Source organism: Vreelandella populi (genome assembly GCF_003989825.1).
Taxonomy (GTDB): domain Bacteria; phylum Pseudomonadota; class Gammaproteobacteria; order Pseudomonadales; family Halomonadaceae; genus Vreelandella; species Vreelandella populi.
Genome location: NZ_RZHE01000003.1, coordinates 1 through 229,004, shown reverse-complemented (window position 1 = coordinate 229,004; position 229,004 = coordinate 1). Strand labels below are relative to the sequence as shown.

At 56.1% G+C, this 229,004-nt stretch carries 216 protein-coding genes, 7 tRNA genes, 1 other RNA gene, 3 pseudogenes and 1 riboswitch (1 of these 228 running past the window's edge); of the genes and pseudogenes, 140 read left to right on the top strand and 87 right to left on the bottom strand.

Annotation, left to right across the window (positions count from 1 at the left end; all coding sequences use genetic code 11):
- The 4 genes from ELY25_RS02795 to ELY25_RS02780 form a co-directional block, all read left to right on the top strand.
- Positions 1-582, top strand: partial view of an MFS transporter gene (locus ELY25_RS02795; protein WP_126949762.1) — the 3' portion only. The gene continues 795 nt to the left of window position 1, outside the view; the window shows 582 of its 1,377 coding nt (coding positions 796-1,377); the start codon falls outside the window, past its left edge; it ends in the stop codon at positions 580-582.
- 101 nt (positions 583-683) lie between these two features.
- Positions 684-1,328 (top strand): single-stranded DNA-binding protein, encoded by a 645-nt coding sequence (locus ELY25_RS02790; RefSeq protein WP_126949761.1) that lies wholly within the window; start codon positions 684-686, stop codon positions 1,326-1,328.
- A 61-nt stretch (positions 1,329-1,389) separates the two neighbouring features.
- On the top strand, positions 1,390-2,280 hold the full coding sequence (locus ELY25_RS02785) for a sugar nucleotide-binding protein (protein ID WP_126949760.1): 891 nt from the start codon (positions 1,390-1,392) through the stop codon (positions 2,278-2,280).
- Positions 2,277-3,011, top strand: a complete 735-nt coding sequence (locus ELY25_RS02780) for a lysophospholipid acyltransferase family protein (RefSeq protein WP_126949759.1) — start codon at positions 2,277-2,279, stop codon at positions 3,009-3,011. Before ELY25_RS02785 ends, ELY25_RS02780 begins: the two co-directional genes overlap by 4 nt.
- A gap of 88 nt (positions 3,012-3,099) precedes the next feature.
- Here ELY25_RS02780 and fabB read toward each other — a convergent pair whose 3' ends face one another.
- Both fabB and fabA read right to left on the bottom strand, forming a co-directional pair.
- On the bottom strand, positions 3,100-4,317 hold the full coding sequence (fabB, locus tag ELY25_RS02775; RefSeq protein WP_126949758.1) for a beta-ketoacyl-ACP synthase I: 1,218 nt from the start codon (positions 4,315-4,317) through the stop codon (positions 3,100-3,102).
- A gap of 12 nt (positions 4,318-4,329) precedes the next feature.
- Positions 4,330-4,845 (bottom strand): 3-hydroxyacyl-[acyl-carrier-protein] dehydratase FabA, encoded by a 516-nt coding sequence (gene fabA / locus ELY25_RS02770; RefSeq protein ID WP_126949757.1) that lies wholly within the window; start codon positions 4,843-4,845, stop codon positions 4,330-4,332.
- Between the two features lie 370 nt (positions 4,846-5,215).
- Between fabA and ELY25_RS02765 the strand changes: the two genes are divergently transcribed.
- The gene (locus ELY25_RS02765) at positions 5,216-7,054 is read left to right on the top strand and encodes a putative bifunctional diguanylate cyclase/phosphodiesterase (RefSeq protein ID WP_126949756.1); all 1,839 of its coding nucleotides are present in this window, start codon (positions 5,216-5,218) and stop codon (positions 7,052-7,054) included.
- A 34-nt stretch (positions 7,055-7,088) separates the two neighbouring features.
- Here ELY25_RS02765 and phrB read toward each other — a convergent pair whose 3' ends face one another.
- Together phrB and ELY25_RS02755 are read right to left on the bottom strand one after the other, a co-directional pair.
- The gene (phrB, locus tag ELY25_RS02760) at positions 7,089-8,501 is read right to left on the bottom strand and encodes a deoxyribodipyrimidine photo-lyase (protein ID WP_126949755.1); all 1,413 of its coding nucleotides are present in this window, start codon (positions 8,499-8,501) and stop codon (positions 7,089-7,091) included.
- A gap of 68 nt (positions 8,502-8,569) precedes the next feature.
- Complete coding sequence (locus ELY25_RS02755; RefSeq protein ID WP_126949754.1) at positions 8,570-9,490, bottom strand: MerR family transcriptional regulator; 921 nt, start codon at positions 9,488-9,490, stop codon at positions 8,570-8,572.
- 471 nt (positions 9,491-9,961) lie between these two features.
- Here ELY25_RS02755 and ELY25_RS02750 point away from each other — a divergent pair, with 471 nt between their 5' ends.
- Positions 9,962-10,870: a TIGR01777 family oxidoreductase gene (locus ELY25_RS02750; RefSeq protein ID WP_126949753.1), complete on the top strand. Its 909-nt coding sequence runs from the start codon at positions 9,962-9,964 to the stop codon at positions 10,868-10,870.
- 10 nt (positions 10,871-10,880) lie between these two features.
- Here the strand turns inward: ELY25_RS02750 and rapA are convergent, their stop codons facing one another.
- Both rapA and ELY25_RS02740 read right to left on the bottom strand, forming a co-directional pair.
- On the bottom strand, positions 10,881-13,826 hold the full coding sequence (gene rapA / locus ELY25_RS02745) for an RNA polymerase-associated protein RapA (protein WP_126949752.1): 2,946 nt from the start codon (positions 13,824-13,826) through the stop codon (positions 10,881-10,883).
- A 115-nt stretch (positions 13,827-13,941) separates the two neighbouring features.
- Complete coding sequence (locus tag ELY25_RS02740) at positions 13,942-14,745, bottom strand: TlpA disulfide reductase family protein (protein ID WP_126949751.1); 804 nt, start codon at positions 14,743-14,745, stop codon at positions 13,942-13,944.
- A 66-nt stretch (positions 14,746-14,811) separates the two neighbouring features.
- Between ELY25_RS02740 and ELY25_RS02735 the strand changes: the two genes are divergently transcribed.
- The 3 genes from ELY25_RS02735 to ELY25_RS02725 all read left to right on the top strand — a co-directional run bounded on the left by ELY25_RS02735 (position 14,812) and on the right by ELY25_RS02725 (position 17,926).
- Entirely contained in the window at positions 14,812-15,048 is a 237-nt protein-coding gene (locus ELY25_RS02735; protein ID WP_126949750.1) for a hypothetical protein, read from the top strand.
- Positions 15,041-16,594 (top strand): phospholipase D family protein, encoded by a 1,554-nt coding sequence (locus ELY25_RS02730; protein ID WP_126949749.1) that lies wholly within the window; start codon positions 15,041-15,043, stop codon positions 16,592-16,594. The genes ELY25_RS02735 and ELY25_RS02730 overlap by 8 nt, the downstream gene beginning before the upstream one ends.
- A gap of 120 nt (positions 16,595-16,714) precedes the next feature.
- On the top strand, positions 16,715-17,926 hold the full coding sequence (locus ELY25_RS02725; RefSeq protein WP_126949748.1) for an ABC transporter substrate-binding protein: 1,212 nt from the start codon (positions 16,715-16,717) through the stop codon (positions 17,924-17,926).
- A gap of 78 nt (positions 17,927-18,004) precedes the next feature.
- On the opposite strand, the gene ELY25_RS02720 is transcribed toward ELY25_RS02725, so the two are convergent.
- The 6 genes from ELY25_RS02720 to typA all read right to left on the bottom strand — a co-directional run bounded on the left by ELY25_RS02720 (position 18,005) and on the right by typA (position 25,524).
- Positions 18,005-19,330, bottom strand: coding sequence for a branched-chain amino acid ABC transporter permease (locus ELY25_RS02720; protein WP_126949747.1), 1,326 nt, complete (start codon positions 19,328-19,330; stop codon positions 18,005-18,007).
- On the bottom strand, positions 19,330-20,334 hold the full coding sequence (locus tag ELY25_RS02715) for a branched-chain amino acid ABC transporter permease (RefSeq protein WP_126949746.1): 1,005 nt from the start codon (positions 20,332-20,334) through the stop codon (positions 19,330-19,332). The genes ELY25_RS02720 and ELY25_RS02715 overlap by 1 nt, the downstream gene beginning before the upstream one ends.
- Positions 20,335-20,350: 16 nt before the next feature.
- Positions 20,351-21,067 (bottom strand): ABC transporter ATP-binding protein, encoded by a 717-nt coding sequence (locus tag ELY25_RS02710; RefSeq protein WP_126949826.1) that lies wholly within the window; start codon positions 21,065-21,067, stop codon positions 20,351-20,353.
- A gap of 116 nt (positions 21,068-21,183) precedes the next feature.
- Positions 21,184-21,954: an ABC transporter ATP-binding protein gene (locus ELY25_RS02705; RefSeq protein WP_126949745.1), complete on the bottom strand. Its 771-nt coding sequence runs from the start codon at positions 21,952-21,954 to the stop codon at positions 21,184-21,186.
- A gap of 45 nt (positions 21,955-21,999) precedes the next feature.
- On the bottom strand, positions 22,000-23,448 hold the full coding sequence (locus ELY25_RS02700) for a sodium-dependent transporter (protein ID WP_126949744.1): 1,449 nt from the start codon (positions 23,446-23,448) through the stop codon (positions 22,000-22,002).
- A 249-nt stretch (positions 23,449-23,697) separates the two neighbouring features.
- Positions 23,698-25,524, bottom strand: a complete 1,827-nt coding sequence (typA, locus tag ELY25_RS02695; RefSeq protein WP_126949743.1) for a translational GTPase TypA — start codon at positions 25,522-25,524, stop codon at positions 23,698-23,700.
- Positions 25,525-25,687: 163 nt separating this feature from the next.
- Between typA and ELY25_RS02690 the strand changes: the two genes are divergently transcribed.
- The 47 genes from ELY25_RS02690 to ELY25_RS02460 all read left to right on the top strand — a co-directional run bounded on the left by ELY25_RS02690 (position 25,688) and on the right by ELY25_RS02460 (position 60,721).
- Entirely contained in the window at positions 25,688-26,671 is a 984-nt protein-coding gene (locus ELY25_RS02690) for a biotin--[acetyl-CoA-carboxylase] ligase (RefSeq protein ID WP_126949742.1), read from the top strand.
- Complete coding sequence (locus ELY25_RS02685; protein ID WP_126949741.1) at positions 26,668-27,507, top strand: type III pantothenate kinase; 840 nt, start codon at positions 26,668-26,670, stop codon at positions 27,505-27,507. The genes ELY25_RS02690 and ELY25_RS02685 overlap by 4 nt, the downstream gene beginning before the upstream one ends.
- 119 nt (positions 27,508-27,626) lie before the next feature.
- A tRNA-Tyr gene (locus ELY25_RS02680) sits at positions 27,627-27,710 on the top strand.
- A gap of 104 nt (positions 27,711-27,814) precedes the next feature.
- Positions 27,815-27,888: transfer RNA gene (locus tag ELY25_RS02675), tRNA-Gly, on the top strand.
- Between the two features lie 14 nt (positions 27,889-27,902).
- Positions 27,903-27,977, top strand: a tRNA-Thr gene (locus ELY25_RS02670).
- Between the two features lie 164 nt (positions 27,978-28,141).
- Positions 28,142-28,217, top strand: a tRNA-Trp gene (locus ELY25_RS02665).
- Positions 28,218-28,288: 71 nt separating this feature from the next.
- Complete coding sequence (gene secE / locus ELY25_RS02660) at positions 28,289-28,672, top strand: preprotein translocase subunit SecE (RefSeq protein ID WP_185856279.1); 384 nt, start codon at positions 28,289-28,291, stop codon at positions 28,670-28,672.
- 8 nt (positions 28,673-28,680) lie between these two features.
- On the top strand, positions 28,681-29,214 hold the full coding sequence (nusG, locus tag ELY25_RS02655) for a transcription termination/antitermination protein NusG (RefSeq protein WP_126949739.1): 534 nt from the start codon (positions 28,681-28,683) through the stop codon (positions 29,212-29,214).
- A 104-nt stretch (positions 29,215-29,318) separates the two neighbouring features.
- The gene (gene rplK, locus ELY25_RS02650) at positions 29,319-29,750 is read left to right on the top strand and encodes a 50S ribosomal protein L11 (protein WP_018917744.1); all 432 of its coding nucleotides are present in this window, start codon (positions 29,319-29,321) and stop codon (positions 29,748-29,750) included.
- 2 nt (positions 29,751-29,752) lie between these two features.
- Positions 29,753-30,445: a 50S ribosomal protein L1 gene (gene rplA, locus ELY25_RS02645; RefSeq protein ID WP_126949738.1), complete on the top strand. Its 693-nt coding sequence runs from the start codon at positions 29,753-29,755 to the stop codon at positions 30,443-30,445.
- Between the two features lie 305 nt (positions 30,446-30,750).
- Positions 30,751-31,254 carry a 50S ribosomal protein L10 gene (gene rplJ, locus ELY25_RS02640; protein ID WP_106374976.1) on the top strand — a complete coding sequence of 168 codons (504 nt, stop codon included), beginning with the start codon at positions 30,751-30,753 and terminating at the stop codon, positions 31,252-31,254.
- 111 nt (positions 31,255-31,365) lie between these two features.
- Entirely contained in the window at positions 31,366-31,737 is a 372-nt protein-coding gene (gene rplL / locus ELY25_RS02635) for a 50S ribosomal protein L7/L12 (RefSeq protein WP_126949737.1), read from the top strand.
- 257 nt (positions 31,738-31,994) lie between these two features.
- Positions 31,995-36,071: a DNA-directed RNA polymerase subunit beta gene (gene rpoB, locus ELY25_RS02630; RefSeq protein ID WP_126949736.1), complete on the top strand. Its 4,077-nt coding sequence runs from the start codon at positions 31,995-31,997 to the stop codon at positions 36,069-36,071.
- Between the two features lie 10 nt (positions 36,072-36,081).
- Complete coding sequence (gene rpoC / locus ELY25_RS02625) at positions 36,082-40,296, top strand: DNA-directed RNA polymerase subunit beta' (protein WP_126949735.1); 4,215 nt, start codon at positions 36,082-36,084, stop codon at positions 40,294-40,296.
- Positions 40,297-40,470: 174 nt separating this feature from the next.
- The gene (gene rpsL / locus ELY25_RS02620) at positions 40,471-40,845 is read left to right on the top strand and encodes a 30S ribosomal protein S12 (RefSeq protein ID WP_009098973.1); all 375 of its coding nucleotides are present in this window, start codon (positions 40,471-40,473) and stop codon (positions 40,843-40,845) included.
- 147 nt (positions 40,846-40,992) lie between these two features.
- Entirely contained in the window at positions 40,993-41,463 is a 471-nt protein-coding gene (gene rpsG / locus ELY25_RS02615) for a 30S ribosomal protein S7 (RefSeq protein WP_106374971.1), read from the top strand.
- Between the two features lie 232 nt (positions 41,464-41,695).
- Entirely contained in the window at positions 41,696-43,819 is a 2,124-nt protein-coding gene (fusA, locus tag ELY25_RS02610) for an elongation factor G (protein WP_126949734.1), read from the top strand.
- A gap of 29 nt (positions 43,820-43,848) precedes the next feature.
- Positions 43,849-45,042, top strand: coding sequence for an elongation factor Tu (gene tuf / locus ELY25_RS02605; RefSeq protein ID WP_126949733.1), 1,194 nt, complete (start codon positions 43,849-43,851; stop codon positions 45,040-45,042).
- 159 nt (positions 45,043-45,201) lie between these two features.
- Positions 45,202-45,513 (top strand): 30S ribosomal protein S10, encoded by a 312-nt coding sequence (gene rpsJ / locus ELY25_RS02600; RefSeq protein WP_009098983.1) that lies wholly within the window; start codon positions 45,202-45,204, stop codon positions 45,511-45,513.
- Between the two features lie 159 nt (positions 45,514-45,672).
- Positions 45,673-46,311 carry a 50S ribosomal protein L3 gene (gene rplC, locus ELY25_RS02595; RefSeq protein ID WP_126949732.1) on the top strand — a complete coding sequence of 213 codons (639 nt, stop codon included), beginning with the start codon at positions 45,673-45,675 and terminating at the stop codon, positions 46,309-46,311.
- A gap of 15 nt (positions 46,312-46,326) precedes the next feature.
- Entirely contained in the window at positions 46,327-46,932 is a 606-nt protein-coding gene (rplD, locus tag ELY25_RS02590; RefSeq protein ID WP_126949731.1) for a 50S ribosomal protein L4, read from the top strand.
- A complete protein-coding gene (gene rplW, locus ELY25_RS02585; protein ID WP_126949730.1) occupies positions 46,929-47,225 on the top strand; it encodes a 50S ribosomal protein L23 in 297 nt (98 codons plus the stop codon). Before rplD ends, rplW begins: the two co-directional genes overlap by 4 nt.
- A 17-nt stretch (positions 47,226-47,242) precedes the next feature.
- On the top strand, positions 47,243-48,073 hold the full coding sequence (rplB, locus tag ELY25_RS02580) for a 50S ribosomal protein L2 (protein WP_106374965.1): 831 nt from the start codon (positions 47,243-47,245) through the stop codon (positions 48,071-48,073).
- Between the two features lie 33 nt (positions 48,074-48,106).
- Entirely contained in the window at positions 48,107-48,382 is a 276-nt protein-coding gene (rpsS, locus tag ELY25_RS02575; RefSeq protein ID WP_009098993.1) for a 30S ribosomal protein S19, read from the top strand.
- 18 nt (positions 48,383-48,400) lie between these two features.
- Positions 48,401-48,733, top strand: coding sequence for a 50S ribosomal protein L22 (rplV, locus tag ELY25_RS02570; RefSeq protein WP_009723900.1), 333 nt, complete (start codon positions 48,401-48,403; stop codon positions 48,731-48,733).
- 11 nt (positions 48,734-48,744) lie between these two features.
- Positions 48,745-49,449 (top strand): 30S ribosomal protein S3, encoded by a 705-nt coding sequence (gene rpsC / locus ELY25_RS02565; protein ID WP_106374964.1) that lies wholly within the window; start codon positions 48,745-48,747, stop codon positions 49,447-49,449.
- Positions 49,450-49,464: 15 nt separating this feature from the next.
- Positions 49,465-49,878 carry a 50S ribosomal protein L16 gene (rplP, locus tag ELY25_RS02560; RefSeq protein ID WP_007112000.1) on the top strand — a complete coding sequence of 138 codons (414 nt, stop codon included), beginning with the start codon at positions 49,465-49,467 and terminating at the stop codon, positions 49,876-49,878.
- A complete protein-coding gene (gene rpmC, locus ELY25_RS02555; RefSeq protein ID WP_018917730.1) occupies positions 49,878-50,069 on the top strand; it encodes a 50S ribosomal protein L29 in 192 nt (63 codons plus the stop codon). The genes rplP and rpmC overlap by 1 nt, the downstream gene beginning before the upstream one ends.
- 1 nt (position 50,070) lies before the next feature.
- The gene (rpsQ, locus tag ELY25_RS02550) at positions 50,071-50,331 is read left to right on the top strand and encodes a 30S ribosomal protein S17 (RefSeq protein ID WP_009723897.1); all 261 of its coding nucleotides are present in this window, start codon (positions 50,071-50,073) and stop codon (positions 50,329-50,331) included.
- Between the two features lie 51 nt (positions 50,332-50,382).
- The gene (gene rplN, locus ELY25_RS02545; protein WP_009723896.1) at positions 50,383-50,754 is read left to right on the top strand and encodes a 50S ribosomal protein L14; all 372 of its coding nucleotides are present in this window, start codon (positions 50,383-50,385) and stop codon (positions 50,752-50,754) included.
- Positions 50,755-50,768: 14 nt separating this feature from the next.
- Positions 50,769-51,083, top strand: coding sequence for a 50S ribosomal protein L24 (gene rplX / locus ELY25_RS02540; RefSeq protein WP_007111996.1), 315 nt, complete (start codon positions 50,769-50,771; stop codon positions 51,081-51,083).
- A gap of 18 nt (positions 51,084-51,101) precedes the next feature.
- Entirely contained in the window at positions 51,102-51,641 is a 540-nt protein-coding gene (gene rplE, locus ELY25_RS02535) for a 50S ribosomal protein L5 (RefSeq protein ID WP_126949729.1), read from the top strand.
- Positions 51,642-51,651: 10 nt separating this feature from the next.
- Positions 51,652-51,957: a 30S ribosomal protein S14 gene (rpsN, locus tag ELY25_RS02530; RefSeq protein WP_018917727.1), complete on the top strand. Its 306-nt coding sequence runs from the start codon at positions 51,652-51,654 to the stop codon at positions 51,955-51,957.
- 32 nt (positions 51,958-51,989) lie between these two features.
- Positions 51,990-52,382, top strand: a complete 393-nt coding sequence (gene rpsH, locus ELY25_RS02525; RefSeq protein ID WP_126949728.1) for a 30S ribosomal protein S8 — start codon at positions 51,990-51,992, stop codon at positions 52,380-52,382.
- 9 nt (positions 52,383-52,391) lie between these two features.
- Positions 52,392-52,922, top strand: a complete 531-nt coding sequence (gene rplF, locus ELY25_RS02520; RefSeq protein WP_126949727.1) for a 50S ribosomal protein L6 — start codon at positions 52,392-52,394, stop codon at positions 52,920-52,922.
- A gap of 9 nt (positions 52,923-52,931) precedes the next feature.
- Positions 52,932-53,282, top strand: a complete 351-nt coding sequence (gene rplR, locus ELY25_RS02515; protein ID WP_008959159.1) for a 50S ribosomal protein L18 — start codon at positions 52,932-52,934, stop codon at positions 53,280-53,282.
- An 11-nt stretch (positions 53,283-53,293) separates the two neighbouring features.
- Positions 53,294-53,794 carry a 30S ribosomal protein S5 gene (rpsE, locus tag ELY25_RS02510; protein ID WP_071695005.1) on the top strand — a complete coding sequence of 167 codons (501 nt, stop codon included), beginning with the start codon at positions 53,294-53,296 and terminating at the stop codon, positions 53,792-53,794.
- Positions 53,795-53,800: 6 nt separating this feature from the next.
- Positions 53,801-53,983, top strand: a complete 183-nt coding sequence (rpmD, locus tag ELY25_RS02505; RefSeq protein ID WP_126949726.1) for a 50S ribosomal protein L30 — start codon at positions 53,801-53,803, stop codon at positions 53,981-53,983.
- A gap of 3 nt (positions 53,984-53,986) precedes the next feature.
- The gene (gene rplO / locus ELY25_RS02500; RefSeq protein WP_030074208.1) at positions 53,987-54,421 is read left to right on the top strand and encodes a 50S ribosomal protein L15; all 435 of its coding nucleotides are present in this window, start codon (positions 53,987-53,989) and stop codon (positions 54,419-54,421) included.
- Complete coding sequence (gene secY, locus ELY25_RS02495; RefSeq protein WP_126949725.1) at positions 54,422-55,753, top strand: preprotein translocase subunit SecY; 1,332 nt, start codon at positions 54,422-54,424, stop codon at positions 55,751-55,753.
- Between the two features lie 27 nt (positions 55,754-55,780).
- Complete coding sequence (gene rpmJ, locus ELY25_RS02490; protein ID WP_081139244.1) at positions 55,781-55,894, top strand: 50S ribosomal protein L36; 114 nt, start codon at positions 55,781-55,783, stop codon at positions 55,892-55,894.
- A 123-nt stretch (positions 55,895-56,017) separates the two neighbouring features.
- Positions 56,018-56,374 (top strand): 30S ribosomal protein S13, encoded by a 357-nt coding sequence (gene rpsM, locus ELY25_RS02485; protein WP_018917719.1) that lies wholly within the window; start codon positions 56,018-56,020, stop codon positions 56,372-56,374.
- A 39-nt stretch (positions 56,375-56,413) separates the two neighbouring features.
- Complete coding sequence (gene rpsK, locus ELY25_RS02480) at positions 56,414-56,800, top strand: 30S ribosomal protein S11 (protein WP_009099028.1); 387 nt, start codon at positions 56,414-56,416, stop codon at positions 56,798-56,800.
- Between the two features lie 12 nt (positions 56,801-56,812).
- On the top strand, positions 56,813-57,433 hold the full coding sequence (rpsD, locus tag ELY25_RS02475) for a 30S ribosomal protein S4 (RefSeq protein ID WP_126949724.1): 621 nt from the start codon (positions 56,813-56,815) through the stop codon (positions 57,431-57,433).
- Between the two features lie 121 nt (positions 57,434-57,554).
- Positions 57,555-58,550, top strand: a complete 996-nt coding sequence (locus tag ELY25_RS02470) for a DNA-directed RNA polymerase subunit alpha (protein WP_126949723.1) — start codon at positions 57,555-57,557, stop codon at positions 58,548-58,550.
- A gap of 39 nt (positions 58,551-58,589) precedes the next feature.
- Complete coding sequence (gene rplQ / locus ELY25_RS02465) at positions 58,590-58,976, top strand: 50S ribosomal protein L17 (RefSeq protein ID WP_126949722.1); 387 nt, start codon at positions 58,590-58,592, stop codon at positions 58,974-58,976.
- Positions 58,977-59,359: 383 nt separating this feature from the next.
- Entirely contained in the window at positions 59,360-60,721 is a 1,362-nt protein-coding gene (locus tag ELY25_RS02460; RefSeq protein WP_236995626.1) for a D-alanyl-D-alanine carboxypeptidase family protein, read from the top strand.
- A gap of 108 nt (positions 60,722-60,829) precedes the next feature.
- Here the strand turns inward: ELY25_RS02460 and ELY25_RS02455 are convergent, their stop codons facing one another.
- The 6 genes from ELY25_RS02455 to ELY25_RS02430 form a co-directional block, all read right to left on the bottom strand.
- The gene (locus ELY25_RS02455; protein ID WP_126949721.1) at positions 60,830-61,567 is read right to left on the bottom strand and encodes a DODA-type extradiol aromatic ring-opening family dioxygenase; all 738 of its coding nucleotides are present in this window, start codon (positions 61,565-61,567) and stop codon (positions 60,830-60,832) included.
- Positions 61,568-61,621: 54 nt separating this feature from the next.
- Positions 61,622-62,035: a DoxX family protein gene (locus ELY25_RS02450; protein ID WP_126949720.1), complete on the bottom strand. Its 414-nt coding sequence runs from the start codon at positions 62,033-62,035 to the stop codon at positions 61,622-61,624.
- A gap of 85 nt (positions 62,036-62,120) precedes the next feature.
- A complete protein-coding gene (locus ELY25_RS02445; RefSeq protein WP_126949719.1) occupies positions 62,121-63,041 on the bottom strand; it encodes a LysR family transcriptional regulator in 921 nt (306 codons plus the stop codon).
- A 2-nt stretch (positions 63,042-63,043) separates the two neighbouring features.
- Positions 63,044-63,673, bottom strand: coding sequence for a thiamine phosphate synthase (gene thiE / locus ELY25_RS02440; RefSeq protein WP_126949718.1), 630 nt, complete (start codon positions 63,671-63,673; stop codon positions 63,044-63,046).
- Entirely contained in the window at positions 63,673-64,473 is an 801-nt protein-coding gene (gene thiM, locus ELY25_RS02435; protein WP_126949717.1) for a hydroxyethylthiazole kinase, read from the bottom strand. Before thiM ends, thiE begins: the two co-directional genes overlap by 1 nt.
- A gap of 26 nt (positions 64,474-64,499) precedes the next feature.
- Positions 64,500-64,595, bottom strand: a riboswitch (TPP riboswitch).
- A gap of 102 nt (positions 64,596-64,697) precedes the next feature.
- Positions 64,698-65,072 (bottom strand): DUF2237 family protein, encoded by a 375-nt coding sequence (locus tag ELY25_RS02430; RefSeq protein ID WP_126949716.1) that lies wholly within the window; start codon positions 65,070-65,072, stop codon positions 64,698-64,700.
- A gap of 175 nt (positions 65,073-65,247) precedes the next feature.
- Here ELY25_RS02430 and gloA point away from each other — a divergent pair, with 175 nt between their 5' ends.
- Positions 65,248-65,781 carry a lactoylglutathione lyase gene (gene gloA, locus ELY25_RS02425; protein WP_126949715.1) on the top strand — a complete coding sequence of 178 codons (534 nt, stop codon included), beginning with the start codon at positions 65,248-65,250 and terminating at the stop codon, positions 65,779-65,781.
- Between the two features lies 1 nt (position 65,782).
- Positions 65,783-66,151 carry a DUF6164 family protein gene (locus ELY25_RS02420; RefSeq protein WP_126949714.1) on the top strand — a complete coding sequence of 123 codons (369 nt, stop codon included), beginning with the start codon at positions 65,783-65,785 and terminating at the stop codon, positions 66,149-66,151.
- A gap of 6 nt (positions 66,152-66,157) precedes the next feature.
- Here ELY25_RS02420 and ELY25_RS02415 read toward each other — a convergent pair whose 3' ends face one another.
- The 6 genes from ELY25_RS02415 to ampC form a co-directional block, all read right to left on the bottom strand.
- Entirely contained in the window at positions 66,158-66,823 is a 666-nt protein-coding gene (locus tag ELY25_RS02415) for a cupin domain-containing protein (RefSeq protein ID WP_126949713.1), read from the bottom strand.
- A gap of 70 nt (positions 66,824-66,893) precedes the next feature.
- On the bottom strand, positions 66,894-68,036 hold the full coding sequence (locus tag ELY25_RS02410; RefSeq protein WP_126949712.1) for a beta-glucosidase: 1,143 nt from the start codon (positions 68,034-68,036) through the stop codon (positions 66,894-66,896).
- A gap of 35 nt (positions 68,037-68,071) precedes the next feature.
- Positions 68,072-69,232 (bottom strand): UDP-galactopyranose mutase, encoded by a 1,161-nt coding sequence (gene glf, locus ELY25_RS02405; RefSeq protein ID WP_126949711.1) that lies wholly within the window; start codon positions 69,230-69,232, stop codon positions 68,072-68,074.
- Positions 69,229-70,257 carry a glycosyltransferase family 1 protein gene (locus ELY25_RS02400; RefSeq protein ID WP_236995625.1) on the bottom strand — a complete coding sequence of 343 codons (1,029 nt, stop codon included), beginning with the start codon at positions 70,255-70,257 and terminating at the stop codon, positions 69,229-69,231. Before ELY25_RS02400 ends, glf begins: the two co-directional genes overlap by 4 nt.
- Before the next feature lie 376 nt (positions 70,258-70,633).
- Entirely contained in the window at positions 70,634-70,936 is a 303-nt protein-coding gene (locus ELY25_RS02395; protein WP_126949709.1) for a GDP-mannose 4,6-dehydratase, read from the bottom strand.
- A gap of 524 nt (positions 70,937-71,460) precedes the next feature.
- Positions 71,461-72,624, bottom strand: a complete 1,164-nt coding sequence (gene ampC, locus ELY25_RS02390) for a class C beta-lactamase (protein ID WP_422822365.1) — start codon at positions 72,622-72,624, stop codon at positions 71,461-71,463.
- A 145-nt stretch (positions 72,625-72,769) separates the two neighbouring features.
- Between ampC and ELY25_RS02385 the strand changes: the two genes are divergently transcribed.
- Positions 72,770-73,645, top strand: a complete 876-nt coding sequence (locus ELY25_RS02385; protein WP_126949707.1) for a LysR substrate-binding domain-containing protein — start codon at positions 72,770-72,772, stop codon at positions 73,643-73,645.
- Between the two features lie 88 nt (positions 73,646-73,733).
- On the opposite strand, the gene ELY25_RS02380 is transcribed toward ELY25_RS02385, so the two are convergent.
- The 5 genes from ELY25_RS02380 to ELY25_RS02360 all read right to left on the bottom strand — a co-directional run bounded on the left by ELY25_RS02380 (position 73,734) and on the right by ELY25_RS02360 (position 79,260).
- Positions 73,734-74,816: a metal ABC transporter substrate-binding protein gene (locus ELY25_RS02380; protein ID WP_126949706.1), complete on the bottom strand. Its 1,083-nt coding sequence runs from the start codon at positions 74,814-74,816 to the stop codon at positions 73,734-73,736.
- A 22-nt stretch (positions 74,817-74,838) separates the two neighbouring features.
- A complete protein-coding gene (locus ELY25_RS02375; protein WP_126949705.1) occupies positions 74,839-75,729 on the bottom strand; it encodes a metal ABC transporter permease in 891 nt (296 codons plus the stop codon).
- A complete protein-coding gene (locus ELY25_RS02370; RefSeq protein ID WP_126949704.1) occupies positions 75,713-76,447 on the bottom strand; it encodes a metal ABC transporter ATP-binding protein in 735 nt (244 codons plus the stop codon). The genes ELY25_RS02375 and ELY25_RS02370 overlap by 17 nt, the downstream gene beginning before the upstream one ends.
- Before the next feature lie 317 nt (positions 76,448-76,764).
- Complete coding sequence (locus tag ELY25_RS02365) at positions 76,765-78,480, bottom strand: HD domain-containing phosphohydrolase (protein ID WP_126949703.1); 1,716 nt, start codon at positions 78,478-78,480, stop codon at positions 76,765-76,767.
- A gap of 126 nt (positions 78,481-78,606) precedes the next feature.
- Positions 78,607-79,260 (bottom strand): hypothetical protein, encoded by a 654-nt coding sequence (locus ELY25_RS02360; RefSeq protein WP_126949702.1) that lies wholly within the window; start codon positions 79,258-79,260, stop codon positions 78,607-78,609.
- A gap of 152 nt (positions 79,261-79,412) precedes the next feature.
- Here ELY25_RS02360 and cas1f point away from each other — a divergent pair, with 152 nt between their 5' ends.
- A complete protein-coding gene (cas1f, locus tag ELY25_RS17960) occupies positions 79,413-79,721 on the top strand; it encodes a type I-F CRISPR-associated endonuclease Cas1f (protein ID WP_236995624.1) in 309 nt (102 codons plus the stop codon).
- On the opposite strand, the gene ELY25_RS17955 is transcribed toward cas1f, so the two are convergent.
- The 6 genes and pseudogenes from ELY25_RS17955 to ELY25_RS02330 form a co-directional block, all read right to left on the bottom strand.
- Complete coding sequence (locus ELY25_RS17955) at positions 79,722-79,934, bottom strand: hypothetical protein (RefSeq protein WP_236995623.1); 213 nt, start codon at positions 79,932-79,934, stop codon at positions 79,722-79,724.
- A pseudogene (locus tag ELY25_RS17950) lies at positions 79,925-80,176 on the bottom strand (phage protease). The gene ELY25_RS17955 and the pseudogene ELY25_RS17950 overlap by 10 nt, the downstream one beginning before the upstream one ends.
- Before the next feature lie 143 nt (positions 80,177-80,319).
- Positions 80,320-81,171 carry a DUF2971 domain-containing protein gene (locus tag ELY25_RS02345; RefSeq protein ID WP_185856281.1) on the bottom strand — a complete coding sequence of 284 codons (852 nt, stop codon included), beginning with the start codon at positions 81,169-81,171 and terminating at the stop codon, positions 80,320-80,322.
- A gap of 186 nt (positions 81,172-81,357) precedes the next feature.
- A pseudogene (locus ELY25_RS17765) lies at positions 81,358-81,627 on the bottom strand (phage virion morphogenesis family protein); the annotation flags it as partial.
- Positions 81,628-82,079: 452 nt separating this feature from the next.
- Positions 82,080-82,391 (bottom strand): hypothetical protein, encoded by a 312-nt coding sequence (locus ELY25_RS02335; protein WP_126949698.1) that lies wholly within the window; start codon positions 82,389-82,391, stop codon positions 82,080-82,082.
- 63 nt (positions 82,392-82,454) lie between these two features.
- Entirely contained in the window at positions 82,455-83,330 is an 876-nt protein-coding gene (locus tag ELY25_RS02330) for an alpha/beta hydrolase (RefSeq protein WP_236995633.1), read from the bottom strand.
- 165 nt (positions 83,331-83,495) lie between these two features.
- Here ELY25_RS02330 and ELY25_RS02325 point away from each other — a divergent pair, with 165 nt between their 5' ends.
- The 4 genes from ELY25_RS02325 to glnG all read left to right on the top strand — a co-directional run bounded on the left by ELY25_RS02325 (position 83,496) and on the right by glnG (position 89,125).
- Positions 83,496-84,524, top strand: a complete 1,029-nt coding sequence (locus ELY25_RS02325) for an acyltransferase family protein (protein ID WP_126949697.1) — start codon at positions 83,496-83,498, stop codon at positions 84,522-84,524.
- A gap of 442 nt (positions 84,525-84,966) precedes the next feature.
- The gene (glnA, locus tag ELY25_RS02320) at positions 84,967-86,373 is read left to right on the top strand and encodes a glutamate--ammonia ligase (RefSeq protein WP_126949696.1); all 1,407 of its coding nucleotides are present in this window, start codon (positions 84,967-84,969) and stop codon (positions 86,371-86,373) included.
- Positions 86,374-86,642: 269 nt separating this feature from the next.
- Complete coding sequence (gene glnL, locus ELY25_RS02315) at positions 86,643-87,701, top strand: nitrogen regulation protein NR(II) (RefSeq protein WP_126949695.1); 1,059 nt, start codon at positions 86,643-86,645, stop codon at positions 87,699-87,701.
- Positions 87,698-89,125, top strand: coding sequence for a nitrogen regulation protein NR(I) (gene glnG / locus ELY25_RS02310; protein WP_126949694.1), 1,428 nt, complete (start codon positions 87,698-87,700; stop codon positions 89,123-89,125). The genes glnL and glnG overlap by 4 nt, the downstream gene beginning before the upstream one ends.
- Positions 89,126-89,141: 16 nt before the next feature.
- On the opposite strand, the gene ELY25_RS02305 is transcribed toward glnG, so the two are convergent.
- The 5 genes from ELY25_RS02305 to ELY25_RS02285 form a co-directional block, all read right to left on the bottom strand.
- On the bottom strand, positions 89,142-89,687 hold the full coding sequence (locus ELY25_RS02305; RefSeq protein ID WP_126949693.1) for a YqiA/YcfP family alpha/beta fold hydrolase: 546 nt from the start codon (positions 89,685-89,687) through the stop codon (positions 89,142-89,144).
- Positions 89,688-89,693: 6 nt separating this feature from the next.
- Positions 89,694-89,828, bottom strand: a complete 135-nt coding sequence (locus ELY25_RS02300; protein WP_126949692.1) for an entericidin A/B family lipoprotein — start codon at positions 89,826-89,828, stop codon at positions 89,694-89,696.
- Positions 89,829-90,743: 915 nt separating this feature from the next.
- Positions 90,744-92,189, bottom strand: a complete 1,446-nt coding sequence (locus ELY25_RS02295) for a sodium/glutamate symporter (protein ID WP_126949691.1) — start codon at positions 92,187-92,189, stop codon at positions 90,744-90,746.
- A gap of 109 nt (positions 92,190-92,298) precedes the next feature.
- Complete coding sequence (locus ELY25_RS02290) at positions 92,299-92,838, bottom strand: phosphatase PAP2 family protein (RefSeq protein ID WP_126949690.1); 540 nt, start codon at positions 92,836-92,838, stop codon at positions 92,299-92,301.
- Complete coding sequence (locus tag ELY25_RS02285) at positions 92,801-93,964, bottom strand: glycosyltransferase family 4 protein (protein ID WP_126949689.1); 1,164 nt, start codon at positions 93,962-93,964, stop codon at positions 92,801-92,803. Before ELY25_RS02285 ends, ELY25_RS02290 begins: the two co-directional genes overlap by 38 nt.
- A gap of 325 nt (positions 93,965-94,289) precedes the next feature.
- Here ELY25_RS02285 and ELY25_RS02280 point away from each other — a divergent pair, with 325 nt between their 5' ends.
- Positions 94,290-95,297, top strand: a complete 1,008-nt coding sequence (locus tag ELY25_RS02280) for a porin (RefSeq protein ID WP_126949688.1) — start codon at positions 94,290-94,292, stop codon at positions 95,295-95,297.
- A gap of 95 nt (positions 95,298-95,392) precedes the next feature.
- Here the strand turns inward: ELY25_RS02280 and ELY25_RS02275 are convergent, their stop codons facing one another.
- The 3 genes from ELY25_RS02275 to fdhF form a co-directional block, all read right to left on the bottom strand.
- Positions 95,393-96,472 (bottom strand): aldo/keto reductase, encoded by a 1,080-nt coding sequence (locus ELY25_RS02275; protein ID WP_126949687.1) that lies wholly within the window; start codon positions 96,470-96,472, stop codon positions 95,393-95,395.
- Positions 96,473-96,608: 136 nt separating this feature from the next.
- Entirely contained in the window at positions 96,609-97,127 is a 519-nt protein-coding gene (locus ELY25_RS02270; protein WP_126949686.1) for a helical membrane plugin domain-containing protein, read from the bottom strand.
- Positions 97,127-100,093 (bottom strand): formate dehydrogenase subunit alpha, encoded by a 2,967-nt coding sequence (gene fdhF, locus ELY25_RS02265; protein ID WP_126949685.1) that lies wholly within the window; start codon positions 100,091-100,093, stop codon positions 97,127-97,129. The genes ELY25_RS02270 and fdhF overlap by 1 nt, the downstream gene beginning before the upstream one ends.
- A gap of 225 nt (positions 100,094-100,318) precedes the next feature.
- On the opposite strand from fdhF, the gene ELY25_RS02260 reads away from it, so the two are divergent.
- Positions 100,319-100,999: an SDR family oxidoreductase gene (locus tag ELY25_RS02260; protein WP_126949684.1), complete on the top strand. Its 681-nt coding sequence runs from the start codon at positions 100,319-100,321 to the stop codon at positions 100,997-100,999.
- Between the two features lie 55 nt (positions 101,000-101,054).
- Here the strand turns inward: ELY25_RS02260 and phnE (ELY25_RS02255) are convergent, their stop codons facing one another.
- The 3 genes from phnE (ELY25_RS02255) to phnD (ELY25_RS02245) all read right to left on the bottom strand — a co-directional run bounded on the left by phnE (ELY25_RS02255) (position 101,055) and on the right by phnD (ELY25_RS02245) (position 103,656).
- Positions 101,055-101,858, bottom strand: coding sequence for a phosphonate ABC transporter, permease protein PhnE (gene phnE, locus ELY25_RS02255; protein ID WP_126949683.1), 804 nt, complete (start codon positions 101,856-101,858; stop codon positions 101,055-101,057).
- Positions 101,859-101,874: 16 nt separating this feature from the next.
- Positions 101,875-102,678, bottom strand: coding sequence for a phosphonate ABC transporter ATP-binding protein (gene phnC, locus ELY25_RS02250; protein ID WP_126949682.1), 804 nt, complete (start codon positions 102,676-102,678; stop codon positions 101,875-101,877).
- Between the two features lie 99 nt (positions 102,679-102,777).
- Positions 102,778-103,656: a phosphate/phosphite/phosphonate ABC transporter substrate-binding protein gene (phnD, locus tag ELY25_RS02245; protein WP_126949681.1), complete on the bottom strand. Its 879-nt coding sequence runs from the start codon at positions 103,654-103,656 to the stop codon at positions 102,778-102,780.
- A 337-nt stretch (positions 103,657-103,993) separates the two neighbouring features.
- Between phnD (ELY25_RS02245) and ELY25_RS02240 the strand changes: the two genes are divergently transcribed.
- A complete protein-coding gene (locus ELY25_RS02240) occupies positions 103,994-105,625 on the top strand; it encodes a bifunctional metallophosphatase/5'-nucleotidase (protein ID WP_126949680.1) in 1,632 nt (543 codons plus the stop codon).
- Positions 105,626-105,641: 16 nt separating this feature from the next.
- Here ELY25_RS02240 and ELY25_RS02235 read toward each other — a convergent pair whose 3' ends face one another.
- The 4 genes from ELY25_RS02235 to ugpB all read right to left on the bottom strand — a co-directional run bounded on the left by ELY25_RS02235 (position 105,642) and on the right by ugpB (position 109,967).
- Positions 105,642-106,694 carry a sn-glycerol-3-phosphate import ATP-binding protein UgpC gene (locus tag ELY25_RS02235; RefSeq protein ID WP_126949679.1) on the bottom strand — a complete coding sequence of 351 codons (1,053 nt, stop codon included), beginning with the start codon at positions 106,692-106,694 and terminating at the stop codon, positions 105,642-105,644.
- Position 106,695: 1 nt separating this feature from the next.
- The gene (ugpE, locus tag ELY25_RS02230; protein ID WP_126949678.1) at positions 106,696-107,544 is read right to left on the bottom strand and encodes a sn-glycerol-3-phosphate ABC transporter permease UgpE; all 849 of its coding nucleotides are present in this window, start codon (positions 107,542-107,544) and stop codon (positions 106,696-106,698) included.
- Positions 107,545-107,593: 49 nt separating this feature from the next.
- Positions 107,594-108,478: a sn-glycerol-3-phosphate ABC transporter permease UgpA gene (gene ugpA / locus ELY25_RS02225; protein WP_126949677.1), complete on the bottom strand. Its 885-nt coding sequence runs from the start codon at positions 108,476-108,478 to the stop codon at positions 107,594-107,596.
- Between the two features lie 160 nt (positions 108,479-108,638).
- Positions 108,639-109,967, bottom strand: coding sequence for a sn-glycerol-3-phosphate ABC transporter substrate-binding protein UgpB (ugpB, locus tag ELY25_RS02220; RefSeq protein WP_126949676.1), 1,329 nt, complete (start codon positions 109,965-109,967; stop codon positions 108,639-108,641).
- A gap of 201 nt (positions 109,968-110,168) precedes the next feature.
- On the opposite strand from ugpB, the gene argE reads away from it, so the two are divergent.
- Entirely contained in the window at positions 110,169-111,341 is a 1,173-nt protein-coding gene (gene argE / locus ELY25_RS02215) for an acetylornithine deacetylase (protein ID WP_126949675.1), read from the top strand.
- A 127-nt stretch (positions 111,342-111,468) separates the two neighbouring features.
- Here argE and ELY25_RS02210 read toward each other — a convergent pair whose 3' ends face one another.
- Positions 111,469-111,792 (bottom strand): hypothetical protein, encoded by a 324-nt coding sequence (locus ELY25_RS02210; RefSeq protein WP_126949674.1) that lies wholly within the window; start codon positions 111,790-111,792, stop codon positions 111,469-111,471.
- Between the two features lie 194 nt (positions 111,793-111,986).
- On the opposite strand from ELY25_RS02210, the gene ELY25_RS02205 reads away from it, so the two are divergent.
- The 10 genes from ELY25_RS02205 to ELY25_RS02160 all read left to right on the top strand — a co-directional run bounded on the left by ELY25_RS02205 (position 111,987) and on the right by ELY25_RS02160 (position 125,586).
- Positions 111,987-112,454 (top strand): YchJ family protein, encoded by a 468-nt coding sequence (locus tag ELY25_RS02205; protein WP_236995622.1) that lies wholly within the window; start codon positions 111,987-111,989, stop codon positions 112,452-112,454.
- Between the two features lie 107 nt (positions 112,455-112,561).
- Complete coding sequence (locus ELY25_RS02200; RefSeq protein ID WP_236995632.1) at positions 112,562-113,476, top strand: tripartite tricarboxylate transporter substrate binding protein; 915 nt, start codon at positions 112,562-112,564, stop codon at positions 113,474-113,476.
- Between the two features lie 44 nt (positions 113,477-113,520).
- Positions 113,521-117,498, top strand: coding sequence for a sensor domain-containing phosphodiesterase (locus tag ELY25_RS17945; RefSeq protein ID WP_126949671.1), 3,978 nt, complete (start codon positions 113,521-113,523; stop codon positions 117,496-117,498).
- Between the two features lie 9 nt (positions 117,499-117,507).
- Complete coding sequence (locus ELY25_RS02190; RefSeq protein WP_126949670.1) at positions 117,508-117,789, top strand: GIY-YIG nuclease family protein; 282 nt, start codon at positions 117,508-117,510, stop codon at positions 117,787-117,789.
- A 68-nt stretch (positions 117,790-117,857) separates the two neighbouring features.
- Positions 117,858-118,898, top strand: coding sequence for a histone deacetylase family protein (locus ELY25_RS02185; RefSeq protein ID WP_126949669.1), 1,041 nt, complete (start codon positions 117,858-117,860; stop codon positions 118,896-118,898).
- A gap of 60 nt (positions 118,899-118,958) precedes the next feature.
- A complete protein-coding gene (locus tag ELY25_RS02180) occupies positions 118,959-119,324 on the top strand; it encodes a hypothetical protein (RefSeq protein ID WP_126949668.1) in 366 nt (121 codons plus the stop codon).
- Between the two features lie 51 nt (positions 119,325-119,375).
- Positions 119,376-121,067, top strand: coding sequence for a VRR-NUC domain-containing protein (locus ELY25_RS02175; RefSeq protein ID WP_126949667.1), 1,692 nt, complete (start codon positions 119,376-119,378; stop codon positions 121,065-121,067).
- Positions 121,068-121,078: 11 nt separating this feature from the next.
- Entirely contained in the window at positions 121,079-123,397 is a 2,319-nt protein-coding gene (locus ELY25_RS02170; protein ID WP_126949666.1) for an ATP-dependent DNA helicase, read from the top strand.
- Positions 123,398-123,413: 16 nt separating this feature from the next.
- Positions 123,414-124,193 carry a sulfite exporter TauE/SafE family protein gene (locus ELY25_RS02165; RefSeq protein ID WP_126949665.1) on the top strand — a complete coding sequence of 260 codons (780 nt, stop codon included), beginning with the start codon at positions 123,414-123,416 and terminating at the stop codon, positions 124,191-124,193.
- 199 nt (positions 124,194-124,392) lie between these two features.
- A complete protein-coding gene (locus ELY25_RS02160) occupies positions 124,393-125,586 on the top strand; it encodes a glycosyltransferase (RefSeq protein ID WP_236995621.1) in 1,194 nt (397 codons plus the stop codon).
- Here ELY25_RS02160 and ELY25_RS02155 read toward each other — a convergent pair.
- Together ELY25_RS02155 and ELY25_RS02150 are read right to left on the bottom strand one after the other, a co-directional pair.
- The gene (locus ELY25_RS02155; protein WP_126949664.1) at positions 125,577-126,452 is read right to left on the bottom strand and encodes a glycosyltransferase family 2 protein; all 876 of its coding nucleotides are present in this window, start codon (positions 126,450-126,452) and stop codon (positions 125,577-125,579) included. The genes ELY25_RS02160 and ELY25_RS02155 overlap by 10 nt on opposite strands.
- Positions 126,449-128,533 (bottom strand): HAD-IIB family hydrolase, encoded by a 2,085-nt coding sequence (locus tag ELY25_RS02150; RefSeq protein ID WP_126949663.1) that lies wholly within the window; start codon positions 128,531-128,533, stop codon positions 126,449-126,451. The genes ELY25_RS02155 and ELY25_RS02150 overlap by 4 nt, the downstream gene beginning before the upstream one ends.
- Before the next feature lie 40 nt (positions 128,534-128,573).
- Here ELY25_RS02150 and ELY25_RS02145 point away from each other — a divergent pair, with 40 nt between their 5' ends.
- Entirely contained in the window at positions 128,574-129,632 is a 1,059-nt protein-coding gene (locus tag ELY25_RS02145) for a glycosyltransferase family 4 protein (protein ID WP_126949662.1), read from the top strand.
- Between the two features lie 7 nt (positions 129,633-129,639).
- Here ELY25_RS02145 and ELY25_RS02140 read toward each other — a convergent pair whose 3' ends face one another.
- Complete coding sequence (locus ELY25_RS02140) at positions 129,640-130,785, bottom strand: MFS transporter (protein WP_272482555.1); 1,146 nt, start codon at positions 130,783-130,785, stop codon at positions 129,640-129,642.
- A 124-nt stretch (positions 130,786-130,909) separates the two neighbouring features.
- Entirely contained in the window at positions 130,910-131,842 is a 933-nt protein-coding gene (locus ELY25_RS02135; RefSeq protein WP_126949661.1) for a LysR family transcriptional regulator, read from the bottom strand.
- A 184-nt stretch (positions 131,843-132,026) separates the two neighbouring features.
- On the opposite strand from ELY25_RS02135, the gene ELY25_RS02130 reads away from it, so the two are divergent.
- From ELY25_RS02130 to ELY25_RS02115, 4 genes are read left to right on the top strand one after another with little or no spacing between them, the layout of a single operon-like run.
- Positions 132,027-133,007 (top strand): ABC transporter substrate-binding protein, encoded by a 981-nt coding sequence (locus ELY25_RS02130; RefSeq protein ID WP_126949660.1) that lies wholly within the window; start codon positions 132,027-132,029, stop codon positions 133,005-133,007.
- 1 nt (position 133,008) lies between these two features.
- Positions 133,009-134,781 (top strand): ABC transporter permease, encoded by a 1,773-nt coding sequence (locus ELY25_RS02125; RefSeq protein ID WP_185856283.1) that lies wholly within the window; start codon positions 133,009-133,011, stop codon positions 134,779-134,781.
- A complete protein-coding gene (locus ELY25_RS02120) occupies positions 134,774-135,841 on the top strand; it encodes an ABC transporter ATP-binding protein (RefSeq protein ID WP_185856285.1) in 1,068 nt (355 codons plus the stop codon). Before ELY25_RS02125 ends, ELY25_RS02120 begins: the two co-directional genes overlap by 8 nt.
- Before the next feature lie 8 nt (positions 135,842-135,849).
- Positions 135,850-136,641 carry a symmetrical bis(5'-nucleosyl)-tetraphosphatase gene (locus ELY25_RS02115; RefSeq protein ID WP_126949657.1) on the top strand — a complete coding sequence of 264 codons (792 nt, stop codon included), beginning with the start codon at positions 135,850-135,852 and terminating at the stop codon, positions 136,639-136,641.
- A gap of 114 nt (positions 136,642-136,755) precedes the next feature.
- On the opposite strand, the gene ELY25_RS02110 is transcribed toward ELY25_RS02115, so the two are convergent.
- A tRNA-Pro gene (locus ELY25_RS02110) sits at positions 136,756-136,832 on the bottom strand.
- An 88-nt stretch (positions 136,833-136,920) separates the two neighbouring features.
- The gene (gene ispB, locus ELY25_RS02105) at positions 136,921-137,925 is read right to left on the bottom strand and encodes an octaprenyl diphosphate synthase (protein ID WP_126949656.1); all 1,005 of its coding nucleotides are present in this window, start codon (positions 137,923-137,925) and stop codon (positions 136,921-136,923) included.
- Between the two features lie 313 nt (positions 137,926-138,238).
- Here ispB and rplU point away from each other — a divergent pair, with 313 nt between their 5' ends.
- From rplU to proB, 4 genes are all read left to right on the top strand, one after another.
- Complete coding sequence (rplU, locus tag ELY25_RS02100) at positions 138,239-138,550, top strand: 50S ribosomal protein L21 (protein ID WP_126949822.1); 312 nt, start codon at positions 138,239-138,241, stop codon at positions 138,548-138,550.
- 31 nt (positions 138,551-138,581) lie between these two features.
- Positions 138,582-138,839 (top strand): 50S ribosomal protein L27, encoded by a 258-nt coding sequence (gene rpmA, locus ELY25_RS02095; protein WP_018917617.1) that lies wholly within the window; start codon positions 138,582-138,584, stop codon positions 138,837-138,839.
- A 138-nt stretch (positions 138,840-138,977) separates the two neighbouring features.
- Complete coding sequence (gene obgE, locus ELY25_RS02090) at positions 138,978-140,171, top strand: GTPase ObgE (RefSeq protein ID WP_126949655.1); 1,194 nt, start codon at positions 138,978-138,980, stop codon at positions 140,169-140,171.
- A 70-nt stretch (positions 140,172-140,241) separates the two neighbouring features.
- Positions 140,242-141,381: a glutamate 5-kinase gene (gene proB, locus ELY25_RS02085; RefSeq protein WP_126949654.1), complete on the top strand. Its 1,140-nt coding sequence runs from the start codon at positions 140,242-140,244 to the stop codon at positions 141,379-141,381.
- Positions 141,382-141,443: 62 nt separating this feature from the next.
- Here the strand turns inward: proB and ELY25_RS02080 are convergent, their stop codons facing one another.
- Positions 141,444-142,472, bottom strand: a complete 1,029-nt coding sequence (locus ELY25_RS02080) for a DUF1853 family protein (RefSeq protein WP_126949653.1) — start codon at positions 142,470-142,472, stop codon at positions 141,444-141,446.
- 131 nt (positions 142,473-142,603) lie between these two features.
- Between ELY25_RS02080 and ELY25_RS02075 the strand changes: the two genes are divergently transcribed.
- On the top strand, positions 142,604-143,959 hold the full coding sequence (locus ELY25_RS02075) for a Glu/Leu/Phe/Val family dehydrogenase (RefSeq protein ID WP_126949652.1): 1,356 nt from the start codon (positions 142,604-142,606) through the stop codon (positions 143,957-143,959).
- 58 nt (positions 143,960-144,017) lie between these two features.
- Here ELY25_RS02075 and ELY25_RS02070 read toward each other — a convergent pair whose 3' ends face one another.
- Positions 144,018-144,494 carry a PepSY domain-containing protein gene (locus ELY25_RS02070; RefSeq protein ID WP_126949651.1) on the bottom strand — a complete coding sequence of 159 codons (477 nt, stop codon included), beginning with the start codon at positions 144,492-144,494 and terminating at the stop codon, positions 144,018-144,020.
- Between the two features lie 130 nt (positions 144,495-144,624).
- On the opposite strand from ELY25_RS02070, the gene ELY25_RS02065 reads away from it, so the two are divergent.
- The 12 genes from ELY25_RS02065 (at position 144,625) to ELY25_RS02010 (ending at position 157,894) form a co-directional block, all read left to right on the top strand.
- Complete coding sequence (locus ELY25_RS02065; RefSeq protein WP_236995619.1) at positions 144,625-145,014, top strand: PepSY domain-containing protein; 390 nt, start codon at positions 144,625-144,627, stop codon at positions 145,012-145,014.
- Between the two features lie 10 nt (positions 145,015-145,024).
- Positions 145,025-145,702 carry a winged helix-turn-helix domain-containing protein gene (locus tag ELY25_RS02060; protein ID WP_126949650.1) on the top strand — a complete coding sequence of 226 codons (678 nt, stop codon included), beginning with the start codon at positions 145,025-145,027 and terminating at the stop codon, positions 145,700-145,702.
- Positions 145,695-147,062 (top strand): sensor histidine kinase, encoded by a 1,368-nt coding sequence (locus ELY25_RS02055; protein WP_126949649.1) that lies wholly within the window; start codon positions 145,695-145,697, stop codon positions 147,060-147,062. The genes ELY25_RS02060 and ELY25_RS02055 overlap by 8 nt, the downstream gene beginning before the upstream one ends.
- A 31-nt stretch (positions 147,063-147,093) precedes the next feature.
- Entirely contained in the window at positions 147,094-149,007 is a 1,914-nt protein-coding gene (locus ELY25_RS02050) for an alkaline phosphatase D family protein (RefSeq protein WP_126949648.1), read from the top strand.
- A 232-nt stretch (positions 149,008-149,239) separates the two neighbouring features.
- Positions 149,240-150,991 carry a bifunctional diguanylate cyclase/phosphodiesterase gene (locus ELY25_RS02045; RefSeq protein ID WP_126949647.1) on the top strand — a complete coding sequence of 584 codons (1,752 nt, stop codon included), beginning with the start codon at positions 149,240-149,242 and terminating at the stop codon, positions 150,989-150,991.
- A 92-nt stretch (positions 150,992-151,083) separates the two neighbouring features.
- On the top strand, positions 151,084-152,049 hold the full coding sequence (phnD, locus tag ELY25_RS02040; protein ID WP_126949646.1) for a phosphate/phosphite/phosphonate ABC transporter substrate-binding protein: 966 nt from the start codon (positions 151,084-151,086) through the stop codon (positions 152,047-152,049).
- 77 nt (positions 152,050-152,126) lie between these two features.
- Entirely contained in the window at positions 152,127-152,972 is an 846-nt protein-coding gene (gene phnC, locus ELY25_RS02035; RefSeq protein WP_126949645.1) for a phosphonate ABC transporter ATP-binding protein, read from the top strand.
- The gene (gene phnE / locus ELY25_RS02030) at positions 152,969-153,805 is read left to right on the top strand and encodes a phosphonate ABC transporter, permease protein PhnE (RefSeq protein ID WP_126949644.1); all 837 of its coding nucleotides are present in this window, start codon (positions 152,969-152,971) and stop codon (positions 153,803-153,805) included. Before phnC (ELY25_RS02035) ends, phnE (ELY25_RS02030) begins: the two co-directional genes overlap by 4 nt.
- Positions 153,806-153,851: 46 nt before the next feature.
- Complete coding sequence (phnE, locus tag ELY25_RS02025) at positions 153,852-154,667, top strand: phosphonate ABC transporter, permease protein PhnE (protein WP_126949643.1); 816 nt, start codon at positions 153,852-153,854, stop codon at positions 154,665-154,667.
- A gap of 32 nt (positions 154,668-154,699) precedes the next feature.
- Positions 154,700-155,329 carry a histidine phosphatase family protein gene (locus ELY25_RS02020; RefSeq protein ID WP_126949642.1) on the top strand — a complete coding sequence of 210 codons (630 nt, stop codon included), beginning with the start codon at positions 154,700-154,702 and terminating at the stop codon, positions 155,327-155,329.
- 64 nt (positions 155,330-155,393) lie between these two features.
- Complete coding sequence (locus ELY25_RS02015; protein ID WP_126949641.1) at positions 155,394-155,876, top strand: C40 family peptidase; 483 nt, start codon at positions 155,394-155,396, stop codon at positions 155,874-155,876.
- Between the two features lie 302 nt (positions 155,877-156,178).
- Positions 156,179-157,894 carry a putative bifunctional diguanylate cyclase/phosphodiesterase gene (locus tag ELY25_RS02010; RefSeq protein ID WP_236995630.1) on the top strand — a complete coding sequence of 572 codons (1,716 nt, stop codon included), beginning with the start codon at positions 156,179-156,181 and terminating at the stop codon, positions 157,892-157,894.
- A gap of 7 nt (positions 157,895-157,901) precedes the next feature.
- On the opposite strand, the gene ELY25_RS02005 is transcribed toward ELY25_RS02010, so the two are convergent.
- Positions 157,902-158,501 carry a putative metalloprotease CJM1_0395 family protein gene (locus ELY25_RS02005; protein ID WP_126949639.1) on the bottom strand — a complete coding sequence of 200 codons (600 nt, stop codon included), beginning with the start codon at positions 158,499-158,501 and terminating at the stop codon, positions 157,902-157,904.
- Positions 158,502-158,618: 117 nt separating this feature from the next.
- Between ELY25_RS02005 and ELY25_RS02000 the strand changes: the two genes are divergently transcribed.
- From ELY25_RS02000 to ELY25_RS01985, 4 genes are all read left to right on the top strand, one after another.
- Positions 158,619-158,846, top strand: a complete 228-nt coding sequence (locus tag ELY25_RS02000; protein WP_126949638.1) for a DUF2835 family protein — start codon at positions 158,619-158,621, stop codon at positions 158,844-158,846.
- Between the two features lie 165 nt (positions 158,847-159,011).
- The gene (locus ELY25_RS01995) at positions 159,012-159,590 is read left to right on the top strand and encodes an antibiotic biosynthesis monooxygenase (protein ID WP_126949637.1); all 579 of its coding nucleotides are present in this window, start codon (positions 159,012-159,014) and stop codon (positions 159,588-159,590) included.
- A 133-nt stretch (positions 159,591-159,723) separates the two neighbouring features.
- Entirely contained in the window at positions 159,724-160,395 is a 672-nt protein-coding gene (locus ELY25_RS01990; RefSeq protein WP_126949636.1) for a glutathione S-transferase family protein, read from the top strand.
- Positions 160,396-160,403: 8 nt separating this feature from the next.
- Positions 160,404-163,007 carry an EAL domain-containing protein gene (locus tag ELY25_RS01985; protein ID WP_126949635.1) on the top strand — a complete coding sequence of 868 codons (2,604 nt, stop codon included), beginning with the start codon at positions 160,404-160,406 and terminating at the stop codon, positions 163,005-163,007.
- Positions 163,008-163,038: 31 nt separating this feature from the next.
- Here the strand turns inward: ELY25_RS01985 and nhaD are convergent, their stop codons facing one another.
- Entirely contained in the window at positions 163,039-164,514 is a 1,476-nt protein-coding gene (nhaD, locus tag ELY25_RS01980; protein WP_126949634.1) for a sodium:proton antiporter NhaD, read from the bottom strand.
- A 596-nt stretch (positions 164,515-165,110) separates the two neighbouring features.
- Between nhaD and ELY25_RS01975 the strand changes: the two genes are divergently transcribed.
- Positions 165,111-166,082: a TAXI family TRAP transporter solute-binding subunit gene (locus ELY25_RS01975; protein WP_126949633.1), complete on the top strand. Its 972-nt coding sequence runs from the start codon at positions 165,111-165,113 to the stop codon at positions 166,080-166,082.
- A gap of 57 nt (positions 166,083-166,139) precedes the next feature.
- On the opposite strand, the gene ELY25_RS01970 is transcribed toward ELY25_RS01975, so the two are convergent.
- Positions 166,140-167,099 (bottom strand): calcium/sodium antiporter, encoded by a 960-nt coding sequence (locus ELY25_RS01970; RefSeq protein WP_126949820.1) that lies wholly within the window; start codon positions 167,097-167,099, stop codon positions 166,140-166,142.
- A 265-nt stretch (positions 167,100-167,364) separates the two neighbouring features.
- On the opposite strand from ELY25_RS01970, the gene ELY25_RS01965 reads away from it, so the two are divergent.
- From ELY25_RS01965 to ELY25_RS01950, 4 genes are all read left to right on the top strand, one after another.
- On the top strand, positions 167,365-168,093 hold the full coding sequence (locus ELY25_RS01965; protein ID WP_126949632.1) for a metal-binding protein ZinT: 729 nt from the start codon (positions 167,365-167,367) through the stop codon (positions 168,091-168,093).
- A gap of 156 nt (positions 168,094-168,249) precedes the next feature.
- Positions 168,250-168,648 carry a lysozyme inhibitor LprI family protein gene (locus tag ELY25_RS01960; protein WP_126949631.1) on the top strand — a complete coding sequence of 133 codons (399 nt, stop codon included), beginning with the start codon at positions 168,250-168,252 and terminating at the stop codon, positions 168,646-168,648.
- A gap of 225 nt (positions 168,649-168,873) precedes the next feature.
- Positions 168,874-170,235, top strand: coding sequence for a GntP family permease (locus ELY25_RS01955; protein ID WP_126949630.1), 1,362 nt, complete (start codon positions 168,874-168,876; stop codon positions 170,233-170,235).
- A 164-nt stretch (positions 170,236-170,399) separates the two neighbouring features.
- On the top strand, positions 170,400-171,056 hold the full coding sequence (locus tag ELY25_RS01950) for an SOS response-associated peptidase (RefSeq protein ID WP_126949819.1): 657 nt from the start codon (positions 170,400-170,402) through the stop codon (positions 171,054-171,056).
- Between the two features lie 119 nt (positions 171,057-171,175).
- On the opposite strand, the gene ssrA is transcribed toward ELY25_RS01950, so the two are convergent.
- Positions 171,176-171,553: a transfer-messenger RNA gene (gene ssrA / locus ELY25_RS01945) on the bottom strand.
- A 46-nt stretch (positions 171,554-171,599) separates the two neighbouring features.
- A complete protein-coding gene (gene smpB, locus ELY25_RS01940; RefSeq protein ID WP_106374870.1) occupies positions 171,600-172,091 on the bottom strand; it encodes an SsrA-binding protein SmpB in 492 nt (163 codons plus the stop codon).
- A gap of 126 nt (positions 172,092-172,217) precedes the next feature.
- On the opposite strand from smpB, the gene ELY25_RS01935 reads away from it, so the two are divergent.
- Both ELY25_RS01935 and ELY25_RS01930 read left to right on the top strand, forming a co-directional pair.
- Complete coding sequence (locus ELY25_RS01935) at positions 172,218-172,652, top strand: type II toxin-antitoxin system RatA family toxin (protein ID WP_126949629.1); 435 nt, start codon at positions 172,218-172,220, stop codon at positions 172,650-172,652.
- Positions 172,642-172,953: an RnfH family protein gene (locus ELY25_RS01930; protein ID WP_126949628.1), complete on the top strand. Its 312-nt coding sequence runs from the start codon at positions 172,642-172,644 to the stop codon at positions 172,951-172,953. Before ELY25_RS01935 ends, ELY25_RS01930 begins: the two co-directional genes overlap by 11 nt.
- Before the next feature lie 5 nt (positions 172,954-172,958).
- Here the strand turns inward: ELY25_RS01930 and ELY25_RS01925 are convergent, their stop codons facing one another.
- Positions 172,959-173,429 (bottom strand): outer membrane protein assembly factor BamE, encoded by a 471-nt coding sequence (locus ELY25_RS01925; RefSeq protein WP_221885452.1) that lies wholly within the window; start codon positions 173,427-173,429, stop codon positions 172,959-172,961.
- Positions 173,430-173,501: 72 nt separating this feature from the next.
- Between ELY25_RS01925 and fur the strand changes: the two genes are divergently transcribed.
- On the top strand, positions 173,502-173,954 hold the full coding sequence (fur, locus tag ELY25_RS01920; RefSeq protein WP_126949626.1) for a ferric iron uptake transcriptional regulator: 453 nt from the start codon (positions 173,502-173,504) through the stop codon (positions 173,952-173,954).
- A gap of 117 nt (positions 173,955-174,071) precedes the next feature.
- Here fur and recN read toward each other — a convergent pair whose 3' ends face one another.
- Complete coding sequence (recN, locus tag ELY25_RS01915; protein WP_126949625.1) at positions 174,072-175,745, bottom strand: DNA repair protein RecN; 1,674 nt, start codon at positions 175,743-175,745, stop codon at positions 174,072-174,074.
- A gap of 228 nt (positions 175,746-175,973) precedes the next feature.
- On the opposite strand from recN, the gene grpE reads away from it, so the two are divergent.
- The 4 genes from grpE (at position 175,974) to ELY25_RS01895 (ending at position 180,927) form a co-directional block, all read left to right on the top strand.
- The gene (gene grpE, locus ELY25_RS01910) at positions 175,974-176,603 is read left to right on the top strand and encodes a nucleotide exchange factor GrpE (RefSeq protein WP_126949624.1); all 630 of its coding nucleotides are present in this window, start codon (positions 175,974-175,976) and stop codon (positions 176,601-176,603) included.
- A 128-nt stretch (positions 176,604-176,731) separates the two neighbouring features.
- Entirely contained in the window at positions 176,732-178,663 is a 1,932-nt protein-coding gene (dnaK, locus tag ELY25_RS01905; RefSeq protein ID WP_126949623.1) for a molecular chaperone DnaK, read from the top strand.
- 125 nt (positions 178,664-178,788) lie between these two features.
- The gene (dnaJ, locus tag ELY25_RS01900; RefSeq protein WP_126949622.1) at positions 178,789-179,943 is read left to right on the top strand and encodes a molecular chaperone DnaJ; all 1,155 of its coding nucleotides are present in this window, start codon (positions 178,789-178,791) and stop codon (positions 179,941-179,943) included.
- Between the two features lie 84 nt (positions 179,944-180,027).
- A complete protein-coding gene (locus ELY25_RS01895) occupies positions 180,028-180,927 on the top strand; it encodes a DMT family transporter (RefSeq protein WP_126949621.1) in 900 nt (299 codons plus the stop codon).
- Here the strand turns inward: ELY25_RS01895 and ELY25_RS01890 are convergent.
- From ELY25_RS01890 to ELY25_RS01880, 3 genes are read right to left on the bottom strand one after another with little or no spacing between them, the layout of a single operon-like run.
- Entirely contained in the window at positions 180,905-181,654 is a 750-nt protein-coding gene (locus tag ELY25_RS01890; RefSeq protein ID WP_126949620.1) for an ABC transporter ATP-binding protein, read from the bottom strand. The two genes, ELY25_RS01895 and ELY25_RS01890, sit on opposite strands and share 23 nt — an antisense overlap.
- Entirely contained in the window at positions 181,648-182,718 is a 1,071-nt protein-coding gene (locus ELY25_RS01885) for a FecCD family ABC transporter permease (protein ID WP_126949619.1), read from the bottom strand. The genes ELY25_RS01890 and ELY25_RS01885 overlap by 7 nt, the downstream gene beginning before the upstream one ends.
- The gene (locus tag ELY25_RS01880; protein ID WP_126949618.1) at positions 182,708-183,835 is read right to left on the bottom strand and encodes an ABC transporter substrate-binding protein; all 1,128 of its coding nucleotides are present in this window, start codon (positions 183,833-183,835) and stop codon (positions 182,708-182,710) included. The genes ELY25_RS01885 and ELY25_RS01880 overlap by 11 nt, the downstream gene beginning before the upstream one ends.
- Before the next feature lie 275 nt (positions 183,836-184,110).
- Here ELY25_RS01880 and ELY25_RS01875 point away from each other — a divergent pair, with 275 nt between their 5' ends.
- The 5 genes from ELY25_RS01875 to greA all read left to right on the top strand — a co-directional run bounded on the left by ELY25_RS01875 (position 184,111) and on the right by greA (position 190,689).
- Positions 184,111-184,395 (top strand): DUF2218 domain-containing protein, encoded by a 285-nt coding sequence (locus tag ELY25_RS01875; protein ID WP_126949617.1) that lies wholly within the window; start codon positions 184,111-184,113, stop codon positions 184,393-184,395.
- Between the two features lie 152 nt (positions 184,396-184,547).
- Positions 184,548-185,354 (top strand): 4-hydroxy-tetrahydrodipicolinate reductase, encoded by an 807-nt coding sequence (gene dapB, locus ELY25_RS01870; protein ID WP_126949616.1) that lies wholly within the window; start codon positions 184,548-184,550, stop codon positions 185,352-185,354.
- A gap of 414 nt (positions 185,355-185,768) precedes the next feature.
- Entirely contained in the window at positions 185,769-186,914 is a 1,146-nt protein-coding gene (gene carA, locus ELY25_RS01865; RefSeq protein WP_185856292.1) for a glutamine-hydrolyzing carbamoyl-phosphate synthase small subunit, read from the top strand.
- A gap of 71 nt (positions 186,915-186,985) precedes the next feature.
- Entirely contained in the window at positions 186,986-190,216 is a 3,231-nt protein-coding gene (carB, locus tag ELY25_RS01860) for a carbamoyl-phosphate synthase large subunit (protein WP_126949614.1), read from the top strand.
- Complete coding sequence (greA, locus tag ELY25_RS01855; protein WP_126949613.1) at positions 190,213-190,689, top strand: transcription elongation factor GreA; 477 nt, start codon at positions 190,213-190,215, stop codon at positions 190,687-190,689. Before carB ends, greA begins: the two co-directional genes overlap by 4 nt.
- 115 nt (positions 190,690-190,804) lie before the next feature.
- On the opposite strand, the gene yhbY is transcribed toward greA, so the two are convergent.
- Positions 190,805-191,131, bottom strand: a complete 327-nt coding sequence (yhbY, locus tag ELY25_RS01850; RefSeq protein ID WP_126949612.1) for a ribosome assembly RNA-binding protein YhbY — start codon at positions 191,129-191,131, stop codon at positions 190,805-190,807.
- A gap of 114 nt (positions 191,132-191,245) precedes the next feature.
- Here yhbY and rlmE point away from each other — a divergent pair, with 114 nt between their 5' ends.
- The 16 genes from rlmE (at position 191,246) to ELY25_RS01770 (ending at position 208,291) form a co-directional block, all read left to right on the top strand.
- Positions 191,246-191,893 carry a 23S rRNA (uridine(2552)-2'-O)-methyltransferase RlmE gene (gene rlmE, locus ELY25_RS01845; RefSeq protein WP_126949611.1) on the top strand — a complete coding sequence of 216 codons (648 nt, stop codon included), beginning with the start codon at positions 191,246-191,248 and terminating at the stop codon, positions 191,891-191,893.
- 228 nt (positions 191,894-192,121) lie between these two features.
- Positions 192,122-194,131 carry an ATP-dependent zinc metalloprotease FtsH gene (gene ftsH / locus ELY25_RS01840; RefSeq protein ID WP_126949610.1) on the top strand — a complete coding sequence of 670 codons (2,010 nt, stop codon included), beginning with the start codon at positions 192,122-192,124 and terminating at the stop codon, positions 194,129-194,131.
- A 97-nt stretch (positions 194,132-194,228) separates the two neighbouring features.
- Positions 194,229-195,143 (top strand): dihydropteroate synthase, encoded by a 915-nt coding sequence (gene folP, locus ELY25_RS01835; protein WP_422822364.1) that lies wholly within the window; start codon positions 194,229-194,231, stop codon positions 195,141-195,143.
- Positions 195,140-196,489, top strand: coding sequence for a phosphoglucosamine mutase (gene glmM, locus ELY25_RS01830; protein WP_126949609.1), 1,350 nt, complete (start codon positions 195,140-195,142; stop codon positions 196,487-196,489). Before folP ends, glmM begins: the two co-directional genes overlap by 4 nt.
- Positions 196,490-196,567: 78 nt before the next feature.
- A complete protein-coding gene (tpiA, locus tag ELY25_RS01825) occupies positions 196,568-197,317 on the top strand; it encodes a triose-phosphate isomerase (protein ID WP_126949608.1) in 750 nt (249 codons plus the stop codon).
- Positions 197,318-197,321: 4 nt separating this feature from the next.
- Complete coding sequence (secG, locus tag ELY25_RS01820) at positions 197,322-197,681, top strand: preprotein translocase subunit SecG (protein ID WP_126949607.1); 360 nt, start codon at positions 197,322-197,324, stop codon at positions 197,679-197,681.
- Between the two features lie 34 nt (positions 197,682-197,715).
- Positions 197,716-197,802: transfer RNA gene (locus ELY25_RS01815), tRNA-Leu, on the top strand.
- A 138-nt stretch (positions 197,803-197,940) separates the two neighbouring features.
- Positions 197,941-198,017, top strand: a tRNA-Met gene (locus tag ELY25_RS01810).
- A 306-nt stretch (positions 198,018-198,323) separates the two neighbouring features.
- Positions 198,324-198,785, top strand: coding sequence for a ribosome maturation factor RimP (rimP, locus tag ELY25_RS01805; protein ID WP_126949606.1), 462 nt, complete (start codon positions 198,324-198,326; stop codon positions 198,783-198,785).
- 72 nt (positions 198,786-198,857) lie between these two features.
- Positions 198,858-200,372 (top strand): transcription termination factor NusA, encoded by a 1,515-nt coding sequence (nusA, locus tag ELY25_RS01800; RefSeq protein ID WP_126949605.1) that lies wholly within the window; start codon positions 198,858-198,860, stop codon positions 200,370-200,372.
- A gap of 27 nt (positions 200,373-200,399) precedes the next feature.
- Positions 200,400-202,943: a translation initiation factor IF-2 gene (gene infB / locus ELY25_RS01795; protein ID WP_126949604.1), complete on the top strand. Its 2,544-nt coding sequence runs from the start codon at positions 200,400-200,402 to the stop codon at positions 202,941-202,943.
- Positions 202,944-202,961: 18 nt separating this feature from the next.
- Positions 202,962-203,372 (top strand): 30S ribosome-binding factor RbfA, encoded by a 411-nt coding sequence (gene rbfA / locus ELY25_RS01790; RefSeq protein WP_126949603.1) that lies wholly within the window; start codon positions 202,962-202,964, stop codon positions 203,370-203,372.
- Positions 203,372-204,292 carry a tRNA pseudouridine(55) synthase TruB gene (gene truB / locus ELY25_RS01785; RefSeq protein ID WP_126949602.1) on the top strand — a complete coding sequence of 307 codons (921 nt, stop codon included), beginning with the start codon at positions 203,372-203,374 and terminating at the stop codon, positions 204,290-204,292. Before rbfA ends, truB begins: the two co-directional genes overlap by 1 nt.
- A 121-nt stretch (positions 204,293-204,413) precedes the next feature.
- On the top strand, positions 204,414-204,683 hold the full coding sequence (gene rpsO / locus ELY25_RS01780) for a 30S ribosomal protein S15 (RefSeq protein WP_126949601.1): 270 nt from the start codon (positions 204,414-204,416) through the stop codon (positions 204,681-204,683).
- Between the two features lie 165 nt (positions 204,684-204,848).
- Entirely contained in the window at positions 204,849-207,011 is a 2,163-nt protein-coding gene (gene pnp / locus ELY25_RS01775; protein ID WP_126949600.1) for a polyribonucleotide nucleotidyltransferase, read from the top strand.
- Positions 207,012-207,121: 110 nt separating this feature from the next.
- A complete protein-coding gene (locus ELY25_RS01770; protein WP_126949599.1) occupies positions 207,122-208,291 on the top strand; it encodes an MFS transporter in 1,170 nt (389 codons plus the stop codon).
- A gap of 68 nt (positions 208,292-208,359) precedes the next feature.
- On the opposite strand, the gene ELY25_RS01765 is transcribed toward ELY25_RS01770, so the two are convergent.
- From ELY25_RS01765 to dksA, 11 genes and pseudogenes are all read right to left on the bottom strand, one after another.
- Positions 208,360-209,538, bottom strand: coding sequence for an acetyl-CoA C-acetyltransferase (locus ELY25_RS01765; protein WP_126949598.1), 1,179 nt, complete (start codon positions 209,536-209,538; stop codon positions 208,360-208,362).
- Positions 209,539-209,720: 182 nt separating this feature from the next.
- Entirely contained in the window at positions 209,721-210,101 is a 381-nt protein-coding gene (gene panD, locus ELY25_RS01760; protein WP_126949597.1) for an aspartate 1-decarboxylase, read from the bottom strand.
- Between the two features lie 26 nt (positions 210,102-210,127).
- Positions 210,128-210,997 (bottom strand): pantoate--beta-alanine ligase, encoded by an 870-nt coding sequence (gene panC / locus ELY25_RS01755; RefSeq protein ID WP_126949596.1) that lies wholly within the window; start codon positions 210,995-210,997, stop codon positions 210,128-210,130.
- A gap of 13 nt (positions 210,998-211,010) precedes the next feature.
- Positions 211,011-211,218, bottom strand: a pseudogene (locus tag ELY25_RS01750) (3-methyl-2-oxobutanoate hydroxymethyltransferase); the annotation flags it as partial.
- Between the two features lie 94 nt (positions 211,219-211,312).
- Positions 211,313-211,813: a 2-amino-4-hydroxy-6-hydroxymethyldihydropteridine diphosphokinase gene (gene folK, locus ELY25_RS01745; protein WP_126949595.1), complete on the bottom strand. Its 501-nt coding sequence runs from the start codon at positions 211,811-211,813 to the stop codon at positions 211,313-211,315.
- Between the two features lie 32 nt (positions 211,814-211,845).
- Positions 211,846-213,228, bottom strand: a complete 1,383-nt coding sequence (pcnB, locus tag ELY25_RS01740; protein WP_126949594.1) for a polynucleotide adenylyltransferase PcnB — start codon at positions 213,226-213,228, stop codon at positions 211,846-211,848.
- Positions 213,229-214,100: 872 nt separating this feature from the next.
- Positions 214,101-215,474 carry a sigma-54-dependent transcriptional regulator gene (locus ELY25_RS01735; protein WP_126949593.1) on the bottom strand — a complete coding sequence of 458 codons (1,374 nt, stop codon included), beginning with the start codon at positions 215,472-215,474 and terminating at the stop codon, positions 214,101-214,103.
- Positions 215,452-218,394: an ATP-binding protein gene (locus ELY25_RS01730; protein WP_126949592.1), complete on the bottom strand. Its 2,943-nt coding sequence runs from the start codon at positions 218,392-218,394 to the stop codon at positions 215,452-215,454. The genes ELY25_RS01735 and ELY25_RS01730 overlap by 23 nt, the downstream gene beginning before the upstream one ends.
- A complete protein-coding gene (locus ELY25_RS17755) occupies positions 218,384-218,560 on the bottom strand; it encodes a hypothetical protein (RefSeq protein ID WP_185856288.1) in 177 nt (58 codons plus the stop codon). The genes ELY25_RS01730 and ELY25_RS17755 overlap by 11 nt, the downstream gene beginning before the upstream one ends.
- Positions 218,561-218,570: 10 nt before the next feature.
- The gene (gene gluQRS, locus ELY25_RS01725) at positions 218,571-219,461 is read right to left on the bottom strand and encodes a tRNA glutamyl-Q(34) synthetase GluQRS (RefSeq protein WP_126949591.1); all 891 of its coding nucleotides are present in this window, start codon (positions 219,459-219,461) and stop codon (positions 218,571-218,573) included.
- Between the two features lie 80 nt (positions 219,462-219,541).
- Entirely contained in the window at positions 219,542-219,979 is a 438-nt protein-coding gene (dksA, locus tag ELY25_RS01720) for an RNA polymerase-binding protein DksA (protein WP_126949590.1), read from the bottom strand.
- A gap of 185 nt (positions 219,980-220,164) precedes the next feature.
- Between dksA and ELY25_RS01715 the strand changes: the two genes are divergently transcribed.
- Positions 220,165-221,325: an aminotransferase class I/II-fold pyridoxal phosphate-dependent enzyme gene (locus tag ELY25_RS01715; RefSeq protein ID WP_126949589.1), complete on the top strand. Its 1,161-nt coding sequence runs from the start codon at positions 220,165-220,167 to the stop codon at positions 221,323-221,325.
- Positions 221,322-222,107 (top strand): DNA/RNA nuclease SfsA, encoded by a 786-nt coding sequence (gene sfsA, locus ELY25_RS01710; RefSeq protein ID WP_126949588.1) that lies wholly within the window; start codon positions 221,322-221,324, stop codon positions 222,105-222,107. The genes ELY25_RS01715 and sfsA overlap by 4 nt, the downstream gene beginning before the upstream one ends.
- Here sfsA and metW read toward each other — a convergent pair.
- From metW to ELY25_RS01680, 6 genes are all read right to left on the bottom strand, one after another.
- Positions 222,048-222,641, bottom strand: a complete 594-nt coding sequence (gene metW, locus ELY25_RS01705) for a methionine biosynthesis protein MetW (RefSeq protein WP_126949587.1) — start codon at positions 222,639-222,641, stop codon at positions 222,048-222,050. The two genes, sfsA and metW, sit on opposite strands and share 60 nt — an antisense overlap.
- A complete protein-coding gene (gene metX / locus ELY25_RS01700) occupies positions 222,641-223,822 on the bottom strand; it encodes a homoserine O-succinyltransferase MetX (RefSeq protein WP_126949586.1) in 1,182 nt (393 codons plus the stop codon). Before metX ends, metW begins: the two co-directional genes overlap by 1 nt.
- A 43-nt stretch (positions 223,823-223,865) precedes the next feature.
- Entirely contained in the window at positions 223,866-224,459 is a 594-nt protein-coding gene (locus ELY25_RS01695) for a YggT family protein (protein WP_126949585.1), read from the bottom strand.
- A gap of 28 nt (positions 224,460-224,487) precedes the next feature.
- Positions 224,488-225,312: a pyrroline-5-carboxylate reductase gene (proC, locus tag ELY25_RS01690; RefSeq protein ID WP_126949584.1), complete on the bottom strand. Its 825-nt coding sequence runs from the start codon at positions 225,310-225,312 to the stop codon at positions 224,488-224,490.
- Between the two features lie 64 nt (positions 225,313-225,376).
- Positions 225,377-226,081 (bottom strand): YggS family pyridoxal phosphate-dependent enzyme, encoded by a 705-nt coding sequence (locus ELY25_RS01685; RefSeq protein WP_126949583.1) that lies wholly within the window; start codon positions 226,079-226,081, stop codon positions 225,377-225,379.
- Positions 226,082-226,235: 154 nt separating this feature from the next.
- Positions 226,236-227,378 (bottom strand): anhydro-N-acetylmuramic acid kinase, encoded by a 1,143-nt coding sequence (locus ELY25_RS01680; protein ID WP_126949582.1) that lies wholly within the window; start codon positions 227,376-227,378, stop codon positions 226,236-226,238.
- Between the two features lie 115 nt (positions 227,379-227,493).
- Between ELY25_RS01680 and tyrS the strand changes: the two genes are divergently transcribed.
- Positions 227,494-228,693 carry a tyrosine--tRNA ligase gene (gene tyrS / locus ELY25_RS01675; protein WP_126949581.1) on the top strand — a complete coding sequence of 400 codons (1,200 nt, stop codon included), beginning with the start codon at positions 227,494-227,496 and terminating at the stop codon, positions 228,691-228,693.
- Positions 228,694-229,004: the final 311 nt, after the last annotated feature.

The following is a 229,004-nucleotide window of genomic DNA, read 5'->3' as shown; positions in this document are numbered from 1 at the left end:
ATGGTGCCGCTGATGATCGTGGGTGAGAAAAAACAGCAGATCAAGGTGGTTTGCCTGCTGGCCATTGGCGCCATCGCGGTGAGCCTAGGAGGGCTTGGATCGCCGTTCTCTCATGGGCATTGGCTGTTCATCGGGCTGTTTGTTTTCTTCACCGGCTTCAATCTGTTGGAGGCCACGCTGCCGTCAATGCTCAGCAAACTCGCCCCTGCTGGCGCCAAAGGCACTGCGATGGGGGTGTATTCCACAAGCCAGTTTCTAGGCGCTTTTTTAGGCGGCACATTGGGTGGCCTCTTGGCTAATGTGTGGGGGCTGAACGCCGTTTTTATCGGTTGTGCGGTGCTTGCTCTGCTATGGTGGCTTGCAATGTGGAAGATGCCATCGCCGCCGCCGCTCTCCAGCGAAGTCGTGGCCCTTAATGACACGCCACCGGATACGCTGGATTTATTGCTCGAACGCTTGGCCGACGTGGTAGGTGTTGAGGACGTCATGGTGGTACCCGAAGAGCAGTTGGTCTATTTAAAGGTGAATCGTCAGCAGCTTGATAGAGACGCGCTGACCCGGTTGATTCCCCCGAAATCGTAAGGCGGCTGCCTGTCAGCCGCCTGCAAGACAGCGGCATCGGCGATGTGTGGCAGTTGCTTGCAGATGTTTATCTATACGTCAGTTAAATGAAGGAGCGCCTTATGGCTCGCGGTATCAATAAAGTGATTCTGATCGGTAACCTCGGACAGGACCCTGAAGTGCGCTTTACCCCAAGCGGTACGGCCGTCGCTAACCTGAACCTGGCCACGTCCGATACGTGGATGGATCGCCAGAGTGGTCAGCGCCAGGAGCGCACCGAGTGGCACCGAATCGTACTGTTCAATAAAACGGCTGAAATTGCCCAGCAGTACCTGAAGAAAGGCTCCAAGGTGTATATCGAGGGACGCCTGCAAACCCGTAAGTGGCAAGACCAGAACGGCCAGGATCGTTATAGCACCGAAATCGTTGCCAACGATATGCAAATGCTGGACGGCCGTAGCGGCGATTTCCAAGGCGGTAACGCGCCGCAGGGCAGCTACGCTCCGAGCAATCAGGGTAATGATGCTGCGCCTCAAGGCGGGTATCCCCAGCAAGGTGGCGCGCCACAGGGCAATAACTTTGGTGGGCAGAACTATGGCGGCCAAAACCAAGGTGGTCAACCGGCCCAGCGTCCCCAGCCGGCACCACAGCAGGGCCAGCCTGCACGCCAGGGTAATGCAGCGCCTCAACAGGGCCAGCAGAACAACAACTACGGCGCGCCGGATCCGGGCAACTTTGACGACTTCGACGACGAAATTCCGTTCTGACCGCGCTCGGGCACGTCACGCTGAGCTGGTTGGCTATCTTGGTTGATAAAAAGGGGCTGTCTTGAAGCTGCTGATACTGGATGCAGGGCACTGTTTAAGCTTGGCACTGGCCCGGGAAGTGAACCGCCGCACGGATACGGAGCTGGTGATTGAGCAGGGGGTGACGATCACCGCGGCCCAGCTGCAAGCAATTGCGCCCGACGCGGTGATTATTCCGCCGCTGGCACAACCCCTCGACATGACGCCAGCGTCGGTAGGTGAGCATGCGGATGCGGTAGAGCGCTGTTTGGATGCTTGTCTTGCACAAGAGGTGCCACTGGTATGGTGCGTCTCAGACCAGCTCTATGAAGACGGCTTTGATGAGCCGATCGACGAGCATGTAGTGCCAACGCCACGCGATGAGTGTTTACGGCGGTTAGTCGCGACCGGCGACCGGATTCGGGCGGAGTACCATCGTCATCTGATTGTACGCCTTGGCCCTCTGTTTGCGCTTGAGGGCAGCCATGCCTGGTTAAATGAGATTATCGATAGTCTGATCGAGGGGCAAAGCGTGCGCGCGGCTGAAGATGTCGTCTGTTGCCCTACCTCGACGGATGCCGTGGCCATGGCGCTGGTCGGAATGCTTCAGCAACAGGCGAGCGGTGCCAATGCCTGGGGCGCCTACCACTTGGCTGGTACAGAGCCGGTGAGCGCGTTTACCTTCACTTCCATGGTGCGTACTCAGTTGGCGACTCATCTCGAAGGCCGTGGCGAACAGGTTGAACTTGGCGAGGTAACCGCGTTGAATCATCATCATGATGCAAAATTGCGGCGCGTTTTAAACTGCCGCCGTGTGCTGGATGTCTTCGGTGTGCATCAGAAACCCTGGCGGCTAGAAGTAGGGCGTATGTTGGATGCCTGGTGCCTTATGCGCGATGACCAGCAGGATGCCAGTACAGGAGAGTCCGTTTGATCAATGTGGTTCGTAGCCTGGTATTTTATGCTGGGTATTTCTTCGCCATGCTGATTAGTGGCGTGCTTTTTCTGCCTATCGCCCCTTTTTTACCCCTGGCAGGCCGTTACCGGCTGCTGAATCTGTATAACCACTTTTTAGTGGTCTGGTTTCGGATTGCCTGTGGGGTTCGCTACGATATTCAAGGTCGTGAGCGTATTCCTGAAGGGCCTTGTGTTATTCAGGCAAACCATCAGTGCGAGTGGGAAACGGTCTTTCTTCAGGTGATGAAGCCGCCGGTATGCACTGTGCTTAAGCAAGAGTTGCTGCGCATTCCGATTTTTGGTTGGGGGCTGCGCCTGTTACGTCCTATCAGCCTGGACCGCTCCAAGCCTGCCCGCGCCATGAAGCAGGTGCTGACGCAAGGGGTCGCGCGGCTAGGAACGGGGCTTTCGGTGCTGATTTTTCCTGAAGGGACGCGGGTCGATCCCGGCGTGCGCAAGCGTTACAACAAGAGCGGCAGCGTTGTAGCCTGCCGGGCCGGCGTGCCGGTGCTGCCGGTTGCCCATAACGCTGGCGAACGCTGGCCCGGGCGTCAGTGGGTGAAGCGGCCTGGGGTTTTACGGGTCCGTATTGGGAAGCCTATCGAGACTCAGGGACGTACGCCTGATGAGGTGCTGGCCGAGGTGGAGGCCTGGATTGAAGGGCAGCTGCAGGAAATTTCCGAGGTGCCGCGCCCTCTTGTCCGCTAGTCCCTGAAGAGTTAAATCGAGAACCACAAAAACGGCGCCTTCAAGGGCGCCGTTTTTGTATTGCACTAATCAATCCATCAACCGGGTTTTAGTCGGTATAACGCTGGAAGACCAGACAGGCATTGGTACCGCCGAAGCCAAAGCTATTGGACAACATACGCTCAAGGGTAACGCCATCGCGCCGCTGGGTCACAATGTCAAACCCGTCCGCCTGCTCGTCGAGATGCTCGACGTTAGCAGAGGCGGCCACAAAGTTATGTTGCATCATCAACAGTGAATAGATAGCTTCCTGAACACCCGTAGCGCCCAAAGAGTGGCCGGTGAGGGATTTGGTTGAACTCATCGCGGGCGTTGAGTCGCCAAACACTTCACGGATGGCTTTAAGCTCAGCCATATCGCCTACCGGCGTTGACGTGCCATGGGTGTTGATATAGTCAATGTCTCCCTTTACGGTCGCCATCGCCTGGTGCATGCAGCGTACCGCGCCTTCACCGGAAGGTGCCACCATGTCATGGCCGTCAGACGTGGCACCATAACCGACAAGCTCGCCGTAGATCTTGGCGCCGCGTGCCTTGGCGTGTTCGAGCTCCTCAAGCACCAGCATGCCGCCGCCGCCAGCAATGACGAAGCCGTCTCGTGCCTGGTCATAAGGGCGCGAGGCCTTCTCAGGCGCGTCGTTATACTGAGTAGAGAGCGCTCCCATAGCATCGAACAGGCAAGAAAGTGTCCAGTGCTCTTCTTCACCGCCCCCGGCAAAGACCACGTCCTGTTTGCCAAGCTGAATCTGCTCCATCGCACTGCCGATACAGTGTGCTGAAGTAGCACAGGCAGACGAAATCGAGTAGTTCACGCCCTTTATCTTGAAGGGCGTAGCGAGGCAAGCAGACACCGTACTACCCATGGTACGGGTAACCCGGTAAGGGCCGACGCGGCGTAACCCTTTCTCACGCATGGCGTCGGCGGCTTCTACCTGGTTGGCGCTTGATGCGCCGCCAGAGCCTGCAATAAGCCCGGTGCGCTCGTTGGAAATCTGTTCAGCCGACAATCCCGAGTCTTCGATGGCCTGGGCCATTGAAACATAGGCATAAGCCGCCGCGTCGCCCATAAAACGGCGCAGCTTGCGATCAATCAGCGCGTCCAGGTCAATGTCGATACTGCCCGCTACATGGCTACGGAAGCCGCGCTCGGCGTACTCTTCCTTAAAACGGATGCCGCTGCGCCCGCTTTTAAGTGCTTCGAGAACCTGCTCTTGGTCGTTGCCCAGACACGACACGATGCCAAGGCCGGTGACTACCACTCGTCGCATGGGAGCCTCCTGTTAGAAATTCGCAGTGGAGGTGAATAGGCCAACGCGTAAATCATTAGCCTGATAAATATCGCGTCCGTCGACGGCTAGGGTGCCGTCGGCGATACCCAAAATAAGTCGTCGGGTAATAATACGCTTGATATTAATACGGTAAGTCACTTTTTTTGCATCAGGCATAATTTGCCCGCTGAATTTGACCTCACCGCAGCCAAGCGCACGACCCCGTCCAGGATGGCCAAGCCAGCCGAGATAGAAACCTACAAGCTGCCACATGGCATCAAGACCTAGGCAGCCAGGCATGACCGGGTCGCCCGGAAAGTGGCAATCAAAAAACCACAGGTCAGGAGAGATATCAAGCTCGGCAATCAGCTCGCCTTTGCTATGCTCACCGCCTTCTTCATGAATGTGCGTAATACGATCAAGCATCAGCATGTTAGGAGCCGGAAGCTGTGCGTTTCCGGGGCCGAATAGCTCGCCGCGCGAGCAGGCCAGCAGTTCTTCGCGATCAAAGGAATGTTGCTTGGTCACTGAATCGTTCCGAGTTTCAAGATGGTTGTTGGCCGTGTGCGGCATTAAGAGCCGAGGCATGGCATCGGAGTATAGCATGAGAGTCTAGCGCCGAGGCACGGCCCGCAAGGCCTAGCTTAGTCTACTTCCCGAAACCGCTGAATGCACGCAAGACACCCTTTATCATCAATAACTAGTGCTTTTTATTAAGCGAAGTCATTTACGATAAGCTTTTTTCATAGTATCTGTCGTAGTGATTTATCCACTTAAACGACCTATTAACGTAATATGCGGTATTCAAGCTTTTAGTAACACGGCATGATGCGTCTGTTGCTTGACGGTTATGTTTATTTTATAGCAGTTTCTTCAGGATAGGACGTAGCGAATCGCCATGTGGCTCCCTATTTCTCTTAATCGTCCCTTGGCCTGGGGCGCGCTGGCAGCACTGCCAGGGTGCGTTTGGTTGCCCGAAGCGATGCTGCGTATGGTGGCGGTCAGTTTTGTCATGCTCGGACTCTGGGATGCCTGGCGTCAAGTGCGCCAGCAGCGCTTGCGCTGCCGCTTGATGCAAAATGCCATTAATCTGACAAACGATGCGGTTGTGGTCAGTGATGCGCAAAATCGAATCCTGGTCGTTAATCCGGCTTTCACAGAAATTACCGGTTACAGCAGCGATGAAATTGTTAGCCGCAAGCTGGAAACCCTGGCAGCTCCCCGCCACGATAAAGCATTTTTTCAAACCTTCTGGAGCACTTTAAAGGCCACAGGACGTTGGGAAGGCGAGATGTGGAACCGGCGCAAGCATGGTGATGAATATCCCGAGTGGTTAAAAGTGAGAGCGATTAACGATAAAAGCGGCAGTATCAGTCATTTTATCAGCTTGTTCACCGATATTTCTGCGCAAAAGGCACGGGAGCATGATCTGCGTCGTATCGGTTATGAGGACCCACTGACAGGCCTGCCCAACCGTCGTCGTTTACACGATTTAATGGCCTCACGTCTGCGCCATCTGCGCGCCGGCGAGAGTTTGGATATTGCCTTGATCGATATTGATGGTTTGAAGTCCGTCAATGACAGCCTAGGGGTAGAGCAAGGCGACCGGCTGCTGGCCCGCTTTGCCCAACGGCTTGCAAGCTATATGGCGGGTAGTGTGGTCGGGCGGCTTGGGGGCGATGAGTTCATGGTGGTTCGTACCACCACTTTTGATGACCACGAAGCTTGGGTTGCAACCCTACGCGAGCATATGTGTCGGCCGTTTGAAATTAGCGACCAGGTTCTGCGCCTAGGGCTTACCATTGGTAGCTGTCGAGCGCCGGAGGATGGCCGCGATTCAGGTGTTCTCTTCCAGCGCCTGGAGTCCGCCCTGTACAGTGCCAAACGGCTGCGGCGTAACCATAGCCTGCGATTTCGTCCGGCTTTGGACAAGCAGGATAATCCCCAGCTGGCGCTGGTCAGTGACCTGCGAGCTGCACTGATATCCGGTGATCAGCTTGAGTTGCACTTTCAGACCCAGCATCATCCCGGTACCGGCGCGCTCTTGGGCATGGAGGCGCTCTTGCGCTGGCGACATCCCCAGGATGGCATGATTTCCCCGGCGGACTTCATTCCGCTGGCTGAGCGCCACGGTCTTATGTCGGAGCTTGGCAGTTGGGTTATTGAAAAAGCCTGCGCGCAGCAGGCGCACTGGCAACACAGTGGCATGCCCAAGCTGACCCTCTGGATCAATATTTCCGCTCTGCAGCTTTTTCAGGGTGATCTGGAATCCCAATTGAACACGTGCTTGAAGCGCTATCAGCTGAAACCTTCCCAGATTGGTCTGGAGCTCACCGAATCGGTGCTGATTGATGAGCGGGCCGGCGATATGGGCCCCCGCCTGAAGGCACTCAGAGAGCAGGGGTACGCTATTGCCATTGATGACTTCGGCACCGGCTATTCGTCACTTGGTTATCTCAAGCGGCTGCCGGTAGACAAAATCAAGTTGGATCGCGCGTTCATTCGCGAGCTGCCCGATAGTCAGGCGGATGCCGCTATTGTCAAAGCGGTGCTGGAAATGGCCAAAGGTATGGGGCTTGATGTAGTGGCCGAGGGTGTGGAAACCCAGGAGCAGTGTCTGTTTCTGGTCGATGCGGGATGCACCATCGTGCAGGGTTTCTATTTCGCTCGTCCGCTACCCGCCGCTGAGCTTGAGCAGCGCTGGGCGCCGCTACCCATTGCCGCTGGCGCACTGTAGGTGCGTTTTCAGGAAATGCCTTCTTGTTAAAGCACTACCTCGTGAGCGTTTTAAACGCGTCCAGTGCGCGCTGGCGGGCGGCTTTGTGGTCCACAACCGGTTCTGGGTAATCCAACTGGGTCAGCATATCCCTCGGAGGCGCATGGCGCGCCTTGGCAGGCAGCTCGCTTAGCGCCGGCAGCCATTTGGCGATGAATTCGCCGTCAGGATCGAAGCGTTTTGACTGGGTGGTTGGATTGAAGATGCGAAAATAGGGAGCGGAGTCCGTGCCGGTGGACGCTGCCCATTGCCAGCCACCGTTATTGGCACAAAACTCACCGTCTACCAGATGGCGCATAAAGAAGGCCTCGCCCCGCCGCCAATCGATCAGCAGGTGTTTGCTCAAGAACATTGCTGTCACCATTCTGAGCCGGTTATGCATCCAGCCGGTGGCCACCATTTGGCGCATGGCCGCGTCAACCAGCGGATAGCCTGTGCGCCCCTCGCACCAGGCCCTGAAGCCTTCAGCGTCATCACGCCAGGCAAGGTGCTTGGTATGTTCCTGAAACGGCTGATAGCGGCATACCTCAGAAAACCCCACCGCAACGTGTTGATAAAACTCTCGCCAGATAAGCTCGTTCACCCAGGTGGTAAGACCCGCATCGCCGTCGGCCAGATGGCCTCCATTTTCACTCATGACAGCTTGCAGACACTGGCGATGGGAGATCATGCCTAACGCTAGGTACGGCGATAGTTCGCTGGTACCGCGAACGTTTGGAAAATCGCGTTGTTGACGATAGTGGCGTCCACGAAAACGCAAAAAACGCGCCAGGTGATCGCCAGCTGTGTCTTCACCGGCAGGCCACTCATTGTTACTCACTGGTTGGTCGTCAAGCTTGGGAAGATCAGGCAGTTTATCGCTTTTGATCGATAGCCGTTTTTGGGGTTCAGGCGTGTCACGCAGGGTTAGCTGCTCGGCGCTAATCTGCTTATGCCACGCCTTGGAGAAAGGCGTAAAGACACCGTAATAACCGCCCTTGCCGGTTAACAGTGTGCCGGGAGCGAAAGCAACGGCGTCATGATAGCCATGGGCGGGAATACCCTCGTTCTTAAAGGCATCCAGCACTGCTCTATCGCGGCGTTGTTCATTAAGCGGGTATTGATAATTAAAGTGCAGGCGCTTGATGGAGTGCTCGCGGGCAATCTCTAAAAGCGCCTTGGGCGCTTCGGCATAGCTTTCAATATCGCGGTGCAGAAGAGGAATGTTGAGTCCGTTAAGCGCACCTTTGACAGCCGCTACGCCGCGTGCCCAAAAAACGATTTTATTTGCCCCGTGACCGTGGGATTGCCACTGGGCAATACTGCGTAGAAACACCGCAACCACCGGGCCCTTTGCCGCTGCGGCGGCCAGAGCCGAGTTGTCGTGAATACGCAGGTCGCTGCGCAACCAAACTAGCTGAACATCCATGTTCTCTCCGGCTTCATCAAAACCCAAGGCAGCTGTTTGTTGCGGCGGCCTTGGCAAGCAGCAGCTTCTTATAGTACGCCTGATTCGCGCAGCAGCGGGCGTAATCGTGCGATGGCTTGGGGCAGATCGTCTCCCAGGGTATGTACCGGGCCACTACGCAGCTCACTGTCGCGTAGCCGGGCAACTGCGCCGCATACGCCAAGCGGCACGTTGAGTGCTTCGGCGGCGTTGGGCAGCTCGGTATGAATAAAGCGATCGCTTTCCCGCTGGCCACTTGTCAGCAGCACCATTGATGAATGCAAGCGGGCCACCGCCTGGGGTAGGTCTTCAAGCGGCAGCGGATGATCCAGCATCTGAACACGATAACCCTGCTCACTGGCCATTAGTGCAGCCATCAACATCCATAAAGGGCCCGGGTCATCGGGCATGGTGTTGAGTAGAATCAACGGTCCACGCGTTGACTGATTGGCGTAATGAAGGCGCGTACCGACCTGACTGCGCAAAAAGGCTTCCAGCGTGCGACGTACCAGATTATCGGGCTGTATGGTCCACTTGGTTTCAAGTGCCAGAATAACCGGCTGCCACAGCTCATTAACGGCAATACTCAGCGGGTAGAGCGCAAGGCCTTGATGATAGAGCGCCTCAAGCTTGGGTAGATCAAGGGCTTCTATCGTCGCCTGTAACTGTTGGCGCTGGCTTACCCAGTCACCCGCATCCGGCGCCGGGGTTTCTACCGTTTCGGGCTGATCAAGCAGATCAACTACTTGGCTAACGGGAACGCCACGGTTAAGCCACTGAAGGATGCGCTCAATGCGAGCGATATCGTCTTGAGCATACAGGCGATGACCTTTGGGCGTGCGTTTGGGGCGAATCAAACCGTAGCGGCGCTCCCAAGCGCGCAGGGTGACCGAGTTCACACCCGTTAATCGGGATACTTCCCGAATCGGATAGAGCGGCGTATCGGGTGGGTGGGTCGCCTTGGTGCTCATGGGTGCCTTTGCCTCTTGGTTGCCTCAAGCCGCAAAGTGCCGCGAGTTACCTTAACTTGCGGCGGCAATGTCGATTCACAATCCATAGTGTGTCGCTTGAATAAAAGGAATAGAAGTGCTGACTATCGTAGCTCTATTTGTACAACTTGTCGCTATTAGGTACAACCTTTGGTTTTGAACACATTGTTGCCAAAATATGACCATTTTTTTAAGTCTATGATGTTAATAATACGATTGGTTTAGAAAGTGCCTTTCATCTATGTTTATAACGCTAGCAACTTCTACACAAATACTACTGAAGCTACTTTGGGTGAACATGTAAAGCGCTTGATGTATAGGTAGTGTACGTGACACTACATTAGTGAAAATGCATTCAGTAAACCCATGCAGCCACTGATATGACGGCTGGCATGCTGACCTGACGCGCCTTGTTCGCGGTAGAGTCAGCAGGTTATCAACAGGAGGGGCACCATGCGTGTATTAATAACCGGAGGCAGCGGTTTCGTTGGTCAACGCCTTTGCGAAAAACTGCTGGCTCAGGGGCATAGCGTGCAGGTGGTGTCCCGTCACCCGGATCGTGTGCGTGAAAAACTACCCCAAGCGTGTGATATCCGAGATAGTGCGCTTGGGTTTGTGGATTCGCCCCCAGAAGCCATCGTTAACCTCGCCGGTGAATCCATTGCCGGAAAACGCTGGAGCGAAGGGCAGAAAAATCGGCTGGTTGAATCACGCGTTAAGACTACGCACCAGCTTGTAACGCTATGCGAGCAGCTTATAACCAGCGGCCAGCCCGTGCCGAAAGTAATGGTTAGCGGCTCCGCCATGGGGTACTACGGCGACCAGGGCAAGCGCATGGTCACTGAGAAAACGGTTCCCCACGATGAATTTGCCCATCGCCTATGTGCCCGGTGGGAAACTGCCGCAGAGCCGGTGAAGGCGCTTGGTGTACGCTTAGCTATTCTACGCACAGGACTGGTGCTGGACGCTGGTGGCGGAACGCTTGAGAAGATGTTGCCACCGTTCAAGCTGGGGTTGGGCGGACGTTTTGGCAGTGGTGAGCAGTATATGCCCTGGGTGCACCGCGACGACCTGGTAGCGGCGATTATCCTCCTGCTGGAAGATGATGAACTAAGCGGGATATTTAATGGCAGCGCGCCGCATCCGGTCACTAACGCCGAGTTTGTTAAAACCTTGGCCCGCAAGCTCCACCGCCCGGCCATCTTCCCGGTACCTGCCTTTGTCTTAAAAGCAGGCCTGGGAGAGATGTCCCGATTGCTGCTAACCGGTGCGGATATGCGGCCTGCGCGCCTTGAAGAGGCGGGTTTTAAGTTCCAGTACCCAACACTCGACAAGGCGCTTGGCGCTATTTTAAAACGCTAGGATTGATCCATCAGGCGTTCGGGTCAACCGTAATGATGACCCGAACGGAGTCCAGGCGCAGGCGGGTATTTTCAATCGCTTCGCTTAGCGCCACGCGCTCCTGCTTGAGTGCGTCCAGCTCTTCACCGCGCACCGACGGGTTGTGTTCAGCAAGCGCCGTCAGGCGGGCAAGCTCGGTGTCCAGCTGGTTGCGCATGCGCGTCTCGGCGGCTTCCACGATGCTTGGCAACTCGCGCTCCGCCTCGCCTTCCCCTTGGGTGAGCAATTCACGCAGCTGATCGTGACGGCTCTTGATCAGATCACGCGCCAGCGACTTGTTGACCTTCTGCAGGTTTTTGCCCAGGCCGGTGAATGAGATCTTGCTGGTCAGGTTGGCCCCTGACTCATCCAGCAGCACGCGCACAGCGGTGGGTGGCAGGAAACGGTTGAGATGCAGTGAGCGTGGCGCTGGGCAGTGGGTGCGGAAGACAAGCTCGGCCATAAGCCGTCCACTGGGAATGGCAGGATGGCGTAGCAGGGCGAGCGCGGTATTGCCCATGGTGCCATCAATCACGCGGCCCATCATTTCACGCAGCAGCGGGTGCTCCCAGGAAAGTCGTTGAATATCATCCCGGGCAAGCGCCTGAGTGCGGCTGTAAGTGGCGGTAAAGCCCTCTTCTCCCTTGACTAGGCCTGGCAGGCCGTCAAGCATGTGCTGGCTGGGCTGGAGGTGGAAAAGCCCCTTGCCGATCTCCTGACTGTCGACGCCGAATACGTCCAGGGCGCGCTCGACATAGCGCGGCAGCGCGGCATCTTCATCAAGCTCGCGCACCGCCTCGATGACTTCCTGGGCGCGGGCCGGGCGGCAGGCATTCAACTCCAGCAGACGGTTGCGTCCGGCATCGTGCTCGGCAAGCTTGGCGGTAAACATTTCCCGTGTTTCAGTGATGATTTCATCCAGCGTTTCATCATCCAAAAGCGCATCTGCAAGGGCGTCACCAAAGGCTTCGAACAGGTCGCTGCCAATACCGTGAGGCGCGCTGAACGCATCCATGCCTTCGTGATACCAGCGCAGCAGGCGCTCGCCGGGGCTGCCGGTAAAGGTCGGGGCGTGAAGTTCGATGGCGTGCTTCTGGCCGATACGGTCCAGGCGGCCAATGCGCTGCTCCAACTGATCCGGGTGCTGGGGCATGTCGAACATGACCAGATGGCGGCAGAACTGGAAGTTGCGTCCCTCCGAGCCGATTTCTGAGCAGACGAGTACCTGAACGCCTTCCTCCTCATCGGCGAAGGCGGCGGCGGCGCGATCACGCTCCACCAGCGACAACCCTTCATGGAAGACCGGCGCCTGGTAGCCGCCCAGTACGCGCAGCCCCTCGGCAAGCCCTTCGGCGGTTTCGCGATGGTGAGCAATGACCAGCACCTTGTCATTAGCAAAGCCCGTTTCACTGTCGTCGCTGAGTTTATCCAGCAGCCAGTTGACCCGCGGGTCGATATGCCACCAGGCTTCGCCGTTGAGCGGATCGTTGCTGAGCTCCCGATACATGGCATCGGGGTAGATCAGAACGTCCGGATGATCCATGCCGGTTTCGATCAGAAGCTCGTCGAGATAGTCATCATCGCGCTCTAGACGGCGCAGCACCCGGCGATAGGCCGAAGGCAGCTCAAGGGGCGCCAGGTGCAAGCGCCGCTCGGGAAAACCGCCAACATGGCGGCGGCTGTTGCGGAACATCACCCGGCCTGTACCGTGGCGGTCAAGCAGGGCATCGCGCAGCTGAATGCGCGCGGCATCCTGCTGCTCGGCACTGGCTTCCGGGTTACACAGCGTGGCCAGCAGTGCTTGACTGTCATGGTCGTCAGCGACGGCCTCAACACGGGCACGGGCATCCAGCACGGCGGGCAGCTCATCCAGGGCGTCAATGGCGCCAGCCACGGCAGTGTAGTGGTGCTCCTCATCCTTGAAGCGCTCCAGGTCATGATAGCGCTCGCCGTCGAGCAGGCGCAGGCGGGCAAAGTGGCTTTCAATCCCCATTTGCTCAGGCGTCGCGGTTAATAGCAGCAGGCCGGGAATCTCGGCGGCCAGCTGCTCAACGCACCGATAGCCGGGGCCGCTGCCCTCGCTGCTCCAATCCAGGTGGTGCGCTTCATCGACAATCAATAGATCGAAGCGGCTGGCCAACGCCTGATCCTGGCGGTGAATGTTGGCAAACAGCCAGCCTTGGCTTGCCAGCACCAGCTGGGCGCTCTCGAACGGGTTAGCGCTGCCGTGGGCCTGGCTTTGGTGCTCATCCAGCAGGCTGACGCTAAGCGAGAAGCGGCGCAGCAGTTCCACCAGCCACTGATGGGTCAAGCTGTCGGGTACCAGAATCAGCGCTCGTTCGACGCGTCCGGCCAGCAACAGACGGTGCAGAATCAGCCCCGCTTCGATGGTCTTGCCTAGGCCAACCTCGTCGGCCAGCAGAACCCGAGGCGCGTGGCGGTGGGCCACTTCATCGGCGATATACAGCTGGTGAGGAATCAGGTCGATGCGCGGCCCAGAAAAGCCCAGCGCATTATGCTGTTCGATCCGCTGAAAGTGGTGCAGGGTGCGAAAGCGCAGGTCAAACCAGTCGTTACGGTCAACCTGGCCGGTCAGCAGGCGGTCACGGGCCTGATCAAACTGCATGGTGTCGGCGAGCTTGGCTTCGGGGAGTTCTCGCAGGGTACCTTCGTTGTCCTCACCGATGTAGGTAATCAAACCGTGGGACTCTTTACTGTCATCAACGATCATCTGCCAGCCATCGGCAGACAGCACCCGGTCGCCGCTGCCGAACATCACGCGGGTGAGGGGCGCCTGGCGGGTGTTATACGTCCGGGTTTCCTGGCTGGCACTGAACAAGATGGTAACGCTACGGGCGTCGCAGTTAAGCACGGTGCCAAGCCCAAGCTCGGCTTCACCGTCGCTAATCCAGCGCTGGCCGGGAGAAAAATCGCTCATGATGCCTCGGGGAAGTCTACAAAAACGGGTCATACGCTGCCGAGGGCTCGCCATCGGCAGCAGTAGGGCGGGGGATTCTAACGCAAAGGCGGCGGGGTATTAAGGAGTATCGGTGTCAATCTTCCAGCCAGCGTTCAAGGTGGGCACGGGTAAGTTCGCCCACATGAATATCCAGAGTGTTGCCCTGGCCATCAAAAAGTACCGTGGTGGGTAGGCCGGGCGCTTCAAATAGCGCCATCAGCTGCTGGTTCGGGTCGCGCAGGGCATAGGTAAAGCTGAGCGCTTCTGCGTCCAAATAACGCACAATGGGCAGTAGATCCTCGCCTTGGTTGACCACGGCAACGGTAACCCCTTCATGCTCGGCCATCTCTTCGAGTAGTGGCATTTCCCGCCGACACGGCGGGCACCAGGTGGCCCATAGGTTGACGACGACCCGGTCACTGCCCTCGGTAAGGGCGGGCAGATAGACCTCTTCACCCTCCAGATTTTCCAGGCTGAGTTCTGGTATCCGGCTGATGTCAGAGGCGCCGCCCAGTGGCGACACCGTCATCAGGATAAGCCATACGCCGGATGCGCCAAGCAGCAGCGCGGTACTGCCAAGCAGGGCGATTAGGTGTCTGCGCAGTGCAAAGGCACTCCAGAGCAGACCCGCCAGTAGCCCGCCGATACCATGATAGCCCGGTTGCCAGAGCTTGAGCGCGTCCCAGGGCGTGGCGCTATAGCTCTCCAAATTAAGCGTAATATGCGCGATGCGCGCGCCTATCAGCCAGACGATAACCAGCCCGGTAAACCAGCGCTGTAGCGTAGCGGGGGGCAGGCGCAGCAGGTAGCGTGCGGCCAGTAAAACAACCAGGGCGCAGCCAATGGCGTATAGCCTGGGTAGTGAAATCAACAGCGGCCCAAGGGCGATGGCATTCATGGTCTTTCCAATAAGCAGGTACACTAGAGACCATATCACGAGAGCTGTCTTTTACGGAGTTTGTCTATGCCTCAACCCGCCTTTGATGTCCTGCGTGCGCTGGCCATTGGCTCCCAGGCGTTGGGCCTGATCGTCATCATCACCCTGGAGACCCTGCTGGGCGATGCCGCAAGACCCTGGCAAGGGGTGACGCTTGGCCTGATGCTGGCCGCGGCATTGATGCTTGCGCTGGTGCGCGTGTATCGCCGTAACCGACAGCGTAAGCAGCGCGCTGAACGGCTTGGCGATAGCGACCATGCCTAGTGGCCATGGGTGGTCGCGCCGGCTTGGCTGGCTGGCGTTGTGTCTATTGCTTGCCAGCTGCACTCATACGGTGGTGCGTGAATACCACACTGTCCTTACCCTGGACGAGGCCCGGCAGACCTGGCTGGGGGGGCAGGTAGAACAGGCGCTATCCGCCCAGAGCGAGCCGGATGGCTTTGGCATGCTGGCCAACGGCAAGGAAGCCTTTGGCGTGCGCGCTGGGTTGATTCAGCAGGCTCAGCGCGAGCTGGATATCCAGACCTACCTGCTGGGTGAAGGGCAGACCACCAATCTGGTGCTGTCACGCCTGCTCAAGGCCGCCGAGGAAGGTGTGCGCGTCCGGCTGCTGGTGGATGATATCGGCGCCGTCGGGCAGGGCGAGCGCCTGGCCGCTCTGGCAAGTCACCCGGGTATTTATGTGCGGGTTTACAATCCGGCGGCGGTAGGCCGGGGGCATCTGGTGACGCGGGTGCTGGCGTCAATAACCAACCCCACCCAGCAGCACCGGCGCATGCATAACAAGCTCTGGATCGCTGATAACAGCGTGGCGATTGTGGGTGGGCGCAATCTGGGTGACGAGTATTTTGATGCCAACGATGCACGCAACTTTGCCGACCTGGACTTGGTCGCCGTAGGCGAAGTGGTACCGGAACTCTCCGGTAGCTTCGATCTTTACTGGAACCATGGTCTGGCCCAGCCCATCGAGCGCTATCACCAGGTGAAGGCAAACGCCTGGCAGGCGCTGCAGGACAAGCTTAATGAGTGGCTGAATGATAATGCCGACTCCACCTATTTTTCTGAGCTGCGCCAGCAGTCGCGCGAGGCACCGCCCTGGGAAACGCTGCACTGGGGCGAAGGACAAGCGTTATGGGACGCCCCAGGCAAGCTTGCCCAGAGCGGTACACCCGACTGGCAGACCACGCTACTGGGCGATCTGGCGGCCAATACGCAGGTCAGTGAACGGCTGACGCTGATTTCCGCCTACTTCGTGCCTACCGAAGACGGTGTCAAGCGCCTGACCTACCTGGCGGACCAGGGCGTTGAGGTAGAGGTGATCACCAATTCGCTGGAATCCACTGACGCCGCGGTCGTTCACGGCGCTTACGCCCCCTGGCGGCAAACGCTTTTGGAGCATGGTGTCACGCTTTATGAGTTGCGCCCCGAGCAGGAGGCGGACGAGGTCGATGCTGAAAAGGAGATGCGCGTGCCCGGCGCCTCGGCGTCTGCGCTGCATATCAAGGCCATCAGCTTTGATGACCAGCTGTTCGTAGGCTCTTTTAACGTTGATCCGCGTTCGGTGCTGTGGAATACCGAGGTCGGGGTGTTGGTTAAAAGCGCTACGCTGATGAAAGCCTTTGATGAACTGGTGGAGGTAGGGCGCGACCCGGCCATCAGCTATCACGTGGTGTTGGACGAGGCCGCTAATGTGAACTGGGAATTTGAGCACCGTGGGGAGCCTCAGGTGCTGAGTGACGAGCCGGGGAGTACTTGGCGACACTTTAATGCCTGGCTTAGTCATACGTTTCGACTGGAGCGCTGGCTGTAACATCAACATCAAAGAAACGTTAGAAAGCGTTGCTTGTGTTTTTCGCGCCGTGGTTTCAGATTAGAGAAAGTTTCCACGCTCGGCGTGGGAATGTTTACCTCACTGGGAGCGACGAACAATATGATTAATAAACGCGCATTAGCCACCGCCGTTGCGGCCTCTTCACTTGTCATGACGGGTATTGCACAGGCAGAGGATGTTAAGATTGGCTTCCTGGGCGGTTTTACCGGGGGAATTGAAAGTCTTACGCCGCCTATTTTCGAAGGCGCCAAACTAGCCGTTGCGCAAGTCAACGAGCAGGGTGGAATACTCGGCGGGCAGACGTTGGTGATGCCGTCTGGCGATACTACCTGCTCGGACGCCTCGGCGGCCTCCAATGCCGCCGACCGCATGGTCAACTCCGAACAGGTGACCGCGATTGTTGGGGCGCTTTGCACCGGCGCTACTATTGCCGCGGCCAATAACGCGGCCATCCCGGGAGGCGTGGTCATGGTCTCGCCCGCTTCCACGGCGCCTGCGGTGACCGAGCTTGACGATAACGACTTGGTGTTCCGCACCGTACCCTCTGACGCTTTCCAGGGTGAGATCCTTGCTAAGCTGTTGCTGGATAAAGGCATCGACGCCGTAGCTGTCACCTTCGTCAACAACGACTACGGCCGCGGCCTTTCCGACGCTTTCAGCGCGGCCTTTGAAGCTGGCGGTGGCGAGATTGCCGAGAACCTGGCTCATGAGGATAACCGCGCCGACTACCGTTCCGAGCTGGGGTCGCTCTCGGCAAGCGGCGTAGAAACGCTGGTTGTGCTGGCCTATGCCGACACTTCCGGCCAGACGGTACTGCGCCAGGCCTATGAAAGCGGCATGTTCACCCAGTATGTGGGGGCGGATGGCATGGTGGGCGACAGCCTGATTGAGGCGATCGGCGCTGACGTGCTCGATGGCATGATTGCTACCCGTCCGGGCAGCCCGGATCTTCCCGGCACGCCCATCTTCAACGACGCTGCTGAAGCCGCCGGATTCGACCCTAGCGCCGTCTTTTCCGCCCAGGCGTATGACGCCGCCTTCCTGCTGGCGCTGGCCATCGAGCAGAACGGCAGCGCCGAGCGTGAAGGCCTGGTCGAAGCCCTGCGCAGTGTCTCCAGCGCCCCGGGTGAGGTAATTCTGCCCGGCGAGTGGGAGAAAGCGGTCGAGCTGATTGCCGCCGGCACCGAGATCAACTACGAAGGCGCCTCCGGTTCTCACGATTTTGATGAAAATGGCGATGTGCCCGGCGTGGTCGTGGAAATGGCGGTCGAGAACGGCACCTTTACCACTAAAGGGCAAGTGGATCTGTAAGAAGCACCTGACGCGGAAACACGCTATTTAAACCAGAAAGCCCCGGTCCTTGACCGGGGCTTTTTAGTGCGCGGGGTATTAACCGTGATGGGTGATTTTTTCGGGCAATAATCCCTTGGGTGCAAAGCGCAGCACCAGCGTGATCAGCATGCCGATGACCAACACTCTGGCCTGAAGTGCCCGGCTATCCATATTGTTCGGCGCGTCCCAGCCGAATGCCCCTTCACCAAAGCTTACGGCCAGTTGCATTAAAAATAGCGCCAAAGGCTCCGACATGATCCAGATGATATATACCGCCACGGCCCCGAAAATGGTTCCCAGGTTATTACCAGGGCCACCCAGTATCACCATGACCAGCACCAAAAACGTATGGTTGAGCGGCAAATAACCCTGCGGGTCGAACAGGCTGTTGAAGGTGCCCAACATGCCGCCACCCAGGCCCATCAGAATACAGCCGAGCACGAATATTTCCAGCCGCCGCTTGTTGATATCCTTGCCCATGGCCGCCGCGGACACTTCATTGTCGCGGATTGCCCGGATCATCCGCCCCCAAGGGGCGTGATAGGCGCGATGAAGCAGAAAGAAGATCACCGCAATCACCACCGCTGTGATCGACAGATACACCGCTCGCGAAAGGGTAAAACCAAGCTCCGCCGGACCGGGCGTGGGCCAGGGCAGCGGTGACACGGTGGCGGTGCCTCGCGTCAGCCAGTCAGAGTTTTTCAAGAATGCCTTGATGATCTCGGCAATACCCAGCGTGGCAATCGCCAAATAGTCACTGCGTAGGCCCAGGCAGACGTGGCCGATAAGATAGCCTACACCGCCGGCCAGCGCCCCACCCACTATCCAGCCCACCCAGGCGGGTAAACCAAAACCGCCCACAAACCCCGCCTGGGACTGAATCTGATTGGTCACCTCGCGCAGCTGACTGATCACCACCAGATACAGCACGAGCGCCAGTAACACGGTAATCAGAGTGCGCAGCTTGCCGGGGACGCCCAGCCGGTCAAGCCGGCTAGCGCCTACCACCAGGAAGGTCGCGGCAACGCCGTAGAGCAGCACGCGGCCCAGCTCACCGGGAAGCTCCGTACCCCAAAAGGCATCGTTCACCGGCACGCTGAACAGCATGGCGCAAAAACCGCCCAAGGCCACAAAGCCCATCACCCCGGCATTGAACTGCCCGGCGTAGCCCCACTGGATCGTCAAACCTAATGCCAGAATGGCGTAGCAGGCGGCTTCTACCAGCATACGGGTGCTGTAGGCTGCGCCCATCAAGGCGTATACCGCCAGAACGGCGGCTAAAAGCGCGCCAAAGAGGACGATTTCACGTACGGGAAAGCGCCTTGCTGGCGTGGCGTCACGCGGCGTATAGGTCGGGTCGCGGGGTTCGGTTGAATTGCTCATTAGATCACCTTGCCTTTAAAGAGGCCGGTAGGACGCCACACCAGAATGGCCACCAGAATGAAAAATGGCACCACAATCTTGTACTCGGTACCCACAAAGGCGAGGTTGGAGGGCAACTCCAGCCAGGTGGGCAGGCTGTCGCGGAAGGGGCGCAGCAGTACGTTCCAGTTAAACACCGCAAGGGTCTCGGCAAAGCCCACCACAAAGCCCCCCGCGATAGCACCATAAGGATGACCGACCCCACCCACAATCGCCGCGGCAAAAATCGGCAGCAGCAGGAAGAAGCTCAGATCGGGCTTGAAGGTTACATCCAAGGAAAGCAGTGTGCCGGCAATGGCAGCCAGGCCCCCGGCAATCACCCAGGTAACCGCCACAATGGTGTTGGTATTGATCCCTGAGGCCTGAGCAAGCTCCGGATTATCCGACATGGCGCGCATCGCCTTGCCCAGTCGCGAGCGGTTGAGAAACACATGCAGCGCCACCACGGCCACCAGGGTGATCACAAATAGATAAAGCTGCGGCTCGGTAATCACGATCGGCGCACGGGCGCCTTCAAAGGGCAGCGCCAGACGGAAGATCTCCTTGCGGTCATCCACATACAGACTCTGCCCGCCGGTGCCGGAAAACAGGCGAATAAGCCCTTGCAGCATCAGCGTCACGCCCAGCGAACCAATTACCAGCACGATGGGTTTGACCCCATGAGCGCGCAGCGGCTTGTAGAAAGCCTTGTCGATACCCACGGCAAGTACGGCAGTCAGCAGCATGGCCAGCGGTAACATGACCAGCGCCGTGGGTACGCCGATGCTAGTGCCGGCGGCGGGAAACAGCGTGGTCAGCAACAGCACCATGAAGGCACCGAAGGTCATCATGTCGGCGTGGGCGAAGTGGGCAAAGCGCATGATGCTGAAGATCAGCGTCACGCCGATGGCACCAATGGCATAAATCGAGCCGGTCACACTGCCGGCAATAATCACGTTGTTGATAAAAAAGACCAGTTCGTTCACACGTTTCTCCCCCGGGCTAGCCGCCCAAAAAGCTTTTGGCGACATCCGGATCAGCTAAAAGCGCCGCCCCGGTATCCGTAAAGCGGTTCTGTCCGGCCGCCAGTACAAAACCCTTGTCGGCAATGGCGAGCGCCTGCTTGGCGTTCTGCTCGACCATCAGAATCCCGACGCCGGCGGCGTTGATCTGTCTGACCCGGTCAAAGATCTCATTCATGTAGAGTGGCGAAAGCCCGGCGGTGGGTTCATCTAGAAGCAGCAGAGTTGGCTCGGCCATCAGCGCTCGGCCCATGGCGACCATCTGGCGCTGGCCGCCGGAAAGTTCGCCTGCAGGCTGGTGACGTTTTTCGACCAGCGGAGGGAAAAAGGCGTACACCTGCTCCAGCATGCGCTTGACGTTCTGGGGTTTGAGGTAGGCGCCCATCTCCAGGTTCTCCTTGACCGTCAGGCTCGGGAAAACGTTTTTCTCTTGGGGAACAAAGCCCATGCCGCGCTCTACCAGCTTGTTGGGCGGCAGGTTATGGATCGGTTGGCCGTTAAGTAGAATTTCGCCCTGGGTGACGTTTAAAAGCCCGAATACAGCTTTCAGCATGGTGGACTTTCCGGCCCCGTTAGGCCCGACGATGACCCCTACTTCGTTGGCATTTAACGTCATGTTCACCCCGTTGAGGATGTTCATGCCGCCATAGCCACCGTGCACGTCGCGTGCCTCAAGCAAGGGCGTCGTTGATGACATCGGTAATGACATAGAAAAGTGTCTCACAGCGCCGCGTTCACGCGGCATGTTGTCGTAGTTTTTGGTCTTGGCATTTTGCCGTCGTTCTTTATTGTCGTTTTTATACAGGGCGCCGCTTAGGCGGCGTCGGTGCCGAAATAGGCTTCGATGACGTCCGGGTTATTCTGGATATCCTGAATATGCCCCTCGACCATTACGCTGCCCTGGGCCAGCACGATCACCGGGTCGCAAAGTCGAGCGATCATCTCCATATCGTGTTCGATGACCAGAAAGGTGTAGCCCATCTCACGATTTAGGCGTTCAATATTGCCGATCAGATCGCCCAGCAGCGTACGGTTGACGCCGGCGGCGATTTCATCGAGCAACACCACCTTGGCATCGGTCATCATGGTGCGGCCAAGCTCCAGAAGCTTCTTCTGCCCGCCGGAAAGATTGCCGGCCAGCTCGTTGCGCACATGGTGCAGCCCGACGAAATCGATCACCTCGAGCGCTCGCCTGCGTACCTCGGCCTCCTGCTCACGCACCTGGCCCGGTTTAAACCAGGTACTGAACAAACTCTCGCCAGCCTGCTGTGGCGGCACCATCATCAGGTTCTCGAGCGCGCTCATCTGGCTGAATTCATGGGCGATCTGAAACGTGCGCAGCAGGCCCCTGTGAAACCGCTGGTCGGCGCTCAACGCGGTAATATCCTTGCCATCCAGGATGACGCGGCCGCTATCCGGCGTGAGCGCGCCAGCAATCAGGTTGAACAGCGTGGATTTGCCAGCACCGTTAGGGCCTATCATGCCGGTAATGGAGCCTTTTTCGACGTTGATCGAGCAGTCATTGATAACCTGCAGACCGCCGAAGGCCTTGTTAACGTGCTGAACTTCAATAAGAGGTGTCATCGCATCCCCGTGCTTAGGGCCGCATGAGCGGCTTGACTATGGCTATTATTGTGTGAGTTGACGACGCTTGGCTAACCATCGCTGGCTCAGCGCAAAAAGGCTGACTAAAAGCAGCGCGCCTGCTGCCGGTACCAGGTAGCCCTCCACGTAGGGAAGCGTACGCAGGAACACGAATGCAACCGCTGCGGGGCTTACGAACCGCACCAGAAACCGCCAGGTGACAAACCACGTGGCGCTGGTGCCGAGCTCTTTTTTGACTTCCGTTTGGGTCAAGGCCCAGCCTGCAAAGAGGGCAATCATAAGCCCACCCAGGGGCATAAAGACATTGGTCAAAAGCTCAATAAGCTCAAACGCACTGCGCTCGAACAGGATGTGGAAGATCGAGCCTTCCGCCCAGATATTGAAGCTGATGACCGTGAGCAAACCCATCGCCCAGGCCGCAATGACCATGACGGCGACCGCCTGAGGGCGGGTCATGTCAAAGCGTTCGACCAGGTAGGCGGCCACCGGCTCGATCAGCGATATGGACGAGCTGAGCGCCGCGCCCAGTACCAGAATGAAGAAGACGCCGCCAATCAGGGCGCCCATGGGCATCTCGGCGAAGGCCAGCGGCAGCGTGACAAACATCAGCCCTGGCCCTTGAGCGATATCCAGGCCTGCGCCAAACACCAGCGCAAAGATGGCTAGGCCCGCTACCATGGCAACGGCAGTATCGATAAAGGCGATGGCAATGGCGGTGCGGGTCAGCGATGTCTCGCTGGTCATATAGGCGCCGTAGGCCATGATCGCGCCCATGCCGAGGCTCAGGGTGAAAAACGACTGCCCCATGGCCTGAAGCCAACCTTCAACGCTTAAATCCGCCACGTTGAAAGTAAACAGAAAGCTTGCCGCCGCCGCGATATCGCCATTGATCACGCTATACACCAGTACCGCCAGCAGGATTGCAAACAGGGCGGGCATCATGATGCGCAGCCCTGATTCGATGCCCTTGTGAATGCCCATGCCCACGACGATGCCCGAGCAACCGATAAACAGGGTGTGATAGAGCGTCATCAAGGCGGGGGAGGCGAGCAGAGTGGTAAAACCCTCGCTGATGGCTTGCGCATCGGCCTCGAGCAGCGAGCCGGTAAACATCAGCCAGGTGTAGTGAATTGCCCAGCCGGCAATCACCGAGTAGAAACTCAGAATCAGAAAAGCGGCGGCAGCGCCCAGCCAGCCGATCGACTCCCAGACGCGGAAGGTGCGGTGTGTCTTGGTCAGATGGCGCATGCCCATTATCGGGCTGCGACGGCTGGTACGGCCCAGCATGGTTTCGGCAATCAGAATGGGTATGCCGACGGCAAAGATGGTCAGTGCGTACACCAGAATGAACGCCCCGCCGCCGTTCTCACCGATCAGGTAAGGGAAGCGCCATAGGTTGCCAAGCCCGACGGCAGAGCCAACCGCGGCGAGCAGGAACGTGCCGTTGTGGGTCCAGACGTTATGACCGCTCATGTGATCGGTGTCCATGTACGGGTGACTGGGAAGCGTAATCCAGGCACTTGGGTGAGGAAGGGCAGTACGTCTGTCTCGAACTACCAGGCCTACTTTGCGTTAGAAAGCCTCTGCTTTCCAGCACCCTACCGTTTAGGCTGCGTTAACGCGGCGATTTTATCTCCTTTAAAAGCTAATAAATGCAAAACGCCCCCTTGCAGCCGGAGCTGCAAGGGGGCGTCTAGAAGCGATCAGACGAGTGGCTGAGACTTATTTCTTGCCAGCGCGCTTACGCTCGTTTTCGGTCAGGTGCTTCTTACGCAGGCGGATGTGGCTCGGGGTCACTTCCACCAGTTCATCGGAGTCCAGGAATTCGATCGCCTGTTCCAGAGTGAACTTGATCGGCGGCGTCAACACGATGTTTTCATCGTTACCCGTTGAGCGCATGTTATCCAGTTTTTTACCCTTGGTCGGGTTGACCACCATGTCGTTGGCACGGTTGTTGATACCGATCAGCATGCCTTCGTAGACTTCAGTGGCGTGATCGATGATCAGCTTGCCGCGCTCCTGCAGGGCGTACAGGGCATAGGCCAGGGCCTTACCGCCAACCATGGAAACCAGTACGCCGTTACGACGCTCGATAGATGCATCGGGCTTCAGCGGGCCGTAGTGGTCAAAGCGGCTGGTCAGGATACCGGTGCCTGATGTCATAGTCAGGAACTGACCACGAAAGCCGATCAAACCACGCGCAGGAATAATGAAGTCCAGACGAACACGGCCCTTGCCATCCGGGTTCATGTTGGTCATTTCACCTTTACGATAGCCAAGTTCTTCCATGATAGAGCCTTGGTGCTGCTCTTCACAGTCGATGATGACCTCTTCGTAGGGCTCCTGCTTCACGCCGTCGATTTCTTTGATGATAACTTCCGGGCGGCCAACGGCCAGCTCGAAGCCTTCACGACGCATGGTTTCGATCAGTACCGACAGGTGAAGCTCACCACGTCCGGAAACCTTGAATTTCTCCGGTGTTTCACCTTCTTCAACGCGCAGTGCAACGTTGTGGATCAGCTCTTGTTCCAGACGGTCTTTAATATTACGGCTGGTAACGTACTTGCCGTCTTTACCGGCGAACGGTGAGTCATTGACCTGGAACGTCATCGAAACGGTCGGCTCGTCAACGGACAGCGGCGGCAGCGCCTCGACCGCGTTGACGTCACACAGCGTGTCGGAGATCGCCAGTTTATCGATGCCGGTAACGCAAACGATGTCGCCTGCAGTGGCTTCGTTGGTCTGTACGCGCTCAAGACCCATGTGAGTCATGACCTGGCCGATCTTGCCCTTACGCGTCTCACCTTCTTTAGTGATAACGCTGATCTGCTGGCCAGGCTTGACGCTACCGCGCTTGATGCGGCCAAGACCGATAACGCCTACGTAGCTGTTGTAGTCCAGTGCGGAAATTTGCATCTGGAAGGGGCCGTCAACTTCGACTTTCGGCGGCTCAACGATATCAACGATGGCCTGGAACATCGGGTCCATGTTGTCGGCAAGCTCTTCCGGGTCCATGCCGGCAATGCCGTTCAGCGCCGAGCAGTAGATGATCGGGAAATCAAGCTGCTCGTCGGTGGCGCCCAGGTTGTCGAACAGATCGAAAATCTGATCGATAACCCAATCAGGACGCGCGCCGGGGCGGTCAATCTTGTTGACAACCACGATAGGCTTGAGGCCCTGGGAGAAGGCTTTCTGGGTAACAAAACGGGTTTGCGGCATCGGGCCGTCAACCGCGTCCACCAGCAGCAGAACCGAGTCCACCATGGACATGACGCGCTCTACTTCACCACCGAAGTCAGCGTGCCCAGGGGTGTCAACGATATTGATGTGGTAGCCCGTACCATTGCCATCTTGCCACTGAATGGCTGTATTTTTGGCCAGGATGGTAATGCCGCGCTCTTTCTCCTGGTCATTAGAGTCCATAATCCGCTCTTGGCCTTCGGCCTTGCGGTCTAGTGTGCCCGATTGACTTAACAGCTTGTCTACCAAGGTAGTTTTGCCGTGGTCAACGTGGGCGATGATGGCAATGTTACGAAGATTCTCGATCACGACGCGATCCTGCTGGGAAAATAGGGCGGCATTATAGGGTGTCGGTGCGGTCGACTACCAGCGCTGTCTTAAATAAAGCATCAAGTCAATAACCCAAACGCGGCAGTTTTCGCCTCCCTCATGCATCCGTTAAGATAGACGTTTTCCCAGTTGGGGCAAGCACATGACCATCGGTAACCTGATGCGTTTGTTGAGCGATGGCGAGGTTCACTCTGGTGAGCAATTAGGTGAGGCGTTAGGCGTTTCACGGGCTGCCGTATGGAAACAGCTAAAAAAATTGGACGCGCTGGGAGTGGAACTGGTGGCCGTGAAAGGCAAGGGCTACCGACTGTCTCTGCGCCTTGAGCCGCTGGAAGGCGCAAAAATCGTAGAGCGCCTACCGGCTCAGGCGCGCCATCTGCTGGCGCGGTTATTTGTTGAAGACCAACTGCCCTCAAGCAACGAGTACCTGCGCCAGCGTTTCAATCAGGGCGCCGGGCACGGTGAAGTTTGCTTGGTTGAGCTGCAAACCGCTGGCCGTGGTCGGCGTGGCCGGGTATGGACAACGCCCTGGGGGCAAAGCCTGATGATGTCATTGGGCTGGCGCTTTGAAGCGGGGGTAGCCGCGCTTGAAGGGTTGAGCCTGGCGGTAGGCGTGGTGGTATCCCAGGTGCTCGAACAGCACGGTGCCGCGCCCAAGCTTAAATGGCCCAATGATATTCTGTTGGCGGAAACCGATGATGAGCTGGGTAAACTGGCGGGCATCTTGATTGAAGTGACCGGTGATGCCGCCGGCCCCTGTGAGGTCGTTATAGGTATGGGTATGAACCTGTCGCTGAACGATACCCAGCGCGCCGCCATTGACCAGCCGGTAGCCGCGCTGTTTGATGTGCATGGCGGGCTTTCGCGTAATCAGCTGGCTTCTGACATGGTCGCCGGGCTTTTGGCCATGCTGGCGGACTTTGAACAGGTGGGGTTTGGCGCCTGGCATGATGAGTGGAATGCACGTCATGCGTATGCGGGTTTACCCGTACGTATTATTCAAGGAGAGCACGTCAGCGATGCGATCGCAGGCGACGTGGATGAGAGCGGTAACTTATGGGTTACTGAAAACGGTCACTCGCGGCGCTTGGCAGGCGGTGAGATCAGCGTACGCAGGCGCTTATGATTCTGGATCTGGATATCGGCAACACCTTGTCGAAGTGGCGACTCAAGGATGCCGAAAGTAGTGAAATACGCTCGCGTGGAGCAGTGTGGACCCGCGAGGAGTGGCGTCCGGGTGCGGATATACCGGACCTGGACGTAGTAGAAGCAGTGCGTATATCAAGCGTTGCCCGGGCGGCGGTACTGGATGAAACGGTAACGCTACTGCGTCGTCAGGTTCGTCACGTATTTGTCGCGCATTCACAGCCTGAGGCCCTGGGTGTCGTCAACGGCTATGAGGAGCCTGGCCGTCTGGGGGTGGATCGCTGGATGGGGGCGCTTGCCGGGTATCAGCTGGCCGGGGGATGTTGCGCGGTAGACTGCGGCAGTGCGATTACCATAGATTTTGTCCTGCCGGGCGGCGTGCATTTAGGGGGCTTTATTATCCCTGGGCTTCGCCTGATGAAAGAGAGCTTAAAGCTGGGTACGCGTAACGTGGCCATCGACCCGGAAAGCGAGGCAGATGCCTTGCTGGAACCTGGGCGGCGAACGGTGGATGCGGTCAATCACGGTATTTACATGGCAGCCGTCAGTGCAATCAACCGCATCTACAGCGAAGTGTGTGACCAGCAGGGCATCTCACTGCCCATGCTGCTGACCGGTGGCGATGCCCGGGTTGTGTCCCGCGGGGTACAAGTGCCTCACGCCGTATGGCCGGATATGGTCTACGGTGGGTTAGAAGCCAGTTTTCCGCTTACTTTTGCTGAACGGGCGGGCAAGATGTCCGGCGCGCCGCGTGTCCCTGAGCCGGTGTCATTAGAAAAAATTCGTGCAGGGCTTGCATTCTCTATGCTGCTTTGACAGAATGCAGCGCGTTCCAAGGCAGGTAGCAGATACGCAAGTATCGCAAGCTATGATAAATTAAGTAAATATCTAGCTTGACACCGTTTTGGAGGCTGGCATAATGTGCCGCCCAAGATGGAGAGATTCCCGAGTGGCCAAAGGGAGCAGACTGTAAATCTGCCGCGAAAGCTTCGAAGGTTCGAATCCTTCTCTCTCCACCAGATTTAAGCAACAGCGATGTTTGTCGGTGTTGTAGGGTGAAAGCCGGTAGTGGGCATTGTCTATCGTTCGGCGTGCAGCGGCTTGTAATCCTGGCAGCGGTTACGCGGGCGTAGTTCAATGGTAGAACCTCAGCCTTCCAAGCTGATGGTGCGGGTTCGATTCCCGCCGCCCGCTCCAGTTGATGTGTCATTGCTCATGTAGCTCAGGGGTAGAGCACACCCTTGGTAAGGGTGAGGTCGACGGTTCAATTCCGTCCATGAGCTCCATATTGCGAAAAAAGCGAGCCAAGCTCGCTTTTTTTGTCTTTGCATTTAAGCGTTGCCTTGTATGGGCGTTTGATGCTGAAAAGGGTTGTCAAGCGGTTAATTCTCCGCTATCATGGCGCCCGCTGTTGTTTGGGCTTGACTAAGTGGTCCGGCAACGATGATACAGGCCAGTAGCTCAATTGGCAGAGCAGCGGTCTCCAAAACCGCAGGTTGGGGGTTCGATTCCCTCCTGGCCTGCCAACCTTCCCCAGGTTGGTATGTCTTTAAAGAATTCCATTGTCGCTCGCTGTACCCTGAGGAGTCTCGTTTTTATGAAGCCGAGTTCTATAAAACATGGCGCTGAGGTGCAACAAGCGCGTCATGACGGGCTCAAGTGGGCGGCAGTTATAGCGCTGCTTGTCGTCGCTATTGTAGGTAATACCTATTTCACCGATATTGGTCTGCTCTACCGCGTGCTGGGTGTGGTGGTGCTGTGTGCGCTTGCAGGTGTAATTGCGCTCACCACAACCAAAGGCCGTGATTTGAGAGAACTTGCCGTTAGCGCCAAGAAAGAGATCCAGCGCGTTGTATGGCCGACCCGTCCCGAAACGATTCAAACCACCGCGATTGTCCTGGTGGCTGTTCTCGTGGTGGGTTTGATGCTGTGGTTGATTGATACTCTTCTTGGCTGGGCAATGTCCGGCGTCATTGGTTAGGAGCTTTCATGTCCAAACGTTGGTACGTCGTTCACGCCTATTCCGGCTTTGAGAAGCATGTTATGCGCTCACTTATTGAGCGCGTAAAAATGCACGGTATGGAAGATCGCTTTGGCGAAATTCTGGTGCCGACCGAAGAAGTCGTTGAAATGCGTGACGGCAAGCGCCGCAAGAGTGAGCGCAAGTTCTATCCCGGCTATGTACTGGTCGAGATGGAGATGGCCGACGAAACATGGCATCTCGTCAATGAGACGCCGCGCGTCATGGGCTTTATTGGCGGTACCAAAGAAAAGCCAGCGCCGATTACTTCCCGTGAAGCCGATGCGATTCTGCGTCGTGTGAAGGACGGTACCGACAAGCCGCGGCCCAAGACCATGTTTGAGCCAGGTCAGTCGGTGCGCGTTATCGATGGTCCATTTGCAGACTTCAATGGCGTAGTTGAAGAAGTCAACTACGACAAGAGCCGCCTGCAGGTCAGCGTATTGATCTTTGGGCGTGCAACACCTGTTGAGCTAGAGTTTTCTCAGGTTGAGAAAGAGTAAGCTGCGGGTTAAGAAAACGTCATAAATTCGTAAGAGGCAGCCGTTGGCTGTCTCGCTAGTCCCGGGGAGCCGCAAGGCGTTATTACCCAAATGGAGTAACTACCATGGCCAAGAAAGTCCAGGCTTATATCAAACTGCAGGTAGCTGCAGGTAAAGCCAATCCAAGTCCGCCCGTAGGCCCAGCGTTGGGTCAGCACGGCGTGAACATCATGGAATTCTGTAAGGCGTTCAACGCTGCGACTCAAGAAATTGAGCCCGGCCTGCCGACGCCTGTCGTGATCACTGTCTATTCCGACCGTAGCTTCACGTTCGTTACCAAGACTCCGCCTGCTGCCGTGCTGCTGAAGAAAGCCGCTGGTATCAAGTCGGGCTCTGGTGAGCCGAACAAGAAGAAAGTCGGCACCGTGACTCGCGAGCAGCTTGAAGAGATCGCCAAGACCAAGGAGCCTGATCTGACGGCTTCTGATCTCGATGCCGCCGTACGTACTATCGCAGGCAGCGCTCGTAGCATGGGCCTTAACGTGGAGGGTCTCTGATCATGGCTAAACTGTCTAAGCGCGCGAAGGTAATTCGCGAGAAAGTAGATGCCAACAAGGCTTACTCTCTGGAAGAAGCGGTTGCACTGCTCTCTGAGCTGTCTACCGTCAAATTCAACGAGTCTGTTGATGTCGCGATCAACCTTGGCGTTGATCCGCGTAAATCTGACCAGGTTGTTCGTGGCGCTACCGTAATGCCTAACGGCACCGGTAAAGACGTACGCGTAGCGGTCTTCACTCAAGGTGCTAACGCCGATGCTGCTAAAGAAGCAGGCGCTGACATCGTGGGTATGGAAGAGCTGGCTGAGCAGGTGAAGAAGGGCGTGATGGACTTTGACGTCGTTATCGCTTCTCCGGATGCCATGCGCGTTGTCGGTCAGCTGGGCCAGATTCTGGGTCCGCGTGGCCTGATGCCGAACCCGAAAGTCGGCACCGTAACGCCTGACGTGGCGACTGCTGTCAAGAACGCCAAAGCCGGCCAGGTACGTTTCCGTACTGACAAAAACGGCATTATCCACACTACGCTGGGTAAAGTGACGTTTGATGCGGCATCCGTTCAGGGTAACCTGGAAGCGCTGGTTGCTGACCTGAAGAGGCTCAAGCCGAGCTCCTCTAAAGGTATTTACTTTAAGAAAGTCACCCTGTCCACTACCATGGGCCCAGGTCTGACTATCGACCACTCTGCGCTTGTATAAGCAGGTCGTCGACAGGTTTTAAGTAAGAACCGAGCAAGAACTTTGCGGTCCTCTGGTTAGGTAAACCTGCCGGAGCACCGTCAAAGACCGCAGGTGCCGCGCTGGGTGTTCTCATCTCAACGCGGCTTAATTGCCTAAAGCGCCTGCGCAGATGGTGTGGCCGCCAGTTGGTTGTAGCTTTTTTAGCGACTTCGCTTTCTGGTGAGCACCATCCCCTAAGGCTTCCAGTGCTCGTTATATTAGGCCTGGAAGAGATGGTAACCTCCGAAGCCTTGAAAAGGTTTCGGCACGAAGGAGTGATCACTGTGCCACTAGCACTTGAAGGCAAGAAAGCGATTGTTGCCGAGGTCAGTGAAGCGGCCAAGGGCGCACTCTCCGTCGTAGTTGCCGATTCTCGCGGTGTAACGGTCGGTAAAATGACCGATCTGCGTAAGCAGGCACGTGAGAATGGTGTAGAGCTGCGCGTTGTTCGCAACACGCTGGCTCGCCGCGCCCTCGAGGGCACTCAGTGGGAGTGTCTGAACGAGAGCTTTGTTGGTCCGACTCTGTTGGCTTTCTCTACTGATCATCCGGGCGCTGCCGCTCGCTTGTTCAAAGATTTTGCTAAAACCGAGCAGAACTTCGAAGTGAAGGCGTTGGCCTACGAAGGCGAACTGATCCCGGCTGCTGACATCGACCGTCTGGCAACCCTACCGACTTACAACGAAGCAATTGCCAAGTTGATGTCGGTAATGAAAGAAGCCTCCGCTGGCAAGCTGGTTCGTACCCTGGCCGCTCTGCGCGATCAGAAGCAAGAAGAAGCTGCGTAAGCAGACCTTTTTGCAGGCGGCGTGAACGCTATGTCGATTGCGTTGCCTGAACCGAGCAATGAATCCCGAGTCCTCGGCCGACCGAGACTCCCGCAAAGTTAGGAATGAAAAATGGCACTGTCTAAAGACGATATCATCAATGCTGTAGCCGACATGTCCGTAATGGAAGTTGTTGAGCTGATCGAAGCAATGGAAGAGAAATTCGGCGTATCAGCTGCTGCAGCTGTTATGGCTGGCCCGGCTGGCGGCGGCGAAGCTGCTGCAGAAGAGCAGACTGAATTTGACCTGGTTCTGACTGCTGCTGGTGACAAGAAAGTTAACGTCATCAAAGCCGTTCGCGAAATCACCGGTCTTGGCCTGAAAGAAGCTAAAGGCGCTGTTGACGGCGCTCCGGCAACTATCAAAGAAGCCATGTCCAAAGACGACGCAGAAGCAGCAAAAGCGAAGCTGGAAGAAGCGGGCGCAACCGTCGAGCTCAAGTAATTCTTGTGCTGATGGCTTTACGCGCTGCGTAAGCTTCCACGGCTGGCGGCGGGTCTTCCCGCTGCCGGCCTTTTTCTGTTGCAGCCTGAAGGTTGCAACAGGAACACAGTAATACCGTTGTTGTAACACTGTTATCGATCAAGATTTTCGACGGCGAGCTACCGATTTAGGAGCTTGCTGTCTGCGTCTGACACGCCCGCGCAGGGCAGCGATGACCACGCATCGGTCACCCATGGTGAACAAGCTGGGGAATACAGATGGCTTACTCATATACTGAGAAAAAACGCATCCGCAAGGATTTCGGCAAACTGCCCCAAGTGATGGATGTGCCTTACTTGCTGGCCATCCAGCTTGATTCCTATTACGACTTTCTCCAGCAAGATCGTTCGCCTGACGAGCGTCACGAAGTTGGCCTGCATGCGGCGTTCAAGTCCGTGTTCCCGATTGAGAGCTTCTCCGGTAACGCAGCACTTGAGTACGTCAGCTATCGCTTTGGTACGCCGGCGTTCGATGTTAAGGAGTGTCAGCTGCGCGGCGTGACCTATTCCGCCCCGCTGCGCGTCAAGGTTCGCTTGATCATTTACGATCGCGATTCCTCGAACAAGGCAATCAAGGATATTAAAGAGCAAGAAGTCTACATGGGGGAAATCCCCCTGATGACTGAGAACGGTACCTTTGTCATCAACGGTACTGAGCGGGTTATTGTTTCCCAGCTCCACCGCTCGCCCGGTGTGTTCTTCGATCACGACAAAGGTAAGAGCCACTCATCAGGCAAGTTGCTCTACTCTGCCCGCGTGATTCCTTACCGTGGTTCCTGGTTGGACTTCGAGTTCGACCCCAAAGACAACGTGTTTGTACGTATCGACCGTCGCCGTAAACTTCCGGCTTCGGTACTTATGCGTGCCTTGGGCATGAGCGCTGAAGAAATTCTGAATGAATTCTTCGACACCAGCGTTTTCCACATCGAGAAGTCCGGCTTCTTCGTGGAACTGGTGCCATCACGCCTGCGCGGTGAGACCGCTACCTTTGACATCAAAGGCGGCGACGGCGAGATCATTGTTGAAGAAGGGCGTCGGATTACCCAGAAGCACATTCGCCAGCTTGAAAAAGCCGGTCTTGAGCGTCTGGAAGTGCCGATGGAGTACCTGTTCGGCAAGACGCTGGCCAAAGATCAGATTGATACCAAAACTGGTGAGCTGATCTGCCCGTGCAACACCGAAATTACGCCTGAAGTGCTTGAGCGTATGGCGCAGGGTGGTATTACCCTGATCGAAACGCTTTACACCAACGACCTGGATTGCGGTTCGTTTATTTCTGACACCTTGAAGCTCGATACCACAGGTTCGCAGCTTGAAGCGCTGGTTGAAATTTACCGCATGATGCGTCCTGGCGAGCCGCCCACCAAGGAAGCAGCCGAAACGCTGTTCCACAACCTGTTCTTCACTGAAGACCGCTACGACCTGTCGGGCGTGGGTCGCATGAAGTTCAACCGCCGCCTGCGTCGCGATTCCGACACCGGCTCTGGCGTGCTCGATCGCAAGGACATCCTTGATGTGCTGCGCGAGCTGATCAATATCCGTAACGGCTTTGGTGACGTTGACGATATCGATCACCTGGGCAACCGTCGTATTCGCTGTGTTGGCGAGATGGCCGAAAACCAGTTCCGTGTAGGTCTGGTGCGCGTTGAGCGTGCGGTGAAAGAACGTCTCTCCATGGCGGAAAGCGAAGGTTTGATGCCGCAGGATCTGATCAACGCCAAGCCGGTTGCGGCGGCGGTGAAAGAGTTCTTCGGTTCAAGCCAGCTTTCACAGTTCATGGACCAGAACAACCCGCTTTCGGAAGTTACCCACAAGCGTCGTGTGTCTGCACTCGGCCCGGGTGGTCTGACACGTGAGCGTGCCGGCTTTGAAGTACGTGACGTACACGCCACGCACTACGGCCGTCTTTGCCCCATCGAGACGCCTGAAGGCCCGAACATCGGTCTGATCAACTCGTTGGCCACCTACAGTCACACTAACAGCTACGGCTTCCTTGAGACGCCGTACCGCAAGGTTAATGCGGGTCAGGTGACTGACGATATCGTTCACCTGTCAGCGATCGAAGAGGGTGATTTCGTTATCGCCCAGGCATCGGCGGCGGTTGACGAGTCCAACAAGCTGAGCGATGACTTGGTACAGGTACGTCACCGTGGTGAGACTACCTTCATGCGTCCTGAGCAAGTGACGCTGATGGACGTTTCTCCTCGTCAGGTCGTATCGGTAGCTGCTGCTCTGATCCCGTTCCTGGAGCATGATGATGCTAACCGCGCCCTGATGGGTGCGAACATGCAGCGTCAGGCCGTTCCCACCCTGCGTGCTGACAAGCCGCTCGTGGGTACCGGTATGGAGCGTTTTGTTGCGCGTGACTCTGGCGTATGTGCCGTAGCGCGTCGTGGCGGTGTGATCGACTCGGTAGATGCGCGTCGTGTGGTAGTGCGGGTTAACGAAGATGAAATCATCGGTGGTGAAGCCGGCGTTGATATCTACAACCTGACCAAGTACACGCGTTCTAACCAGAACACCTGCATGAACCAGCGCCCCATCGTGCGCCCGGGTGACAACGTAGCGCGTGGCGATATTCTCGCCGACGGCCCGTCTGTCGATATGGGTGATCTGGCACTGGGTCAGAACATGCGTATCGCGTTCATGCCCTGGAACGGTTACAACTTCGAGGACTCCATCCTGCTTTCCGAGCGGGTCGTTCAAGAAGACCGTTTCACCACTATCCACATTCAGGAACTGACCTGTGTGTCTCGCGACACCAAGCTGGGCCCGGAAGAGATCACGTCCGATATTCCCAACGTGGGTGAGTCGGCACTGGGCAAGCTGGATGAGGCGGGTGTTGTCTATATCGGTGCCGAAGTTGGCCCGGGTGACATTCTGGTCGGTAAGGTAACGCCGAAGGGTGAAACCCAGCTGACGCCGGAAGAGAAGCTGCTGCGTGCGATCTTCGGTGAGAAGGCGTCTGATGTCAAAGATACCTCCCTGCGTGCCCCTACTGGCATGAAAGGTACGGTTATCGACGTTCAGGTCTTCACCCGCGACGGCGTTGAGAAGGACTCCCGTGCGCTTGCCATTGAGCAAATGCAGCTTGATGAAGTCCGTAAGGACCTACAGGAAACCTACCGTATTGCCGAAGACGCCACGTTCGAGCGTCTCAAGCGTACGCTGGACGGCCAGGCGGTCAATGGTGGTCCGAAGCTCAAGAAAGGCGACGTGCTCGATGAAGAGTACCTCGACGAGCTGCCGCGTCAGCAGTGGTTCAAACTGCGCATGCAGGATGAGTCCTACAACGAGCTTCTGGCTCAGGCTGACGAGCAGCTGGAAAACCGCCGTAAAGAGATGGATGAGCGTTTCGAAGACAAGAAGCGCAAGCTGACCCAGGGCGACGATCTCGCACCGGGCGTGCTGAAAATCGTCAAGGTCTACATGGCTGTCAAGCGTCGCATCCAGCCTGGTGACAAGATGGCCGGTCGTCACGGTAACAAAGGTGTTATCTCCGCGATCATGCCGATCGAGGACATGCCGTTTGACGAGAAGGGCGAGCCGGTTGACGTCGTGCTCAACCCGCTGGGTGTACCGTCACGTATGAACGTGGGTCAGATTCTGGAAACCCACCTGGGTATGGCTGCACGTGGTCTGGGCGTCAAGATCGACGCCATGCTGCGCGACGCACGCGGCCAGCAGGTTGCCGAGATTCGCGACTTCTTGGGTCAGGTGTACAACACACCTGGTGCTCGCGCTGAAGATCTGGATTCACTCAGTGATGAAGAAGTCATTGCGCTGGCCAAGAACCTCAAAGGTGGTGTGCCCATGGCCACGCCGGTATTTGATGGTGCCAAAGAGCACGAAATCAAACACCTGCTGAAGCTTGCTGACATTCCTGAGTCAGGCCAGATGGCGCTGTACGACGGCCGCACGGGTGATTCGTTTGACCGCCCGGTAACCGTTGGTTACATGTACATGCTGAAACTGAACCACTTGGTAGACGACAAGATGCATGCGCGTTCTACCGGTTCTTACTCGCTGGTTACCCAGCAGCCCTTGGGTGGTAAGGCGCAGTTCGGTGGTCAGCGCTTTGGTGAGATGGAAGTGTGGGCGCTGGAAGCTTATGGCGCAGCCTACACCCTGCAGGAGATGCTCACCGTCAAATCGGATGACGTCGAAGGCCGCACCAAGATGTACAAAAACATCGTGGATGGCGACCACACCATGCAGGCGGGCATGCCGGAATCCTTCAACGTACTCGTGAAGGAAATCCGCTCGCTGGGCATCGATATCGAGTTAGAGAGCTAGGAGCCGTCATATGAAAGATTTGGTGAAAGTACTCAAATCGCAATCTCAGTCCGAAGAGTTTGACGCGATCAAGATTACTCTGGCGTCGCCGGACATGATTCGCTCCTGGTCTTTCGGCGAGGTGAAAAAGCCTGAGACCATCAACTACCGTACCTTCAAGCCGGAACGGGACGGTCTGTTCTGCGCCAAGATCTTTGGCCCGGTAAAAGACTATGAGTGCTTGTGCGGTAAGTACAAGCGCATGAAGCACCGCGGCATCATTTGTGAAAAATGTGGCGTTGAAGTTACCAAGGCTGCCGTGCGCCGTGAGCGCATGGGCCATATTGAGCTGGCTTCTCCAGTTGCGCACATCTGGTTTTTGAAGTCGCTGCCGTCGCGTATCGGCATGTTCCTTGATATGACCCTGCGTGATATCGAGCGCGTGCTGTACTTCGAGTCCTTCGTTGTTATCGATCCAGGCATGACCACGCTTGAGCGTGGTCAGCTTCTGAACGATGAGCAGTACTTTGAAGCGCTTGAAGAATTCGGCGATGACTTCGATGCCCGCATGGGCGCCGAAGCGGTGCAGGAACTGCTCAAAGACATCGATCTGGAAGAAGAGATCAATACGCTGCGTGAAGAAATTCCGCAGACCAACTCTGAAACCAAGATCAAGAAGCTTTCAAAGCGGCTGAAACTTCTGGAAGCGTTCTACCACTCCGGTAACGCGCCGGCGTGGATGGTCATGGAAGTGCTGCCCGTGCTGCCGCCGGATCTGCGTCCGCTGGTACCGCTGGACGGCGGCCGCTTCGCGACCTCCGATCTTAACGACCTTTACCGTCGTGTGATCAACCGTAACAACCGCCTGAAGCGCCTTCTCGACCTTAACGCGCCGGACATCATCGTGCGCAACGAGAAGCGTATGCTTCAGGAAGCGGTCGATGCACTGCTGGATAACGGTCGTCGTGGCCGCGCGATCACGGGCTCCAACAAGCGCCCGCTGAAATCGCTCGCCGACATGATCAAAGGTAAGCAGGGTCGTTTCCGTCAGAACTTGTTGGGTAAGCGTGTCGATTACTCGGGCCGTTCGGTTATTACCGTTGGTCCGACCCTGCGCCTGCACCAGTGTGGTCTGCCGAAGAAAATGGCGCTCGAGCTGTTTAAGCCGTTTATCTACTCCAAGCTTCAGTCGCTGGGCTTTGCCTCAACGATTAAAGCCGCGAAGAAGATGGTTGAGCGCGAGCTGCCCGAAGTGTGGGACATCCTTGCCGATGTTATCCGCGAACACCCGGTACTGCTTAACCGTGCACCGACACTTCACCGTCTGGGTATTCAGGCGTTTGAACCGCTGCTGATCGAAGGTAAAGCGATTCAGCTGCACCCGTTGGTGTGCGCGGCCTACAACGCCGACTTCGACGGCGACCAGATGGCGGTACACGTACCGCTGACACTGGAAGCCCAGCTTGAAGCCCGTGCGTTGATGATGGCCACCAACAACGTGCTGTCGCCCGCTAACGGTGAGCCGATCATCGTACCGTCGCAAGACGTTGTTCTGGGTCTTTACTACATGACCCGCGAAAAGATCAACGCCAAGGGCGAAGGCATGGTGTTCTCCGACCTCAACGAGGTAGAGCGCGCCTTCGGTACCCAGTCAGTATCGCTGCACGCCCGCGTCAAGGTGCGTCTGGACGAGATCGACATTGAAGAAGAGACCGGCGAGAAGTCATTCCACCGCCGTCTGTACGAAACCACGGTTGGCCGTGCGCTGCTGTTCCGCATTCTGCCCGAAGGCGTGCCGTTTGCGCTGATCGATCAGCCGATGAAGAAGAAGGCGATTTCCGGCCTGATCAACGAAGTGTATCGCCGCTCCGGCCTCAAGCCGACGGTTATCTTCGCTGACCAGCTGATGTACACAGGTTTCCGCTTAGCGACCTGGTCGGGCGCTTCCATCGGTGTTAACGATTTCGTTATCCCGGATGCCAAGACCGAGATCGTTGACGCGGCCGAAGCCGAAGTCAAAGAGATCGAAGACCAGTTCTCCTCTGGCCTAGTAACAGCGGGCGAGAAGTACAACAAGGTTATCGATATCTGGTCCAAGGCCAACGATAAAGTCGCCAAGGCGATGATGGCGGGTATCTCGAAAGAGACCGTTATCGATCGCGATGGCAACGAGGTTGAGCAGGATTCGTTCAACAGCGTTTTCATCATGGCTGACTCCGGTGCCCGTGGTTCTGCCGCCCAGATCCGTCAGCTTGCCGGTATGCGTGGCCTGATGGCCAAGCCGGATGGCTCGATCATCGAAACGCCGATCGTAGCCAACTTCCGTGAAGGTCTGAACGTACTTCAGTACTTCATCTCGACCCACGGTGCACGTAAGGGTCTGGCGGATACGGCCCTGAAAACGGCCAACTCCGGTTACCTGACCCGTCGCCTGGTCGATGTGGCACAGGATCTGGTCATCACCGAGGTCGACTGTGGCACTGAGAACGGTCTGACGCTGCATCCGATCATCGAGGGTGGCGACATCATTGTACCGCTGTCCCAGCGCGTACTGGGTCGTGTAGTTGCCCAGGACGTTGTTGATCCAGGCACCGAGGAAGTGTTGATTCCGCGTAACACGCTGCTTGACGAGAAGTGGTGTGCCGAGCTCGACACCATGGGTGTGGATGAGATTATCGTACGCTCGACCATTACCTGTGATACGCCGCACGGCGTGTGTTCTTGCTGTTACGGGCGTGATCTTGCACGCGGTCACCAGGTCAACATTGGTGAGTCTGTCGGCGTTATCGCCGCTCAGTCCATTGGTGAGCCGGGTACCCAGCTGACCATGCGTACCTTCCACATCGGTGGCGCGGCATCGCGTTCATCAGCCGTGGATAGTGTACAGGTCAAGCACGGTGGTAAGGTTCGTCTGCACAACATCAAGCACGTAGAGCGTGCCGATGGCAAGCTGGTAGTCGTGTCGCGCTCCAGCGCCCTGGCTGTCGCTGATGACCATGGTCGTGAGCGTGAGTACTACAAGCTGCCCTACGGTGCTGAGCTGTCCGTACGCGATGGCGACGTGGTCGATGCCGGTGCGATGGTCGCCAAGTGGGATCCGCACACCCACCCGATCATTGCTGAGGTAGAGGGTAAGGCTCAGTTCATCGATCTTGACGAAGGTGTCACCATGCACCGTAGCGTCGACGAGATGACCGGCCTTTCCTCTATCGAGGTTATCGAGTCTGCTGCGCGCCCGATGGCTGGTCGTGACAAGCGCCCGATGGTCATGCTGCAGGACGCCGCAGGTGAGTATGTGTCGGTTTCCGGCTCGAACACGCCAGTGCAATATCTGTTGCCGGGCAACTCGATCATCTCTGTAGATGACGGCTCAACTATCGGTGTGGGTGAGGTTGTTGCCCGTATTCCGGTTGAAGCATCGGGTAACAAGGATATCACCGGTGGTCTGCCGCGCGTTGCCGACCTGTTCGAAGCGCGTAAGCCGAAAGAATCAGCGATCCTTGCCGAAATCAGCGGTGTTATCAGCTTCGGTAAAGAGACTAAGGGTAAGCGTCGTCTGACGATTACTCCGGAATCTGGCGATCCGTTCGAAGCGCTGATCCCGAAATGGCGTCAAATCGCCGTCTTCGAAGGTGAAACGGTTGAGAAGGGTGAAGTCATCTCTGATGGCCCGAGCAACCCGCACGATATCTTGCGTCTGCTGGGCGTTGCGGAGCTTGCCAAGTATATTACGGCCGAAGTACAGGACGTTTATCGTCTGCAGGGTGTAGGCATCAACGACAAGCACATCGAAGTTATTGTGCGTCAGATGCTGCGCAAAGTAGAAATTGCCGATTCGGGCGATTCTGACTTCATCACCGGTGACCAGGCTGAGCTTGTTCGCGTGCTGGAGCAAAATGCTCGTCTTGAGAAAGAAGGTAAGTTCCCAGCGAAGTATCAGCGTCTGCTGCTGGGTATTACCAAGGCGAGCCTGGCGACTGAATCGTTCATTTCCGCGGCCTCCTTCCAGGAGACTACCCGCGTACTGACCGAAGCGGCCGTTACCGGCAAGCGCGATTATCTGCGCGGCCTGAAAGAAAACGTGGTAGTTGGACGTCTGATTCCGGCAGGTACCGGTCTGACTCACCACGCAGAACGTCGCCGCAAGCGCGAAGACGTTGAGCGTCTGTTCAATCCCTCAGCGAATGAGGTAGAGCAGGAGCTTGGAGCACAGTTGACAGCACTTGATACTGACGACGAGCTCTAAAATAGAGTAGTAAAAAAAGTATCTGGCCCTGACGACGCTATCTTGCCGGTTAAACCGCCGGCAAGACTTGACGCCGGCTAGGGTCAGCCTTTAGAATGCGCAGCCTTTAACAGTGGGGTGGGTGCGCCCGCAGCCGCTGGAAGGCCAGGCAACCATTGGAGTCAGCTAAACACCATGGCAACGATTAATCAGCTAGTGCGTAAGCCGCGCAAGCGCCCCGTTACTAAAAGTGACGTGCCCGCGCTGCAGGCTTGTCCGCAAAAACGCGGCGTATGTACGCGCGTATACACCACTACCCCCAAGAAGCCGAACTCGGCCCTGCGTAAGGTTTGCCGTGTGCGCCTGACCAACGGTTTCGAAGTTTCTTCTTACATTGGTGGTGAAGGTCACAACCTGCAGGAGCACTCTGTTGTTCTGATTCGCGGCGGCCGTGTAAAGGATTTGCCAGGTGTGCGTTATCACACCGTTCGTGGCGCCCTTGATACCTCCGGCGTACAGAACCGTAAGCAGGGTCGTTCCAAGTACGGTACCAAGCGTCCGAAGTCTTAAGACCGCTTGCCGTCTCGCTGCGTAATGCAGCGTAATGTTCAAAATGAATATGACGGTCTGATAAGAGTAAGGTCGGGCAATGCAAGGTATTGAATGCCTAGCGCGAGTCCCGGGTTTACCTGAAGGATCCTTAATTGAGGGCTTATCATGCCTAGAAGAAGAGTTGTAGCTAAACGCGAAATCCTGCCGGATCCTAAGTTCGGAAGTGAGCGTCTGGCGAAGTTCATGAACCACCTGATGGTCAGTGGCAAGAAGTCCATAGCTGAACGCATTGTTTATGGTGCGTTGGACAAGGTTGCCGAGCGTAGTAAAGAAGAGCCGCTGGAAATCTTCGACAAGGCGCTGGAAACTATCCAGCCGATGGTCGAAGTAAAGTCGCGCCGCGTAGGTGGTGCGACCTATCAGGTGCCGGTTGAGGTTCGTCCGTCACGCCGTCAAGCGCTCGCTATGCGCTGGCTGGTAGACGCGGCACGTCGTCGCGGTGAAAAAACGATGGTTCAGCGTCTGGCTGGTGAAATGCTGGATGCGGCAGAAGGTAAAGGTTCGGCTGTTAAGAAGCGCGAAGACGTGCATCGTATGGCCGAAGCCAACAAAGCTTTCTCGCACTATCGTTTCTAAGAGCGTCGCTTCTAAGAACGGCGTTTCTAGGTACGGCGTTTGTAAGCGCAGTGTTTGTAGAGTTCGCGTTTATATATGCACGTTGTTTCAGCATGGCGTCGTTGAAAGTGGTAAGTCGAGTCGCTTTGTTGCAACACCCCGCCGCTATCATGTTGTGATGGCGGCGGTGGCGTAAGGCTCACTTTCACCGCTGCTAAATTAACGAGCATCGCCAACTAACGGGAGTTTCACCGTGGCACGCAAGACACCACTTAAGCGTTATCGCAATATTGGTATCGTAGCGCACGTCGACGCGGGTAAAACCACGACGACTGAACGCGTCCTGTTCTATACCGGCCTTTCTCACAAGGTAGGTGAAGTACACGACGGTGCTGCGACGACAGACTGGATGGAGCAGGAGCAAGAGCGTGGTATTACTATCACCTCTGCGGCTGTAACCACCTTCTGGCAAGGTATGGCCAAGCAGTTCGACGAGCACCGCATCAACATCATCGATACGCCTGGGCACGTTGACTTCACTATCGAAGTTGAGCGTTCTCTACGTGTTCTTGATGGTGCGGTCGTTGTACTGTGCGGTTCTTCCGGCGTTCAGCCGCAGACCGAGACCGTATGGCGCCAAGCCAACAAGTACGAAGTACCGCGTATGGTCTTCGTCAACAAGATGGACCGTACCGGCGCTGACTTCTTCATGGTCGTTGACCAGTTGAAAGAGCGTCTGGGCGCGAATGCTGTGCCGATCCAGATTAACTGGGGCACAGAAGAAGACTTTAAGGGCGTTGTCGACCTTATCCAGATGAAGGCTATCCTGTGGGATGAAGCCAGTCTGGGTATGAACTTTGAACTCGTTGATATTCCGGCTGAGCTGCAAGAAACTGCCGAGAAGTATCGCGAGCAAATGGTTGAGGCTGCTGCCGAAGGCTCTGACGAGCTGATGGAGAAGTACCTGGAAGGTGGTGAGCTGACGATCGAAGAGATCAAAGCTGGCCTTCGTGCGCGTACTCTGGCTAACGATATTGTTCTGGTTACCTGTGGTTCTGCCTTTAAAAACAAAGGCGTTCAGGCGGTACTGGATGGCATTATCGAATACATGCCTTCGCCGACTGAAGTTAAGGCGATCGAAGGTGAGTTGGACGATAAAGACGGCACCATCGCTACGCGTGTAGCAGATGATGATGCTCCGTTTGCAGCGTTGGCATTCAAGATCGCGACCGACCCCTTCGTTGGTACGCTGACCTTTATCCGCGTCTACTCGGGCGTTCTGAAATCTGGTGACGGTGTTTATAACTCCGTTAAGCAGAAGAAAGAGCGTGTTGGCCGTATCGTTCAGATGCACGCCAACTCACGTGAAGAAATCAAGGAAGTACTCGCCGGCGATATCGCTGCGTGTATCGGCCTGAAAGACGTCACCACAGGTGACACCCTGTGCGATATCGATAACAAGATTGTTCTCGAGCGCATGGAGTTCCCGGATCCGGTTATCTCGGTAGCCGTTGAACCGAAGTCCAAGGCTGACCAGGAAAAAATGGGTATTGCACTGGGCAAGCTGGCTCAGGAAGATCCCTCTTTCCAGGTTAAAACCGACGAAGAAACCGGCCAGACCATTATATCTGGTATGGGTGAGCTTCACCTGGACATCATCGTTGACCGTATGCGTCGCGAGTTCAAGGTTGAGGCGAACATCGGTAAGCCGCAGGTGGCATACCGCGAAACTATTCGCGGCAATGTCGAGCAGGAAGGTAAGTTTGTACGTCAGTCCGGTGGTCGTGGTCAGTACGGTCACGTTTGGCTGCGTATCGAGCCGCTGACTGCTGCAGACAAGGGTGAAGGCGAAGACGAAATCTTCTTCAAGTTCAACTCTGAGATCGTAGGTGGTACGGTTCCGAAGGAATACGTCCCTGCGGTGGAGAAAGGCGCTTACGAGCAGCTTAAAAACGGTGTCATCGCGGGCTACCCGATGATCGACGTTAAAGTGACGCTGTTCGACGGCTCCTTCCACGACGTAGACTCTAACGAGACTGCGTTCAAGATTGCTTCTTCTATGGCAGTGAAGGAAGGTGCCAGGAAGGCCAAGGCCGTGCTGCTGGAGCCGGTGATGAAGGTCGAAATCGTGACTCCCGAAGAATTTATGGGTGACGTCATGGGTGACCTGAGCCGTCGTCGCGGTCTGGTGCAGGGCATGGATGACTCTTCTGCTGGTAAAGTCATTCGTGCAACGGTGCCACTGGGTGAGATGTTCGGTTACGCAACCGACCTGCGCTCACAAACCCAGGGCCGTGCGAGCTACTCTATGGAGTTCGCGAAGTACGAGGAGGCGCCCTCCAGCGTCGTTGAAGCCGTCATCAATCAAAACGGTTAACCGTTAGCTAACGTAAAGAGGTTATAGCAGTGGCTAAGGAAAAATTCGAACGTTCCAAACCGCACGTCAACGTCGGCACCATCGGTCACGTCGACCACGGTAAAACGACTCTGACAGCGGCCCTAACCCGCGTGTCTGCTGAGGTTTTCGGCGGCGACTGGCGTGAATTCGATACTATCGATAACGCTCCTGAAGAGCGCGAGCGTGGTATCACCATCGCGACTTCACACGTGGAATATCAGTCAGAAGAGCGTCACTACGCTCACGTTGACTGCCCAGGACACGCTGACTACGTCAAGAACATGATCACCGGTGCTGCGCAGATGGACGGCGCGATCCTGGTATGTTCTGCCGCTGACGGCCCGATGCCGCAGACTCGCGAGCACATCCTGCTGTCTCGTCAGGTTGGCGTTCCGTTCATCGTTGTGTTCCTGAACAAAGCGGACATGGTCGATGACGAAGAGCTTCTCGAACTGGTAGAGATGGAAGTTCGCGAACTCCTCGACCAGTACGACTTCCCGGGTGACGACACTCCGATCATCACTGGTTCTGCGCTGATGGCTCTGAACGGTGAAGATGAGAACGGCATGGGTACTACCGCTGTTGCTAATCTGATCAAAGCTCTGGATGAGTACATCCCTGAGCCGGAGCGTGCTATCGACCAGCCGTTCCTGATGCCGATCGAAGACGTATTCTCTATCTCTGGCCGTGGTACTGTTGTTACCGGTCGTGTAGAGCGCGGTATCGTTAAAGCCGGTGAAGAAGTGGAAATCGTGGGTATCCGCGACACCACCAAAACCATCGTTACCGGTGTTGAAATGTTCCGCAAACTGCTCGACGAAGGTCGTGCTGGTGAGAACGTTGGCGCCCTGCTGCGTGGTACTAAGCGTGATGACGTTGAGCGTGGTCAGGTTCTGGCCAAGCCGGGCACCATCCACCCGCACACTACCTTCGAAGCAGAAGTTTACGTACTGTCCAAAGAAGAAGGCGGTCGTCACACGCCTTTCTTCAAGGGCTACCGTCCTCAGTTCTACTTCCGTACCACTGACGTAACGGGTACTTGTGAACTGCCGGAAGGTGTTGAAATGGTAATGCCGGGCGACAACGTTCAGATGGTTGTTACTCTGATCGCTCCAATCGCCATGGATGAAGGTCTGCGCTTCGCGATTCGCGAAGGCGGCCGTACCGTTGGTGCTGGTGTTGTGGCCAAAATCGTTCAGTAATCATTTTACTTGAATGAGAAAGGGGGCTCCTGGGAGCCCCCTTTTCTGCGCACCATTAGCAAATGTTTGACATGGGCTTTTGGCGTGCCTATAATGCGCATCCTTTGAATGCGTGGGTAGACGGCTCGCGCCGTCGACATCCATTGGAGTTTAGGGCAAATGCAGAACCAGAAGATTCGCATTCGGTTGAAAGCGTTCGACCATCGCCTGATCGATCAGTCCACAGCGGAGATTGTTGAAACCGCTAAACGTACTGGTGCTCAGGTTCGTGGACCGATTCCGCTGCCGACCAACCGCGAGCGTTATACCATCCTGATTTCACCGCACGTCAACAAAGATGCGCGTGACCAGTATGAGATTCGCACGCACAAGCGTGTGCTCGACATCGTTGAGCCGACCGAGAAAACTGTTGATGCGTTGATGAAGCTCGATCTCGCCGCTGGCGTAGACGTGCAAATCAAGCTCGACTAATTACACTAGACACTTGCGGCCCAGCGTTCGTCGCTCGCATTGCGAGTTAGTACGATCAGCAGCCGCCGCGCCGTGAGGCGCCACACAATGTGCTAGTGGAATGCTCTGGAAAGGGCAGCCATAGCGGGTGATAGCCCCGTACACTATAGGAGACTGAGTATGACTATCGGTTTAGTCGGTAAAAAGGCCGGGATGACCCGTGTCTTTACCGAAGATGGCGCATCTGTGCCCGTGACCGTTATTGAAGTTGATCCTAATCGTGTTACGCGCGTTAAGACCATTGAGTCTGACGGCTACGCAGCGATTCAGATCACTACAGGTTCTCGTAAAGCCAAGCACCTCACCAAAGCGCAAGCTGGACAGTTTGCCAAGGCGGGTGTTGAAGCTGGTCGTTCGCTGATGGAATTCCGCCTTGCAGAAGGTGAAGAAGCTCCTGAAGTGGGCGGCGAGCTCACTGTATCCCTCTTTGAAGCTGGTCAAATAATCGACGTGACTGGCACCTCTAAGGGTAAAGGCTTCCAGGGTGCTGTTAAGCGCTGGAACTTCCGTACCCAAGACAACAGCCATGGTAACTCCCTGTCGCATCGCGCGCCGGGTTCTATCGGCATGTGTCAAACACCAGGTCGCGTATTTAAAGGCAAGAAAATGGCCGGTCAAATGGGTAATACCCGTTGCACCGTACAGAGCCTTGAGATCGTCCGTGTTGACGCCGAGCGTAACCTGCTGCTGATCAAGGGCGCTGTACCGGGAGCACCCGGTAGCGACGTTATCGTTCGCAGCGCCGTGAAAGCTGGCTGAAGGGGATAATTACCAATGAATCTGAATCTTGCTGCAGGCACGGGTACCGTTGAAGTAGCCGACGCCACTTTTGGCAAAGAATTCAACGAAGCACTAGTACACCAGGTTGTTACCGCCTATTTGGCCGGTGGCCGCCAGGGTACTCGCGCTCAAAAGAGCCGTTCCGACGTACGTGGTGGTGGTAAGAAACCATGGCGCCAGAAAGGTACCGGTCGTGCACGTGCCGGCACCATCCGCTCTCCGCTGTGGCGCAGCGGCGGCGTAACCTTCGCGGCACGTCCGCAAGACTACACCCAGAAGGTTAACCGCAAGATGTACCGCGCGGCGATGCGCTCCATCCTGTCTGAGCTTGTACGTCAAGAGCGTTTAGTCGCTATTGAAGAGTTCAGCGTCGAAGCGCCCAAGACCAAGCAGGTAGCTGCCAAGCTGAAAGAGCTCAACCTTGAAAAAGTGTTGATCGTCACTGAAGAAGTCGACGAAAAGCTCTATCTGGCCGCACGCAACCTTCCCCACGTTGACGTGGTGGATGTCGCGGCAGCTGACCCGGTTAGCCTGGTTGCCTTTGATAAGGTCCTGGTTACCGTCTCCGCCCTGCGTAAATTCGAGGAGAAGCTGGCATGAACCAGGAACGCGTATTCAAGGTTCTGCTTGGACCGCACGTGACCGAAAAGGCCGCGATGGCTGCAGAGCGCAACCAGTACGTTTTCAAGGTGGCAACTGATGCTACCAAGCCCGAGATCAAGAAAGCCGTTGAAGCACTGTTCGGCAAGAAGGTCGGTAATGTTCAGGTACTGAACATGAAGGGTAAAACCAAGCGTACTGCACACGGCGTTGGCCAGCGTAAGGGTTACCGCAAAGCGTATGTGACCCTGGCTGCGGGTGAAACGCTCGAAGACTTCTCTGGCGCCGAATAAGGGCAGGAGTACGGAAAATGGCAATCGTCAAGACCAAACCCACTTCCGCCGGTCGTCGCCACGTCGTCAAGATCGTTGGCGAGGAACTGTACAAGGGCCGTGCGTATGCACCGCTTTTGGAAAAACAGTCCAAGTCCGGTGGCCGTAATAACTACGGTCGTATCACCACCCGCCACGTGGGCGGTGGTCACCGTCATCACTACCGGTTGATCGACTTCAAGCGCACCAAGGATGGCATTCCGGCCACCGTTGAGCGTCTGGAGCACGACCCGAACCGTAGTGCGCATATTGCACTATTGAAATATGCAGATGGCGAGCGTCGTTACATCATTGCACCGAAAGGTGTCAGCGCGGGTGACGTGCTGGAATCAGGTGTTAACGCGCCCATCAAGAAAGGCAATGCCTTGCCTCTGCGCAATGTACCGCTTGGTTCTACCGTTCACGGTATTGAACTTAAGCCGGGCAAAGGCGCGCAGATTGCTCGCAGTGCCGGTACTAGCGCCCAGCTGGTCGCTCGTGAAGGTAACTACGCCACCTTACGTCTTCGCTCTGGCGAAATGCGTAAAGTACTGGCCGAGTGCCGCGCGACCCTGGGTGAAGTGAGCAACTCCGAGCACAGCCTGCGTCAACTTGGCAAGGCCGGTGCGAAGCGCTGGAGAGGCGTGCGTCCGACTGTTCGCGGTGTCGCGATGAACCCGGTGGATCACCCGCACGGTGGTGGTGAAGGCCGCACCAGTGGTGGTCGTCACCCGGTATCCCCATGGGGTGTGCCGACTAAGGGTCACAAGACGCGTAAGAACAAGCGCACCGACAAGCTGATTATTCGTCGTCGTAACAAGACGCGTTAATCGAAATTGCCAAGACATTAAGAGGTAACGGCTGTGCCACGTTCACTAAAGAAAGGTCCCTTCATTGACCTTCATCTTTTGAAGAAGGTAGAGGCTGCAGTGGAGAAGAACGATCGCAAACCGATCAAGACCTGGTCGCGTCGTTCGATGATCCTGCCCAACATGGTAGGTCTGACCATCGCAGTCCATAACGGACGCCAGCATGTCCCGGTGCACGTCTCCGAGGAAATGGTGGGTCATAAACTTGGCGAATTCGCTGCTACTCGCACATATCGCGGGCATGCTGCGGACAAGAAAGCCAAACGGTAAGCCAGAGAGGATTTAGAGATGGAAGTCACAGCTAAGCTGAGTGGCGCTGCTTTATCCGCACAGAAGGCCCGTTTGGTGGCTGACCAGGTGCGCGGTAAACCGGTCGCCGAAGCTATTGATCTGCTGACCTTCTCACCGAAGAAGGCTGCCAAGCTGGTCAAGAAAGTGCTTCAGTCCGCCATCGCGAATGCGGAAGAAAATAACGGCATGGACATCGACGAGCTGCGTGTCTCGACCATCTGCGTCGATGAGGGCATGACGCTCAAGCGTATCAAGCCGCGCGCCAAAGGCCGTGCGGATCGTATCTTGAAGCGCACCTGCCACATCACCGTCAAGGTAGCCGAGAAGTAGGAGTCGACCAGATGGGTCAGAAAGTCAATCCAACAGGCATTCGACTGGGCATCGTCAAAGACCATGCTTCTGTCTGGTATGCCGAGCGCGGCGCCTATGCCGATAAGCTCAATAACGATCTCGAAGTGCGCAGCTTCCTGGAAGAGCGTCTGAAAAGCGCTTCCGTAAGCCGCATTCACATCGAGCGTCCGGCTAACAACGCCCGCATCACCATTCATACTGCCCGTCCGGGTATCGTGATTGGTAAAAAAGGTGAAGATGTCGACCGTCTACGTCGCGATCTTACCGAAATGATGGGTGTTCCGGTTCATGTGAACATTGAAGAAGTTCGCAAGCCGGAGCTGGATGCCAAGCTGGTTGCTGCTAACGTAGCGGGTCAGCTTGAGCGTCGCGTAATGTTCCGTCGTGCCATGAAGCGCGCGGTACAGAACGCAATGCGTCTTGGCGCTGGCGGCATCAAGATTCAGCTGTCAGGTCGTCTTGGTGGTGCTGAAATCGCACGTACCGAATGGTACCGCGAAGGTCGCGTTCCGCTGCATACCCTGCGTGCTGATATCGACTACGCCACCTTTGAGGCTCACACCACCTACGGCGTTATCGGCGTCAAAGTGTGGATCTTCAAGGGCGAAATCCTCGGTGGTATCGAGGAAGTACGTGCCAAGGCTAAGCAACAGCAGCCTGCCGGCAACGCGCCCAAGAAGAAAGGTTCCAGGTAAGGGGAGAGCGAGTCGATGTTACAGCCCAAGCGTATGAAATTCCGCAAGATGATGAAAGGCCGCAACCGTGGCCTGGCGCATCGCGGAAGCAAGATCAGCTTCGGGGAATACGGTCTGAAAGCTACTGGTCGCGGCCGCATCACTGCGCGTCAGATCGAAGCCGGCCGTCGTGCGATCACACGTCACGTTAAGCGTGGCGGTAAGATCTGGATCCGCGTTTTCCCTGATAAGCCGATTTCCAAGAAGCCGCTCGAAGTTCGTATGGGTAAAGGTAAAGGTTCTGTTGAGTACTGGGTAGCCCAGATCCAACCGGGTCGGGTCCTGTACGAAATTGAAGGTGTATCCGAAGAGCTGGCTCGTGAAGCATTTGAACTGGCCGCTCAGAAGATGCCCTTGTCCACCACCTTTGCGAAACGGACGGTGATGTGATGAAAGCACAGGAAATTCGTGAAAAGTCCGCAGGAGAGCTCAAAGAGCAGCTCCTCGAGCTACTCCGCGAGCAGTTTAACCTGCGCATGCAGAAGGCCACTGGCCAACTGAGCCAGACTCATCTGCTCAAGCAGGTCCGTCGGGATATCGCCCGCGTTAAGACTATGCTCAACGAGAAGGCAGGTGATTGAGATGGCCGAAGAGAAAAAAACCCGTACGCTCACCGGCAAGGTGGTGAGCGACAAGATGGATAAATCCATCGTCGTTATGATCGAGCGTCGTGAACGTCACCCGATCTACGGAAAATACGTTAAGCGCTCCACCAAGCTGCACGCCCATGATGAGGCGAACCAGGCTAAGGCAGGCGATACGGTTTCCATTCAGGAGTGCCGTCCGCTTTCCAAGAAGAAAGCCTGGACGCTGGTCGAGGTGGTCGAGCAAGCCAAGGGTTAATACCCTGGGTTTGTCCAACCAGTGCAGTCAGATTAGGTTTGGAGAAAACCGATGATTCAGACTCAGACAATGCTGGATGTCGCCGACAACAGCGGAGCGCGCCGGGTGCAATGCATCAAGGTGCTAGGCGGTTCACACCGTCGCTACGCCCGCGTTGGTGACGTCATTAAAGTAACGGTGAAAGAAGCTATCCCTCGCGGCAAGGTCAAAAAAGGCCAGGTCCTGAAAGCGGTAGTTGTTCGCACCCGTAGTGGCGTCCGTCGTAGTGACGGTTCGCTGATCCGTTTCGATGGAAATGCGGCAGTTTTGTTGAATAACACCAACGAACAGCCGATCGGCACGCGCATCTTCGGGCCGGTTACTCGTGAGCTTCGTAATGAGAAGTTCATGAAGATCATTTCCCTAGCGCCTGAAGTGCTGTAAGGAGCGAGGCGGATATGCAAAAGATCAAACGTGACGATGAAGTCATCGTCATCGCCGGGAAGGATAAAGGCAAACGTGGCACCGTTAAGCGGGTATTAGAAAACCGCTTCTTGGTGTCCGGTGTGAACATGATTAAACGTCACACCAAGCCAAATCCCATGGCGGGAAATCAGGGCGGTATCGTCGAGCGTGAGGCTCCGATTCACGCGTCCAACGTAGCCATCTTCAATTCGGAGACCGGTAAGGCGGATCGCGTCGGCTTCCAAGTTAAGGAAGACGGTACCAAGGTACGTATCTACAAGTCGACGCAGACGCAGATCGACGCCTAACGCGAGTCGGGTAGCAAAATGGCGAACTTGAAAGAACGTTATCAAAACGAGGTGGTAGCTCAGCTCAAAGAGCAGTTCAGCTACGCCAACGTAATGCAGGTACCCCGGATCACAAAAGTGACTCTGAACATGGGTATCGGCGAAGCGGTTAGTGATAAAAAGCTGATCGACAATGCCATCGGCGACCTGGAGAAACTCTCTGGTCAAAAGCCGCTGGTGACCAAGGCACGCAAGTCCATCGCGGGCTTCAAGGTGCGTGAAGGTTGGCCAATCGGTGTCAAAGTAACACTGCGCGCTGAGCGTATGTGGGACTTCCTGGACCGTCTGGTGAACATCGCAATCCCTCGCGTGCGTGACTTCCGTGGTCTTAACCCGAAGTCTTTTGACGGTCGCGGCAACTACTCCATGGGTGTGCGTGAGCAGATCATCTTCCCGGAGATCGAGTATGATAAGATCGATCGTATCCGTGGGTTGGACGTCACTATCACTACTACCGCCAACACCGATGAGGAAGGTCGTGCGCTGCTGAGCGCGTTGAACTTCCCCTTCAAAAAATAAGGGTTGGATCATGGCTAAGAAAAGTATGATAGAGCGTGAGCTCAAGCGTACGCAGCTGGTCGAGAAGTATGCGGCCAAGCGTACTGAGCTCAAGGCAATCATCTCAAACGTTAACACGTCTGAGGAAGAGCGCTTCGAGGCGACGCTGAAGCTGCAGCAACTGCCGCGTGACTCAAGCCCGGTTCGTCAGCGTAACCGCTGCCGCATCACGGGTCGTCCGCACGGTTTTTACAACAAGTTCGGCCTCGGCCGTAACAAGCTGCGTGAAGCCGCCATGCGTGGCGACGTCCCTGGTCTGAAAAAGTCCAGCTGGTAACGCTACGTAGAATCATCAGGAGCGCACATTAAATGAGCATGCAAGACACTCTGGCGGATATGTGTACCCGTATCCGCAATGCGCAGATGGCCACCAAAGAGACGGCAGTCATGCCGTCTTCCAAGCTGAAAGTGGAAGTGGCCCGCGTGCTAAAGGAAGAAGGTTACATTACCGACTTCACAGTAGCTGAAGGCGTCAAGCCCCAGCTGACCGTGACTCTCAAGTACTTTGAGGGCAAGCCGGTTATTGAGCACATTCAGCGTGTTTCCAAGCCGTCTTTGCGTCAGTACAAAGGCAAGGACAACCTGCCTAAGGTGGCCGACGGCCTGGGTATCGCGATTGTCACCACGTCAAATGGTGTCATGACCGATCGTGCCGCGCGCCAGGCGGGTGTCGGTGGCGAAGTCATCTGCACCGTATTCTAGGAGGCTGGAATGTCCCGCATAGCGAAATATCCGGTTAAAGTGCCTGCCGGCGTTGAGGTTAAAATCAACGACGACCAGCTGACCGCCAAAGGCGGCCAAGGCACGCTGTCAATGACCATTCACCAGGACGTGGTGATTGGTCAGGAAGATGGCCAGCTGACCTTCGCCCCGAGTGAGTCTGCCAAGAGCTGGGCAATGGCCGGTACTACCCGCGCCTTGGTTCAGAACCTGGTAACGGGCGTATCTGAGGGTTTCACAAGAACTCTCGAAATTGTTGGCGTCGGTTATCGTGCCCAAGCAAAGGGCCAGACGCTCAATCTTTCACTGGGCTTCTCGCACCCGGTCGACTACCAACTGCCTGAAGGTGTCTCAGCGGAAACGCCGAAGAACACCACTATCGTGCTGAAAAGCGCGGACAAGCAGATGCTCGGTCAGTGCGCCGCGGAAATCCGCGCCTTCCGTCCGCCTGAGCCGTATAAAGGCAAGGGTGTTCGGTACGCCGACGAGCAGGTGCGTCGCAAAGAAGCCAAGAAGAAGTAAGGCAGGGTTATGAACGCGAAGAAAGAATCTCGTCTCCGTCGTGCCCGCCGCGCTCGCGCCAAGATCCGCGAGCTGGGCGTGTATCGCCTGTGCGTCAACCGTACCCCGCGTCACATCTATGCGCAGATTATCTCGCCGGATGGTGGCAAAGTGTTGGCCAGCGCTTCAACGCTGGACAAAGCACTGCGCGAGGGTGCGACCGGTAATTCAGATGCGGCCTCCAAGGTCGGTGCTCTGATTGCCGAACGCGCTAAAGAAGCAGGCATCACCCAGGTGGCCTTCGACCGTGCTGGCTTTAAGTATCACGGTCGCGTCAAGGCTCTGGCCGACGCCGCTCGTGAAGGCGGCCTGGAATTCTAAAGGGTTTTACGATGGCGAAGAACGAACAGCAAAGCGGCGATCTGCAAGAGAAGTTAGTGCAGGTTAACCGCGTCGCCAAGGTGGTCAAAGGTGGTCGTATTTTCGGCTTCACCGCACTGACCGTCGTTGGTGATGGTAAAGGTCGTGTTGGTTTCGGTCGTGGCAAGGCGCGTGAAGTGCCGGTCGCGATCCAGAAAGCGATGGACCAGGCTCGTCGCAATATGGTCAAGGTTAACCTCGCAGGCCACACTCTGCAGTACCCGGTAAAAGCCCGTCACGGTGCTTCCAAGGTGTACATGCAGCCGGCTTCCGAAGGTACCGGTATCATCGCCGGTGGCGCCATGCGCTCTGTACTAGAGCTTGCTGGTGTCCACGATGTACTGGCCAAGTGCTACGGTTCCACCAACCCGGTTAACGTGGTTCGAGCGACTGTTAAAGGTCTCTCTGCCATGCAAGCACCGGAAGACGTGGCCGCCAAGCGCGGTCTGTCTGTCGAAGCGATCACGGGGTAAGACACCATGGCAGCAACGATCAAGGTTACCCAGATCCGCAGCACCATCGGCGTTCTACCCAAGCACAAGGCTACTATGAAGGGCCTGGGTTTGCGTCGCATCGGTCACACGGTTGAACTGGAAGACACCCCTGCCGTACGCGGCATGATCCACAAGGTTAACTACCTTGTGAGCGTTGAGGGAGAGTAATCCATGAAACTCAATACCCTGAGCCCGGCACCGGGCTCCAAACACGCTGAAAAGCGCGTTGGTCGTGGTATCGGTTCCGGTCTGGGCAAGACCGGCGGCCGTGGTCACAAAGGCCAGAAATCACGCAGTGGCGGTAGCGTCAAGCCTGGTTTCGAAGGCGGTCAGATGCCGTTACAGCGTCGTCTGCCGAAGTTCGGCTTCACATCAGCCAAGTCGCTGGTGTCTGAAGAAGTACGCCTGGCCGAGCTTGCTAAAGTTGCCGGTGACGAAGTCACCATGGAAACACTGAAGCAAGCCAACGTGCTGAAGGATGCGACGCTACACGCGAAGATTATCCTTTCAGGCGAACTGAACAAAGCAGTTACCGTTCGTGGTATCAAGGTCACCAAAGGTGCCCGTGAAGCGATCGAAGCTGCTGGCGGCAAGGTAGAGGACTAAATGGCCAAGTCAGGAAATATGCCGGCGAAGGGCAACGGTCTGAGTGAACTGTGGGCGCGTTTGCGCTTCGTGCTCCTCGCCATCGTGGTGTACCGTATTGGTGCCCATATTCCCGTTCCCGGTATCAATCCTGACCAGCTTGCTGCCTTGTTTAGGGAGCAACAGGGCACCATCCTGGGCATGTTCAACATGTTCTCGGGTGGCGCCCTGGAGCGCATGAGCGTCCTCGCGTTGGGCATAATGCCCTATATTTCAGCGTCGATTATCATGCAGCTGATGACTGCGGTCTCACCCCATCTTGAGCAGCTCAAGAAGGAAGGTGAGGCTGGCCGCCGAAAAATTAGCCAGTACACCCGCTACGGTACGGTGATACTGGCTCTTGTCCAGGCTACCGGCATGTCGGTGGGTCTGGCTAGCCAAGGCATCGCTTACAGCGCTGACTTTAGCTTCTATTTCACCGCCGTGATTACGTTTGTGTCAGGCGCGGTGTTTATGATGTGGCTAGGTGAGCAGATTACCGAGAAGGGGATCGGCAACGGTATTTCGCTGCTGATCTTCGCCGGTATCGTCGCTGGGCTGCCCAGTGCCGTAGGGCAAGCGTTCGAGCTCGCTCGTAACGAAGGGGCCTGGAATGTTCTCCCGCTGTTAGCGCTGTCAGTGCTAGGTATTGCCACCGTGGCATTCGTAGTGTTCATTGAGCGCGGCCAACGCCGCTTGAAAGTGAATTATCCACGTCGCCAGGTTGGCAACAAGATGTATGCAGGTCAAAGCAGCTACCTGCCTTTGAAAGTGAACATGGCAGGTGTTATTCCTGCGATCTTCGCTTCCAGTATTCTGCTCTTCCCGGCCTCTATCGGTCAGTGGGTGGGTGCTGGTGAAGGTATGGAGTGGTTGCAGCGAGCTTCTCAAGCATTAGCCCCCGGGCAACCGCTTTACATCTTGCTTTTCGCGGCGGCAGTGGTATTCTTCTGCTTCTTTTACACAGCGCTGGTCTTCAATCCCAAGGATGTAGCTGACAATCTGAAAAAGTCAGGTGCGTTCCTGCCGGGCATTCGCCCCGGCGAGCAGACCGCTCGCTATATCGATAAAGTCATGACTCGTCTGACCTTATTCGGTGCCCTGTATATCACTGCGGTTTCCCTGATGCCCCAGTTCCTGATCGTTGCGTGGAATGTGCCATTTTTCTTTGGCGGCACCTCGCTTCTGATCGTGGTGGTGGTCATCATGGACTTCATGGCCCAGGTGCAATCGCATCTCATGTCGCATCAATATGACTCGGTGATGAAGAAGTCCAACCTGAAAGGCTACGGTAGCGGCGGCATCATGCGCTGAGGCGCGTCGCCCGTATTGGAGAGAACGATGAAAGTTCGAGCTTCCGTAAAGAAGATGTGCCGTAACTGCAAGATCATTCGTCGCAATGGCGCTGTCCGCGTTATCTGCGTCGAACCACGGCACAAACAGCGTCAGGGTTAATTCCTGCGCTGTTTTAAGTGGGTGTTTGGCATACCCCTTGCCTTAGGGCAGTAAAAGGGGTATGCTGTTGCGCCTTTTGTAGATGAATAAACGAGCAAGCCGCTCAAATTTCGGAGTAAGCTGATGGCCCGTATTGCAGGCGTCAATATCCCGGACAACAAGCATGCGGCGATCTCGCTGACCTATATCTTCGGGATTGGCCGTACCCGCGCTCAGCACATCTGTGCTGCTGCTGGTATCGAGCTGACTACCAAGATCCAGGATCTGTCTGGCGAAGAGCTGGATACCCTGCGTTCTGAAGTTGGTAAGTACACCGTAGAAGGCGACCTTCGTCGTGATGTTACGCTGAACATTAAGCGTCTCATGGACTTAGGCTGCTACCGTGGTCTGCGTCATCGTCGTAGTCTTCCGCTGCGTGGTCAGCGGACTAAGACTAACGCGCGCACCCGTAAGGGCCCGCGTAAGCCGATCCGCAAATAACACGCACGTTCTGGCGTAAAGACAGGAATAGACATCAACATGGCTAACCCGCGTAGTAACCGTAAAAAGGTTAAAAAGCAGGTTGTGGATGCCGTAGCGCATATCCATGCCTCTTTTAACAACACGATCGTGACGATCACAGACCGCCAGGGCAATGCTCTTTCTTGGGCAACTGCCGGTGGTTCGGGTTTTCGTGGTTCTCGCAAGAGCACCCCGTTCGCTGCTCAAGTGGCAAGCGAACGTGCAGCGACCGCTGCAGCCGAGTATGGTGTGAAAAACGTAGACGTACTGGTTAAAGGCCCAGGTCCCGGTCGTGAATCCGCCGTGCGCGCACTCAATGCCGCAGGCTTCCGCGTGCAAAGCATCGTAGACGCGACGCCCATTCCCCATAATGGCTGCCGTCCGCCTAAGAAACGCCGCGTTTAAGGAGACAGATTCATGGCTCGTTATATTGGACCGAAGTGCAAACTGTCTCGTCGTGAAGGCACCGATCTCTTCCTGAAGAGTGGCGTGACTCCGTTCGAGAAAAAGTGTAAATCCGAGCAGATTCCGGGTGTACACGGCCAACGTCGTCAGCGTCTTTCAGACTACGGCTTGCAGCTTCGTGAGAAGCAAAAAGTACGTCGCATGTATGGCGTACTCGAAAAACAGTTCCGCAACTACTACAAAGAAGCTGCTCGCCTGAAAGGTGCGACTGGTGAAGTATTGTTGCAGTTGCTTGAATCCCGACTGGATAACGTCGTCTACCGTATGGGCTTTGGCTCGACTCGCTCTGAAGCGCGTCAGCTTGTTAGCCACAAGGCGATTTCCGTGAACGGCCGCACCGTTAACGTTGCTTCCTATCAAGTGAAGCCGGGTGACGTTGTTGCCATTCGCGAAAAGGCGAAGAACCAGGCTCGTATTCAAAGCGCGTTGTCCATTGCGGCCAACCGTGGCGATATCGTCTGGATCGAAATCGACGCCAAGAAGATGGAAGGCACTTTCAAGGCTCTGCCTGAACGCGGTGACCTGACTGCCGACATCAACGAAAACCTGATCGTCGAGCTGTACTCCAAGTAAGCGGCGTTAATTAATCTGCTTCTTGAAGCCTGGGCGGGGTAGCAAAGCTAACCGCCCAGACGCTCTTGAGTACGTGTTCTTAAGAACTCAGTATCCGTTTGGCAGCCTGAAAGGTGTTCATATGCAGCGTTCAGTGACAGAGTTTCTTCGTCCTCGCGACATCAAGGTCGAAGAAATCAGCGCACATCATGCCAAGATCGTTCTCGAACCGTTCGAGCGTGGTTTTGGTCACACCCTGGGGAATGCACTGCGTCGCATTCTGCTTTCGTCTATGCCCGGCGCTGCCGTGGTAGAGGCTGAAATTGCTGGTGTAGAGCACGAGTACAGTGCGATCGAAGGGGTGCAGGAAGATGTCATCGAAATCCTCCTGAACTTGAAAGATGTTGCGATCAAGATGCACAGCCGCGATGAGGCGGTGCTCTCGCTGAACAAGCAGGGCCCAGCCGTCGTCACTGCTGGCGACATTGCGCTTGATCATAGCGTCGAAATCGTCAACCCGGACCACGTCATTGCACATGTCAATGAAGGTGCCGAGCTGAAAATTCAGCTTAAGGTAGCGCTGGGTCGTGGTTACGAACCGGCTGACGCCCGTGGCTCTGATGAAGAGACCCGTGCTATTGGCCGCCTGCAGCTGGATGCCACCTTCAGCCCTGTCCGCCGTGTTTCCTACTCGGTTGAAGCCGCTCGTGTTGAGCAGCGCACCGATCTCGATAAGTTGATTATCGATCTGGAAACCGACGGTACTTTGGATCCGGAAGAGGCTATCCGTCGCAGTGCGACCATTCTGCAAGAGCAGCTGGCCGCCTTCGTCGACCTGGAAGCTGATAAAGAGCAGGAAGTCGAAGAGGAAGAGGATCATGTTGATCCAATCCTATTGCGCCCCGTAGACGATCTTGAGTTGACCGTTCGCAGCGCGAACTGCCTTAAAGCCGAGAATATTTACTACATCGGTGATCTTATCCAGCGCACTGAAGTTGAGCTGTTGAAGACACCGAACCTCGGTAAAAAATCCTTGAATGAAATCAAGGACGTTTTGGCGGCGCGCGGCTTGTCCCTCGGTATGCGGTTGGAAAGTTGGCCGCCCGCTAGCTTGAAGGACGACAAGGCCTCCGCGTGAGTGTCGACTCGAGTCCCAGTTTGGTAAGGAATTACAACCATGCGTCATCGTAAGAGTGGTCGTCATCTGAATCGCACCAGCTCGCATCGTCAGGCCATGTTCAAGAACATGTCTGTCTCGCTGGTCGAACATGAAGTCATCAAGACAACCCTGCCTAAGGCCAAGGAACTGCGTCGCGTTATCGAGCCGCTGATTACCTTAGCCAAGCAGGATAGCGTTGCGAACCGTCGTTTGGCGTTCTCTCGCACACGTTCCAAAGAAGCCGTCGGCAAACTGTTCAACGAGCTGGGTCCGCGTTACGCCGAGCGTCCGGGTGGTTACATCCGTATTCTCAAGTGCGGTTTCCGCGCCGGCGACAACGCGCCCATGGCGTACGTTGAGCTAGTAGACCGTCCGGTTGCCCAAGAAGCCGCTGCTGAAGAGTAAATCTTTAGTCGCAGTATCTTGTTGGCAGAATGAAAACCGACCCGTTAGGGTCGGTTTTTTTATGTCCGGTTTTTATGCCCGACTTTTTTACGCAGAGTTTTTGTATTCAGAACTATTTGTGCTCTAACGCTGGACTTACAGGTCACAAAGATTGTGCAGCGATTGGGCGCGTGTATTCTCGCTACATTTATACCCAGCACAGGCGTTAAATTGTACGGCGAGCATGCTAGTCTAGTGTGAGCTAATGGTGAGCTCTCAGGCTTGGCAAAAACCGTTATCAGCGCTTTAATCGCGATGTGGGTTGCGCAGAATCCAGCGCGCCCAAGTCACGTCCAGATGTATGGGTTTCGTTTCCAGGGTAGATTAATCGGCAAGGGGCAGACATGGCGGCGAGGGGAGTTAACGATAATAAACTGGCGAGGGCGTGGCTGGCATTCACGATGTTGTTCTTGATGGCCATTATGGCCGCTGATGCCGAGGCCAATCCGCGTTACGCAGGCATTGTGGTAGATCTTGATAACGGCGAAGTCCTTTACTCTGAAAACGCAGATGCGCCGCGCTATCCCGCATCGCTTACCAAGATGATGACGCTGTATCTCACCTTTGAAGCGCTTGAAAACGGCGAGCTGAGCCTTAACCAGCCGCTACCCGTTTCCGCCCAGGCGGCGGCCATGCCGGCCACCAAACTATGGCTGGCGGCGGGCAGCAGTATCCCTGTGGATACCGCTATTCGCGCGTTAGCAGTCCGCTCGGCTAACGATGTCGCGGTGGTAATTAGCGAGGCATTGGGAGGCAGCGAGCAGCAGTTTGCTCGGTTAATGACGCAGAAGGCGCAAGAGCTGGGCATGAGTGCAACGACCTTCCGAAACGCCTCTGGGTTGCCTGATGACCAGCAGATAACATCTGCTCGGGATATGCTGACACTCTCGGTGCGCGTAATGCAGGATTTCCCCCAGTACTACCACTACTTTGGACTGCAGGAATTCACCTATCGAGGCACGCGCCACACCAGCCATAACCGCCTGGTGCGCGACTACCCCGGCGCCGATGGTTTAAAAACCGGCTTTATTCGTGCCTCTGGGTTTAACGTAGCGACCACTGCCGTACATGGTGGCCGCCGTTTAGTGGCTGTTGTCATGGGGGGCTTTAGCGCTGCATCCCGCGATACCCATATGGCTAGTTTGCTGGATAGAGGCTTTATGCGTGCTGAGTTGCGTGATCACCGCACCTGGATTGCCGATACCAGCTTTTCCCAAGAGTTTATGGGGTTTGGAGGCCCGACACCCCCCGTAGCTCCCCCGCGCCAAGCGCCGGTATACGCACCTAGCCAAATGCTTGCTAATGTTGAAACCACAACGATTTCACCTACCCCAAACGTCAGGGTGGACGAGCAATTGGCCAAGATAACCATCGAGGGCCCTGGTGAAACGTCGACTGCCTCGAATTCAGATCCGTTGCAGGACTTTATTCAAAGAGAGCGCCTTATTGAAGCACCCCCGACCGGCGGCTGGGGCATCCAGGTCGGCGCGTTTAGCCACGAAGCCCAGGCCCAGCAGCTGGCTCAGCAGGCCGCTCAACGCTTGACCAATAACCTTGCCGGGCAGGTTGCCGTGGATACCCTGGAAGGCCAGACACCGGTCTATCGGGCGCGCCTGGTCGCGCTCGATGAACAGCATGCTCGCGAAGCCTGCCGAGAGCTAGAGCTTCAAGGCATGGAGTGTATGGTGGTCAACGCCAGCTTGTAGATCAGCCAATAAAAGCCCCTGCTGGCCGAGATATCTGATCTCAGCCAGGAGGGGCTTTTTTTATGCCACAATTCGGCAAGCGCTACAGGTTTAAGCTATCCAGGAAGCCTAGGCGAACGCATAGACATCCATGGCCAGCACCCCGTGCTCAACGCTGTGATGCAGCTGACTTGCCTTACCGCCCGCTCCCATGGCCACTAACAGCGGCTGAAAGTGTTCAGGCGTTGGGTGGTTGTCATGGGCGTGCGGGGCTTCTTGCCAGTTAAGCAGCGCCTTGCGATCATTATCAGCCAACCTGGCATTGACCCAATCAGCGAACGTATCGACCCACCCGGGCGCCTGACTGTCCTGCGGCATGATTTCGTAAAGGTTGTGCGTCAGGCTTCCCGAGCCAATCACTAAAATGCCCTCGGCGCGAAGTACGGCCAGGCGCTTGCCTAACCCGGCCAGTTCGCTGTTCGACCAGCGTACTGGAAGCGATACTGAGACCACCGGAATATCCGCTTTGGGAAACATCAGCGAAAGCGGCACCCAGGCGCCGTGATCGAACCCGCGCTCCACGCATTGGGCATCCAAAAGCGTGGCCACGCGTTTGGCAAGTTCAGGCTCGCCGGGAGCCTGATACTGGCACTCGAACAGCGCGCGGGGGAAGCCGCCAAAATCATGAATGGTTTCCGGCCAAGCGCTGGTGCTCACTTTGGGAGAAAGCGTCTCCCAGTGGGCGGAAACCACCACGACGGCCTTGGGGCTTAGCGTCTGGCCCAGTTCACGCAAAAAACGGTGTGCAGGCGTCGGCGTAAGGGCCAGCATCGGAGAGCCGTGAGAGATGAAAAGACTAGGTAACATGGCGAATTCTCCTGACAGTAAGCCCCGGCAAGCGGCCGGGGCATGTACAAAGGGCTAGCGGAAGCGGCGGTTAGCAATAGCGCTGCCACCTCCCAGACCTGCCTGCACCAGAAGGGCAATACTCCAGAACAGCGGGAATTCCCAGCCGCCGCCGGCGTTGGAGAACACCCAGCCGTTGCCCAGGTGGATAGACGTGGCACCCAAAAGTAGCGGTATCATGGCAAGGCTGATCCAACGTGTATAGATGCCCAAGATCAGCGCCAAGCCGCCTCCCAGCTCACCGATAATGGTTAGATAAGCCATAAAGCCGGGCAAGCCCAAAGACTCGAAGTAACCCACGGTGCCGGGCAGTGTGAATACGAACACTTTAAGCAGTCCGTGAGAAAGCGCCATGACGCCCAGTGATACGCGCAGCAGCGCAATGGCATGAGGTTGAACGGCAGAAGTCGTTACAGCAGATGTTTGCATGGGGTGCTCCATTGAATAGGGGGGCGATCTCAATGAAGACACTTTACGTTTCTTTAAGGCGAAGATAATCCACTATAAAGGAACATCACTGTTGCGCAATAGGCGACAATCCCATGTCACGTTCCCAAAGAGGCGGGCTGCCCCAGGCATCCGCCAGCAGCTCGATAAAGCGCTCCACCTTGGCAGGCAAGAAGTGTCGTGCCGGGTAGAGAGCGTGAATATCCAGCATCCGAGGAGCAATATGGGCCAGAACCGGCACTAGGCGTCCTTGGATGATACTCTCGGCCACCAGGAAGCTGGGTTGGTGGGCAATCCCCAAGCCTGCCTCGGCGGCATGGGTCAGAACATCACCGTTATTGCTTTCAAGCGGGCCCTGAACAGCCAGCGTCATATTGTCGAATCGCCAGTCGCCATTGGCAGGGCCGCTGCGATAGCGCAGGCAGTGGTGCTGCTTCAATTCTTCAAGGGTCGCGGGCGTGCCATACCGGGCAAGGTAGTCAGGTGAGGCGCAAAACAGCATTCGACAGCGTGTCAAACGCCGGGCAATCAGGCTGGAATCCGGCAGGCTGCCGATACGAATGGCCACGTCGTAACCCTCTTCGAGAAGGTCTACGCGGCGATCGTTGAGATCAAGGCGCACTTCAAGGCTTGGGTGCTCGGCCATAAAGCGTGCCACCAGCGGAGAAAGGTGGCGAACACCAAAGCTCATCGGTCCGTTGATACGCAAGCAGCCGCGCACCTCGGTAAGGCCGCTGCCCACATCGGCGGCGGCTTCATCCAGGGCCTGCAGAATGGACTGGGCATGGGCGAGATAGCGCTCGCCCTCCGCGGTCAGATGCAGGCGCCGCGTGGTGCGCTGAATCAAACGCACGCCCAGCGAGTCTTCCAGCGTCATGACCAGCCGCGAAATACGCGTACGTGATAGGGACAGCGCCTCGGCTGCGCGGGTATAGCTTTTAAGCTCAGCCACGCGTACAAACGCAACGATGGATTCAAGTGGGGGCATGGCTACTCGCCTTGAGGCTTGGCGCGCGCAAAGGCGCGAGCGGCATCAAAAGGGCTGGCCTGCCCGCAGATGGCGGAAATAACGGCAAGCCCGTGGGCGCCAGTCTGGAATACCTGCTCGGCATGCTCTGCCTTAAGCCCTCCAATGGCGACGCTTGGCAGTGATGAGGCGGCAGCCAGCTGTGCCAGACCTTCAAATCCCAGGGGGGCGGCGTGATCGCGCTTGCTGGGCGTGGCAAATACCGGGCCAAGGCCTACATAATCCAACAGGCTAACCGGTGCAGCATGCAGCTGCTCAAGGGTATTGATCGAAAGCCCTACAAGGGCGTCCGGGCCGAGTGCGGCACGCGCCTCTTGGACGGCCGTATCGCTTTGGCCAACGTGCAGGCCATCAGCGCCACTTTGCAGGGCAACTTCCAAGCGGTCGTTAATCACCAGCGGCACGCCGCTACCTGCAAGCACGGCTTTCAAGCGTTTTGCCTGAGCGATCATGTGGGCATCGCTTGCGTGCTTGTCGCGCAGCTGCACAAAACTAACACCCCCTTTTACCGCCTCAACCACAGTGCGTTCAAGGCCGAAATCCGCGCATAGGTTTGCATCCGTGACCAGGTAAAGTGAAAGATCGAAACGCATCAGGCTTTCTCCAGGCCGATAAACTGATCAAGATCTTCAGGCGTCAGCTGATAAAAAGCATCCAGCAGGGCGACCTGAAAGCTACCGGGCCCCGTTGCGAGCTTACCGGCGCGCGCCCCGGCAACCGCAAAGCAGGCCACCGCCGCGGCCGTGGCAGCAAGTGGTGCTTCAGGCCTGGCGGCGATAAACGCGGCAACACAAGCGCTTAAGGCGCAGCCTAAGGTAGTTACCCGCGGCATTAATACATGCCCGCCAGCAATGCGCCAGTGTTGGGTGCCATCGGTAATGAAATCATACTCGCCGGTCATCGCCACGATACAACCCTGCCGTTTGGCAAGTGCGATGGCGCTTTCACGCGCCTCCTCGGTAGAGGCAGTGGCATCCACGCCACGCCCAGCATTAGCAAGGCCTGCCAGGGTCATGATTTCCGAGGCATTACCGCGAATAGCGCTGGGCTGATACGTCAGTAGGGTTTGGGAAAGCGCCTGGCGATAGCGGGTGGCGCCTACCGCGACCGGATCAAATACCCAAGGGGTATTGCTCTCTTGCGCGGTACTCGCCGCCAGTTGCATGCCTTCTGCCCAGGCGGGTGAGGGCGTGCCAATATTGATCGAGAGTGCACCAGCCAGGCGCGTAAACTCGGCAACCTCCTCTGGGGCATGGAGCATGGCAGGTGATGCGCCAATCGCCAGCAGGCAGTTGGCCGTGCTGTTCATTGCCACATAGTTGGTAATGCAATGCACCAGCGGCGTGGCACGTTGTAAGGCAAAGAGCGCGTCGCTCAGTGGAAGTGATGTCATAGCCACCTCGCAGCGTAGATCGGGTGCTAAATGACACCGCGACTTCCTACGCCGGTATTATCCGGTTCAGGTTCAAAGGGTGCATCTCAGCCTGAAGTGATCAGGCGCCCCTGTCGATTCGGCTACTATCCTTGCCTTGGGCGAAGGTGTAAAGCGCAAGCGGCGGATAAAACGTGGATTTATTGAAGGCAAGCGGTGAAGCAGAGTAGTGATGAGCGGCTACACTAGTGAACAAGATCAAGGGCATGCTGGCGCAGTATCTCCAAAGTCGTAAACTCAAGCGCCCGTTCATTGGTACCCGATAAAATCACCGGTGGTGCTATCCCTATATCGGCTGCCTGCTGCCAGCGACTTGCGCATAAGCACCAGCGGTCGCCAGGACCAAGGCCAGGAAAGCCAAACTCAGGTCTGGGCGTCGTCAGGTCATTGCCTTGCGCCTTGGAGAAGGCGAGAAACTCATCGGTCATGATGGCGCATACCGCATGAACGCCGGTATCTTCAGGCCCTACTCGGCAAAAACCATCCCGGTAAAAACCTGTTTTTGGCGAATGGCAGCAGGGTGTCAGGGGTTCACCCAGCACATTTAGATCACGAGACATGTCTTCTGCCTTTTGTTAGGGCTGGAAAAATCATTGTCCTGCCCACATGGTTAGTGCCACGTGTTATTCAATCAAGGTGGCATGGTTAATTTACAGGCTTGTACATTGTCATAACTTTGTCAAAGATAACCGCTTAATCGACCCATTTAGCAGCAAAATGCCTAAGGATACTAAGATGAGTTTTCAAGGTGAGCAGCACCCCGGTATCGCCCCCACCGCGCCACAGACCCAAGGGTTTCGGTTAAATCATACGATGCTGCGGGCCAAGGACCCCGAGCGCTCGCTGGCGTTCTACTCCAAGGTATTTGGCATGCAGGTAATGCGACGTCTGGATTTCGAAGAGATGCAGTTTTCGCTCTATTTCCTGGCCAATCTTGAAGCCGGCGATCAGGTGCCGGAAGACACCCAGGCGCGCACCGCCTGGACGTTCAGCCAGAAGGGGTTGCTTGAGCTGACCCATAACTGGGGCACGGAAGATAAGGAGGAGTTTGCCTATCACGATGGCAACGCCGAGCCGCAGGGCTTTGGGCATATCTGCTTCAGCGTGCCGGATTTAGCCGCTGCCCAGGCGTGGTTTGATAAACACGAGGTCACGTTTGTAAAACGTGCCGACCAAGGCAAGATGCAGGATGTCATTTTCGTCAAAGACCCGGACGGTTACTGGATTGAAGTGATTCAGGCGGATCTGATGGCGGCCATGGGCAACTAAAATGGCACATTTGCTGTTTCGGCTTCGTTATGTGACCGATGAAGAAGCCATGGAGGTGCGTACGCTGCTTGCAGACCAGGGCTTTGATACCTATGAAACCCAGGCAGGCTTTTTTCGCTTGGGAGTCGATGCCATCTGGCTGCGTGATGAGAGTCAGCGTAACGCCGCTGAAACGGCGCTTGCCGCCTATCAGGCAGCGCGTTTTGATCAGGCCCAGCACGAGCTGCACGAAGCCCGGGCGCAAGGCAAGCTGCCAACGCTTTGGCAGCGGCTTGTTGAGCATCCTGTCCAGGTGATTTTGGTACTGGTGGCGGTTGGTTTGATCGGCGCCCTCACGCTGCTGCCCTTTCTGGGTTTAATGCGCGGTTAGCCAGAATCAGGCGGCGGGCAGATGACCGCGCTTGAGATACATCATGACCCCATCGCTACCAGCCGTTAAGGCAGGCGTGGCGCCACTGGGGTAACGGCACCAGGTACCCGTCGCGTACTCCTGCTCGCCGTCACATAGTGTGCCTTCCAGCACAAACAATTCCAGGCCGCCTTTAAGCGTTGGATAGGCAATGGATGTGCCTGCCGCCCAGCGCTCAAGACTGGTGCGCTCTTGTCTGAAGGTATGCAGCATCTTGTAGGCAATGCGCGGCCGCCGGTCGGGCTGCCAAGGCAGCCGATGGGCAGGCACAGCCAGCTGCAGCGTGTCGATTAGGTCAAACTGGTGGAGCTTAACGAAAATGAGTGCGCCTTCCTCACCGATTTGCGGCGTATGCTGCGTACCCACGGGGTTGCGTAAATAGCTGCCCGCCGGGTAGCGGCCATGCTCATCGGCGAACACGCCTTCAAGCACCAGTATTTCTTCGCCGCCACCGTGGGTGTGGGCACTAAACTGGCTATTGGGGGCATAGCGCACAAGGCTCGTGGCACGGGCTACTTCGTCGCCAATTCGGTCCAGCATCATGCGCGTAACGCCTGCACTGGGGGCGTCCACCCACTGGTACTGTTCGGGCGTGATACAGGCAAACTGCGAGAAATCGGCATTTAAATGCATGGCGTGCGCTCATTGGCGTATTAGTCCGCCTAGTCTCGATAGTTAAACCGGCAATTGCAACTCGGCAATGCTATGCGTTGAGCGCCTCAAGTGTTGGCTTCCTATCAAAACGCCGCCGCTGGAGCGTCAGTTCATCTGCCAGCGGTGAGAAGACAGGACGCTGGCCCTGCGCGTCGGCATACCCCAGCAGGCCCGTTCTGCAGTGGCGGTTATTCTCCCACCCGGGATAGTCGGTTATCGGGTACAGGCAGATGCCCTCAACGGGAATGTTCTGGCGCAAGGCCATGTCGACCTGCTCGCATACATAGCGTACCCAAGGTACGCGGCGCTCGCTTTCAGCGCCTGTTTCCGCAATCAGTAGCGGCTTTCCATAACGCTGATAGGCGTCGGCCAAAAGCTTATGGAAAGGGCGGTAGTCGGGGCTATCCATGGGGATATCCTGACGATTAGCGTACCACTGGTTATGCGGATAATAGTTCACCCCCATGATATCCATATAGGCAGGCTTGCCACCTAGCTCAGGGTGCAGCCCGCCACACAGCATATCCCACGCCGTGTATTGCTCGAACTTGAGCCGCTCGGCGCGCTCGCGATCACGGCGCCGGGTTGAACGGGATACCACATGAATGATGGGATCGACCTGAATAAAGCGCGCCTGGGGCAAGATTTCCCGAATTGCCTCCATAGCGGCAATGGCGGCGCGTACCAGCTGGCGTTTAAGCTCATCGCCTCGGCGGCGCACGGTGGGGTTGAAGTGGGCTACGCTCCCTCCGGCCCAGGCCCAGAACGAGATTTCATTAAGCGGGGTAATAAGCGGTGCTTCAATGCCTTCATCACGTAAAAGCCGCGTGGCGGCCGCGGCGTAGGCGGCAAAGCGCTCGACGAATTCAGCCTTGAAGATGTCAATATCATCCGGCCAGCCGTAGTGGCACAAATCCCAGATGACCTCGGTACGCTGCGCCTTGGCCGCACGCACCATCGGCAGCACGCTGCTCCAGTCGTAACGGCCCTTGGCGGTCTCGATAAGGTGCCAGCGCATGCCGTCGCGTACGCTGTGAATGGCGTGATGGGCGAGTGCTGCGTAGTCGTTACTGGCGTACTGATCGTGCCGGGTTCCGGCGATCAAATCCAGGCGACGTCCATCCCGGCGGCGATGGGTAGAGCACTCGAACCCTCCCAGAAAAAAGCTTTTAAACAGACTCGGCTGATGCATGCCGTTTTACGTCCTTGTCGGTGAAGCGGTGCGTCTTAGCTTACCCGCATTTCGCCGGCGGGGGCCAATGAATCGCTGGCTTCCGCCTTTGCTAAACGCTCAAAGGTAGCCAGAGCCTGACCTACCACCTGATCCATATTGTAATAACGGTAGCTCCCTAAGCGGCCTAAAAAGGTGACCCCGGGCGTGGCATCCGCCAGGGCACGATAACGGTGATACAGCTCAGCGTTTTCAGCCCGAGGGATGGGATAGTACGGATCGCCCTGGTCAGTGGGGAATTCATAGGTCACGCTGGTTTTGGGGTGCTGCTGCCCGGTCAGGTACTTGTACTCGGTAATCCGGGTATAGGGCACGTCTTCTGACGGGTAGTTGACCACGCCTACCGGCTGGAAAACCGCCTGATCGAACGTTTTATGCTCAAAGCGCAGGCAGCGATAGGGCAGCTTGCCCAACTGGTAGCCAAAGTACTCATCAATCGGCCCGGTATAGATCAAGTGGTGATAATCGACCTGGTCGCGTACTTCTTCAAAATCCACCCCTAGTTGAAGCGTAATATTGGGGTGGTTAAGCAGGTTCTCAAAAAGGGCGGTGTACCCGTCCTTGGGCATTATCTGAAAGCTATCCGTGAAATAACGGTCATCGGTATTGGTGCGGGTGGGCACGCGGGCCGTTACCGACTTGTCCAGCTCAGACGGGTCCAGGCCCCACTGTTTACGCGTATAGCCGCGAAAAAACGTCTCATAAAGCTCGCGGCCTACTTGGCTGATCACCACGTCTTCGGAAGTGCGAATATTCTCAACCGGCTCGGCGCGTGAGGCGAGAAACTCAGCCGCTTGCGCCTCATCCAAATCCAAGTCATAGAGCATGTTAAGCGTGGTCAAGTTAATGGGAATAGGTACCTGCTGATCGTTTACCTGAGCTAGCACGCGGTGCTCATAGGGGCGCCATTCGGTGAACTGGGAGAGATAATCAACGATACGTTGGGCGTTGGTATGGAAAATATGCGGGCCATAACGGTGCACCCACACGCCATCCTCGTTGTAATGATCAAACGCATTGCCCGCAATATGCGGGCGCCGGTCAATTACCAGTACGCGTTTATCCAACTGGGTAGCAAGCCGTTCGGCCAGCACGCTACCCGCAAAGCCTGCGCCTACAATCAGGTAATCATAAGTGCCACTTGGAGTACGTTTCATACTGCACATCGTATTTTCTCCTCCATCAGCTTCCAGGTGGTATCCCACGACATATCGCTCAGCGCCGCATCGGCCAATTGCCACACACGCTCCTGGTGGGGAGCTTCCTTGAGTGATTCCTCAATGGCTTTGATAAACTCCTCCGGCGTCTGGGCAATCTTGACCACGCCGCTATCCCCATAGGTACGTATCACATCGGTAATCGGCGTCGAAACGACCAACCGCCCGCCTGCCAGATACTCGGGCGTTTTGGTAGGGCTGATAAACCGGGTCGATTCGTTGAGTGCAAAGGGCATAAGCGCTACGTCCCAGCTGGCCAGATACTGGGGCAGCTCAGCGTAGGATTTGGAGCCCAGGTAGTGGATGTTGGGTAGTTTGGGGAGCGTTTCCGGGTCGATCTTGACCACCGGGCCAACCAGGATGAATTGCCATTCAGGACGCTGGGTGGCAGCTTCCTCTAACAGCGCAATATCCAGACGCTCATCAATGACTCCAAAGAAACCCAGGCGCGGCCGGGGCAACGATGCTTGATCCTCAGGTTCCGGTTGGGGCTTCCGGGCGGCGCCAAAGTGAGCAATATCCACGCTGCTGGGGAAGGGATGCACGTTGTCATGCAGCTGGCGCTTGGCCTCGAACAGGCTGATACCCCCGGTAAAGATGAGATCGGCATGTTCAATCAGGCGGCGCTCCTGCTCTACCAGAGAAGGCGGGGCTCCGCGGAACGCGGAAAGCTCATCCATGCAGTCATAAACGGTTAGCCGTGGCTGTAAATGGTCGGAGTAGGGCAGGCTCATGGGGGTGTAATACCATGAAATAATATCGCTGGCGGCTATTTCAGCTAAGTACTCATCCAGCAAATTACGCTGAGCGTCGATTGCTATAGCGCCCTGGTAAGCCTCAGGCAGGTGAGGGACCAGGACTTGCAGGTTGCCTTCAAGGCGTTTTTCAAGCCATGGCACATCAATATCGGTAAATACCGCTTCTTCAAAAAACAGCACTTGATAAGTTGTCGCGAAACGCGACATTAAATGTTGAGGTCGTTGGTAGACAAACCGCCAGCGTAAATGTGAAAAACAAACTAATACGGTTTTATGAGGTGCTTTATTAGCTATTGAACTATTCTGGGCTGAAGCACTGTTTGATTGGACCTCTTCAATGCTAGCGGGTTCGGCTGTCCAACGCATGGCTAATCTCCTTAATTAATAAAAGAAGATTTACTTTTAGCTGCTTATAACATCGCAGAAAAATAAATTTCTTTTTCCATTACCGTATCTTTATAGATGTTTAGTGAGGCTATTATTAGCGCTTTTTTTAACATTTATGCAACTTATTAAAAAACTCCTTTTATATATGATTAGGCAGCAGAAAGTTCGCGGGATCGGCGCAATGACGTTCCGCGTTTTATTTTCCAATAGCCAAAGGAATCAAATGCGTTTCAGCCGAGTGGCGCTCGCATGTATGTGTGAAAGGGTCGGCGGCCATAGATGAAAAAAACAAAGGATCCACATTGTCATCTTTCATCGCTTGTAACAGCGCCAACGTGTTCATCATGTTATTCATGTAGTACTTGGCGGGATCAATGACCGATTCCACCACTTGAATGAGCGAAGCAAAATGCAAAACACCCTCAAGCGTATACTTGAAAAAGAGCTCGTTGAGCTGTTGTTTGTCGCCACAGCAACCCACTACTAATAATCTAGCCATAACCTGATGACCTCACAAAAGCGAATATTGCTGCGCGACAAAAAACGCTTAGACTGACATTTTTCTTATTATTTACGGTATAAATATTTTATAAAAAGGTAAATGTGAATGAAGAATCTTAGTTAAGTTATAGCGTTAAATGCTGATTTAATCCAAAAGCAAATGTTTTTTTCAAACCGTTTAACTAATATCAATATGGTTTTTGATAATTTTCAATACAGTTAATAAAAATTTGTATTAAAGGAGGGGTTATCGAAAGCTGTGAAAACCCAGAGAGAAGATTTCAAATAATAAGATTGCTTAGTAAAAGGTAAGGCGGTGGTATTAGTACTGGCTAACACGGCCGCCTTAGTAATTTTCTTAAACGTTAGGTTCTGTCTGAAAAGTCGGCGAGCGATGATAAGACAAGGCAAAAATCGGCGAAGAAACGGAGTTTACTCATGTAAATGAGTATTCTGAGCCGATTTTTAACGCCGTATTATCGAGCGCAGACACTTTTCAGACAGGACCTAGAAAAAACCTTGTTAGTGTCCATCTGCCAATGCCGTCAGAATATGGTGAGCCGCATTAATACGCGCCTGAATGGGGTAGTTACGGTTAGCCAGCATTACGATGCCCAACCGTTTGCTGGGTACAAAGGCTAGGTAGGCACCAAATCCGTTGGTCGAACCGGTTTTGTTAAACCAGATGTCCTGGCTTGCTGGTAGCGGCGGCTGTAAGCGCTCCGCTGCATTGGCCTCCAGCACCATTTCAAGTGAATTCCCGGCGCGTAGCTGTTCAAGTGATACCGGGTAAGCATAGCGTTCCCAGCCCAGGCCCTGGGTCATGTCACCCATACTGAAATAGCCCATCCGTGTTGTTTCCAGGGCCTCACGCAGGGTCTCGTCTAGCACTGAATCGTCCATATTGGCTTCAATAAACGTCAACACATCGGCAGCGTTCGACTTCAATCCGTAGGCTTGGGCATCGAGTACGCCTGGGTTCACCCGAATGGGCTCATCCTCTTTCGAGTAACCGTAGGCATAGTTGGGCTGTTCCTCTTTGGGCACCTGCAGGTAGCTGTGCTCCAGCCCGAGCGCTGAGAACAGGTGCTCTTCCATCAGCGTGTCATAGGGTTCGCCCAGGCCTAGAGCAGTTAAATAACCGAACAGGCCGATACTTGGGTTGGAGTATAGCCGGTGGGTGCCGGGGGCATGCTCGGGTGTCCATTGGCGATAGTAGTCGAGCATATCTTCTTCGCTTTGCACGTCGTTCGGAAACTGCAAAGGCAGCCCGCCTGCCGTGTAGGTACCCAGTTCAAGCAAACTGATGTCATCAAAGGCACTGCCTTCAAGCGCTGGCAGGTAGTGGCTGGCGGGGTCAGTTAGCGACAGCTCACCGCTGGCATCAGCATAAGCGGCCAGCGCCGCGGTAAACACTTTGCTGACCGAGCCAAGCTCGAAAAGGGTCTCTGCCGTTACCGGAACTTCTTCCTCCTGGTTGGCGATACCATAATTAAAGTAATAGTGTTGACCATCAACACTTAATGCCACGGCCATGCCTGGGATACGATGCTCGTCCATCAGCGTCGTTATAGTGTCGTTTACCAGCGGCTCAATGTGTACGCTGTCGTGTGCATCGCCAGCCCAAGCGAATGTACTGATACCCAGAGAGCCTGCCGCGATAAGGCAGATGTTTGCTGTTAACATCCTGTTCATGCTGAAACCTCGTTACTCGTTGGTCAATAGAATTGGGCGCTGGCCCTACTGGCAGAATGCTTAAATTACGGCGAACCGGATGAAGTGACAAACAGCGATATTTTGTATGAGCTATTAGATAAATTTGGGGGTCTGCATGGTACGTCCCTACCTGCCTTTAAAGGCCCTACGGGCCTTTGAGGCATCGGCGCGGCACTTAAGTTTTACCCGAGCCGCTGCCGAGCTGTGTGTAACGCAAGCTGCCGTCAGCCACCAGGTCAAACTGCTGGAAAGTCAGTTAAGGGTAGTGCTTTTTACACGCCTGCCCCGTGGGTTAATGCTTACCCACGAGGGGGAAATGCTGCTGCCGGTAATGAAGGATTCCTTCGACCAGATCACGCACGCCCTGGATCGGTTAGGCGAAAGCAACTACCGGGAAGTATTGAACGTAGGCGCGGTGGGGACCTTTGCCGTAGGCTGGTTGCTGCCCCGGCTGGCAGATTTTCAGGAACGCTATCCGTTTATTGATCTGCGCCTTTCCACGCATAACAACCGTACGGATATGGCAGCCGAAGGGCTCGACTTTGCCATTCGCTTTGGAACAGGCGCCTGGCACGGAATAGCGGCACAGCCGTTGCTACCTGCCTCGCTATCGGTGATGTGTACACCTGAAATCGCCACCCGACTCAAGGCGCCTGGCGATGTAGTAGGCGAAACATGGCTACGTTCTTATCGTGTTGATGAATGGCCGCAATGGTTGCTGGCGGCGGGGCTGTCGAGCAGTGTCTCGGTGCCGAGAAGTATTGTTTTTGACTCGTCTATTGCCATGATGGAGGCGGCGCAGCAAGGGGCCGGCATTGCGCTGGCGCCCCCGTCAATGTTCTCACGCCAACTGGAAAGCGGTGCACTGGTACAGCCCTTTAGTGCATCGGTGAGTTTGGGCGGGTACTGGCTAACTCACTTGCAGTCGCGGGTAGAAACCTATGCCATGACCTGCTTTAGAGAGTGGTTAAGCATAGCCACCAGCGCCTGAACGGTGCTGGTGGCTATGGAAGGTGCTACTGAGCAAGCCCTATTAGACCTGACTTACTTTATTTCGACCTGATGCTTTAAGCGCATGCTTAGTGCGTATGCTCACTGTGGTCGTGGTCGTGGTCGTGGTCGTGGTCGTGGTCGTGGCCGTGGCCATGATCACGGCTGGGCGCATGGTCATCATGGCCCGGCTCTGCCAGCGAGTCGTGCAGTACGCGGGCATTGTGGCGCATCATGCCGAGATAAGTGCTGGCTTCGCCCTCAGAGGAGAGTGCGTCGGCGTACAGGGTGCCGGCAATGGGCAGGCCTGTCTCTTCAGACAGCTGCTGGATAACCGCCGGGTTGGTCATGTTCTCATGGAATAACGCTTGAACGTTCTGGTCGTTAATCACATCGACCAGCTCAGCCATGCTGGCACCGCTGGGCTCCACTTCGGTTGAAAGCCCAGCCGGGGATAGGAATTGGATGCCGTACGCATTGGAAAAGTAGCCAAAGGAGTCATGGCCGGTAATCACACTGGTAGACGCTGGAATCTCGCTGATTAGCTCGCGAATCTCGGCATCTGTTTCGGCCATCTCGGCGAGATAACGGTCCGCATTGGCCCGGTATTCGTCAGCGTTGGCTTCGTCAGCGGCAATCAAGCCATCGCGAATGTTGGTCACGTAAACACGCGCCTGCGTCATGTCCTGCCAGGCGTGTGGATCAAATTCACCATGGACATGGTCATGCCCGTGGTCGTGGTCATGTCCATGATCATGATCATGGTCGTGATTATGTCCGTGCTCGTGATCGTGGTCATGCCCATGTCCGTGATCGTGAGGCTGGTAGTCGATCTTGTCGATGCCATCGGTGGCGGTTACCAGTGATCCGCGATAGTCGCTGGACTCGATCAACCGCTCCATCCAGCCTTCAAACAGCAGGCCGTTAAATACCACCAAGTCAGCTTCAGCCAGGGCACGGGCATCACTGGGGCGGGGGGAGTAGACATGCGAATCGCCGTCGGGGCCGACCAGCGAGGTAACGTCCACATGCTCGCCACCCACGTTCTCGACCATATCGCCAAGAATCGAAAAGCTCGTGACGACCTGAACGCGCTCGGCGGCCATGGCGGCAGGAAGCGCCAACAGTGCCGAGACGCCAACCAGCATGCGTGAAGATAACCGTAAAGACATACCTACTCCTTTTAATGATGTGCTACATCGACGTTTCGGCACTTAACGGCGTTGTTTTACGTCGCAGTTTGGCCGCCAGGCTGTGATAGCGCCCAAACAGTGCCGAGAAAAAGTAACCCACGCCGGCCAGCAGAATAATGCTTGGCCCCGAAGGAATATCCAGGTGAAACGAAAGCAGAAGGCCGCCTGTGCTGGCCGTCATTGCCAGTACCACAGCAATCGCCATTAGCCCTTCAAGGCGCCTGCTCCAAAACCGCGCCGCCGTGGCGGGCAGCATCATGAGACCTACGGCCATCAGCGTACCCAGAGTTTGAAATCCGGCGGTCATGTTGAGCACTAAAAGCGCGAGAAATACACTATGTACCCAGCCGTTACGGCGGTTCTGGCCGCGCAGAAACAGGGGGTCCAAACACTCGACCACCAGTGCCCGAAATACCACCGCCAGGGTCACCACAATTAGCGTGCTGATGCCGGCAATGAGCAGCAAGGCGGTTGAATTAACTGCCAGAATCGATCCAAACAGCACGTGGGTTAAATCGACACTACTGCCGCCAATGGAGATCAGTAGAACGCCTGCCGCCAGCGAGATAATGAAAAAGCTTGCCAGCGCAGCATCTTCACGCTGGCCGCCCATCTTCGATACCACGCCGGCTGAAAGTGCCACCAGCAGGCCAAATAGCACGCCACCAATACTCATAATGGGTAGCGAAAATCCGGCTAATAAAAAACCAATCGCCACGCCAGGCATGATGGCGTGGGCCAGGGCATCGCCAATCAGGCTCATGCCGCGCAGTACCAGGAACACGCCCAGCGGCGGGGCGGCGAGTGAAAGCGCAAGCCCACCCACCACGGCACGGCGCATAAAGCCGTAGTCAAACGGCGCAATAAACCACGCATTAAGCAGTTCCAGCATGGCGCCCTCCCAGCGTAAGCGGCACGACTTGAGCAGGCATATGCTGCTGATGCAAGGCACTTGGCGCCATCCAGCGGGCATGGCCGCCGTTTAACATCAGCACCTCGTCTGCCAGGCGCTGCAAATGATCCATATCGTGCAGCACGACAATAATCGTGGTGCCGTCATCCGCCATCTGGCGCAGAATGCGGATCAGGATATCCACCGTATCGCTATCCACATTGGCAAACGGCTCATCCAGCAACAGAAGCTCGGCCTCCTGCATCAGCGTGCGCCCAATCAGCGCCCGCTGGCGCTGGCCGCCGGAAAGCTCACCCAACGGGCGATGAGCCAGATGCGAAATCCCCAGGCGCGCCATGATGTCGCGACCCTTGCGGTAATGCGCGGCACAGTAGCCTTTAAGCGCCCCATGGCTTGGCCAACTGCCGGTCATGACCAGCTCTTCCACGCTCATGGGAAACGTCAGATCCAGCGCTAACTGCTGGGGCAACCAGGCGCGACGCTCTGCGGGAACGTGGCACGTTACCTTGCCACTAATTGGGCGAAGCTCACCCATGATGGCCTGAATAAGCGTGCTCTTGCCCGCGCCATTCGCCCCAATCAGCGCAGTAATAGCGCCGGGTTTGATATCGCCATCCACATGCTCCAGCACCGTACGGCGCCCTTGAGCCAAATGCAGGTTCTCAAGCTTCAAGCGCGGCAAATCATTCAGGCTCATGGTGTCCACCCGCTCGCCCAAGCCACTAGAGCCCACAGCACTAATAGCGGCACAGTCACAAATATCAGTCGCTTAGTGGCCGATAAGGACATCAAGGAGAAGTGGCAAGGCCCTTCCCGGTTATGTCGGTGCGTGCGATGACTCACGGCGTACCCTCTAAATAATAGAATAAGTTATAACATAACATTTGGCGGAACCAAAAAATTGCCGAATATTTTACGCGCTTGACGGGTGGTGGCAATCATAAGCGCGCTATCGAGCTGACTGGGAAATATCGATAGCACAACCTCAATGCGCTATCGAATCACCCGCCTTTATTAAAGGCCGTAGCGTTCGGGCTGGACCGACTCGACCAAACGTCCCAACTGGTCGAAATCAACCCGGCTGATCTCATCATCATAAAAGATGCCCGCATGGCGAAGATTTCGTACCACCCGCACGCGGCTTGGCTGACCACGCTCATCAAGAGCTAGTACCCAAGCCAGATAACCGTGGGAGAATTTTACCAAACTGCCGAGTGGATAAAATCCATGACGCTGAACGTAGCGGGTAACCCAGTGACGATCGAAGCGCTTGGGACGGTTATAGAGATAGCGGTATGCCTTGACGGCATCCAGCGCCGGTCGGTCGCCCCGTGGGCGCGTCATGGCATCAATCACATCAATGACAGCTGCCATGCGCACCACCGGGGAAAGCGCCTCGCCTGCAACGCCTCGCGGGTAGCCCGAGCCATCAAGCCGCTCATTGATACCGCCAATGATGTCACGCTCCAGCGGATCAAGCGGGTAGCCTGCGCGCGCCAATGCTGCCAGTAGCGCCCCTACATGATTGCGTAGCCGGCTACGCTGGGCCTCGTTCATTTCGCTTTCAAGCGAAGGTAGTGCCTCATCAATCAGCATCGCCTTACCCAAATCATGAATCAGCGCTGCCCGCACGGCACGATGGGTATCAGCAGCCAACTCAGGTTCGGCCAGCATTAAATCCGCTAGCCTGCCCGCCACATTAAGCGAATGTTGCATCCACTGGGGCTCGTCGGTAAGGCAGGTAAGGTCGTAAAAAAACGCCTGGCGGCCCTTGCCCAGCAGCTTTATCAGTTGATTGGCACTGCGTTCCAGGCGCTCCACCGGCAGCGGGTGGTCATTTTGCAGTGCCAGCAAAAATAAGTGCTGATCGCGGGCAATTTCTCGCAGTGTGCTCACCCCCTCTGGGGTGCGCCGGCGACGTTTTGCCGTTCTGCTGCGCGTGTGTTCGGCGCTGGCGTAGAGGGGTGTAGGCGCTGCCAATCGAGACACCTCGCCTGAGCGCCAAGCAATTTCTCGCTCGGTGGACGACACAATATGGGCGAGCTGGCGCTGCTGGGGACGATCAAGATTGCCAAATTCAAGCCCCACCACCGCCTGGTTGCTGCGAGCAATAGGCGTGATATGGCGCACCGAAGCCTCAATAGTAAAGTGTTCACCACTGGGAAAGGTAAGCGTTACGGCGGGTAGCGTTAATGCCTCAGTAAGCGACGCGCATTCTGCTAACGCCAAGCCTAGTAGACAACCTCCCCCTGAAATATCGCGTAGCGTTGCCATGATGGGCGGCTGGCCAATAAAGCGTGTTATTGCCGCGCTGGCATGCATGTCCTTTCTAAGCGCAATGCGTGCGCTCTGACGCCGGGCTGCTGTAAGCAAGCGCTTGGGAAATGCACAGCGTAGTTGCAAAGCATCACCGTAGCGTTCGGCTTTCAGCACTTGGATGGCTTCAAAGCGCAAGGTCTGATCATTTTCAGCGCTTAGTGTTAGCCGATGCGTATCAAGAATGGGGATTTCCAGGCTGCCTGCATCGGTCACTACCAGCAAAAGCTCGCCGGAGGCTGGGTCGAGATGCTCAAGGTGCACCGGGTAATCAGGCTGCTGAAGAGCCGTCTGGTCGTGCAGCGAAATGGTTAGCGCATCACAACGATCATCCAGGTTGAGCAATACATCGGTAATATGATGTGCTTCATTCACTACCACGCTATCACTCTTTTCTGATATTACGGTTTCCATTCACCCCCCCCTTATGATTATTTTGTTCGCCGATTATCCGCGCCCGGTTTTACAGCGCCGACATTGCCGGTAGTAGAAAATACCGCATATTACAACGTCTCGAAATTATATGTGTCTGAGGGGCAGTCAGTAGCGCCAGGTAGCGCCAATTTCTTGAGGAGATACCATCAGCGCGTATTCACCTTTCAGCGTGACAGGACCAAGCGAAACACGCGCCGGCTGAAAACGGTTGATCGCCGACGAGGCCTGATTCGGCTGTGTCCAAATCTGCAGCTCGTTTACCAGCATGCCGGTGGCAAAGTTGATCGCGCCATCGCTTTCCCGGCCATCGGCGGCAATCACCGCGCCCGCCACGCCGTTAACTACCAGCGAGCTAACTCGCGCACCCCAACCACGCCGCTCACGCTCGGCCTGGGCCAGCTCCAGCCCAAGCGCCTGCACGCCGCTTAACTCACCGCGGGCTTTCAGGCGCTCATACTCCACAAGCGCTGCCTGATGCGGCTGCCTATCCATCAGCATGCCGCCCAACGCCAGTGCCGATTTCACCACGCCAACCCGCGCATCAAAGCGGTCATCACGGTCGCTTGCCTCACTCGACTGGTAAGCATTGTAGGCAAGGCTTGTGCCATAAATCCCCGTCCAGCCCCATTGCCATAGGTTGGCCTGGCGCGCACCGTTCTCGAACACGTCGTCATACTGCGTCCAGTCATTCGATGTTTGAGCCTGGGCAGGCAGCGCAACGGCGCACAGCAGCACGGCCAATAAGTGGTTTAAACGCATGGCGAAAATCCTGTCATCAAAGGGGAATGGCATTAAGCGTAGCATGCAAACGGGCAGGGATTACCCATCCGGCAGATGAGTTAAGTAGAACTAAGTTTAATAGTGTTTAAGAGCTAGGAATGGTTAGATACTTAAAACAACAGGGGCGCATTATGAATGACTTTTCACCCTCAGATTTAAAGACCATTCTGCATTCGAAACGGGCGAACCTTTATTACCTGCAGCACTGCCGGGTGCTGGTCAATGGCGGCCGAGTGGAGTACGTCACTGACGAAGGAAGCAAATCCCGCTACTGGAATATTCCTATTGCCAACACCACATCGCTTTTACTGGGAACGGGAACCTCCATTACCCAGGCGGCGATGCGCGAACTGGCCAAGGCGGGCGTATTAGTGGGGTTTTGCGGTGGCGGTGGAACACCGCTTTTTGCTGCCAATGAAGTCGATGTGGACGTTGCCTAGTTAACCCCACAAAGTGAATATCGGCCCACCGAGTACCTTCAATACTGGGTACGCTTCTGGTTTGACGATGCCAAGCGACTGGATGCCGCCCGTGCATTTCAGCAAGCCCGGTTGGCGCGTATAGAAACGCTTTGGGTAAGCCGGGCCATGAAAGATGCGGGTTTTAGTATTGATAAAGACCACCTGCACAGCGCGCTTGATCATCACCGCCAAGCGATAGCGCCATACAGTCCGTCATCGCGCCATTCAAGCGAGCGAGGGTCGACCCAGCTAGCGGCGGGTGCAGGCTTGCCGTTCTGCTCGGCGTCGAGGGTTTAGTGTTCGTAGTCGGTAGCGATGTCGGGACTGCGCGCAGCGGCCAGACGGATAATCGCTTGGGCTTGCTCGGCAGAAAGATGCCAGGGGCTGGTGCCTTCAGCAGCCCCAGGCGGAGCATGGAACGTACCGGACGGCATCAGGCGCGTTTTGTCGTTGGTGGCTTGCACGCTGAGGGCGCAAACGGCAACGCGGGGCTTGGTGTGAAGGCTGTGTGTTTTCATGCCCCATGATCGGGGGCTTAGGGTGGGGCGTGGATTTAAAGCGCTTTAGGAAAAATCGGTTAAGTCTCTCCTAGTTGTCTTAGTGCTTCTTTCTCTAGGTCAAATCTATCTAGCTCCCAGGTATTCTCTTTTATTTTACAGCCGAAAATAGCTGTTTGGGGTTGTGATGATCGAATTGTATTTACAATTTCTAGCGATAGCTCGGCGTTATACTCAGCATCGTGTATTCCAGAACGGAGTCCAATATAGACCTCCTTAATCACTCCCTTTGGCATTAAAAAAAGCGGTAGGTCAATCAGGTTGCATCTACTGAAAGCGTTTATTATTTTAAAGTTTCCGCTTTTTAATGTTATGAATTTTTCAGGGTTTAGTGGTAGCGGTATGGATTTAACAATCCTGACTTCTTCTTCATATGACCAGCATGAAGCTTTATAAAGAAACGCTCTTTGGTAAGTTTCGATATGATCTCGATCAAAACTAAAGGATTGAGTTATATTGAGCTTCTCAGAAAGAGTGTCTAGAAATAAGTTGGAAGGTTTTGTATGGGTATAAATTACATTCCCAAACTGAACTGGTATGGTGTTTTCGATTTCACTGGTGAAACACTCCTCAGAAACATCTATTCCTATTACCATTCCTGTGTGTTCACCAGCGTAATGCGACCACATAAGCGGATTAAGAGGTTGGCGTGTTAGCGAAAGAACTCCATAAGATTTTTTAAATTGCTGCACTGCTGCATCGCGAATTTTTTTTTGAGTACTCAGATTTATTTTTGCTTTACCTGGAAAGAATGAGCAAGCAGCTTCACTCTCGAACGGATCATTGAACGATTCAGGACTACTAAAAGCGATCGAATTATTCTCTAGTATTGAGTAACCGACTTCGTAGGTTAAGTATTTATACAAAATCATGAATCCTGCCTTTATGTAGGTAGTGGGTTTGGTACCTATCATAATGAAATACATGCTGTCGTTGTATCTAGGCTATCGATTCCGCTGAATCTAACGCGGGTCTAACGCGCCTTGCTGAGCAAATGCAAGGCAACGTAGCGGGTAGGTGCTTTGCGCCGCTCACAGGGCCTTTCTGGCGGTTGCAGGTCAGCCGCCCAAATGGTCGGCGAGGATACCCAGCACCTCGTCTTCATCGTCATCATTCAGACCGATGAATTCACGCCCTGGTATATCACCCCACAAATGCGAGAACTCAGCTTTGGTACCCCCGTAGTTCTGCATAGCCGCGTAGACCATCAAGCTCCCCCATTCGACGCTGTCACTAGAAGGGCTGTAGCTGAACTGCTTGGCCAGCTCTTTGCTTTCGCCTTCCAGTACGCGGTCATGGCCTTTGCGTTTTTCTGTAACCGGGGAGTTAGCCGCCCAGGCAGCTGTATTTTATTTAAATTATGTGCATTTGGCACCGCTGTGCGGTGCTTTCGCGGGTGCGCTGACGCTTACGCCGCGCTACTTGGCGTGTGCCTAGTTTTAGTGAAGGTGACGTATGCTCTGCCGTCTAGGCAGTTTAGAAAGTCACCACCAATGGAAGGGCCACTGAAGGTGTACTGCCCCAGGCAGCTGTATTTGATTAAATTATATGCACTCGGCACCGCTGTGCGGTGCTTTCGCGGGTGCGCTAACGCTTACGCCGCGCTACTTTGAAGGTGCCGAGGCTGGATAAAAGGCAGCGTGTGCTGGCCTTTAGGTTGCTTCGACACACTAGGTTTAGGTTCTAGTGCCGGCATCAAATAAAATCAGTCATTAACCACCAAGCAAAAGAGCCTCGATTGAGGCTCTTTTTATGGAAGAAAGAACGGGTCCAGATTGGTTTATTTGTCTTTCTCTTCTTCCCGGCGCTCAAACGCGCGCTTGTCGTCGGGTAGGCGGACGATGTCGCCGATGTCGAGCTTGTCCATGCCTTTCAGGCGATTGCCTTTGGCGTCGAGGATAGCGACAACCTTACCAATGCTAACGGCGTCTTCCTCGCGGTAGGCTTCTACTTCAACGCGGACGATCTTGCCTCGGTAGCGGGCCGAGAGAATATCACCGTTGCCAATCCTGGCATGGTCATGATGGTCGTTGGCGAATAGCTTGGATACGCTGGCGCTACCGGGGTCGTCCCATTCAATATGTCGATGCATCGCTCTCTCCTTGTCAGTTCATCCATAAAACCAGTGTAGTTTGCTTATTGCTGGGCTCGCCAGTTATTGGCTAGTGGATTTGTCGCCAATATGCTGAAACATAAAGGTTAAGGCCGCCGGAAGGCTTGCTCGCCATACGCGCCAGGTGTGTCCGCCGGGGTAGAGGTCCAGGCGTACGTCGTTGGGCTGAATGCGCTCCATGGCTTGGCGTAGCTGGCGGGCGTGAAACTCGGCGTCATACACATCGCTGCGTCCTGCGCTAATGTAAAGGGGCACCGGCGGAATATCGCTTTCTTCGGCGCTGGGGCGGGGCGTTACGTTAATACGATACTCTTCAAGGTAAGCAGGGTAGTTGCGCGCATCCCATAGGGCAGTATCAAAATTACCTTGCTCATCTAGAAAGGAGGGGTGACGGTGGGCAGATGAGTTAGGCGGCGGGTAGGGGACATAGCTTGCCGGGCTCAAGGCGGCCACGGCACCAAACATCTCGGGTTTTTCCAGGGCAAAGTTAAGCGCCCCAAAACCCCCGGCCGAAAGCCCGCCCACACCACGTAGCGCACGCGTTGACCCTACCTGGTAATGCGCTTCTACATGCGGAATTAGGTCATTGAAAAAGGCGCTGCGGCCTGCTTCATTGTGACCGTCTATCCACCAGCTGCGGCTGCCGGGCATGATGAATACCGCAGGCGGAATATGCCCCGCTCGAATCAGCCGGTCGGCGGTTTGGGCAAGGTTGCCCTTGGCCGCCCAGTCGCGCTCATTACCGAAGGAGCCGTGGAGTAAATAAACGACGGGGTATGGCGAGCTCGCCTCAGCGTCATAATTGTCGGGTAAATAAACGGTGTAGGGGTAGGCGTGGCCAAGCGTAGGTGATTCAAAGGTGTGATATCGAACCTCACCGGCAATCGCTGTGTTAAAGAAGCTCCAGAGGCCCAGCAGGGCGGCCAGCCTGGTTATAAGTGGACGTAACGACCATCGTGATATGTCAGTGAATGAAGAGAGTGGCAAACTGCCTCCAGGAATTATTAGCAGGTGATAGAGTCGGACGCCACGGTAACCGGGCGTGTTCATGGTAGGCCAGCGTTAGGCATACATGGAGTAGGTATGCATAAAAGAATAGAAGAAATTTACTGGTTGCGTGCTTACGGCTGTGTGGCCGTTTTTTTGTTTCACCTGTTGGACCACGTCAATCAGCATGTGGATAACCTGGCCACCGACCTGATGCGTTTGCCGCTGGTGCTGGGTACGCCGATCTTTCTGTTTATCTCGGTGTTCGTGTTCGCCATGCGCTATGACAAGGCGGTACCGCCCGGCTTTTTAGCCCAGCGGGTGAAGTACGTCATGCTGCCGTATCTGGTGTATGGCTTTATCTACTCGACGGCGGAGTGGGCGCGTTTAGGCATGATCGGGCAGCCGGTGAGTTTTATCGCCAACGCGGTGGAGTACTTTATCTTTGCCGGGTGGCACGGCTATTTCCTGATCATTGCCATGCAGTTTTATGTCGCCTATTGGCTATTTACGCGCTGGCGGCTGTGGCGCTTCAACCCGGTGCCGTGGCTATGGCTTAGCTGCCTGGTAAGTATGGCGTACTGGGGCACGGCCTATTGGCTTGAGGTTGAACTGCCAGGGTATCTGCTGTGGATTGCCCCTCTGGGTTGGATTTACCTGTTCCTTCTGGCGCTGGTACTGGTGCGCTACTATCCCTTTGAGTCGGTGACCCAGACGCCCGAGCAGCCAGTGTGGATGCGCTATCTTTCTCATCCGGTGTGGCTTGGGCTTTGGGTGTGTCTGCTGATCATGGCAAGCATTGCCGGCTGGCTGCAGTTTTCTTCCAAGGAAGTGTGGGTCATTCCGCTATTTGTGCTTTTTACACTGGTTGCCATGCGTTACCTGAAAGATTGCCCGGCGCCAGGCTGGGTGCGCTATATCAATCGATACTCATTTGGCATTTACCTGGCTCACCCGATGTTTTTTTCAATTACCGACGTGTTTGTCGCGCCTTTTTCACTGCCGGTGGCCGCTTATATGCTGCTGCTGATCCTTGTTGGCGCAAGCGGTTCCATCATGCTCAACCAGGTTGCTAACACCACTACCATTGGCGCCATGCTGTTTGGAAAACGCTTAAAAGCTTAAATCCAGGCTTTGCACCAAAATTAACCATAAAAATTAATTATTGCACTTTTTTGGTTCAAAACTACGCTCATCAGGTAGCCAAAACTTAATTGTTCAACGCTATGCTACATGGAGAGGCATAGTCAGTTAATTTTTATTTTTTTCTAAACAATGACTTATTTTTGAGACAGGACAAGTTGGTGCAAAGTTGGCATGCTCTCTGCATTGTATTGGTCAGCGGCTAGTGGGTCGTAGGCAGATGCCTTGCGGCGTGCTACAACGATAGCCGGTTTGAAATGATCGCTGGACGATTTGTTACCCAAAGCAGGCAATCGTTGAGCGAACAACAATGACAAGCGCGCCCTCTGGCTCGTTATTTGTCGAATGACTAGTTTGTCTAATAACACTTTTATCGATAGCTTACTGTTTTACGCTTTAAGCCACGCTCATACCGGAGGACACAATGTCAGCCAAGACTCTCGCGCTAATTGAAGAACATGATGTTAAGTGGGTGGACCTGCGTTTCACCGATACTCGTGGTAAAGAGCAGCACGTCACCGTGCCTGCCCGCGATGTAAACGAAGAGTTCTTTGAGAATGGCCAGATGTTTGATGGCTCTTCTATCGAGGGCTGGAAAGGCATCAATGAATCCGACATGATTCTGCGTCCGGAAGACGGCACCGCGTTCCTCGACCCCTTCACCGAAGACGCTACCCTGATTTTGCGTTGCGATATCATCGAGCCTGCCACCATGCAGGGCTATGACCGTGACCCGCGCTCCATCGCCAAGCGCGCTGAGGCGTACCTGGAATCTACCGGCCTGGGCGACACCGCCTTCTTCGGCCCGGAGCCTGAGTTCTTCATCTTTGACGAAGTGCACTGGAAGTCCGACATCCAGGGCTCCATGTACAAAATTTCTTCCGACGAAGGCGCTTGGGCAACTGACAGCCGCGTCGAAGGTGGTAACCTGGGCCACCGCCCACGCGTCAAGGGTGGCTACTTCCCGGTTCCGCCGGTGGATAGCTTCCACGATATCCGTGGTGCAATGTGTAACACTCTGGAAGCGATCGGTCAGACCGTAGAAGTTCACCACCACGAAGTGGCGAACGCCGGTCAGAACGAAATCGGCGTCAAGTTCAACACGCTGGTGAAGAAAGCCGACGAAGTTCAGGAAATGAAGTACGTGATCCACAACGTGGCCCACGCTTACGGCAAAACCGCGACCTTCATGCCCAAGCCGCTGGTGGGTGACAATGGTTCAGGTATGCACGTACACCAGTCGTTCTGGAAAGATGGTCAGAACCAGTTTGCCGGTGACGAGTACGCAGGCCTTTCTGAAATGGCGCTTTACTACATTGGCGGTGTGATCAAGCACGCGCGCGCCCTGAACGCCTTCACCAACGCTTCTACCAACTCGTACAAGCGTTTGGTACCGGGTTTCGAAGCGCCGGTCATGCTGGCCTACAGCGCCCGCAACCGTTCGGCCTCTATCCGTATTCCTTACACGGCAAGCCCGAAAGGCAAGCGCGTTGAGACTCGCTTCCCTGATCCGACAGCCAACCCGTACCTGGCGTTTGCTGCCCTGCTGATGGCCGGTATCGACGGTATCAAGAACAAGATCCATCCTGGCGATGCCATGGACAAGAACCTGTACGACCTGCCGCCGGAAGAAGGCAAGTCCGTACCGACTGTGGCCAACAGCCTGGATCAGGCGCTGGAAGCACTCGACGCTGATCGTGCGTTCCTGACCGAAGGTGGCGTGTTCACCGACGACATGATCGATGCCTATATCGAACTCAAGATGGAAGAAGTGGAGCGTATTCGTATGACCACGCACCCCATCGAGTTTGATATGTACTACAGCTGCTAATCACTTGGTGATAGCGCTAAAACCCCGCCTCGGCGGGGTTTTTTTATTGCACTGAACCGGTGAGTAACGTGCCCCTTAATCAGGCTTAATGCACTAAAATAGTGCATTGACAAAAAGTAGCTGATCATGTGCTGCGCTAAAAAAGCTCGCGCCATACCCACAACTGCCCATAAGCCGTGCAGGTAGGCAATAGTGAGCCGACTTGGCGCGCTTTTTGCAATTTCCCTATAACGATGAATGATTTCACGAGCGATGCTTCAGGACACGTCATGTATCAGCGTTTACTAGAACATCTCACCATGGCAGTACTGCTGCTGGACGGTGAGCTCCGCGTACGCTGGATGAACCCGGCCGCCGAAGCGCTGCTGGCGGTAAGCTTTAGCCGCGTAGAGGGAATCAACCTGGATACTCTGCTGGGCGGTGACGAAAGTATCGATCAGGTATTGGCTAAGGCGCGGGATGCCTTTCACCCTTACACCCAGCGCGAGGCGCGTATTACTCCGGTCAACGGCGAAGCGCTGACGGTGGATTACACCGTAACGCCCTTGTCGGAAAATGAGCTGCTGCTGGAAGTGGAACCCCGCGATCGCTTGATGCAGATTTCTCGCGAGGAGGCGCTGACCACGCGTCAGGAGACCATCAAGGTGCTGGCCCGGGGCCTTGCCCATGAAGTGAAAAATCCGCTAGGCGGAATTCGGGGCGCCGCCCAGCTTCTGGAGCGCGACCTGGCAGACCCGGCGCTGCGTGAGTTCACCCATATCATTATTGAAGAGGTCGACCGCCTGCGGGATCTGGTGGACTCGATGCTTGGACCTAATCGCATCGTCAAGCATGCACCGGTGAATATTCATAAAGTGCTGGAGCGAGTAAGGGCGCTGCTGATTGCTGAGCATCCGGGCATCACTGTTAGTCGTGATTACGACCCCAGCCTGCCGGATCTTTCCGGTGATGAATCGCAGATGATCCAGGCCGTACTCAACGTGGCCCGCAACGCCGTACAGGCCATGAGCGATGCCGAGACCCCCGCGCCTGAGCTGATGCTGCGCACCCGTGCCCGGCGCCAGTTCACGCTGGGCGCTGAGCGTCACCGTCTGGTAAGCGAGGTGGGCGTGATTGATAACGGCCCCGGCATCCCGGAAGAGCTTAAAGAAACGCTTTTCTACCCCATGGTGTCAGGGCGCGCCGAAGGCAGCGGGCTGGGGCTTTCCATCGCCCAGTCGATTTTGCACCAGCATCAAGGATTGATCGAATGCGACTCACGACCCGGACACACCGAATTTCGTTTACTGATTCCATTGGTTATTAACTGCACCGGAGAAGCGTCATGACTGAGGCGACACGTAATGAGGTTGCACGGGTGGTCGTTGTGGACGACGACCGCGCTATCCGCTGGGTGCTTGAGCGTGCGTTGGCACAGCCGGACCTGGATGTAGAGTGCATCGAACGGGCCGATACAGCGCTTGAAAGACTGCTGCAAAACCCTCCGGATGTGCTGGTGACGGACATTCGCATGCCGGGCATCGATGGGCTGGGGCTGATGTCGCGCATCCGCGACGTGCACCCGGATTTACCGGTGATTGTCATGACCGCGCATTCGGACCTGGATAGCGCGGTGGCCTCCTACCAAGGCGGCGCCTTTGAATACCTGCCCAAACCATTTGATGTGGATGAAGCGTTGGCGCTCGTGCGCCGGGCAGTCGCGCATGCCCGAGAGCGGCAGCGGCCGATCAGCGTGCCTGAAGGTCTGAATGCAGAAATCATCGGCGAAGCACCCGCTATGCAGGAAGTGTTTCGGGCCATCGGTCGGCTTTCCCACTCGCATATCACGGTGCTGATCAATGGTGAGTCGGGCACGGGTAAAGAGCGTGTCGCCCAGGCGCTTCACCAACACAGCCCTCGGGCGGGCAAACCGTTTATCGCCCTTAATATGGCGGCGATCCCGCGTGATTTGATTGAATCTGAGCTGTTCGGCCATGAGAAGGGCGCCTTTACCGGGGCGGCGGCCCAGCGCCAGGGGCGTTTTGAGCAGGCCAATGGTGGCACGCTGTTTCTGGATGAAATTGGCGATATGCCCGCCGAAACCCAAACCCGGTTATTGCGCGTGCTGGCCGATGGTGAGTTCTATCGAGTGGGCGGGCATACGCCGGTCAGGGTAGACGTGCGTATTATCGCCGCCACACACCAGAATCTTGAGTCTCTGGTGGATGACGGGCGTTTTCGCGAAGACCTTTTCCACCGCCTGAACGTTATCCGCATCCATCTGCCGCGCCTTACCGAGCGGCGCGAGGACATCCCACGCCTGACGCGCCACTTTCTGGCCGAAGCTGCCAAGGAGCTGACGACCGATATCAAGGTGCTGACAGCCGAAACCGAAGCACACCTGACGCGCCTGCCGTGGCCGGGTAACGTGCGCCAGTTGGAAAATATCTGTCGCTGGCTAACGGTGATGGCCTCAGGGCGCGAAATACTGGTGGAAGATCTACCTCCTGAATTACGCTCCCCGCATACAGCTGAAAGCGGTACGCATGGCGATTGGCGAACGGCATTTCGCGAATGGGCCGACCGCGCCCTGGCCGAAGGGCATACGCATTTGCTGGAAGAGGCCGTGCCGGACTTTGAGCGAATCCTGATCGAGACGGCGTTAAAGCATACCGGCGGGCGTAAGGGAGAGGCAGCCGAGCTACTCGGCTGGGGGCGAAACACCCTGACGCGCAAACTGAAAACGCTACTACCGGCGCTTGCCGACGAGTAGGCCAAGTATTAATCAGTTAAGAATCGCCTGCTTGAATGGCCTGTTGATTAAGGGCCTGACACTGAGCGAGAAAGCGTTCAAAATCGCTGAGAATGGTGTCCAGACTTGCATGCAGGCGATGGTCATCATCCACCATGCGCAAGGACAGGTGCTGGCGCTGTGCATGCTCAATCACCGGGCCTGGGAGCACCACATCGTCTTGCCAACCATGAATGATATGGGTAAGCCGGGCCGCAATGGTGGGCGAGGTCTGCGGATACTCGGGAAGGCCCAGTGCCGGGGCCAGCAGAAAACAGCCGAGCACAGAGTGATGGGCGCTGGCCGCGGCACTCAACCAGCCGCCAAGGCTTGAACCTGCCAGAACGCACTCCTCGGGCTTGTCGTTGCGCTTGGCAATGGTGGCCAGCAGGTGTTCAAGACGTCTTGAGGGTTCGGCCATGCCTCGGTAATCCATGACGACCGGCTCGCAGTCATCAAGCTTTTCTGCAATTCCTTTTAGGGCCTGGATTTTCAGGGCCTTTGGCCCGCTTTCCAAGCCGTGTGACAGGTAGACGGTCATCATGGTGGCTTAACTCGCTGCTGAATTTTGAATTGCTTGACCGCCTTGCTCTATATCTTTACCGGCACCCGCAATTGTATTGCAGCCGCTAATAGTCAGCGTGAGAGTTGTCATCAGAAAAACCATAGCCACAGTACGTTTCATACAGTCATTCCTCTCAGGTAGGCATGCCTAGCGTCGTCATGAATCTGAAGTAGTGATTGCTGTACTACGTAAAATAAGCGCTGTTGTATCTTCTTGTCACTGATTTAATCAATAAGGTCGATAGTGAGCCGTGTTTATCTGTCGCATGTGCCTTTTTTACACATCTTTAAGAGGTTATATACTCTTATTAAAAAAGATTGTTAAATTTTAAATACATGATTTATTTGATTTTTATAGAGTTAAACGGAATGTTGGCCCGCTGGCTGCACTACCTAAGTAGTAACAGCGTGAGTTGAGTGATAGAAGATAAGGGAAGGCAGGAGCCAAATTTAGAAAAACAGGGAAGCTTAAGGACATTCATTCTGCTCACATGTATTAGCGTATGGAGACGCTAATTGTCGAGGCCAAGGAATGGCGCAGATGCAAAACTACCATTTCGCGAAAGCGAAGTGGTTTTTTTGCGTTGCCTTTATCCGTAATCTATTGATTTTTATACTATATTTAAACCAAATTATAATTTGCGTAACCTTTGTACAGATGAACGCATCGATTTAGTCTATTCTGTCGGCATACTACCTCTAAGCGGTTAGAAAACGTCAACGCAACAACCGCGTACTTTCAGGGATAAGCGCTATGGCGATGGGACTGATGTTATGCATGTTTGTGCTTTTTTTGGGGTTTTCAGCCATCGGGTTATACATGATGTTTAAAAGCTCTTTTATGGTCACCACCGAAGACCCGGACGATATACCGCCCGAACTTTGAGCCTAAAAGAGTGATGGCATGATGCTGTTGTCGAATGCCTAGAACCCTAGCCCCTAAAGCACACCTGTTAGCCATACCTTTAGCAGTATCCTATAAAGCCCCATGCCCGCTTACGCGGGCATGGGGCTTTATAGCAAATGGCTACTAAGGTTATTTCTGCTGCCAACGGCCTTGGCCGTGTTCAGGCACCATGCGGCCAAAATAGAGCAAACCAAAGGCCAGCCAACCCAAGGTTAAAAGCCCGGTGAATATCAGGATAGCTAAGGCGCCAAACTCGGCAATCAGCGGCAGGGCAGCCGCGGTGAACAAACCACCTCCTACAATCGGTTCAAACATGAGCTGTTTGTAGCCAAAGCTTTCAAACGCGCCGGACTCGTTTTTCGGATCAGCCATACGCATTAAAAGAAGACCCGTGACCGTCACCCCCATGGACTGGCCAAAATCGCCAATGCCTCGCTCAAACCAGTTCTCTGGAATAATCCGCGGGGCGATCACGATCAGCACGAATAATCCCCAACCGATACCTGCAGCTGAAAGCAGCAAGAACGGCAGAAAGTATTCACCTAGCGTCGTCAGTGACAGCGTGGCTAGTGCCGCCACGATGGTAAAATCAAGCGCAGTACCGGCAATTCGCGCCATGGTGCGTGTGGAGACATGGTGCTCCAGGCCAAAGCGAGTCACCACTAACTGGACGATTACCCCGCCGATCATCGCGATAGGAAACAGCGGCACATGGGCAAGTATTTCAAGGCCATCGTTACGTGCCCAGGTAACCTGCTCGATCCACTGCAGGCCAGAAAGCAGTAGCCAACCAATTAGAATGGCGATGCCCACCAAACCGATATGCAGGCTGAGCGGGTCGGTGGTGCCTGCTTCGTGAGTAAGGTCTTTTTTAAACTCGCTAAACTCTTCGGTGGAAGGACGCTCATCGTCGCGCATCAGGTCATCCGGAGCGTCGCTCTCCTTGGTGGGGGTAATAATCCCTCGGCGGGCGGCGATATTGATCATCAGGGTACCGATAAGCACACCGGCAACGATCCCGACGGTGGCTAGGCCAAGTGCCAGATCAGCCCCTTCCTCAAAGCCCAGATCGGCGAACGTATCCGCCATGCCTGCTGCCGTGCCATGGCCGCCTTCAAAGCCAATCTCGATGAGCGCGCCCACCATGGGGTTCATGTTAAATAACGGCGTTAATACCAAAAGCGCCAGGGTAAGGCCCACGACATACTGCCCCCATGCCATGGTTTGGCCCACCACAACCTGAGGCCCGGCGCGAAGCCAGATGGTACGAAGGCCAGGAATAGCCTTGCCGATAAACAGAGCGGCAAACACGACGTTAATCAACAGACCCGGCAAGGCCGCCCAGCTCTCTTGCACATAAGCAGGAAAAAGGCCCGGACTTTCTTCATAAAAGGCAGGTATCAGGCGACCAATGACATCTGGCCCCATCAATAAAAGTATCAGCCCGGCAATCACCGAGCTGGGTAGAAAAAGCTTGCGTAGCCACGCGAGCCTAAGCCTCAACGCGTTACTAACCACGAGTGCTAGCGCAATAATTACAAGCGCAACAAAGAGTTCGCCAACCGTCATGGTCATTACATCGCTCCCTAATGAATGCGAAAGACCCACGCCTTCGCATGACCGTTTAAATGACAGAGTTGGTTTTAGATTAGTGCCTAACGCTTAAAATGGCGAAAAGTTTACTTTACCCCATCCAGTAAAGGCTCAGAAAAGCAAAACCATAGCCGATAGCGCCCCCCGCGATAACATCACTGATGTAGTGCAACCCAAGGCCCACTCGGGAAATAGCGATCAGCAGTGCCAGAGGTAACACAATGGGAAGCAGCCACGGTGTATGAGCGGCTACTAGCACGCTAAACAGCACGGCGTGCATGGTATGACCGCTTGGGAAGCTATAACGGTCGCGGGCCGGCTCGCCGCAATGCACGCCGCCTAGATAGGTAATAAAGGGCCGCTCGCGGCAGAGGCGCGTTTTGATCAGCCGATACACCGCCATGGCAGCCAGGGCAATGCTGCTGTATTGCACGATGCGCCAGGTGCCATCCGCTTGTAGCCAGGGCTGAGCGGCAATCAGGAGTACCCAGATGGGCCAGTCGCCTAATCGGCTGGCGGCCTGAAGGGTAATGCGCCAGGGGCGAAACAGGTTCAGACGCGTAACGCGCTGACAAAGCTGCCACTCCAGTAGGTCAAGACGATCGAACACGACAAGCGGGCGTGGGCGCATGATAAGCCTCCTGGGCTTGTTGGAGATACTGCATAAACTGATCGGCAATGCCCGACCAGCTTTGCTCAAGCGCCCGAAGGCGTGCGACACGTCCTAACCGCGCGTAATCGGCCGGATGCTGACAAAGCTCAACTGCCGCCTGCTGAAAGGCTTCACTGTCGTCAGGCGTGACGGTAATGCCGTTATGGCCATTCTGAATCAGCTCGGCGCTGGCGGCATGCCGATAAGCCACAACGGCCAGGCCGCTTGCCATGGCCTCTGCAACCACGTTGCCCCAGGTTTCAGAAAGCGAAGGAAAGATAAACAGGTCGGCGCTGGCGTAGTGGCGGGCCAGCTCCTGTTTATCCACAAAGCCTGTGAAGTGCGCCTCGGGGAGCGCTTTTTCAAGCTGCGCCCGGGCAGGGCCATCACCTACAATCACTTGCGCCATATCCGGGCGTACTGCACGCATGGCTTGCATGGTTTCCTGAAGCAGCGTGAGGTTTTTCTCTGCGGCTAGACGGCCCGCATAAAGCGCTACGGGTTGATGCGCACTCACACCCCATTGTTTACGTAGCTCGGTATCACGGTGGGCAGGCGAAAACTGCTCGCCCTCAATGCCGCGCGACATAACATGAACGTTACGAATACCTTGCTCGCTCAAGGCCGTGGCCTGCAGCTGAGTAGGTACCAGGGTAAGTTCGCAGCCGTTATGAAAATAGCGCAGATAGCGACGGGTGGCCGATTCAAGCCAGGGCACGCCGTAGTCGTGACAATAGTGGTCAAAATTGGTGTGCCAGCCAGCTACCAGCGGGATATTGAGCTGGCGCGCGGCTTGGCGTGCTACCCAGCCTAGCGGGCCTTGTGTAGCGAGATACACGACGCTTGGACGATGTTCGCGCCAAAACCGTCGAAGCGTGGAAGGGCGGGTGAAGCCTACCTGGACATCCGTGTAGCCAGGCAGAACGCAGCGACTGACCTGCAGTTCCTGTTTGACGTTAGCGGTCTCGCCTTTTACACGTGGCCGTGGTCGAATCACATCAACCTCAACGCCCTGTCGGTAGAGTTCTTGATGCAGCCGACTCAATGTATGAGCAACGCCGTTTATTTCCGGTGTCCATGTTTCGCTAACGATACAAAGCCGCATACGCGATCCATCCCTTTATCACATTTTAATTCAGTGTGGCCAGAGACAGTGACACTGCCAAGTCAAGGTAGTGAATATGTGATGACATGAAAGTAAATAATAATTAATTATTAACAGTATATGGCTATATCAATATATTGTTACGGTGTTAAGTAGATTTTATTAAAAATTAAATAAACATCACAAAGTACTAAAAATATTAAAACTTTAAAATAAATGAAATATACGGCCTCTACTATTTGCAGCGTTGAGGCCCCGGGCGAACTCATGTTTGTTTAGAGCCTTTTTATTAAAAAAATATATGACTATTTCAACGGGATCGAACATGTTTAAGAAAACGACACTAGCGTTAGGGGTTTGCGGTTTATTAGGCGCCTCTGCAGCTCAAGCCGCGATGGTGTATGACCAGGACGGTACCACGCTAGATATTTACGGCCGTATCGCCATGGGGTTTGAGGGTGGCGGTGTTAAAGATGGTAAGGATAACGGCGAAGAATTCCGTAACTTTGGTTCGCGTCTGCGCATCACAGCTGGCCACCAGATTACTTCTGACCTGCGTGCGTTTGCCCGCGTAGAGTGGCGCTTTAAAGGTGACGAGCGTAGCAGCCCCGGTTTTGATGAGGTGCGTAACAGCTACCTGGGCCTTGAAAGCGAGCAGTTCGGTACGTTCATGGCCGGTAACTACAACAGCTTCTACGACAACTACGTCATGACCCCCTTCGACGTTTACGTCGAGCGCGGCTATGAGTTCGCGGGTGGCGGTCTTCAGGCACGTGGCGACTCCATCGGCTATAAAACGCCGGAAATGGAAGGCTTCCAGGCGGTCATTTCTGCCAAGCACTTCTCTGAGCGTGGCCTGACCGAAGCCGAGCAAACCGAAGAAGGTAGCGTAATCGCCACCCAGGGTGGTGTTGTCTATTCAACCGGCCCTGTGCGTTTAGCGATTGGTTACGTCGAAGATACCGTACGTGGTGGTGGCGGTGGCAACGGTAAAACACGTTTCGGTACTACAGCGGCGTTTGAAGTCAACGACGCTTTTGCCGTACGCGTAGGTTATGAAACCCGTGGCAACCACGACACCTACGGTGGTGGCTTCGATAAGATTGGTGTAGGCGCCACTTATATCTACGATTCCTGGCAGTTCTTCGGCGACTACTACAACATCGACCTGGATAACAGCAGCAGCGACCGTAACGCTTGGGCGCTGGGCTCCATGTACAAGCTGACCAAAAACTTCGATATGTTCCTTGAGCTTAACGATCGCAATTTAGACGCCGTTAACGACTACGAAGAAGATATGTACTACGCGGTAGGCGCTCGTTATCACTTCTAATGGCTAGTGTGGGTTCGTTACTGGTTTAAGCTTTACTTCGATCTTGAGTCGGTATGGGTAATCCCATACCGACTTTTTGGCGTTGTAGCGTGCCTTTAGCGCTCGTCATCCCGGTTATCGATGGTTTTACGGAAGTTGTCGATAAACGGCTGCTCGGCCTTGTCGATGCGGTCCATACCGGCCACCACACGGTGCCAGTAGGGGTAAAGCGGGGCCGGGCGCGTGGCGGCTTCGAGTCGATCAATCTCTTCCTGATTCAGCGTAAGCTCTGCTGCAGCCAGGTCATCTTTCAGATGCTCTTCGTTGCGCGCGCCGACAATCAAAGAAGTCACGCCCGGGCGGTCCTTCAGCCAGGCAAGGCAGGTGCGCGGAATGGACGCATTGTGCGTCTCGGCAATCTCGGCCAGAAGCTCAATGATGTCGTAAGCGCGCTCCATATCGTGGATATAGGGTTCGGGCCATCCGTTGCCCTGGCGCGTGCCTTCCGGCGCTTTCTTGCCGCGGCGCACCTTGCCGTTGAACACGCCTTCGCCCAGCGGTCCCCAGACCAGCGTGCCGATGTTCTGATCGATCGCCAGCGGCATCAGCTCGTATTCGGCCTCTCGGGATTCCGGCGTGTAGTAGATCTGCTGGCTGATAGGGCCGGCCAGGTTATGAAGCTCGGCCTTACCGATGGTCTTCATCATCTGCCAGCCGGTAAAGTTGGACGTGCCGTAGTAGCGGATTTTGCCGCTTTGTACCAAGTGATCCAGCGCATACAGCATCTCTTCAACCGGCGTTACGCCATCCCAGTTGTGCATCTGGTACAGGTCGATATGATCGGTACCCAGGCGTTTCAGGCTGGCCTCACACGCGTTGATCAAGTGATAGCGTGAAAAGCCACTGTGGTTGGGGTTGTCGCCCAACGGGCTACGCGCCTTGGAGGCTAGAATGATGTCCTGACGCTTGTTGCCCAGCGCTTTGCCTACAATTTTTTCCGCCTCGCCCATGGAGTAAAGATCGGCGGTATCGATCAGGTTAACCCCGGCATCAATCGCCATATCAATCTGGCGCCGCGCGCCTTCTACATCGACGCTGGCCGCTTTCTCAAAGCCGCCACTTCCCCCGAAGGGGACGGTGCCCAGTACAATCTCGGATACCAGCAGTCCTGAATTCCCTAACGGACGGTATTTCATTTCGATAGCTTCCCTGTTAATCGAATATAGAGTTAATCTAAAGTCTTAGATCGCGAACATCTCTAAGCTTAGAAACTCAGCGGGATATGTCAAAACAGTAGCGTGCTTACTGATGCGTTGTTTTGATTCACCGTCCTCATGGGCCTTCGGTGGGTTTGCCGGTGAAATCAGTCACCGGCTTGTCTACGGGCCTGTCGAGCCGCTCTGAAAAAGCCTTAAGGCCCGCCAGAATCGGCTTGATGGCATACCACAGCTCGTCGTCTTTAAGCATGCGATAGACCCCGGTGATGCCGGGGGCGCTGTCCTTTTCCTTGTCCTGCTCTTTACTTGAAGGGTGCGCTTCTTCGTCGTGGCGGTGGTCGCCGACCTGCTCAATTCCTTCCTTAAGTGCAAACATTACCTGATAAAAACGCTCCGGCGGCAGCGTCGAAAGTGTCATGGCGATCACTGAAAGGTTTTGGATGGCATTAAGTGTGCCTTGTTTATTTAACCCCCCGACCAGAATACGCAATAGCTCATGATTGGAAGCCACCACATCGTTGGCAAACCGAAGCATGCCGTGTTCATGGAGCGTTTGCACAAGCCTATCGAGCTCTTCCTGAGCATCTGGGCCGATTTTGGGCGGCGTCACGTCGTGGGAAATTCGTTCGGCCATTACATTTTCCTCGGATTCATTTGCTGGGCAGGCGGCAACGTATAATCCTCGTTGGCCCACTTCACCTCGACGGCGACGCCTTCATTAGGCGTGCGTTTTCCAAACCGGTAGTTGGTGCTGGGCAGCGGCGGCTCGGTGCGTTTATCCAGTACCTTAAGCTTGACGGCCGTTTCCTTATAGGCGGGCGTGTGAACCACCGGGTCGGTGTGTTCACCGGTTAGCCCATTAACCCCAGGCTTGCCAAAGTGAATCGGTAGATAAAGTGTCTTGCCCGCGACGCGGTCGGTGACCAGTGCGGGGAATTCATGGCTATCTCTGCGTGAGGTAATGCGCACCCAAGTACCGTCTTGAATGTTGCGCTCGGCTGCGAGCTCCGGGCTTACCTCGACAAAACTGCCGGGCACCTGGTCCCAGATACCCTGAGATCGCCCGGTTTGGTTGGAGCCTTGAAAGTGCTCCAGCAAACGGCCGTTATCCAGCATGAAATCATATTCATCATCAGCGGCCTCAAGAGGCTCTTGCCACTCAAGAACAAACAGACTGGCCTTGCCATCGTCGGTGGGAAAACCATCGGTATACAGCAGTGGTGTGTCGGTGCCGTCGGCGGCAACCGGCCAGAGCAGCGATTTCCAGCCTTCAAGGCGCTCGTAACTGACCCCGGCGAACAGCGGTGAAATAGACGCGCACTCCGCCATGATCTCGGAGGGATGGGTATAGCCCCAGTCGTGGCCCATACGGGCGGCAAGATCCTTAAGGATACGCCAGTCGGGGCGGCTATCGCCCAGCGGCTCCAGTACCTGGTAAAAGCGCTGGATACGCCGTTCGGTATTCACAAACGTGCCGTCTTTCTCGACGCTAGGGCAGGCGGGGAGCACCACATCGGCAAACTCAGCGGTACGGCTCAAGAAAATATCCTGTACCACCATAAAGTCGAGGCTTTCAAACGCGGAATGAACGTTATGGGTGTTGGCATCAGAAAAAGCCGTCTCTTCGCCAATGATGTACATGGCCTTGAGCTTATCGTCAGCCGCTGCCTGAACCATCAGGAAGTTGCCCCAGCCCTCTTCCAGAGAAAGCTGCTCAGGCTTAACGCCCCAGCCTTTGGCCCAGCGCTTGCGGGCGTCTTCGTCAGTGACCTTTTCATAGCCTGGGTACATATTGCGCAAGCAGCCAAAGTCGCTGGCACCCTGGACGTTGTTGTGGCCGCGCATGGGGTAGCCGCCGGTACCTGGCTTGCCGTAGTTACCTGTAACCAATAGCAAATTGGAAAGCGCGGTGCTGGTATCCGAGCCGTGGCTATGCTGAGTAATCCCCATGGCCCATAACAGGCAGACACTTTTTGCTCTGCCGATTAATTCGGCGGCTTCAATTAGCTGCTGCTTGGGAATGCCGGTTTTCTGTTCGGCAAAATCGAGGGTAAACGGGGCTAGTGATTCACGGTACTCATCGATGTTATTGACCCAGCGCTCAAGAAATTCATAGTCGGCTAGGTCGTTATCGAACATATAGCGCGATAGTGCCGAGGCCCAGATTAAATCGGTACTGGCATTGGGCCGCATAAACAGATTCGCCCGTTCGGCCATTTCATGTTTGCGGGGGTCGAACACTACCAGCTTTTGGCCGTGCAGTTTTTGCGAGGACTTGATACGCGAGGCAATCACCGGATGGTTTTCGGCGGTATTGCTGCCTACCAACACCACTACTTCCGCCTGCTCGATATCCTTGATGGTACCGGCATCACCGCCATAACCCACGGTGCGGGTAAGCCCTTTGGTGGCCGGGTTTTGGCAATAGCGGGACGAGTTATCCACGCTATTGGTGCCAATGATCAGACGGGCAATCTTCTGAGTCAGGTAAGCCTCTTCGTTACTGGCTTTACTGGAACCGATAAAGCCTACGCTTTGCGGGCCGTGGATATCGCGTACATTCATCAATCGGCGGGCCACCAAGTCCAGCGCTTCGTCCCAGCTGGCTTCACGGAACTGACCATTTTCCCGAATCAGCGGTGTCGTGAGGCGTTTTTCGCTGTTAACGAAATCCCAGGCAAATTTGCCCTTGATGCAGGTGGAAATGCCGTTAGCGGGGGCATCAGGGGTAGGCTGAACCTTAAGAATCTTGCGATCCTGGGTCCACATCTCAAACGAGCAGCCCACCCCGCAGTAGGTACACACCGTTTTAGTGCGCTTGATACCCGGCTGCCGCCAAGCGGCATCCAGCTCTGAAATACCGGTGATGGGTTTGGCGCTGGTGGTGTTTTCGATTTCCTTGACCACTTCGATCATAGGCCGCTTAAGCGACCAAGGCAGTGCGGTAAGCGGGCCAGTCTGCCCGTACATGCTGTTTTCCTGTAGCGCATTACACGGGCAAACCGTGACACAGTGGCCACAGTGAACACAACTTGAGTCGTTGATCTCTTTGCCGCCATCCCACAGTACGCGCGGGTTTTCACTGGCGTAATCAATGCTTAACGTTTCGTTGACCTCGACGTTCTGGCACGCCTCGACACACTGGCCGCATAGAATGCACTGGTCCGGGTCGTAGGTATAAAACGGGCTGGAAGTATCTTTTGGATGGGGCTTGGGCTGGAATTCATAGCGCTGAATAGGAATATCCATCTCGACCACGGCGTTATGCACGCGGCAATCACCGTTGTTATTCTCGCACACGGTACAATAGAGCTCGTGTTTGGCCAGCAGGCGGTCCATGCCTTCATGGCGAGCAGCCGTAGCTTGAGTGTCAAGGCTGGAAATATTAAGACCTTCTTCGGTACGTAGCGTACAGCCACGTTTCATTTCACCGTTAACCTCGACCCAGCAGGTATCGCACGTTTCAATAGCGCCTAGAGAAGGGTGATAGCAGACACTAGGTAAGGAAATACCGTGGCTTTCTAGAAAATCAATCAACGGCTCATCGGCGTTACCGGTTAATTCTTTATCATCAAATTTAATTGTGCACGGTCGGTTCATACGGGTAATCCTCCATGGGCCCCTTATTTTTTCCTGACGCTGGCTCCTCTTTGCGGGTTTTTAACGCCTTGCTTCAAAGGTAGTTAAGCGACTTGAGCTTGTACAAGTTTAAGTCTTGGTTTTAAACCTAAGTTAAGTGCGGTCTTTGCGTTTCTCTTTCAAAGCCAGCACGCTACGTTTATAGCCAGCGTGGCTTTATTTATCCTCAAGCGCGGAGAAGACAACATGGAAAAGACAGTGAAACAGCAAACCGTATTGATTACCGGCGCTAACCGAGGTGTCGGGTTGGCACTGGCGGCACACTATAGAGATGAAGATTGGCAGGTAATTGGTGTTTGCCGCCAATCATCAGAAGAGCTTGAGCGCGTGGCTGATCGTGTTATTGAAGGTATCGATGTGACCAAGCCAGGGGATGTTGAGCGTTTGGCACAAGCGCTTGATAGCCAAAGGCTTGATTTATTGATCAACAATGCGGGCCTCTTGCGCGATGAATCGTTAGGTCAGCTGGATTTCGACAGCATCCGCGAGCAGATGGAAATCAATGCCTATGCACCTTTGCGGGTCAGTGAGGCACTGCTGCCGTTGATGCAAGACGGCAGTAAGATTGCCAACATCACCAGCCGCATGGGATCGATCGCCGATAACGATTCCGGCGGCCGCTATGGCTATCGGGCGTCCAAGGCGGCGCTGAACGCGTTTGGAAAATCGCTGGCCATGGACCTTAAACCACGAGGTATTGCCGTAGCGCAAATACACCCCGGCTATGTAAAAACGCGCATGGTTAACTTCGGTGGGATGATCAGCCCTCAGGAAGCCGCCACGGGTATTGCCGCCTGTATCAAAACGCTGACGCAGGAAAATAGCGGCGGTTTTTGGCACAGCAATGGTGAACTGCTGCCGTGGTAGCGTCGCGTGAAGCTTTCTTCTATCAACGGTGGGGGCAGCGACGCTGCCCAGCCAATTAAATAACGCGCTTGCGAATTTGCGATGACAGCTGCTCGAAGCCTATTACGACCACAAGAATGAGCAGAATGATGGTCAGCGCGCGGTCGAAATTGAAAAGTCGCATGGCGGCAGCCAGCTCAACGCCGATGCCGCCAGCGCCGACCAAACCTAAAGTAACTGCTGAGCGCAGGGCTTTTTCGACGCTATACAGGCTGGTAGCCGTCATGGAGGCCAACGTTTCCGGCAGGATCGCGCCGCCGATTACTGAAAGCTTACCCGCACCGGTGGCGCTGAGCGCTTCGGAAGGGCCGGGATGGACTTCTTCGATACGCTCCGAGAAAAAGCGCGCTGCAAAACCAATGGTGTCCATGATGATCGCCAGCACGCCGGCCATGGGGCCTAGGCCCACGGCCACCACGAAAATGAGCGCCCAAATCAGGTCCGGAATGGTGCGCATCGTCGAAACAATAAATCGGGTTAAGGTGCGAACCCAGGGGGCGGGGGCGGTATTGCGTGCCGACAGCAGGGCAAATGGCAGGCTAAGTATTATCCCTATGGTCACGCCCACAATGGCTATGTTCAGCGTTTCAAACATCGACCATGCCAATACATCCAGATTGCTAAGATCGGGGGGAAAAGCGCGACCCAAGAAATGCCCCAGATTAACGATTCCCCGCAGCAAGCGTTCAAACGTGACGTTGGTCGCCATGGCGCCTTGAACAAACAGGACTAAAAACGTCAGGACGATAGCGCAGGTAAATAGTGAAGGTCGTCTGAATCGAGGCGGTAACGCCGTCGCAAGGGGGCGATTAGTAGACATGGGCTGCTCTCGGCGGCTAGTGGGTAACGGGCGTCAAACGGGAAGTGGCGGACAGCAGTGGCTGATCGACGCGGGTCTCTCCTTGATACAGTTGCTGCATATCGTCTAACGCAACCTGTTGACGTGGTGCATCCAGAACAATTTTTCCCGCTTTCATCCCTACGATGCGGTCGCCATACTGCTGGGCGAGTTCAAGCTGATGCAGGGTGCAGAGCACCGTCATGCCTCGTTCTGTCACGACATCCAGCAATAAGTCCATGATTTCACGACCGGCTTTAGGATCAAGGCTAGCAACAGGCTCATCTGCGATAATAATCTCGGCATCCTGCATAAGCGTTCTGGCGATAGCCACGCGCTGCTGTTGGCCACCCGAAAGTGCTCGACATTCAGCCTGTGCTTTGTGCGCCAGCCCAACTCGTTCAAGCGCCGCCATGGCCCGCTCGCGCAGCTCAGCGGTGGCAAAACAGGAAAGGCTGGTGAGAAGCCCTAAGCGCTGTTGGCCGAGCGCACCGTATAAAACGTTTTGAAAAACGCTCACGTTTTGCACCAGATTGAACTGCTGGAACACAACGCCTATTTTCTGGCGTAGCCTGCGTAGTTGAGCTGGCGACAAACGCGTCAGCGGCTCACCCAGAATTTGGATACTGCCCTGGTCGTGGGGTGCCAAACCGTTGAGACAACGCATCAACGTCGATTTACCGCATCCATTGGCACCCAGCAAAATAACGCATTCACCTTGGTTAACGCTGAGATTCAAGCCACGCAGCACGTGAAGCTTTGCGTAGTATTTATGCAATTCAGTAATCGTGATCGCATTCATACAAAAACCTCCTGCGTTACTGCCAGGAGGGTGAGGTTATAGACCATCATGTTGAAACCTTTAAACGGCACGTCCCTGTGCATGTTGGGTAACGACTCGTTAAAGGGGGATGCCCGCGGCTTCGTACGCTTGACGCACTATGTCGTAATCTTCATTGGTACGGTCAAAGCCCAGTGATGAATCTCGGTTTAAGAATTTTCCTTCGTTACGCTCTGTGGCAATCAATGCACTCCACAGTGTATCGGCATTGGCATTTAGCGTGTCTCGCAGTGCTGTTTTACATGCATCATCTAAAGAACCTCGCATAACCACTGGATCGCCAGGCAGTACATCGCTAGTGGCGATGACACGGTATTCGCCGTTAGGATCCATTGCCTGAATCTCATCAATGTCGCGATTGCCGCCGCCCATGGCATCGACATCGCCGTTGACCAGGGCGGCAATACGCGCGTCGCCTGCCATGATAATTTCCAGATCTCGTTTAATATCCAATCCGGCATCCACCAGCATTTGGCTTGGGAAAATATGCCCACTGGTAGAGCCAACATCCTTTAGCGCTACACGGTGGCCTGCCAAATCTTCAAGAGACTCGATATCACTGTCTGCTGGCACGTAAAAGCTGCTGCCATAGTGCGGGCGCTCAATGGCAAACAGGATTTCAATATCGCTCTCACGGTCGAACAGCACGAACTCCGAAGGGCCGGCAAATACCAGATCCACATCATCATATTGAAGCGCCGTGCCCGCTGCTGTGCGGTTGCTTAGGCTAAACATCTTAAGCTCAAGGCCCGTCGTTTCCTCAAACGCCTCAGCGAAGGGGCCAAATGCTTCTGCCAGCGGCCCCATGCCTTCGATACCCGTATCGGCCATGCGCAGCGGGTTAGGGCAGATACCGCTTAAATCTTCATTGGCGTAAGTTGTGGCGGTAGTTGCCAGCGTTGCAGCGGTGAGTGCAAGCGTGAGAAATGACTTGTGCATGTGAGCTTCCCTAGAGAGGAGATACCTGAGGCAACGAGCAGTAAACTTGCCGAGCATGGAATGGTCGCTCCATAGGGTGGCAGTCGTTGATGACACTTAGATGTAGCGAAGATGACGGTCTTGTCTCAATCGCATGACATGATTGCTGAGCCTTGAGCGCCATTCAGTCTGCTTATTGCCGTTAGCAAAATGAGGTAATTAGGCTGTTTAGGTATCATTCAATGCTAAGTAAGTTGAGTGCCATAAAGTGGTGAGCGATAAGGCCGTCACTAATCTGTCAGGCTTTTAGGGCACGCTATCGTTCTGCTATAACGCTTTTATAAAAGGAACCATGCTGATGCGTTTTATTCCTCACGGTATTGCGCTAGGGATAGTGACGGGGCTGCTCACCACCTCGGCGTATGCCGCGCCCTATACGCTGACCATTTTCCACACCAATGACCTGCACGGCCGTACCGACCACTACCCTCAGCTCATCACCACCCTGGCCGAGGCGCGCGAGCGATTCGGTGACGGCCTGCTGCTGGATGCCGGGGATATCTTTTCGGGTACGCTCTATTTCACCGAATACCGGGGGCAGGACGCCGTTAAGTTCATGAACCTGATGGGGTACGACGCTTTCGTGCCCGGTAACCATGAATTTGATCTGGGCGACCCGGAAAAGGGCCATAAGGCCCTTGCCGCTTTCTTTGCCGCGGCTGATTTCCCTATTCTCGGCGCCAACCTGGACTTTTCCACATCAGAAGAATTCGCCGATCAACTGGGCGAATCGATCAGCGTTGAGCCCCAGCCCGGCCATCTTTACGACGGTATCGTCGTCGAACATGCAGGGCAGCGAATTGGCATTTTCGGCTTGAGCACACCAAGCAGCAATACTGTCTCCAGCCCCGGCAATGTCACGATCAGCGATTACCGGGAAGCGGCCGAGGCGATGGTGGCTGAATTTGAAGCGCAGGGTATCGACAAGATCGTAGCCCTTACCCATATGGGCTACGACAGTGACCCGAGTATGGGTAATGACTTGCTGTTGGCTCAGCATGTGGAAGGGGTGGACGTGATCATCGGCGGCCACAGTCATACCCGCCTTGAGACCCCCGTGATGCTGACCGAAAACGACCGGGGCGAGCCGATGGCGCCCACCGTGATTGGTCAGGCCGGCGAGTACGGGCAGTACCTGGGCGTCGTGCAGGTGACGTTCGATGATAACGGCAACGTACTGGAAGCCAACGGTGAACTGCTTGCCACCGATGAGCGCGAACCAGACGCCGATGCTGCTGCCCTGTTAGCACCGTATACCGCGAAAATCGAGGAAGTGCGCGATACGCTGGTGGGCGCTCGGGTGGTCTCAGCACTGCCTAACCCGCGCCATGGCAACGGCGATGAACAAAGCGTGCGCGCTGATGAAACCGCGTTGGGCAATCTGATTGCCGATGGTCAGCTTGCTGCCGCCCGCCGAGTGAACCTGGAGACCGTGCTGGCCATTCAAAATAGCGGCGGTATTCGTGAACCCATCGCGCAGGGCGATGTGAGCGTGGGTGAGCTGGTTGCCGTGCAGCCGTTTGGCAATCGCTTGGCGCTGGTAAGAGTGACGGGCGCGGAGCTTTTGGAGACGTTCGAGATCGGGCTGGCAAATGCGCCGATTGAAAGCGGCGGTTTCCTGCAGGTGTCGAATGGTATCGAATTGGTATATGACAGCCGCCAACCTGTTGGTAAGCGAGTCGTGAGCTTGAAGGTGACGCAGGATGGCACGCTGCAGCCTGTTGATCCTGAGCACACCTACATCATTGCCACCAATCACTTCACCGCTGCCGGTGGCGACAGCCATATCGCGCTAGAAGCCGCCTATGAAGATGGGCGCAGCACCATTGTCGGTAATACCGACTGGGAGATGCTGCGCGATTATATGGTTTCGTTAGGTGACGTGGATTATCAGGTTGAAGGGCGTATTGTCGACTTGGCCAAGCAATAAAGTACTAAGCAGCGCGTTAGCCGGTGCGTAGGCCGGTCGCGCTGTTAAATGGGTGAAGTGCCTCGCGGGTGACAAAAAAGCGTAGTGTTTCGCCTTCGTTGACCGGCGGCTGGCCACTCACCCGAATCACGGTGGGCTGGTCGCTGTCGGCGAGCCGCACGTAAAGGTGGCTCTCGGCGCCGGCGGCTTCAAACAGCTCAAGCGTGGATTCCACGATCAGGTGCGGCGTATTCGGCGGCGACAGGCGCATATCGTCCGGGCGGATGCCTACCGTATCGGTGCCGGGGGGTAGATCATTGAGCAGGTCAGTAGTGCCGCGGGTTTGTAGGTATTCAAGCGGCACCATATTCATCGCAGGCGAGCCAATAAAGCCTGCCACAAACATCGACGCGGGGCGGGCGTAGATCTCCATGGGCGTGCCCACCTGCTCGATTTTTCCAGCGCTAAGCACCACCAAGCGGTCGCCCAGCGTCATTGCTTCTAACTGGTCGTGGGTCACGTAGAGGCTGGTGGTCTTCAAACGGCGCTGAAGCTGCTTGATCTCCACACGCATCTGTACGCGCAGCTTGGCATCCAGGTTAGAGAGCGGCTCATCGAACAAGAAGGCCGCGGGTTCGCGCACCAGTGCCCTGCCCATAGCCACGCGCTGGCGCTGGCCGCCAGAGAGTTTGCGCGGTTTGCGCTCCAGATACTCTTCGATTTCGAGCATTTTGGCCGCTTTGCGCACCCGCTCTTCGATCTCGGGTTTTTTAAAGCCGCGGTTTTTCAGCCCGTAAGCGAGGTTGTTGTACACCGTCATATGCGGATAGAGCGCGTAGTTCTGGAATACCATGGCGATATCGCGCTCGGCGGGTTCGAGCTTGTTGACCACTCGATCGCCGATCTTGAGCGTACCGCCGGTAATCGTTTCAAGCCCGGCTACCATGCGTAACAGCGTGGATTTACCGCAGCCCGAAGGGCCTACCAGCACCACAAACTCGCCGTCTTCAATCGCAAGATCGATGCCTTTAACGGCATGGACGTCGCCTGCGTAGGTTTTTCTAAGCCCTTCCAAGGTAATACTGGCCATCTTATTTCTCCGTCTCGGTCAGGCCTTTCACAAACAGTCTTTGCATAAACAGCACCACTAACACCGGGGGCAGCATGGCAAGCGTGACGGTCGCCATGATGAGGTTCCAGGCGGGCACCCGGTCGGACGAGGCCATCAGGCGCTTGATGCCCAGCACGATGGTGTAGAAGTCTTCATCGGTGGTGACCAGTAGCGGCCACAGGTACTGCACCCAGCCGTAGATGAACATGATCACGAACAGCGCGGCGATATTGGTGATCGACACCGGAAGCAGTATGTCCTTGAAGAATTTCATCGGCCCGGCGCCGTCCACTCGGCTGGCTTCCATTAACTCTTCCGGCACGGTCATGAAGAACTGGCGGAACAGGAAGGTCGCGGTGGCCGAGGCAATCAATGGAAGCGTCAGCCCCGCATAGGAATTCAGCATGCCCAGATTGGCAACGACGGCGTAAGTGGGGATGATGCGAACTTCGACCGGCAGCATCAGGGTGATGAAAATGATCCAGAACGCCAGCATGCGAAACGGGAAGCGGAAGTAGACAATCGCAAAGGCGGAGAGAATCGAAATGGCGATCTTACCGATAGCAATCGTCAGCGCCATGATCAGCGAGTTACCCAGCATCAGCCAGACCGGTGGCGTGCCGCCTACCTTCCAGCCGGAGCTGAGCATCTGCCCGTAGGATTCAAACATGTTGTCGCCGGGGAGCAGCGGCAATACCCCGCGCACGAAGGCACTGGGTTCGTGGGTCGAGGCGATAAATGCCACGTACACCGGAAACGCTACCACCAGTACACCTGCAATCAGCACCAGGTGGGTCAGAATATTCAGAAAGGGTCTGTTCTCAACCATATTTATATCCAGCCATGTTCATGCTCAACCAAGTAAATAAGTGTCAGCGCTAGTAGTTGACCCGGCGTTCCACGTAACGGAACTGGATAAACGTCAAGATAATCACGATGCCCATTAGCATGACCGACTGGGCGGATGAGGAGCCGATGTTCAGCCCCGCCACACCATCGGTGTAGACCTTGTACACCAGTGTCATGGTGGCCTGGCCAGGTCCACCAGCGGTGGTGGCATCAATCACCCCGAAGGTGTCGAACATCACGTAGTTGATGTTGATAATCAGCAGGAAGAAAGTGGTGGGCGATAAAAGTGGGAGCACGATGGTCCAGAAGCGCTTGAAGGGGCCCGCCCCGTCAATGGCTGCCGCCTCCATGAGTGACTGCGGCACAGACTGCAGCCCCGCGAGGAAAAACAGAAAGTTGTAGGAGATCTGCTTCCAGGCGGCGGCGATGGTGATCAGGATCATCGCCTGAGTGCCCGAGACGCGGTGGTTCCAGCTGATGCCGAACCAGTCGAGCAGATGCGGCAAAAGGCCGATGGTCGGGTTGAATAGGAACCACCACAGTACTCCGGCAACGACCGGGGCGACGGCGTAGGGCCATACCAGAAGCGTGGTGTAGAACTTGGCGCTCTTCAGCACACGGTTGACACAAACGGCCAGTAAAAGCGCCAGGCTCATGGAAAGCACCGTCACCGAGATGGAGAAAATCGCGGTGCGCCCCAGCGCATTCAGGTAGCTGGGGTCGGCCAGAATGCGTGCGTAGTTATCCAGGCCGACAAACGTTGTTTTAAAGCCGAACGCATCGGTACGCTCGAAGCTGGATTTTACCGCCTGACTTGCCGGCCAGATAAAAAACACCAGCGTAATCGCCAACTGCGGCGCTAAAAGAAAGAAGGGGAGCCACCGGTTTTGATAGGTGGAGCGTTTGGTCTGCATGGCACATCCTGTCTTACGGGCGCTGGGTACGGCTGATCACTGCGATCAGCTGCCGGAAAGTAAGCCATCCCATAGGCCCCGGTGACATGGGCGTATGGGATGGCTCCTATAACAAACCCCGGCTATAAGCCGGGGTTTATTTACAAGTAACGAGAAGCGCTTAGTTATTGGCTGCCTCAAAGTCGCGCAGGATCTGATTGCCGCGGCGTGCCGCATCATCCAGCGCTTGCTGACCGTCCTTGGTGCCTGCCAGCACAGCCTGGAACTCTTCGTCCAGAATCATGCGCACCTGGGGGTAGTTGCCAAAGCGCAGGCCTTTGGAGTTCTCCGTTGGTTCGTTTAAATTGATCTGCTCGATGGCGATATCCGCACCCGGATTCTCGTCGTAGTAACCCTGCTCCTGGCTCAGTTCGTAAGCGGCAGTGGTAATCGGCAGGTAGCCGGTGCCTTGGTGCCACTCGGCCTGAACTTCCGGCAGGGATAGGTATTCCAGGAATTCGGCAACGCCGGTGTATTCGTCGTCTTCGTGGCCGGAAAGTACCCACAGGGTCGCGCCCCCAATGATCGAGTTCTGCGGAGCACCGTCTACGTCGTCATAGTAGGGCAGCATGCCAAAGCCCACTTCGAAGTCAGAGTTGGCCAGCACGTCGGCACGTGAGGCGGACGAGTTCATATACATCGCGCAGTCACTGGAGTAGAACGAGGGTGCTGCATCCGGGCCGTTCGCTGGACCTGCGTAGCTGTAGACGCCGCTGTCGCCCCACTCTTTCAACTGATCCCAGAAGCGCGCCTGAACATCACCGTTAAAGGCAAACTCGGTCTCAATTCCGCCGAAGCCGTTTTCCAGGGTGCCGACAGGCTGATTGTGCAGTGCCGAGAAGTTCTCAAGGCCGACCCAGTTGGCTGCGTAAGCCATGGTGAAGCCACAGGACGCCGCGCCCTCATCGACGATTTGCTGACCCATTTCGCCCATCTCTTGCCAGGTAGTGGGCGGCGTTTCGGGGTCGAGGCCGGCAGCTTCGAAGACATCCTTGTTGTAGTAAAGAATCGGCGTAGACGAGTTGAACGGCATGGAGAGCATATTGCCATTGGTATCGGTGTAGTAACCGGTCACCACGGGCAGATAATCGGCCGGGTCGAAGTCGTTGCCGTGCTCTTCCATCAGCTCATAAACTGGGTAGATGGCGCCTTGGGCGGCCATCATGGTGCCGGTGCCCACTTCGTAGATCTGCACGATGTGTGGCTGCTCGCCTGCGCGGAAGGCGGCAATGGTATTGACCATGGTCTGTTCGTATTCGCCCCGGTAGGAGGGCGTGACACGATACTCATCCTGTGAGGCGTTGAAGTCTTCAGCAAGGGCGCTTAAGCGCTCACCTAGCTCGCCACCCATGGAGTGCCACCAAGTGATCTCTGTGGCGGCGTGGGCGGAAACACTCAGAGTGGCCGCCGCGATACCGGCAGATAACGCGCGTAACGTAAAACGAGACATAAAGGCTCCTTGTCGTCCTGACATCGCCAGGTGGCACAGTGCGTTTGTTAAGGTTTTTGGATGCACTGAACAGTAGTCAGTGTAGATGACATTTTGATGACCGCTAAGTGAACTGGGTATGACCCCCGTTAAACTTTGGCAGTAGGCGTACGGGAGAGCCGGTGATAGGGTTAGACGAAGTGCATAAACAACGAGACGCGTATGACTAACGCAATAGCGCTATTAACTAAACTGGTCTCTTTCGATACCACCTCCCGGGGCTCCAATCTGGCGCTGATCGAGTTTGTCGAAGAGTATCTGACCGAGTACGGCATCGCCTCCGAGCGGGTGATGAGCCCATGCGGCACCAAGGCGAACCTGATCGCTCGCATCGGCCCCGACGCCCCGGGTGGCGTGATGCTTTCAGGCCATACCGATGTAGTGCCAGTGGAAGGCCAGCCTTGGTCGACCGACCCTTTCACCCTTTTTGATGGTGAAGATGGCAAGCTTTACGGCCGTGGTACCTGCGATATGAAAGGCTTTATCGCCTGCGCGCTCGCCATGGTGCCCGAGTGGGCCAAGGCACCGCTGCAACAGCCTATTTATTTCGGTTTTTCGTATGACGAGGAGATTGGCTGTGTCGGTGCGCCTGCGCTAATCAAACGTTTCTACGAGCACTATTCGACCACCGCGCACGTCATTGTCGGTGAGCCGACCAGCATGCAGCCTGTCGTGGCCCAAAAGGGCGCAACCAACCTGCGCACTACGGTGATTGGACGCGAGGCGCACAGCAGTCAGGTAAACCAAGGAACTTCAGCCATTCACGTGGCTGCGCGTCTAGTGACGTTTATCGAAGATACCATGGCGGCGCTGGTGGAGGAGGGCAAGGTGAATGAGGCGTTCAACGTACCCCACACCAGCCTGCACGTGGGCAAGATCAAGGGCGGCACGGCCATCAATATCATGGCGCGAGAGTGCCAGTTTGAGTGGGAAATCCGTCACCTGCCCACCGAGACGTTCGACGAGGTATTTGCTCGCTTTGAAGCATATGCCGAAACGTTAAGTGCCGAGCTAAAAGCGCGTGGCAAGGCAGTGGAGATTGTGACCGAGCCGCTGAATGTGACCGTGCCGGGCTTAGCCGATCGAGATAACCACGCCGTGCTGCGCTTGGCCAAAGACCACCTGCCAAGTGAATGCTGCAACCACGCAGTGGCCTATGCCACCGAGGCAGGACAATTCCAAGGCCAGGGATTGCAAACGATTATTCTGGGGCCGGGCAGTATCGCTCAGGCGCATCAACCGGATGAATATATCGAAAAAAGCGAACTCGATGCGTGCTTAGCTTTTATGAATTGCATGGGAAAGGCGCTGGAACAACCCTTTCAAAATGGTTGAACCGATTTAATTGCAGTTGCTCCCACCCGGTTGCCGAGTGGGAGCCAGAACGAAGCCGACGTTAAGGACTGCCGGTTAGTATTGAGAACTAGTACTGAGAACTAGTACTGAGAACTATTACTGGAGATTAGCACTGGGAATTAGTGCTGGGAGTTTTCTCAAACAAGTCGGCCTTGGCATCGCGCATCACGTCTTCACAGGCCTGTTGATGCGCTAGCTGGGTCAGCAGCTGCTGGGTAACTTCAAACCCTTTGCCAAGACAGGTATCCACTTCTTCACGGCTTACCTGAGGGGTCACATTGCAGTCGATCTTGAGCGTTCGACCGACACCGTCCAAACGGTCGGCCATTGCGCGAAGCCGCCAGGCGACTCGCTCTTTCCAGTTAGCTGATTCTTCCGCGCCTTCGTTTACGCTAAACGTGCACTGCCATTCCGGTTTGTAGACCTTCATGAGAACCTCCGCTGCTTTTGGAAAGAATAGTGCGTCGTGTCGTACTCCATTTGTCGAAAAATCTTACTCAGCCACTATACGCTTAACACAGGGTCAATATCGAACTAAAACCCAGTCTATATATAGGATGGTTTTTAGGATTATCGGTTAGGCTTAAGTAAACGTGATATATGAGCTCCCCTATGACGTCTCTAATGAAAAAAAGTTGCCCCTGCGGTACAGGTTTGTCGACCGAAGTATGCTGTGGACGTTACCACCATGGCGAAACAGCCCCTACGCCTGAAGCGTTGATGCGCTCTCGTTATAGCGCCTTTGCATTTGGGTTAACCGACTACCTGCTGGCTACCTGGCATATAAGTACGCGCCCTGACGAGCTGCTGCCCGACCCGCATACACAGTGGAAAGGTTTATCAATTATTAAGGAGATTCCTGATGTTCAAAAGGCTCCTTCGCAAGCCAATACTGGCTATATTCACTTTCGTGCTTATTTCAAAGAGCGCGCCCGTTGGCATAGGCTTGAAGAAAATTCGCGTTTTGTGTTTGAAGGGTGCCGCTGGTGGTATATAGACGGTACTCCTGAAGTGATGCGCCTCAAGCCACGCCGCAACGATCCCTGCTTTTGTGGTAGTGGCCGAAAATTAAAGCTATGTTGCAAAGAGTAGCTATGCGTTAACTAAAAAAATATGGGGATGGGAGCATGGCGTATAGTTGCAGGGCAGTGATGCGTTATTGTTTTATAATTAGCCTATTAGTCAGTTTTTTACTGGTGATGGCTTTGGCCGTTGCCGACGATCACTACCCGCAACGCGAAATTACGGTAGTGATTCCATTTGGGTTGGGAGGGGCAACCGATGTGCTGTTTCGGGATATTTTCGAAACGGCGCAAACCTATCTAGGCCAGCCCGTTCACGTGGTTAATATGCCCGGCCGTGGTGCTATACGTGGCGCGCAGTATGTCAGAAATGCCGCGCCCGATGGTTATACGCTGCTAGGCAGCCATCAAACGATCGACCTTGCTTACTTGGCGGGGCTAGCTTCGTTTTCCCATGCCGATTTTGCGCCCGTGTCGCTGCTGATTCGCACGGTTAACATTCCTGCCACGTATGCAGGGCATGTGGTCCAGCAAGCAAGCGATATTGAAGCGTTAATCCATGCCTCCTCAACCCCTCCCATGTTCGGCGTCATTGCCAACTCCACTGATCACCTGTTCTGGCTGCGGTTTTTTGAACAAAGCGGTATCTCGCTCTCAGATGTACAGCTGGTTCGCTTTCCCGATACTGCATCTCAGGTAGAGGCCTTGCTGGCTCAGGAAATTGATTTTGCCATGCTTAACCTCCCTTCGGCGGGTTCTCTTTTTGCCTCGGGTGCTTTAGTTCCTCTGGCAGTAGCGGGTAGTGAACGCTTGCCTGGGTTACCTGACGTCTTAACGCTTCGTGAACAGGGGATTGATCTTGTTCATACCACCGACAGAGGCATTTTTGCACCAGCGGGCACGCCACCAGAAACGCTTGCCATTTTGGCTGATGCGTTAGCATATGCGCTCGCCAGCGCGTCCTTACGCTACCGAATTACACATGAGTACGGCTCATTAATTGATTACCGGATGCTTAGTGCTTATAGCGATTATTTGGATGAGCAATTTCATGAGCTGATACCCCTTACAGAGCGAGTACACTTCAAATAGATAGTAAGCGTTGTAAACATCCATACCTGAAGAGTCGCAAAGACATGCCGATTAATACGCGCCATTTAGCGCTGGAAACCCTATTGCTGATGATATTGGCAACCCTGATTTGCATGGGAGTGGTAGGGGTAGTGGTGGGCATCAGCATACCTACGCAGCCATTTTTTGCCACGTTGGTACCCGATGGGGCGTTGGTCACTCTATTGGTAGGCGTTGGTCTGCTTGCATCACTACAAGGCTGGGTTAAAACCCGGATGTTTTGTGCTGTTATGTTACTAATCATCATCATTTATACCGTGGTACATAATAGCCTGGAAGGAAGTGGAGGCGGCTCATGGCTAAGCAGTGGACCGCGTATTACCAGCTTGTCAGCGGGCTTTCTTTTACTGACTGGGGTGTGCTTTTGGGTGGGGCTTTCCACCTCATGGCGGCGCAGGTTATGGGTAGTGGGTGGGCTTAGCCTATTGGGGCTTGCTCTGTTTGTGGTTGGAAAATTATGGTTTGGACTGAACGGTGCTTCCCCGCTGTTTTCATCCTCGCCCATGACCGCGTTGGTATTTACATGCTTGTTAGGCACCGCCATGCTGGCAGCCGGTTTGCGTGGCAAGACTCAGCGTTTAAACCCGGGGCGAGTGACCGTTGCCGCTTCACTTTGGGGCGTTACGATAAGCTGTTTTATCTGGCTGTTGGTAAATAGCTATCAACAAACCACACTGCGGCAGCAAGCCGCGTATCTATTGGATAATGTTCAGTTAAATATTGAACAGGCAACGCAAGAAAGGTTGCGGCTAATGCAGCGCATGGCTGAACGCTTAAACGCCATGGGGCCGCGCTGGGATTTGGACCTGCTGGAAAGTGACGCGCAAAATTATTTGCGTGATACGCCGAGTATTAGCGCCATTGCGCTGATTGATAAGCAGCAGCTGACTTGGAGCTGGGGAGTAGGGCGAACCGCTGAAATGGAGCGATGGTTACGCCAGCAACTGAGAGAAGAATATACGCGTGCCTGGATACAAATTCCTCTGGAACGCCCACGACTGTTAATGGCGGATACCAGTCGACCTCATGAGGCCATGTTTGTTATTCCCATTCCCGCCAACGGCCATTACCTGTTTGCCAGCTTTGATCTGGCCACCATGTTGGAAAATGAGCTGCGCTTGGAAGTAGGTCCCTTCCAGGTCAGGGTGAATCGCGATGCTACATCACTTGTGAAACTGCATCCCGTTGGCTTCTCAGCTGATAGCATGGAAACGCCCGAACTTGCGCTGGCATCACGTTATATCGGCTTGCCCGGTGGCATTAACATGGAGCTTTATGCCTATCCGGGGAGCCAGTACAACTGGTATCAATTGAACCTGCTGCCGTTTGCGGTTGCACTAGGGAGCCTGCTGCTTAGTGGCCTGTTGGCGTTTAGCCTTGGTGTGGTAAGCGTGAGTATTGCCCGTGCCCGTGAACTGGCCCAGACGCGTCAAGCACTGGAAGACCAGCAGGCAATTCAGCGCATGATTGCCCAAGAGCAGCCACTACCGGAAATCCTGGAAAGCCTCTGCCGTATGCTGGAGCGCGAGCTACCCCAGGCAATCTGCTCGGTCATGCTGGTTAATGATGCGGGTACCCACCTGGAGTTTGCAGCGGGAAACCGGCTGCCCGCTGCGTACCGTAACGCGGTACAGCGCATTTTAATAAGCGCAAATAATGGCGCGTGTGGCAGCGCGGCCTACCAAGGATCTACCGTGATATGTGCCAATATCGCAGAAGATGAGCGCTGGCGTGGCTATCATGGCGTTGCCAAAGAAGCAGGGCTGGCCTCCTGCTGGTCGAGTCCTGTTTACGGCGGGGAGGGGCATTTGGTCGGCACCATTGCGGTTTATTATCCGCGCCCCAGCACGCCAACTGTTGCCGATACCGCGCAGATTGAAAAAGCCGCCGGGTTACTGGCTCTGGCCATTGAACGCTTTCAGGTGCGGCGCTCACTGGAAGAAAGCGAGCAGCGCTACCGTTCACTGTTTACTCATCACCCGGATGCGGTCTTTACGCTGGATGATCAAGGCTGCTTTGTTACCGCTAACGCCACCTGTGCGACGCTAACCGGTTATTCGGTTGAAGAGATGCTCGGCAAGCCGTTCACCTTCTTTATTACCGAACAGGATATGACGCGCGTGCAGGCGTATATCGAAACGGCCATGCGGGGAGGAATTGACCGCTACGAACTAACGCTTAAGGATCGCGCGGGCCATCTACACCTGTTGGAGATTATCCACCTACCCATGATGGTGAACGATACCGTCAAGGGTGTGCATGTTATTGCCCAGGAAGTTACCGCCGCGCGCGAGCAGGAGGCTCGCCTGCGTACTCTGGAGCGTAGCGTGGAAGCCAGCTTTAACGGCATCCTGATCGCCGATGCCGAACAGCCCGACTTGCCTATTATCTATGCCAATAAAGCGTGTACCGCCGTGACTGGCTACAGTCAGGAAGAAATCCTTGGCAAGAACTGCCGTTTCCTTCAGGGGCCAGAGAGCGATCCGGCCGTCGTGCAGCTGATTCGTAGCTGTATTGAGGCGAAGCGTGAAGTCAATGTGACCATCTGCAATTACCGCAAGGATGGCACACCGTTCTGGAACGATCTGTATATAGCGCCGGTACGCGACCACGATGGGCGGGTCACCCATTTTGTCGGCGTCCAGCACGATATTTCCAAGCATAAGGCTTACGAAGCGCAGCTGGCCTATCACGCCTCTCATGACGACCTGACCCGTTTGCCTAACCGTACGCTTTTTGAAGAGGCACTGTTCAAGCAGTTTGCAACGCTTCGTCAGCATAAAAAGCGCTTGGCCGTGTTGTTCGTGGACCTGGATGACTTCAAGCCCATCAACGACAACCTGGGGCATGCAGTGGGCGACCAGGTGCTGGTTGAAGTGGCCCGACGGTTGAACAATGCGGTAGGCCCTGAGGATACCGTTGCCCGTATGGGCGGTGATGAGTTCGTTATTCTGCAAACTGGTATTGACTATGAGTCAGAGGTTGTCGATCTAGTGGAACGAATGCTGCCCATGTTGGCCCGCCCTTATCGAATTGAGTCCCAGGAGCTTTATCTAACCGCGAGTATCGGTATCGCCATCAGTCAAGAGGATACCCTTCAACCGCAAACGCTGATTCAGCAGGCTGACATGGCCATGTACAAGGCCAAGCAGCAAGGGCGTAACGCCTATGAATGGTTTACTCATGCATTTACCGATACGGTCAGCGAGCGCATGGTGTTGCGTAATGATTTACAGGAAGCCATTGAACGCGAAGAGTTTGCGCTGCACTATCAGCCGTTGATTGACCGTGAGGGCAATCTTGCCGGGGTGGAGGCTTTGCTGCGCTGGGAGCATCCTGAGAAAGGTTTCATTTCACCGGCACGCTTTATCCCGCTGGCGGAAACGACAGGCCAGATTATCCCGATCAGCGAGTGGGTGCTTAAACGCGCCTGCCTGGATATGCAGCTGCTGAATCAACAAGGGTTGGGTGCAATACGCGTGGCGGTGAATCTATCGCCACTGCAGTTTCAGCGCTCCAGCTTTCTCGCCAACCTGCGCCAAACGCTGCTCATGACCGGTTTGCCTGCCGAGCAGTTGAGCCTGGAGCTGACGGAAGGCATTTTAATGGACAACACCGAAGGCGCGATTGATACGCTTCACGCCTTGCGTAGCATGAACGTTGGCGTATCCATTGATGACTTCGGGACGGGTTACTCAAGTCTTAGCTATCTCAAGCATCTGCCTATCAGTACGGTGAAAATAGACCGCAGCTTTATTAATGAGCTTAACAACAGTGAAGACGATGCCGCGATTGTGCAGGGGATTATCTCTATGGCGCATCACCTGGGGCTTAAAGTGGTGGCCGAAGGCGTGGAAACCGAAGAGCAGTACCAGCGCCTGATGACGTATCAGTGCGATTTCTTCCAAGGCTATGGCTTGGCCAAGCCGATGCCGCTTGAGGAGCTGGAAACGTTTGTCATGGACTTGTCCTGCAAGGAATAAGGAATAGGGATGGCGTTATCTTCCTCGAACTGCTGGTATGTCTATTTACTGGAGTGTCAACGTGGTACCTACGTAGGCATCACCAATAACATTACCAAACGCTACCGCGCCCACTGTACGGGCAAAGGGGCACGCTATACGCGGGCTAACCCGCCGGTAGCCCTGCTGGGGGCTCAGCCGTTTGCCGACAGGGCATCGGCAAGCCGGGCGGAGTATCAGTTGAAGCAGCAAACCCCCACCCAAAAACGCCGTTGGGCGATGGGTTGGCCCCACCCGCTGGAAGTGGACTAACATACCCATACCACTGTCTTGACGGCTGAGCAGACTCCAGGCCTGGCCGCCCACATGAAGGAGCCTGCATGCTTACGTTTTTCTCCGAGGACAGCCGCCTGCGTCAAGCGCGTACGGAGCTTCATGACGGGGCTCTCGTTACACCCTTCGAGTGCCCCGAACGTATTGATCTGGTGCTCAAGCATATCCAGCAAGCAGGGTTTGAAGTGCGTGCCCCACATGCCTATGGCCTGGAACCGGTGCGCGCCGTTCATGATGCAGGCTACGTAAGCTTTCTGGAAACCTGCTGGCAGGCATGGCAAGCGGCGGGCCATCAGGGCGAAGCAATCCCCAATATCTGGCCTGCGCGTTCCATGCGCGGTGACCACATTCCCCGCTCGATTAGCGGGCAGCTTGGTTACTACGCCCTGGCGGCAGAAACCTCCATTTCCGAAGGGACGTTCAGCGCTGCCATGGGCAGCAAGGACGCCGCTCTGGGGGCCGTGCTGCATACCCTGGAAACCAGTGAGCCAAGCTTTGCGCTATGCCGCCCGCCGGGCCATCACGCCGCTTTTGATCAGTTCGGCGGCTACTGCTTTTTCAATAATGCGGCGGTGGCGGCCCAACAGGCACTTGATGCCGGCAAGCGGCGCGTGGCGGTGCTGGACGTGGATTTCCACCACGGTAACGGCACCCAACAGATTTTCTATGCACGCAGCGATGTGCTGTTTGCATCCCTGCACGGCGACCCGGATGTGACCTTTCCCTACTACCTGGGTTATGCCGATGAGACCGGTGAGGGAGAGGGCAAGGGATTTACGCTCAATTACCCTATGCCGCCAGGCACAAGCGTTGCCACCTGGATGCAGGCGTTGGAGCAGGCACTAACGGCGATTGAGGCGCACGGGTGTGAGCTTTTGATCGTGTCGCTCGGCGTGGATATTTTCGAAGGGGACCCGATCAGCGCCTTCACCTTTAAAAGTGATGATTTCACCGCGCTGGGTAAGCGCTTGGCGCAAGCGGGACTGCCCACCACCTTTTTAATGGAAGGAGGCTATGCAGTGAATGAAATAGGTGTCAACGTTGTCAATGTGTTACAAGGGTTTGAACGGGAAAGCTCGCAAGAGTGATGACAGCCGCCCGTTATTCGGGCAGGCTAATGCCCCACTTAACGGGCAGGGAGCGCAGGCGTGGCAGTTTACGGCGGTATTCAGGCACATGAATTGGAGCGTTGGCTTAATGCATTAACCAACGCGGCCTACGACCGGCGCTGCCCGCTTTCCAAGGTGCACGGTGGCAATGCCCGTGCGCGCACTGCCCGGCAGGACCTGCTCTATCTGGCCCATGGCTTTCGTGGCGGTGAACGTAGCCGTGAAGCGGTAGCCGATGCGCTGGGCCGCTGGTGCCAACGTTACCTGACCGAGGGCGAGTGGTATGTGCTGGTCGGCGGTGGGCATAAATCCAGCGTCAGAAGCCGCACTGCCACGCCGGTGGATACTACTCAAAAAGAGCCGGATCAAGCACTTGAGATATTGATGCAGCATCGTGTGGGCTAGGGTTTGCCTGAAAACTGGCTGTGCTCAGCTCCGCCCTGATACAATGGATAAATGAACAGTGCTCCCGCCCCGGTTACCGCCTCGCTCGACGACCCTTTTTACTACCTGACGAACTTCCGGTTCGTGCTGGCCTGGGTGAGTGAGCGCCACGCCGACCTGTTAGATCCTGACGAGCTCGCCTTTCTACGCCATTTCGATACGCTGCCGCAGGCTTCCCAGGCGCTGCTTGCGCGTATGGTGATGCGCAAGGGCGAGCTATTCCGTCTGGGCAAACTCAGCTACCGCGAAATAGGCGATACGTCGGATGCCTTGGCTCCGTTGGTTGAGCTTGGTTGGGTGGACGCGGCCCCGACACTCAGTGTGGATGAGCTGTTTCACCAGCTGCGCCTTGCCGAGCTGCGCTCAGCGCTGGCCACTCCCATGCGCGACGCCGGACTTCCAGCCTCTGCTGGCAAGGCAGTGCTGCAAGCCACGCTAACGTCCCAACTCACCGAGATAAAATCGTTAACCGAGTGGTGGCCAATGGCGCCGGATAACATCGTGCGCCTTATGGTGATGGACATCTGTGACCGGCTGCGGCTGATGTTCTTTGGCAACCTGCGCCAGGACTGGGCCGAGTTCGTACTCACAGAGCTTGGCTTGCAGCAGTTTGAAAGCGTACCGTTCACCACCACCTCGCGTGCTTTTCAGCAGCGTGAAGAAGTGAATGCCTATTTGGCTCTGCACCGGCTGCGCCAGCGCCTGGATGAGGGCGAACCCTTTGAACAGCTGAGCCTTGAGCTGCCGCCCAGGCCGGGTAACGCCTGGCTTGCTACCCGCCGCGCCCGCTTGCTGCTGCAGCTGGGGCGAGAAGCGGAGCGCAGCGGTCAGGCCGAGCAGGCCGTTTTACTGTATGCAAAAGCTGAGAGTAGTGAAGCGCGTATCCGCCAGCTGCGCGTGTTGGAGCGCCTGCGCAGGCATCAGGAAGCATTTGACTTGGCGATGAACGCTCAGAGCCTGACACCCAATGAAACCGAAGCTCAGGCGCTCGCCCGGTTACTGCCCCGACTGCGCAAGAAGCTAAAAATTGACGCACAGCCGCCCGTGCGCGAGCCAGCCTACACGCGCTGGGAGTTAACACTTCCTGGGCCTCAGCCAGTGGAGCGCGCCGTCGCCCTGCACATTGGCTCACCTGAGGCGCCGGTTTACTATACGGAAAATACCTTAATCACCGGGCTGTTTGGCCTGCTCTGCTGGCCAGCCATCTTTGCTCCGCTACCGGGGGCGTTTTTTCATCCGTTTCATAGCGGCCCTGCGGATCTACATCGTGAAGATTTTGTCGCCCGGCGGCGTGGGCTGTTTGATGAGTGCCTGGCCCGGCTGGAGGATGGCAGCTACCGGCAGGCGATTCATACTACCTGGCAGGAGAAGCACGGCTTAGCTTCACCCTTTGTACATTGGCCATTACTGGATGAAACGCTTTTAGCGCTGGCGCTTGAGTGCCTGCCCGCTACTCATTTAAAAGCCTGTTTTGGGCGGCTCTTACAGGACATAAAGGCTAACCGGGCAGGGTTGCCCGATCTGATCCAGTTTCTGCCTGACGCACCGCCGAGTGAGCCGCGTTATCGACTTATCGAAGTAAAAGGCCCCGGTGACCGGCTTCAGGATAATCAGCGCCGTTGGCTGGCGTTTTTTCATCAGCATCATATTCCAGTCGCGGTATGCTACGTGCAGTGGCTGGCTGACTCGCCAGCTGCGTTATGACCAAGGACGCGATGAGTAGCGCCACAGCAGAGTATCGGATTGCCGTTCGCGCGCTGTGTGATTTTACCGCCCGTGAAGGCGATCTGGATCACCGCTTTACTCCCTCGCCCAGCGCTCAGGAAGGCATTGCCGGGCATATCCTGATTGCTAGCCGCCGGGGTGATGGCTACATGGCTGAACTGCCGCTTTCCGGTACGTATAAAAGCCTGACCGTGACCGGGCGCGCTGATGGGTACGACCCTGCTGAAAACCGCCTGGAAGAGGTCAAGACTTACCGCGGCAACCTTGACCGCATGGCCGACAACCAGCGCGCGTTGCACTGGGCGCAAGTAAGGATTTACGGCGCTCTGTTATGCCGGGCACGCGGCCTTGATGAGGTCACGCTGACGCTGGTGTATCTGGATATCGCTACCCAGAAAGAGACCCTGCTCAGCCAGAACGCGCAGGCGTCTGAGCTTGAGGCGTTCTTTACCATTCAATGCGAGCGCTTTATCGCCTGGGCCGAGCAGGAAGCCGAACACCGCCTGGCGCGTGATGCGGCGTTAACGACACTCAGCTTTCCTCACGCCACGTTTCGTCCCGGTCAGCGTGAGTTGGCCGAAGATGTTTACAAAGCCGCCAGCACTGGGCGCTGTTTGCTTGCCCAGGCGCCTACCGGGATTGGCAAAACCCTGGGCACGTTGTTCCCCATGCTCACCGCCATGCCCCGCCAGCGCCTTGACCGCATCGCCTTCCTGACCATGAAAACGCCGGGGCGACGCCTGGCACTGGATGCCCTGGCGCAACTTCGCCCTGATGAACAGGCCCCTGAACATGCAGCAAACGCTGCGCCTCGCGTGCTTGAGCTGATTGCGCGCGACAAAGCCTGCGAATATCCAGGAACCGCCTGCCATGGCGAGGCCTGTCCACTGGCCGCGGGCTTTTATGATCGGCTACCCGCTGCGCGTCAGGCCGCCGTGGCTGAAAACTGGTGGGACCGCGACGCGCTTCGCAAGGTGGCGCTTGCCCACAGCGTCTGCCCTTATTACCTAGGCCAGGAGCTGGCGCGCTGGGCGGATGTGATTGTCGGTGACGTTAACCACTGGTTTGATCGCCATGCGCTGCTCCATGGCCTGGCGCAGGCCAATGATTGGCATGTCGGGCTGCTGGTGGATGAAGCGCATAATCTGGTGGAGCGGGCGCGAGGCATGTACAGCGCCGAGCTCGACCAGCAGCGCTTTAATCGGGTACGCCGCAGCGCTCCAAAAGCACTTAGCCGCTCTTTAACAAGCCTTGGCCGGCAGTGGCAGGCGGTGGTTAAAGAAGTTGCCGAAAGTACGCCGGATGATACGGACCGGACAGACTATCACCTGCTCGACACACTACCCGATAAGCTGGTGGGTGCCCTGCAAAACGCCGCCGCCTCGATCACCAACCACCTGGGCGAGCATCCGGAAGACGCCTCTTTTGAACTCCAGGAACTACTGTTTGAGGCGTTAGCGTTTTGTCGCCTGGCGGAGAATTTCGGCGATCACTCGCTGTGCGATATAACCCTAGAGGGACGGGGAAAGGCCCTGATCGGCTTGCGTAATCTGATACCAGCGGACTTTCTAACGCCTCGTTTCAAGGCGGCTCACTGCGCCGTACTGTTTTCAGCCACACTCACGCCCGCGCACTACTACCGTGATTTGCTGGGGCTTCCGGCGAACACCGTATGGCGCGAGGTATGCTCACCCTTTGTGGCCCGTCAGCTTGAGGTGCGCATTCGCCGGGATATCTCTACACGCTTTCGCGATCGGGAGGCGTCGCTTACACCGATTGTGGCCGAGATGGCTCAGCAGTATCAGCAGGCGCCGGGCCACTATCTGGCATTTTTCAGTAGCTTTACCTACCTCGATGCTGCGCTTAAGCGGTTTAATGAACAGTATCCTGACGTACCCGTATTTGCCCAAACACCGGGCATGCGTGAAGCCGAGCGGGAGGCTTTCCTGCAGCGCTTCACGCCGGGCGGGCAGGGCATCGGGTTTGCCGTGCTGGGCGGTGTCTTTGCTGAAGGCGTCGACCTGCCCGGTGACCGGCTGATTGGAGCGTTTATCGCAACGCTGGGCCTGCCGCCGTTCAATGCCTTCAACGAAGCCCTTAAAGCGCGCCTTTCGGCAAGATTTGGCCAGGGGGATGACTACACCTACCGCATTCCCGGGATGATCAAGGTGGTACAGGCGGCCGGACGAGTGATCCGCAGCCCCGACGATGAAGGGGTTGTGGTATTAATGGATGACCGCTTTGCCCAACCCGGCGTGCAGGCGCTGTTACCCAGCTGGTGGGCAGTGGGCGGACGATCATCTCAATAACCGGGGGCGTGAGTGAATGGCGGATTTGGTGTGGTATCAATATGCGTTGATCGGGCTGATCTTTGCCTGGAGCGGTTTTGTCAGAACCAGCCTGGGGTTTGGCGGCGCGGTGCTGGCACTGCCTTTCTTATTACTGGTCGTTAACGATCCGCTACTTTTCCTGCCGATTATCGCTGTTCATCTACTGATCTTCTCCAGCTGGATTGCCTGGCAGGGCAACCGTCAAATAAAGCGAGAGAGCGGCAACGCTTCCGCTGAGAGCAATATTGATTGGGGCTATTTACGGAAAGCCCTGAAAATCATGATTATCCCCAAGCTGGTGGGCGTAGTGGGGCTGTTAACGCTGCCTGCCAATATCATGACCAGCATCATTTTCGGCATCGTGTTGGTCTACGCCATTGGCTACGTGCTCAATAAGCCGTTTAAAAGCAACAACAAATATGTCGACTATGTGCTACTGGCCCTGGGCGGCTATGTCAGCGGGACTTCCCTGATTGGTGCTCCACTGATCGTCGCCGTGTTTGCCTCGCATGTCGTCAAGGAACAGCTGCGCGACACCATGTTTGTGCTGTGGTTTATCCTGGTCGTGATCAAGATGATCTCGTTTTTGTTTGCCGGGGTGGATCTACAATTGATTCATCAGCTGTGGCTATTGCCCTGCGCATTTGCCGGTCATCTGCTGGGCGAGCGGGCGCACCGCTACATCGTCAAGGCCGATACGGGCGTGTTCTTCCGGGTACTCGGAGGAGTGCTGATCTTTGTCAGCATTATAGGGCTGATCTTTTCTCCTTCTTGAAGGTCGGCGTACCTTCTGGAGGGATAAGCTGGCAGGCATTTTTGCTGGTGCCAGCTATGCTTAGCGTCGTATGCAGCAATAATGCCGCTTAAGAAGCGTTGTTAAACAACGACAGGTCGACTTGAATCATCAGGCCACGGAAGCGGCCACGGCGGCGGAGCAGGTTCGGCGCCGATTAACACAAGGGAGTGTGCACGCTATGAAGAAACCCATCAGTTTTTTTGTTCATCACCAAGGGCGTGGTCATGCGCGGCGCACCATGGCGATTATTCGTGAATTCTCGCCTGACCGCCCGGTCAGCGTCATGACTGCGGACCCGTCGCTGTTCGATGGTTTCGAGCGCGAAATCGAGCTTATACCGCTACCCGACATGATTGGTGCGGATGTACCCACCCAGGCGCTGTTTGATCAGCCTACGCCTTCCGTCATGCACTGCGTGCCTATGGGCGTGGTAGAAATGCGTCAGACCATGCGGCGCATTCTGGATCACCTTGACGATACCGACACCGGGCTTTTCGTGATCGATGTGTCGGCGGAGCTTGCCCTGCTTTCGCGTATCGCAAGCGTTCCGGCGGTCAAGGTCCGCATGCACGGCGATCGCAACGACCCAGGGCATATTGGTGCCTATGAGGCATGCGTGGGCATGCTGGCGCCGTTTGATGAGCGCCTGGAGCAGGCCGATTACCCTGACCATTTACGGCAAAAGACGCTCTACACCGGGGGGTTGTGTACTACCGCGCCCGAGATGCCCGAGCGTGCCGAGGCGCGTCGCCGGCTGGGGCTTGATCCGGATCGTGAGATCGTTCTGGTGCTCACAGGAGGAGGCGGTTCGGGCACGCCTTATGCGCCGCTGACCGTGGCCGCAAGGGCGGCACCCAATACGCTGTTTCTCACCATTGGCCCGCTGCGCCTGGAAGGCCACGAGACCGATTTTGCCAATCTGGTCAATGCGGGCTGGGTCGATAACGTGGTGGATTATCTCGCCGCCAGCGATATCGTGCTGGCCTCGGCGGGTGACAATACCGTACATGAAATTGCCATGCTGAAGCGCCCCTATATCGTGGCGCCCGAGTGGCGCTACTTTGGTGAGCAGACCCGTAAGGCCGAGCGGCTGGCGGAGCTGGGCGCGGCGGTCAACATGGCCGTCTGGCCCGGCGACTTCGCCGGCTGGCAGACCGTGCTGGAACAAGCCCGAGGGCTGGATGTCAGCGCGCTGAGCGAGCTTTACAGCGCAGACGCCGCGCGCCGCGCCGCCCAGTGGCTGGAATCCTGTGTTGACCAATTATGGGAAGGCGCCGCCACGCCTCAGGCGGGCCAACCAACACCGGAGCATGAAGATAGAGCGGCCGAGTGTTCATCCGTCGCTATGGCGGTTAATGACACTCAACCGTAGCGTGCGCTAGCGGGCAGACGCGCAGTGCTGATCTCCTGCTGCGTGGGCTGCCTTATAACCTCAATGCTGTCCGCTTTCGGCGACCAGCGGATGGCACCCGCCTCACTAAACTGGTTTAACCAGTACTCCATGCACCACTGCTCCCAGCGGTGATAAAAGCGTCGGGCGTTGGCGATAATCGCCTCAAAGTGGGGCCAGGGTGGGGCATACATGGGGTGATGCTGATGCCAGGCAAGCGCGCCGCCCACCCAGTAAAGCGGCACATCCGCCGCTGCCAAACGCCAGGCGTAGTCGGTTTCCTCGCCGCCGTAGCCGATATAGCCCTCATCCATGCCGCCTGCGCGCTGGTGGTCTTGGCGCATCAGGGCAAACGATAGCCCCCAGAGATTGCCATGGTCAGGCTCGAAGCGGATTTCCTGTTCACTGAGGGCGGGACGCGCCGGGTGGCGTTCACCAAGTGTGGCAAGTCGCGCTAAATCCAGCGTGCCATCCGCGTGATAGCTTACGGCGTTCGCGGGCAGATAATGCACTTCGCCAATGTAAAGCGCCGACTGCTGGGCCAACGCGTCTCGATAGCGCGACACCAGAGTGGGTGAAGCGATACAGTCAACATCCAGAAATATCAGAGCCTCATGGCTTGCCGCATTGACGGCCTGATTACGCGCTTTGGCGAGCGGCAGGGCGTCGCCTTCCACCATGACATGACGAATGGGAAAGCGTGTTCGAGGTAGGTCTGTTTCCGGTTCGGGCTGCATCCAGGCGATGACCAGTTCATCTGGACACTGCTGCTGAGCCTCAAGGCTCACTATGAGATTCACCAAGTGCTCGCGCCGGTTTCTGACCAGCGTAAGGGCACTTACCTTCATGCCGTGCCTCCCGTCTTCTGCTTGCGCTGAAAATGTTGCACGCCTTCAATGATCCCCAATGCGTGCCGGGCCTGGGCGCTGTATACATGGGCCATACCGGGAGCCTCCAGCAGCCCATCACTGTGATTGGCGACCACAATCGAGCAGGGCGCCGAGCGCAGCATGTCCAGATCATTACCCGAATCGCCGGCGACATAGAGCGCCTGACGTTCGATGTTCAGGTGCTGACGTACGTGCTCCACAGCCTGACCCTTGGAGGCCTCCAGGGGCAGGATGTCCACATAGCGACCATGGCTTTGAATCACCGTGCTTGCCAGGCCGCGCTGTTTTAAATGGGCTTGAAGCTGCGCCACCAGGGATGCGTCACCATCGCTGAAATAGCTCAGCTTATGGCGGCGCTGCTCAAGTGGCCCCTGGGGCGTCAGTTCGGCTACCTCATCGAGTGCCTGTTGCACGGCTTCCTGTTGCCAGCGTCGGTCGATTTTCCCTGACCACTGGGTATCCTGTTGATAGGTCACGCCGTCGTCATTGCGGTAATAAATCTCAGAGCCAACCGAGGAAATGATCACCTGTGGGTAAGGGATGCCGGCCTGCTCCAGAATCGACAGCGCGCTATGAAAACTGCGCCCGGTGGCAACGCCAAACCCAAGCGTGGGCTGCTCCTCATACCAGGTGGTAAAGGCGCGTATGCCGTCAGGCGAGCCGGTCAGGGTGTTATCGATATCGCAGATCAAAAGCGCCTTGGGCGCGGCCGGTTCAAGGGCTGGCTGGCTAAGCCGGGCAAGCAGGTCATGATAGTACTGGGTATGACCTTTCCAGTCGTAGGCCTTGACGGCTTCCCGGCCGTTATCGGCCATGCGCTGCCAGCGGCTGGGGTTGTGAAACAGATCAAGCGCCTGGCGGATAATCTCATCATTATGGCGGGGGTTGATAAGCACTCCGTTGCCGCATTGCTCGACAATATCGCTGGGGCCGCCGCTGTCGGTGGCAATCAAGGGCAGGCCCGCCGCCGACGCTTCCAGTAGGGTCAGCCCAAACGGCTCGTTAAGCGCTGGATTGATAAACACGCCGCCTCGCTCGCGTGCCCAGGCGTAAAGCGCCGGGATATCTTCTGGCGCATGATGCTTGGGGTAGGCGACATGGCCGTAGAGGTTGTAATCATCGATCAGCGTTAAAAGCTCATGAAGATTATCAGCGAGCTCGGGTTCCAGCGCATCAATATGATCGCGTACGCCCGCCACAATCACAAGATTGGCACATTGCTGCAACGCTTTGCTCTGCCCGTAAGCGCACACCAGCGCGGCCAGGTTCTTGCGGGTGACGGGCCGGGCAATGGCCAGCAGAACGGGTTTGTCGGGGTCTATCAGAAACGGCTGCATCATCGCGTCAATGGCAGGCGTTGAAGTGGCACTGGTGAAATCATCCAGATGGCTACCGGGCGGGATAACGCGAATTCGGCCGGCATCGTAGTGCAGGTAGTCGGCGTACTGAACCTCGGCTTCATCTCTTGAGCTTGCGATGATCAGCGCGGCATTGCGAATGGCACGCTCTTCAAAGGCGATGCGCCGTTGTAAGGTCTGTTGCGTTTCGGCGTCCAGGTTTAACTGACCATCGGCCAGGCATTTAAGCTTGCAGCGCCCCAACGAGTGGGCGGTGAACACAAACGGAATGCCCTGGCGGGCACTGATTTCAGCGGCTACCTCGCCCGCATCCGCATAGTGGGCATGCAGAGCTGCCGGTGGGGCGGGCAGTGTGGCAAGCCAGCGCTCAAAGGCGGCGATAAACGATGGATGCTCCTGCCAGAGCGCTTCCTTGGGTAAATAATCAGGGCAGTCGGTAGGCAGGCGCACCAAGGTGATCTTCGGGCTAATTACTTCAACTGGGCAGGTATAGTCTACCTTACTAAACTCACACTCAAACGCGCGGGTTATCAGCGTAATACGCTCAATGGCGGGGTCCTGTTCGGAGGCCTCCACCAGTTCCAGCAGGTAGCGGATATGTCCGCCGGTATCGGCCGTAACGCCGTATTCGATATCGCTGCCGCGAAGGCAGCCCTGTAACGCCAAATGTACGATATGCATGTCGTGAATTCCTTTTCACCGGATAGGGTGCACCCAATCTATGCTTCAGAAAAAGCGTATACGCATTGCCCAAGTTGCTCCAGTTATCTTTCCAACACCGCCTGTTGATAATGGTGGAACCGAGCGCATCGTCTTTGATCTCACCGAGGCGCTTGTGGCGTTGGGGCATGATGTAACGCTGATTGCCCCTTCTGATAGCCAGACGAGCGCGCGCCATCTGGCAACCTCACCAAGTCTTTACCGCTGGCAGCAGCTGCGTGAAAACGTGCCGCCAGGCGTTCCGGGCGTTCTCGAAGCGCTGGTGCTGGAGCGTTTGCGCCAGCACTTGGATGAGTTCGATATCATTCATTGCCATGGAGAGTTCTGCCATGCGGCCGTGCTGGGCGAGCGTCGCCGACATAGTGTGACAACCGTTCACTGGCGTGTTGATGAACTGGATCGGCAGCTTTTCTTTGAAGGATTTCCCGATTTGCCGGTGGCTTCCATCTCTCAATCACAAGGTCGCGCCCTGCCTGAAAAAAATCATCTGGGTACGGTTTATCATGGCCTGGACGCCGAACGCTTTAATTTAGGTAAAGGCTCAGGAGAGTATTTAGCCTTTATCGGCCGCATGACCGACCAGAAGCGCCCTGATCGGGCTATTGAGGTGGTGCGCGCCACGGGCTATTCATTGCGCCTGGCAGGCGGCATCGATGTCGGCAACCCCGGCTGGTTTGATCGCCATGTAGCGCCCGCGCTTGATGAGCGCATCCAGCATGTGGGCACGGTTAATGATCAGCAAAAGCAGCAGTTCCTGGGTGAGGCAGCCGCGCTGCTGTTCCCCATCGATTGGCCGGAACCCTTTGGTCTGGTAATGATTGAAGCCATGGCCTGCGGTACGCCAGTGATCGCCTGGCGCAACGGTTCGGTGGAAGAAATTATTGAAGAGGGCGTTAGCGGATTTATCGTCGACTCCCATGAGGAAGCCGTTGCCGCCGTCAAGCGGCTACCTGAGCTTGATCGCCAGCGTGTGCGCAAGGCGTTTCTTGAGCGCTTTAGCGCCAGGCGAATGGCCGAAGACTATGTGGCACTTTATGAGACGTTGCTGGGTGCTGATTAAATTCGCCTTAAAGCCGGCTGTCCGCGCGTAGATAGGTTTTGCTCAGCATCATGAGGATAGCGGCGAACACGATGCACAGTACCGCCATGGCAATGAACACGTTGCGCAGCGAACCGAGCCAGATAACCGCCGGGGCGACCGCAATGGGCGAGATGAACTGGCCAAAGAAGAAAGTGGAGGTAAAACCGCCAAACACCCGGCCGCGCACCCGCTGTGGCGTAATGCGCATAAGCCAGGTGGTGGTGTTGGGCATGAAGGCACCCAGGCCGAACCCGGAGATTGCCGCACCCACAATGGCCATGGCGTAGCTGTCGGTGAACCCCACCACTAGAAAACCGGTGGCGGCCAGCGCAAAGCCCAGCACGTAAATCGTCATGACCGAGAAAAACGGCTTGTAGTAGCCGTAGCCAAACGCCACGATACTGGCCGTGAGTGCAGACATGGAGAGTGCGATGCCAATCGCCATGCCGCTGATCTCACCCTGCTCGGAAAGCAGAAAGGGTAGCTGGGCAGGAAACATGTAAAACATCATCATGCTCAGCATGGCGATCAGATAGCCAAGGCCGGTGCGCCAGTAATCGACGCGCGCCAGTGCCTGAGCGCTATCGGCATGTGTCGCGCCCGGCAGGCGAGGCTCCCTGAGCATCGCCCAGGCATAAGGCAAAAGCAGCACACCAGTAAGGTAGAGTAAAAAAGGCCCGCGCCAGCTCCAGTCGGAGAGCAAGCCCCCCAAGTTGATAAACACCACCCCACCAAGCGCCATGCAGCTACTCTGCAGGCCCAGAAAGCGCACACGCTCGCTACCCTCGAAGTAATCACCCACTAGCGTCGTGCTAATGCTCAAGATACCGGCGACGGCAATGCCCATCAGCGCCCTTGATGCTAACAAGAGCTCTACGCTATCGATCAAAAAGCCCGCACCACCCGCCAGCCCGTAAATGGACAGCATCAACAAAAGCAAAAGCTTGCGCCCAAATCGATCAGCCAGATAGCCCATCAGCGGGCTGAACAGCGTAATCATCAGCGCGGGTAGGGTCAGAATCAGCTGAATCAGCACCTGCGGATGCTCGGAAAAATGGCGGCTGATGCCCGGCAAGGCAGGCGCAATAATCGCGCCGGACATCACGGTCATGGTGCTGGCAAACAGCAGCACGGCTTTGGTGTGGGCTAAACGGCTGATGGTCGGCTTCCTGATATGAGAAGAGATAGAGACGCTGGCAGAGATCGTAGCATATCTATTAGCAGGCTATGTTGTTAGCGCTTCATAAAAGAAATGCTTAATCAGGACCAAATCGTCCCTGGCCGGCCTCACTGAGTAAAAAATTTACCAGTGTTTGTACGCGCACGTTGTGCCTGCTTTCGCGGGCATATATCAATTGAATAGGCATGGCGTTGGGACAAAACTCATCAAGCAATCTGATCAGCGTGCCTTCTTTAACGGCGCGTCGAACCATATACGAGGGCAGTTGGGCGACACCCAACCCAGCTTCTGCCGCTCGCTTGACGGCAATTCCCTCATCAAAGCGGTAGCGGTGCTCGAGCGTTAAAGACGCTTCTTTATCGTCTTTATCGTTGAATTGCCATGGCCTCACTCGACCAGTAGAGGCATTGCGAAAACCCAAGCACTGGTGATCGAGTAGCGCCTGTGGTTGGCCTGGATAGCCATACCGCTCCAGGTAGTCGAGAGAGGCAACCACGACGAGTCGCTGCCTATCCAGCGGGCGGGCGATTAGGCTGCTGTCGGCGACCGGGCCGATTCTTACCGCTAGGTCCACTTGCTCTTCGACCAAATGACACACTTCGTCATTGAGGCGAATATCCAGGCTGATGCCCGGGTGCTGCCGGGCAAATCTTGAAAGCATGGGGCCGATCACGCGTGCGCCATACACCTTGGGCAGGTCAAGTTTCAAATTCCCGCTGAGCGTTTGGGCATCCTGCCCTGCTAATACATCTACCTCTTTTAGTAGCTCAAGCACTTGCGAGTAGCGGCTGAATACGGCGTGACCTATTTCGGTCAAGACCACGCTGCGCGTGGTTCTATTCAAAAGCTTTACGCCCAGACGCTGTTCCATCCGCGTGACGCTTTTCCCTACGGCTGATGCCGAGAGCCCTAACTTCCTACCGGCGGCGGCAAAGCCTTGCTGGCGTACGGTCTGTACAAATGCCGTTACCTGGGCCAGGGAGTCGCTGGACTGTTTTGTGCCCGTCATAGATCGCTCTTGATTAGCAAATTCATCCTGTTACTTACCAAGGTAAGGTTGCAGCTTCGTGACACATTACGGCAAACAGAGTCCGTAATAATAGGACTCCAAGGCGTATTCAAGACATCTGGCGCAAGCGTTAGATTAGCGCCACGTTAACATCCGCCGCATCCCCAACAGTGGAGTCATATCGATGAAATCGGTCACCGGGCTTTTCGTGGCATTGCTTAGCAATGTTGCTGTCGCGTCTCCTTTAGTGCTTTATACCAACGATTTCGAAGATATTATCGGCGATCGTTTCACAGCGGATACCGGCTATGAAATCGAGGTTGTTCAGATGAGCGGCGGCAATTTGCTGGCGCGTATCGCGGCGGAAAGCAATAACCCCAATTGGGATGTAGTGCTGTTTGACGGGGTAGGCAGCCTGCATAGCCTGGATCAGCAGGGGATGCTCAAGCGTGGTGTCAGCCCTGACAACGAGCAGTATTTAACTGAGCAGGGACGCTCTTTAGTGCCCGAAAGCCGTGCGTGGATGCCTGCGGGAACCACTGCCTCCTGCGTACTGACGTACCGCACGGATATGGTCAGCGACCAGCCCACAGGCTTTAACGATCTTGCCGATAGCCAGTATCGCGGCATGGTGGGTCAAGCCGACCCAGCTGTTGCGGCCCCGGCTTACCCCTGCGTTGCTTGGCTGCACTACGACATGGGGATGGAGCAGGCGCGTGAGCTTTATACGGGCATATTGGAAAATGATCTGCGGGTGTTTCGCACTAACGGCCCGACAGGGCGCGCGTTGAGTTCTGGGGAGATTGCGGTGGCAATGCTCTCTTCGCCTAACGCCTACGCCATGCAAGAAGCGGGTGAGCCGATTAACGTGGTTTGGCCTGAGGGTGGGGCACCGGCCTCTTCACGTGGTGTTGCGGTGCAGGCCAACACCGAGCAGACCGAGGCGGCCGAGGCGTTCGTTAACTGGATACTAAGCCCTGAAACCCAGCAGTTTTTAACCGATAACGGCGGCAAGGATGGGCTATTTCTTTCACCGGTTGAAGGGGTAACGCCGCTCACCTACGGTCCACCAAAGGACGCGGTCTACAATGTCGCGCCCGCTGACTGGGCGGACGAGCATGAAGCGGAGATCAAGAATTGGTTTGCTGATCAGGCAGTCAACTAACATGCCTTCTGCTCTAAGCAAGCCGCACAGGATTGGGCTGGTAAAGCCTGATACGGCGGTGGGTATCGGGATCAGTTTAATACTGCTGGTGTTAGTGGCCATACCCATGGCGCTGGTGGTGGTGCAGGCGTTCATGCCTGGCATTCTTCAAGGTGACTTGAGCTTTGCCGGACTTGGCAACCTGAGCGAGCTTTTTCACCGGCGTTTGTGGCGCGTCTCCCTCATGAACTCGCTTTATCTAGCGGGTTATACAGCGCTCTTTGGCACGTTAATAGGGGGTGCGCTTGCGCTTGTTCGCCAGAAGTGCTCAAGCGTAGGCGGCACGGCGCTGGATTTATGTGCCTGGACGATGCTGATCATGCCGTCGTTTATTATTGCCCAGGGGTGGATACTATTTAGTGTTCGTAGCGGTATCGCTGCCCAATGGTTAGGCGCTACCTGGGTATATGATGCGGTCTTTTCACCACCGGGTTTGGTGGCGATCATGTGCTTAAAAAATTACCCGTTTGCCTATCTGGCGATTACTGCTGCCATGCAGTGGCACGTTAAAGAGTACCAGCATGCAGCGCGGCTTTGTGGGGCAGGGCCTTTACGTACACTTATCACGGTGCGGGCGCCTCTTTTGCTACCTGCCATACTCTCTGGGATGGTGCTGGTATTCATCGATACGCTAGGGGATTTCGGTTTGCCTGCCGCCTTGGCGACGACCTACCGCTTTCCAACGCTGCCTTACACCATCTTTACGGCAATTAATCAGTCACCTATTCGATTTGATTTGGCCGGCGTGCTTTCGGTTTACCTCATGTTCATTCTCGTAGCGGCGGTCGCACTTTATCTATGGCTTTTGCGCTGCTCGAGATTCGATTTTCTGACCGCAAAAGCGGAATCGGGCCATCAGCTGGTCTCAAAGAATGGCTGGATATTCACGGCAGTAGCATTCGGCTTTATTGGTATCGCGTTGGGTATCCCGTTAGGCAGCAGCCTGCTGGTGTCGTTAACGGAGAATATTGGGGCAGGTTTTGTAGTCAGTAATCTGACGCTTGGAAATTACGCGGCTGTCTTGCAAAGCGGTTCCGCACTTAAAGAGGCACTCGCCAATTCGCTTCAGATTGCACTTATTGCCGCCACTGCCAGTCTGATTGTGGCTTTTCTTGCGGCTTATTTGATCACATTTAGTCAGTTCTACTTGAATGGCCTGATCAATGTAATTTCGACCGTTACGCTTGCCGTACCAGGTGTCATTTTGGGCGTCGGGTTTATTTTTCTGTGGAATCATCCCTGGCTCGGCGCTTTAGGCCTTAACCTTTATGGGCATCCTTTCTTATTGGTCCTGGCCGGTATGGCGGGTGCTATTCCTATCGCCATTCGAGTATTGCTCGGTGCGATGGGGCAAATCCCCCACTCATTTATGGCGGCCGCCGCTTTGCAGGGGGCGGGATTATGGCGGCGCTTACTAACGATTCTACTACCACTGACGCTAGCTGCATTTTTATCGGCTGGGCTTGCAAGCTTTGGCTCCAGCGTCTTTGACTTGGCGGTGACGTCGATTCTTCACCCGCCTGGATATGCGGTGCTGCCTGTGGTGATTGATCGTATGTTCCAGCAAGGGCTCTATGGCGAATCAACGGCTTCAACCTTAATCGCCGCAACGCTCACGCTCTGCTTAATTCAGACCACTCAGGTAAGCGTGCGCCGCTTGTTTAAGCACTTATTGCAAACGCATCAGGCGGATGCTCCAAAAAAACTGGCAAGCGCTGAGGTGCACCATGCTTGATGTTTCCCATCTCAGTCGGCACTACGGCGATTCTGTTGCGCTGGATGACATAAGCCTTCATTTAGACACGGGACGTGTGTTAGCTGTGCTCGGCCCATCAGGATGCGGGAAATCCACCTTGTTAAAGCTGGTGTCAGGGCTTGAAGATCCTGATAGTGGTGAGATTCGAATCAATGGCCGTTTAATTGCCAAGCGCGGGTTTTCGCTTCCCCCTGAAAAAAGACCTATTAACATGGTCTTTCAAGACTATGCACTGTGGCCGCATATGAAAGTACGCAATATCGTGGGCTATGGCTTAACGTCTCTATCGCGTTCAGAACGCAAGCGTCGAGTGGACGAACTTCTCTCGCTTCTTCACCTGGATGGCTACGCCGATAGATTACCCGCAGAACTATCGGGTGGTCAGCAGCAGCGCGTGGCCATCGCTCGGGCGCTGGCCACCGACCCCGAGGTGTTGTTATTTGATGAGCCGCTATCAAATCTCGATGTGCAGTTACGAATGGAAATGCGTCATGAGCTGGCAGATCTGTTTGAGCGATTGCGCAAAACCGTTTTGTATGTGACTCACGATCCACTCGAGGCGTGTGCGTTTGCTGATGAACTCTTGGTGCTGCGGCACGGCAAGCTGGAGCAGGTGGGGCCTGTTCGCTCACTATTTGCTGACCCTGCATCGCCCTGGGTGGCGGGTTTGGCAGGCTACGACAGTCGCCTGACAGCGCATTTGCATAGCGCGATCGGCAATGGGTTATGGCGGCTTACAGTTGGGAATCAAACGCTTGTCTGCCGCTTAGCCGAGTGCGCTCAGGCAGTGCCTGGTGCTCCTGTCAGCCTGATGCTTCACAGCAGCTCCATAAAACTATGTTCGAAAGATGAGGAGCAACATCCTGATGTGAACTACCTCTCGGGCACTGTGCGTCAATGCATATTTGAGGGCCACCAGTGGCGGATCCGGTTAGATTTGGGCGAGACCCTGCTTTCATTAGTGAGTAATCAGCGGCATGAGCGCGGAAGTGGCTTGTCCGTTAGCTTTACTCAGCACTCTGCGCTTGCGTTTCATTAAGGTGCTCTGTGTCTCTTTATATCGTGGGTGATGTGCATGGGTGTATCGAGACATTGGAGCAGTGCCTCAATCGAGCGGGCTTTGATCCTGTCACGGATAAGCTATGGAGTGTGGGTGACCTGGTTGGAAAAGGGCCTGGCTCGCTTGAGGTATTACGCTTGGTCGAGTCCTTGGGTGATAGCTTCAATATGGTGCTGGGAAACCATGAAGTTCGTTTGCTCAGTCTGTTTGCAGGTGGTGATGGTTCTGCTAAAACGCTGCTTCAGCCTGTTTTGAAGGATAAGGGCAGTGTGGATTGGAAAAGCTGGTTGCGTCAAAAGCCACTCATGCTGCGCGATCAGCAGTTGGGGGTAACAATGACGCATGCGGGTATTTTTCCAGGCTGGAGCTTATCCCAGGCTGAGCGTTATGCCTGTCAGGCGAATGTTCAAATGCTTAATGCCAGCGACGCCTGGCTGCGTCAACTGGCGCAGTCGCCCTATAAGCGTGCGGTTACTGATGTGGATGCAGGGCGCTACACTGTTCATGCGTTTACGGAGATGCGTTATTGTAATATCTCGGACCCCAATCGACCGACACTAGATTTTACTTGTAAATCGCCTCTGGAGGTTACAGGGCCACTAGTACCATGGTTTGAACTATGGTCAGCGCAATCTGAGTTATGGGTGTTTGGTCACTGGTCTGATTTGCAAGGCGCAACCGGCCGAGCTGATATTCGTTGCCTGGATACGGGCTGTGTCTATGGCCGAAGTTTAAGTATTTTGACAGTAGCCGCGGATGGGACAGTAACGAACGTATAAGAAGTGATGGCGCGCTGAGTGATGTGCTGTTCCCGGCGCCAGATAACCTGCTTTGCCTTAACAAAAACGGCCACTTGCTCAAAGAGCTAAGTGGCCGTTTTTAATAATGTTCTTTGGTCGGAATAGCAGGATTCGAACCTACGACCTCTGCCTCCCGAAGGCAGCGCTCTACCAAGCTGAGCTATATTCCGAAGGTTGTGAGCAGTGCTCTACAACGGGGCTGAATCATACACAGGAGAGTGCTTTTTTTCAAGCCCCGAAAGCGTGTGGGGCTGAATTTTATGCTTGCCGGTCAACGGCCATACGGGCGAGTTCGGCCATGCTGTCGCGGTAGGCGCTGGGCGGCAGAAGCTCAAGCTGGGCAAGCGCTTTATCGGCCATTTCGTCGGCGCGCTTGCGGGTGTACTCAAGAGCACCGGTTGTGTGCACAATCGCCAGTACTTCTTCAAGTTGTTCCAAGCCGCCCTTGCGGATCACCTGGCGAATCAGCTTGGCCTGCTCCGGCGTGCCCTGTTCCATGGCGTGAATCAACGGCAGCGTGGGTTTGCCTTCGGCCAGGTCGTCGCCGACGTTTTTACCCATGGCGTCGGCATCACCCTGATAGTCCAGCAGGTCGTCAATCAGCTGGAAGGCAAGCCCCAGGTAGCGGCCGTAAAGTTTAAGGGCTTCGGCCTGCTCGGGCGTTGCATTTGCCAGCACCGCACCACTGTGGGTGGCGGCTTCGAACAGCATGGCGGTCTTGCCCTGAATGGTTTCGAAGTAATCCGCCTCGGAAATGCCCGGGTTGCCAATATTGGTCAGTTGAAGCACTTCACCTTCGGCAATAGTGCAGGTAGCGCTGGAGAGAATCGCCATGATCTCCATCGAGCCTACATCTACCATCAGCTGGAACGAGCGCGAGTAGAGAAAGTCGCCGACCAGTACCGAAGGCGCATTACCCCAGGCATCGTTGGCAGTTTTCTTGCCCCGGCGCATATGCGACTCATCTACCACATCGTCGTGCAAGAGCGTCGAGGTGTGCATGAATTCGATCAGCGTGGCCAGCGTAATGTGCTTGTCGCCTTCATAGCCCAGCGAGCGGGCCGCTAACAGCACCAGTAATGGACGCAGGCGCTTGCCGCCGCTTTCGATAATGTACTGGCTGATGGTTTCGACGAGGGGGACTTTGGAGGTGAGCTGCTCAACAATTGTCCGGTTGACGGCTTCAAAGTCATCTGACACCACGGCGTGCAGCGGTGAGGGCGTTGGGCTGGCAGTCGGGGATGGGGAGACGTTGACAGTCATGGGTTCCGTTCATCGCGGCAGGTGAAGGGGCGTGCCCCGTAAATTGAGGTCATGCTATGGGGCTGTTGATAAGGCGTCAAGGCGCGTTACCGCCAGCCTATGTGGCAAATGAGAAAATTGCTAATTGACAACGGCCGGTAGTCTTGTGATAGAGGGTAAATGTCGTTATAATCCGCGACCCACTCATCATGCTCCCTGTCAGATGGCTGCCAAAAGGGGCGCCACTCGCAGCAGGTCAATAAGAGCACGACTCGAAAGAGCGTAAATGATGAGCGCTGCCGAAGCGGCATTAACGACAAGTCCGGAGAGTGACATGTACGCAGTTATTAAAAGCGGTGGTAAGCAGTACCGCGTTCAGGAAGGTCAAACGCTCAAGCTCGAGAAAATCGAAGTCGCTACCGGCGAAACGATCGAGTTTGATGAAGTGCTGTTAATTGCAGACGGCGATGACTTCAACATCGGCGCGCCGATGATCAGTGGTGCCAAAGTTTCCGCCGAGATCGTTTCTCACGGCCGCGGTGACAAGGTGACCATCATCAAATTCCGTCGTCGTAAGCACAGCATGAAGCGTCAGGGCCACCGTCAGTGGTTCACTGAAGTCAAAATTACCGGAATTTCCGCGTAAGCGGTTACATTCCCCAAGAGGAGAATTTGCAATGGCACATAAAAAGGCAGCCGGCTCCACGCGTAACGGTCGCGATTCCGAATCCAAACGCCTCGGTGTGAAACTTTTCGGTGGCCAGGCAGCGAACGCAGGTAGCATCATCGTTCGTCAGCGCGGCACACGCTTCCACGCGGGTACTGGCGTTGGTCTGGGTCGTGATCACACTTTGTTCGCTCTGAACGAAGGCTTTGTGAAGTTCGAGACCAAAGGCCCGAAAAACCGCAAGTTCGTTAGCATCGTTTCTGAATAAGCAACCTTTGTTGCGCAGGACGTAGATAACGAAGAAAAGCCCCGCTATGGCGGGGCTTTTTTGTCTGTTTGAACCCACTTGCCCGCACTCGGGCAGGGTTGTTGCATATAGGGCGGCGGAAGCGGCCGGGAGAATCCAATGCAGTTCGTCGATGAAGCCTCGATTATTGTTGAGGCGGGAAAAGGCGGCAATGGCTGTCTGAGCTTTCGCCGCGAGAAATATGTGCCGAAGGGCGGCCCCGATGGGGGTGATGGCGGTCATGGTGGCAGCGTTTACCTGATTGGTGATGATGCGCTGAATACGCTGGTGGATTTCAAGTTCCAGCGTTTTTACAAGGCTGAAAACGGCCAGGGCGGCATGGGTCGTCAGATGAGCGGCAAGGCAGGCTCTGATCTGCACGTTAAAGTGCCGGTTGGTACCACCGTGGTGGATGTCGATACATTGGAAGTCATTGCTGACGTTACCGAAATTGGCCAGGTCGTGCTGGTGGCGGAAGGTGGACGCCGTGGGTTGGGTAACATCCACTTCAAGTCCTCCACCAACCGCGCGCCGCGGCGCACCACACCCGGCACCGAAGGCGACCGGCGTAACCTGCGTCTGGAAATGAAGGTCATGGCCGATGTAGGCCTGCTGGGCATGCCCAACGCCGGTAAATCCACGCTGATTCGTTCGGTGTCGGCGGCCAAGCCCAAAGTTGCCAACTACCCGTTCACCACCCTGGTGCCTAATCTGGGTGTTGTGAAGCTGGGTATGCACGAACACTTCGTGATGGCTGACGTACCAGGTCTGATTGAAGGCGCTTCCGATGGTGCGGGGTTGGGGTTGCGTTTTCTCAAGCACCTGACCCGCACGAGGCTACTGTTTCACGTGGTCGATGTGGCGCCTTTTGATGAGTCTGACCCGGTAGAAGCCGCGCAAGCGATTGTTCATGAACTGGGTCAGTTCTCCCCCGCACTTTCCGAACGTCCCCGCTGGCTGGTGCTGAACAAGTTCGACCTGCTGCCGGAAGACGAGCGCGAAGCGCGTGCCGAAGCGATTATCGAAGCGCTCAACTGGGATGGCCCGGTGTTCCGTATCTCTGCGATTAGCAGCGAAGGCACGGATAAACTGGTTCAAGCGGCCTACCGCTGGCTGACCGAGCAGCGTCGCCTTGAGAATGAAGATGAAGAGGCGCATGCGCGCGAGCAGGAAATGCGTCGGCGCATGGAAGAAGAGTCCGTGGCCCGTATCGAAGAGCGCCTGGGGCGTCGACGCAAAAAAGCCGACGATGAAGGGGACGATGAAGACTTCGACGATGATGATTACGATGTGGAAGTCGAATACGCGCCCTGATCAATTAGCTGTCAGCACGGGTCTAGCGGTGTAAACGTACTTAACAACATGCCTTGAAAGGTTGAAGCGGATGGAGAGTCATGAGCAGGGGTTGGGCCGCGAGGCCCTGAGCCGCGCCCGGCGCATTGTGGTCAAGATTGGCAGCGCGCTTTTGACCAACGATGGCCGGGGCTTGGATGAAGCCGCCATCGGCGGCTGGGTCGACCAGGTAGCCAAACTGCATCAGCAGGGTGTGGAAGTGGTGCTGGTCTCCTCAGGCGCCGTGGCGGCCGGTATGGTACGCCTTGGCTGGCAGGCTCGCCCGAGCGCGGTGCACGAGCTGCAGGCCGCAGCGGCGGTTGGCCAGAACGGCCTGACCCAATGCTATGAACAGCATTTCGCCCGCCACGCCATGTTGACCGCGCAAATCCTGCTGACCCACGATGATCTTTCCAATCGCAAGCGCTATCTGAATGCGCTCTCGGCCCTGCGAACGCTGGTGGAGATGCGCGTGGTCCCGGTGATCAACGAAAATGACACCGTGGTCACTGACGAGATCCGCTTTGGCGACAACGACACGTTAGGCGCCCTGGTGGCTAACCTGCTGGAAGCTGACGCGCTTTTGCTGCTGACCGACCAGGAAGGCCTGTTTGATGCCGACCCGCGCCACAACCCTGAAGCTAAAATGATTGCCGAAGGGCGCGCCGATGACCCACGGCTTGCCGCTGTGGCGGGTAGCGGCGGGGCGCTGGGGCGTGGCGGGATGAGCACCAAGGTGCGCGCGGCCAAGCTTGCTGCACGCTCTGGCGCGGTGACGGTGATTGCCAGCGGCCGCCAGCCGGAGGTGATTAACCGGATTATGGCGGGCGAAGCGTTAGGCACATTGCTGCATCCGGAACAGGCACCCATGGCGGCCCGCAAGCGCTGGCTGGCCGGCCAGTTGCAGGTGCGCGGTACGCTGATTGTGGATGCCGGTGCGGTCAAGGTACTGCGCGAAAAAGGCTCTAGCCTGCTGCCCGTAGGGGTGCGCGGCGTGGAAGGTGCGTTTAAGCGTGGCGACATGGTGGTCTGCGTAGATGAACAGGGCATACCCATGGCCAAGGGACTGGTGAATTATGGGGTGGACGAAGCGCGCCTGCTGGTTGGTCAGCCCAGCCACCAGATCGAGGCGATTCTAGGCTATGTAGAAGCCCATGAACTTATTCACCGCGATAATCTGGTCGTGATCTAGCACGGTTAACGGGCTGGGCAAAAGCGCCGCTTACGTAAAGTAAGCGGCGCTTTTTTTATGGGTTAATCCTGAAGCGAGACAGGCAACGGCACTTGGTGGGGCCAGCTGTTCGGCACAATAAAAACCCGCTCCAAGCGCTGCTGGTCGGGGAAGTAAAGCATCACCTGCTGAGGCCCGCGCTGGTCAATTAGCTGCCTGATGCCGGGCATTACGATGTTTTCTGGGTGAAAGGCGCTTTGGTGGGGTGGCGCCAGCCAGTGGGGCTTTTGTAGCCAGGCCAGGGTGAAGGGGGTGGCAAAGCTTGCCACAAGGTCAGGCCAGTCGTTCAGAAAACACCATAGGCCTTGGCGATGTTCGTCCGTTGCCCCTTGGGGTGAAGGCAGTGATGCGTGCCAGGGGTAAAACAGTACACCGGGCATGGCAAGGCGCTGGGTAAGGGCGGTTGCTGGTTGCTTCTGCGGGCAGGCCAGGGTATCGCGGGGCGTTAGCCACTGCGAAAGGGTGGTAAAGGCTAATGGCGTAGCGGAAAGCGGCAGTTGGTGGCGATGCAAATGGCGGCATTTAAGCGCCAGGCTGTCCAGCCCACCAGGGCCAATCCAGCGGCTTGAACTGGTGGCATCGCCGGGGCCTTCCGGCAGGCCAAGATAGAACTTGATTGCCACTTCTAAATGTATCGGCGCCGGGTTGGCACGGGTTCGGTAGAGCATGTCCAGCTCACCAAGCGTTGTGCGGTTATGGAAAATACGCACGTTGCGGGCAAGCAGGCGCGTACCAGGGGCGTGATCCAGCAGGATATGCCATAACCGCTCATGATAATGCCCCAGGCGGGTCGCTCTTCTGTCGCTTGCCGTGGCCAATAAGGCTGGGGAAAGCGTTAAAAGCCACTTTGTCAGCGATTCCTCATGCTCCCGCTTGTGCAGGCCAAGCTCTTGCAGAGTAGGTCGTCCGGCGCAGGGAATCGGTGGCGGCAGCTCCACTAAGTCGGGCGTAAGTGCAAGCCAGGCCAAATCACGCAGCAGGGATGACGAAGCGTGATCGGGCCGCCGGTAGAGTTCGCAACTAACGCCTTCTGCATCCGGGGGAGTGGGCAACGCTATCTCCTGCAGGCCAACAAAGAGGGCAAAGAAGGTAGCTGCCCTCAACTGTTGCCAAGCTGCTACGCTTTCTTGTACAGCGACATTAACGCGATAACCCGCACTAGCCAAGGAAAGGAGCGTGTTAAATGGGTAAGGCCAAATCGAAAAAAACCAAAGCAAAAAATAAACACTCCCAGGCGGATCAGCCCCAGGCGCAAAAAACCGTCCCGCAGGCACTGACCCCCGAAACGGGTGCTGCACTTTTTGAGGATGCACGTTCGCGGCTGGAGGATGTCTTTAAAGCACTGGATATTCATCCTGATGCGCAGGCGCGCCTGATGCAGCCAAGTCTATCGTTACAGGTGAGCGTGCCGGTTCGCATGGATGATGGCAGCCTGAAGGCCTTTCCGGCCTGGCGGGTACAGTACGATACCAGCCTCGGCCCGGCCAAGGGCGGCGTGCGCTTTCATCCGGAAGTTAATCAGCATGAAGTCACCACGCTAAGTTTCTGGATGGCGGTCAAGTGTGCGGTGGTGGGCTTGCCTTACGGCGGTGGCAAGGGCGGTGTGCAGGTGGACGCCAAATCGCTCTCCGCGCTTGAGCGCGAGCGTCTGGCGCGCGGATATATCCGGACCATTGCCGATGTGATGGGGCCGGATCGCGATATTCCCGCCCCGGATGTCAACACCGATGCCATCGTCATGGGTTGGATGATTGATGAGTACGAGCACATTGTGCGTGCCCACGCGCCTGCCGCGATTACCGGCAAGCCGCTTCCGCTGGGCGGATCACCAGGTAGGGTGGCGGCCACCGGGCGCGGCGCGCTGAAAGTGCTCGATCTATGGGCCGAGCGTGAAGAACGTAAGCCCGAAGAGACCACCGTGGCGGTCCAGGGCTTTGGCAACGCGGCGTATCACTTTGCCCGGCTAGCCAGTGAGCGGGGCTATCGGATCGTCGCGCTGTCCGATTCCAGCGGCGCGATCTATAACGCCGACGGTATCGACATTGACGCGGCGTACAAGGATAAAGCCCAGCACGGCAAGCTGAGCAAGAGTGACGCGGGCAAGCACATCAGCGGAGACGAGCTGCTAACACTGGAGGTCGACGTACTGACCCTGGCCGCGCTTGAAAATCAGATCCATGTCGACAACGTTGGCCAGGTACAGGCCAGCGCGATTCTGGAAATTGCCAACGGCCCGCTGACCAGCGATGCCGACGAACAGCTTGCCAAACGGGAAGTGCCGGTGCTGCCGGATGTGCTGGCCAACACAGGCGGGGTGATTGTCAGCTATTTCGAGTGGCTGCAAAACCGGGCGGGTGAAGCCTGGGGTGAAGAAGAGGTCAATCAACGCCTGGAGGCCCTGCTGGAAACGGAGGCGGGGCGCGTGTTAAACCGCGCTGAAGAGGAAAGCATTACCTACCGGCAGGCCGCCTATCGCCAGGGGATCGAGCGCATCGCCGATGCCATCATGGCGCGGGGCAACTGCCTGGACGGCCGCTAAGGGTGGGCTGAACAAAAACGGGCTCCCAAAGGGAGCCCGCTTGGCGTAAGGCGAACTGTTAATCGCGGTCGATCTGAGTCACTTCAGCAGAACCCTGGCGTACGCTGATCTCAAGCTCGCGACCACTTTCATCGTGGCCCTCGATGTCGATGATGCCGTTCTTATCGATGTCGATGTCCTCGAACTCGACCATGCCTTCCTGTTGGGCGATTTGAAGGGCCTGGCGAATGTCGTCTTCGCTCATGCCCCAGGCGCCGGTAATCAGGCGCTCGCGCTGTTCTTGCAGCGTTTCGCCGCTATCGATTGAAAACTCGACATCGGCGTACCATTCGTTATCCAGCCAGCCTTCCACTTCGGCGCGGCCGCGGTCTTCTATACTGATCTCTTCATACTGAGTGAAGCCATAGTCGGATGCATGACTCAATACGTTGTCGATTCGATCAATGGGGAGTGAATCGGCTTGCGCGCTACCCATTGCGGCGGCGAAAAGCAGGGCGGACGTCGGGATGATCAGCATTTTTTTGATGGCGTTCATGGCAAAATCCTTCTTTGATTTAGCAAAGCATTCAACGAATGCGACACGGTAGTTATAGCACCCGGGTTCTTTCCTTAAACTGAACGGGCCGTTCATCTAACGTTCATATTGCTTTTGGCATGCTAGGCCCATGAAAGCCACGTTGCGTTCTCTTAGTTTCTTATGCCGCTATGGCCATTGTCTGCCCCGCTGTTCACTCGGCGCCGGGCTTTTGGTTCTGGCTCTTTCGGCAAGCGCCGTGATTTGCGGCAGTGCCATGGGCGACCAGCACTGGGAAACGCTGTACGGTGAAGTGCGGCGCGGCGATGTGGTGTCGCTTGAAACCATACTTGATTGGCTGGAAGCGCACTATATTGGCGAGGTGCTGGAAGTGGAAGTAGAGCGCGAGAATGGCTATGTCGAGTATGAAATCAAAATGCTGGGCCCGCAGAACCAGGTAGTCGAATTTGAATTCGATGGCCATAGCGGCCAGTTAATGGCAATCGAGGGTGTGCGCATTAACGAAATGCGTCGCCCCTAAGGCATACAACATGAAGTGTTTGCTGGTAGAGGATGACCAGGCACTGGCGCGGGAATTGAGCCAGGCGCTGCGTGACGGTGACTGGCTGGTGGAGCATGCAGAAAATGGCCAGGAGGCCGACTTTCTGGTACGTACTGAAACCTACGATACGCTGATTCTGGATGTGGGGCTGCCCGATGGAGACGGTACCCGCTGGCTCGCTTCCTGGCGCGACGACGGCATCGACCTGCCGGTGCTCATTCTCACCGCCCGGGAGCGCTGGGCCGACAAGGCGGCAGGCTTTACCGCCGGCGCTGATGATTATGTTACCAAGCCGTTTGAATCCGCCGAGGTGCTGTTTCGTCTGCGTGCCCTGGTACGTCGCAGCCATGGCCACTCTCATCCCGTACTCAAGGTGGGTGAGCTGAGTCTGGATACGCATACCCAGCACGTGGCGCTGGCGGGCCGGCCGGTGGGCCTGACCGCCCAGGAGACTCGCCTGCTCAGCTACCTGATGCACGCCGCGCCCCGTGTGGTGAGCCGTAGTGAGCTTTCCGAGCACGTTTACGACCGCGACCACGAGCCGGACTCCAACGTGATTGATGTGCAGATTAGCCGGCTGCGCCGCAAGCTGGGCGCCTGGCGATTTGCCACGCTAAGAGGGCAAGGCTACCGGCTATTGGCTGAAGAGCCCGGCGTGGATGAATAGGCAGGCGCCCAGCTGGAAGCGGCGTTGGTCGGGGCGCTCGATAAGCCTGCGCCTGCTGCTCGCCGTTTTGCTGATGATCGGGATTGCGCTGCCGGTCGCTGGCCTTTGGCTGGCACACCATTTTCGCACGGCCGCCACCGAAGCCTTCGATGAGCGTCTTGAGGCTACGCTTAACGTGATTATCGCTGGGGTGACGTTCGACCCGCTAAGCGGGCAGTTGCGTTATGCCGGGGGGCTCGGGGATCCACGCTTTGAGCAGGTATTTTCAGGTTGGTACTGGCAGGTTACCGATAAGCAGGCACACACCACCACGTCACGCTCGCTGTGGGACCAGCGCCTGCCAGTCACCGACAGTGAACAGGTCAGCGGCCGCGGCGTTACCGGGCCACGCGGGCAGTCGCTGCGTGTGGTTGAGCGGGATATCTACCTGGCCCCTTTGGAAGAACCGCTGCATATTAGCGTTGCGGCCCGTGACGATGAGTTAAAAAGCGATATCGGTGAATTCCAGCGTCTGCTGTGGCTCGGTTTGTTGGGGCTGGGTGCTCTGCTTCTGGGCGTGCTAGGCCTGCAGGTTCGCTGGGGGCTGGCGCCTTTGCGGCGCATGCAGACCAATCTACGCGACGTTGAGCAGGGGCGGGCTGAGCAGCTGGCTACCGATCTGCCTGAGGAGTTGGCCACCCTTGCCGCGTCGATGAACGCCGTGCTGGCCCGCGATCAGCGGTTGATTGAGCGCGGGCGGCATACGGCAGGCAATCTGGCGCACGCGCTGAAAACACCACTGAGCGTGATGCGCTTACTGGTTCGTCAACTGCCTGAAGCACGCCGGGCCGCCTGGGACGTTGAACTTACCCGAGTAGATAGCGCGGTTCGTCACCACTTGGCACGCGCTTCGGCGGCGGGCGAGGGCGTGCGCTTTGCGCCCATTCAGCTACACGACGCCCTGGCTCCGTTATTGAATGGGCTGGCCCGGCTGGCCCAGCGACGCCATATCAACCTGCATCACGTCTTTGAAAACCCGGCACGAGTGCACATCGACACCCAGGATATTCAGGAGCTTGTTGGCAACCTGCTGGATAACGCGCTGCGCTGGGCGCAGCACGAGGTGCATCTGCAGGTACAGACAATCGGCCAGACGCTTCGCTTGACCGTGAGCGACGATGGCCCGGGGATGACCGAAAAAGAGTGCCAGGAAGCTGTCCAGCGTGGCCGTCGGCTGGATGAGCAGCGCTCTCAAAGCGGCCTGGGGCTTGCCATCGTGTCGGATCTGGTCACGCTTTATCATGGCCAGATGTGCCTGCAACGCGCGTCGGCCGGAGGCCTGGAGGTGGTGATAGAGCTGCCGGTAGTGGCACGCGGATAAGGAAAACAGGTGGCCAAAGGAGAGCTGACCCATGAGTGATACGCTGCCCGATGTGCTGGTCGGCCCATTGCTTCGTCGTATCAGCCCCACCCGGCTGGTAATGTGGCTGGTAGCGACGCGCCCGCTGATCATGTCGCTGGTGCTTAATCCCGGCGCCAGCAATGAGCAGCGCTTTAGCCTGAGCGACCATCGCCAATGCCTGCCTATTGGGCGGCGCGGGTTTATTCACTTGATCGACCTACGTTTGCCCCAGGCGCTGCCCGTTGATAGGCGCATTGAATACGACCTGCGCGTGCAAACCACCCAGGGAGAGTGGCAATCGCTGCCGGATTGGGCACCCTGGCTATGTTATGAAGGGGCCCGATTTCCTGCCTTCGTGGTGGCTTCACGCCATCACCGGCTGATGCACGGTTCGTGCCGTAAACCCCACCATGTAAGCGCGGATGGCCTGGTGCGCGCGGACAGCTGGCTGGCCGAGCAGCAGGCAACGCCCGAGGAGTGGCCAGCGTGGCTGTTAATGACCGGCGATCAGGTCTATGTGGATGACGTGGCAGGCCCCATGCTACGCGCCGTGCATGCGCTGATTGAACGCCTCGGGCTTTTCGATGAGCGGCTTGAGGGCGCCACGGTGGGTGACAGCCAGACGCTGTATATCTCGCCGCAGAGCTACTACCAGCGTGAGTCGCTGCTGCCGGATGTCACCAGTAACGTGGCGCTGCGCGAGCGCTTTTTCGGCGGCGTTAAAAAGCCTGTGTTTACCTCGGCAAATGCATCTAACCACCTAATGACCCTGGCGGAAATGCTCGCCATGTACTGTCTGGTATGGTCGCCGGTTCCCTGGCAGATCATCGCCCCGGTAATGCCGGCGCTTAGCCGCGAAAATGCGGATATCTATCGCCAGGAGCAGAGCGTGATAGATGACTTTGTGGCAGGTCTGCCCCAGTGCGCAAGGTTAATGGCCAGCCTGCCCAGCCTGATGATTTTTGACGACCATGATGTTACCGATGACTGGAACCTGACCGCTGACTGGGAGCACTGCGCTTACGGTCATCCGTTTTCAAAGCGCATCATTGGCAATGCGGTAATCGCTTACCTGCTTTGCCAGGGATGGGGGAACGCGCCGGATAAGCTCGACCCGCTGATAGAGCAGGCGGCTAAGCTGCTCGGTCAGAAAACTACCATGCTTCCGCTTGATCAGCAGGATGCGCTGATTGAACGGCTGCTGCGTTTTCAGGGCTGGGAGTTTCATGTGCCCGGTACGCCGGCCCTGATTGTGCTGGATACCCGCACCCGACGCTGGCGCAGCGAACGCAGCCCGAAACGCCCCTCGGGGCTGATGGATTGGGAAGCGCTAATGGAAATGCAGCAGGCGTTGCTGGGCTGCAAGAGCGCTGTGATTATTTCGCCAGCCCCGATGTTCGGGGTAAAGCTGATCGAAGGCGTGCAAAAGCTGTTTACCTTGATGGGCAAGCCGCTGGTAGTGGATGCCGAAAACTGGATGGCCCACCGCGGTGCGGCCAATACGCTGCTACAAATCTGGCGGCACTCCAAGACGCCGGGCAACTACGTGATTTTGTCCGGCGATGTGCACTACTCGTTTGTCTACGACATTATCGTGCGCCGTCAGGAGCGCGCCCCGCATCTGTGGCAGATCACCTCCAGCGGAATCAAGAATACGTTCCCCGTGCAGCTTCTCAACACCTTTGACCGACTTAACCGCTGGCTCTACGCGCCCTGGTCACCACTTAACTGGTTTACCAAGCGCCGCAAGCTAGGTATCTATTCCCGCGACCCCAGCCGGGCCAGTGCCGGTGAGCGACTTTGGAATGCCAGCGGTATCGGCCTTGTGACACTGGATGAGCAGGGGCGCCCGGTGGATATTCGCCAGCTCGATGTCAGCGGCGACGATACCGTCTTCCCGCCGCCCGCTGGTTTGAATGAGTGATCTCATGATTAAGCCTTAGGTCCGTCATCAAAGCGTCATGAAAATGTCGCACTCTGTCGGCCAGAAAAGCACGCTCCAAACGCCTTTAAAAACAACCTTTAAAATACCCATCTTTAAAAATAATAAGATGTTTATTCGGCCCTCGTGCGTCGTCTTTACAAGCTATTTCTCCCCTTAAGCATCATGACGTTTGCAGCGTCGGCATCGCGACGTTTGATAAGGCAGCAGGCATATGACTACCCAAGAAGCGCTCTGGCTTAACCGCATTATTGCTGCAGAAGACCTGCACGTGTTGTTTCAGCCCATTGTGGATGTCAGCCAACAGGCTATTCATGGCTATGAAGCGCTGATACGCGGCCCCAAAACATCGCCGCTTCACTCGCCGCTACGCCTTTTCGATGTGGCCCTGCAGGCGGGGTTGCTGGTGGAGCTGGATCTGCTGTGTCGACGACTGGCCATTTGCCGCTTTGCTGAGCTTGGGCTGCCGGGGCTTTTATTTCTCAATGTGATGCCGCTGACCATTGTCGAGCGCGATTTCGAGGAGGGGCTAACACTTGGCTTTATCCGTGAAAGCGGGCTGCCGCCTGAGCGGGTGGTGATCGAGCTGACTGAGCATGTGCCGATCCATGACTATGACCTGATGCGCCAGGCGGTCAGCCACTACCGCGATATGGGGTTTCAGGTGGCGCTGGATGATCTGGGCGCTGGGCACTCAAGCCTGCGCCACTGGTCGGAGCTGCGCCCTGATTTCGTAAAGCTTGATCGCCATTTTATTTCGGGTATCGACCAGGAGCCTGCCAAGCGTGAGTTTCTGCGCTCGATTCTGGATGTGGCGCGCAGCCTGGACTGCCAACTGATTGCCGAAGGCGTGGAAACCGCTGCCGAGCACCTGTGCCTGTGGGAGCTGGACCGGGGGCTTGCGCTTTTGCAGGGGTTTTATTTTGCCCGGCCAAGCTCTGAGCCGCCGATTAAGCTGCATACCCTTTTACCTGCCACAGCCCAGCTTACAAACCCCGGCGGGCGCACGGCTCGCTCAATCTTTCGAACGCTTGAAGCGGTCGAGCCCGACTGTTCGGTACTCATGTTGGCCGAACGTTTCCGCCATCGCCCCGAGCTTCGCTGCGTGGCGGTAGTGGAAAATGCCAAGCCGATAGCGGTGGTGCGCCGCAATGCCTTTTTGACCCTGTTCACCAACCCCTACAGTCACTCGCTGTATGCCAAGCGGCGGGTAATGGATGTCGCTGATCATAAGCCGCTGATCGCCGAGGCAGACACGCCCCTTGAAGTCCTCAGCCAGCAACTTACGGACAGCCGCGGTATTGAGCAGGAGGACTTCGTGATCGTGGATGGCAGTGGTGATTACCTGGGGGTGGGCAGTATCGTGGATCTGCTGCGGGAGATCACCGCGATTCAGGTGCGTCAGGCGCGTCATGCCAATCCGCTCACCGGTTTGCCGGGCAATATATTAATCAATGAAATGCTGACGCAATACCTGTCAGAGCAGCGGGGCTTCGCTGCGGCCTATGTCGACCTGGATAACTTCAAGGCATTTAACGATGCCTACGGCTACGCCCGGGGCGATCATGTCATCATTTCACTGTCGCGTTTGCTTCAGGCCCAGGTAGACAGCGCGGGAGGCTTTATTGGGCATATTGGCGGCGATGACTTCATGATGCTGCTGTCGTTGAGTCATTGGGAAAACGTGTGCCAGCAGATACTGCGTTCGTTTGAGGTAATGGCCCCCGGCTTTTACGAAGAAAGTGACCGTGCCCAGGGAGGAATCACGATTGAGAACCGCCAGAACGAGACGAGTTTCTTTCCCTTCGTCAGTGTCTCCATTGCGGTTAAGCCCGTCGGCGATAACGCGATCTGCAAGGCGCTGGATATCGCCGCACAGCTTTCTGAGTTAAAGCATCAGGCCAAGAAGATTCCTGGCAACAGCATGTTTATCGAGCGTCGCGGCTGCTGTGTCTCGGTGGCTTGAGCCTTGTCACCAAGTGGTCATCAAAGTGTCTTGGCGCTGTCATCTATCGTGGGCAGCATAGCGCTATCTTCGAACAACACCTTAGGTGATTCATGCTTACTCTGTCTCTGCCCCGTACCTTGATCAGCGCTGCCGTTGCCAGCGCGTTTGCTTTCGTGGCGGTTAACGCCTCGGCCGACCTTTCCGCACGCTATGTGGATAACGACGGCGATATGGTGGCGGATGCACCGACCGATGAATCGCAGTGGGTAGACCCGAGTACGTTGATCTTTGCCTATACGCCGGTGGAAGACCCGGCCGTGTATGCCGATGTGTGGTCGGATTTTCTAAGCTACATGGAAGAAACAACGGGCAAGCGGGTGCAATTCTTCCCCGTGCAGTCCAACGCTGCGCAGTTGGAAGCCTTGCGGGCTGGGCGCCTGCATGTGGCAGGCTTCAATACCGGCAGCACGCCGATTGCTGTGAACTGTGGCGGCTTCCGTCCATTCGCGATGATGGCCGCTGATGACGGCAGCTTCGGTTACGAGATGGAGATCATTACCTATCCGGGCAGCGGTATCGAATCCGTTGAGGACGTGGAAGGCCGTCAGATGGCTTTTACCGCTGAAACCTCGAACTCTGGTTTCCGGGCTCCTTCAGCGCTGCTGCGCTCCGAGTATGGTCTTGAAGCCGGTGAAGATTTTGAGACGGCGTTCTCAGGCTCCCACGATAATTCTATTCTCGGCGTAGTGAACAAGGACTACGAAGCGGCCGCTATTGCCAACTCGGTGGCCGAGCGCATGATCGCTCGGGGTGTGGTTAACGAGGGCGATTACGAGGTCATCTATACGTCGGAAACGTTCCCCACTACCGCGTATGGCGTGGCGCATAACCTGAACCCTGAGCTTGCCGAGAAAATTCAGGACGCGTTCTTCAGCTACGACTGGGAAGGCTCGCCCCTACAAGCCGAGTTCGCCAACTCCGGCGAAGCGCAGTTCATCCCTATCACCTATCAGGAAAACTGGTCCGTGGTGCGCACCATTGCCGAGGCCAACGGCGTGACCTACGACTGCGATTGATGCATTAAGCAAACGGTTATGTGCGGCCAGGAAGGCTCTCCTTTCTGGCCGTTTCGCTATACATAAGAGGTGGGAAAATGTTGACACTAAGCGGCGTGACCAAGCGCTACCCGACCGGCGACCGGGCGCTGACGGATATTGAGCTTACGTTGCCCAAAGGGCAGGTGATGGCGCTGATTGGCCCTTCCGGTGCGGGTAAGAGCACCTTGATTCGCTGCGTAAACCGGCTGGTTGAGCCGACCCAGGGCAGCATCCGCCTGGAAGAGACCGAGATCACCCGGCTTTCCGGTAATGCACTGCGTCAGGCGCGCCGTTCAATGGGGATGATTTTCCAGGAGTACGCGCTGGTCGACCGGCTGACTGTCATGGAAAACGTGCTCTCGGGCAGGCTTGGCTACGTGGGCTTCTGGCGAAGTTTTTTACGCCGCTACCCCCAGGATGCGGTTACTGAGGCCTTTCGTCTGCTGGAGCGGGTGGGCCTGCCTCACGCCATCGACAAGCGTGCCGATGCGCTTTCCGGCGGCCAGCGCCAGCGGGTCGGCATTGCCCGTGCACTTTTGCAAAGCCCCAAGCTGCTGCTGGTTGATGAACCCACGGCAAGCCTTGATCCCAAGACTTCCCGCCAGATCATGCGCCTGATTCGTGAACTGTGTGCCGAGCGCGGGCTGGCCGCCATCATCAATATTCACGATGTGACGCTGGCCCAGCAGTTTGCGGATCGGATTGTCGGCCTGCGCGCCGGTGAGATCGTCTTTGATGGCCTGCCAAGCGAGCTGACCAGTGAGATTCTCACCACCATTTACGGTGAAGAAGATTGGGATACGACGCCAGAGCCAATGGACGATGACGTTTCTGATGATTCGATTAGCCATCCGCCATACGCGCGTGAGGTACCCGGTTTAGCTGCAGGGGGCGCACGATGAGCGAACTGGCACAAACGTCGCTTGAAGCGCGAATGCAGGCCGCCCGAAAGGGCCAATGGCGGCGACTACCGCTGATTGATGACCCGCGCTGGCGTTGGGGCATCGCGGTTGGGGTTGTCGTCTATGTCGTGCTGGCGTTTGCGTCTGTCGACGTTAACTGGGCACGAGTCGCGGAAGGCGCGGGCCGGGCGGTTAATTTTTTAAGCGCTTTCATGCAGCCGGATTTCGTGAGTCGCCAGAAGGATATCGTGGCAGGCCTGCTGGAAAGCCTGACCATGACGCTAACCTCGACGGTACTGGGCGTCTTGCTGGCGATCCCGGTAGGGCTTGGGGCGGCGCGCAATATTTCTCCGCTGCCTGTCTACCTTGTGTGCCGTGCAATCATTGCCGTTTCGCGCACCTTTCAGGAAATCATCATCGCCATTCTGTTCGTGGTGATGTTCGGCTTTGGGCCGTTGGCCGGGATGATTACGCTTGCGTTTGCCACCATCGGGTTCATGGCCAAGCTGCTCGCCGAGGATATCGAAGACCTGGACTGGCGTCAGGTGGAAGCCGTGCGTGCCACCGGGGCCAGCTGGTGGCAAACCATGAACCATGCTGTTCAGCCTCAGGTCATGCCGCGTTTGATCGGGTTGTCGGTGTATCGGTTGGATATCAATTTCCGTGAATCGGCGGTGATTGGCATTGTCGGGGCGGGGGGTATCGGCGCCACGCTGAATACCTCGCTGAGCCGCTATGAATACGACACCTCGGCGGCGATTCTGCTGATCATCATCGCTATTGTGCTGCTGTGTGAATACAGTTCAAGCCATGTGCGCCGCTGGACCCAGTAATGTCTGGCTTCATCATTTTTGGCTGCGTTATTTCTGGAGAAGTTAAATGCCTGTTTCGTTGACAACGCAGGGTCTGCCAGTTTGGAAGCGGCGTACAACGCGCGCCCAGTGGCTGCAGTACGTAGCCTGGCTTTTGGGTATCAGTCTGTTTTTGATCTGCTGGAAAGTGATTTCGGATAACACCATGTGGGTGTTTGTCGAAGATGCTGGCCGCCAGGGAGCCGATCTGCTCAGCCGCATGCTGCCGCCCAAATGGGCATACGCCAATGTGTTGTGGAAACCCATGTGGGATACCCTCAATATCGCGACATTGGGCACCGTGTTCGGCATCATGATGGCGTTTCCGGTAGCCTTTCTGGCTGCTCGCAACACTACACCACACCCGCTGGTGCGCAGTGCAGCGCTGATGGTGATCGTTTCATCGCGCTCGATCAATTCACTGATTTGGGCGATGCTGCTGGTCACCATTCTGGGCCCTGGCGTGCTGGCCGGCATCATCGCCATTGCGTTACGCTCCATCGGCTTTGTGGGCAAGCTGTTATACGAGGCAATCGAGGAAATTCACCCCACGCCGGTCGAGGCGATCAGCGCAACAGGCGCCAGCCGCATGCAGGTGATGAATTATGGTGTTCTGCCGCAAATCATGCCGGCCTTTGCGGGTATCAGCGTGTATCGCTGGGATATCAATATCCGTGAATCGACAGTGCTGGGGCTGGTAGGCGCGGGCGGTATCGGCCTGCAGCTGAATGCTTCGATCAACAACCTGGCCTGGGATCAGGTTAGTGTCATCTTCATCATGATTTTCGCAACGGTACTGGTATCCGAGTGGATTTCAGCTCGTGTGCGCCATGCGATTATCTAGCCAAGCGAGTTTAGCAAAAACGAGGAGCCAGGATGCGTTTTCCTGATGCAAGCGTCACCACGATTGATCTGTTGCGCCATGGAGAGCCAGTGGGTGGGCGCATGCTGCGTGGTTCAACCGATCACCCCTTGAGTGAAACCGGCTGGCAGCAGGTGACCGACGCGGTGATGCGTCAAAGCATCGATGGGCGCCCACCTTATGATGCCATCATTACCTCACCGCTTTCACGCTGTCGTGAGTTTGCGCTGTGGTTAGGGGAGGAGTTTGATCTGCCGGTGCAGATCGAAGATGACCTGGCCGAGCTACACTTGGGGCGCTGGGAAGGCAAGACCCACGCCGAGGTGTTTAGCGAGGAAGGAACTGCCCCCATGAGTGCTTTCTGGAATAGTCCTGCTACGGTATCACCGCCGGGTGGCGAAGCCATGGAGGCCTTCGATTGCCGACTTGCCGAGGTGTGGCGCAACCTTCTGGCCAACCCACCCGGCCGGCACGTGCTGGTGGTGGCCCACCTGTTTGTCTGTAACGGGCTGCTACGTCAGGTACTTGAACAGCCACTAAGTCGCGTATTGGCAATGGATTTACCCTATGCCGCCATGAGCCGCGTGCGCCATGAGCAGCATGCGCTGGGGGAGACCAGCTTTATCGAGTGGCTTGGCCGTTAGTTGAGCTTGGCGCTAGAGCTTCGTTTGCGCCATGATGAGAGCCTTGCCACAAGGAGAGTCGACCATGCCCGTTGCATTAGGAAGAGTTACGTTCGCTTTACTGTTGTTAATGTGGCTTTCAGGCTGTGCCAGCCGTGACGTTACTCTTTCAGAAGAATCACCGGTGCCCCGCGACGGCCTTTCCATGGAGCGCGTGCTGATTCTGGCCCATGCTCAGCAGGCCATCGGCACGCCGTACCGATTTGGTGGCAATACACCGGGCGGGCTGGACTGTTCGGGGTTGGTGGAGATGACCTACCGCGCTGCTGGTATGCGCGTGCCGCGTACCGCCGATGAGCAGTTTCGGACGCTGCCTGCCGTCGATATGCCCAAGCCCGGCGACCTGCTGTTCTTTGGTGAGCGCAACAAGGCGACCCATGTGGGTATCTATCGCGGTAACAGGCAGATGATTCATGCCCCGGGCAGTGGCCGCGCGGTAGTCAGCGTTCCTTTGGATATTGATTACTGGCAGCAGCGTTTCCTGGGTGCTGCCACGCTCGCCCCCTGACATCTGATCGGCATTTTTCACCTGGCTCTCTAATGCTTCGCGTGCGTCAGAGGGCCTTGTGAGGGTTAGCAATGAGCTTAAACCACTAATCCCAACGTATTATCCTTCCCTAAAAAGATCAGCCGCAAAGCTTAGGACGACGGTGCTAGTATGTCTTAATAATTATCTATAAAAAGCGCGTAAATGGCAGTGAAGAAGCTGCCATTTACGCGCGGTTTAGATGTAAAAGGATAAGGAGCAATACCATGTATCCGCCTACCCATGTGCCGCAAAAGACGCCTTTTCAGCGCCAGGTGGATGCTATGCCGAATCAGCGCTTACATACGGTAGACACCACCGTCACTGCCTTCCTGTACGCCAACGAAGCGATCATTATCACCGACAAGAATAATCGGGTGATTGATGTCAATCCGGCCTTTTGCGAACTGACCGGGTTTACGCTTGAAGAGGTGTTTCAGAAAACGCCGGAAGCCTTCAGTATTCTGCCGCTCACTAATCGCTATTCCGATCATGCGATACGCGAAGAGTGCAGGCTACGCGATCGCAGTAAACACCAGGTGAGCTACCGGAGCCATGACGGGCAGTACTATCCCGGCATGATGTCCATTAATAGGGTTCGCGATGAGCAGGGCCGCGTTGATCATCATGTGATTGTGCTGGCGGATCTATCGGTAATTCCCGCGCATGCCCGGCACTTGAACCGGGAGGTCTATTTCGATGCGCTTACCGGTCTGCCTAACCTGCAGCTGTTGACGCAGCTAATTCAGGAGTCGATTCAACATGCTGACCAAAAACAGCTGCCACTTGCCATCTGCTCGCTGGATATCGACTTTTTTCAAACGGTCAACGAGCGGCTGGGTGCCCAGATGGGCGATAGTGTATTGGCCGCGTTTGCTCAGCGCGTCAGTCATCTACTGTTTGGCGACGACGTACTGGCTCGGGTAGGTGGGGATGAGTTTGTACTGCTGTTACACCATGGCGTTGATGATACCTTCTTTGAAAATCTGCTGGTGGCTATTCGCCAACCCATGGTGATCGAAGGCCAGAGTATCTATTTGACGGTGAGTCTGGGAGTAACGCTGTATCCCAGCGACCATGTGCAGGGCGATGTATTGCTGCGCCACGCCAACCAGGCCATGTACCGCGCCAAACAGCGTGGGCGTGATACGTTTCATTTTTTCGACCCCGATCAGGATCGGTTGCTTCAGGTGCGCCACGAGCAGCGCCAGCGCTTTATCGATGCCATTAATCACAATGAACTGCGGCTTTACTTTCAGCCGCAGGTGGATATGCGGTGTGGACGCGTTATTGGTGTTGAAGCACTGATTCGTTGGCAACACCCCGAGCTTGGGCTACTATCGCCGGGGGAGTTTTTACCCACTATTGATACCACATCACTGGAAATCGATTTAGGGGAGTGGGTGCTGGCCCAGGCGCTTGAGCAGCTCACTCAGTGGCAAGCCCAGGGTATTTTGATGCCGGTTAGCGTCAATATCAGCCCAACGCATTTATTGACCAGTGACTTTAGCCAGCGATTGGCCGAGCTTTTGGAGCGCTATCCGCAGGTATCACCGGATATGCTGAAACTTGAGGTGCTGGAAAGTGCTGCCATGCATGATGTGCAGGCCGCGCTCAAAAATATAGCGCGCTGCCAGACGCTCGGCGTAGGATTTGCGATCGACGATTTTGGTACCGGTTTTTCATCGCTTACCCACTTGCGCCAGCTGCCGGTCAATCTGATCAAGATCGACCAGAGTTTTGTGCGTGACATGCTTGTCGACGCTAACGATATGGCGATTGTGGAAAGTGTGATGTATATGGCCAACCGCTTTGACCGGCCCATGATGGCAGAGGGCGTTGAAACGCTGGACCATGCAAAAGCGCTAATGGAATTAGGCTGCCATCTTGCCCAGGGCTTCGGCATCGCCAGGCCCATGCCGCCTGAAGCGTTTCCTGACTGGCTTGCAAAATGGCCGCACCGGGCAGACTGGCAAGCGCTTGCGTTAACCTCCCACTAGACCTGTGTTAAGCCATTTGTCCCAGAGTCGTTTCAGCAGTCTCTGGGTCATTTGGCTCGCTACCCCGAGCCTGAGCCATCATACTTTGCTGCTGAGCGGCTTCAAGCTTGGCTTCCAGCAAGTATTGCCGAGCTTGAGCGGCGATCTGTAAATCCTTAGGCGACGGGTCGGCAGGGGCCATGGCGGCCGCAATGACGGTTTGCATCTTTTCGATGGTGGCCTGTGGGTCGCCCGGTACTGGGCCGTAATCAATGGGTACCTCGCCGGCAACTGCATAGCGTTTACCGTCAGGGCCAATTTCGTATTCGTAAGAGGCACCACCGGTATAGGCGCCCCCGGCAATCTGGTGGGTCATCTCGTGCTGGCGAACATCGCGATCCGTTTGTTTTAACTGTTCAAGCAGCTGAATCTCTTCAGGGGCTAGCGGCGTGCCATCGGCTCGAGTTGGACCGGCGGTTGCTTTATCGTCAGCATCGCTTGGCTTATCTTGCCCCAACGCCTCGTCGGCCTGATCATCTGTCTCGGTAGCGGCTGACGCTGCGCGGTTAGGCATGCTTACATGAGCCGTACCAGAGAAGGATAAAGCACTAACGGAGATGGAATTCATTAGCAATCACCACATCAAGGCTGTCACGTTAAGCAAGAGTATCCTTGAGAGCGTAAAAGGGCGCAAGAACGTATACTGGGTGTTTCAATAAAGTTTGTTTTCCGGTTAAACGTAACGATGCCTTCCATTGATGTCATTATCCATCTAAGCCCTGATGAATGTCTTGCCCACTATGAGGGCCGGGCGGCCAATGTGCGTGCGCGTAGTGTAGATGGGCGTTGGGTAGTTTTTCCTGCCGAGGCCATTCGACGCGTCGTAGGCCAAAACGGCGTTCATGGTGTGTTTCGCCTGATGTTTTCAACCGAGGGACGCTTTACCAATATTCAGCCGCTTAGCGGACGATAGCTTTTTTGTCTTGCCAGATCGTCGCGCAGCGATATGCGTGCAAACCCTGATATTGGCTATATACTGTGTCATCTATTCGTATCGTCACCTCTTTCGGGCTAACCCGCCAGAAAGTTTGCAGCCTGCTTACCCAGCACTGGCTGTGTTTTTATCAGGAGATATACCATGTCTGCCTCACCCGTCACACTGATGGTGGCTCGGCGCGTTGCCAGCGGCCGTTACCATGATTTCAATCGATGGTTGAACGAAGGCCGCGAGCTGGCGGCTGATTTCCCCGGCTATTTAGGTTCAGGCGTGCTCGCTCCGCCAGAACATGATGATGAGTATCAAATTATTTTCCGGTTCAGCAGCAACGATACGCTGCAAGCGTGGGAGCACTCGGCATCACGCCATGCGTGGCTGATACGCGGTAAAGGGCTTTACGATACCCCTTGTGAGCATCGCGCCACAGGACTTGATACCTGGTTTCAGACAAGCGCAGTGGGAGCTCCGCCGCGCTGGAAACAGGCCGTAGCGGTTTGGTTAGCCTTTTTCCCTATATCGCTTATTTTTCAATGGATGTTTGGCGGTGCACTCGCTGATTGGTCGCTGGTGCCGCGGGTATTAGTCAGTACGTTAATGTTAACGCCGGTTATGGTATTTGTGTTTATTCCGCTTTCCACCCAACTTCTGGCGCCTTGGCTGCAGGGTAAGTGGTCATTAACAAATGTCTGGGCACGCTTGCGTCACGTTCATCGCATCTAATTAAAGGTAATGTTTTTTAATGGGATATTTACTTCATGGTGGGCAACCCTGCTAAGCTAGACAGGCTTGCAGTAAAAGGATAACTGCCGCAGGTGCAGGACTTGCGTGCGACATAGCCCCCATGGAGTATTGTATGATCCACGTTCATCATCTGGAAAAGTCTCGTTCTCATAGAATTCTGTGGCTTCTCGAAGTGCTTGAGTTGGACTACGACATCCATGTTTATCAGCGCGACAAGCAAACTCAGCTGGCACCTGAATCATTAAAAAGCATTCATCCCTTGGGTAAATCCCCCGTTATTACCGATGGTGAGCTGGTCATTGCAGAGTCTGGCGCTATTATTGATTATTTAATACAGCAGTATGGTGATGAACGTATACAGCCGTCTGCCGATGATATTCGCGAGTGGGTTGATTACCGGTATTGGCTACATTATGCCGAAGGCTCTTTAATGCCCTTATTGGTAATGCAGCTGGTGTTTAAAAAGATGCCTAAACAGTCTCCCTGGTTTCTTAAACCCCTGACTAAAGGGATAGGCGATACGGTTATTCAGAGGTTCTTGGGCCCGCAGATTAAACAGCATTTAAATGTTATTGAAGCGCATTTGGCTAATAAGGGAAATTTTGCCGGTGAATGGCCAAGTGGTGCTGATATTCAAATGAGTTTTCCCCTTCAGGCCATCAAGTCAACCCAATCCCTGACAGCGTACCCTGCTATTGCCGAATTTGTGCAGCGTATTGATGCTGAGCCTGCCTGGCGGCGGGCTGTAGAGCGCGCCGGCCCGCTCACCATGCCTGGCGAGTAAGCCTCACCATGTCTGCTGTGCTAGGTGCCTCTGGCCGCGACCTACTGCCTAGACGAACGCTTTCTTTCAATCCGCTACAGCGATGGATCTTGAGAGGGGGGCTGCTGCTGGGCGGATTGGGCGTGGGGTTTCCAAGTATTGCTAGCGAAACGTTGCTGGTAGGGGTATATCATAATCCGCCCAAGCTGTTTGTCGATGAGCAGGGGCAACTGCGGGGCATCCTGGGTGAGCTACTTGAGGCGATAGCCAAGCAAGAGCAGTGGACCCTTGAAAGTATCGCCTGTGAATTTCAGCACTGCCTCGACCTGCTTGAGCGCGGCGATATTGACCTGGTCCCTGACGTGGCCTGGAGCGAAGAGCGTGCCGAGCACTTAGCGTTTCATACCGAACCCATCATGCATACCTGGTCGCAGCTCTATCAGCACGAAGGGCAAGGGGTGGAGGCGATCCTCGACCTTGAGCAAAAGCGCGTTGCAGTGGTCAACGGCTCTATCCAGCAAGACTATCTGAAGGCGGTAACCGAGCGCTTTGATGTGGCGGTTGCCTGGCAGGCAGTGGAAAACTATGCAGAAGGGTTTCAGGCTGTCGCCATGGGCGATGCGGATTTGGTGGTTGCAGAGCATCTATTTGGCGCTTGGCGAGCGCATCATTACGGTCTTTATGAAACGCCGATCATCTTTCAGTCGATTCGGCTTTTTTATGCGGGCTCGCCCACGTTATCGCAAACGGTGCTAGACCAGATAGATGATGTATTGCGCCGCTGGAAACAGGACTCCGGGTCTGAATACTTTAAAACGCTACGGATCTGGCAAGCCGAGCAGACATCTACAGGCGGCATTCCTGCCTGGGTGTGGTGGTGTCTGGGGCTGTTAGCCGCTTTCTGTTTACTCGCCCTTGGCTGTGCCTTGTGGCTTAGGCGGCGTATGGCGTTTAACCGGGCACAGTTGAATGCCAATGAAAAGGTACTGGCGACGATTCTGGATAGTGTCGACGCCTATATTTATATCAAAACGCCTTCGCTGCATTACCAGTATGCCAATCGGCGGGTTAGCGAACTTTTTGGGTTGCCTGTCGAGCAGATACTGGGCAAGCGTGACAATGCATTCTTTGATAGTGAAACGGCCAAGGAAATTGCCCTGACCGACCGCAAAGTTATGGAGTCAGGCAAGAAGATAACCATTGAAGAGAGCAAAGTACTGCAAGGCGAACACGATGTAAGGACATTTCTGACCATCAAGATGCCCCTGCTACTGTTTCCAGGGCAGCCCGCCAGTTTGTGTGGTATCTCAACCGAGCTGACCGACTATCTGGAAATGCAGTCGCGCTCTAACCATCTGGCATTTTACGATGCGCTTACCGGGCTGCCCAACCGACGTTTATTGATGGAGTCGCTGACCTGGGAGCTCGAACAGGAAAATACCGCCCTACCGTATAGTGCACTGTTGGTGATTGATCTGGATAATTTTCATCTGGTGAACGATATACAGGGCCATGAGTGCGGTGATCAGCTGTTGATCAACCTGGCCAAGCACTTGCACCAGCATTTGCCTGAAGGCGCTGTGCTGGCCCGGTTCAGTGGCGATGAGTTTGTTGCCTTACTGGCGAAGCTGGGTGAGCACAAGGCGGATGCCGCATTAAGCGCTGAACGCGCCGCCCGCCAGTTGCTGGAAGCTGTCTCCCAGCTACGCACAGATCACTCGCTACCGGTAAGTGCCAGCATTGGGATTACCCTGTTTGATGGCGCCGACCATAGTATGAACAGCGTTCTTCAGCAGGCCGATTTAGCATTACAGCAGGCGAAGGCGGCGGGAGGCAATACGCTGCGCTTTTTCAATCTGGAGATGCAAACTCGGCTAATTGAGCGGGCCAACCTTGAAGCGGATTTACACTATGCGCTGGCCCGCAATGAGCTGGCGCTGCATTATCAGCGGCAAGTAGATCATCAGGGGGTCACGGTCGGCGTTGAAGCGCTGCTGCGTTGGAATCATCCTCAGCGGGGCTGGGTACCGCCCTCAACGTTTATTCCTCTGGCTGAAGAGAATGGCCTTATTTTGCCGATTGGCTACTGGGTGCTGCAGTCTGCCTGTGAACAGCTTGCTGCGTGGTCAAATCAGGCTGCCTATAGGGCGCTCACTATCTCCGTCAACGTAAGCTCGGTGCAGTTTCAGCAACCTGAATTTGTTCGCAATCTGGAAGGGCTGCTGGCCCAGACCCAGGCACCGCCAGGGCGGCTGGTGTTGGAGGTAACCGAAAGTTTGCTAATGTGCGAGCCAACCCGGGTACGCAATACCATGCTTAAACTGCGCGCTCAGGGTATTCGCTTTGCGATTGACGACTTTGGTACCGGCTACTCTTCACTTGGCTATCTGAAGCGTCTACCGCTGGATGAGCTGAAGATTGACCAGTCGTTTATCAGGGAGCTTTTGGTGGATAGAGCTGATGCGGCCATCGTGGATACCACCATACTACTGGCAGTAAGCCTGGGGTTAACCGTTGTAGCGGAAGGCGTCGAGAAAAAAGAGCAGCTTGATTGGCTGAAAGGGCATGGCTGCTATCGCTATCAGGGGTATTTGTTTGGACGCCCCATGCCCATTGAGAAACTGTTCGAATAACGCCCTTGGCAGGGCGTTATCGTCTAAAGCGTTAATAAACGGTAAAGCTCTCCGCATTAAGCCACAGGTGAACGGCAATACTGGCAATGTAGCCCAGCAAAATAACCGGCGTCCAGCGCAAATGGCCCATGAAAGTATAGGACCCCCGTGCCTGGCCCATGACCGCCACGCCCGCCGCCGAGCCAATGGAGAGCAGGCTGCCTCCCACACCCGCGGTCAGCGTGATCAGCAGCCAGTGGCCATGAGACATCTCAGGTTGCATGGTCAATACGGCAAACATCACCGGAATGTTGTCCACTACTGCAGACACTACACCAAGCACAATATTGGCCCACGTTGCATCCCAGTTGGCGTAAAGCGCTTCAGACATCAAGCCAAGATAACCCATGAACCCAAGGCCACCTACGCACATCACCACGCCGTAGAAGAACAGCAGGGTATCCCACTCGGCCCGGGCCACGCGGTTGAATACGTCAAACGGTACCACGCTACCCAACTGTTCCAGCTTCTTGTTGTCGCCACAGCGGCTATAACGTTCACGCTTGCGCTCAAGTGAACGAGGTAGGCTTTTGCGCAGGTAGAAACCGAAGAACTGGAGATAGCCAAGCCCGGTCATCATGCCGAGTACCGGCGGTAAATGCAGGACGGTGTAGCAGATAACGGCGGTCAGAATGGTGAGCAGGAAAAGCCCGATAATACGCCGTGCGCCGCGTTTAAGGAGAACCTCTTCATACACACTGGCGGGTTTCTGATCCTTGATGAACAGGCTCATGACAAGCGCCGGAATCAGGAAGTTAACCAGCGAAGGCAAGAACAGCGTAAAGAACTCTTGAAACTGGATAATGCCCGCTTGCCATACCATCAGCGTGGTAATGTCGCCAAAGGGGCTAAAAGCGCCTCCTGCATTAGCTGCTACCACGATATTGATACACGCCAGGTTGATGAAATGCTTGTCGCCTTCAGCCACCTTGGTGATAACCGCGCACATCAAAAGTGCTGTGGTCAGGTTATCGGCTATCGGGGAGAGAATAAACGCCAGCCCCCCGGTCAGCCAGAAAAGCGTGCGGTAGTTAAACCCCTTGCGCAGCATCCAGGAGCGCAGAGCATCAAACACCCGACGCTCCTCCATGGCGTTGATATACGTCATGGCGACAAGCAGGAACAGCATCAGCTCGGTGAACTCCAAAAGGGTCATGCGAAACGCGTATTCCGAGGCGTCCGACATGCCATTTTGAACATACACCCAGCCGATGAGGCCCCAGATAATCCCGGCGGCAACCAATACCGGCTTGGACTTGCGCATATGAATTTTTTCTTCTGCCATGACTAGGGAGTACGCCAAAACAAATATAGCAACAGCAAAAAAGCCAGCGACAGAGGACGTTAAATCAAGCTCGCCAGTAACGGCAAAGGTGGATGTGCTAAAGAGGGTTAATAAGGCCGCTAACAAAAAAAGCCAGCGACGAGAAGCTCGTGGCTGGCCATGGGTATTATTGTGCGTCAACATGGTGTATTTATCCTTATTTCAAAGGGAGTAGGAAGAGTGAATAATCTTTATTAGTGTAACAAGCTCCTACTAAGACAAAATAAAGAATAAAACCGAATATAAAAGGTCGATTGATAACAAATTACATATTTTTTTAGTAAATTAACCGTTTTGCTAATAGCAATTATTTTAATAAAGTGTAACACCGTTTTAGCTAAGTTAATATTTTACATTGAACTAACGTCTTATTAAAGCTCTATGTTTTGTTAATTCTTTAAATTATTAGATGTCCTAGATAATGCTAGTTAAACGTTAGTAGTAATTAAAAGGAGTAGGCTTAACGCTTTATCCTTTTTTAAAAGAGCTAAGGACACGGCAGGGCTGGTGTGTCTGTTAACTTATTTAACAATATTTAACGACTAAGCCAAACGCATTGAGAGTTGTGTTTTCAGGCGTTCTAAAGAGGCAGCTACCACGTTCCTCCCAACCAGTGGGCCGTGCTATGTTAGCGCGCCAGATTGGCCACAGTGTCCGGCTTGGGTGGATAAAGTGTGCCACTATCAAGCGGATAAGCGGATAATAAAGCCAGTAAAGCTATTAACCTCAGGAGTTGATCCATGCGCTCACTTTTTCGCTCCGCTTTTACGACCTCACTACTAGTAGTAGCCGCCATTCTTTCCCTGAGCCAGACAGCGCATTCAGATGTCCAGATCATCTATAAATCTGCCACGGCCGGTACGGCTTATCATCAGATGGGAGCAGAGTTATCCAATGCCGTTCGCCAGAGCAGCCATGACGAGTTCGTGCTGATGCAGGAAGAGAGCCAGGGCTCGGTGCAAAACGTGATGGAGGTAATGGCGCGCCAGAGTAACTATGTTTTTACCACGCCCTCTGATCTGGTCGAGGAGGCTATGGCCGGTACAGGCGTTTTCGCTGAACGTTCTCACCCACGCTTTCAGAATATTCGCGGCCTATTTCCTCTTCCCGCCATGACCATGCATTTTATTTTGGCCGGTGATAAGGGCGTGGTGACAACCGATACGCTCAAAGGGAAGCATCTGCTGATTGGAAGAGGTACGTTTAGCGCCCGAGAAGCCGCTCGCTACCTGAGGCTCTTTGGCCTGGAAGAGCGGGTAAGAATCGCAGATGCCGCTCTGGGCAGCGGGCCAGACGCGCTCAAAAAAGGCCAGATAGATGGGTTTGTCACCGCAAGCTCCTATCCAACACCCAATATCTTTGAGGTGGCCGCCAGCATGCCTATCTCCATGGTGAGCTTAAGCGATGAGCAGGTCGAGATGACCGGCTCGCTCCGGCAGATAATTCCAGGGGGAACCTATCCGGGCGTAAATGTAAACGTGCAGACGACCTCGCTGCCGGTGATGGCCTACACTACAACCCAAATGGGAGATGACATGGCATATGGGTTGACTAAGACTTTCTGGGAAGTTCTTGACGATCTGGCTGCCGGTTCTGCCTGGTGGAGCGGCATCACACCTGATCAGCTTGGCAATATGGCAGGTAAGCTGCACCCCGGCGCCCTACGTTATTACGAAGAGATGGGCATCAATATTCCCGATGCCCTGCGCTAACCCTCGATGGGCGTCGCCGCTAGCGGGATGACGCCCCTTGCAAAGTAACCAGCATACTTAACCAATGACCGTAAAGCTGGCCGTCAGATACGCAATATAGCCAAGCAATAGCAGGCTGCCCTCACCCCGTGACAGGCGCAGGCCAGTATAGAGAAACGCAATCAGAAGGGCAGAGGCGCCCAACATCACCCACTGGTCAAATGCCGCCATGCGTTCAACAAGCGCCAACGGCTGCAAAAAGGCGGACACGCCCAGTATTCCAAGTATGTTAAAGATATTACTGCCTAAGATGTTACCTACAGCCACGTCGGCATGACGCCGCAGAGCCGCAATGACCGAAACGGCAAGCTCAGGTAAAGAAGTACCCACCGCCACAATGGTAAGCCCAATGACCGCTTCTGAAATACCCAGTGCCTGGGCAATGCCGATCGCGCCATAAAGCAGCAGTTGGGAGCCACCGATCAGCAGAGCCAGCCCACCGATTAAAACGACTATGATAAACAGCGTACTACTAGGCAGTTTGGTTACTTCGTCTGCCTCGGCAGTATGTAACTCGGCAGAAGGGGAGTGCTGGCCGCTTTCACTTCGGTACGCCCATATTAGATAGGCCGCCAGGCTTATGAGCAGTAACGCCGCATCGAAACGCCCCAAGCTGCCGTTGAAGGCTAAAACAATAAACAGCACTGCCGCTAGCATCATCACCAGTCCGTCGCGCTTGAGCGCCTGGGGCTGGGCGGTCAGTGGGCAGATAAGGGCGCAAAGGCCAAGGATCAATAAGATATTGCCAATATTGCTGCCGACCACGTTACCAATCGCAATGTCGGGCTGCTGGTTCATGGCGGCATGGATCGAGACAACCAGCTCGGGCGATGAGGTACCAAATCCTACAATAACGAGTCCGGTAAAAAGAGGCGAAACACCCAGCCGTTTGGCTCCGGCGACGGCACCGCGAATCAACCCTTCGCCCCCCAGTGTCAAAAGAGCGATACCTGCCAGCAAACTCAGTCCATATAGCAGCATAGAAGCACTCCAAAACAAAACTTGAAGCTCAGGCGAATCTTACATTAGCGACTATAGACAGCCGTTGATTAGATAGCGAGGCCAGGGCGTTGTAGTTCCAGGGACTTGACGGCAACGGGTGTATTTATAAGCAGGCTGTCTCAATGCCCTAGGCTAATGTTCAATAAATAAAATCTAATATTGATATATGAAATGTTATATCGTAGCTTTATAGGTCAATGCAGTTTGATCTAGAACCACATTTTCATAAAAGGATCGCACCATGCCGTTACTTTCATCAAAAGCACTCAGCGCATTAGCCATCAGCTCGCTGGCACTGGCGGGTATTCAGTCGGTGGTTGCAGATGATAAGCATGAACACCACGATCATGATCATGGCCACTCTCATGATCACTCGCACGATCACTCTCATGGTCATGACCATTCGCACGACCACGACCACGACCACGACCACAGCAGCGATATCTACTCCGGGCATTTCAGTGATGATCAAGTTGCGGACCGTCCGCTTTCCGACTGGGAAGGCGATTGGCAGTCCGTCTATCCCTATCTAGAAGATGGCACGCTGGGTGAGGTCTTTGCCCATAAAGCCGAACATGGCGACAAAACGGCCGAAGAGTACAAGCAGTACTACACCACAGGTTATGAAACCGATGTAGACCGTATTGTGATTGAAGGCAACAGCTTCACCTTTTATGAAAACGGTGAAGAAAATACCGGTGAGTACCAGTACGATGGCTACGAAATTTTAACCTATGAAACGGGTAATCGCGGCGTACGGTTTATTTTCGAGCTGGAGGACGAGGCCGAGAATATGCCCCAATACATCCAATTCAGCGACCACGACATTTACCCGACCGATGCGCACCACTTCCACCTTTACTGGGGTGATGATCGCGAAGCGCTGCTTGACGAAGTCACCCACTGGCCGACGTATTATCCGTCTGAGTTAAGCGGCGACGAAATTGTTGAAGAAATGATCGCACACTGATATTGAGTCATCGTTTCTATAGTTAGGGTATCAGCAAGGCGCCAGCAGAAATGCTGGCGCCTTGCTGTTATAGGGGCATGAAAAAGGAGCTAACCTGTAAGGTAGATAGTATCTATATTGTCGCTTTGACTTTATTAATCAGCAATAGGTATGACGATGCGATCATTGTCACTATGGGCAGGTGTGGGACTGTTAATCTCCAGCGGTTTCGTAAGTGCCAACGATGAGTGTGATAGCCCCAAGACTCAAATGGAAATGACCCAGTGTTCGGCACAGACGTATCAAGCGGCCGATGACGAACTTAACGGGGTTTATCAGGCGCTGGTCAGAAGACTTGCAAACAATGCGTTGTCACTTGAAAAACTCAGGGCGGCCCAGCGCAAGTGGGTTGGCTTTCGAGATGCCGAATGTGCGTTTGAGAGTAGCGCGGTAGAAGGCGGCAGTGCCCAACCCATGGTACGCAATGGCTGCCTTGAAGCACTCACCAAAGCACGCACACAAAGGTTACAGCAGCATGCCAGCTGCGAAGAGGGCGACCTGAGCTGCGTCAGGTAAGCAAGCGCAAAGACTGTTGTTGGATACAAGCAAGCACCTAGGGATGCTTTTCGAAAGGGTGCTTGATGAAATAAATCACGCTCTCGATACCCCCATGGCTTCTCACCTTCTTGTGTACGCCATCTAACCGCTTCAGGTACATTGTGCTGGCTGCTTGAGCGATCCAGATGCTGGGCGCAGGGTGATACGCATTACGCTGAATAAACAACCATTTAGGGGGAAGTCATGGGGTTGGTCTTAATATTGTTAATAGTGGTGGGGTTTATTGTGCTCGCCACCAGCAAGTGGAAAGTACATCCCTTCCTGGCGCTTTTAGGCGCGGCCTTTATAGCAGCCTTTGCTTACCGTTTACCTATTGACTCGGTCGTCAGCACGATCACCTCTGGGTTTGGGGGCATTCTAGGCTACATAGGCCTGGTGATCGTGCTGGGCACCATCATCGGGGTAATCCTGGAGAAAAGCGGGGCAGCCATTACCATGGCTGACTTTATCATTGCCCGGCTGGGGGACCGTTTTCCTACGCTGACGATGTCGATGATTGGTTATATCGTCTCAATTCCGGTGTTTTGCGATTCCGGCTTTATCATTCTTAATTCGCTCAAAGAGTCGCTGGCCAAAAAGCTGCATACCTCTTCGATTACGATGAGCGTGGCACTCGCCACCGGGCTATATGCCACGCACACCTTTGTGCCCCCAACGCCGGGCCCTATTGCGGCGGCAGGCAACCTGGGGCTTGAGTCCAATCTTGGGCTGGTGATTGCTGCAGGCATTCCCATCGCCGCTGTCGCGGCCATCGCCGGTATGCTGTGGGCGAAACGTTTTGCGCATACTGCCCCCGACGTGCACGACACGCCCCAGCACGCTGATGACCAATGGCAGGATTGGGAAGCGCTCAAGGCAAGCTACGGGCGTTTGCCTGGTCCTATGGCAGCGTTTGCCCCTATCGTCGTGCCCATCTTGCTGATCTGTATCGGTACGATTGCCCGCCTGCCGGCAGCGCCTGTCGGTGACGGGGCGGTAATGGATATACTCAGCCTGCTCGGGCAGCCGCTGACGGCCCTGCTGATCGGCTTGCTGCTTTCCTGCATATTGCTAAAAAGCAACGACAAGATCGCTGAATTCAGCGAGCGTATCAGCGAAGGTATTCTGGCGGCGGCGCCTATTTTGCTGATTACCGGTGCCGGGGGCGCGTTTGGTGCCGTGCTCAGTGCTTCGCCACTGGGTGACTACCTGGGCAGCACGCTATCAACACTGGGCATCGGTATTTTGATGCCGTTTATCGTATCGGCCGGGCTGAAGTCGGCACAGGGTTCTTCCACGGTGGCTCTAGTAACGACATCCGCGCTGGTCGCCCCCATGCTGGACTCGTTAGGACTGGGTAGCGATATGGGACGCACGCTCACGGTGATGGCCATCGGAGCCGGTGCCATGACGGTCTCGCATGCCAACGACAGTTTCTTCTGGGTAGTCTCGCGCTTTAGTCGTATGAGCGTAGGGTTGGCCTACCGGGCACAGACGATGGCAACGCTTGTTCAGGGTGTTACCGCGATGGTCTTGGTGTACGGACTGTCGCTGGTACTGTTGTAAATAGCGCCTATTGCCTTAGATCTGTTATGTCCCTGACTCGCATTAAGGTGTCAGGGGCTATTAAAGCGCCCCTCAAGCGTGGCACGTAGCAGGATTGTGGAGCATAGATGATGTGTATCGTCGACTGAAGGTGCTCTACTGAAATCTTGAGCTATGCTTCGCTTATGTGTGGACGATTCGCGTTATTCAGCCCGTTAAAACGTTTGGCCAACAGGGTCGGCGCTTCAACGCCTGAGAATATGCTAAAGCCGCGCTACAACGTTGCACCGGGCACTTGGATCGCTGCTATTCACCAGCCTTCAGAAGAAGCGCCCCCCATTGTTGAAGAGATGTGGTGGGGGTATCGTCCGAAGTGGGCGAAAGGATCGGGTAATCAACCGATCAATGCCCGGGTAGAGACGGTAGCCACCAACGCCTATTTTAGATCAGCTTTCGCAAAGCATCGGTGTTTGATACCAGCAGACGGCTGGTATGAGTGGATTAAGAACTCAAAGCCCAAGCAGCCTCATTTCATTTGTCGAAAGGATCGAGAACCGCTGTTTTTTGCGGGCATTTTCTCTGAGCGTGATGATGGCAGTTTAAGCTGCGCTATTGTCACGGAGCCCGGACGGGGCAGTGCTGCTGAGGTGCATGACCGAATGCCTTTGATTCTTGATGACGATAGCCTTGAACACTGGTTGGCACCTGACATCACGGATCGCGAGACAATCAAGCAAATGGTACAGCATATCGATGCGGACTTGATTGAGCACTGGCCAGTGAGTACCGCCGTCAACAAGCCAGCGGAAGGACAGGGGGATGAGTTGATCAACCCAGCCTGATTGAGGATATCGAGGAGAAAAAACTGACTCAAAAGCTGATATAGCTATACCTGAATCAGCCCTTTACAAACGATAGGCACAAAAAAAGCACCTAAAGGTGCTTGATTTGTAGGGGTATCTGGTGGAGGCGGCGGGAATTGAACCCGCGTCCGCCAGCACGCGCCTATTGGCTCTACATGCTTAGATTTCGTCATTTGCTTTAACGCCACTGACTCCGACGATCAGGATTCAGCAACGCGAGCCTTCTAAAGTTTAACGCTTGGCGAGAAGACACCACCAAACGCGGTCCTATCAGCTTTAGCTCGTATCCCCTCAATGATGAATAGGCACATCACCTTGGGGCCAGACAAGAAGCTAACAGTTTAAGCTGCTAGCGCGCCTTGAGCGTAGTTTTCGTCATTTGCGACTATTTTTCGTGATGTGGGATTTACGAGATACATCACGCTCTCGGCATGCACCGCAAGGGTTGTCACCGGCGTCGAAACCATGTCGCCCCCTTAACTACAGGTGAGCATTCTAACGTGCTCAGAACTAATTGACCAGTTATGCCTTGTTATGTTCCCGCATAATCCGACCTTTTTGACGGCTCCAGTCGCGATCCTTCTCCGTGGCGCGTTTGTCGTGCAGCTGTTTACCGGTCACTAGCGCCAGCTCGCACTTCACTTTATTGCGCTTCCAGTAAAGTTTGAGCGGCACGCAGGTGTGGCCCTTGTCCTGGGTGATCGAGAAAATCTTGGCGATCTCTTTACGGTGCAGCAGCAACTTGCGTGTGCGGGTCGGGTCGGCGATCTCGTGGGTGCTGGCCGTATTGAGCGGCATGATGTGGCTGCCGAGCAGAAAGGCCTCGCCGTTTCGCACCAGAATGTAGGTGTCGGTGAGCTGAGCTTTACCCGCGCGCAGGCTTTTGACTTCCCAGCCGGCAAGCGCCAAGCCTGCCTCGAAGACCTCGTTGATATGGTATTCGAATTTTGCCTTCTTGTTCTGGGCAATAACGCTGCTGCTAGGGCCCTTGCTGTTACCTTTCTTAGTGGCCATGGAACCTCATCTATAATCTGTCGGTGGCACCCCCTTCGTTATATGGGGAGGCGTGATACCATTCAAGGTCTGAAAAAATGTTTCCCATGATACGCTTTGGGCACTGTGAAGTCAGCGGAGAGGTCAATGCCAACCGTCAATCGTTCCGCCTTGGTGCGGCACACCCCCCAGCAAATGTTCGATCTGGTCAACGATTTCGAACACTACCCCGAGTTCTTACCGGGCTGTCGTCGGGCACGCCTGCTTGAGCGTGATACAACCCACCTGATCGGAGAAATGACCCTGGGTCGTGCGGGGGTGGAACAAACCATCACGACACGCAATGAGCTGTTTGCCCCGGAGCGAATCGAACTCTCGCTGGTAAAAGGGCCATTCAAACGCTTGAAAGGGCGCTGGCTATTTACGCCTATGGGCGAGAATGCCTGCAAGGTGAGCCTGGAAATGGAGTTTGAATTTGCCAATCGCCTGCTTAGCATGGCGTTTGGAAAATTGTTCCAGCAGATCGCCGGGCAGTTAGTAGATGCCTTTACCAAGCGCGCTGACGAGCTGTATGGCCGTTGACAGCCTCGCAGTAGAGGTAGCCTTTGCCTTGCCGCATAAACAGCGCCTGGTGGCCCTGGACGTGCCTGCTGGCACCACGGCCCGTCAGGCGGTAACGCTTGCCAATCTGCCTGAGTTATTTCCTGAGCTGCCTGAAGAGACGTTCAGTAAAGCGCCGCTGGGCATTTTCGGCAAAGCGCTACGCCACCCCGATACGCAAGTGCTGCGTACCGGAGATCGCGTGGAAGTGTATCGCCCGCTGGAAATTGACCCCAAGGCCGCTCGCCTGGAACGCGCCAAACGTCAGGCAAGCGGTCAATAGCCCTGTTACTCGGCGCGAATCACCGGTTGCGGGGCTGGGGCTGTTTCCGGCGTCTGGGTGCGCACGCTCTCGGTAGGCAGTGCATCCAGCGGATCGGCGCCTTCCAGGGCGGGGCCCAGGCCGTGATCAGTGCTTACCGGGATGTCGCGCGAGAAATTCCCCTGCTGCTGCACGTTGCTTAGCCGTCCCATGGGATCAAAGGTCAACGTTACGCGCCGCTGCTCGACGCCGCCATAGGCTTCGTCCAGACGGTACACGTAATCCCATTGGTTGGAGTCAAACGGTGCTTCCATCAGCGGGCGGCCCATCACATAAGTGACCTGCTCCTGGCTCATGCCCGGTTGAAGCTGGTTAACCATTGCTTCGGTTACCAGGTTGCCTTGGGGAATGTCACGTTTATAAACACCGACGTAACTACAGCCACTTACAACGGTAAGGGCAACGGAAAGTGTGATGATGCGAGTCAATTTTTGCATTTGAGCCTGTTCTTCACTATCGTGGTTTCGGTCGATCATACCCGACCTAACCTGTTACTGCGAAGAGCAACCATGGCCGATCAGAACCATGAACTGCGCAAAGCCGGGCTGAAAGTGACCCTGCCGCGCGTCAAGATCCTGCAGATTCTCGAAAATGCATCGGGTCAACACCACCTTAGCGCGGAAGAAGTGTATAAGACACTGATTGATGCGGGCGAGGATGTTGGCTTGGCAACCGTCTACCGTGTACTTACTCAGTTTGAGTCCGCGGGACTTGTGATTCGTCACAATTTTGACGGTGGTCATGCAGTCTTTGAGATGACCCAAGAAGACCATCACGACCATATGGTGTGTCTGGATAGCGGTGAAATTATCGAGTTTCTTGATGATATCATCGAGCGGCGTCAGCAAGAGATCGCCGAAGAGCACGGCTACGAGCTTGTCGATCACGCCCTGGTACTTTATGTGCGCCCCCGTGGGTCGGACGTAACGCGCCAGATCAACGTGTCGGTCAATAAGAAATAAGCGTCAGCTTTAACCGCTTTTTTTAGCCGCTGCCTAAAACCCCCATGCCGCCCCTGTTATCAACAGGAAGCGGCATGGGGGTATTTTGCGTGGCAGTAATTAATTACGCGGTAGGTGTCAGTGGGGCGGGCGCTGGCTGGCGTGGAGCATTTCCCGGGCATGCGCCAGTGTCTGGTCGGAAAGCTTCACCCCACCCAGCATACGGGCAAGCTCGCTTATGCGGCCACGCTCGTCCAGTAACGCCATGTGGGTAAGCGTAGTGTCGCGCTTGGCGCGTTTTTCGATATGCAGATGCTGGTGAGCCTGTGCCGCCACCTGGGGGAGGTGCGTCACGGTCATTACCTGGCCTTTTTCACCCAGCTTGCGCAGCAGTTGACCGACAATTTCCGCCGTGGCGCCTGAGATACCCACATCCACTTCATCAAATACAAGGCTTGGAATAGTGGAGTGCGAGGCCGCCACTACCTGAATGGCAAGGCTGATGCGCGAAAGCTCGCCGCCTGATGCCACCTTGGCAAGCGGGCGCGCGGGCTGGCCCGGGTTGGCGCTGATCAGAAACTGCACGTGATCCAGGCCTTCGGGGGCCGGTGTTTCCCGTGGGGAGACCGCCACTTCAAAATGGGCCTTGCCCATGGCCAGAAACGCCAGCTGCTGCTGTACTTCCTTACCTAAACGGATAGCCGCTTTCTGGCGGGCATCGCTGATCTGCTTGGCATCACGGCGGTAGCGTTCGCGATACTCGGCTACCTGGTTGCTTAACGACTCAAGATCATCGCCGCTGGCTTCCAACTGAGCAACTTCGCGCTGCAGGGATTCGTGCAATGCATAAATCTCTTCCGGTGCAACATGATGCTTGCGTGCTACGCGGTGCACATCCGTCAGACGCTCTTCTACCCATGCCAGGCGCTCAGGGTCCAGCTCTGTGGTGCTGGCAAATCGGTGCAGCTCGCTGGCGGCTTCATCAACCTGAATGCGCGCATCACTTAGCATGGCCAGCGTATTGGCAAGCATTCCCTTGTCACTGCCTGGCAGGGCACTTAAATGGGCGTAGGCTTGATTGAGCAGCGACAGCGCGCCGCCTTCATCTGTTGAGCAGCAGTCAGCGGCAAGCTGCGTTTCGCGAAGCGTCTCTTCGGCGTGGGCCAGCGTGTGCTGCTCTTCTTCCAGCGTCTGTAATTCGCCTTCACCAAGGGCTAACTGATCCAGCTCTTCCACTTGATAGCGCAACAGCTGGCGCTTGGCTTCAACCTCGCTACCCTCCTCGGTGAGCTTTTTAAGCCGGCGGCGAGTGTTGCGCCATTCGCGAAACGTATCGGCCAGCTGGTTGCGCGCTTCCTGCAGGCCCGCATAGTCATCCAGCAAGGCCAGGTGCATCTCTTCGCGCATCAGCGCCTGATGGGCGTGCTGGCCGTGAATCTGAATCAGCTGCTCTCCCAACGATTTCAGGTCACTGATAGTGGCCGGATGGCCGTTGATCCACGCTTTCGAGCGCCCGCTTGCTGTCACCACACGGCGCAGCAGGCACTCATCAAACGGCAGCTCGCGGGCCTTTAACCACTCGGTGGCGGCGGGCAGGTGCTGAATATCAAATCGGGCGGAAAGATCGGTGCGCTCGCAGTTATGACGAACACTCCCCGCATCGGCGCGCTCCCCCAGGCAGAGGCCTAGAGCGCCGAGCAAGATGGATTTACCGGCGCCTGTTTCCCCGGTGATGGCGGTCATGCCCTGGGTCAGGTCAAGCTCAAGGCGGTCGACAATGGCGTAATCTTGAATCGCTAGCTGAGTAAGCATGATGCCTCCTGAGGCGGTGCGACACAGAAGCTGGATACTTATCCAATAATTGGTGTTTTATACAGTAGTCGATAACTCACTTCAATGCCCCTCTTGAGATGGCTTTTTATGGCCCCCATATAGCGTGCATACGTATTTATCGCCCGTGTTTGGTGGGTACTTAATTTATAAATATTTGTTGATAACGCCGGGCATACAAGGCCCGTCTTCACATTTCAGGAGCATGGCATGGCTAAAGAACCGCAAACGCCGCTGGATAACGAACTGTCCCGTCAGGAGCAGGAAGCCGAATTTACCGATCAAGATGCTGAACAGCGTCTGGTCGATGGCGAGCTGGAAGGGCTGATCAACGATGAAGTGCCGCTTGAAGGCAGTATCGCCGACCCGGAAGCGGATATCCTGGCCGCAAAGGTGGAAGAGCTGGAACAGAGCCTTTCTGAAGCCAAGGACCAGGCGCTACGTGCCGCTGCCGAAGCACAGAATGTTCGCCGCCGTGCCGAGCAGGAAGCTGACAAGGCACGCAAATTCGCGCTGGAAAAGTTCGTCAAGGATCTACTGCCCGTGGTGGATAGCCTGGAAAAGGCGCTGGAATCCATGCAGGACGGTGCCTCTGACGTACACCGTGAAGGTGTCTCCATGACGCTGAAAATGCAGCTCGACGTGCTGAACCGGTTTGGCGTCGAAAGCATCGAGCCCCAAGGCGAACCCTTTGATCCTCAAGTGCATGAAGCTATGGCCATGGTGCCTAACCCAGAGCTTGAGCCCAATACCGTGATGGATGTCATGCAGAAAGGTTATCTGCTGAATGGTCGTCTGGTTCGCCCGGCAATGGTCGTGGTCAGCCAGAAGGCAAATTAAGCCAATAGTGACATAAAGGGCAAAAAAACCCTTGAAAAGTCACAGGCGGCCCCCAGATAAAGGCCAACCCCGCGGGACATCCCGCAAACGCTTTAAGTATTGAGACAACTGAATTCGAGGTTTTTGCTATGGGACGCATTATTGGTATTGACCTAGGTACCACTAACTCTTGTGTAGCGGTACTAGATGGTGACAGTGCTAAAGTTATCGAAAATGCTGAAGGCGGCCGCACCACACCTTCCATTATCGCTTACACCGACGATGGCGAAACCCTGGTAGGTCAGGCGGCCAAACGTCAGGCGGTTACCAACCCGGAAAACACCCTGTACGCCATCAAGCGTCTGATCGGCCGTCGCTTTAAAGACGACGTCGTTCAAAAAGACATCAAGATGGTGCCTTACAAAATCGCTGAAGCCGATAACGGCGATGCGTGGGTAGAAGTCAAAGGCAAGAAAATGGCACCGCCGCAGGTAAGCGCGGAAGTGCTGAAGAAAATGAAGAAGACCGCCGAAGACTACCTAGGCGAGACCGTCACTGAAGCGGTTATCACCGTTCCGGCCTACTTCAACGACAGCCAGCGCCAGGCTACTAAAGATGCTGGCCGTATCGCTGGTCTGGACGTTAAGCGCATCATCAACGAGCCGACCGCGGCGGCCCTTGCCTACGGCATGGACAAATCGCGCGGCGACAAGACCATCGCGGTTTATGACCTGGGTGGCGGTACCTTCGATATCTCGATCATCGAAGTAGCCGACGTTGAAGGCGAAACCCAGTTTGAAGTACTCGCTACCAACGGCGACACCTTCTTGGGCGGTGAAGATTTCGACCTGGCGCTGATCAACTACCTGGTTGACCAGTTCAAGGCAGACAGCGGTATCAACCTGTCTGGCGACAACCTGGCCATGCAACGTCTGAAAGAAGCGGCCGAGAAAGCCAAGATCGAGCTTTCCAGCGCCCAGCAGACTGACGTCAACCTGCCTTACATCACTGCCGACAACACTGGCCCGAAACACCTTAACGTCAAGGTGACCCGCGCCAAGCTGGAGTCGCTGGTAGAAGATCTGGTTCAGCGCTCGCTTGAGCCCTGCAAGATGGCTCTGAAAGATGCTGGCCTATCTGCGTCTGAAATCGACGAAGTGATCCTGGTCGGTGGCCAGACACGTATGCCGATGGTGCAGAAGAAAGCGGCTGACTTCTTCGGTAAGGAAGCGCGTAAAGACGTCAACCCGGACGAAGCGGTTGCCGTGGGTGCTGCGATTCAGGGTGGCGTACTGGGCGGCGACGTAAAAGACGTACTGCTGCTTGACGTTACCCCGCTGACCCTGGGTATCGAAACCTTGGGTGGCGTGATGACGCCGCTAATTGAGAAGAACACCACCATTCCGACGAAGAAGACCCAAACCTTCTCGACTGCGGATGACAACCAGACAGCCGTGACCATTCACGTAGCCCAAGGTGAGCGTAAACAGGTTGCGCAGAACAAGTCTCTGGGTCGTTTTGATCTCAGCGACATTCCGCCGGCACCGCGCGGTGTTCCGCAGATCGAAGTTGCGTTTGACCTGGATGCCAACGGTATCCTGAACGTGTCCGCCAAGGACAAGGCAACTGGTAAAGAGCAGTCGATTGTCATCAAGGCATCCAGCGGTCTGTCCGATGAAGAAATCGATCAGATGGTGCGCGACGCGGAAGCCCACGCTGACGAAGATAAAAAATTCGAAGCGCTGGTACAGCTGCGTAACCAGGCCGACGGCATGATTCACGCCACTCGCAAGACCGTGCAGGAAGCGGGCGACAAGGCGACCGATGAAGAGAAGCAAAACATCGAGACCGCGATCAGCGAACTGGAAGAAGCCGTCAAAACCGACGATCAGGACAACATTCAGAAGAAACTGGATGCCCTGACCGAAGCGTCCGGCCAGCTGGCGCAGAAGATGTACGCCGAACAGGCGGAAGCGGCTCAGCAGGGTGGTGAAGGCGCTGAAGAAGCCAACACCAAGCAGGACGATGACGTGGTTGACGCCGAGTACGAAGAAGTCAACGACGACAAGAAACAGCAGTAATAACCTCTTTCTGCCAAGGAAGAAGGTAACGCGGGAGACACCTCCCGCGTTGCTGTTTCCGCGGTTGAGACCCTCATCACGTGCATGGTCATCAAGTGCATAGTTAACCAGGAGGCGTAGGACCCATGTCCAAACGCGATTATTACGAAGTCCTGGGTGTCGATAAAGGGGCCGATCAGAAAGAGATCAAAAAGGCCTACCGCCGCCTGGCGCAGAAATTCCACCCTGATCGAAACCCGGACGATAACACCTCAGCGGAAAAATTCCGCGAAGTGTCAGAGGCTTACGAAGTGCTGAGCGACGGCGAGAAACGCGCGGCGTATGACCAGTTTGGTCATGCCGGTGTGGATGGCCAGGGCGGCGGCTTCGGCGGCGGTTTCGGTGGGGGCGGCGCTGGCGACTTTAGCGACATCTTCGGCGATGTGTTTGGCGACATTTTTGGTGGCGGCGGCGGTGGCCGTCGTCGCGGTCCCAACGCACCGGCGCGCGGCTCTGACCTGCGCTACAACCTAGAGCTTGATCTGGAAAGCGCCGTGGCGGGCACCACGGTGGATATCCGTGTACCGCGACATATCAACTGCGACCGCTGCGACGGCGATGGCGCCGAGCCTGGTTCAAGTAAAGAGACCTGCCCGACGTGTCATGGTCATGGTCAAGTGCGCATGCAGCAGGGCTTTTTTGCGGTTCAGCAAACCTGCCCGACCTGTCACGGCAGTGGCCAGCACATCAAGGTGCCGTGCCATAAATGTAACGGCGAAGGCCGCGTGCGTGAAACACGTACGCTTTCCGTGAAGATTCCGCCCGGCGTGGATACCGGTGATCGCATTCGCCTTAACGGCGAAGGTGAAAGCGGCGTAAATGGCGGGCCAGCAGGCGACCTGTACGTACAGGTAGCCATCAAGGCCCACCATATCTTCCAGCGCGACGGCAAGAACCTGCATTGCGACGTGCCGATCAATTTCGTGGATGCAGCCCTTGGCGGCGAACTTGAAGTACCCACGCTCGATGGTCGCGTGAAGCTCAAGATTCCGCCGGAAACCCAAACCGGCAAGCTCTTCCGCCTGCGCGGTAAAGGTGTGAAGCCGGTACGCGGCGGCGCCCCGGGCGATCTGCTCTGCAAGGTCGTAATCGAAACCCCGGTCAACCTGGGCGACGAGCAGCGTGACCTGTTACGTAAATTCCAGGAAAGCCTGGAAGGCAGCAACAGCCACAGCCATTCGCCTAAGAAAACCGGCTTTTTCGACAGCGTGAAAAAGTTCTTTGAAGAGATGAAGCCTTGATCCTGACGTGACTGAAAAATGTCAGGTTTCACAGACCCTCGGCCCAGGCCGGGGGTTTTTGACGTTTAAGGAACATAAAGTGTAATGGATAACATCCAAGAAAGACCCGTCTTAGGCATCTGGCTCAGAATTCTGTCCGGAGTGCTGTTTACCGGCATGCTGGTGTGCATTAAAGCGGTGAGTGATGAGGTGCCGGTGGGGCAGTCGGTGTTTTTCCGCTCGGTGTTTGCGCTGCTGCCGATTGTGGTTTTTCTGATCGTTCGGCATGAATTTCCAGGTGGCTTGGCGACTCGGCGTCCGTTGGGGCATGCATTGCGTTCAGGGCTTGGGGCGGCAGCCATGTTTGCCTCCTTTGCCGCCGTGGCGCTACTGCCGGTAGCTGAGGCAACGCTTTTGGCCCAACTGACGCCGGTGTTTATGGCGGTGGGTGGAGTGTTGCTGCTTGGGGAGAAGTTCTCGTTTTATCGGGCGGGCGCCATTGTACTGGCACTTGCCGGTATGGCGGTGCTGGTGTTTCCAGGGCTTGACCCGCGGGCTGGCGGAGGACAAATGACCGGGTATGCGCTAGGTGCCTTGAGTGCGTTATTAACCGCCGGGGCGCTGCTCACCGTTAGGTGTATCTCAAGAACCGAGACTGCTGCCTCTATCGCCTTTTACTTTATCTTGGTGTCGGCACTCGCGGGGCTGGCAACGCTACCCTGGGGTTGGGCACCGCTTACGCCGACTGAATTCGGGATTCTGGTGTTGTCGGGGCTATTTGGCGGGGCGGCGCATATCGCCATGACGTTTGCGCTACGCTACGCCGAAGCGTCCCGACTGGCACCCTTTGAGTACATTGCGTTGGTATGGCCAGTGCTGGCTGATTGGCTGCTATTTGGTCTGCCGATTTCCAGTGGCTTTATCCTGGCGCTGCCGCTGATGTTAAGCGGGGTGGGGCTTGCCGCCCTTGAAGGGCGGCGATTTAAACGGCCTCTTCAACGATAAGCTGGGGGCGGCCCTTCGAGCAGGGCTCGATACGTGCCGCCACTTTATACACCTGGCGCAGAAGTTCGGGTGTAATCACCTCTTCAGTGGGGCCGCAGGCAATCAAGCGGCCGTTTTCGAGCACCATCGAGGCATCGGTAAAGCGCAGCGCGTGGCCCAGGTCATGAAGCGCCACCAAAATCAGCATACCGCGTTCATCGGCCAGACGGCGCAGCACCGTCAGCAGGCTTATCTGACGGTTAAGGTCCAGCGCCGAGGTGGGCTCATCCAGCATCAGAATCTCGGGCTCCTGCACCAGCGCCTGTGCCGCACTCACCAGCTGGCGCTGCCCGCCGCTCAAATCGCCAATATCGCGCTCGCCAAGCGAGGTGATATTGAGCTCTTCAAGCGCACGATCAACCTGGGCCAGATCCTCTGGCTGCACTTTCAAACTTCGCCCCTGCATGCGCGCCAGCAGCACCGACTCATACACCGTTAGCACCGCTTTCGCACCGGTATCCTGGGGCATGTAGGCCACCGGGCGCTCGGCATGTGTGTTGCTGATGATCACCTCGCCTTCGCCTTTCAGCAGGCCCAGAATGCGCCGAAAAAGCGTCGATTTGCCGGCAGCGTTAGGCCCCAAAAGCGCCACTACCTGACCGCCTTGAAAACTGGGTGTGGTGATGTCTTCCAGAATGGCGCGGCGTCCGTAGCGCGCGGATACGTGAGTGAGCTTGAGCGTTACCATGAGGCCTTCTTGTGGTTGAGCACGAGAAACAGGAAGAAGGGAATGCCCACCAATGACGTGATGATGCCGATGGGAATAATCGTGCCTGGAATGATGATCTTGGAGATTACCGAACCGACGGAAAGAATCAGCGCGCCGCACAGCGCTGAACCGGGCAGGAAGAAACGCTGATCCTCGCCCAGCAGGATGCGCGCGATATGCGGCCCCACTAGGCCGATAAACCCGATGGTACCCACAAAGGCCACTGCTACAGCGGCAAGCAGCGACACCAGAATCAGTACTTCCAGGCGCAGTGCGCGGGGCTTGACGCCCATGCTTTCGGCCTTGGCATCGCCCAGGCGCATGGCGGTCAGGGCCCAGCCGTGGCGGGCGAGTAAAGGCATGACCGCAGCGAGAATACCCAACGCGATCCAGAACTTGGGCCAGGTGGCTTTGGTCAGGCTGCCCATGGTCCAGAACACCACCGCTGAAACGGCCTCCTGGCTTGCGAAAAACTGAATCAGCGCCATCAGCGAGTTGAAGATGAACACCATGGCGATGCCCAGCAGCACGATGGTTTCCACCGTGACGCCGCGTTTGAGGCTTAGCGCGTGGATCAGAAACGCGGTGAACATGGCCATGATAAAGGCGTTGAGGGGCACTACAAACTCGATGGCGGCGGGGATGATCGCCACGCCAAAGGCGAGTCCCAGCGCAGCGCCGAAGCTGGCGCCAGCGGAAATGCCCAGGGTGAACGGGCTTGCCAGCGGGTTGCTTAAGATCGTCTGCATCTGCGCCCCGGCCACTGACAAACTCGCGCCCACCACCAGCGCCATCAGCGCCACCGGCATGCGGATTTCCCAGAGGATTACCCGGGCCTGCTGGCTGACGTTGCCTGGCGTTACCAGCGCAGCGATTACCTCATTAAGGCTATAGCGGGCAGGGCCGAGGGCTAAATCCACACAGAGACTGAAGAGCAGCGCCACGACCAACGCTGCGAGTATCATCTGGCGGCGAAACACTTGGGAACGGTAGAAAGCGCGCCCTTGAGAGGGCGACGCTGTTACAGTCGTTTCAGTCGTCATGAAGCGATATCCAGTAGCCTAGTTCAAAATCAATGGGCAGGAAGCGGTCGTGTAACTCTTGCATGGTGGCTTCAGGATCCAGGTCTTCAAACAGCTCTGGATGTAGCCATTTGGCGAGCTGCTGGATGGCCACAAAGTAGTAGGGGCTGTTGTAGAACTGGTGCCAGATGGCATGGAAGTTGCCATCTTCCACCGCCTGAATGCCAGTCATGGCGGTGCGGGAGGTCAGCGCTTCAAGCTTGGCGTGAGCGGCCTGCATGTCAGCGCCGGGTCCTACGCCTACCCAAGCCCCGCCGGGCACGTAGGCGTCCCAGTTGCCGCCGGTGACCACCACGTGGTCAGGGTTGGCAGCAATGATCTGCTCGGGGTTCAGCGTGCCGAAACTGCCGGGGATGATGCCGTCGGCAATGTTGGTGCCGCCCGCAAGTGTCACGTACTCCCCGAAGTTGCCCGGCCCAAAGCTCATGCAGCACTCATCGGAGTAGCCGCCCGCCCGGTCGATAAACACGCTGGGGCGCTCGGGGTCGGCTTCGGCAATCACGTCGGTTACACGGGCCATCTGCTCTTCGGCGAACGTGATGAACGCCTCGGCGGCCTCTTCATCGCCCATTACCTGACCCATGATACGCATGGAGGGGATGGTATGCGCTATCGGGTCTTCACGAAAATCGACGTAAACAATGGGAATGCCCAGTTGGGCTAGCTTGGCGTCGTAAGCGGCGTCTTCGGTGGCTGCCTTGGCCTCCAGATTCATGAACACCACATCAGGGGTTAGCGACGCTGCCTGTTCAACATCAAAGGTGCCGTCCTTGAAGCCGCCGAACGTGGGCAGGGTTTCAATCTCAGGGAAGCGCTCGGCGTAACGGGCGTAGTTGTCAGGATCAGCCTGGGAGAAATCCTCGCGCCAGCCAACCACATGAGAAAACGGATCTTCCGGCTCCAGCAGGCCAAGCAGATAGATCTGGCGACCTTCGCCTAGAATGACCCGCTCTGCTGGGGCGTCCAGCGTGACATCGCGGCCGGTAACGTCGGTCACGGTAATAGCGTCAGCCGCTGCGCCAGTGCAGCTTACGACAACTGCCGTACCTATCAGCGTTTTGAAAAATGAGGAAATCATAGGGGTATCATCACTTGTGGATCTATCGGGCGATCATTGAAGACCATGCTGAAGCGGTGTCGGCATCTGACTTGTAGAAGCGCTTTTGAATGTAATTCGCATTCGCATGACGAGGCATTATCATGGAAGCCTGTGTGGCTGTCGAGATAGCGTTTTTTCGGGCACAGGGATGGCCGAGTTGAACGACCCGTTGCGCTATCATTTGATTGACCGTTTGGCAGTCATTGATGTTCCCCATAAGCTAGCTGTATCACCTTTATTCAGCGGAGAACCCTATGCCTTTATCACGTGCTGAAATTACTACCGCTTCAGGCGAGCGCATCATCAACCGGCTTTGCAAGCATTGGGCGCATAAGCTGGAAGTGGAATACACCGCGCAAGACGCCAAGATCGTATTCCCGGAAAAGGGCACCTGCCTGCTGCACGCAGAAGCTGACAAGCTCTCGGTGTCTATCGAAACGCTGGAAGAAGCGCATCTTGATCAGTTGGAAGGCGTGGTCGAGAATCACCTGGTGCGCATGGCCAAGGATGAAGAGTTGGTAGTGGTCTGGGAAAACTAGGTTGTAGGAATACGTTTGCAAGAACCAGGCTTTCTTGAGACGGTCACTGACTCCCTTGACGCGTCTGTTATAATCGGCGGCTATCTTGAATCGTTCGATTTGACCGTGCGTTGCAGAGCTACTTGCAGCGCACACTGCACGCAGGAGTTCGCATGACCCGAGTTGCCATTGTGGGCGTGGCTGGCCGTATGGGCCGTACGCTAGTAAGCGCTGTTGAACAGGATGCTGGCGCCACCCTCGCCGGTGGCATTGTTGAACCGGGCAGCTCGCTCGCAGGCGCCGATATTGGCGAACTGGCAGGCGTTGGCAAGCGCGGCGTTAAGGCAGTGGATTCGCTTTCAACCATTGTTGACGACTTTGACGTGCTGATCGACTTTACTGCCCCTCAGGTCACGCTCGCCAACCTGGCGTTTTGCGCCGAGCACGGCAAGCGTATCGTGATTGGCACGACTGGCATGAGCGACGATGAACTTGCTCAATTGGACGCCTACCGTGACAAGGTGGCCATGGTGTTTGCGCCCAATATGAGTGTTGGAGTGAACCTCACGCTTAAGCTATTGGAAACCGCCGCTAAAGCGTTGGGTGACGAAGGCTACGATATCGAAATTATCGAGTCGCATCACCGCCACAAGGTGGATGCGCCTTCCGGTACCGCCATCAAAATGGGTGAAGTGGTGGCCGACAGCCTCGGACGTACATTAAAAGAGCACGGTGTATTTGAGCGGGTAGGTCAGTGCGGGCCGCGTACCGATAAAGAGATCGGCTTTGCCACCGTACGCGCTGGCGATATCGTGGGTGAGCATACGGTCATGTTTGCCACCGAAGGCGAGCGCATCGAAATTACCCACAAGGCCTCCAGCCGCATGACCTTTGCCAAGGGTGCGGTTCGCGCGGCGCGCTGGGTGTCAGGTCAGGAAAACGGCCGCTACGATATGCAGGACGTGCTGGCGCTTAACTGATATAGGGGCAAATTCTGGAATAAAGGGCTAGCCGAAGGCGGTGAAATCCTGTAACATTCCATAAATTTTGGTCGGGTGGCTTATCGAAAGCAGACGGCGCGCTTGTTGCGTTGGTCAACCCACTGCCTGCCCAGGTAGTTACAGCGTCTGTATTGCCTGAGGCAAATAGAACAACAAGCGGGATGAAACCGATTTTTTCTTTATCGGCTTCGTCCCGCTTTTTTACGACCCTAATTTCGAGCGTTTGATAAGAAAGTTTCGAGCGTTTGATACAAAAATTTCGGCAACTAGCTTCAAAAAATTAATCTCGATTCTGGTGAAGGCGCCCTCAGGGGCGCTTTCAACCAGGATTGCTGAGCCTGCGCCCACAGGCTCCCACCAGCATGGGAGGATCTTGACTTGAATAACCCCGCATTGAGCAAACCCGCAATATTGGCCCTGGAAGATGGCAGTGTGTTTCATGGAGTAGCCATTGGCGCGGAGGGAGTAACAAGCGGTGAGGTGGTGTTCAATACGGCCATGACTGGCTATCAAGAAATTCTCACTGACCTCTCTTATTCCCGCCAGATCGTTACCCTTACTTATCCCCATATCGGCAATACCGGCATTAACACCGAAGACGTCGAGTCTGCCTCCATCGCGGCGGCTGGCCTGGTGATTCGCGACCTGCCGCTAATGGCCAGCAGCTTCCGTTCTGAGCAGAGTCTGTCTGACTATTTGAAAAGCCAGAATGTGCTGGGTATTGCGGACATCGACACTCGTCGCCTGACGCGTATTTTGCGCGACAAGGGCGCACAAAACGGCGCGATTCTGGCGGGTGCAGAGGCTGAAGGTGATGACGCAGTAGAGCGTGCGCTAGCTGCCGCCAAGGCCTTTCCTGGTCTGAAGGGAATGGATCTGGCCAAAGAAGTTTCCTGCAAGGAAGCCTATGAGTGGTCGGAAGGCGAGTGGACGCTAGGAGAAGGCTACGCGGATGCTACTCAGGCTGAGCGCCCTTACCATGTGGTGGCGTATGACTACGGCGTGAAGTTCAATATTCTGCGTATGTTGGCCGCACGCGGCTGTCGCTTGACGGTGGTGCCTGCGCAAACGAGTGCCGCTGAGGTGCTGGCGATGAACCCAGACGGTATCTTCTTGGCCAACGGTCCGGGCGACCCCGAACCCTGCGACTATGCCATCAAGGCCATCCAGGAAATACTCGAAACCGATACCCCGGTATTCGGTATCTGCCTGGGTCATCAGCTGCTGGCGCTCGCCTCGGGTGCTAAGACCGTCAAGATGAGTCATGGCCATCACGGCGCTAACCATCCGGTTCAAGATCTGGACACGGGCGCAGTGATGATCACCAGTCAGAACCATGGCTTCAACGCCGATGAAGCGAGCCTTCCATCTAACCTTCGGGCGACGCATCGCTCGCTGTTTGATGGCACGTTGCAAGGTATTGAGCGCACTGACCGGCCGGCGTTCAGCTTTCAGGGACACCCCGAGGCGAGTCCTGGCCCGAAAGACGTGTCGCCGCTGTTCGACCGCTTCGTTGAGATGATGCAGGCGCGCCGTTAAGCCGTCGCTCTAGTCATCACCGTATCGCCGTCTTTTGTTGCTCATCGTCACCATTTTTTGCGGGAACCGTTATGCCTAAGCGTACCGACTTAAACAGTATTTTGATCATTGGTGCTGGCCCGATCGTCATCGGCCAGGCCTGCGAATTCGACTACTCCGGCGCCCAGGCGTGTAAAGCGCTGCGTGAGGAGGGTTACCGGGTTATTTTGGTCAACTCCAACCCGGCCACCATCATGACCGACCCGGCCATGGCCGATGCCACCTACATCGAGCCGATTACTTGGCAGGCCGTCGAGAAGATCATCGAAGCCGAAAAGCCCGACGCCATCCTGCCCACCATGGGTGGTCAGACCGCGCTGAACTGCGCGCTGGATCTGGAAAAGCATGGGGTGCTCGAAAAGCACGGCGTGGAGATGATCGGTGCCAACGCCGATGCCATCAACATGGCGGAAGACCGCGACCTGTTCGACCAGGCCATGAAGCGTATCGGCCTTGAGTGCCCGAAGGCAAAAGTCGCCCACACCATGGATGAAGCCTGGGAAATTCAGGCAGAGCTTGGCTTCCCGACCATCATCCGGCCTTCCTACACCATGGGCGGCTCCGGCGGCGGCGTGGCGTACAACAAGGAAGAGTTTGAAGAAATCTGTACGCGCGGTTTCGAGCTTTCCAACAACCATGAACTGCTGATCGATGAATCGCTACTGGGTTGGAAAGAGTACGAGATGGAGGTTGTTCGCGATAAGAACGACAACTGCATCATTGTGTGTGCGATCGAAAACTTTGACCCCATGGGCGTGCACACTGGTGACTCCATTACCGTAGCGCCGGCGCAAACGCTGACGGACAAAGAGTACCAGATCATGCGCGATGCGAGCCTCGCGGTACTGCGCGAGATCGGCGTGGAAACCGGCGGCTCCAACGTGCAGTTTGGCATGGACCCGAAAACCGGGCGCTTGGTCGTGATCGAGATGAACCCGCGGGTATCGCGCTCCTCGGCCCTGGCCTCCAAGGCCACCGGCTTCCCGATTGCCAAGATCGCCGCCAAACTCGCGGTAGGCTACACGCTGGACGAGCTGCAGAACGACATTACCGGCGGGCGTACCCCAGCGTCTTTCGAGCCGTCCATCGACTACGTGGTCACCAAGATTCCGCGGTTCACCTTCGAGAAATTTCCGCAAGCCAACGATCGCCTGACCACCCAGATGAAGTCGGTGGGCGAGGTCATGGCCATCGGTCGTACCTTCCAGGAATCCTTGCAGAAAGCCCTGCGTGGCCTGGAAACCGGTAACGACGGCCTCGACCCGATCATTACCGACTTCAACCCGGAAAACATGGCCCTGATCAAGGGCGAACTTCAGGCCGCGGGCGCCGAGCGCATCTTCTATGTGGCGGATGCCATGCGCGCCGGCATGAGCGTGGATGAAATCTTTGCGCTGACCAATATCGACCGTTGGTTCCTGGTGCAGATGGAAGATCTGGTGCTTTCTGAGGCCGCCGTGGCCAAGCGCACCTTGGTCGATTTCTCCGCCCAAGAGCTCTATCGGCTTAAGCGCAAAGGCTTTGGCGATGCGCGCCTGGCCAAGCTTCTTGGTGTCAGCGAAAAGGAATTCCGTCAAACGCGTCAGGCCGCCGGTATTCGTCCTGTCTACAAGCGCGTAGATACCTGTGCCGCCGAGTTCGCATCAGACACCGCCTACATGTACTCCACGTATGAGGAAGAGTGCGAAGCGGATGTTTCCGATCGTCAGAAGATCATGGTATTGGGCGGTGGCCCTAACCGGATCGGCCAGGGTATCGAGTTTGACTACTGCTGCGTACACGCGGCATTCGCCATGCGCGATGACGGCTATGAAACCATCATGGTCAACTGCAACCCGGAAACCGTCTCGACCGATTACGACACCTCGGATCGTCTCTACTTCGAGCCGGTGACGCTGGAAGATGTGCTCGAGATTGCCGATAAAGAGAAGCCGGTCGGCGTGATCGTTCAGTTCGGTGGCCAGACGCCGCTGAAACTGGCTCGTGAGCTTGAAGCCGCTGGCGTGCCGATTATCGGCACCACGCCGGATGCCATCGACCGTGCCGAAGATCGCGAGCGCTTCCAGGTGATGATCGACAAGCTCGGCCTGAAGCAGCCGCCCAATGCCACCGCGCGCAGCTTTGAAGAAGCCTTCGCCAAGGCTGAGAAGATTGGCTACCCGCTAGTGGTGCGCCCGAGCTACGTATTGGGCGGCCGCGCCATGGAGATCGTCTACGACGCTTCCGAGCTTGAGAACTACATGACTAATGCGGTCAAGGTCTCCAACGATTCGCCGGTGCTGCTGGACCACTTCCTGAGCGCGGCGGTAGAAGTAGATATCGATGCGGTTTCTGACGGCCAGCAGGTAGTTATCGGCGGCATCATGCAGCACGTCGAGCAGGCGGGCGTTCACTCCGGTGACTCTGCCTGTGCGCTGCCGCCCTACTCGCTGCCGGCGGATGTACAGGACGAGATGCGCGACCAGGTTAAGCGGATGGCTGTAGAGCTGGGCGTCAAAGGCCTTATGAATGTGCAGCTGGCCTGGCAGGATGGCGAGATCTACGTGATCGAGGTGAACCCGCGCGCTTCGCGCACCGTGCCGTTCGTCTCCAAGTGCATCGGTACCTCGCTTGCCCAGATCGCCGCACGTTGCATGGCGGGCACCACGCTTGCCGAGCAGGGCTTTGAACACGAAATCATTCCGCACTTCTACAGCGTGAAAGAAGCGGTCTTCCCGTTCAACAAGTTCCAGGGCGTTGATCCGATCCTTTCGCCGGAAATGAAGTCCACCGGTGAAGTGATGGGCTCGGGCGACACCTTCGCCGAGGCGTTTTTCAAGGCGCAGCTAGGGGCGGGTGAAGCGATTCCGGCGCTTGAAGGCGAGCGCAAGGCCTTCCTTTCCGTGCGCGAGCCGGACAAGGAGGGGATTATCGAAGTGGGTCGTTCTCTGCTAACATTGGGGTTCACGCTATGTGCGACACACGGCACGGCAGCAGCGCTTGAAGCGGCTGGCCTGGCGGTGGAGCGCGTCAATAAAGTCTACGAAGGCCGTCCCCATATCGTCGATCTGCTGAAGAACGACGAAATTGCCTACATCGTGAACACCACCGAAGGTCGTCAGGCAATTAACGACTCTTCGATCATTCGCCGTACTGCTCTTGCGCGCAAGGTGCCTTATGCAACCACCTTGGCGGGCGCTAATGCCGTTTGCATGGCGCTTGAGTACGGTAGGGAAATTACGGTGCGGCGCCTTCAGGATCTGCATGCAGGAGCAAGTCAATGAACAAGGTCCCGATGACCGTTGCGGGCGAAAAGAGTCTTCGCGAAGAGCTTGAACATCTGAAGGGCACCGCTCGCCCCCAGGTGATTGCCGCTATCGCTGAAGCGCGCGAACACGGTGATCTCAAGGAGAACGCCGAGTACCACGCCGCCCGCGAGCAGCAAGGGTTTATTGAAGGCCGTATTCAGGAAATTGAAAGCAAGCTGTCCGTTGCCCAGGTCATTGATGTCACTAAGCTGCCTAAAACCGGCAAGGTGATCTTTGGTGTCACGGTATCGCTGCTTAATCTGGATACTGATGCCAACGTAACCTACCGCATCGTGGGTGAGGATGAGGCGGATATTAAGTCTGGCCGCATTTCAGTCACTTCACCCATTGCGCGCGCGCTGATTGGCAAGGAAGAGGGTGATGTCGCCGTGGTGAAAACCCCCGGCGGCGACGTGGAGTATGAAATTGAAAGCGTTGAATACGTGTAAGTGCTAGACCTCTAGGCCTAGCAGGTGCCCGGCTTACCGGGCGCCCATTAAAAAAGCCCGCATCTCAGGTTTATGACAACCGAATCGCGGGCTTTTTATTGATCAATCAGCGGCTTTAGTGACGGCCGTGATGATCCTCGAAGCGTGTTACGTTAGAGAGCTTCGGATTGGCTTTAGGATTTCTGCGATAAAGCAGCGCCATTTTGCCAATGGTTTGAACCACTTCGGCGCGGCTGTCGGCGATAAGCTCGTTGAGCATGGTTGCTCGATCGTCACGCTCAGACAGGGCAAGTTTCACCTTGATGAGCTCGTGATCGTTGAGCGCGCGGTTGAGTTCTGCGAGCAGATTTTCGGAGACGCCGTTCTCAGAAACGGTGACCACCGGGTTCAAATGGTGGCCAATGCTACGAAATGCTTTCTTTTGTGCCTGTGACAAGCTCATGGTATCTTGCGGTATCCCGGTTAGCGCTTAACGTTCCATCTTACGGTGAAATGCCACCGAGTGAAAGCTATCGCGTTAACGCGCCCATCTCTTATTCCAGTGTTAGATTCTCATATGCAGCAAAAGCCCCCAAGCCGTAAACATTCCGTCAGCAAGACCAGCAATAACTGGAAGAAGGAACATTTTGACGACCAGTACGTCAAGCAGAGCTGGCAGGACGGCTATCGTTCCCGGGCAAGCTATAAACTGCTGGAGCTGGACGAGAAAGATAAGCTGTTTCGTCCGGGCATGACGGTGATCGACTTGGGGGCGGCCCCGGGCGGGTGGAGTCAAATTGCCGCAGAGAAGGTGGGGCCTGAGGGCGTGGTAATTGCCTCTGACATACTGGAGATGGACGCGCTGGCAGGCGTGGACTTCATTCAGGGCGATTTTACCGAGGAGAGCGTACTCAATGCGATTCTCGAGCGCCTGGGAAATCGTCCGGTAGACCTTGTGATGTCCGACATGGCCCCCAATATGAGTGGTATGGCAGCTATTGACCAACCCCAGGCCATGTATCTGGTCGAGCTCGCCCTTGAGCTTGCCCGTGAAACGTTGCCGCCTGGTGGGCGGTTTTTAGCCAAGGTGTTTCAGGGCGAGGGGTTTGATACCTACCTTAAAGAGCTGCGTGGCAGTTTTGACCGAGTTGTGACTCGTAAGCCGGATGCCTCGCGAGCACGTTCGCGGGAAGTCTACTTTCTAGCCGAGGGGTTTCGCGGCTAAACTATGAGCACGGGTACGAAAACGGGCGTGAAAACGTGCATAGCAAAGATTTATCACCGCGATTGCCAGACAGGCAGGCGCAAGGTGTGTCACATTATGCGTATGAAATAAGCGTGATACAGATGGCCCAAAGCCAACAGTGCTTTGGCAAGGGTTGAACGTTTGGTACTGCGGCAAGGTCTTAGTATCAGCGGTTAACTGACGGATTCTTGTAATGAGGGTAGCCCCTTGAACGATATGGCGAAGAACCTGATTCTGTGGCTGGTCATTGCGGCTGTGCTACTGACAGTGTTCAACAATTTTAGTACGGAAAGCGCTCCGCAGAACACGAACTACTCACAGTTTGTGCAGCAGGTGCAAAATCAGCAGATCCGCAGTGTCACCATTGATGGTTATACCATTCAAGGTGAGCGTACGGATGGGTCGCAGTTCCAGACTATTCGTCCGGCGGCGGAAGACCCCAAGCTGATGGATGACCTGCTAAGCAATAATGTGACTGTGGTAGGTAAAGAGCCAGAGCAGCAAAGCATCTGGACGCGCCTGCTGATTGCAAGTTTCCCGATTCTCTTGATTCTGGCCATCTTCATGTTCTTCATGCGCCAGATGCAGGGTGGCGCGGGTGGCGGTAAAGGCGGCCCTATGAGCTTTGGCAAGTCCAAGGCCAAGCTTTTATCTCAAGATCAGATCAAGACCACCTTTGCCGACGTAGCTGGCTGTGATGAAGCCAAGGAAGAAGTGGAAGAGCTGGTCGACTTCCTGCGCGAACCCACCAAGTTCCAGCGTTTGGGCGGCACCATTCCGCGTGGCGTTCTTATGGTGGGCCCGCCGGGAACCGGTAAAACGCTGCTGGCGAAATCCATTGCCGGCGAAGCGAAAGTGCCGTTCTTCTCGATTTCAGGCTCTGACTTCGTTGAAATGTTCGTGGGTGTTGGTGCGTCTCGCGTGCGTGACATGTTCGAGCAGGCCAAGAAGCAGGCACCCTGCATCATCTTTATTGACGAGATTGACGCGGTCGGCCGTTCACGCGGTGCAGGCATGGGCGGCGGTAACGATGAGCGCGAGCAGACGCTGAACCAGCTGCTGGTTGAGATGGATGGTTTCGAAGCCAACGAAGGCATCATCGTGATTGCCGCGACCAACCGTCCTGACGTACTCGACCCGGCGCTGCTGCGCCCAGGCCGTTTTGACCGTCAGGTGACTGTTGGCCTGCCGGATATTCGTGGTCGTGAGCACATACTGGGCGTTCACCTGCGCAAGGTGCCGCTGGCTGAAGACGTCAAGCCTTCGCTGATTGCGCGCGGCACACCCGGCTTCTCGGGCGCGGATCTTGCCAACCTGGTCAACGAGTCAGCTCTGTTTGCCGCGCGCCGTAACAAGCGCTTGGTAGGTATGGAAGAGCTTGAGCTTGCCAAGGACAAGATCATGATGGGCGCCGAGCGCAAATCCATGGTCATGACCGATAAAGAGAAGCTCAATACGGCGTATCACGAATCTGGCCACGCGATTATCGGCCTGGTGATGCCCGAGCACGATCCGGTCTACAAGGTCACCATCATCCCGCGCGGCCGTGCGCTGGGTGTCACCATGTTCCTGCCGGAGGAAGACCGTTACAGCCTGTCGCGTCAGCAGATTCTCAGCCAGATCTGCTCGCTGTTTGGCGGACGTATCGCTGAAGAGATGACCCTGGGACCCAACGGCGTCACCACTGGTGCCTCCAATGATATCAAGCGGGCGACCGAACTTGCCCACAACATGGTCGCGAAGTGGGGTCTGTCTGATGAAATGGGTCCGATCATGTACGACGAAGACGAGTCGCATCAGTTCCTCGGTGGCCCAGGTCAAGGCGGTAGCAAGCTGAAGTCGGGTGATACTACTACGCGCCTGGATAAGGAAGTACGCAAGATTATCGATGAGTGCTACGAGCAAGCGCGTCAGATTCTACACGATAACCGTGACAAGCTGGACGCCATGACTGAAGCGCTGATGAAGTACGAAACCATCGATGCCAACCAGCTGAAAGATATCATGGAAGGCCGCGAGCCGCGTCCGCCGGAAGGCTGGAACGACGGTGACTCCTCGGGAGGCGGTACACGCGTTAGTGACGATACACCTAAGGCGCAGGGGGATACCTCAACACCGCCAGACAACAGCGCCTCCGGCGATGACGGCGAAGAAGAGGATGACGACGGCCCGCGTCGTCGCCCCTCGGATCCGCTGGGTGGCTCAACCGGCCCTTAAGTACTTCTGGTAGCTCATCAAGGCGCCCCATCATGGGGCGCCTTTTTTGTTATCCTGTGGTCAACCATAGCGCTGCTTCTTTTTTATAGGCGTCAGCATGAAATCAATAATCGACCCTCCTAAGTCTCAGGCAATGAATGATAATGTGAACATGCGCTGCGGGCGCCATCTGCTGGATCTCTCCTTCCCACGGGTAATGGGTATTCTAAACGTTACGCCAGACTCGTTTTCTGATGGTGGCCGTCATGTCGCTTTGGATGATGCGTTGCGCCACGCTGAGCGCATGCTGTCCGAAGGTGCTGCCATCATCGATGTGGGCGGAGAGTCCACGCGCCCCGGCGCCGTCCCGCTGAGCGAACAAGAAGAGCTTGATCGCGTGGCCCCCGTGGTGGAAGCGTTGGTGCGTGAACTGGATGCGCTGGTGTCAGTGGATACCAGTAGTCCTTTGGTGATGCGTGAGGCCGGCGCGTTAGGAGCAGGCATGCTGAACGATGTGCGTGCCCTGGAGCGGGAGGGTGCCTTGATGGCGGCGCTTGGCAGCGGTTTGCCGGTATGCTTGATGCACCGTCAGGGAGAGCCGCAGGACATGCAGCAGTCGCCGACCTATGATCAGCCAGTAGAGCAGGCGGTGGCGGCGTACCTGGTAAAGCGGGTGGCGGAATGTGAAGCGGCAGGGCTGCGCCGCAATCGCCTGCTGCTGGACCCAGGATTTGGTTTTGGCAAAACCGTTGAGCATAACCTGCGCCTGCTGAAATACATGGACTCACTACAATCGCTTGGGCTACCGCTGCTTGTCGGAATGTCGCGCAAAAGCATGATCGGCAAGGTGCTGGGAAGGCCGGTTGAGGAGCGTTTGGCGGGGGGGCTTGCGCTCTCCGCCATGGCCGTTGAACGTGGCGCTAGAATCTTGCGTGTACACGATGTGGGGCCAACGGTAGATGCTGTCAATATGGCATGGGCGGTGCTGCAGGAGGGTTGTGAAATGCCTTTGAATGAGGAAAAACAGTTATGACACGACGCTATTTTGGTACCGACGGTATTCGCGGTACGGTCGGGCAATCGCCTATTACCGCCGATTTCATGCTCAAACTCGGTTGGGCGGCCGGTCAGGTGTTGCGGCGCGAAAAGGGCCGGACGCGGGTGCTGATCGGTAAGGATACGCGTATTTCAGGTTATATGTTTGAGTCAGCGCTTGAGGCCGGACTGTCTGCGGCAGGTGTTGATGTTTCGCTTCTCGGTCCCATGCCGACACCGGGGATCGCGTATCTGACCCGCACCTTCCGGGCTGATGCAGGGATCGTGATTTCGGCCTCGCACAATCCGTTTGACGATAACGGCATTAAGTTCTTCTCGTCAGAAGGCAAGAAACTTCCTGATGAAATGGAAGACCGTATCGAAGCGATGCTGGATGCGCCGCTTACCACCGCCGAAGCGGCGCAGCTCGGCAAGGCCGCACGCATTGACGATGCGGCCGGGCGTTACATCGAGTTTTGTAAATCGACGTTGCCGGATCGCTTGAGTCTGCATGGTTTGAAGGTGGTGCTGGATTGTGCCCATGGCGCAACCTACCACATTGCACCAAGCGTTTTCCGCGAGCTGGGGGCAGAAGTCAGTGTGATTGGTGCCTCCCCCGATGGCCTGAATATCAATCATCATGTCGGCTCGACTCACCCGGCGTCCCTGCGTGCGTCGGTGATCCATCAGGGCGCTGACCTGGGAATTGCATTTGATGGTGACGGTGACCGCGTCCTGCTGGTGGATGGTGACGGACGCGAGGTGGATGGCGACGATATTCTCTATCTCATCGCCCGCGACCGCTTTGAGCGTGGTCTGTTGGAAGGCGGCGTAGTGGGCACTTTGATGAGCAACTTTGGCCTTGCCGTGGCGCTTGAAAAGCTGGGCATTCCCTTCAAACGTGCCAAGGTGGGGGACCGCTTTGTCATGGAGATGATGGCCGAGAACGGTTGGGAGCTGGGCGGCGAGGCCTCTGGGCATATCGTTTGCAGCCATGTGCAAACCACCGGTGACGGGATTGTTGCTGCCCTGCAGGTGTTGGCACTGATGATGCGTGAGCAGAAATCCCTGCCGCTATTGCTTCAGGGCCTTGAGAAGACGCCTCAGGCGCTGGTTAACGTGCGCCTACCCGCAGGCACCAAGGCGAGTGATGTCATGGCTTCAAGCGCGCTGGAAGAAGCCGTTGCCGCGCTTGAGGAGAAGCTGGGCGACCAGGGGCGGGTGCTGTTACGTCCTTCAGGTACCGAACCCTTGATTCGGGTGATGGTGGAAGGAGCCGAGCATATGAACGTTGACCAGCTGGCTAATGAGCTGGCTGAACGTGTTCAGGCCTTGCTCGAATAACACGACTGTGCTTGTCAGCGGTTGTCTTGGCAGGGCCGCTCCTATACCATTTCGCTCCACCTTGAGTGAGGAGAGCTGATGCGTACGCGATTGATTGCCGGTAACTGGAAAATGAATGGCTCCACGGCACTGATTAACGACTTTGGCAGCGCGTTTGCTGATGTGACGCTGCCCGAGGCTGTAGATGTTGTGGTGATTCCGCCTTTTCCCTATCTGGATGCGGCCCGTCAGGCGTTCCACAATACGCCGCTTCAGCTAGGCGCGCAGACGCTCAATCCGATCGACTCAGGGGCGCATACCGGAGAAGTCAGCGGCCGTATGCTCAAAGAGCTTGAGGTAACCTACGTGTTGGTAGGTCATTCCGAGCGCCGCGAGCTATACCGTGAAAGTGACGAGCAGGTGTTTGATCGCCTGTTGGCCGCCCTCAGCGTAGGGCTTAAGCCGATTCTCTGCGTAGGTGAATCACTTGCCGAACGCGACGCCGGCCAAACCATGGATGTGGTGCTACGCCAGGTTGGCTACGCCATGTCCCGTCTGGACCCGGATCAGCGTCAGCAGGTAGTGATTGCCTATGAACCTGTATGGGCCATCGGTACCGGGCGCACGGCAACGCCTGAGCAGGCGCAGGAAGTAATGGCCGGTATTCGGACCTATCAGGCAGGATTCAATACGGCGCTTGCTGAGCAGCTCACTCTGCTCTACGGCGGCAGTATGAATGCTAAAAATGCGGCTGAGCTCCTTGCCCAGCCGGATATCGACGGCGGTTTGGTGGGTGGTGCTTCGCTCAAAACCGACGATTTCTACGCCATTTGTCAGTCAGCAGGATAACGCCATGCAAGTTGCAATTCTTATGGTCCATGTGGTGATTGCGGTCGCCCTGGTGGTATTGATCCTGCTCCAGCAGGGTAAAGGTGCTGATGCAGGCGCCTCTTTCGGAGGCGGTGCCTCACAAACGGTATTTGGCTCGCGCGGCAGCGGCAACTTCTTGTCGCGGACTACCGGCATTCTGGCGGCAGGATTTTTTGTTACTTCCATGGCGCTGGCATACTTCGCAACGCAAGCAGGTCAGGCACCGGAAGCAGGTATTCCTGATCCGCGCCTGATCGAGCAGCAGCAAAATGTTCCAACGCTTGACGACAGTCCTGCAAGTGTGGATAATACCGCGCCAGTGCTAGAGGAAAGTAGCGAGTAATTGTTTGATATCGCTTTCTTTAGCCTCCCCTGATGCCGAAGTGGTGGAATTGGTAGACACGCTATCTTGAGGGGGTAGTGACCGTATGGTCGTGCGGGTTCAAGTCCCGCCTTCGGCACCATCTGTTTTGCTGGCTCGCCAGCTTCCCAGAGTTCTTTGTCAAAGAACGTTTGTCAGAGAAAACCAGGTTTGGCACCTGAGACGAAAAGATAGCTTGACGTAAGTGGTTCAAGTGTCTATTATCGTCGACCTAGATTGATGCGGGGTGGAGCAGTCTGGTAGCTCGTCGGGCTCATAACCCGAAGGTCATCGGTTCAAATCCGGTCCCCGCTACCATTTTCTGGTAGCACGTTAGATAGGCGGCTAGCCTGACAAATCACATTGATGAGATGTCGTTAAAGGTAAATCGTCAAGTAGGGAAGCCTGCGCTGTGTTGCTAAGATGGTATTACAGGTTTCTTATGAAAAGCCCCTTCCTGTGAAGGGGCTTTTTGTTAGCAAGCTTTTTGTTAACAAGAGTGTCTCAGAGCGGATATCGTCCGAGTTGCCGGAGACACATTTCCGGGTAACGCCAATCAGCCACCTAGCTTTTCTTAAGACTCCCGGCCAGGTGCCTGACGCAACGGCTGTAGGAGCTTTGTCTGTGGCCACAAAACACGCGGCGCTTCATGCGCTAATTGAACCTGTCGTAGCCGCCATGGGCTTTGAACTGTGGGGTATCGACCATCTTTCCCAGGGCAAGCAATCGCGGCTGGTAATTTATATTGAGCGCGAAAGTGGTGTCAGCGTGGAAGACTGCGCTGATATTAGCCGCCAAGTCAGTGCCGTGATGGACGTGGAAGACCCCATTCCCGGCGAATACCGGTTAGAAGTTTCTTCGCCCGGTATGGCGCGCCCCTTGTATACCCTGGACCAATTCACCCGTTACCAAGGCCACCATGTCGCGCTGAAACTGCGCGTGGCATTTGACGGTCGGCGTAAGTACCAAGGGCTTTTGGCAGGTATCGAAGGCGATGAAGTACTGCTACAAATGGATGGCGAGGAGTACTGCTTTCCCATTGAAAGCATTGATTCAGCGCACATCGTACCGCAGTTCGACGATTAACCGGGTAGCGGCGCTGCCGGCAGGCTGCCGGGGTGATGCACAAAAGGACAGGTTTTCTGGCGAGGCAAACGCATGAGTAAAGAAATTTTAATGGTCGTTGACGCGATCTCCAATGAGAAAGGCGTTCCCCGGGATGTCATCTTTGAGGCGGTAGAAGCCGCTCTTGCGAGCGCGTCACGCAAGCGTTTTGAAAATGAAGAAGCCAACGTGCGGGTACATATCGACCGTCGCACGGGGGAATACGACACTTTCCGCTACTGGACCGTAGTGGAAGATGACGAATTCGAAACGCCAGATTACGAAATCAAGGAAACCATCGCCGAGCAGCGCGATCCGCCTTTGAAACTGGGCGACGTTGTCGAAAAGCAGATCGAAAACGCGATGTTCGGGCGTATTGCAGCGCAAACGGCCAAGCAGGTCATCGTACAGAAAGTGCGTGAAGCCGAGCGTGCTGAAGTGGTGCGCCAGTACGCCGACCGTGAAGGCGAGCTGGTGGCCGGTATCGTCAAGAAGACCACCCGTGACGGTTTGATCATTGACCTGGGCGAGAATGCCGAAGCGTTCCTGCCGCGCAATGAGATGATTCACGGTGAGCGCTACCGCATGAATGAGCGGGTTCGCGCGCTGCTGGTCAAAGTCGACCCGGATGCCCGTGGCGCCCAGCTCCAGCTGTCGCGTACCAACCCGGCGCTGATTATTGAACTGTTTAAAATTGAAGTGCCTGAAATCGCTGAACAGCTGATTGAAATCAAGGGTGCTGCTCGCGACCCAGGTTCGCGAGCCAAGATTGCCGTCAAGACCAATGATCGTCGCATCGACCCGGTAGGAGCGTGTGTGGGGATGCGCGGTTCACGCGTTCAGGCAGTCTCATCCGAGCTGCAAAACGAGCGTGTAGATATCGTGCTGTGGGACGACAACCCCGCTCAGTTGGTGATTAACGCCATGGCACCTGCCGATGTTGGGTCTATCCTGGTTGACGAAGACGCCCATGCGATGGACGTTGCCGTGGCCCAGGACAACCTGGCTCAGGCGATTGGCCGTAGTGGTCAGAACGTACGCCTGGCTTCAGAACTCACCGGCTGGCGTATCAACGTCATGACCGAAGAGGAAGCTGAATCCAAGCGCGAGCAGGAAATTGATAGCCTGGTGGATTCCTTTGTCCAGCACCTGGGTGTGGACGACGATGTCGCCCGCCTGCTGGTGGAAGAAGGGTTTACCACGCTTGAAGAAGTAGCCTACGTGCCGCTGGAAGAGATGCTCGAAATCGAAGAGTTCGATGAAGAACTGGTTGAAGAGCTGCGTGCACGTGCCAAAGACGAGCTGCTGACGATGGCCATTGCCTCGGAAGAAGCATTAGACGGTGCCCAGCCAGCGGCTGATCTGCTGGAAATGGACGGTATGGAGCGCCATCTGGCCTTCATTCTGGCCAGCCGCGGCATTGTCACTATGGAAGATCTCGCCGAACAGTCTGTCGACGATCTGGTCGATATCGAGGAGTTGGACGAAGCGCGCGCAGCGGCACTGATCATGACTGCCCGTGCGCCCTGGTTCGAAGAAGATGACGCATCGGATTCGAACACACAGTAAACAGGTCACGGGCTGAGGAGGATCATTATGTCAGATATGACAGTTAAAGATTTTGCAGTAAAGGTGGGCCGTGATGTGCCCCGCCTATTGGAACAGATGAAAGAAGCCGGTTTGAAGCATGCCTCGGAAGGCGATGCCGTGTCTGAAGAAGACAAGCAGAAACTGCTCAGCTTTTTGAAGAAAAGCCATGGTGGTACTGAAAGCGATCCAGCCAAGAACCGCATTACGCTGACGCGTAAGACACGCAGCCGCATCAAAACCGGCGAGCGCGGTAAAACGATCGAAGTGCAGGTACGTAAGAAAAAGACGTACGTTAAAAGCGCCGAAGAGAACAAGCCGAAAGCCGCCGAGCCCAAGCATTCTGGCCCGCGCCAGCTAGTTGGCGATATGGCAGAAGCTGAAGCCGAGCGTAAGGCTCGCGATGCGCGTGATGCTGAAGAAAAAGCCGCGGCCGCGAAAGCCAAGGCAGCTGAAGACGCAGCGCGTAAAGAGGCTGAAGCCAAAGCCGTCGCTGAGCCTAAGGCTACGCCTAAAATTGAAGTGCCCCAGCTTGAGATTAGCGACGAAGCACCGGCTGAAGATATGCCGCCGGCGCCGCCGAAAGAAGGCCGTACCGACCGTCGTACCGCGCCGCCCAAGAAGGCTGCTGCGAAGAAGAAAGGTCGTGACGACGATGATGATCGTGGCGATCGCGAAGAGCGTAAGCGTGGCGGTGGCGCGAAGAAAGTAAAACGTGCCGAGCGTCGTGGCGGCCGTCGCGGTGGTGCAAGCCAGAGCGGCAACGGCAAGCATGGCTTCCAGAAGCCGACCCAGCCGATCGTGCGTGAAGTCTCGATCCCTGAGTCGATCAGCGTTGCTGATCTGGCTGACAAAATGTCGATCAAGGCCAACGAAGTGATCAAGGCCATGTTTAACATGGGCGCGGCCGTGACCATCAACCAAACCATCGATCAAGATACTGCAGCGATCGTGGCGGAAGAGATGGGTCACAAGGTCAAGCTGGTTAAAGATGACGCGCTGGAAACGGAAATGCTCGAAGGCATCTCCTACGAAGGCGAAGAGATCACCCGTTCACCGGTTGTTACCGTAATGGGTCACGTTGACCATGGTAAGACCTCGCTGCTTGATTACATTCGTCGCGCCAAAGTAGCTACCGGCGAAGCGGGTGGTATTACTCAGCATATCGGTGCTTATCACGTTGAGGACGATCACGGTGGTGTGACCTTCCTAGATACCCCAGGTCACGCGGCGTTTACCGCCATGCGTGCCCGTGGTGCCAAGGCAACCGACGTGGTTATCCTGGTCGTGGCGGCCGATGACGGCGTAATGCCACAAACGGTTGAGGCGATCGAGCACTCCAAAGCGGCCGAAGTACCTATGGTCGTTGCGGTGAACAAGATTGATAAACAGGGCGCTGATTTTGACCGTATTCGTAACGAACTCTCGCAGCATGGCGTGATTTCCGAAGAGTGGGGCGGTGATACCCAGTTTGTTCACGTTTCCGCCAAGACCGGTGAAGGCATTGAAGAACTGCTGGAAGCGATCCAGCTGGTCTCTGAAGTGCTTGAGCTTAAAGCGGTACCGTCTGCGCCGGGTAAAGGCGTTGTCGTTGAGTCGCGTCTTGATCGAGGCCGTGGCCCGGTAGCTACCGTACTGGTTCAAAACGGTACCCTGAAGAAAGGCGACATCGTTCTAGCAGGCCTGCATTACGGCCGTGTACGTGCGCTGACCAACGAACTTGGTCAACAGGTTGAGAACGTCGGTCCCGCCATGCCCGTAGAGATTCAGGGCCTGGACGGCACGCCGGATGCCGGTGACGACTTCATGGTAGTTGCCGACGAGAAGAAAGCCCGTGAAGTGGCTAACTTCCGTCAAGGCAAATACCGCGAAGTACGCCTGGCACGTCAGCAGAAAGCCAAGCTTGAGAACATGTTCAGCCAGATGGGCCAGGACGAAGTGGCCAAGGTCAACATCGTTCTGAAAGCCGACGTACAAGGCTCGCTGGAAGCGATCAAAGGCGCTCTGGAAGAACTCTCCACTGATGAAGTACAAGTGGCAGTGGTCTCTTCAGGTGTCGGCGGTATCACCGGTACTGACGCCAACCTGGCGCTTGCCTCTGAGGCAATCGTGGTCGGCTTTAACGTCCGTGCCGACGCCGCTGCCCGCGAGATTATCGAGCGCGAAGGCCTGGATCTGCGTTACTACAGCGTCATTTACCACTTGATCGATGAGGTCAAGCAGGCGATGAGCGGTATGCTCGCCCCCGAGTGGAAAGAAGAGATCGTGGGTGTTGCCGAAGTACGTGACGTGTTCCGTGCGCCGAAGATCGGGGCAGTGGCTGGCTGTATGGTCGTCGAAGGTTCTGTGTTCCGTAGCAAACGCATCCGTGTACTGCGTGATAACGTGGTCATCTACGAAGGTGAACTTGAGTCGCTGCGCCGCTATAAAGACGACGTCCAAGAAGTACGTAATGGCGTTGAGTGTGGCATCGGTGTGAAGAACTACAACGATGTCCAGGTCGGCGATAAGATCGAAGTCTTCGATCAAGTCAAAGTCGAGCGCAGCCTGTAAGGCCGCGAGGAGACAACCATGCGCGAATTTAAGCGTACCGACCGAGTAGCCGACCAGCTCCAAAAGGAGCTGGCGGTACTTATTCAGCGCGAAGTCAAAGACCCGCGTTTGGGCATGATCACGGTGAGCGGCGCGACCGTTAGCCGTGATCTTGGCTACGCCGATATCTATGTCACCCTGCTGGGTGAACAGGAGCCCGAGCGTATCAAGGAGAACCTTCAGGTGCTCAAGCGCGCTGCCGGTTTTCTAAGAAGCCAGATTGCCAAACGTATTCAGCTACGCCATGTCCCTGAACTACGCTTTCATTACGATGAGAGTGTGGTGCGTGGGCAGCACCTCTCTTCCCTGATTGAAGAGGCCGTGTCGACTGACCGGGCTCGTCAAGCTGACGAAGAGAGCGATCCTGATCAAGGTGAGGAGGCGCGCTAATGGCCCGTCGCCGTCGCGGTTTACCGGTCAATGGGGTATTGCTGCTGGATAAGCCCAAGGGCATTTCCAGCAACCATGCCCTGCAGCGTGTGCGTCGTTTGTTCGAGGCCCAAAAAGCCGGGCATACCGGCACGCTGGATCCCATGGCAACCGGCTTATTGCCGATTTGCTTGGGGGAGGCCACCAAGTTCTCCGCGCACCTGCTGGAAGCCGACAAGATGTATCGCACCCGTGTTGAGCTGGGTGTGATCACCGACACCGGTGATGCGGAAGGCACGGTGATTGAGCGCCGCGAAGTGCCGTCGTTAACAACGGATGATATTGAAGCTGCTATTGCGCGCTTTCGCGGTGAGATCGATCAGGTGCCGCCGATGTATTCGGCGCTAAAGCATCAGGGCAAAAAGCTGTATGAGCTGGCCCGTGAGGGTAAGCAGGTAGAGCGTGCAGCGCGGCGGGTAAGCGTGTATGATGCGCGCCTGCTTGCGTTTGACGGCACGGCATTTGAGCTTGAAGTCACCTGCAGCAAGGGGACTTACATCCGCACGCTGGCCGAAGATATCGGTTTGGCGCTGGGGTGTGGTGCTCACATCAGTCAGCTACGCAGACTCAAAACCGGGCCTTTTACGGGTGACGCGATGTGGACGCTAGAAGCGCTTGAAGCATTGGCTGATCAGGCCTCGCGGGAGGCTGAATTAATGCCCGCTGATGTGCTGGTGGATCACCTGCCAACGCTTGAGGTGGACGAAACGGCTTATGGGCGCTTAGCCCATGGTCAATCGGCCAACTTGACCATTGGTACGCTGGCCCCCGATGCATTAGCAAGACTTTATTACGCCGAGACGTTTATCGGCCTTGGCGTTGTAAAAAGTGCTCAGGAAGTAGCACCCAAGCGACTGTTAAGTACCGTCGCTATCTCGTAAAACCGTTGCAAGGACGTGGCGATTTGCGCGAAAATTGTACGTCGAAAAGAGTCGCCTGAGACTGCAAATATGCGTGGTCTCACCCATTCATTTTTAGGCATATTGCTTACTGGAGAGACAGATGGCTTTAACCGCTGAGAAGAAGGCCGAGATCGTCAACGAATACGGCCGCGGCGATAACGATACCGGTTCCCCTGAAGTACAGGTTGCACTGCTGAGCGCCAACATCAATGGCCTGCAGGACCACTTCAAGACCAACAAGCAGGATCACCACTCTCGTCGTGGTCTGATTCGCATGGTAAACCAGCGTCGTAAACTGCTGGACTACCTGAAGCGTAAAGATTTCGATCGCTACCAGTCGCTGATTCAGCGCCTCGGTCTGCGTCGCTAAGAAAGGCGCATTTCGCTTCGCGAAATTACGCTTTTCTATTGTGGGTCGAAACGGGCAGCTCCCTGGGAGCTGCCCGTTTTTTTGTTTCTGGTAGCCGTAACGCGCCACAGCGCCTAGAATAGTGGCGAGTCAAAACGACCCAAGCGAATAGACAAGTAGATATTCATGTTAAAGGAAGTCGCCGTGAATCCGGTAAAAAAAACGTTCCAATACGGTCGTAGCACCGTCACGCTAGAAACCGGGCGTATCGCTCGCCAGGCCACCGGTGCCGTTATGGTCACCATGGACGAAACCGTTGTGCTGTGTACAGTGGTTGCTCGCAAAGAAGCTAACCCCAGCCAACCCTTTTTCCCGCTCTCGGTTCACTATCAGGAAAAAACCTACGCGGTAGGTAAAATTCCTGGCGGCTTCTTTAAGCGTGAAGGGCGTCCGACCGAGAAAGAAACGCTGACCTCGCGTCTGATCGATCGTCCGATCCGCCCGCTGTTCCCCAAAGGCTTTATGAACGAAGTGCAGGTCATCTGTACCGTTCTGTCTACCGACCGTAACCATGATCCGGATATTGCCGCGATGCTGGGTACTTCAGCTGCACTCAGCATTTCCGGCGTGCCGTTCAACGGCCCGATCGGTGCTGCGCGCGTTGGCTTCAATGAAGAACAGGGTTACTTCCTTAACCCGACCGTTGAAGAGCTGGCTACTTCTGAGCTGGACATGGTCGTCGCCGGTACTGAAAACGCCGTGCTGATGGTCGAGTCCGAAGCCAAAGAGCTTCTGGAAGACGAAATGCTGGGCGCCGTGCTGTTTGGCCACCAGGAAATGCAGGTGGCGGTTAGCGCCATTAAAGAACTGGTTGCCGAAGCCGGCAAACCACGTTGGGATTGGCAACCTGCCCCTGAAAACGTGGCGCTGAAAACCGCCATCGCGGGCGCGTTTGAGACTCAGGTGGGCGATGCCTATCGCATCACCGATAAAATGCAGCGCCAAGATGCCCTGTCAGCCCTGAAAGATCAGGCGATTGAGCAGCTTGCAGCCGTTGACGGCGAGCCGGTTAACGACAAGTTCAGCAAAGATGAAGTAAAAGGTGCCTTTGCCAGCCTTGAGAAGCGCGTTGTACGTTCACGCGTTGTAAAAGGCGAGCCGCGCATAGACGGCCGCGACAACTTTACCGTGCGTCCGCTGGCGATCGAAGTGGGCGTTCTACCCAAAACCCACGGCTCGGCCGTCTTCACCCGCGGTGAAACCCAGGCGATTGCAGTGGCAACGCTGGGTACCCTGCGCGACTCTCAGCTGATCGAGTCGCTGGAAGGCGAGCGTAAAGACCGCTTTATGCTGCACTACAACTTCCCTCCTTACTCGGTAGGTGAAGCGGGCTTTATGGGTGGCCCGAAGCGTCGCGAAATCGGCCATGGCCGTTTGGCACGTCGTGGTATTCAGGCCATGCTGCCGTCTGAAGAAGCTTTCCCCTACACCATTCGCGTGGTGTCGGAAATTACCGAATCCAACGGCTCAAGCTCCATGGCGTCGGTATGTGGCTCTTCGCTTGCGCTGATGGATGCGGGTGTACCACTGAAAGCGCCGGTTGCCGGTATCGCTATGGGCCTGGTAAAAGACGAAGACGGCTATGCGGTACTGACCGATATTCTGGGTGATGAAGATCATCTTGGCGATATGGACTTTAAAGTTGCCGGTTCAGAAGAGGGTGTGACCGCCCTGCAGATGGACATCAAGATCGAAGGCATCAACGAAGAAATCATGGAGACCGCGCTTCAGCAGGCCCACAAAGCGCGTCTGGGTATTCTTGAGCAGATGAACGTGGTTATCAGCCAGAGCCGTACCGACGTCTCCGAGAATGCGCCTTCCATGGCGACGATCAAGATCGACCCGGAAAAGATCCGCGACGTTATCGGTAAGGGCGGCGCCACCATTCGCAAGATCTGCGAAGACACCGGCGCGTCTATCGATCTCGACGACGACGGCACCGTACGCATCTACGCCGAAGACAAGGCGGCCGCCAAGAAAGCTATCGATACCGTACTGGCGATTACCGCCGAAGCGGAAATCGGCAAGCTTTATCAGGGTAAAGTAGTGCGTATCGCCGACTTCGGCGCCTTTGTGAATATCATGCCGGGCACCGATGGTCTCGTGCATATTTCACAGATCGTTGCCGAGCGTGTGAATAACGTGCGCGATTTCCTGAACGAAGGCGATGACGTGGTGGTGAAGGTGCTCGATATCGATAACCGCAACCGCGTGAAGCTCTCGATTAAAGAGATCACCGAAGAAGAGAAGGCGGCGTTTGCCGCTGAAAACGAGAACACCGCGGACTAAACCAACGCTGGGTTCTCTATGCCGCCCCCGTAGCCCCTGGCTGCGGGGGCGGCGTTGTTTGGTTGAAAGAAAGTTTGGTTCAAAGAGCGTTGGGGTAGAAGGGAGAGGGTATGGAGAAGGAACAGGCACCACGCTGGTGGGCGGTGGTGGCCATAATGATCGGCATTTTTTTATTGGTAACTGCTGAGCAGTTGCCAATCGGGCTACTTTCTCAAGTGGCCTCGTCAATGGATGTTACTCCCGGGGTCGCCGGTTTGATGGTGACGGTGCCCGGCGTGGTGGCGGCTTTTTCGGCGCCACTGTTGCCAGTGGCGGTAGGCCGTATGGATAGACGGGTCATGCTGACGTTGCTGATGGGCGTGATGGTGATTGGCAGCGTGCTTTCGGCGTTTGCGAGCAGCTTTATATTGCTGTTGGCGGCGCGGGTGCTGGTAGGTATCAGCATCGGTGGCTACTGGGCCGTGGCGGGCAGTATCGCTCCGCGCTTGGTGCCTGAAGATAAAGTTGCCAAGGCCATGACGATCATTTTCGGCGGCGTGGCGGCGGCTTCGGTGCTGGGCGTACCCTTGGGCACCCTGCTAGGCGATCTTAGCAACTGGCGGGTCGCCTTTGGGGCATTGGGCGGTTTCAGCCTGTTGACCGCACTAGCCCTGTGGTGCTGGCTGCCGCCCCTGCCGCCCAGAGAACCGGTGCGTTTAAAGGTGCTGGCCCAGCAGTTTGGCAATCGCGGTGTGCGAGTGGCCGTGTTGGTCACGGGTTTTGTGGTGGTCGGTCACTTTGCGGCGTACACCTTTATCAGTCCCATCCTGCAAGACATCAGCGGCGTGGCCCAGCGCCACGTGGGCAGTCTACTGCTGCTTTATGGGGCGGCGGGAATCATTGGAAATATTGCGGCAGGCATGTTTGCTGCGCGCCATCCTTACCGGGCGGTGCTGGCTATCCCCAGCCTGCTGCTGGTTGTGGTCGCCGCGTTTCCGTTTTTGGGTGTGCAGCCCACTAGCGGTGTATTGATGTTAATGATGTGGGGGGCGGTATTCGGCAGCGTCTCGGTAAGTATTCAGACCTGGATTCTGCGCACCGCGCCAAACACGGAAGCCGCCACGGCGCTGATGGCCTTTGTATTCAACCTCTCCATTGGTTTGGGCGCCATGGTAGGCGGTCGAGTCGTCGATGCCACCAGCCTGCCGGTCACCATGTGGTCGGCATCGCTGCTGTTCCTGCTGGGCGCCTTGCTGGTATGGCGAACGCCGTCGCGTATTGTGGGTATGAAACATCGCTAGATGACAGTAATAAAAAAATGCCCCAGTCCAGTGACAGGGGCATTTGCTTTAACAGTTAAAGCGAGCGCTCAAGGGCGCTCAATTGCCAGTGCAACGCCCTGACCACCGCCAATACACAGCGTGGCGAGGCCTTTTTTGGCATCGCGGGCAATCATTTCATGAAGAAGTGATACCAGCACGCGGCAGCCCGAGGCGCCAATCGGGTGGCCAAAGGCAATCGCGCCGCCGTTGACGTTGACCCTTGAGGTATCCCAGCCAAGATCCTTGTTAACTGAAAGCGCCTGGGCGGCAAAGGCTTCATTGGCTTCAGCGAGGTCCAGATCGTCCAGACTCCAGCCGGCCCTTTCCAGACAGCGGCGCGTGGCCGGTGCCGGGCCAATGCCCATGATTGCCGGATCAACGCCTGCATTGGCGTAAGCGGCAATCCGGGCCAGCGGTTCAAGGCCTAGTTCTTTGGCTTTTGCGGCCGAACAGATCATGACCACCGCCGCGCCATCGTTGAGCGATGAAGCGTTACCGGCGGTAACGGTGCCGTCTTTCTTGAACGCTGGCTTCATGCCAGCAAGCTTTTCAGCGGTCACTTCGCGTGGATTTTCATCGGTATCAAAGACGATAGGGTCGCCTTTACGCTGGGGAATTTCGACCGGAACGATCTGGCTCTTGAACTTGCCTTCCTTAATGGCCTTGGCCGCATTGTGCTGCGACTGAGCGGCAAACTCGTCCATCTGTTCGCGGGTAATACCGTATTTTTCGGCAAGGTTCTCGGCGGTGATGCCCATATGGTAATCGTTGAACGCATCCCACAGGCCGTCGTGAACCATGGTGTCGATGGCTTTCCAGTCGCCCATGCGCTGGCCGGTGCGCGAATGGGGCAGTACGTGGGGTGATGCAGACATGTTTTCCTGGCCACCGGCCAGAATCAGCTCGGCATCGCCGCAACGGATAGCTTGGGTGGCCAGGTGTACGGCTTTAAGGCCCGAGCCACACACTTTGTTGATCGTCATGGCAGGTACGCTGGCTGGCAGGCCCGCTTTGATAGCCGCCTGGCGCGCTGGGTTTTGGCCAACGCCTGCCGTCAGTACCTGGCCCAGCAATACTTCATCAACCTGGTCTGGGGAAACGCCGGTGGAGGCGAGAATCTCCTTGATGACCAAAGCGCCAAGATCGCTTGCCGGAACGTCTGCAAGTGAACCACCAAATGCGCCAATCGCGGTGCGGCGAGCCGCAACAATGACTACTTCTTGCATGAGAGGACTCCTGGAGTGAGTAAGCTAGATAGCCTGTTATTGCTATAGGTTGTACGTACGCTATCTATCTTTTATGTCAGCCGTGCTATTCAGCATAGGGGATGGCTGTGCATTGCGGCAATACGCTTTTGGACGCAAATAAAAAAACGGGCCGTAATAGCCCGTTTTCATACGTACACGATTTAGGCCAGCTGCACCGGAATGGCGTGGCTGGTATGGCTGATGTAGTTGCCTTCCTGCAAATACACCAGTGCCGGTCGGTGCTGCTCAAGCTCGGCTTCAGAGTAGTGAGCGTAGCTACAGATAATAATCCGGTGGCTGGGGGCGGCCAGATGAGCCGCTGCACTGTTGATGGAAATCAGCCGAGAGCCTTCCTCGCCGCGAATCGCATAGGTGGTAAAGCGCTCGCCGTTCTCCACGTTATAGATCTGGATCTGCTCGTTTTCCCGAATGCCCGCCATGTCCAGTAGATCACCGTCAATGGCGCAGGAACCTTCATAATCGAGTACAGCGTGAGTAACGCGCGCCATATGCAGCTTGGCTTTGAGCATGATGGTATGCATAACAACTCCTGAGCAGCACAGGCTGCCTACTGGTGAGACGTAGTTGATTGTAAAGGCAGTCGTACGCTTAGGTTGTCGAGCAGCCGGGTCGGACCCAGCTTGGCGGCTGCCAGCAGGACGGCATCAAGTGTTACGGCGCTGACGGGGTTTAAGTGCGTGTCCCGAAGCTCCAGGTAGTCCGGTATAAAGCCAGCCGCTGTAAGGTCCTGGTGCCCCTGGTGCAGTACGGCTTCAATGGGTTCACCCTGCTCGAGTGCATCACGCAGCGTGCATAAGATGCGGTACAGGGCCGGCGCTGTAGCCCGTTCAGCGGCGTTTAGGTAACCGTTTCGCGAGGAAAGCGCCAACCCATCCTCAGCACGTACAATGGGCACGCCAATAATCTCGATGGGCATGTGCAGGTCGCGAACGAATTTGCGAATAACGGCGAGCTGCTGATAATCCTTTTCACCAAAGCAGGCCACGTCTGGCTGCACCAAGTTGAACAGCAGGGTAACGACGGTAGACACACCGTCAAAGTGACCGGGGCGAGCGCCGCCGCAAAGTCCTTCGCTCACCTTGGGAACATGCACGCGGGTTTGCGTGGAGAGCCCGTTGGGGTAAAGCGCTGCATTGGTCGGGGCAAACAGCACGTGGCAGCCAGCGTCAATGAGTTTTGCCTGGTCTTCCGCAAAGGTGCGCGGGTAAGCGTCCAGGTCCTCATTGGGCCCGAACTGCATGGGATTGACGAACAGGCTTGTCACCACGATATCCGCATGCTGCCGGGCTTTCGTGACCAGAGCTAAATGTCCGGCATGCAGATTGCCCATGGTGGGCACCAGCGCAATCCGCTGGTCGCGCTTTCGGTATTCGCCTAGGGTGCTACGCAGGTCAGTAATATCTCGCAAGGTGCGCATAGTGGTTTCACGTTGTTGTGGCATGACCGTTGAACGGCAGATCAACCATCAGCAGGCTGTTATCCTTGCCGCGCCGCGCAGTGAGTGTGATATCAGATATCTTCAACGGTAACGGGCAGGGTGCTGGCGTGGCCTTGAAGCACCATGCCCAGCGAATCACTGGCCAGCAGCACCTCAATACCCGCAAGGCTTGCCGCCTGGGCGAAAGAGCCATCATAGGCAGCCGGCCATTGTTGATATCACGAATACAATACGGAGCGTGATTGTTACCCGTTCAAGCGCTGCCTGTCGAGACTCCAATAGGCGCAAAGCCGCCTAGCCAGGACCATCTTCGACTAAACGCTGAATACCGGGGTCGGGAATCTGGCCGAGCCAGTGGCTCAAGGGCTGCTGGTTAAGGGTGAGCGATGCGTCAAGCTCGGCAAGCGGGGCGAGCACAAAGGCGCGGGCCTGCATATGCGGGTGGGGGACGCTTAAACGCGGGTGGGAAATCGCCTCCTGGCCATATAGCAGCAGGTCGAGATCGAGCGTACGCGGGCCCCAGGGGCGCTCGCGCTGGCGCCGATGACGCTGTTCCAGACCCTGAAGCTGGTCGAGCAGGGCAAGCGGCGAGAGCTGTGTCTTGAGCGCGACTACCGCGTTGATAAAATCCGGCTGATCCTGAGGGCCTACCGGGCGGCTTGCATACAGCGAAGAGGTGCCGTGCATTTGGCTAAGCGGCAGGGTGGCAAGTTCGGAAATAGCCTGCCGCACTTGGGTGATCGGGTTCTCCAGATTGCTGCCCAGGCCAATATATGCAAGCGATAACGTTGTCATGCTCTCTCTGTTCGGGCACATTGCCTGGTTTACTATTCTGAGCTGCGCGACGGCTTGCGACGCCGTTTGCGCCGACGGTCGCCCTGGCTTGCCGGGTCGGCACCTACTTTTTGAAGCAAGCGACGCTGCTCATGCTCATCGCCCTGCTGGAAGGCTGTCCACCAGTCGCCTAAACCACGCGGTATTTCGCCCGCCTGCTCACGCAAAAGCAGCAGATCATAAGCGGCCCTGAAACGCGGATGTTCACGGGTCTGGAAGGCTCGCTTGCCGCGCCGTAATGGCAGGCGGGTCTGAAGCTCCCAGATATCACGCATGGGCATGCCAAAGCGCTTGGGAATCGACGTATGCTCCAGCTGGCGCGAAACGACTTCCTGAGCGGCTGTCTGCAGGGCGGGGATGGCGGGCATGCCTTCGCTCTCAAGTTCAGCCTGGCGCTGGGCAACCGGCGCCCACAAGAAGGCGGCAAGCAGGAACGCCGGCGTGACCGGGCGATCTTCGGCGATGCGCTTGTCGGTATTGGCCAGGGCGAATTCAATCAGTTTTTCAGCCCATGCCGCATCCGCCATGGCCTCTTCCGCTTCGGGGAAGAGCATGCCGAACAGTCCGTAGTGGCTGAGCAGGCGGAAGGTGGCAAGCCCGTGGCCGGACATGAACATCTTGAGCACTTCGTCAAACAGCCGCGCTGGCGGAATTTGCAGCAGTAGCGGCGCAAGATCGTACATCGGCGCTTCGGTGGCAGGCTCAATAGTGAAGTCGAGCTTGGCCGCAAAGCGAACGGCGCGCAGCATACGTACCGGGTCTTCCCGATAGCGCGTGGCCGGGTCGCCGATCAGGCGCAGCGTGCGCGATTCAATATCGCGCGCACCGTTGGCAAAATCATGCAGGCTGAAGTCAGCGATGTTGTAGTACAGCGCGTTGACGGTAAAGTCACGCCGAACAGCGTCTTCTTCAATGCTACCCCAAACGTTATCACGCAGCAGCAGGCCAGCATCAGACTGGTGGGCGATATTTTCGCCATGCTCATCCTGGGGCTTGCCCCGGAAGGTGGTGACTTCGATGACTTCACGGCCAAAGCGGACATGAACAATACGAAAGCGCCGACCGATCAGGCGCGAGTTGCGAAACAGGTCGCGCACTTGCTCAGGCGTGGCGTTGGTAGCCACGTCAAAATCCTTGGGCATTTTGCCAAGCAACGCATCGCGAATACAGCCGCCCACCAGATAAGCCTCAAAGCCTGCACCGTTAAGACGGTAAAGGACCTTTAATGCGGCGTCGCTAATGTGCTGGCGAGAAACGGGGTGCTCGGACCGGGGGATAATACGAGGGCTGAGAGTGGCTACACTCTCCTGGGGATCGAGCAGCGTTTTCACTTGCTCTTCCTGATTATGTAAGAAACGGGTAAATCCTTTGAACATGCGGCGATATCGACTCGCAGGGTATCTAAAAAGTGGCCGTGAAGTAAGCAGTAAGTGGCTGAGTGTAGCCGACCCCTTTACGCTTGCAAAGTCTCGCTTGTGGGTTTACGGGCGCTCAAGTTTTTAAACGCGGAAAGGGGAGGCTAAGGGAGCCTCCCCTGTAAAGGATTTAATCAGCGTCCATGCTGCTGTTTTTCTTCATGATGGCACATCGCCCTGAATACGCACCGCAGTCGGTAGGCGTTTCCGACCGCCTCGTATTCAAAACAATAATCCAACCGCGAACTTTTCTTCCCCGGCGTATTGTTGTTGGTTCCGGGGGTGTACACACTCACTGCTGTTATTTTTATTGGTGTGCAGATCACCTGGTGTACGTCGCGTCCGTTTTGGGCACTTGCTATATGTTGTTTTTATTGGCTGCGCTTATTTTTCTTAGCGCCAGCAAGTCGTGAGATGTAAGCCTGTTATTGTTATTGGTGCTGTTATCTCGCCCGGCCGTATTGTTTTTGTTATGGCTCAGGTTGGGGTGGCGTCATGTTGTTTTTATTGAAGACCCACCGCTTGGCCCAGTTTGTTTTTCTTACCTGAATATATTGCACTCGTTGTGCCACTTGTTGGGGAGTTTATATATTTCAGTAGTTTGGGGTTTAATTGGCGTGCCAAGTAACCAATAGGGCTAGTGAGTGTTACCGCATTTGTGTGTGTTTTTTAGGTGGGTTGTGTGGTCAGGTAACATTGCGGAGGTAACGCAAAAGTGATTATTTTTTATTTAAATCAGTATATTAGACGTTGGTCGTAAGCCTTGAGTATGAAAGCCAGCGCCCAAAAAGACGAAGATGCGAAATGCTGGCATCGCCGGCTTCTCTAACGCACTAGCCAGGACGCCGAGCGGTTTTTTTACGCGGTATGCCCAAACGTTGACGCCGCTCCCAAAGGTTTTTCCGGCTGATCCCCAGTTTCTGGGCCAACTCGGTTTCGCTCATTTGGTCCTGATGCTCAAGCACGAAGTGCTGGAAATAGTCTTCAAGGGACAAATCGTCCTCTTCCTCCGCTAGGCTTTCTTCACCGTTGGATGTCGTCGAGCTTGCATGGGCGCGCGGTGAGACAGGGCCAAGCCCCAGGTCATCAGGGTGAATCAAATGCCCTTCAGCCAGAATGACACCGCGCTCCAGGGCATTTTCAAGTTCGCGTACATTACCGGGCCATGGATAATCGCGCAGGTCTTGGCGGGCGGCCCTGGAAAGGCGCAGCTCCGGGCGCTCGTGCCGTTTGCAGGCTTTTTTAAGCAGGATATCGGCAATCTGCAGCACGTCGTCATCGCGTTCGCGAAGCGGAGGCAGTTCAATCTGCATCACGTTCAAACGGTAGTAAAGATCGAGACGAAACTCGCCGCTCTTGGATAGTGCCCGCAGGTCACGGTGGGTGGCCGCAATCAGGCGAACGTTGACGTGGCGGGTCTCTACCGAGCCGATCTTGCGGATTTCCCCCTCTTGTAGCACGCGCAAAAGGCGCGCCTGGGCATCAAGGGGCAGTTCGCCAATCTCATCTAAAAATAGTGTGCCCTGATCGGCGGCTTCCACAAGGCCGGTGCGTGCCGCGCTTGCCCCGGTAAACGCACCTTTCTCATGACCGAACAGCTCCGACTCAATCAGGGTTTCGGGAATGGCGGCGCAGTTGACACTGATCAGAGGTGCTTTGGCGCGCTTGCTCTGCTGATGAATGGCTCGGGCCACAAGCTCTTTGCCGGTACCTGATTCGCCCAGAATCAGTACAGTGACATCGGCAGGCGCAGTTTTGCGAATACGCGTATATACCTGCTGCATGGCGGCGCAGTCACCAATCATCATTTGCTGGCTGCCGCCATCATCGGTAATTGCGGGCGGCTCGCTGTGCTGCATCGCCTGCTGATGCAGGATGCGCTCGATAGTCTCTAGCAGCTCGGTATGATCAAACGGTTTCGCAATATAGTCGACCGCGCCTTGCTTTAGGGCATCCACCGCCGAGCGCATGCTGGCATAGCTGGTCATGATCAGTACCGGCGCAGGGGCGGCGGCCTTGATCAGCGTGGTCCCCGGCTCCCCTGGCAAACGCAGGTCACTGATGATGAGGTTGAACTCACAAAGCGCTAGCTGGGCGGCTTCTTCGGCGCTGCCCGCCTCACTGACCGTATAATCGTGACGCTCAAGCAAACGCTTTAGGGCGCTGCGAATAATCGCTTCATCTTCAACAATCAGAATCCTGGGCATGAGGTTGCTGGTCATCCTGTTGGTAAAGCGGCAGCCAAAGAGTAATGGCCGTACCGCGTGACTCATGAGGAGGTGGCGAGGCCACCTCTATGCGGCCTTGGTGTTCACTAATAATCTGGTACGCAAGCGATAGCCCAAGACCTGTTCCCTCGCCGGCGGGCTTGGTCGTGGTAAAGGGCTCAAACAGATGGTCGCGCACGCGCGGGTCGATTCCCTGGCCGTTATCACTGACCCGCCACCAAGCGCTGCCTGCCTCGCGCCCGGCAGTAATGACCACCTGGCCGTCAGGCATGCAGGCGTCACGGGCATTGCTGAGCAGATTGACCATCACCTGGGTCAGACGCTGGGCATCACCACGCACTACTATCCCATCAGGGCAAGCGTTAGTCAGAGTTACATCCTCACCCGAGCGCGCCAGATGGATCAAGTGTAATGCGTCTTCGCTTATCGTGGTAAGCGCCACCGGCGAGTCCGGTGGCGGCCCCGCATGGCGTCCGCCATGGGCGAAGCCGACCAGGGAGTTGACGATCTTGGTCACGCGTTGGGTCAACTGCTGAATCTGGTCGGCGGTCTCAAGCAGGGCTGGGTCCTGGGTATCGTAGCGCAGGTTTTGCGCCAGCGATGAGATCCCGGTTATCGGGTTGCCGATCTCGTGGGCGACGCCGGCCGCCAGCTGGCCAATGGAGGCAAGGCGGGCGGCGTGCACCAGTTCATCTTCCAGCCACTTCATTTCGGTATGGTCCTCGACCAGGATGACGCTGCCACCCCGGCTATCATGGCCGCTCAATTCCGCCTTGTGCAGGGTCAGAAAGTAATCCTTGCCGTGCAGCGTTACGGCCTGTTTATAAAGCGGCGTATGGGTAGCCAGCAGGACATTGCCCAAGAGGTCGGGCCAGGGGGCGGGCAGGCTGTCGCAGCGTGAGCCGATAACGCTTTCACCGCTGATGCCCGAAAGCTGGGAGAGCGCCTGGTTCCACATCAAAAGCTCCTTGTCATCGCCAAATACGCAGAGCCCTACCGGCAGATAAGCCAGCGTTTGGCGATGGTGACGGCGCAGCCCGTCAAGCTCTCGGGCAAGCCCGGTCAGGCGCGACCGGTAGGCTTCCAGGCGGCTTTCCACAAAGTGGATGTCATCGGTGACGGGCGCGTCGTCATGGCGGTAGGGCAGGTAACGGTCAACGATATCGCGCGCGACCGACGGCCCCATCAGCCCCGACAGGTTGGCCTGAATGCGGTCGCGCAGGCGCCGCAGCGCATAGGGCCGGCGCTCTTGCGGAGTCAGCTTGAGCGCGCTCAGCGCCCGGGAGACCTCGCGTTGGGCCGCTTCATCGCCGATGGCCTGAGCCAGGTGGATGGAAAAATCAGCCGCCGTGGCGGCTTCCAGTGGCAGGCGTTTTGAGCGGATGACTGCATCCACCGAGCAAGCTTCCGCCGCCGAGCGTTCGCCTTCTGAAATACGCGTGAAAAGCGATATCACGATCAAGAGAACAATATTGGTGGCAAGCGACAGCAGGGTGACCGTGTACCAGGACGGCGCATCACTTGGGCTCAGATGGGTGAACGGCAGGGGCGGCGTGGGTAGCGAGAAGATAAGCGGCAGCCAAAGCCCCCAAAGCCATACCGCGACGCCCGCGATAAGCCCAACCACCATGCCTTTGCGATTTGCTCCCGGCCAATAAAGCAGCGCCAGCATGCCGGGCAGGCACTGGGCCATCCCCACAAAGGAGGTCATGCCCAGATTGGCCAGATCATGATGCCGCCCCACCCCCTCATAAAACAGCCAGCCGCTAACGATTACGCCGACTACCAGTGCCCGACGCAACCAGAGCAGCCAGCCGTACAGGTCACTACGCGCTTCCGGGGGTCTGGCTACCAGCACGATATGGTTAAGCACCATCCCGGAAAGGGCCAGAGAGATCATGATCATGGTGCCACTGGCTGCGGCCAGTCCTGCGATAAACGCCAGCGCCTTGACCCACCAGTGCTCGCTCATCATGTACACCGCGTAGGCCGCCACTGGTATCTCATTGTTGACTGATTGTGCCGCCCACCAGATAAGCGGAACGGGAAGGGCCATCAGGAGTAGGAAGAGCGGCAGCGCCCAGCTGGCCTGCAGCAGCGTATGGCGCGACAGGTTTTCAGCAAAGGTGATGTGGAACAGGTGCGGCATCATGAGGGCAGAGGCGAAAAATAGCAGCAGCAGCGTTCGCCACTGAGCGGCTTCTAGCTGCGGAGTAGCCTGCTGGGCAGGTAATCCTGGCCCTTCCAACCAGCGCTGCAAATCTTGCGGTCCATCAAATACTAGCCACAGTGCCACAGCTCCCAGGCAGAGCATGGTGAACAGCTTGATCAGCGATTCAAAGGCTAGAATGCTAATCAGTGGGTCTTGGCGGGAGTGGTTAGGCCGTGCGCCGAAGACCACCGCAAAGACGGCAATCAGCCCGCAAAACAGCAGCGCGGCGCTTGAGCTATACGGGCTACCGGTGAGCCAGTGGATCGCATCACTGAGAGTTTGTACCTGAATGCCTAAAAGCGGCAACACCGCTACTAGACTGATCAGCGTGACCAGGGTGCCTGCCCAGCGCGAGCGAAAGCGAAACGCAAACAGGTCCGCCAGAGAGGCAAGTTGATAGGTGCGGGTAATCCGTTGGATGGGAACCAGCAGCACCGGGGCAAGCAGAAAGGTTCCCGCTGCGCCCAGGTAATAGGCCAGATAGCCAAAGCCTGCGTGGGCGGCAAGTTCAACGCTACCGTAGATTGCCCAGGCACTGGCATAAACGCCCAAGGCAAGTGTATAGACCATTGGGTGGCGTGTAACGCTTGCTGGCACCCAGCCACGCTCCACGGCAGTGCCGCAACCGAACAGCAGTGCCAGGTACCCAATGCCCAGTAGCAAGACACCGATTAACTCAACGCTCATCTAACTTCCTTTTTTGCTCAAGCCAAAGCGTCAGCGAAATCAATACACCCCAAATCGCAAACGGGCGGTACCAGGCAACGCTTGGGTTGCTCCAGCCATCCATCAGAAGCGGAGAGAGTAGGTAACCGCCAAACACCAGAAACAGCATGATGCGGTAGACATACATAGACGTATCCTTACGGCGAAAAGCGGTGTTCAGATGGCGTTAACCGACCAACCGACCAATTTGCCACTGCCCAGTGTAGTTGGCTGGTAGGTGGCTCTGTTGCCAATTCGGCAGGAGGCGTTTGGTCAAGCGCTTGAAGGGCCTGGAAAAGCTGGCGGCGCACGTCGTCCGCTTCTTCGGCAAGCGCAGGCGCCAGGTTCTGCTTGGAAAGCTTTTGGCCTTCTGGCGTGACCACCAGCGGCAGGTGCAGGTAACGTGGCTCGGGCAGGGTCAGAGCAATTTGCAGCTGACGCTGCCAGGGCGTGTTATCAAGCAGATCCAGCCCTCTGACCACGTCGGTAATACCCTGCTCGGCATCGTCCACCACCACCGCCAACTGATAGGCCCACAGGTTATCCTTGCGCTTGAGTACCACATCACCTAAGTCGGCAGGGTCAAACTGCTGGTAGCCAAACAGGCGGTCCTGCCAGATGATCGGCCGCCTGGCCAGGTCGCTGCGCAGCCGCCAGGCGGCCGGCTTGTCTGGATCGCTTAGCCCGTCACGACACCAGCCTGGGTAAATAGCATGGGCCTGCCACTGCTTGCGCGAACAGCTGCAGGGATAGGCCAGGCCCTGGGCGGCCAATTGCTCAAGCGCCTGCTGGTAGGCCTCATGGCGGTCGTGCTGCCAGCGTACCTTTTCGTCCCACTCCAGGCCAAAGGTTTCCAGCTGGCGCAAGATGATGCTATCAGCGCCTTGGGGGCAACGCGGCGGGTCGATATCTTCAATACGTACCAGCCACTGGCCGCCTGCGGCGCGGGCATCCAGGTAGCTACCCAGTGCCGCCACGAGAGAGCCAAAGTGCAGGGGTCCTGAAGGCGTGGGAGCAAAGCGCCCCCGATAGCAAGCAGAAGGAGTCATAAAAGCCTTTACCCGTAACAAAAACGGGCACCCCAAGGTGCCCGCCTTCAGCGCTAGCGTAGAGGTGGTTTGGCCACCTTTTAGCCGCCCAGCTGTTTTTCTTTAAGTTCTGCCAGCGTTTTGCAATCCACGCAAAGTGTCGCCGTTGGCCGGGCTTCCAGGCGGCGAATGCCAATTTCTACGCCACACGCTTCGCAGAAACCATAATCGTCTTCGTCGATTTTCTCGATGGTTTCATTGATTTTCTTGAGCAGCTTACGCTCGCGATCACGCGTGCGTAGTTCAAGGCTAAAGCCTTCTTCCTGCGTTGCCCGGTCGGCGGGGTCTGCGTAGTTGTTAGCATCTTCTTGTAGGTGGCGCACGGTACGATCCACCTCTTCCATGAGGTCCTGCTTCCAGTCCAATAGCAGCTGACGAAAATGCGCCAACTGCTTATCGTTCATGTACTCTTCACCCGGTGCCGGCTCATACGGGGTGAAGGACTTGGTCGCTTCCGGTTTTTTTTCCGCTACTGGCATGGGATTGCCCCTTACGTATGTGACTGCTGATCGACCATGAGCGTGTGCCACGATCTCACGCCAAAGGGATGCTTGTTTAGCTGAAAAATGACCACTTTGCAAGCATAATGGTGCGTTTGCGACTATGGTCCTACCGTTTGTACGACCTATGTCATGTTTTAACTCTGTTAGGTGAAGGAGCCGTTATGGCCTGGAATTCGCGAGTCAGCCACGTGGCGCCCTTTCGTGTGATGCATCTGCTGGAAATGGCTCAGGCGCGGGAGGCCGCCGGGCATGATGTGATTCACCTGGAGGTCGGCGAGCCGGACTTTGCTACGCCTGAGCCGATCATTGCGGCAGGTCAGCAGGCGCTTGCCTTTGGGAAAACACGCTATACCCCCGCCGCCGGGCTGCCGGCTCTGCGTGAAGCCATTGCTGGCCATTACGCCGAGCACTTTAATGCCGAGGTGGACCCTTCGCGAATTCTGGTCACCCCTGGCGCTTCTGGTGCGCTGCTGCTGGCAAGCCAGCTGCTGGTGGAGAGCGGCGATCGGGTGTTGATGGCAGATCCCAATTACCCCTGCAACCGCCATTTCATGGCGCTGGCGGGCGCTGAAATAGATGCCGTTTCGGTGGGGCGCGAGAGCGGCTGGCAACTGGATGCTGGCTTGATCAACCGGCACTGGCGTGACCAGACTCGCCTGGCCATGTTGGCTTCGCCCTCCAACCCAACGGGCCACACGTTGAGCGCTGAACAGCTCACCCAAGTGCTGGACGCCGTGGCCAGGCGCTCGGGCGAAGTGATTGTCGATGAGATTTACCAAGGGCTCAACTATGATGACGTGCCACTGTCAGCCACGTCGCTTTCCAGTGAGGCGTTTGTGGTTAACAGCTTTTCAAAATACTTCGGTATGACCGGCTGGCGCCTGGGATGGTTGATCGCGCCAGAGCGGGCGGTCGAGCCGTTAACCCGGCTTGCCCAAAATGTCTTTCTGGCGGCGTCTACGCCCTCTCAGTATGCAGCACTTGCCGCCTTCACACCCGAGTGTCGGGCTATTCTGGAACAGCGCCGCGAAATACTCGCGAAGCGCCGCCAGGTGTTGCTGGATGGGTTGGCTCAGCTGGGTTTGGCGCCGGATTTGCCGCCCCAGGGCGCGTTTTATGTGTGGCTGGATATTTCCCGCTATAGCCACGACAGCCAGGCGTTTTGTGAACGGCTTCTGGAAGAGGAGAACGTGGCCATTACCCCCGGCATTGATTTTGCCGTGCGCGGTGGTGAGCACCATGTGCGGATTGCGTTTACCAACAATGTTGCCCGGCTTGAGGAGGCCGTCGCGCGGATGGCGCGCTTCGTGGAGCGGTTATGACGCTCCACTATCCGGCGCTGGTCCCCGGCACGCTGCTGCGCCGCTACAAGCGCTTCTTCGCTGACGTGCGTCTGGATGATGGCCGCGAGGTGATTGCCCATTGCCCTAATACCGGGTCAATGAAAGCCGTGAATGTGCCCGGCTGTCGCGTCTGGCTATCACCCAGCGATAACCCCAAGCGCAAGCTTTTATGGACGTGGGAACTGATTGAATTGCCGCAGCCGGATGGCAACGCGTCTTTAGTATCGGTGCATACCGGGCGGACGAACCGGATTGTTGAGGCGGCGCTTTGCTCAGGGCGATTTGAGGCGCTAGCCGGTTATGCCCACCATCGCCGTGAGGTGAAGGTGGGCGAGGCGCGGCTTGATTTCCTGCTGGAAGACCCGGTGAAAGGGCGCGCCTATATCGAGGTCAAGCAGGTGACCCTAAAAGAGCCGGATGGGCATGGCTACTTCCCGGACTCGGTCAGCACGCGAGGGCTCAAGCACCTGCAGACACTGAGCGCGCTCGCCGGGCAGGGCGAGCGCGCGATACTGCTGTTCTGCATTGCTCATGAGGGTATTGAGGATGTCACCGCCGCCGGGCACATCGATGCAGCTTACGCCGCTGGGCTTGCGGCCGCGGTTGCCAGCGGCGTTGAAGTGCTGGCCTACGGCACGCAGGTCGCGTGGCAGGCGGGCGTTCCGGTCAGCGTAGCGCTTGAACGTACGCTGCCGGTTCGCCTAGCGGCGACGTACGCGGAAGATGGCAATCTCGCCAAACAGGTTGGGCCACCACTTTGAGGTCCAGTGCCCGCGGCGCTCGCCTACGCCAACGGCACGGTCCACAATCACCAGCCCCTTTTCACGACATAGCTGCTCGAAGTCGTTAAAGGTCGACAGGTGAATATTCGGGGTGTCGTACCAGGCGTGAGGCAGCGACTTGGAAACCGGCATATAGCCGCGCAGGCCAAGATAAACCCGGTGCCGCCAGTAGGCGAAATTGGGAAAGGTGATAATTCCCTCATTGGCGACGCGCAGCATCTCATCGAGCATCTTGTCTGGGCGGCGCAGCGCCTGAAGCGCCTGGGTCATGATCACCTGGTCATAGCTGTGATCGCAAAAGCTTGCCAGGCCATCGTCCAGGTTGTGCTCGATAACGTTCACGCCCCGGGCCACGCACTGGGTGATGCCGTCAGGGTCAATCTCAAGCCCGTAGCCGGTCACGTCCTTGTTGCGGGCAAGGCTTTCCAGAAGCGCGCCATCTCCGCAGGCAAGGTCCAGCACGTGAGCGCCTTGGGGCACCCAATCGTAAATCAGTTCAAGGTCGGCGCGCATCAACGGGTCTCCTCCAGGCCTAGCTCACGAGCAGTACGGTTCATAAAGGCGCTGAACAGAGCCTGGTAGCGGGGGTCTGGCAATAAAAACGCATCGTGGCCATGAGGCGACTCAATATTGGCGTAGCTAACTGCCTTGCCTGCCCGGGTGAGGGCATCTACCAGCTCGCGTGAGCGCGCCGGCGGGAATCGCCAATCAGTGGTGAAGCTGACAATCAAAAAAGGGCACTGGGCAGGTGCTAACGCCTTGGCTAAATCGCCGTCAGCCAGGGAAGCCGGGTCGAAATAATCCAAGGCCTTGGTCATCAGCAGGTAGGTGTTGGCATCAAAGGCGGTTGAAAAGGTATCGCCCTGGTAGCGCAAGTAGGACTCCACCTGAAACTCGACGTCAAAACCGAAGTTGAGGTCGTCGCTTCGAAGGTCGCGGCCAAACTTGCTGCCCATCGCGTCTTCAGACAGATAGGTAATATGGCCTATCATGCGCGCCAGTTTTAACCCGCGCTTGGGAACGGTATCGTGCTCGGCGTACCAGCCGCCAAAAAAATCGGGGTCTGAGCGGATGGCTTGGCGGGCTACTTCGTTAAACGCAATGTTCTGGGCTGAGAGGCGTGGCGTTGCCGCAATCACCACCGCATTGGCTACCCGCTCGGGGTAAGTGATTGTCCACTGGAGTACCTGCATGCCGCCAAGGCTACCGCCTACTGCGGCGGCCCAGCGTTCAATGCCCAGGTGGTCGGCAAGCCGGGCTTGGCTTGCAACCCAGTCGCTCACCGTTACGATGGGAAACTCCGGCCCCCACTGGCGGCCGGTTTCCGGATTGTGGCTAACCGGGCCGGTACTGCCGTGGCAGCCGCCCAGATTATTCAGCGATACGACAAAAAAACGGTTGGTATCGATCGATTTTCCCGGACCAATATGGTCGTCCCACCAGCCGGGTTTGCGGTCATCCTGGCTATGATAGCCCGCGGCATGGTGATGGCCGGAGAGCGCATGGCAAATCAGCACGGCGTTGCTACGTTCAGCGTTTAACGTGCCGTAGGTCTCATAAATTAGCTCATATTCTGGCAGCACTTTGCCGCAGGCGAGGGCAAGCGGCGTATCAAACTGCGCAATGTGAGGGGTGACAAGACCAACGGAGCCGGTTGGTCGGTCAGCAAAGGCAAGCGTATCTGAGTCGGGCATCGAAAGCGTTAGTCCTGCTGATGAATGGGTAGCGGGCAGGCCCTTAAAGGCCTACCAGCGCACCAGAAATGCCGGCTGCGCGAATCAGCGAGCCAATCACGAGTCCATCGATAAGGTTAATGGCGATAAATACCACAATGGGCGATAGATCAATCATACCCAGCGGTGGAATGATCCGGCGTACCGGCGCCATGATCGGCTCAACCAACTGCATGACCAGCAGGGCGGCGGGGTGGCTTGCGTTGGGGGCAACCCAGCTTAAGATGATCATCACAATCATGGCAAAGAAGTAGATCTTTAAAATTGCATTGGCCAGGGCGGCGACACCTGCAATCACAAGCCCGGCAATTGGTGGCATGCCAATGCCAATCACCATGAAAATAGCGATGATGCTTACCACCTTCAGTACAAAGCCGGCGGCCAGGGTAGCAAGATCAAAACGCCCGGCCACCGGACCTAAAAAGCTTTGAAAAGGCCCGACTACCGGCTGGGTGATCTTAACGACCGTCTGGCTCAGCGGGTTGTAGTAATCCGCCCTTGATGCCTGCAATAAAAACCGCAGCATAAGTAAAAACAGATAAATGTTGATCAGCGTGTTAACCAGCATTAACCCGGCGCTGCCCAATTGATTGCCCATTGATGATTCTCCGTCTCGTTAAGGGTATTCAGTGACTGCCTAATTCCTGGGCCATTTCCTGGGCGCGTTTGGCGCAGGCTTGCATGGCATCAGCAACAATTGTGCGTAGGTGCGCTTCTTCCATATGCTGGATGGCGCGCTCGGTGGTGCCGCCAGGAGACATGACGTTCTGCTTGAGTGTGGCGGGGTCTTTATCACTTTGCTGCGCCATGGTCGCAGCGCCCAGCGCAGTCTGAATCGCCAGGCGGCGTGCGGTGTCAGCCGAAAGGCCCTGGGCGACTGCGGCCTCTTCCATGGCTTCCAGCATCAAAAAGAAGTAGGCCGGGGCACTGCCGGACACGGCGGTCACCGCGGCTAAAAGTGACTCGTCTTCCACCCACTCGACAATACCTACCGCTTCCATTAGCTGGGTGGCCAGCGTGCGTTGCGCTTCGCTGACAGCGCTGTTGGCATACAGGCCGCTGGCGCCGCGGCCAACCAGTGAAGGTGTATTGGGCATGCAGCGTACCAGCGCGTTGTTGTCGCCCAGCCACTGATCGATGGTGGCCGCGTCAAGCCCTGCGGCAATGGAGATCACCAGCGGCTGCGTTTGCTGAATGGCGTCTTTGAGCTCTTCGCATACGGCCCGCATGATTTGTGGTTTTACCGCAAGCACCACCACATCAGCCCCGCTGACAGCCGCGCTGTTATCGGTCTGGGTATGAATGCCCAGGCGCTCTTTGATGGGAGCAAGCTCGCCGCTATCCGGAGCCGTGGCGGTTAGGTCAGTGGGCGCAACGCCGCTGTCGATAAGCCCGCCGATAATGGCGGTTGCCATGTTGCCTGCCCCAATGAAAGTAATCCTGCTCGCCATGTCTGTGTCCTGTTCGGTTTTTTGAATTCGCTGCCTCAGCAGCCTTATCGCATATTGTCGGGGATTAGCCTGAGTTACGTGCGCCAAAAATGGCGGTGCCCAAACGCACGAGCGTCGCACCTTCGAGAACGGCTGCTTCCAAATCGTCGCTCATGCCCATCGACAGCGTATCCAGCGGTGCCTGAGGCAGTGTCGCCTGAAGGGATACCAACAGGTTGCGCAGCGCGGCTAGCGGCTCACGCTGCGCTTCAAGCGTGGTAGCCGGTGCCGGGATGGCCATCAAACCGCGTAACTGCACATTGGGCAGCTTGGCTATTTCAGTGGCAAGTGCGGCGGCCTCTTCCGGCAGTACGCCAGACTTGGAGGCCTCGCGGCTTATGTTTACCTGCAGGCAAATGTTCAGAGGCGCCAAATGGGCAGGGCGCTGTTCGCTTAGCCGCTTGGCGATTTTCAGACGGTCAACGCTGTGCATCCAATCAAAGCGCTCTGCGACCGCGCGGGTTTTATTGGACTGAAGCGGGCCAATGAAATGCCACACGATATCGTCTAAATCCGCCAGGTCAGCCTGTTTATGCAGGGCTTCCTGCAGATAGTTTTCACCGAACTCGCGCTGACCAAGCTGCCAGGCCTGGCGAATCATGGCGGCAGGCTTGGTTTTGCTCACCGCTAGCAGGCTTGCGCCATTCAGAGGGCGGCCTGCTTCCTTTAATGCCTGGTGTAGGCGTTCACGCGCCTTTGCAAGCGACTCTGGAAGTGCGCTATGTGTCATGCTCAAGCACCTTACCGCAGCTGAAAGAGATAGGGATATTAACGAACTGCTGGCACTGTCGGCAAAGCGCAATGTGTTTGGCGCTTATTTCTAATGGCCTGCCCACCATAATACGGGTTGCGCGCACTGTTTGTTGGCTTTTCATAGGCATGCTCTAAGGCGCATAAATGCCTCCGAGCACGCGATACCCCCGGGCACCTGTCACGGATGGCAGGTTGCCGGGCTGTAGGTGCAGACGTTGGTGGGCAAGCCAGGCAAAAGCGCCTGCTTCAATCCAGTCTTCCGGCCAGCCGTAAGCTGAAGGGGAGGTTAACGTGGCGTTGGGCAAGTGGTGTGCAAGGCGTGTCATTAAATAGTTGTTATGCGCGCCGCCGCCGCAGGTAATCAGCGTAACGCTGGGTCTTTCGGGCAGCAGCTGTTCAATGCCCCGGGCGACGCTGATGGCCGTCAGCTCAGCAAGTGTGGCTTGCACATCCACTGGCGCTTCTTTGCCTGTTAACTGTTGCTTCAACCATGTCAGGTGAAAAAGCTCGCGACCGGTACTGCGCGGCGGTGGCTGGTGGAAGAAGGGCTCGGCCAGCAGACGGGATAACAGCGCATGATCTGTCTTTCCGCTTGCGGCCCAGGCGCCGCTCTGGTCAAACCGTCCGGTTTGATGTTCGGCAAACCAGGCATCCAGCAGGACATTGGCAGGGCCGGTATCAAACCCCATAACCGGTTGATGTGGATCACGCGGCAGCCAGGTCACATTGGCAAAGCCTCCCAGGTTAAGAATCAGCTGCTCATGGGTGTGTCTGCCAAACAACGCCTGATGAAACGCGGGAGCGAGTGGGGCGGCCTGGCCGCCAGCGGCCAAGTCGCGCCGACGAAAATCAGCCACTACTGTGCAGCCCGTCAATTCCGCCAAAAGGCTCGGGTTATCCAGCTGTAAGGTGTAGGCCGGGCCGTCGTGATGGCCGCCGGGGGCGTGTTCTACTGTCTGCCCGTGGCTTCCGATAGCGCAGATGTCGCGGGGTGATAGACCTTGCTTATTCAGTAGTGCCTTAACAGCTTGGGCCTGCAGCCTACAAAATGCATCCTCTGCAAAGGCAAGCTTTGCAAAGCGTGTTTGTTCTGCATGGCACAGCGCTAATAGCGCGCTATGCAGAACATCGGGCATGGGTTCGGCGTGGGTGGCTACCAGCCAGGGTGGGGAACTAGGCTCAATCGAAATAAGGGCCACATCAATACCGTCAAGGCTGGTGCCCGACATTAAACCCAGATAATAAAGCGGCGTAGCGGCAGGGGGCGTTTTCATAAAGCGTCATCCAAAGCGGGGCGAAGGCTCAACCAGGGCCGAGAGGCATGGTAACATCGTCGGCTATTTATCATCTGTATGCCCTACGGGGCAAAGTTTAAAGTGGAGAGAGGCAATGAGTGAGGTGGATCAGGCTTTAGCGCTGCTGGCGCGGGGTACGCATGAAATCCTGGTAGAGGACGAGCTTAAGAAGAAGCTGGCCTCTGGGCGCAAGCTGCGTATCAAAGCTGGTTTTGACCCCACGGCTCCTGACCTGCACTTGGGCCACAGCGTACTGCTGACCAAGATGCGCCAGTTCCAGGACCTCGGCCACACCGTGATTTTTCTTATCGGTGACTTCACAGGCCGCATCGGTGACCCGACCGGCAAGAATGTGACGCGTAAACCGCTGACTGAGGCGGACGTCAAGGCCAATGCCGAAACCTATAAAGAGCAGGTCTTCAAGATTCTGGATCCTGAAAAGACCGAGGTGCGCTTCAACGCCGAGTGGTTTGGCGAGCTGACGGCGGCCAAGATGATCGAACTGGCTGCCCAAAGCACCGTGGCGCGCATGCTGGAACGTGATGATTTCGAGAAGCGCTACAAGGCCAATCAGCCGATCGCCATTCATGAGTTCCTTTACCCGCTGGTTCAAGGCTATGACTCCGTGGCGCTTGAGGCTGATATCGAACTGGGTGGCACCGACCAAAAGTTCAATCTGCTGATGGGACGCGAAATCCAGAAGCACTTTGGTCAGGAGCCCCAGGTCGTCATCACCATGCCGCTGCTCGAAGGGCTGGATGGCGTGCAGAAGATGTCCAAGTCGCTGGGTAACTATGTGGGGGTCGATGAAGCGCCGGGTTCCATGTTCAACAAGCTTGTCTCCATGCCCGATAGCTTAATGTGGCGCTACTTTGAGTTGCTGTCGTTGAAATCCAACGAAGAGATTGAAGCGCTCAAGCAGAGCGTTGAGCAGGGAGCGAACCCACGCGATGTGAAGATGGAATTGGCGCGTGAGCTGATCGCTCGTTACCACGGGGATGAAGCAGCCGCCAATGCGCACAAGTCGGCAGGTAACCAGCTGGCCGATGGCGAGCTTCCCGAAGATCTGCCAGAAGTAGAGGTGGACTTTGAAGGTAGCGAGCAGGCACCCATCGCGACCGTGCTTAACCGATCCGGGCTCACCAAGAACAGCGCCCAGGCCAAGGACATGCTCAAAAACGGCAGTGTTAAGGTAGATGGTGAAGCGGTTTCCCAGGACACCATGCTGGCGACAGGTAAGGCCTATATCATTCAGGCGGGAAAAAAACGCTACGCCCGTGTCACCCTGATTTAAACTTTTTCGGTCTATTTTCAAAAAGGCCTTGCCAAGCCGGCAGCGAATCCGTAAAGTACGCATCCGCTGCCGGGGACGCCAAGCGTTACCAGCGGTGAATGAAGGTGAAAACCTTCGGATTATCAAGCGGTTGGATGTTTTGGATGTCGCACGTTTCACATCGAAAACAACGCCCTTGACAATCACCAGGAAATGCGTAGAATACGCCTTCCTCGCTGAGGCAAGCGGCTCCGGTCATCGAGTCGAAAGTTTTAAGCCTTTAGCGAAACCGCTCTTTAACAATTTGATCAGGTAATTCATGTGGGCGTTTG

Coding starts and splice junctions, on each gene's coding strand:
- rpmA (WP_018917617.1), top strand. CDS start 138,582: ATGGCACATAAAAAGGCAGCCGGCTCCACGCGTAACGGTCGCGATTCC.
- rpmC (WP_018917730.1), top strand. CDS start 49,878: ATGAAAGCACAGGAAATTCGTGAAAAGTCCGCAGGAGAGCTCAAAGAG.
- phnE (WP_126949643.1), top strand. CDS start 153,852: ATGCCTGTTTCGTTGACAACGCAGGGTCTGCCAGTTTGGAAGCGGCGT.
- ELY25_RS02790 (WP_126949761.1), top strand. CDS start 684: ATGGCTCGCGGTATCAATAAAGTGATTCTGATCGGTAACCTCGGACAG.
- ELY25_RS02420 (WP_126949714.1), top strand. CDS start 65,783: ATGGCACATTTGCTGTTTCGGCTTCGTTATGTGACCGATGAAGAAGCC.
- fur (WP_126949626.1), top strand. CDS start 173,502: ATGGCCGATCAGAACCATGAACTGCGCAAAGCCGGGCTGAAAGTGACC.
- sfsA (WP_126949588.1), top strand. CDS start 221,322: ATGACGCTCCACTATCCGGCGCTGGTCCCCGGCACGCTGCTGCGCCGC.
- rpsM (WP_018917719.1), top strand. CDS start 56,018: ATGGCCCGTATTGCAGGCGTCAATATCCCGGACAACAAGCATGCGGCG.
- ELY25_RS02720 (WP_126949747.1), bottom strand. CDS start 19,330: ATGAGCAATTCAACCGAACCCCGCGACCCGACCTATACGCCGCGTGAC.
- ELY25_RS02055 (WP_126949649.1), top strand. CDS start 145,695: ATGAATAGGCAGGCGCCCAGCTGGAAGCGGCGTTGGTCGGGGCGCTCG.
- ELY25_RS02415 (WP_126949713.1), bottom strand. CDS start 66,823: ATGCATTTAAATGCCGATTTCTCGCAGTTTGCCTGTATCACGCCCGAA.
- fabB (WP_126949758.1), bottom strand. CDS start 4,317: ATGCGACGAGTGGTAGTCACCGGCCTTGGCATCGTGTCGTGTCTGGGC.
- ELY25_RS02300 (WP_126949692.1), bottom strand. CDS start 89,828: ATGAAACGTACTGTGGCTATGGTTTTTCTGATGACAACTCTCACGCTG.
- rpsG (WP_106374971.1), top strand. CDS start 40,993: ATGCCTAGAAGAAGAGTTGTAGCTAAACGCGAAATCCTGCCGGATCCT.
- rpsL (WP_009098973.1), top strand. CDS start 40,471: ATGGCAACGATTAATCAGCTAGTGCGTAAGCCGCGCAAGCGCCCCGTT.
- infB (WP_126949604.1), top strand. CDS start 200,400: ATGTCAGATATGACAGTTAAAGATTTTGCAGTAAAGGTGGGCCGTGAT.
- ELY25_RS02160 (WP_236995621.1), top strand. CDS start 124,393: ATGAAGAAACCCATCAGTTTTTTTGTTCATCACCAAGGGCGTGGTCAT.
- ELY25_RS02430 (WP_126949716.1), bottom strand. CDS start 65,072: ATGTCTCGTGATCTAAATGTGCTGGGTGAACCCCTGACACCCTGCTGC.
- tpiA (WP_126949608.1), top strand. CDS start 196,568: ATGCGTACGCGATTGATTGCCGGTAACTGGAAAATGAATGGCTCCACG.
- rpsD (WP_126949724.1), top strand. CDS start 56,813: ATGGCTCGTTATATTGGACCGAAGTGCAAACTGTCTCGTCGTGAAGGC.
- ELY25_RS02460 (WP_236995626.1), top strand. CDS start 59,360: ATGGCGGCGAGGGGAGTTAACGATAATAAACTGGCGAGGGCGTGGCTG.
- ELY25_RS02185 (WP_126949669.1), top strand. CDS start 117,858: ATGCTTACGTTTTTCTCCGAGGACAGCCGCCTGCGTCAAGCGCGTACG.
- rplA (WP_126949738.1), top strand. CDS start 29,753: ATGGCTAAACTGTCTAAGCGCGCGAAGGTAATTCGCGAGAAAGTAGAT.
- rplN (WP_009723896.1), top strand. CDS start 50,383: ATGATTCAGACTCAGACAATGCTGGATGTCGCCGACAACAGCGGAGCG.
- ELY25_RS01875 (WP_126949617.1), top strand. CDS start 184,111: ATGCCTTTATCACGTGCTGAAATTACTACCGCTTCAGGCGAGCGCATC.
- ELY25_RS01880 (WP_126949618.1), bottom strand. CDS start 183,835: ATGATTTCCTCATTTTTCAAAACGCTGATAGGTACGGCAGTTGTCGTA.
- secY (WP_126949725.1), top strand. CDS start 54,422: ATGGCCAAGTCAGGAAATATGCCGGCGAAGGGCAACGGTCTGAGTGAA.
- ELY25_RS01730 (WP_126949592.1), bottom strand. CDS start 218,394: ATGAGCGTTGAGTTAATCGGTGTCTTGCTACTGGGCATTGGGTACCTG.
- ELY25_RS02730 (WP_126949749.1), top strand. CDS start 15,041: ATGCCTAGTGGCCATGGGTGGTCGCGCCGGCTTGGCTGGCTGGCGTTG.
- rplU (WP_126949822.1), top strand. CDS start 138,239: ATGTACGCAGTTATTAAAAGCGGTGGTAAGCAGTACCGCGTTCAGGAA.
- ELY25_RS02360 (WP_126949702.1), bottom strand. CDS start 79,260: ATGCGTTTAAACCACTTATTGGCCGTGCTGCTGTGCGCCGTTGCGCTG.
- rapA (WP_126949752.1), bottom strand. CDS start 13,826: ATGAGCGATTTTTCTCCCGGCCAGCGCTGGATTAGCGACGGTGAAGCC.
- yhbY (WP_126949612.1), bottom strand. CDS start 191,131: ATGAGCTTGTCACAGGCACAAAAGAAAGCATTTCGTAGCATTGGCCAC.
- truB (WP_126949602.1), top strand. CDS start 203,372: ATGGCCCGTCGCCGTCGCGGTTTACCGGTCAATGGGGTATTGCTGCTG.
- thiE (WP_126949718.1), bottom strand. CDS start 63,673: ATGCGTTTCGATCTTTCACTTTACCTGGTCACGGATGCAAACCTATGC.
- rpmJ (WP_081139244.1), top strand. CDS start 55,781: ATGAAAGTTCGAGCTTCCGTAAAGAAGATGTGCCGTAACTGCAAGATC.
- phnE (WP_126949644.1), top strand. CDS start 152,969: ATGAGCGAACTGGCACAAACGTCGCTTGAAGCGCGAATGCAGGCCGCC.
- ELY25_RS01680 (WP_126949582.1), bottom strand. CDS start 227,378: ATGAAAACGCCCCCTGCCGCTACGCCGCTTTATTATCTGGGTTTAATG.
- ELY25_RS02170 (WP_126949666.1), top strand. CDS start 121,079: ATGAGTAGCGCCACAGCAGAGTATCGGATTGCCGTTCGCGCGCTGTGT.
- ELY25_RS02190 (WP_126949670.1), top strand. CDS start 117,508: ATGGCGTTATCTTCCTCGAACTGCTGGTATGTCTATTTACTGGAGTGT.
- ELY25_RS02735 (WP_126949750.1), top strand. CDS start 14,812: ATGCCTCAACCCGCCTTTGATGTCCTGCGTGCGCTGGCCATTGGCTCC.
- nusA (WP_126949605.1), top strand. CDS start 198,858: ATGAGTAAAGAAATTTTAATGGTCGTTGACGCGATCTCCAATGAGAAA.
- ELY25_RS02395 (WP_126949709.1), bottom strand. CDS start 70,936: ATGGCTAGATTATTAGTAGTGGGTTGCTGTGGCGACAAACAACAGCTC.
- pnp (WP_126949600.1), top strand. CDS start 204,849: ATGTTAAAGGAAGTCGCCGTGAATCCGGTAAAAAAAACGTTCCAATAC.
- ELY25_RS02705 (WP_126949745.1), bottom strand. CDS start 21,954: ATGACACCTCTTATTGAAGTTCAGCACGTTAACAAGGCCTTCGGCGGT.
- ELY25_RS01715 (WP_126949589.1), top strand. CDS start 220,165: ATGGCCTGGAATTCGCGAGTCAGCCACGTGGCGCCCTTTCGTGTGATG.
- ELY25_RS02165 (WP_126949665.1), top strand. CDS start 123,414: ATGGCGGATTTGGTGTGGTATCAATATGCGTTGATCGGGCTGATCTTT.
- rpsO (WP_126949601.1), top strand. CDS start 204,414: ATGGCTTTAACCGCTGAGAAGAAGGCCGAGATCGTCAACGAATACGGC.
- ELY25_RS02005 (WP_126949639.1), bottom strand. CDS start 158,501: ATGAATTCCATCTCCGTTAGTGCTTTATCCTTCTCTGGTACGGCTCAT.
- phnD (WP_126949681.1), bottom strand. CDS start 103,656: ATGCACAAGTCATTTCTCACGCTTGCACTCACCGCTGCAACGCTGGCA.
- ELY25_RS02000 (WP_126949638.1), top strand. CDS start 158,619: ATGCCTTCCATTGATGTCATTATCCATCTAAGCCCTGATGAATGTCTT.
- ELY25_RS01990 (WP_126949636.1), top strand. CDS start 159,724: ATGATCCACGTTCATCATCTGGAAAAGTCTCGTTCTCATAGAATTCTG.
- phrB (WP_126949755.1), bottom strand. CDS start 8,501: ATGGATGTTCAGCTAGTTTGGTTGCGCAGCGACCTGCGTATTCACGAC.
- ELY25_RS02305 (WP_126949693.1), bottom strand. CDS start 89,687: ATGATGACCGTCTACCTGTCACACGGCTTGGAAAGCGGGCCAAAGGCC.
- rplR (WP_008959159.1), top strand. CDS start 52,932: ATGAACGCGAAGAAAGAATCTCGTCTCCGTCGTGCCCGCCGCGCTCGC.
- ELY25_RS02175 (WP_126949667.1), top strand. CDS start 119,376: ATGAACAGTGCTCCCGCCCCGGTTACCGCCTCGCTCGACGACCCTTTT.
- greA (WP_126949613.1), top strand. CDS start 190,213: ATGAACAAGGTCCCGATGACCGTTGCGGGCGAAAAGAGTCTTCGCGAA.
- rpmD (WP_126949726.1), top strand. CDS start 53,801: ATGGCAGCAACGATCAAGGTTACCCAGATCCGCAGCACCATCGGCGTT.
- ELY25_RS01890 (WP_126949620.1), bottom strand. CDS start 181,654: ATGGTAACGCTCAAGCTCACTCACGTATCCGCGCGCTACGGACGCCGC.
- ELY25_RS02065 (WP_236995619.1), top strand. CDS start 144,625: ATGAAAGCCACGTTGCGTTCTCTTAGTTTCTTATGCCGCTATGGCCAT.
- ELY25_RS02755 (WP_126949754.1), bottom strand. CDS start 9,490: ATGAGCACCAAGGCGACCCACCCACCCGATACGCCGCTCTATCCGATT.
- ELY25_RS02725 (WP_126949748.1), top strand. CDS start 16,715: ATGATTAATAAACGCGCATTAGCCACCGCCGTTGCGGCCTCTTCACTT.
- ELY25_RS02285 (WP_126949689.1), bottom strand. CDS start 93,964: ATGCGGCTTTGTATCGTTAGCGAAACATGGACACCGGAAATAAACGGC.
- rplP (WP_007112000.1), top strand. CDS start 49,465: ATGTTACAGCCCAAGCGTATGAAATTCCGCAAGATGATGAAAGGCCGC.
- ELY25_RS02765 (WP_126949756.1), top strand. CDS start 5,216: ATGTGGCTCCCTATTTCTCTTAATCGTCCCTTGGCCTGGGGCGCGCTG.
- rplO (WP_030074208.1), top strand. CDS start 53,987: ATGAAACTCAATACCCTGAGCCCGGCACCGGGCTCCAAACACGCTGAA.
- ELY25_RS02690 (WP_126949742.1), top strand. CDS start 25,688: ATGACCATCGGTAACCTGATGCGTTTGTTGAGCGATGGCGAGGTTCAC.
- ELY25_RS02710 (WP_126949826.1), bottom strand. CDS start 21,067: ATGTCATCAACGACGCCCTTGCTTGAGGCACGCGACGTGCACGGTGGC.
- ELY25_RS02135 (WP_126949661.1), bottom strand. CDS start 131,842: ATGACGGGCACAAAACAGTCCAGCGACTCCCTGGCCCAGGTAACGGCA.
- folP (WP_422822364.1), top strand. CDS start 194,229: ATGAAATCAATAATCGACCCTCCTAAGTCTCAGGCAATGAATGATAAT.
- cas1f (WP_236995624.1), top strand. CDS start 79,413: ATGAATGACTTTTCACCCTCAGATTTAAAGACCATTCTGCATTCGAAA.
- ELY25_RS01930 (WP_126949628.1), top strand. CDS start 172,642: ATGGCCGTTGACAGCCTCGCAGTAGAGGTAGCCTTTGCCTTGCCGCAT.
- ELY25_RS02450 (WP_126949720.1), bottom strand. CDS start 62,035: ATGCAAACATCTGCTGTAACGACTTCTGCCGTTCAACCTCATGCCATT.
- ELY25_RS02015 (WP_126949641.1), top strand. CDS start 155,394: ATGCCCGTTGCATTAGGAAGAGTTACGTTCGCTTTACTGTTGTTAATG.
- glnA (WP_126949696.1), top strand. CDS start 84,967: ATGTCAGCCAAGACTCTCGCGCTAATTGAAGAACATGATGTTAAGTGG.
- glf (WP_126949711.1), bottom strand. CDS start 69,232: ATGAAACGTACTCCAAGTGGCACTTATGATTACCTGATTGTAGGCGCA.
- rplC (WP_126949732.1), top strand. CDS start 45,673: ATGACTATCGGTTTAGTCGGTAAAAAGGCCGGGATGACCCGTGTCTTT.
- ELY25_RS02270 (WP_126949686.1), bottom strand. CDS start 97,127: ATGGCCGAACGAATTTCCCACGACGTGACGCCGCCCAAAATCGGCCCA.
- ELY25_RS17945 (WP_126949671.1), top strand. CDS start 113,521: ATGCCGATTAATACGCGCCATTTAGCGCTGGAAACCCTATTGCTGATG.
- ELY25_RS02700 (WP_126949744.1), bottom strand. CDS start 23,448: ATGAGCGGTCATAACGTCTGGACCCACAACGGCACGTTCCTGCTCGCC.
- ELY25_RS02240 (WP_126949680.1), top strand. CDS start 103,994: ATGCGTTTTATTCCTCACGGTATTGCGCTAGGGATAGTGACGGGGCTG.
- ELY25_RS02200 (WP_236995632.1), top strand. CDS start 112,562: ATGGCTTTGGCCGTTGCCGACGATCACTACCCGCAACGCGAAATTACG.
- thiM (WP_126949717.1), bottom strand. CDS start 64,473: ATGACATCACTTCCACTGAGCGACGCGCTCTTTGCCTTACAACGTGCC.
- ELY25_RS01885 (WP_126949619.1), bottom strand. CDS start 182,718: ATGACGACTGAAACGACTGTAACAGCGTCGCCCTCTCAAGGGCGCGCT.
- ELY25_RS01895 (WP_126949621.1), top strand. CDS start 180,028: ATGGATAACATCCAAGAAAGACCCGTCTTAGGCATCTGGCTCAGAATT.
- ELY25_RS01955 (WP_126949630.1), top strand. CDS start 168,874: ATGGGGTTGGTCTTAATATTGTTAATAGTGGTGGGGTTTATTGTGCTC.
- dapB (WP_126949616.1), top strand. CDS start 184,548: ATGACCCGAGTTGCCATTGTGGGCGTGGCTGGCCGTATGGGCCGTACG.
- ELY25_RS02070 (WP_126949651.1), bottom strand. CDS start 144,494: ATGAACGCCATCAAAAAAATGCTGATCATCCCGACGTCCGCCCTGCTT.
- nusG (WP_126949739.1), top strand. CDS start 28,681: ATGTCCAAACGTTGGTACGTCGTTCACGCCTATTCCGGCTTTGAGAAG.
- ELY25_RS02290 (WP_126949690.1), bottom strand. CDS start 92,838: ATGCGCCCACGCCCGCTTGTCGTGTTCGATCGTCTTGACCTACTGGAG.
- glmM (WP_126949609.1), top strand. CDS start 195,140: ATGACACGACGCTATTTTGGTACCGACGGTATTCGCGGTACGGTCGGG.
- ELY25_RS02400 (WP_236995625.1), bottom strand. CDS start 70,257: ATGTCGCGTTTCGCGACAACTTATCAAGTGCTGTTTTTTGAAGAAGCG.
- ELY25_RS02050 (WP_126949648.1), top strand. CDS start 147,094: ATGAGTGATACGCTGCCCGATGTGCTGGTCGGCCCATTGCTTCGTCGT.
- ELY25_RS01960 (WP_126949631.1), top strand. CDS start 168,250: ATGCGATCATTGTCACTATGGGCAGGTGTGGGACTGTTAATCTCCAGC.
- ELY25_RS17755 (WP_185856288.1), bottom strand. CDS start 218,560: ATGTATGTCTACCGCATCATGCTGTTTCTGGTGTTTGGCGGTTACCTA.
- ELY25_RS02075 (WP_126949652.1), top strand. CDS start 142,604: ATGGGTAAGGCCAAATCGAAAAAAACCAAAGCAAAAAATAAACACTCC.
- phnC (WP_126949645.1), top strand. CDS start 152,127: ATGTTGACACTAAGCGGCGTGACCAAGCGCTACCCGACCGGCGACCGG.
- obgE (WP_126949655.1), top strand. CDS start 138,978: ATGCAGTTCGTCGATGAAGCCTCGATTATTGTTGAGGCGGGAAAAGGC.
- ELY25_RS02210 (WP_126949674.1), bottom strand. CDS start 111,792: ATGAAGGTCTACAAACCGGAATGGCAGTGCACGTTTAGCGTAAACGAA.
- ELY25_RS01735 (WP_126949593.1), bottom strand. CDS start 215,474: ATGCCCAGGATTCTGATTGTTGAAGATGAAGCGATTATTCGCAGCGCC.
- gloA (WP_126949715.1), top strand. CDS start 65,248: ATGAGTTTTCAAGGTGAGCAGCACCCCGGTATCGCCCCCACCGCGCCA.
- phnD (WP_126949646.1), top strand. CDS start 151,084: ATGCTTACTCTGTCTCTGCCCCGTACCTTGATCAGCGCTGCCGTTGCC.
- dnaJ (WP_126949622.1), top strand. CDS start 178,789: ATGTCCAAACGCGATTATTACGAAGTCCTGGGTGTCGATAAAGGGGCC.
- recN (WP_126949625.1), bottom strand. CDS start 175,745: ATGCTTACTCAGCTAGCGATTCAAGATTACGCCATTGTCGACCGCCTT.
- rplX (WP_007111996.1), top strand. CDS start 50,769: ATGCAAAAGATCAAACGTGACGATGAAGTCATCGTCATCGCCGGGAAG.
- ELY25_RS02275 (WP_126949687.1), bottom strand. CDS start 96,472: ATGAAATACCGTCCGTTAGGGAATTCAGGACTGCTGGTATCCGAGATT.
- ELY25_RS02365 (WP_126949703.1), bottom strand. CDS start 78,480: ATGGAAACCGTAATATCAGAAAAGAGTGATAGCGTGGTAGTGAATGAA.
- rbfA (WP_126949603.1), top strand. CDS start 202,962: ATGCGCGAATTTAAGCGTACCGACCGAGTAGCCGACCAGCTCCAAAAG.
- rpsK (WP_009099028.1), top strand. CDS start 56,414: ATGGCTAACCCGCGTAGTAACCGTAAAAAGGTTAAAAAGCAGGTTGTG.
- metX (WP_126949586.1), bottom strand. CDS start 223,822: ATGCCCGACTCAGATACGCTTGCCTTTGCTGACCGACCAACCGGCTCC.
- secE (WP_185856279.1), top strand. CDS start 28,289: ATGAAGCCGAGTTCTATAAAACATGGCGCTGAGGTGCAACAAGCGCGT.
- rpoB (WP_126949736.1), top strand. CDS start 31,995: ATGGCTTACTCATATACTGAGAAAAAACGCATCCGCAAGGATTTCGGC.
- ELY25_RS01975 (WP_126949633.1), top strand. CDS start 165,111: ATGCGCTCACTTTTTCGCTCCGCTTTTACGACCTCACTACTAGTAGTA.
- rplE (WP_126949729.1), top strand. CDS start 51,102: ATGGCGAACTTGAAAGAACGTTATCAAAACGAGGTGGTAGCTCAGCTC.
- rplD (WP_126949731.1), top strand. CDS start 46,327: ATGAATCTGAATCTTGCTGCAGGCACGGGTACCGTTGAAGTAGCCGAC.
- ELY25_RS02325 (WP_126949697.1), top strand. CDS start 83,496: ATGCATAAAAGAATAGAAGAAATTTACTGGTTGCGTGCTTACGGCTGT.
- gluQRS (WP_126949591.1), bottom strand. CDS start 219,461: ATGACTCCTTCTGCTTGCTATCGGGGGCGCTTTGCTCCCACGCCTTCA.
- ELY25_RS02370 (WP_126949704.1), bottom strand. CDS start 76,447: ATGAGCCTGAATGATTTGCCGCGCTTGAAGCTTGAGAACCTGCATTTG.
- ELY25_RS02235 (WP_126949679.1), bottom strand. CDS start 106,694: ATGGCCAGTATTACCTTGGAAGGGCTTAGAAAAACCTACGCAGGCGAC.
- ELY25_RS02150 (WP_126949663.1), bottom strand. CDS start 128,533: ATGCATATCGTACATTTGGCGTTACAGGGCTGCCTTCGCGGCAGCGAT.
- rpsJ (WP_009098983.1), top strand. CDS start 45,202: ATGCAGAACCAGAAGATTCGCATTCGGTTGAAAGCGTTCGACCATCGC.
- panC (WP_126949596.1), bottom strand. CDS start 210,997: ATGCGCACCTTGCGAGATATTACTGACCTGCGTAGCACCCTAGGCGAA.
- proB (WP_126949654.1), top strand. CDS start 140,242: ATGGAGAGTCATGAGCAGGGGTTGGGCCGCGAGGCCCTGAGCCGCGCC.
- dksA (WP_126949590.1), bottom strand. CDS start 219,979: ATGCCAGTAGCGGAAAAAAAACCGGAAGCGACCAAGTCCTTCACCCCG.
- ampC (WP_422822365.1), bottom strand. CDS start 72,624: ATGTTAACAGCAAACATCTGCCTTATCGCGGCAGGCTCTCTGGGTATC.
- ELY25_RS02750 (WP_126949753.1), top strand. CDS start 9,962: ATGCGTGTATTAATAACCGGAGGCAGCGGTTTCGTTGGTCAACGCCTT.
- ELY25_RS02120 (WP_185856285.1), top strand. CDS start 134,774: ATGCTTGATGTTTCCCATCTCAGTCGGCACTACGGCGATTCTGTTGCG.
- ELY25_RS02345 (WP_185856281.1), bottom strand. CDS start 81,171: ATGATTTTGTATAAATACTTAACCTACGAAGTCGGTTACTCAATACTA.
- ELY25_RS02335 (WP_126949698.1), bottom strand. CDS start 82,391: ATGCATCGACATATTGAATGGGACGACCCCGGTAGCGCCAGCGTATCC.
- rplF (WP_126949727.1), top strand. CDS start 52,392: ATGTCCCGCATAGCGAAATATCCGGTTAAAGTGCCTGCCGGCGTTGAG.
- ELY25_RS02295 (WP_126949691.1), bottom strand. CDS start 92,189: ATGACCATGACGGTTGGCGAACTCTTTGTTGCGCTTGTAATTATTGCG.
- tyrS (WP_126949581.1), top strand. CDS start 227,494: ATGAGTGAGGTGGATCAGGCTTTAGCGCTGCTGGCGCGGGGTACGCAT.
- secG (WP_126949607.1), top strand. CDS start 197,322: ATGCAAGTTGCAATTCTTATGGTCCATGTGGTGATTGCGGTCGCCCTG.
- fdhF (WP_126949685.1), bottom strand. CDS start 100,093: ATGAACCGACCGTGCACAATTAAATTTGATGATAAAGAATTAACCGGT.
- ELY25_RS02380 (WP_126949706.1), bottom strand. CDS start 74,816: ATGTCTTTACGGTTATCTTCACGCATGCTGGTTGGCGTCTCGGCACTG.
- ELY25_RS02060 (WP_126949650.1), top strand. CDS start 145,025: ATGAAGTGTTTGCTGGTAGAGGATGACCAGGCACTGGCGCGGGAATTG.
- ELY25_RS01695 (WP_126949585.1), bottom strand. CDS start 224,459: ATGGGCAATCAATTGGGCAGCGCCGGGTTAATGCTGGTTAACACGCTG.
- ugpE (WP_126949678.1), bottom strand. CDS start 107,544: ATGGTTGAGAACAGACCCTTTCTGAATATTCTGACCCACCTGGTGCTG.
- glnG (WP_126949694.1), top strand. CDS start 87,698: ATGACTGAGGCGACACGTAATGAGGTTGCACGGGTGGTCGTTGTGGAC.
- ELY25_RS02020 (WP_126949642.1), top strand. CDS start 154,700: ATGCGTTTTCCTGATGCAAGCGTCACCACGATTGATCTGTTGCGCCAT.
- rpsQ (WP_009723897.1), top strand. CDS start 50,071: ATGGCCGAAGAGAAAAAAACCCGTACGCTCACCGGCAAGGTGGTGAGC.
- ELY25_RS01965 (WP_126949632.1), top strand. CDS start 167,365: ATGCCGTTACTTTCATCAAAAGCACTCAGCGCATTAGCCATCAGCTCG.
- ELY25_RS01935 (WP_126949629.1), top strand. CDS start 172,218: ATGCCAACCGTCAATCGTTCCGCCTTGGTGCGGCACACCCCCCAGCAA.
- folK (WP_126949595.1), bottom strand. CDS start 211,813: ATGACAACGTTATCGCTTGCATATATTGGCCTGGGCAGCAATCTGGAG.
- rlmE (WP_126949611.1), top strand. CDS start 191,246: ATGCAGCAAAAGCCCCCAAGCCGTAAACATTCCGTCAGCAAGACCAGC.
- rplQ (WP_126949722.1), top strand. CDS start 58,590: ATGCGTCATCGTAAGAGTGGTCGTCATCTGAATCGCACCAGCTCGCAT.
- ELY25_RS01685 (WP_126949583.1), bottom strand. CDS start 226,081: ATGACACATAGCGCACTTCCAGAGTCGCTTGCAAAGGCGCGTGAACGC.
- rpsN (WP_018917727.1), top strand. CDS start 51,652: ATGGCTAAGAAAAGTATGATAGAGCGTGAGCTCAAGCGTACGCAGCTG.
- ispB (WP_126949656.1), bottom strand. CDS start 137,925: ATGACTGTCAACGTCTCCCCATCCCCGACTGCCAGCCCAACGCCCTCA.
- dnaK (WP_126949623.1), top strand. CDS start 176,732: ATGGGACGCATTATTGGTATTGACCTAGGTACCACTAACTCTTGTGTA.
- ELY25_RS02385 (WP_126949707.1), top strand. CDS start 72,770: ATGGTACGTCCCTACCTGCCTTTAAAGGCCCTACGGGCCTTTGAGGCA.
- glnL (WP_126949695.1), top strand. CDS start 86,643: ATGTATCAGCGTTTACTAGAACATCTCACCATGGCAGTACTGCTGCTG.
- argE (WP_126949675.1), top strand. CDS start 110,169: ATGACTAACGCAATAGCGCTATTAACTAAACTGGTCTCTTTCGATACC.
- ugpB (WP_126949676.1), bottom strand. CDS start 109,967: ATGTCTCGTTTTACGTTACGCGCGTTATCTGCCGGTATCGCGGCGGCC.
- ELY25_RS01995 (WP_126949637.1), top strand. CDS start 159,012: ATGTCTGCCTCACCCGTCACACTGATGGTGGCTCGGCGCGTTGCCAGC.
- ELY25_RS02455 (WP_126949721.1), bottom strand. CDS start 61,567: ATGTTACCTAGTCTTTTCATCTCTCACGGCTCTCCGATGCTGGCCCTT.
- ELY25_RS02445 (WP_126949719.1), bottom strand. CDS start 63,041: ATGCCCCCACTTGAATCCATCGTTGCGTTTGTACGCGTGGCTGAGCTT.
- rplL (WP_126949737.1), top strand. CDS start 31,366: ATGGCACTGTCTAAAGACGATATCATCAATGCTGTAGCCGACATGTCC.
- grpE (WP_126949624.1), top strand. CDS start 175,974: ATGGCTAAAGAACCGCAAACGCCGCTGGATAACGAACTGTCCCGTCAG.
- ELY25_RS02280 (WP_126949688.1), top strand. CDS start 94,290: ATGTTTAAGAAAACGACACTAGCGTTAGGGGTTTGCGGTTTATTAGGC.
- pcnB (WP_126949594.1), bottom strand. CDS start 213,228: ATGTTCAAAGGATTTACCCGTTTCTTACATAATCAGGAAGAGCAAGTG.
- ELY25_RS02010 (WP_236995630.1), top strand. CDS start 156,179: ATGCCGAATCAGCGCTTACATACGGTAGACACCACCGTCACTGCCTTC.
- ugpA (WP_126949677.1), bottom strand. CDS start 108,478: ATGCAGACCAAACGCTCCACCTATCAAAACCGGTGGCTCCCCTTCTTT.
- nhaD (WP_126949634.1), bottom strand. CDS start 164,514: ATGTTGACGCACAATAATACCCATGGCCAGCCACGAGCTTCTCGTCGC.
- ELY25_RS02145 (WP_126949662.1), top strand. CDS start 128,574: ATGCTTCAGAAAAAGCGTATACGCATTGCCCAAGTTGCTCCAGTTATC.
- smpB (WP_106374870.1), bottom strand. CDS start 172,091: ATGGCCACTAAGAAAGGTAACAGCAAGGGCCCTAGCAGCAGCGTTATT.
- rplK (WP_018917744.1), top strand. CDS start 29,319: ATGGCCAAGAAAGTCCAGGCTTATATCAAACTGCAGGTAGCTGCAGGT.
- ELY25_RS02205 (WP_236995622.1), top strand. CDS start 111,987: ATGAAAAAAAGTTGCCCCTGCGGTACAGGTTTGTCGACCGAAGTATGC.
- panD (WP_126949597.1), bottom strand. CDS start 210,101: ATGCATACCATCATGCTCAAAGCCAAGCTGCATATGGCGCGCGTTACT.
- rpsE (WP_071695005.1), top strand. CDS start 53,294: ATGGCGAAGAACGAACAGCAAAGCGGCGATCTGCAAGAGAAGTTAGTG.
- ELY25_RS02685 (WP_126949741.1), top strand. CDS start 26,668: ATGATTCTGGATCTGGATATCGGCAACACCTTGTCGAAGTGGCGACTC.
- carB (WP_126949614.1), top strand. CDS start 186,986: ATGCCTAAGCGTACCGACTTAAACAGTATTTTGATCATTGGTGCTGGC.
- rplV (WP_009723900.1), top strand. CDS start 48,401: ATGGAAGTCACAGCTAAGCTGAGTGGCGCTGCTTTATCCGCACAGAAG.
- ELY25_RS02470 (WP_126949723.1), top strand. CDS start 57,555: ATGCAGCGTTCAGTGACAGAGTTTCTTCGTCCTCGCGACATCAAGGTC.
- ELY25_RS02045 (WP_126949647.1), top strand. CDS start 149,240: ATGACTACCCAAGAAGCGCTCTGGCTTAACCGCATTATTGCTGCAGAA.
- ELY25_RS02410 (WP_126949712.1), bottom strand. CDS start 68,036: ATGCATCAGCCGAGTCTGTTTAAAAGCTTTTTTCTGGGAGGGTTCGAG.
- phnE (WP_126949683.1), bottom strand. CDS start 101,858: ATGTCTACTAATCGCCCCCTTGCGACGGCGTTACCGCCTCGATTCAGA.
- ELY25_RS01770 (WP_126949599.1), top strand. CDS start 207,122: ATGGAGAAGGAACAGGCACCACGCTGGTGGGCGGTGGTGGCCATAATG.
- ELY25_RS01985 (WP_126949635.1), top strand. CDS start 160,404: ATGTCTGCTGTGCTAGGTGCCTCTGGCCGCGACCTACTGCCTAGACGA.
- ELY25_RS02130 (WP_126949660.1), top strand. CDS start 132,027: ATGAAATCGGTCACCGGGCTTTTCGTGGCATTGCTTAGCAATGTTGCT.
- ELY25_RS02740 (WP_126949751.1), bottom strand. CDS start 14,745: ATGAATGCCATCGCCCTTGGGCCGCTGTTGATTTCACTACCCAGGCTA.
- rpsH (WP_126949728.1), top strand. CDS start 51,990: ATGAGCATGCAAGACACTCTGGCGGATATGTGTACCCGTATCCGCAAT.
- rplB (WP_106374965.1), top strand. CDS start 47,243: ATGGCAATCGTCAAGACCAAACCCACTTCCGCCGGTCGTCGCCACGTC.
- rpoC (WP_126949735.1), top strand. CDS start 36,082: ATGAAAGATTTGGTGAAAGTACTCAAATCGCAATCTCAGTCCGAAGAG.
- ELY25_RS01765 (WP_126949598.1), bottom strand. CDS start 209,538: ATGCAAGAAGTAGTCATTGTTGCGGCTCGCCGCACCGCGATTGGCGCA.
- proC (WP_126949584.1), bottom strand. CDS start 225,312: ATGGCGAGCAGGATTACTTTCATTGGGGCAGGCAACATGGCAACCGCC.
- ELY25_RS02375 (WP_126949705.1), bottom strand. CDS start 75,729: ATGCTGGAACTGCTTAATGCGTGGTTTATTGCGCCGTTTGACTACGGC.
- rplW (WP_126949730.1), top strand. CDS start 46,929: ATGAACCAGGAACGCGTATTCAAGGTTCTGCTTGGACCGCACGTGACC.
- rpsC (WP_106374964.1), top strand. CDS start 48,745: ATGGGTCAGAAAGTCAATCCAACAGGCATTCGACTGGGCATCGTCAAA.
- phnC (WP_126949682.1), bottom strand. CDS start 102,678: ATGAATGCGATCACGATTACTGAATTGCATAAATACTACGCAAAGCTT.
- ELY25_RS02125 (WP_185856283.1), top strand. CDS start 133,009: ATGCCTTCTGCTCTAAGCAAGCCGCACAGGATTGGGCTGGTAAAGCCT.
- ELY25_RS02260 (WP_126949684.1), top strand. CDS start 100,319: ATGGAAAAGACAGTGAAACAGCAAACCGTATTGATTACCGGCGCTAAC.
- ELY25_RS01925 (WP_221885452.1), bottom strand. CDS start 173,429: ATGCAAAAATTGACTCGCATCATCACACTTTCCGTTGCCCTTACCGTT.
- ELY25_RS02155 (WP_126949664.1), bottom strand. CDS start 126,452: ATGAAGGTAAGTGCCCTTACGCTGGTCAGAAACCGGCGCGAGCACTTG.
- metW (WP_126949587.1), bottom strand. CDS start 222,641: ATGCGCGCCGACCTTGAACTGATTTACGATTGGGTGCCCCAAGGCGCT.
- ELY25_RS01950 (WP_126949819.1), top strand. CDS start 170,400: ATGTGTGGACGATTCGCGTTATTCAGCCCGTTAAAACGTTTGGCCAAC.